The sequence below is a fragment of the Sinomonas sp. B1-1 genome, from assembly GCF_050474465.1.
GTDB classification, from domain to species: domain Bacteria; phylum Actinomycetota; class Actinomycetes; order Actinomycetales; family Micrococcaceae; genus Sinomonas; species Sinomonas flava.
In genome coordinates this window covers 56,417-284,185 of record NZ_JBCHVF010000003.1, presented here as the reverse complement: position 1 = coordinate 284,185, position 227,769 = coordinate 56,417, and the positions used below count along the sequence as shown (strand labels likewise).

Genomic DNA, 227,769 nt, shown 5'->3' with positions numbered 1-227,769 from the left:
CACCCAGCAGATCGGGCTCCCGCGCACGACGCCGCCGGGGCGCCTCCGCGGCCCTCGCCGCCCTCGCCGCCCTCGCGCTGAGCCTGAGCGCGTGCTCGCCGACCACGGTGGTTGAGCGCAGCGAAGCCGAGTCGACCACGGTGGTTGAGCGCAGCGAAGCGGAGTCGACCACGGCGGTTGAGCGGAGCGAAGCGGAGTCGACCACGGCGGTTGAGCGGAGCGAAGCGGAGTCGAAACCCCCCAACGCTGCCCCGTCTCCCTCTCCCAGCGACACCCCCACCTATCCGAGCCCGACGGCGGCAGCCGCCCCGGCGCCGTCGTCCGCCCCGACCGTATCCACTGACCCGGCGAACCCGCTCGTGGTCGTGAACAAGCGGCGCCCGCTGGCTCCGATCGACTTCGCGCCGCAGCTGGTCGCGCCCAACGTGGTCACGGCGTCGGGGCAGCAGGAGCTCCTGAACCCGGTGACGGCCCATGCCGCGGAGCAGATGTTCGCTGCCGCGACGGCGGATGGGGCGCCGATGACGCTGCTGAGCGGGTACCGCTCGTACGCGACGCAGGTGGCGACGTACAACGGGTGGGTCGCGCGGCAGGGGCAGGAGGCGGCCGACGTCGCCTCGGCCCGCCCTGGCTACTCGGAGCACCAGACAGGCTTCGCCTTCGACATCGGGGACCCCTCGGGGGCATGCTCCCTGCAGCCGTGCTTCAAGGACACGAAGGCCGCACTGTGGGTCGCAGCGCACGCGCACGAGTACGGGTTCATCGTGCGGTACCCGTGGTGGTACCACGAGACCACCGGCTACTACTACGAGCCGTGGCACCTGCGGTACATCGGCGTCGAGGCCGCCACGGACATGCACCGCCGCGGGGTCGCGACCCTCGAGGAGTACCTCGGGCTCCCGGCCGCCCCGGCCTACGGCGGTTGAGCGGAGCCCGGCGGTTGAGCGGAGCCCGGCGGTTGAGCGGAGCGAAGCGGAGTCGAAACCCCGGCGGCCGAGCGGACCCCGCTGGTTGAGCGGAGCGAAGCGGAGCCGAAACCCGGCGGCCGAGCGGACCCCGCTGGTTGAGCGGAGCGAAGCGGAGTCGAAACCCCGGCGGCCGAGCAGAGCCCGGTGGTTGAGCGGACCCCAAACCCGGTGGTTGAGCGGAGCGAAGCGGAGTCGAAACCCCGGCGGCCGGGCAGAGCCCGGTGGTTGAGCGGACCCCAAACCCGGTGGTTGAGCGGAGCGAAGCGGAGTCGAAACCCCGGCGGCCGGGCAGAGCCCGGCGGTTGAGCGGACCCCAAACCCGGTGGTGAAGCGGAGTCGAAACCCCGGCGGCCGGGCAGAGCCCGGCGGTTGAGCGCAGCGAAGCGGAGTCGAAACCCCGGCGGCCGAGGAACCCGCTCACTCCTTCATGTTCGACTTCAGGTCTGCATAGCGACCCTCAACGACGCATCTTCGCTTGGCGCGGCTCCAACCCTGGAGCTTCTTCTCGAGGTAGTAGGCCTCGGCGATGCTGTCCATCTGCATCGACCACGCGAGCTTCACCGGCCGGCGCCGTCGTGTGTACGCAGCACCCTCACCGGCGGCGTGCTGTGCGACCCGGCGTTCCAAGTCCGTCGTGCTGCCCACGTAGTAGCTGCCATCGGCGCACTCCAGAATGTAGGTGAAAGCCATGAAGCCAAAGCTAACCGGGGGCCTACCCGTCCGGAGGGTTATCCACAGGAGCTGGTGAAGGGGCTTCGACGCCGCTCAACCACCGTCCGCCAGGGGTTTCGACGCCACTCAACCACCGTCCGCCAGGGGTTTCGACGCCACTCAACCACCGTCCGCCAGGGGTTTCGACGCCACTCAACCACCGTCCCCCATGGGTTTCGACTCCGCTCAACCACCGTCCCCCATGGGTTTCGACTCCGCTCAACCACCGTCCGCCGCGGGTTTCGACTCCGCTGCGCTCCGCTCAACCACCGCACCCGCTCAACCACCGTCCGCCGCGGGTTTCGACTCCGCTGCGCTCCCCTCAACCACCGGGGGTCCAGCTTCCGCACAGGATCTACCTAGGCGGGTCGCATAGGGTACTCCCCATGTCCTCTGGCAGCAAGAAGCTTTTCGACACCACGACCGCCCTCGGCAGGGTCCTCGCGTTCTTCGCCGTGAGCGCGCTGTGCGGGGTGCTCGTGGCCGGGCTCATGTCCCCGGCCCTGGCGCTCACCGGCGGTGCCGCGACCGGTGCCACGGAGGCTCTGGCGGCGGCCCCGAGCGAGCTCACGAGCACCCCTCCGGGACAGGCGACCAAGGTCCTCGCGGCGGACGGCTCCGTGATCGCGAACCTCTTCACCGAGAACCGCACCGACGTCCCGCTCGAGAAGATGTCCCCGAACATCAAGAACGCCATCGTGGCGATCGAGGACTACAGGTTCTACGACCACGGCGGCGTGGACCCCATCGGGATCCTGCGGGCGCTCGCCACGGACCTGGCGGGCGGCCGCCAGGGCGCCTCGACCCTGACGCAGCAGTACGTGACCAACGTGCTCAACGAGCAGCTCGTGGCCCAGGGGCAGAGCGCGGACATCGTCCTCAACGGCCAGAAGGGCGTCAGCGACAAGCTGCGGGAGATGCAGCTCTCCATCGCGCTCGAGAAGAAGTTCTCCAAGGACCAGATCCTGCAGGGCTACCTCAACGTTGTCCCCTTCAACGGCAACGCCTATGGGGTCCAGGCCGCGAGCCAGTACTTCTTCTCCCTCGACGCCAAGGACCTCACCCTCCCGCAGGCCGCGCTCCTCGCCGGCCTAGTCAACGGGCCGGCCTACTACGACCCGTCGCAGCACCCCGACCGGGCCAAGGACCGGCGGGACCTCGTCCTCGACGCGATGCTCGCCCACGGCTACATCGACCAGCGCCAGCACGACGACGCCGTCGCCGCCCCCATCCAGCTCAAGCTGAACCCGCCGCGCCAGGGCTGCGCTTCTGCCGCACAGGCCCCGTACTTCTGCGACTACGTCCTCCACCAGATCCTCAACGACCCGGCGTACGGCGCGGACCCGACCGCCCGCCTGAACAAGGTCATGCTCGGCGGACTGACGATCAAGACCACCCTCGACCCGCGCCTGCAGGGCCCCGCCCAGAAGCAGGTCGACTCGACCACGGGGACCAACCCGGACAAGTGGGGCGCCTCGCTCGTCACGGTGCAGCCGGGCACGGGGAAGGTCGTCGCGATGGCCCAGAACAGCCGCATGGCCGAGGGCCAGGGCTCGGGCTTCGTCACGTCGTACAACTTCAACGTGGACTCCGCGGACGCCAACGGCAACGACCTCGGCGGCGCCGGCGGCTACCAGCCCGGGTCCACGATGAAGCCCGTGACGCTCGCCGCGTGGCTCATGGAGGGGAAGGGGACGGACCAGACCGTGGACGCCTCGCGGCGCCGGTACGGCTCGAACTTCCCGTGGAAGTCGACGTGCGGCCCGGTCCACGGCGTCTTCGACAGCACCGTGCCCGGCTCCACCGACCTTCAGAACGACGAGGACGGCTACTACCGCCCCATGACCGTGCGGCAGGGCATCTACAACTCGATCAACACGGCCACGTTCGCCTCCGCCGCGGGGCTGACCGACTTCTGCGACATCCAGCGCGCCGCCGACGCGCTCGGCATGCACCAGGGGGACGGCAGGGACCACAAGCTGGACCTCTCGACCCTCGGGAATCTGCTCGGCGGCGAGAACGTGGCGCCCATGACCATGGCCAACGCCTTCGCGACCTTCGCCGCCAACGGCACGTACTGCACCCCGATCGCCATCACCGAGGTGGACGACAACCAGGGCAAGCGGATCGGCGGCCAGTCCCAGCAGTGCACCCCGGGCGCGGTGAACCCCGACGTGGCCAAGGCCGCCACGAACGTGCTCCAGGACGTCCTCACCAAGGGCTCGGGCCTCCTGATCCCGCAGAAGCTCGGGGTTCCCGACGCCGCCAAGACGGGCACCAACAACGAGAACAGCCAGACGTGGGTGGTGGGCTACACGCAGGGGCTCGCGACGGCGTCGTTCTTCGGCGAGGCGCTCAACGGCCCCTCGGTCCGGATGGGCCGCGACATCACGGTCAACGGGAAGTTCTACCCCGTGGTCGACGGCGCGTACATCGCCGGGCCGCAGTGGGCCGGCTACATGCAGCAGGTGGCGAAGTACTACGACCACGGCAGCTTCGACGACCCGCCGCAGCGGCTCATCAGCGGCCGGGGCTGAGACCGGGCGGGCGGCGCGGGAAGGATTTAACCGCTCGTTCATTCTGGTCCGGCGGCGGCAGGTCTACTGTGGGCCCATGCTGAGTGGATTCAAAGAGTTCATCATGAAGGGCAACGTCCTCGACCTTGCCGTCGCCGTCGTCATGGGCGCCGCGTTCGGCGCCGTCGTGGACGCTCTGGTCAAGAACGTCCTCATGCCCGCCATCTCCGTTCTCGTCGGCCAACCCAACTTCGACAACTTCCTCGCGGTCGGGCCCATCAAGTTCGGCGTGCTCCTCACCGCGATCATCAACTTCCTCCTGATCGCCGCCGCGATCTACTTTGTCGTCATCGTCCCGATGAACCACATGATCGCGCGCCGCAACCGCAAGCTCGGCATCAAGGACGAGGAGGCCGGCGAGAAGGTCGACCCGCAGATCGCCCTCCTCACCGAGATCCGCGACTCGCTCAAGACCCGCCAGAACTAGCGCTGGCAGGCTGGATGCCGGCACCCGCGCCTCGGGTGCCGGCGTCCAGCGTGCCTTGAGGGTCCGTGTGTAGACTCGACCCCCATGATTGCGTCACTGACCGCCGGAGTAGCCCTTGCAGCCTCGGTCACGGGGGCGAGTCTCCCCTCCGCGGTCGCCGCGGACGGCCCCGCCTGCGGAACCAAAGTGCTGCCCGTGACCCTCTGCGCCGACCACGTCAGCCCCCTCATCTCGGCGTCACCGGCCCCCTCGCCGTCGCCCTCAAGCACGACGGCGACGTCCCCGGCCCCGCAGCCCACCTCGCCGTCCGCTCCCGCTCCCCAGCCTGCGCCCGCCGCACAGGCCCCGGCCGCGCCGGCCCCCAGCGCCGGCACGGCCTCCCCGGGCACAGCCTCCTCGGGCACAACCGCCGGCTCCCAGGGTCCTGTCGCCCAGTCTGTGCCCGCACAGGCGGCCGGCCCGCTCCCGGCGCCGGCCGGACAGGCCACGGACGGGACCGCTCTCCTGTTCCCCGCCTCGACGGACGCGGCGGCGATCGTCCTGCCCACGCCGTCGGCCTCGATGTCACCCGCGGGAGCCGCCTCCGGCGAGCCTGCGGATGCGTCCCGTACCGACGTCGCGGACGGCTCCGCCTCCGACGCCTCCTCGCCGTCGCACCTCATCAGCCCGACCCCGGTCCTCCTGGCTGTGGGCTTCCTCCTGACCTCGATCTCGGGCGTGGGCCTGTACCGCCGTCGTGCCAACGGCCCTCTCGCCCTCCGCGACAGCTAGGACGCGGCCCTCACCCGGAGAGCCCCGCCTCTGCGAGGCGTTCGGCCCCGTCGCGGAAGGCGCTGCGGAGGTCGCTCTCGCCGAGCCGGGACGCCGCCGAGGCGAAGACGATCGCCCCGACGATCCGCGCCTCCTGGATCCGCCACGGTTCCGGGAACGGCCCCTCGTCCGGCCGCGGTCCGGGCCACGGCCACGGCCAGCGGCGCGGCCACGGGGTGCCGCACCAGTCCTCGACGAGCTCGCCCACCCAGCCCGCCGGGTTCTCCCCACGCAGCTGCGCCTCGATGGCCAGGTGCACCACCCGGTTCGCCATGCTGACGGCCCCGACGGCGATGTCGTGCGGATCCTTCGGCGGCAACGGCTGCGGGTTGAGCGCCACCGACTCGACCCTGCGCCCGTTGACGGGGCCGTGCGGGATGATCGCATCCCAGATCTCGGGACGGAGCCGGCTGATCGCAGCCAGGAGCGGAAAGTGGGCCATGCTGTCCTCCCGGACGGAAGCAGAGTGCGAATCCCCAGCCGGAGCCCTAATCTCCTGCCGCAAGTATCCTCGCCACCCACCCGCCGCGTAATAGCGCACGACGCCGCGCCTCACCGAGTGTTGACCGGCTCGCCTCGGCGCGGCACTCTGGCGGCAGATCAACGTGCGGGGGATCTCCACGAGGAGGCGAACCATGGTTCCGTGGACGCGGATCACGCTCGGCGTCCTGACCGCCCTCGGCGGCGTCACCGCGCTGGCCGGCGGCGCGACGCTGGTGTGGGGGTCCCTGTCCGTGGGCACCGTCGAGTGGGCCACGCCGCCCGAGACGATGCTGGTGGGCAGCCCGTTCACCTCATACCTCATCCCCGGCCTGCTGCTCGCACTGGTGATCGGCGGCACACAGATCACCGCGGCGGCGATGCTGCTGCGGAGGGCGCGGGGCGCTGCCCTCGCGACGGCGGTGGCGGGCTACGGGCTGCTGATCTGGATCTTCGTGCAGATGATCGTCATCCCCTTCAGCCCGCTGCAGGCCATCTACTTCGCCTGGGGCGCCGCGGAGGTGGGGCTCCTCCTCGTGGCCCTCGGCCTGTTCCGGCGCCCCGCCGCAGACGCCGCGGAACGGTGGACCACGGCGCCCCGCTGACGGCACGCAATAGGCCCATTTGTGCGGTGACGCGTCCGACCGCCTCTGACCCGTCACCGCACAGACCGGACCCCTGCGCGCCGGAACCCTGACGCTCAACGACCCGCGGGTCTCAGGGCCTGTGAGCCTCACCGACCCCGCGCCCCGCGACTCGGCGCCCAGCCCTACACCGCGACGAGCTCGACGATCCCGTAGACGCCCGTGTCGCTGACCCGGCCCGGCTCGAAGCCCGCGGCCGCCCCCAGTGCCTGGTGCTCCGCGGCAGAGCGCTGGCGGCCCTCCGTCTGGGCGAGCATCATGAGGTCCGAGACCGAGACCGGGAACGCCGCGACATTCGGCTCCTGGAGCCACTCCAGCACGAGAACCCTCGCGCCCGGCACCGCGGCCGCGCGGAGGTTGCGGAGGATCTGCCGGCACTGGCCGTCGTCCCAGTCGTGCAGGACGTCCTTGAGGAGGTACAGGTCGGCCGGGGCTTCGAAGCCCTCGAACAGGTCCCCCTGGACGGCCCGCACCCGCTCCCCCACGCCCCGTGCGGCCAGGTAGTCCCGCGAGGCGGCGAGGGGCCCCGCCTGGTCGACCAGCACGCCGTCGAGCGTCGGACGCGCCCTGAGCACCTCGGCGAGCATCGAGCCGATGCCGCCGCCCACGTCGCACACCGTGCCGTGCTCAGGCCACGGGTAGGCCGCGACGATGAGCGGCGCCGCGAGGAGCGTGAGCTCGTGCATGGTGCGTGCGAAGCCCGCCTCCTCGTCGGGGTGCGCCGCCATGTGCTCCCAGAGGGTGGTCCCGGTGGCCTCGTTGAAGGCGGGCTTCCCGTCGGCCAGGGTCTCGGGGAGCCGGAGCCAGCCGGCGAGGACCGCGTCCGAGGTCACGTAGCGGATCCAGCCGGCCATGGAGTGTGGGCTGTCCTCGAGCAGGAGCCTTCCGGTGCGCGTGAGCGTGAAGCGGCCGCCGGCGTCGAGCGTCACGAGCCCGTAGACGGCGAGGCCGCGCAGGACGCGGTGGACGGTGTCGGCGTGCAGGTCCAGCTCCGCGGCGACCTGCTGCGCTGTCTTCCGCCCGGCGGCCAGCGGCTCGACGAGGCGGGTCTTCACGGCCGCGCGCATCAGCGCGACCGCCGCGACTCCCCCGCTGACCTCGAGGAACCGGGCCTGGGCGGGTTTCAGCGCGGCCGCGGCCCGTTCGAGGGCGGCGCTGAGCCGTTGGACGGCGCGGACGACAGGTGGCGGCGGCGGGCGCATGAGGCGAGCGTACCGTCCTGCTCAGGCTGGGGTTCCCGGACGGCGTGTCGGCGCATGACACGCCGCGCCAGCACCCGCGGAACGCCCCGAACTGAGCAGGAACGGACGGGCCCCCGGCGCGAGCGCGGACCTGCGAGGCCTCAGCCCTCAGTGCTCTCCACGCCGGGCATCGCCAGGAACTCGAGGACCTCGATGGTGCCGCCGGACTCGGTGTGCGGGTGGCCCTCGAGGAGGCCCTGGACTTCGCCGAGGGAGCCGCCCTGCATGATCGAGAAGCCGCCGATCGGGTCGCCGCCGCCCGGGCCCGCGACGCTCTGGACCGGCGAGCCCATGTCCACGAGGGCCGCGGCGGCCCGCTCGCCCCAAGCGTTCCACGCGTCCATGCGGGCAGCCGCCGCAGCAGAGTCCGTGTTGGCCATCTGCTCGCGGGCAGTGCGCGGCGAACGGTACAGGATCAGGAACTTGGCCACGGAGACTCCTCAGCTCAGCGGGACGGCCCGCATCAGGGCCAAGCTCATGGTCCAGCCGGGGAGCGGCCGCGGCAAGGGCCAGCGCCCTTACCCGCGGCGGGCGGCCTACGCCAGGGCGAGCTGGCTCTCGACCACTCCCGCGAGCCGCTCGGCGATGGCCTGGGCGGTTGCCTCGTCGGCGGCCTCGACCATGACGCGCACCACTGGCTCGGTGCCGGAGGGACGCAGCAGAACCCGCCCGGACTCCCCCAGCTCGGCCTCGGCGGCAGCGACAGCCGCCGCGACGCCGTCGTCCGCGCTGACCCTCGCCTTGTCCACGCCCTTCACATTGATGAGCACCTGCGGGTAGCGGGTCATGACGGCGGCGAGGTCCTTGAGCGGCCGGCCGGTGCGGGCCACCTGGGCGGCGAGCTGGAGGCCGGTGAGGACGCCATCGCCGGTGGTGGCGTAGTCGGAGAAGATGACGTGGCCGGACTGCTCGCCACCGAGCGAGTACCCGTGCGCGCGCATCTCCTCGAGGACGTAGCGGTCCCCGACGGCGGTCTCGCGGATGGCGACGCCGGCGTCGCGGAGGGCGATCTTCAGGCCGAGGTTGCTCATGACGGTCGCCACGAGGACGTTGTCGCGCAGCTTCCCGTCGTCCTTGAGGGCCAGGCCGAGGATGGCCATGATCTGGTCGCCGTCCACGACCGTGCCCTCGTGGTCGACGGCGAGGCAGCGGTCGGCGTCGCCGTCGTGCGCGATGCCGAGGTCGGCGCCGTGGGCGATGACGGCGGCCTGGAGCTGCTCGAGGTGGGTGGAGCCGACGCCGTCGTTGATGTTGAGCCCGTCCGGCTCCGCGCCGATGACGACGACGTTCGCGCCGGCGTCCTTGAAGACCTGCGGGGAGCAGCCGGACGCGGCGCCGTTCGCGCAGTCGAGGACCACGGTGAGGCCGTCGAGGCGGTGCGGGAGGGTGGTGAGGAGGTGGACGATGTAGCGGTCCTCGGCATCCGCGAAGCGCTGGATGCGGCCGACGCCGGCGCCGGTGGGACGGACGGGCTCCTCGGAGAGGAGGGCCTCGATCTGGTCCTCGGTCTCGTCGGGGAGCTTGTGGCCGCCGCGGGCGAAGAACTTGATGCCGTTGTCCGGGGCCGGGTTGTGGCTGGCGGAGATCATGACGCCGAAGTCCGCGCCGAGGTCCGCGACCAGGTAGGCGGCGGCGGGGGTGGGCAGCACGCCGGCGTTGAACACGTCCACGCCCGCGCTCGCGAGGCCCGCCTCGACGGCGGCGGAGATGAACTCGCCGGAGGCGCGGGGGTCGCGGGCGACGACGGCGCGCGGCCGGGCGCCGTCGGCCACCTGCCGGTGCCCGAGGACGACGGCGGCCGCCTGGGAGAGCTTGAGGGCGAGCTGGGCGTCGAGAAGGCCATTGGCCAGTCCCCGGACGCCGTCGGTACCGAAGAGCCTAGTCACAAGGGCCTAGTCTACGGCGGTTGAGCGAAGTCGAAACGCGCCCCGGCGATTGAGGCCGACGCCGAAGCCTCAGTCCCGCAGCACGGGGAACCTCGCCGCGTAGGTCTCGCCCTCCTCGAGGACCTCCGCGGCGGGCCCCACGATGAGCGGATCCGGGGCGTGGGCGACCTTGAGGTCCTTCTTGTCATAGGGCGTCACGTGGAGCACGTAGCGCATGGCCTCGAGGCGGGCTCGCTTCTTGTCGTTGCTCTTGATGACGGTCCACGGCGCGTCCCCGGTGTCCGTGTAGAAGAACATGGCCTCCTTCGCCTCGGTGTAGGCGTCCCACTTGTCGAGGCTGGCCATGTCTGTGGGCGAGAGCTTCCACTGCTTCACCGGGTCCGTCTCGCGGGAGGCGAAGCGGTTGAGCTGCTCCTCGCGGCCCACGGAGAACCACAGCTTGTGCAGCCGGATGCCCGAGTTCACGAGCATCCGCTCGAACTCGGGGGCCTCGCGCATGAACTCGTGGTACTCGCCCGGGCTGCAGTACCCCATCACGCGCTCGACGCCGGCACGGTTGTACCAGGAGCGGTCGAACATGACGATCTCCCCGCCGCTGGGCAGGTGGGCGACGTACCGCTGGAAGTACCACTGGGTGCGCTCTGCGTCGGTGGGCTTCTCGAGGGCCACGATCCGCGCGCCGCGGGGGTTGAGGTGCTCGTTGAACCGCTTGATCGCCCCGCCCTTGCCGGCCGCATCCCGGCCCTCGAAGAGGATCAGGACCTTCTGGCCCGACTCCTTGACCCAGAGCTGGAGCTTGAGGAGCTCGATCTGCAGGGCCCGCTTCTGCCGCTCGTAGGCGGGCCGGGAGAGCTTCTCGGTGTATGGGTAGCCGTGGCGCCACGCGTGCGGGTCGGCGCTGGGCGTGACCTTGTGGTCGACCTTGCCGATCTCGCGGAGCTCGTCCAGCTCTGCGGCGTAGTCCTCGGTGACGGAGAGGCGCGGATCCTCGGGGTTCGGTCCCATGGATGAAGGGTAACGCCGCGGGCGACGACGACGAACGCCCGGGTGCCGACTGGCACCCGGGCGTCCCCCAACTCTGTTGAGCTACTTGCCGGGAACGAGGCAGCCGCCGTTGGCGATGGTGCCGTCGATCGCGGTGATCTGGGCCTGGACGGAGGAGAGCTGCGTCTGGAGGCCAGCCACGGTGGCCTTCTGGGCAGCGATCGCATCCTTGTTCGTCTTCTTCTGCGCCTGGAGGTCCCGCAGCGTCCCCTGAGCGGTGCTGAGTTGCTGGTCAAGGGCCACGCCTTGCTGCTGCAGCGAAGCGAGCTGTGTCTCAGTGTCCGAGACCTGCTGCTTGAGGTCGTTCAGCTGCTTGAGGAGCGGCGCGACCTGATTCTGCAGATCAAGGACTTTCTGCTCGGCGACCTTGATCTGCGTGTTCAGGTCAGTGAGCTTCGCGACGAGCGTGTCACTGGCGGCGTTGAGCAGGACGAGCTCGCCCTGCTTCGTGTTCACAGCAGCATTCGCCTGATCGACAGCATCCTGAAGCGCCGGCAGCTGGTCCTGGAGGGACTTGAGCTCTGCCTGCTTGTCCCTCACGGCCTGCTGGGCCGCGGTCAGGGCGTCATTTGCCGCTGTGAGTGCGCTCTGGAGCTGGGTTAGCTTGTCCTGCTGCGCTGACACTTCCCTGACGGCCGCATCACGGTTCTCAGTCAAGCCCGGCAGTGCGTCCTCCAGATTCTTGACGACGGCCGCCTGCGCGTCCACGGCGGCCTGAGCAGTAGCCGCGGCATTCTGCAGGGTGCCAAGGTCAGACTGGAGGCCCTGAAGCTCCGCCTGCTTTGCCCCGACGGCGGTGTTGGCGGTGTCCACGGCGGACTGCAGCGCGGGCAGCTGGCCTTGGAGCGTGGTGAGTTCAGCCTGCTTGGTCGTCACAGCGTCGTTGGCGCTCGCGAGCGCTGCTTGGAGTGGCGCCGCCTGCTGCTGGAGCGCGCTGCTGTTCTGCTGTGCCGAGAGGAGCTGCGCGTTGAGCGAGTCGACGGTGGCCTGCAGTCTGGTCAAGTCGCCCTGGAGCGCCGCAATCTGCCCACTCGTCGTAGTGATGTTGCCGTTCACTGTGATCAGCTGCGTCTGATCGTTCTCGAGCCTAGCCTGCGCATCGCGCTTGGCCTTGGCATTCGAAGACGTGGGGTAGGAGTCAATGATGGCCTGCTGGGCGGCGATGTCGTTCTGCAGGCTCGTCTTCTGCTGCTGCAGGGACGCGAGGGTGTTCTGCGCCGACGTGAGTTCAGCCTGCTTCGCCGTCACCGCCTGCTGCGCGGCGGCGAGCTGGGACTGGAGGCTGGTGATCGACGCCTTGGCGTCGGCGATTGCCTTGGTGTTGGCGTCGACGGCGTCAGCGGCCTGCTTGGCCGTGGCCTGCAGCGAGGTCAGGTCGGTCTGGGCCTGGGCGATCTGAGCCTTCTTGGCTGCGAGGGCGCCGGCGGCCTGCTGTGCGGTCGCCTGCAGGCCCGCGAGGTCCGTCTGGGCCTGGGCGATCTGAGCCTTCTTGGCCTCGACGGCGGTCGCGGCATCGGTCGCCGTCTTCTGCTTTGCCGCGAGGTCTGCCTTGGCGTCGGCCACCGCCTTGATCTGAGCGTCAAGCGTGGACTGCGCGGTCGTAGCAACTCCCTGGAGCCGGGTCAGCTCGGCCGTCGCAGCGTCGACTACGCTCTGCGCGGTCTTCACATTGTCCGCCGCCGTCTGTTCGGCCGCTTGGAGGTTCGTCAGTTCGCCCGCAGCCGAGTTGATCTGGGCCTGCTTGGAGTCGAGGGCAGTTTGGGCATCACCAGCAGCCGTCTGCAGCGTGGCCAGTTCGGCATTGGCCGCGGCGATCTCCTGGTTCTTGGCGTCGAGTGCTGCCTGAGTGCTGGTGGCCTGGTTCTTGAGCTCGGCGCTGGCCGCCTGCGCTGCCGCGAGCTGGTCCTGGAGGGGCGAAAGCTGGGAGGCTAGGTCCGCCTGCTGAGCCTGAAGCGTTGCAAGGGTGGAAGTCGCAGTCTCGATTTGCTGCTGAGTAGCGGTCTGCTGCTGAGTCAGCGAATCGACCGTTGCCTGCGCTGTCGTGATCTGCTTCTCGAGCGCCGCAAGGTCGTCGTCAGCCTGCTTGATCGTTGCGTTGAGGCCAGCGATCTCCGTGTTGAGTGTGTCCGCCTCCTTCTGCAGATCCGCCCTCTTGGCCTGAAGCACTGCGATGGCGTCAGCGTTCCGCTTCGTCGCGGCCTTGAGCAGGTTCTCTTGGATCGCGCCCCGGTGCGCCAGCTGGTTGACCACACCGTTGCAGACGCCCTGCGTGCCCGCAGGCCCGTCGGCCTGCGCGGGCAGCCCGACGGTGAGCAGCGCTCCCGTGATGCCCGGGACCAGGACGGCGGCCGCGAGGGCCCGCCTGAGCCGGGTTGTGCGGGTAAGCAAGTAGTTCATGATTCCTCCGAGTGGGTGCGAAGGGACACCAACCGAGACCTGAGACGCCGAGGTGGCAATAGCAGAAGGTTGAGATCCCACGAGCCGGGGCTCGCGGTGGCGCCGAAGCGCGAATGCACGATGTGTCCCCTTCATCGTTGGCATTGCGCCCGACTCTGGACGCGTTTCAAACGCTATGCGCCTCCCGATAACCGCGCACCACTTGTTTTGCAAAGCGAGTACTCGAAAACATCTGTCATGAAAACGGCAGGGCCGCCAGCACTACTTATCCCCGGCAGGCGGTGATCCGGTAGAGCTTCGCGTCCCCTTGACGGTCGACCAGCTGCACTGCCTTCGACGTCTCCAGGTCCTCGATGCCGGGGAACTGGTGGACCTCGACTCTGTTCGGATCAATCCAGTGCGTGCCGAAATTGAGAACGTATCGAGTGTTGAGCCGGTCCAATGCAGCGCACACAGGGGCGCCTGGGGCTGCGTCGCGCAGCGACTCTGCGATGAGTACGTGATCGGGGTCAGATCCTCGATAGGCATGGGGAAACAGGACGAAACGATCTGCGAGGGCGTACGCCATCGAGCTTCCGTCCCAAGGGTTGTTTGCGATCGAGACCCCAGCAGGCACTTCGCTGCCGAGTCTGGAGAGTAGCTCGAACTCATCGGTTGACAGGATCGGCGCGTCCGGCCATAGCCCGAAAGAACGGACGCGATCTGGATCGTGCGGCCGCTGCCCCGGCCAGAAGAGCACGCTCACCGCGACCACGACCGCGAGGCCACCGGCGACGGCCACGGCAGGGCCACGTGAGGCTGCCTCACTCAGTGGATCGGCATTCGTACGGCGGAACCGCGCCATACAGCCGGCAGCCCAGTCGCCGAAGGCCGCAATGAAGATCACGGCGAACATCGGGAGCATGGCCCCAAGCCGTACGTTGTCGCCCCACCAAGCCCCGGTCGTGAACCCTCGAAACAGCTTGTTATCAGCCACTGCGCCCACCACGTAGAGGTAGAGCACGCCCACATAGCTCGCCAAGATCCAGCGGCCCCGGGACCTGGAGAGGGCCACCATCCCCGCGATAGAGCAGACCGTGAGGACCCACGGCTCGGGCCCATCCACTGGGGCCAGAGAGAGCGCGCCCCAGAGCGCGCCCCACAAGTCCGTGAAAGGACCCCAGCCAGTTCCCAAGGGTGATCGCGCGAACGTCCAGCCCAGAAAATAAAGCACCCCAAGAACGATGCAGGTGGCAGCCCAGCGGAAATACCAGATGAGCTCAGCCCGACGTCGTCGAAGGTTGATAAAGACCCGTGCCGCAACAATAAGGAGAAGCGGTGCCGCGAATGCGGCCACTGCAACGACTCCGGATGTCTGCGACATCGCCAAGCCGAGCACCACCAGGCCAAGCATTCCGAGCGCTGGGAGTCGACCGGGAAATCGACCACGAAGCCGGAAACCCAAGATGCTTCCGAGAAGCGCGAGCGTGACCGGCAGGACGGCGGTCGACATCGTGAAGGGAAAGAGGGCGCCAAAGTCACCCCACTCACCCTGCAGCCCCGTCCAAGGGAAGATGTACATCCCTGCAGAGGCCACGCCGGATGGGACGATGGCAGCGGCCCGACGTCCGACCATGGCCCTCGTCGCGGCCACGGCGGAGACCGGCCAGGCGACAGCGCATACCGCCGCATTCATTGCATTGCTGGCGAGGGGGATGCTTACACCGGTTGCGTTGACCACCAGAGCAGCGAAACCGTGCCATAGCGGCGGATACATATCGATCGCGTCACTGAGCTCCGCAGACGTGAAGTACCCGATTTCGTGGGTATCGAGGATCAGTCGCACGAGATTCGCATGGAAAGGGGCGTCAATGCCTTGGCTTATCGCATCCGGAGCGCCAACCACTTGGACGAAGCGAATAAGGCAGAGAACGACGCCAAGCCCCCCAGCGACAATGGTCGACCACTCGTTCCCGGCTCTTTCAGGCGGGCTAGGCGTACGCTTGTCCCGCCGTTGAACGATTCTCCGTACCCCCCAGACAGGTGCCAGAAGCAGGCCTAGCACTAGGAGGACGGTCGCGAGGTCCCAGGGGATCCGGACAAGCCAGAACAGGATCAGAATCGCGCCGACCACGCCAAGCGAAACCGCTGGGGCCAGCCCGATGGACCAGAGCCAAACGAGCCCCGCGGCGCGCAGCACCAAGGCTCCCGGTGCCACGATGAGCACCGCAGCGGCCAGATAGACGGGCGAGGCCACAATCCAATCCATACGATCCCCCCTGACTGTGGGGCACGAACAGTCCAAGGCAACGTACCCCACGGCACCACTACTTGGTTGCGCATCCGGGTACTCGTCTTTTGTCCGCGCTCTCGCGGAGGCCGCGCCACGCTCATAAGATCGAGCGCATGACGACGGCCAACGGGGGGCCGGCGATCGACATCGTCGTGCCGGTGTTCAATGAAGAAGACGCTCTCGCGAGCTCCATCACCACGTTGGTGGCCTATCTCGGCGAGGCACTGAGTGTGCCGTGGCTCGTCACGATAGCTGACAACGCGAGCACCGACCGAACGCAGGAAATCGGCGAGTCGCTTTCCGCCCAGCTCAGCGGCGTGAGATATCTCCGCCTTGAGACGAAGGGACGCGGTTACGCCCTTCGGCACGCGTGGCTCAACTCTGCGGCGAAGGTTGTGGCGTACTTGGACGTCGACCTCTCGACGGACCTCGCCGCCCTCCCGCCGCTCATCGCACCGCTCCTTTCGGGCCATTCGGATATCTCAATCGGAACTCGGCTGGGCCGATCGTCGCGGGTGGTACGGGGCCCGAAGCGCGAATTCATCTCCCGCGCGTACAACGCAATGCTTCGAGGTGCCCTCAGGGTGCGCTTCTCAGATGCCCAGTGCGGGTTCAAGGCCGTCCGGGCAGAGGTGGCGCGTGCTCTGCTCCCCCACGTCGAGGACAACGCATGGTTCTTCGACACCGAACTTCTCGTGTTGGCTGAACGGGCGGGCTTGCGCATCCACGAGATTCCGGTTGACTGGACTGACGACCCGACGAGCACGGTAGACATCGTTCAGACCGCCGTCGAGGACATGCGCGGCATCCTTCGCGTTGCCAGGTCGCTCGCGCTCGGACGCATTCCGCTTGCCGCGGTGTACGCCGAGTTGGGGCGCCGTCCGCTCCTGCCGGACCGCGCGCCGTCGTTCTTCGGACAGGTCCTGCGTTTCGGCACCGTGGGAGTGGCCTCGACGATCGCGTACGCGCTCCTCTATCTCATGCTGCAGCCGCTCTTCGGCCCACAACCGGCGAACTTCTCGTCACTGCTTATCACCGCTGTGCTCAACACCGCCGCAAACCGACGGTTCACCTTCGGCATCCAAGGGCCAGAGCATTACGGGAGGCAGCAATTCCAAGGGCTTATCGTGTTCGGCCTCGCCTGGACTCTGACCTCGTGCTCACTGCTCGTCCTCCATGGCCTCGCTGCTGAACCTGGGGCTACGGCAGAACTCGTGACCCTCACGATGGCGAACGTCGTCGCAACTGTGCTCCGCTTCGCCCTGCTGAAGGCGTGGGTCTTCCGGCAGCGCGCGACGTCGCGTAGTCGCGTCGTCGCTGAAATCGCGGCTCCTCGGGCTGCGGACGCTGCCTGATGGCGCTGACAGCCAAAGTGGCCCTCGAAGGGGTTGCCATCACGTCCGTGCGCAAGCGCGTGGAGGCCGGACTCCTTCTCACTGCCACCGCTCTGCTCTATCTCTGGAACCTAGGTGCCAACGGCTGGGCGAATCCCTATTACTCCGCCGCGGCCTTCGCTGGAGCAGACAATTTCACATCCTTCTTCTTCGGTTCCTCTGATCCTGGAAATGGGATCTCGGTCGACAAGCCGCCCCTGGCCGTGTGGGTCATGAGCCTGAGCGTCAAGCTGTTCGGCCTCAACCCGTGGAGCATCCAAGTGCCCCAAGCCCTCATGGGCGTGGCCACGGTCTGGCTGGTGTATCGGATGGCAGCCACAGTGTTGGGACACCGCTGGGGGCTCGTCGCCGGCGCCCTGATGGCTTTCATGCCGGTTTCGACAGCGGTTTTTCGCTACAACAATCCTGATGCCCTCCTCATGCTCCTCATGACGGGGGCAGCGGCCCTCACACTCGACGCCATACGACTGCGGCGCGTCTCGTTCCTGGCTCTGGCTGGACTGCTTCTCGGTGCCGGGTTCCTCACGAAGCAGCTCCAAGTCGCCTTCATCCTCCCTGCCTTGGTCGCAGCGGTGATCGTCGCAAGCGCATGGTCATGGAAGGCCAAGGCCGGGGGGATCCTCGGGGCGACGATGGCTGCGATCGTCACGGCGGGTAGCTGGCTGACCGCCGTCGCCCTGACACCGAGCGATGGCCGCCCGTTCATCGGCGGGACACGGAACAACAGCTTCCTCGAGCTCACGGTCGGCTACAACGGACTGGACCGGTTGACGGGTGTCGACGCCCAGCGGACGCAGATCGGAGAGCAGATCGGCGCCGAGGAGTTCCCACAGGCCGGACCTCTTCGCTACCTCTATCCGCAGCTTTCGGCCCAGGTCACGTGGCTTCTTCCCTTGGCATGTGCTGGACTCATCGTGGCAGTCATCGTGTGGCGACGCACCGAGAACCGGAACCGCCGCGCCTTCCTGCTTCTCCACGGTCTCTGGTTTGGAGTTGCAGCAGGAGTCGTCTCGATGATGTCAGGCATCGTCCATCCCTACTACACCCTTGCGGCGGTCCCAGCGGGCGCCTGCCTTGCGGCTTTCGGGCTGAAGACGCTCCTTGAACAGCGGGATAGGCGGAGCGCACGACTTCTGCTCGGACTGGCTTTGGCCCTTACTCTCCTCGTCAGCTATTCAAACGCGCTCCGCGGCGCCGATTCATTTCCTTGGCTTCCCACAGCCACGCTTGCCCTAGGAGCAGTGGCGACGACGTGGGCTGTCCTGCCTCCACGTGTGGACCTGAAGAGAAGTGGGCTGGCGCTCACCCTATGCCTAGTCCTCACGGGCCCAGGACTGTGGTCCCTCGCGACGGCCGCAGTGCCGCACGCCGGGGCCGGTCTGGCGGGCGGACCGCCAATCGACGGGTACCGAACCGACGATCCATCGGATCCCCTCATGCAAGGCAGGAACCGCCCTGATTTTGCCGCGACCATGTTCGGCAACGAGGTTGTGCCGCAGACGGTAGACATCCTGCGCCAAGCACCATTATCGATTCGATGGCCAGGCGCGGTGGTGGGTTCACAAAGCGCGGCCCGTTACGAGCTCGAGTCCCAGCGGGCGGTACTTGCAGTAGGCGGCTTCGACGGAACGGACCCATTCCCCACGCTTGACCAGTTCAAAGCGATGGTTGGACGGGGAGAGGTCGGCTCTCTCATCGTCGGCCAGCTGCCCCCAGCAACGTCGCTCGGGATTGGGGAGTCCGCCAAGATCTACCAGTGGGTCAAAGACAGCTTTCCGTGCCAGAAGATCGGCGGAGAGTGCGTCTACCGGCTCCAGCCCTGAGGGCAGCGAGGCCAACAGCAAACCAGACTCTGGTGCAGAGTCCCTCAGGTGCGGAAAGGCCCGCCCCGCGCATTGCGGGACGGGCCTTCCGAACGGTGGTTGAGCGAAGTCGAAACCCCGCCCAACCAGCCGAATCAGCGCTTCGAGTACTGCGGAGCGCGGCGGGCCTTCTTGAGACCGGCCTTCTTGCGCTCGACCACGCGCGCGTCGCGGGTCAGGAAGCCGGCCTTCTTCAGGGCCGGACGGTTGTTCTCGACGTCGATCTCGTTGAGAGCGCGCGAGACACCGAGGCGCACAGCGCCGGCCTGGCCCGAGGGGCCACCGCCGTGGATGCGGACGATCACGTCGTAGGCACCCTCGAGGTCGAGGAGCTTGAACGGGTCGTTCACCTCCTGCTGGTGCAGCTTGTTCGGGAAGTAGTTCTCGAGCGTGCGGCCGTTGATGGTCCACTGGCCGGAGCCGGGGACGACGCGGACGCGGGCCACGGCCTCCTTGCGGCGGCCGACAGCGGCACCGGAGACGGTGAGCGCCGGGCGCTCACGCTTCGGGGCCTCGGCGCCGGCGGGGGCACTCTCGGACGTGTAGCTGGTCAGGTTCTCCTCGGCCTCGGCCGGGGCAAGCTCTTCGTTCTGAGCCACAGTGTTCTCCTTGATGAATTCTTGACTAGTGGCCAGGACTACTGGGCGACCTGGGTGATCTCGAAGGTCTTGGGCTGCTGGGCAGCGTGCGGGTGGTTCGGGCCCGCGTAGACCTTGAGCTTGGACAGCTGCTGGGCGGCCAGCTTGTTGTGCGGGAGCATGCCCTTCACGGCCTTCTCCACGGCGCGGACCGGGTTCTTCTCAAGGAGCTCCGCGTAGGTGACGGAGGTCAGGCCGCCCGGGAAGCCCGAGTGGCGGTAGGCGCGCTTCTGCTGGAGCTTGGCGCCGGTGAGGGCGACCTTGTCAGCGTTGATGATGATGACGAAATCGCCCATGTCCATGTGGGACGCAAAGGTCGGCTTGTGCTTCCCGCGCAGCAGCGTTGCGGTCTGGCTGGCAAGACGACCCAGAACGACGTCGGTGGCGTCGATGACGTGCCACTGACGGTCGGCGTCGCCGGGCTTCGGAGTGTACGTACGCACAGTTGTTGCCTTCGTTTCTTGGTCTGGTGGGATGCCGGTGAGATACATCCCGTTCTTCGGTGCGCTACCGGACCAGAGGTGAGGGCTCCCAGACCAGTCATCCCGTGATACTCGAATGCGCCTCGGGAGCTGGCGTCCTGCAACTGGACACTCCCGCGGCGCGCACCATCGAGTCGAGACACGCACAACGACTATCAAGGATAGCCCGGCGCGGCGCGGCGGGTCAAAGCGGGCGCCGGCCAGACGCGGCGCCTCCCCGAGTCTCGCCTTGAGGTCGTGGGCCCGTCGAGCGCACCGTCCGGTCGTAACCCACGACGCCGCTCGGCTGGCTCACGGTCCCACCTCGCGTTCGGGCCGGCCCCCGAACCGAGTACTCGTTCGGCGAGGCAAGTAGTCGCGGGGGTTACCAAAACAAACAAAAACAAGTACCGGCCCAGTGTGGCCAGCATTCCCCCTGTACGTGAAGACTGACGGTGTAGATCTCGACGGCGCTTATGTGGGGGTCGTCGCTTTGGATCCGCATTCCGCACTTCAAAGTTAGGAAATGACATGGACAGGATCATGGTCTCCCTGCTGACCTTCTGGAACGACATTACCCGCACAGACAAGGAGAAGGGTGCAACCGCCGTCGAGTACGGCCTCCTCGTTGCTCTCATCGCCGCAGTCATCGTCATTGTTGTTGCCGCACTCGGCCAGCAGATCCTGGGCGCGTTCAACAAGATCGTCAACGCGCTCTAGTCATCGGTGGCGCCGATCGGTTCACGAGTGGCTTCACTTCGGCGAATCGATCGGCATTACCATTCCACATTGGGGGGCAGCATTCAGTCCCCATAAGTCAAGGGAGACTGCCATGGACAGATTCATGGTTTCGATTCTTGCATTTTGGAACAAAATTACTGGCAATGATGATGAGCGGGGCGCAACCGCGGTCGAGTACGGCCTCCTCGTTGCCCTGATCGCCGCAGTGATCGTCGTTGTTGTTGCCGCACTCGGCCAGCAGATCCTGGGCGCGTTCAACACGATCGTCAACGCACTCTGACCGGAGAAATGGTCGGGTTCGCAGCCGGGGCTGCGAACCCGACCACACCAGAAGCAATGCCAAGGGGGACCTGATGGGACGTCGCGAATCCAGAGCGAATTCAGTGGACAACGCGCAGGCCCCCCGCCCACGTCGCGGCAACGCCTCCGCCAGAATCCACATAGCAATCCTCGATGACGTGATGGCGGAAATGTAGTCATGCCCAATACCAATCGTCGCTCAAGGACCAGTCGTCAACGGGGAGCAGTGGCCGTCGAATTCGCGCTTATCGCCCCCCTGCTGTTCAGCCTCATCCTCGGGATCGTCGAATTCGGACGCATCTACAACGCGCAAGTGCTCGTCACGAATGCGGCGCGCGAGGCTGCACGCACGATGGCTGTCAAGAACAACTGGACTCTCGCGACGACAAATGGGAACGCCGTTGCCCCCGGCTACACCCTGACCTACTCCTCGACACCTAACCCGCCTGCCTGCGCCGCCGGCACTGAAATGCAGGTCAAGGCTTCCACCACTTTCACTACGATTTCGGGTTCCTGGTTCGGCCTCAGCGGGAACGTTACTGTCAGTGGAACGGGGGCTATGCAATGCGGTGGATAACCCGTCTGCGCCCCTCGCTAGCAGAACACGAACGCGGGGCCGCCGCAGTGACCGTGGCGCTTCTGATGGTCGTCCTGGTTGGTTTCGCCGCATTGGCGGTGGACGCCGGACGCCTCGTCTCGAGCAAGTCGCAGCTCCAGAACGGAGCAGACGCGTCTGCTCTGGCGATCGCACAGTACTGCTCCAAGAACGCCTGGCCCTGCACGCCGCCGCCGGCCTTGGCCCCGGGCCTCACCAAGGACAACTCCCTCGACCAGTCGGCGGTGGTCCAGAGCATCACGTATCCGACCAAGGGCCAAGTCTCCGTCACGACGTCAACACCCGCCGGCGGATTGAAGCTCGTACTGGCAGGTGCCATCGGCCAACCGTCGGCGCAGGTGACAGCCACGGCGACAGCAGCCTGGGGTCCTCCGGGAGGCGGGAAGAGCTTTCCGCTTGCTCTGTCGATGCAGTGCTGGGACCTGACGCCCACGACCACCGCCGGCACCATCAAGTCCTTCGCCTACAAGCCGGGCCAGACCTGCACCGGGCCTTCGGGAACCGCGGCCCCGGGCGGCTGGGGCTGGCTCTCCCCCGACGGCACTTCCTGCACGACGACGACTACTACTGGCGACGTCGTGATCGGCTACACCAATCCAGGTAACACCATGCCGAACTCGGGCCCGACCGGTGCCTGCACGGCCGTCCTGCAGAGCTGGGTGGATACGCTGACCGCCGGCCAGGAATTGGACGTCGTGCTCCCGGTCTTCAGCGCGACGTCGGGAACCGGCAGCAACGTGCAGTACACCATTGCGGGCTACGCCACCCTGAGGGTCTACGGATGGCAGCTCGACGGCGGTTCAGGGAAGTCTCCCGGTGCGTTCAGGAATACGGCCTCCGCCCTGACAGCCCAAGGATTGAGCGCATCGCTTGCCTGCAGCGGCGGCAACGACCGCTGCATCATCGGCCAGTTCATCCGGTACACCATCGCGGACCCGAATTTCAGTGGAGGCGGCGGCGCCGACCTCGGCTCCAACATCATCGCTCTCATCAATTAACACACGCCACCACCCCAAGAAAAGAGGAATCTCGTGAGGACCCGCCTACTGGGAGGCGTGGCCGCTCTGATTGTCGCAATCATCGGCACCGTTCTGCTCATCACCTATGTCAATGGCTCCGAACAACGAGCCTACGCCGGCACCGAGACGCAAAACGTCTACGTGGTGCAGAAGGGAATTGCAGCTGGCACTCCAGCTGCAAGTCTCGGCGACAGCGTCGTTGTGAAGCCCGTCCCCAAGAACGTGGTGCCGCAGGACGCGGTCACCGACCTCAAAGCACTCAAGGGCAAGGTTGCCTCAGTGGCCCTCGAATCAGGGGAGCAGCTCATCACCACTCGCTTCACTGATCCGAGCGCACTCGTCACCCCTGGCCGTGTCAACGTGCCGGACGGGATGCAGGAGGTGACCATCAAGCTCCCCATCGAGCGCGTTGCAGGAGGGGCGATCGCAGCTGGCGACACGGTGGGCATCGTGATCACGGTCGACCCGGGCCAGGGCAACAACGGCGGATCACAGACCCAGCTGGCCTTCCACAAGGTCCTCGTCACGGCGATCCAGTACTCCACGGGCGTCAACACCGCCGAGGGTGGACAGCCGTCGCAGGGAGCCGCGGCGAACGGCAACTCCAACAACTCGGCGGCCGGTTCAGGCGGATACCTCGTGACGCTCGCCCGGACTTCCGTCGATGTCGAGAAGATCGTCTTCGCCACGCTCAACGGACAGGTCTATCTGACCAAGGAGCCCGCCTCAGCTGCGGAGAACAGCTCGGGCACCGTCGACAGGACGAAGGTATTCCGATGAGCCGCTTCGCCCTGATCACTGCTGACGCCGACTTCGAGCACCGCGTGCGGCTCGCCTCGGCCAGCTTGCCGGGATCGCTGCAGTCCTTCCAGGCCAACTTTCTTCCGGCGAGCGTCGACGACGTCTTCGGCCAGCTGGTGGGCGAGCCGCTCGAGGTCCTCATTCTGGGTCCGGATCTGCGGGCCGACGATGTTCTCGGATTCGCAGCAGCTGTCGATACCCGGTACCCGCACCTGAGCATCGTCTACGCTGCTGAGCCGAGCCCGGACCTTGCTCTCAAGGCAATGCGCTCTGGCATACGCGACATCGTGATTCCAGCCGTTGACTCGGAGTCACTCCATGCGCATCTGGAGCAAGCGGCGGAGGCGGCTGCATCGCGGATGGCGTCTGCCCCCATGGATGTCGCTGACGAGGTCAGCCATCAGGGACGAGGACGGGTCATCGCCGTCATGTCCCCGAAGGGTGGGGTGGGCAAGACCACCATCGCGACGAATATCGCCGTCGGCCTCGGGAAGATTGCGCCGACCTCAGTGGTGATCGTCGATCTGGACCTCCAGTTCGGAGATGTGGCCTCGGGACTCATGCTGAGCCCGGAACGTACGGTGCTGGACGCCGCCAATGGCCCCATGGACTCTCTGTCGCTCAAGACCTATTTGACGGCGCATCCAGCAAACATCTACGCGCTGTGCGCACCGAAGAATCCGGCAGATGCCGACCGAATCAGCCCCGCTCAGGTGTCGGAGCTCGTCAAGCATCTGGCCGCAGACTTCCAATACGTCGTCATCGACACATCACCCGGTCTTGGGGAACATGTTCTTGCAACGCTCGACCAAGCCAGCGATGTCGTGTGGGCGTGCGGGATGGACATCCCGAGTGTCCGGGGACTCCGTTCGGGTCTCGAAATCCTGGCGGAGCTGAACATGCTTCCGGAACACAGACACGTCGTGGTGAACATGGCGGATCGCCGCTCAGGAATCAGCCTCCAGGATGTGGAAGCGACGCTAGGCGTACCGGTAGATGTCGTACTTCCACGGTCACGCGCACTCCCGCTTTCAACGAACCGCGGTGTTCCTGCGCTGCAGGATGGCCTGCGCGACCCCGCCGTCAAGGGCCTTCGAAAGCTCGTTGAACGGTTCCTGCCACAGTGGGACAAACGAGAACACAAGCAGATGCACCGTAGGACGGTGTTCCAGTGAGCCTCTCGGAACGTATGAACGCTGCACGGGGAATCGAGTCGACAGCCCTGCCGAACTCTGAAGACACGCCCGTCCACCGCAGCGTCTTCCCGTCTGGCCGTGCCGACGACAGCCCGACGACGGCGCTGGACGTCGGTCACGTGCCCGCGAACCTCAACGGCCGATTCCAGGCCAAGGCTGCTGCCGATGCCGAGGCCCGCCTTGCCGTGCATGATGCCGCGTCACAACGGGACGTGCGCGCCAGCGAAGCGCTCCGCGCGCTCAAGTCCAACGTGTCTGAGGCGCTGTTCTCAAGGGTCGGCAATCGCATCTCCGACTCGTCACTGAGTGAAGCCGACCTTCACGACTACGTGGAGGGCGAACTCCGCGGTGTGGTGGCTGAGCAGCACGTGCCACTGACATCAACAGAGCGCGCACGCCTGATTGACGAAGTCATGGACGATGTGCTCGGCCTCGGCCCGATCCAGCGGTACATCGACGACCCAAGTGTGACTGAGGTGATGGTCAACCGCGCCGACCAGGTCTATATCGAACGGCACGGGCGGCTGTTCCCGACCGAGACGACCTTCACGTCCGAGGAGCAGCTGCGTCGCGTGATCGAACGGATCGTCTCGCGCGTGGGACGCCGCATCGACGAGTCATCTCCACTCGTGGATGCCCGCCTGTCGGACGGATCCCGCGTGAACGCGATTATCCCGCCGCTCGCTGTGAACGGGGCGGCATTGACCATTCGAAAATTCTCAAGGGAAGCTCTGACGGTGAACCGGCTCATCGAGCTGGGCACCCTCACGACCGACATGTCTGAACTGCTCCACGCGTGCGTGGAGGCACGGCTGAATGTGATCATCTCCGGAGGCACTGGCACAGGCAAGACCACGCTGCTGAATGTCATGTCCTCCTTCATCCCGAGGAACGAACGGATCGTCACTATCGAGGACGCGGTGGAACTCCAGCTTCAGCAGGACCACGTGATCCGGCTTGAGAGCCGTCCTCCGAACATCGAGGGCACCGGAGCCATCACGATTCGGGATCTAGTGCGCAACTCTCTCCGTATGAGGCCCGATCGGATCGTCGTCGGGGAGGTCCGCGGCGGCGAGACCCTGGACATGCTCCAGGCGATGAACACCGGACACGACGGGTCCCTCTCGACTGTGCACGCCAACTCGCCCCGCGACGCCATCTCCCGTCTCGAGACGCTCGTCCTCATGGCCGGCATGGACCTGCCACTCCGTGCGATCCGGGAACAGGTGGCGTCTGCGGTGGACCTCATCGTCCATCTGACACGGCTCAGGGACGGCACCCGGCGCGTGACCCACGTGACCGAGATCCAAGGGATGGAGGGGGAGGTTGTCACGCTTCAGGACGCGTTTCTCTTCGACTACGGCGCCGGTGTGGACGCCAATGGACGGTTCCTAGGCCGGCCTGTGGCTACGGGCGTGCGGCCGCGCTTCGTCGAGCACTTCCGCGATCTCGGGATCAACATCAGCCCCGCCATCTTCGGCGCGCAGTTTGCAAGGAATTGATCCGATATGGACAGTCCCATCATCTTCGGGCTCGGACTCCTCGCGGTTTACGTAGGCCTCGGCATTCTGGTCGTCCGATGGATTCGTTCAGAGCGTGTAGTCGATGTCGGACGGCGAAGGCCCCAGGCTTCACAAGGAGATTCTGCCCTCACCAAGATCACCAACACCGCCGTCGGTGCGATCAACGCTCGGCTCAAGGGCCGCGAGCTGAAATACATCTCGGCAGACCGTCTGGAACAGGCTGGACTCCGCCTCAGCTCCGGTGACTTCCTCATCGTCACAGGTTCCGCCGCCGTCGTCGGCGGCGTGCTTGGGTTCCTGCTTGCTGGGCTGGGCTTGGCGATTCTGCTCGCGCTCCTGGGAGCAGCAGCACCACAGGTCTGGCTCAGTCTGAAGATCTCACGACGGCAGGGCGCCTTCGCTGAGCAACTGCCCGACACGCTTCAGACCATTGCGGGAAGTATCCGCGCCGGCCACAGCCTCCTTCGCGCACTCGACGGGGCAGCCGAGGACAGTGAAGCGCCTATGAATGAGGAGCTTCGACGCGTCATCAACGAGACGCGGATCGGACGAGACCTCATGGAGTCTCTTGAAGGGGTTGCAGCCCGCGTCAAGAGCGCAGACTTCCTGTGGACGGCACAGGCAATCGAGACCCAAAGGGAAGTTGGTGGCAATCTCGCGGAGGTGCTCGAGAACGTCGTGGAGACTATCCGCGAACGCGCGCAGCTCGCCCGTCAGGTGAGTTCGTTGGCGGCGGAGGGCAAGCTTTCGGCAATCATCCTGGTGGGGTTGCCCATCGCGTTCCTCCTCTTGCTCACGTTCATCAACCCGACCTATCAGCAAGTGTTCTTCACGACGGTCCCCGGCTGGCTCATGCTCGCCGCAGCCGCTGTGCTCCTGACCGTCGGTTCGCTGTGGCTGAGACAGCTCATCAAGCCGAAGTACTGAGGTGAATAGACATGGCACCCCTTGCCCTCGTGGCCATCGCCGCGATCGTGTTTCCCGCCGCATTCCTCACGTGGACAGTCGTCGCCACAGACAGGACCACCCGGAAGGCGGTTGAAGTCAATCTCGGTCTCATCAAGGCCGGTCCTCGCCATTCCACCTCGGCACTCTCCGATCAGTTAGGGGCACTGTCCCGACGGATCACCCCCAGGGGCTACACCGAATTTCTTGATCGGCAGCTGGCTGAGGCCGGCCGACCCCGGGAGTGGCCACTTGACCGCGTCATCGCAGTCAAGCCGCTTCTCGCACTCATCGCCTTCCTGCTCGGACTGTGGACCTTCCTCAGCAATCCGGCACCACTCATAGCGCTGTTTGGGATCGGCCTCACCGCCCTGAGCTACTTCCTGCCGGATCTTCTCCTGTACAACACGGGGATCAAACGGCGCGAAGCGATGCAGCGGGCTATGCCCAACATGCTTGACCAGATGCTGATTTCAGTCGAGGCCGGCATCGGCTTCGAGGGTGCGATGGCTCGCGCAGCGGAGAACAACACGGGTCCGCTGGCGGACGAGTTCGTGCGTACCCTCCAAGACCTGCAGATCGGACGGCCCCGCCGGGAGGCCTTCCAGGCTCTTGCGGAACGCGCCCCCTTCCCCGATTTGCGTAGCTTCATCCGCGCCGTCATCCAAGCCGATCAGTATGGGATCGCCATCGCCAACGTCCTACGCACGCAAGCCAAGGAAATGCGGACCAAGCGCAGACAGCGCGCAGAGGAACATGCCATGAAGATCCCGGTGAAGATCCTCTTCCCTCTGATGTTCACCATCCTGCCCGCGCTGTTCATCGTGGTGATGGGGCCGGCCTTCATGAACATCATCAAACTGTTCAGCACCTGACGTCTCACCGCCCCACAGACTGGAGCCTCCTCCCGGCACCCAGAACCGGGAGGGGGCTCCTACCACCTCGCGTCCCGCGCCGCCCCAGCAGACCCGAACCAGGAACCACCATGAACGGCAGATCTCCGACGGCCGCGTCCGCGCTCGACCCCACGCAATGGGCCTGGTACCGGGAATTCGGTGGCCTCCCCGCCGTGCCATTCAGCACTCGCCGCCGGAACCGACGAATCGCCCGCAAGGCGTGGTTCCGCGGTGGCGCGGTACTCGCGCTGGCGGGTGCCGCCGTCGTCGTTTCGGTCCTCCTGACGGTCCTCGGCATCATCGATCCACTTGTAGAGCTGGCTTTTGGCTGGCTTGTTCTCGCCGTCCTCCCCGCCTGCCTCGCGAGCTTGGGAGTAACGGCCGTCCGCGCGCGACGCCGGAACATGACGGCGGCTTCCCGATGCGCGCGTGCTGAGCGGATCCTGGGCGATGCGACGCCGGAGACGGCGGGTATGGCTCAGCTGCTGGAGTCGCTCCTGTCGATCCCGGGCACCGAGATCTTCCACTCGCTCCGCCTCAGCGGCGCCGCTCCCGCGAGCGCGGACCACGCCGTCGTGCGCGGGAACATCGTCTTCCTCCTCGAAGCGCAGCGTCGTCCGGGCCGGCCGAGCTCCCTGCACTCCGCGGCCGACGAATTCCACGCGCTCCTTGGCCCCGACATCGAAGTCATACCCCTAGTGCTCGTCCACCCCCAGAGCGCCGCGCCCTGCGCCGCGATCTCGGCCGACGGCGCGCACCTCGCCTCAGTCGGGCAGGCGCTGGAACGCATCGGGGACACCCTCGCGTACTCGTTCGGCGACTGGCGTTCCCGGCCCGAGGTGCGCGCGCTGCTCGTGTCGACGCTGGCCTAGCGTTTTGCACACCTGTTAGCCCTATGATGCGAGAGTGGACCCGCACATCTCTGGCCCCCGACGCCCCGCCACTGGCGCCACCAACGTGCGCGACCACATCATCAAGACCGCCTACGAGCTCTTCTCCCGCCAGGGCGTCCGAGGGGTCGGCGTAGACGACCTCATCGCCGCCTCGGGGGTCGCCATCTCGACCTTCTACCGGCACTTCCGCTCCAAGGACGACCTCGTCCTCGCCTACCTCCGGCACCGCTTCACCGAGCGCCAGGCGGCCATCAGCTCGGCCCTCAATCACCGCGACGACCTCGAGAACCTGGTGCTGACCGTCTTCGACGTGTTCGACGGATGGTTCCGACAGCGCTCCCCCGAGGTCGTCGGGCTGCTGCAGGTCCTCATCGAGATGGGCCCCGAGCATCCCCTCGGGCAGGCGAGCGCCGCCTACCTGTCGCAGACGAGGATGGGCCTTCAGGAAGCAGCGGCCGCCGCAGGGCTCCGCGACCCCGAAGGGTTCGCCTGGTCCTGCCACGCCATCATCCAGGGGTCGATCGTCGCAGACCGCGAAGGGGACCCGGATGCCGCCGAGCACGGGCGCCGACTCGCCGAGCTGCTGATGCGCCAGCACTGTGCCGCTGAACCAGATCCACAGGGGCAGGATCTGGCCTCCTGAGCCCTACACGGCTTCCGCGACACACTGCGAAGGGAGCCCTTCCGACCGGGCAAGGGATGTTACAAAGGACGCCATAACATATTCAGCTTCGTGTCATGTAGACAGAACGCTCGTTCTACCTCCATGCTTGACCTTGTGACACACCACATGGCGGCTGGGGCCGTGAAGGTGCCGACGATAGCTCGGGCATACTCCCATGAATTCATGGGAAGCGTGCCCGAGCGTCGGCCCGGCTCGTCCGGGCCGACTCCGGCGTCACACTGCTCCGCGATCGAACGGACTGGCGTCCAGGACCTCGTCCTCCGCCTCCCGTCGTCCGCGGCGTCCTCAGCGCGGCTTCCAGCACCACTCGCCGCCGTTCCCAGGCGTCCGATTGCCCCGGGCCCCACGGAGCGCAGCGAGCTGATGGACCAGCTGCGCATCCTCTGCGGATTGCAGCACTCCACCCCCTCGACCAGACAGGAAGGCAGCCATGGGTATCCGATTCGGCCAAAGGCTCTCAGCTGAACGGCGCCGGCTGGCCCTGAGCGTTGACCAGCTCAGCCGCGGCCTCTGCACCCCCAAGCAGCTTTCCCTGCTGGAGGCCGGGCAGCAGGAGCCCACCGACCGTCTCGTCCAGAGCCTCGCCGGCGAGTTGGCACCCGTCCAGCAGCTCCTGCCTTCGCTGCTTGCCGAGGCGGCCTGGGACGTCCGCGACTACGCCGACTGCGTCCTGTACGCCCAGTCCGCCGCCCGCCTCGCCCTTGACTCCGGCGACCAGCGGCTCTGGCTCGAGATGACCGTGCTCCAGTCCGAGTCCCTCGCAGCCGAGGGACGCTTCAGCGAGGCGAGGGACGTCCTGCAGCTCCTGGTCCTGGATTCGGACGCCGGCCGGGAAAGCGCCGCGGTCCAGATCCTCCTCGCCCAGGCGTTCAGGGCACTCGGCGAACTGACGACGGCGATCGAGCACGCCACCGAAGCCGTCACCGTCGCCTCGAACGCCTCCGCCGACGCGGCAGACCGCGCCAGGGCGCTGCGGGAACTGATCGCGGCCCTGACCGAGGCGGGACGGCTCGACGAGGCGCGAGCACGCTGCGCCGAGCTTGAGCCCCTCATCACCGAGCTGCCTCCCCAGGCCGCGGGCGAAGCGCACTGGAGCATCGGGAACACCGCATTCCTCACCGGCGACAACCAGCACGGGAGGAGCCGGCACCGCCAGGCCTCCGAGCTCCTGCTCCCGCTCGAGGACATGCTGCTCTGGGCGCAGTTCAACCTCGACGCCGCCTCCGCGCGTCTCTCCGCCGGGGTCGCCGACGCCGACACTCAGGGCATGATCGAGCATGCCGAGATCGCGCTCGCCATCGCGGGCGGCACCGACCGCGACCGCGCCCTGGCCGACCTGAACCGCGCCCACTGGCTCTACGTCGAGGGCAAGATCTACGACGCCGCCCTGAGGCTCGACCACGGACGCCGCCGCCGCGCAGACCTCGGACTGCGGGCCGCGGGGGACGCGTCGATGCTGCATGCGACCATCGCCCAGCGCCTCGACTCCCCCGGCGAGGCGCTGGAGCTGTACCGCGAGGCCCACACGAGCTTCGCCGCCGCAGGCGCCTGCGCCAAGGCACGGGACGCCCTCGCCGCGATCGTCCAGCTTGAGTCCCTGGCCGAAGTCGCGGAGGGCGCCGGACGCTAGGACCGGTGCCGCACCGGCAGCCGTTCCCACTGTCGGACCCCGGGGGCACAATGCGTCCATGCACAGCGCGACCATGCCGAGCCGCCGCGTTCCGCGGCCCGTCCCCTCCCCGGCCCCCTCGGGGAACATCACCCGCGCCCTGAAGGCGCGCCCGGTCTGGGTGGACGTGCCCACCGACGACGGCGGGGAAACGCGCACCGCGGGCTTCGCCCTCGCCTGGACCCGCGACGCCGTGGAGGTGCAGGTGCTCTGGCGGAAGGACTACTACGTCGCTGCCACGGAGTTCTGGGTCGGGGCCTCGAGGGTCCAGCGGCGCGTGATCGAGCCACAGTGGCTGGGCCGTCCGGTGGCCTGAGCGTTCCTCAGCGACCGGCCGGGACCGGCCCGAGTCCCTCGCGCGCCAGATCGTGGATCATCTGGTGGTAGCCCGACAGGGCCAGCGGGGGCATCTGGTGGAGGTCCTCGATGGTCGCATGCGGGCGGTCCACACGGACCAGGGAGAGGATTGCCAGGTCCTCCTGGTCGTCGTCCAAGGCCCGGTAGGGGCCGACAGGACGCTCGGCAACCAGAGCCCGCGCGTACCGGCCGAGGCGCTCAGCGCCCATCGGAGTGCCCGTCAGCGTCCAGACTCGCACTAGATCATCAACGCCCACCATTGCCCTGCCCCCATCCTTCTGCTGATCCAGTGGTCCCACTGTGACAGCCGGGAGGGTGCGCTGTGATGAGGACTTTGTACTCGAATCCGAAAGAATTCTCCCCGGCCACCACCTGTGGCCGGGGAGCCTGTACTCAGGAACCGTCCTGCGCCCGAACGCATCCGGACATCGCCGGGAGCGGCTATGAGGAGATCCTGTCGAGCAGCTTCGGCTGGGCCAGATCGGTCCGGATGACCTGCCGCAGGACGTCAGTACTCGTAGCGGTCCCCGTCCTCTTCCTCACCTCACGCCGGACGAGATCCAGCACCGGCTCCGAGAGGATGACCTCGAGCAGCAGCTCGGGAGCCGTGGCCGCGCTGTGCCGCCAGACCTCCTCGATCTGCCGGCGCTTGAGGGAATCGTGGTGCAGGTAGAACAGCCGGGAGGCCTTGCTCTCGTCCGGCTCGGGTCCGAGCAGGTCCACTTCGAAGACAAGATCCACCACGACGGGAAGCCCGCCGGTGAGGTGGTAGACCTGCCAGATCTGCCCGTTGGTCAGGACCATCCATTCGATGCCCTCGTTCACGGCGTACATCTGCACCTGCCGGAGGTGGCGCTCGTTGAGCTTCTGGCTGATGCGCTTGACCTCGATGAACGCCACGAGCTGCCGGTCGATGCGTACGCCGTAGTCCGCGAAGTCCTGGCGGACCATGTACTCCGTCGTCAGGTCGGCGTACTTGTCGTACCCCAAGCCTTCGCAGAGCAGGTCGGTGATCAGGAGGCGGGTGTCGCCTTCATTCGCGTCGCGCTCCAACAGCGCCCGCAGCGGCTCCGCGAACTTCCGTACCGCTGCGAGGGTCTGCTCGCGCGCCGCTTCCTCCCAGCGGGGCACCTTCAGGCGGGGCCTCGCAACGGGCGCCTTCCCGCCCGGTTCGCCTTCACCGGGCTCGGCTCCGTCCTCTCCGAGAATGGCGGCCGAGCCGATCGCTCCCTCGTCGGCCGACGGCTCCGGTTCGGGCAGCGCTCCCACGCCGTCTGCCGCATCCGGCGTCCCGGAGGGGGACGCTCCGGCAGGGACGGCCAGCTCGGGCGGGAGCTGCGAGTACGGGTCCACCACACCCATCGAGGCCTGCGTCATGATCCAACGGATTGTCTCTGCCCATGGCTGCACGGCAGCGTGCTGCGCCTCGGGCGCATCGAACGACCGTGTCACAGCCAGTACTTCCAGTACTTCGACGGCTGGCACCTCGTGCCCGGCCTGCGCGGCTGCCTCTGCCCATCGAACCAGCGCCGCGTACCGCGCTGAAGCCTTCGCCTCCATCGTTCCCCCCAATTCCAGAGGCTCTCTCGCCCCTTCCACCGACCATAGCGGAGGCCTCCGACATACAGGGAGGCGGTCAGCCCGCGATCTCGTCCCGCAGTGCCCGCGTCTGCTCGGCCCGGGCCGCCATCTCCTCGGCCGTCTCGGGGTACCCGACCTCCTCGAGCACAAGCGGGTGCGCCGGCGCGAGCCGCGTCTTCGCGTCCCGCACCCGCGCGAGCATCCGCTCGTGCAGCCACTCCGTCCGCTCGAGCCCTTCCCCTACCCGCAGCGCCGATCCGACGAGGGCCCTGACCATGTTGTGGCAGAAGGCGTCAGCGCGCACGTGGGCGAGCACCACGCCGTCGTGCGTCCGCTCGAAGGAGAACTCCTGCAGCTCTCGCACCGTCGTGGACCCCTCGCGCGGCTTGCAGAACGCGAGGAAGTCCTGCAGCCCCAGCAGCTGCGCCGCGGCCCCGTTCATGCGCCCCACGTCCAGCGGCACCCTGTGCCACAGCGTGATCCCGCGCAGCACCGGGTCCCAGTGCTCCGGCCGGTCCGCGATCCGGTACGAGTACCGCCTCCACAGCGCCGAGAACCGCGCGTCGAAGCCCGGCGGAGGCACGACGGCGGAGCGTACCTCGAGCGCGCCGGTCTCCTCCCCGAGCACCCGGCTCAGCGCCCCGCGGAGCCTGCGCACGAGGACATGACCCGGCGCGTCCGGCGACCTCCGCGCCAGTCCCTCCCACTCCCCGGGCGCGAGGTCCAGGTGCACCACCTGCCCCCGCGCGTGCACCCCCGCGTCGGTCCGGCCCGCCACGACGACCCGCACCGGCCGGCGCAGGATCAGGGCGAGCGCCTCCTCGAGCGCGCCCTGGGCCGTGAGGAGCCCGGGCTGCACGGCCCACCCGCTGAACGGCCCGCCGTCGTACGCGAGATCGAGGCGCACGCGGACGGCGTCGGGCTCAGGAATCATGCCCCCAAGTCTAAGGATTCCCGCAGGAACACCGCGCCGGAAGCGCAGGTTCCGCCCGCTTCCCAAGGGTTCCCCGAGCTTCACCCCAGATCAGCTGCCAGGGCCGTCCCGAGTCCGTAACTTCGATGGTGGAGCTGGTGATCGGAACCAGCCGACAACCACACCACACCCCCACAGGAGCACAGAATGCTTTCCATCATCGCCACCCTGCACACCGCTGGCCTCAAGCTCAAGGAGCGCGTCCTCTCGGGCGAGAAGGGTGCCACCGCTGTCGAGTACGGCATCATGGTCGCCCTCATCGCGGTCGTGATCATCGCCGCCGTCGCCACCCTCGGCGGCAGCCTCAACGACGCCTTCACCACCATCAACGGCAAGATGCCGGCGAAGCCCGCCGCCTGACCAACGGCGGAACCGTCCCGGGCCCGGGTCGCACACCGGCCCGGGACGGCGCATGTCTGGCCCACTGACCCCGAAAACAGCCGCCGGAAGGAGAGAGATGTCCAGCCAGGACCGCGAGCGCGGAGCCGCCGCCGTCGAGTTCGCGCTCGTGCTGCCGGTGCTCATCCTGCTCCTCCTCGGCATCGTCGACTACGGCCGGCTGTTCAACGCCCAGCAGACCCTCACCTACGCGGCCCGCTCCGGGGCCCGCGTCATGGTCCTGCAGAACAGCACCTCCGCGGCGATCACCGCGGCCCAGAACACGGCGTCGGACCTCGGCTCCATCCCGTCCTCGGCGTTCGCCGTCTCCCCCTCCACCTGCACCGCCGGCACCCAGGTGACCTTCACCGTGAACTACACCTTCACTGGCACCGGGTTCTTCGGCAGCTTCCCCCTCCAGGGCAAGGGGGTCATGCTGTGCGGCGGCTGACCCTTGCGCGCCCGCCCCGGACGCACGACGCCGCGGCGCACCGCGAGCGCGGGGCCGTCGCCGTCGTCACGGCGATCCTCATGGTCGTGCTGCTCGGCTTCGCGGCCCTCGCGGTGGACGGCGGCATGCTCTACGCCAAGCGCGGCGAGCTGCAGAACGGTGCGGACGCGGCCGCGATCGCCGTCGCGCAGAAGTGCGCGGCCTCGCTCACGGACCCGCTCTGCTCGAGCACGTCCTCGCTGGCGTCCTCCCTGGCGCAGTCGAATACGGCCCTCGGCCAGGGCGGCATCGCCTCGCTCACGGTCAACGGGACCGCGCGCACCGCGACCGCTACGACCCAGCCGCTCGAGCCCGGCTCCCAGCCGGGGTCGGTGGCGCTGTACTTCGCCCGGGTCCTGGGCATCAACAGCGCCGTCATCGGCGCGACCGCGCAGGCGGCGTGGGGCAGCCCCAGCACCGGCCTTGCCGCCTTCCCGCTGGCCTTCTCCGTGTGCCAGCTGCAAGGGAAGGCGATCGACGGCGGCCTGCAGCTCATCCAGTCCTTCGGGTCCGGCGTGAACCCCAGCTGCACCTACGGCACCCCCGGCCAGCCCGCCCAGACCGTCCCCGGAGGCTTCGGCTGGCTCCAGCAGAACCCGAACCAGTGCGGTGCCTCGATCAACGTCGCCGCCTCGATAGGCGGCAGCCAGCCCGGCGCCAGCGGGCCTGACTACTGCGACTCCCTCCTGAAGGGGTGGATCGCAGCCCTCCAGGCCGGCCAGCGCGTCGTCGTGCTCCTGCCCGTGTTCACCGCGGTCTCCGGAACCGGCAAGGGCGCGGTGTACACGCTCGCCGGATTCGCGGCCTTCAGCGTCAAGGGCTGGAACTTCGGCGGAAACGTGCCGAACTACTACAACAACACGGCCCCCGGCGGTGACGCCTCGCTCACGTGCAGCAACAACTGCAAGGGGATCATCGGCCGCTTCGTCACCTATGTCGCCCTCGACAACAAGTACGAGGTCGGCCCATCCACCACCTTCGGCGCCACCATCGTGCGCCTCAGCCAGTAGACCCGGGAGCCCCGCATGAAGTCACGACTCCTCGCCGGCGCCGCCGCGCTCGTCGCGGCCATCATCGGCGTCGTCCTCGTCATCTCCTACGCCAACGGCGCGGACAGCCGAGCCATGGCGGGCCTGCAGCCCACGCAGGTGCTCGTCGTCGCGAAGCCCGTCGCTCAGGGGACGTCCGTGGACAAGCTCGCCGCATCGCTCGAGCTGCGCACCCTCCCCGCGGATGCCGTCGCGCCCACCGCGCTGACCTCGCTCGAGGGCACCTCCGGCAAGGTCACGACGACGGAACTCGCCCCCGGCGAGCAGCTCCTCGCGGGCCGGCTCGCGAGCCCGGCGTCGCTCGTGCGGCCCGGCACGGTCCCGGTCCCCGCCGGATTCCAGGAGGTCTCCTTCCAGCTCGACCCGGCGCGCGCCGTCGGCGGCCACCTCCAGGCCGGGGACACGGTCGGGATGTTCCTCTCCTTCGACAAGGGCGCCGTCCCAGCCGGCCAAGGCCCCGAGTCGACCGACCTCACGCTGCACAAGGTCCTGCTCACCGCGGTCGACGGCGCGCAGTCCTCCGAGAGCTCGGACTCCGGCAAGGCTGCCACCGGCACGCTGACGCTGACCGTCGCGGTGACCGACGTCCAGGCCACGAAGATCGTCTTCGCCAACGAGTTCGGCAAGGTCTGGCTCAGCAAGGAGCCCAAGGGCGCCGCCGACTCCAACTCCGGCCCCGTCGACCGCGGAAAGGTCTACCAGTGAGCCTCTTCGTCCTCCTCTCCCCCGACACCGACTTCGCCCTGCGCATGGGCACGGCGGTGGAGGGCCACCTGCCGGGCAGCATCAGCACGTTCGCGACCGACGAGCTCCCGGGGCAGCCCGAGGACCTCTTCGCCGCGCTGGGAGGCTCCCTGCCCGACGTGGTGGTCCTCGGCCCGGGCGTCCCGCTCGAGGGCGCCCTGCGCTTCGCGACGGTCATGGACATCAGCTTCCCGAGCGTGACGATCCTCCTGGCCGCCGAGGCCGACGCCGAGCTCACCCTCCAGGCCATGCGGGCCGGCGTGCGCGATGTCGTCTCCCCCGGCATCGACCCCGAGCAGCTGCGCGTCGTGCTCCAGCGCGGCGCCCAGGCCTCCGAGAGCCGCGGACGCTCGACAGCCGCAGCGGAGCCGGCGAGCACCGCGCCACGCGGGCGCATCATCGGCGTCTTCTCGCCCAAGGGCGGCGTCGGCAAGACAACGCTCGCGACCAACATCGCCGTCGGGCTGGGCAAGAGCGCGCCGCTGCGGGTCGTCGTCGTCGACCTCGACCTGCAGTTCGGCGACGTCGCCTCGGGCCTGGACCTCGAGCCCGAGCACACCCTCACCGACGCCGTCACCCCGGCCGCGGCGCGGGACTCCCTCGTGCTCAAGGCGTTCCTGACCCTCCACGCCGGCGGCTTCTACGCCCTGTGCGCCCCGCGCACCCCCGCCGAGGCCGACTCGGTGACCCCCGAGCAGGTGGCCCACCTCATCGGCCAGCTCGCCGAGCAGTTCGACTACGTGGTCCTCGACACCGCCCCCGGCCTCGGCGAGTGCACGCTCGCCGGCCTCGAGGCCTGCACCGACGCCGTGTGGGTGACCGGCATGGACGTCCCTGGGGTGCGCGGCCTGCGCTCGAGCCTTGAGGTTCTGGCACACCTGGGCCTCATGCCCGAGTCGCGGCACCTCGTGCTCAACATGGCCGACCCGAACGTCGGGCTCTCCGTCAAGGACATCGAGGTGACCCTCGGCCTGCCCGTCGACGTGAGCGTGCCCCGCTCCCGCGCCGTCGCCTACTCGACGAACCGCGGGATCCCGGTCCTGCAGGCCCCGCGCCGTGGCGACAAGGCCACGGCCGCGCTCGGCCACGTGGTCGAGCGCCTCTCCCCCTCCGACAAGTCCCGCGCCGCTCGGCGCTCACACCGACGGGTTGTCCTCTCGTGAAGCTCTCCGAACGCCTTGCCTCCGCCGGCGCCCCCGGCACGGCCCGCCCGCGCGGCGGCGCGCCCGCAGGTGCCGTCGCCCCGGCGGCGGCGCCAGCGCCGGCGTCGTCCGTGGCCGTCCTCGAGCCGCCTGCCGCCCCCGCGCACGACGCCGCGATGCCGGCCGACGCTCTCGCCGGCATCAAGCAGCGCGCCGCGAGCGCCCTGTTCGAACGGATGGGGGCCCGGTTCTCCGACACGGGGGCGACCGAGAAGGAGCTCCGGGCCGCCGCCCGCGAGGAGCTCGTCCACGTCATCGACGAGGAGCACGTCCCGCTCAGCACGCCCGAGCGGGCCCGGCTCCTGCGCGACGTCGAGGACGACGTGCTCGGGTACGGCCCGCTCCAGCGCCTGCTCGACGACGACACCGTCACCGAGATCATGGTCAACCGCCACGACCAGATCTACATCGAGCAGAAGGGCCGCCTGACCCTCTCCTCCCTGCGGTTCTCCTCGGAGGCGCAGCTGCGGACCGTGATCGAGCGGATCGTCTCCCGCGTGGGCCGCCGCATCGACGAGTCCTCGCCCCTGGTCGACGCACGCCTCGAGGACGGCTCCCGCGTCAACGCCGTGATCCCGCCGCTCGCCGTCGGCGGCTCGTCTCTGACCATCCGCAAGTTCGGCAAGGTCCCGCTCACCGTCAAGGACCTCATCGGCTTCGGCACGTTCACCCCGGACATGGCCGAGCTCCTGCGCGCGTGCGTCGAGGCGAAGCTGAACATCATCGTCTCCGGCGGCACCGGCACCGGCAAGACGACCCTCCTGAACGTCCTCTCGTCCTTCATCCCCGCCGGGGACCGGATCGTCACGATCGAGGACGCCGTCGAGCTCCAGATCCAGCAGGACCATGTGGTGCGCCTCGAGAGCCGCCCGTCGAACACGGAGGGCAAGGGCGAGGTCACCATCCGCGACCTCGTGAAGAACTCCCTCCGCATGCGGCCCGACCGCATCGTGGTCGGCGAGGTCCGCGGTGGGGAGTCGCTCGACATGCTCCAGGCCATGAACACCGGCCATGACGGCTCCCTCTCGACCGTGCACTCGAACTCGCCGCGCGATGCGATCGCGCGTCTCGAGACGCTCGTGCTCATGGCCGGCATGGACCTGCCGCTGCGAGCCATCCGCGAGCAGATCGCCTCGGCCGTGGACCTCATCGTCCAGATCTCGCGCCTGCGGGACGGCTCCCGCCGCATCACGCACATCACCGAGGTGCAGGGCATGGAGGGCGACGTCGTGACGCTGCAGGACGCCTTCGTGTTCGACTTCGCCGCCGGCGTGGACGCCAACGGCAGGTTCCTCGGCAAGCCGATCCCGACCGGGGTCCGCCCCCGCTTCCTAGAGCGCTTCGAGGACCTCGGCATCCACGTCCGCCCGAGCGTCTTCGGCGGCATGCCGGTGGGGCAGGGGGCGTCATGGTGATGGCCGGCGCCGCCCTCGTGCTCGTGGCAGGGCTCGTCCTCGCGGTCCTCGCCGCACGTCCTGGCGAGGCGAGCCTTCCGCTCTCCCGCAGGCGCCCCGAGGCTGCCAAGACCTCCCTGCTCTCGCGCACCGCCACCGGGGCCACGGCCACGCTCCAGGGCTGGTTCAGCCGCAGCGGCGTCCGGCTGGTCTCCCCCGAGAAGCTCGAGCTTGCCGGGCTGCGGATCGGCCAGGCCGAGCTCGCCGTCGTCGTCGGTTCTGCCGCGCTCGCAGCCGTGGCCGTGGGCGCCGTCGTGGGCAGCCTACCCCTCGGGCTCCTGCTCGCGGTGATCGCACTCGCCGCGCCCCGCCTCCTCGTCAGCCAGCGCATCGCCACGCGGCGCAAGGCGTTCGGCAACCAGCTCGACTCCCTGATCGACCTGCTCTCGGGCAGCCTGCGCGCGGGCCACAGCATCCTGCGCGCGATCGACGCCGCAGCGGCGGAGAGCCCCGAGCCATCCGGGAACGAGATGCGCCGCGTGGTCCGCGACGCCTCCCTCGGCCGTGACCTCCTCGAGTGCCTCCAGGAGACCTCCGAGCGGATGGACAACGAGGACTTCGTATGGGTGGCCCAGGCGATCCAGATCAACCGGCAGGTCGGCGGGAACCTCGCGGAGGTGCTCGACCAGGTCAACGAGACCATCCGCGAGCGCGCCGAGATCAAGGGCCACGTCGCCGCCCTCGCGGCCGAGGGGAAGTTCTCCGCCTACATCCTCATGGCGCTGCCCGTGGGCATCATCGCCATGCTCATGGTCGTCAACCCCGCCTACATGGCTCCCCTGTTCACGACTCCGCTGGGCTGGGGCATGATCGCAGCGTCGGCCGTGCTCATGACCATCGGCGGCCTGTGGCTGCGCAAGCTCATCTCGATCCGGTTCTAGGACACTCCCATGATCATCGTGACCGCTGCCCTCCTCGTGGCAGTTCCCGCAGCCGCCGTCAGCTGGTGGGCGCTCTCGGCAGACCGGGGCGGCGCCCGCGCAGTGCGGGCGAACCTGACCCGCGGGATCGCCGCCTCCCCCGCGGGCCAGGCAGGTGCCGCGGGCAGCGCCCAGCTGCTCGAGGGGATCGCCCGCCTCCTCACGCCGGCCTCCTACATCCGCCGGCTCGACCGGATGCTGGCCCTCGCGGGCCGGCCCGCGTCCCTTCCGCTCGGCCGCGTGCTCGCGGCGAAGCCCGCACTCGCCCTTGCCGGCGCTGCCGCCGGCGGCCTCATGATGAGCGTCGGCCCCGCGCCGATCCTGCGCCTCCTCGCGCTCTTCCTCGTCGTGCTCGGCTACTTCGTCCCGGACCTCCTGCTCTACAGCCGCGGGACCGAGCGCCAGAAGGTCATCCAGCGCGAGCTGCCCAACATCATGGACCAGCTCCTCATCTCGGTCGAGGCGGGCCTCGGCTTCGAGGCCGCGCTCGCCCGGGCCGGCGGCACCGGCAAGGGGCCCGTGGCCGAGGAATTCGTGCGGACCCTGCAGGACATGCAGGTCGGCCGGAACCGTCGCGACGCATACCTGGGCCTGGCCGAGCGGACTACGGTGCCTGAGGTGCGCAGCTTCGTCCAGGCCGTCATCCAGGCCGACGAGTACGGCATCGCGATCGGACGCGTGCTGCGCGTCCAGGCCAAGTCGCTGCGGCTGCGGCGCCGTCAGCGTGCCGAGCAGCAGGCGATGAAGCTGCCCGTGAAGGTCCTCTTCCCCCTGCTGTTCTTCATCTTCCCGGTGCTGTTCATCGCCATTCTCGGGCCTGCCGTTATCAATACAATTGCCATATTCTCAAGGTAGGTCTCGGATGCACTTCAAGGAGTCACTCATGACCGCGTCCGAGGGCGACCATCAGCACCCCCCACCCGGCAGTCCGCTTCTGGATCCCCGGGTCCTCAGGGAGCTCGCCGAGGACGTGGGGGCGCCCGCCGCCGCGTCCTTCGCCCGGGAGTTCGCCGGGATGTGGCCCCGCCGCCGCACAGCCCTCGCCCGTGCCCTCGCCCACGACGACGCCGACGGGGCCATGGAGGCCGTCCTGAGCATGCGGGTCTCCTCCGCCATGGTGGGAGCCCGCCGACTCGAGGAGCTCGCTGCACAGCTCGAGACCAGCCTGCGCACCCGGGGGCTGGCCGGGGCTGCGCCCTTCGTGGACGACGTCGAGCACTGCGGCGAGCAGACAGCGCACGCGCTGTCGACGCAGAGCGACTCGGGCCACCTCCCCTGGTGACGCCTCACTTCGCGCTATGACGCCTCACTGCTGCTGGCGGGATCGCGCCAGGCGGTAGCCGACGCCGCGGACCGTCACCAGCCAGCGCGGAGCGCGCGGATCGTCGCGGAGCTTCCGCCGGAGATTTCCGATGTGGACCTCGACGGCGCGCTCGTCCGCCTCGCTGACGTAGGCATCCACCCTGAACCTGTCCCCGCGGGCGATCCGGACCAGGTCAGCGCGTGTCAGCACCCTGCCCCCGGCCTTGAGCAGCGCCCGCAGGAGCTCGAACTCGCTGCGCGTGAGGTCCAGGGGCTCCCCCTCGAGGGAGGCGGTGCGCGTGGTCGGATCAAGATCGAGCCCGTTGTGCGCCAGCAGCTGCGGCGGCCGGGTGGCCGCTTCGGGCGACGCCGGCGGGGCACTCCCGGCTGCCTGCGCGGCCGGCCGGGCAGCTGGCTGGGGGACGGCCGGCGTGGCGGTAGCGGCCGGTGGGGTGGCCGCGGCCGGAGCGGCGGGCTGGGTCGTCCGAGCTGGCTGACCCACGCGGGGCCGGCGCAGCATCGCGGCGAGCCTCGCGCGGAGCTCCCGCGGCCTGAAGGGCTTGGTCATGTAGTCGTCCGCGCCGGACTGGAGGGCCAGGAGCGTGTCCGTCTCCTCCGCGCGGGCGGTGAGCATGACGACGTAGGCGTCGGTCGTAGCCCGGATGCGCCGGAGCACCTCGAACCCGTCGATGTCGGGCAGGTTGACGTCGAGCGTCACGACCACTGGACCGCGGTCGCGGGCAAGCGCCGCCCCTTCGCGCCCCGACGAGGCGGCCACGACGTCGAACCCCGCCTGCGCGAGGATTTCCTGCAGCAGCTGCCGCACATCGTCGTCGTCCTCGACGACGAGGGCCGTCCCCAGTTCTTCCACGATGGCCCCTCTCGACATGCATTGACAATATGCCTATTTTTGTCTTTTGAGATGACTTATTCCATATTTCCCATGACGCAGTTCTCAAAACAGCGTGACAATCTGCGACAAGGGTAGGAGACGCCGTGACCGTCAGTGACCAGCTGCTGGTGCGGCGTGCCGTGCGCCTCCTGCAGGAGCTGGGCCCGCGTTCGCGGGTCGTGCTGTCCCAGCTGCCCCTGGTCCTCGCCCTCGCGGTGGTCTTCACGGCTGGGCCGGCCTCGTCCGAGATGCGCCTGCGGCCCGGCTTCCTCCTCGGGCTCCTCCTCCAGCTCGCCCTCGCCGTGCTGTGCTTCGCCGTGCCGTGGTGGCGCCTCGGGGAGAACGCGCCGCTGGCGATTCCCCTCGTGGACTTCGTCTCCCTCTGGTTCCTTCGCAATGGGGGCGGCGCAGAGGTCACCGGGCTCGGGTCCCTTGCGGCGTTCCCCGTCATCTGGATCGCCGCCTCGACGCTCGCGTCCGGCTGGGTCCTCGTCCTGTGCGCGGTCGGCCCGCTGGCCATCGTCCTGCCCACGCTCCTCAACGCACTCCCCTCCCCCTCGCCCAGCGAGTGGACGGTCTTCGCCTCCCTGCCCCTCATCATGCTCGCCACGGCCGTCGCGATCCGGATCGCCGGAGCGGGCCTGCGGGTGCAGGAGCGCCAGCTCAGGGCGGCGCAGGGGCACCTGCACCGGCTCCTCGAGCGGGCCGAGGAGTCCGAGCGGCTCCTGACCGGAATCCTCGACACGGCCGAGATCGGCATCGTCGCCGTCTCGCCCGACGGTGCCGCCGCCCGCTGCAACCGGCGCTTCCGGCAGATGCTCGACGACGCGGGCGTGCCCTCCGAGGGCGTGTCCGCATCGCTGGACCGGCTCCCGCTGCGTGAGCGCGACGGCCGCACTCCGGTTCCCCCGGACCGTCAGCCCATCGCGCGGGCTGCCGGCGGGGAGCACATCGACGGGGAGGTCATGTGGCTCGGGGCGGCGGGGAGCGCCCGCGCGCTCTCCGTCCGAGCGCGCCCCCTCGACGGCGACGGCGGCGGCGCCGTCCTCGCGTTCGGCGACGTGACGCAGCTGCTCGAGGACGTCGAGGCGAAGACCGATCTCGTGCGGACCGTCGCCCACGAGTTCCGGACCCCGCTGACGGCCGTGCTGGGGCACCTCGACCTCGCCCTCGAGGCGCCGGACCTTCCCGCTGGCCTCGGCCGTCGGATCGGCCTCGCCCAGGCGGGCGCCGAGCGGCTCGTGCGGATCGCCTCGGACCTGCTCACGTCCTCCGCCGAGCTCCTCCCCCTCGTGCCCTCCCGGGTCGACGTCGGCCAGGTGGTCATGGAGCGCGCCGAGTCGGCACTGCCGGCAGCCGCCAGGGCGCACATAGCGATCGACCTCGATGTCGACCAGCCCCTCCCCGCCCGCGCGGACCCCTTCCGGGTGGGCCAGGCCGTGGACAACCTGCTCTCCAACGCCATCAAGTACTCCCCCTCGGGCGGCACCGTCACGCTCAGCGCCCGCGCCGAGGACGGGTGGATCACCATCGGCGTTGTGGACACGGGCATGGGCATCCGCCCCGAGGACCGTCCGATGGTCTTCGAGCGCTTCTTCCGCAGCGACGACGCCCGCCGGGCCCACATCCCCGGCGTCGGGCTGGGCCTCGCGATCACCAAGACCATCGCCGAGCGCCACGGCGGGGAGCTCGCGTGCGTCAGCACCCCCGGAGCCGGAAGCACGTTCACGTTCAGGATCCCGGCCGCCGCGGGCTAACCCACGCGGCAGGACGACGGCCGGCGCCAGGCACCCGTGGCACGGCGAAGGCCCCCGATCCCTTGCGGGAACGGGGGCCTTCGCGTGACGAGGCGAGGCGCGCCCAAGGGGCGCGCTCAGCGCGCCTTACTTGGCGTCGTCGGCCTTCTTCTCCTCGGCGGGGGCCTCAGCGGCCTCAGCCTCGGGAGCCTCAGCGGCCTCGGCCTCAGCCGGGGTCTCCTCGGCCTGGGTCTCCTCGACGACCTCGGCTTCGGCCGGGGTCTCGGCCGGAGCCTCGGGCGCAGCCTTCGAGGTCGCCTTCTCGGCTTCCTTCACCACAGCCTGCTTCGCCGAGACCGGCTCGAGCACGAGCTCGATGACAGCCATGGGAGCGTTGTCGCCCTTGCGGTTGCCGATCTTGGTGATGCGGGTGTAGCCACCGTTGCGCTCCGCGAGCTGCGGGGCGATCTCGGTGAAGAGCTCGTGGATGATGCCCTTGTTGGTGTTCGTGCGGGCCGAGATGGCCGCCTGGACACGACGGCGCGAGGCGAGGTCGCCGCGCTTCGCGAACGTGATGAGGCGCTCGGCGACCGGGCGGAGGCGCTTGGCCTTCGTCACGGTCGTGGTGATCCGCTTGTGCTCGAAGAGCGCAGCGGCCATGTTGTTGAGCATGAGGCGCTCGTGCGCCGGGCCACCGCCCAGACGCGGACCCTTGGTGGGTGCAGGCATTGTTCTATCTCCTCGTGGGAACCGCTGCCGGCGCTAGCCGGCCGCAGGCAGGATGTTCTTAGAGCTCGTCGTCGCCGTACGGCGCCTCGTCCTCGTCGATCGCTGCAGCGCGAGCGGCGAGGTCGAACCCGGGAGGCGAGTCCTTGAGGGACAGGCCCAGCTCGAGGAGCTTGGCCTTGACCTCGTCGATGGACTTGGCGCCGAAGTTCCGGATGTCCATCAGGTCCGCCTCGGAGCGGGCCACGAGCTCACCCACGGTGTGGATGCCCTCGCGCTTGAGGCAGTTGTACGAGCGCACGGTCAGGTCCAGGTCCTCGATCGGCAGCGCCATGTCCGCGGCGAGAGCGGCGTCCGTCGGGGACGGGCCGATCTCGATGCCCTCGGCGGCGGTGTTCAGCTCGCGGGCGAGGCCGAACAGCTCCACCAGGGTGGTGCCGGCGGAGGCAACGGCGTCGCGCGGCTTGATGGCCGGCTTCGTCTCGACGTCGACAATGAGCTTGTCGAAGTCGGTGCGCTGCTCGACACGGGTCGCCTCGACGCGGAAGGTCACCTTCAGCACGGGCGAGTAGATCGAGTCGACCGGGATGCGGCCGATCTCCGCGTCCGCGGACTTGTTCTGCGCCGCGGACACGTACCCGCGGCCGCGCTCGATGGTCAGCTCGAGCTCGAACTTGCCCTTGGAGTTCAGGGTGGCGATGTGCAGATCCGGGTTGTGGATCTCCACGCCCGCCGGCGGAGCGATGTCCGCCGCCGTCACGACGCCCGGGCCCTGCTTGCGCAGGTAGGCGACGACAGGCTCGTCCTGGTCGGAGGAGATGGACAGGCTCTTGAGGTTCAGGATGATCTCGGTGACATCCTCCTTGACCCCCTGAACCGTGGTGAATTCGTGCAGCACGCCGTCAATCCGGATGCTGGTGACCGCCGCCCCCGGAATCGAGGACAGCAGGGTGCGGCGCAGCGAGTTGCCGAGGGTGTAGCCGAAGCCCGGCTCCAGCGGCTCGATGACGAAGCGGGAGCGGTTCTCGGATACTACTTCTTCAGACAGGGTGGGGCGCTGTGCAATGAGCACGTGGTTTTCCTTTCAGGAAGCATCCGCTATATGACGCAACACAGATGGATAAGGGTCTGAACTAAGTAATGAAGCCGGGCGTGCCCACGTGAGGCGAGTCGCCGCCGTCGTGCGTCCTTCCGACGCACGACGGCGACTGCTCGCCTCGGGCGGCCACGCCGGCCCCGGCAACCTTGTTAGACGCGGCGGCGCTTCGGCGGGCGGCAGCCGTTGTGGGCGGACGGGGTGACGTCCTGGATGGACCCGACCTCGAGGCCAGCGGCCTGCAGGGCGCGGATCGCGGTCTCGCGGCCGGAGCCCGGACCCTTCACGAACACGTCGACCTTGCGGAGGCCGTGCTCCTGGGCACGCTTCGCGGCGGACTCGGCGGCCTGCTGCGCGGCGTACGGGGTGGACTTGCGGGAGCCCTTGAAGCCGACCTCACCGGCGGAAGCCCACGAGATCACAGCGCCGGACGGGTCCGTGATGGACACGATGGTGTTGTTGAAGGTGCTCTTGATGTGCGCCTGACCGAGCGCGATGTTCTTCTTGTCCTTGCGGCGCGGCTTGCGGACCGACGTCGCACGAGTCTTTGGGGGCATGTGCTATCTCCTACCTAAGTCCTGGGTGACCTGGCCGCTATCAGCGGCCGGCCTTCTTCTTGCCGGCGACGGTGCGCTTCGGACCCTTGCGGGTACGAGCGTTGGTCTTGGTGCGCTGACCGCGGACCGGGAGGCCCCTGCGGTGGCGAAGACCCTCGTAGCTGCCGATCTCGACCTTGCGGCGGATGTCGGCGGCCACCTCGCGGCGGAGGTCACCCTCAACCTTGTAGTTGCCCTCGATGTAGTCGCGGAGCTGGACCAGCTCGGCGTCCGTCAGGTCCTTCACACGAACGTCGGCGCTGATGCCAGTGGCAGCGAGCGTCTCCTTCGCACGGGTGCGGCCCACGCCGTAGATGTAGGTAAGCGCGATTTCCAGCCGCTTTTCGCGGGGAATGTCAACGCCAGCGAGACGAGCCATAGTGGCGGTTCTCCTTGTGTATTCCGGAGGTGGTAGGCAGTACACCCGCTCTTGCTCTAGCGGCCCCAGCCTCCGGGCCGGGGGTTAGCTGTCCGGGCCCTGTATGTCGTCCCAGCGCAGCTTGTGCTGCCTTCTTCAGTTGTTGCGTGGGCGTCGCCCGGCCTGATCCTCGTTGCGGGGTCCCGTCCCGTTCGTTACGGGGTCCCGTCCCGGGGGAATCAGCCCTGGCGCTGCTTGTGGCGCGGGTTCTCGCAGATCACCATGACCCGGCCGTTACGGCGGATCACCTTGCACTTGTCGCAGATCTGCTTGACGCTCGGCTTGACCTTCATGGCGTTCCTTTGCGTGTTGATAGCAGGTGGTCAGCATGAACGCCCGGGTGCCCCCGGGCGCGCTGCTTACTTGTAGCGGTAGACGATCCGGCCGCGGGTCAGGTCGTACGGGCTGAGTTCCACCACCACGCGATCCTCAGGGAGGATGCGGATGTAGTGCTGGCGCATCTTCCCAGAGATATGAGCGAGTACGACGTGCTTGTTCGTCAGCTCAACGCGGAACATCGCGTTGGGCAGCGCTTCAGTCACGACGCCCTCGATCTCGATGACACCGTCCTTCTTGGCCATAGCCTCCGCTAACTGTCAGTGCCGCTGGGCGCGCTGGGCCCCCGGCGGACGTGTATGGTTGACGACTGGACCGGCCCCAGCCCTCAAAAGGGCATAGCTGGGCCGACAGCCAACACACAACTGTACGCCAGTGCTGGCCGGAAGTTAAATCCGCCCATGGTACACGGTGCGCTCGGCGGGCCAGCCGCCGCGGCCGCTGGGAGACTACTGTGTGCCTACGCGCGTCATACAGGGGGAACTCGATGGGCACTGGATCTCTGCCACCGAGGAACGTGGCCGTCTTCATCGATCTGGAGAACCTCTTCGGAGGGTACGCGAAGGACGTGGGGTCCGTGCCCCTCGCCGCCATCATGGAGCAGCTGACCGCGGTGATCAGCCCGCCGGGCGGCGTCTCACGCACGACGGCGGTACGCGCCTACGCGAATTGGGCCCAGCCCGCGATGCGCGCCTATGAGGACGACCTGCTCGCCCACGGCATCGAAGCCGTGCAGGTCTTCTCCTTCACGAAGAGCGTCAAGAACGCGGCCGACATCCAGATGTGCGTCGACGTCCTGGCCGAGGCGCAGGACAGGCCGTGGACCGGGACGTTCGTGATCGTGAGCGGCGACGGCGGATTCGTGCCGCTGGTCCGGCGGCTGCGGCAGCTCGACAAGCGGGTCGTCGTGGCCTCGACGAACCATGCTGCGGCCGGGACCGTGAACCACCTGCTGGCCTCCGCAGCGGACGAGTACCACGTCCTCGAGGTCGCGCCGCCGGCGTCCCCAACCCGCCCGGGCAAGCCGGGGGCACCGACCCTCGCCCAGTACCGGGACGAGATCAAGGCCGCTGTGAAGGCCAACCCGGGCATGCGCGTCGGGAAGGCCGTCAACGCCGGCCCCCTGGGTGTGCACCTGCGGCAGAAGTGGCCCGCAACGACTGTCAAGGACTTCGGGTCCGCGACCCTCGGCAACTTCGTGGAGCAGCACTGCGGGCTGACGGTCCATCGGCCTGCGCCAGCCAAGGCTCCCGAAGCCACCCCCGCAGCCGTGGCACCTCAGGCGCAACCACCGGTCGCTGAAGCACCCCAGTCGAAGGCGGCGGCGCCCGCGAAGGCGACCGCGCCGCCGTCGTCCGCCGAGCGCGCCGCATATCTCCGAGCCGTCCGCCGGCTGTTCCTCAACGGCCCGATGTCCGCCGCCGTGGATGCGGCGACGCGGATGTCCCTTGCCACCGCCGGCTCCCTCGTGCGCCAGCACGTCCCCGGCAAGACCTACAGCGACGCCGGGTACGGCACGTTCGGCGACATGCTGCGGGACGCGCTCGCGGGGACGTCGTACTCGCTCGGACGGGACGAGAAGCACGCGTACGTGGAGCGGTCCCCGAGCCTGCTCCAGACCTAGTAGGGGCGCCGGCTCCTCCGTAGTATGGGCCGGGCCACACCGGAGACGAAGCGGGGAATCATGGGATCGATCGAGTACGGGCTGGGCTTCACCCTCGACGCCATCGACGACGTCGAACTCAGGCAGGTGCAGGGTGCGGTCCTCGAACGCCTCCTGGACGGGAAGTCGATGTGGATCGCCGCCGGCCGGGAGGGCAAGGGCATGACCCTGTTCCTCAATCCCAGCTCGCAGCTCGTGTTCACGTACGGCTCGGCGCCGATCCCGGAGGTGGACCAGCGCCGGGTCGACGTCTACCGGGCCCTGATCCGAAAGTTCGGCGGGATCTTCATCAACCACGGTGTGGTGCCCGACGAAGACGCCATGGTGGACGCGATCGGTGAGGACTTGGGCTCCGGTGGCCGGGCGGGGGACGAGGGGCGCTAGCTCCAGCGACCGGGGCTGCCCAGGCCCCGCCTCATGCGGCGCGGGCGGTCGTCCCCAGCTTTCGGGCCGTTCCTCCCCAGCTTTCAGCAGCAACCCACAGGGGCACTGGGGCTGCCGTCCACTCTGAGCGACCCGGCCGTCAAGAACTGGGGAGGACGGTACGGGAATCGACGCCGCCAGACGGGGACGGCTGCTCACGTGGACGACCCGGATTACTCCTCCACAGGTGGCCACTTGAGGCTGACCGTCCACATCGTAGAAGCCGGAGCTTCAGTCCCAGGTCAGGGCTGGCCACGATGAGGCATGGCCGATGTGACCCAAGAGCTGAGCGCGAGGAACGGTGTTGCCCGGACGGGGGAGCTCATCGCGGCTGGCATCGGTCGGCGTCAGCTGCAGGCGGCCATCGCGAAGGGCACGGTCGAGCGGCCGGCGAGGGGCGTCGTCGTGCTTCCCGGAGCCGATCCGCTGCTCGTGCGATGCCTGACGACCAATTCGCTCCTGACCTGTGTCTCCGCAGCGGAGGGCCACGGCCTCTGGGTTCTGCAGAGGCCTGAGCGCGTGCATCTGCTCCGGACGGACGGGCGGCTCGTGTCGGAGCGGGCCGTGGTGCACCGGCAGTCCTGGGTCACCGGTGATCCTGGGAGCCGGTTCGCCTCCCTGGCCGACGTGGTGCTGCATGCGCTCTCCTGCCTGCCTGAACTCGAGGCGCTGGTCATCGCCGAGTCCGCTGTGCAGAAGGGGCTTTCGAAGGACTTCCTCCGGGCCCACCTCCCGGGACGTCGCAACGGGCGGGTCCGCGCCGTTCTGGATCTCATCGACACGGGAGCCGATTCCCTCGTTGAGACACTGGCCCGAACCCACCTGCGCAGAGCCGGGCTGCGGGTGCAGCCGCAGGTCTGGGTGAAGGGCGTGGGGTGGGTGGATCACCTCGTCGAGGAATGCGTGGCTGTCGAGACCGATGGGAAAGAGCATCAGAAGCCCGCCAGCCGGTACGAGGACTACGCGCGGGATGCCCGCGCCCAGGCTCTAGGTCTTCCCGTCGTGCGTTTCGGCTACGCCGATGTCGTCCACCGTCCGGGCGAGATGGTCGAGCGGGTGAAGGCTGTGGTGGCCGCTCGGCGTTCTCTGGGCGAGCCGCCGGCCCTCTGAGGCGGGCATTCCTCCCCACCTTCTGGGGCGCTCGTCCCCAGCTTCAGCTTCCGACCCGCGCGATCCGTGGGCTCGGAACCTGCCGAGCGCGCTGCTGGCCCCAAGAGCTGGGGAAATCAGTACGCCTCCCCCGGGTCGGGCCCCGCGTGCAGTGACCTCGGCACCACACCGGGTGACCTCGACGCCACACCGGGTGACCTCGGCACCACACGGGGTGACCTCGGCACCACACCGGGTGACCTCGGCACCACACGGGGTGACCTCGGCGGATCAGGGGGCCGGGTAGGGGGCCCAGCTGCCGAAGGGGGTCGTGACGGGGGTCGCCGCGAGGACGCCGTCGAGGATGGCGTCCCGGGTCGCCTCCGCCGCGGCGATCTGCACGGCCATCATGAGGGAGACCCGCGCCTGGTCGCTCGAGCGGTCGGCGGCGATCTCCCGCGTCGAGACGGCGAAGACGGTGTCCCCGTCGACGAGGGTGTGGCTCGGGTCGAGCGCGCGGGCAAGGCCGGCGTGTGAGGCCGTCGCGAGCCGCTGGCACTCCGCGGGCGTGAGCGCGGCGTTCGTCCCGACCACCACGAGTGTCGTGTTCAGTCCGCCTCCAGCGCCGCCCCCGCCGCCGGGCCCGCCCGGGCCACCCGGACGGACCTTGGCCGCCGCGACCGCCTCCTCGGCGACGGCCGTAGCCTGGGCGCCGGGGAACACGGGCAGGCCGGCGGCATTCACCACCGCGAGCGCCCCCACCACGATGCCCTCCGGCAGCGACACCTCGGGCATCCCGGGCGGCCCGGGCACGGGCCCGCCGGGCACACGCACCGAGGCCATGCCGACGCCTCCCTTGTACTGCATCCTGCCGAGCACCGCCCCGGTGCCGGCACCGACGCAGCCGCGGAGGCCGGCGTCGTCCGCGTCCGCGAGCCCGGCGGCGGCGGCCGCCGCAGCGAACCCCATCGCCGTGTCGGGGCGGGCGGAGAAGTCCCCGCCGCGCCCGAGGTCGAAGATGACGGCCCCCGGCACGATCGGGACCACCCCGCCCATCACCGGGTGCCCCTGCCCCTGCGACTCGAGCCACAGCTGGACGCCGGTCGCGGCGGCGAGCCCGTACGCGCTCCCGCCGCAGAGCGCGACGGCGTCGACGGTCTGGACGAGGGTCGAGGGGTCGAGCGCATCGGTCTCGGTGGTGCCGGGGCCGCCGCCCCGCACGTCCACCCCGCCCGCACTGCCGGGGGGAAGCACGACGGCGGTCACCCCCGTGAGCCATCCGTCGCCGACGCGCTGGGCATGGCCCACGCGGATGCCGGGTACATCGAGGAGGGAACCCATGGGGCCATTCAACGCCTCCCTTCCGACTCCGCTCAACAGCGCGCCGCCCCGGGCCGGGCCGGATGCGCGCAAACTCAGGGTGAACTCTTGGATACCTCCGGCGGAATTAACCCACGGAACCGGCCGCCGCGGTCAGTCCACCCATGCCGGGCGTGGTCCACTACTGGGCGGGGGGAATTCCGCACCAGCCCCGAGAACCATGAAGGAAAAGCTTGTCAACGACTCATTCCGGTCGCAGGATACGACAATGAGCGACCTCACCGCGGAGCGCCGCCGCAAGGGCGCAGCACCCACGTCGCCGCCGGCCAGACGCACCCGCTTCTCCGGACGCACCCGCCGCGACTTCTTCGTCTTCCTCGCGTTCGCGCTGCCGAATCTGGCCCTCATCGCCGTCTTCACCTACCGGCCCCTGTTCGCGAACCTCCAGTACTCGTTCCTCGACTGGACGCTCGGCTCGCCGAGGGCCCGGAACATCGGCTTCGACAACTACGCGACCTTCTTCGGCAGCGACGACGCCGCGCGAGTCCTCGGCACCACCGCTGTCTTCACGGTCCTGACCGTGGGGCTGTCGATGGTGCTGGGCCTCCTCGTTGCCCTCGCGCTCAACGCGAGGGTGCGCGGCACCACCTTCGCCCGCTCGGCCGTGTTCGCGCCCTACGTGCTCTCCGGCGTCGGCGTGGGCCTGGTCTGGATGTTCATCTTCGACCCGGGGTACGGCGCCCTCTCGTGGATCCTGCGCAGCTTCGGGGCGCGCAGTCCCGAGTGGTTCAACGACCCGCAGCTCGCGCTGACCATGGTGATCCTCGTCTACGTCTGGAAGAACCTGGGCTACTGCGCGGTGGTGTACCTCGCGGGGCTGCAGTCCCTTCCGAGCGACATCATGGAGGCCGCCGCGATCGACGGCGCCGGGTCCGCGCGCCGCTTCTGGAGCATCAGCCTCCCGCTGCTCTCCCCCACGACGTTCTTCCTGCTCATCACCACGATCCTGTCGAGCCTCCAGGCGTTCGACCTCATCCGGATCATGACCCCCCTCGGCACCGGGACGAGCACCCTCATCTACGAGGCCTACCTGCAGGCCTTCGGCTCGTACAACCGCGCGGGCTACTCGGCGGCCATCTCGGTGGTCCTCTTCGTGATCCTGCTCGTGGTCACGGTCGTGCAGCTCCGCTTCGTCGAGAGGAAGGTGCACTACGCATGACCGCCCCCGCACCCGCCCCCGTCGCCGAGCACGCCGGCGAGCCCCTGAGGGAACGGCCGTTCTCCAGGCAGAACCTCATCCGCACCATCGCGGGCGGCTACCTCCCGCTCATCATCGCAACCCTCATCGTGGCGCTGCCCCTGCTGTGGATGGTCCTGAGCTCGTTCAAGACGCCCGGTGAGATCGTCACGACCGAGCTGCAGGTCCTTCCCCAGTCCCTCAACCTCGACAACTACCGCGATGCGATGACCACCGTCCCGTTCGGGCGGTTCTTCCTGAACTCGGCCATCGTCACGGCCGCCGGGGCCACGATCAAGGTGACCCTGGCGATCATGACCGCCTACGCGCTCGTGTTCGTGCGCTTCCCGTTCAAGAACCTGATCTTCATCCTGATCCTCGTCGCGCTCATGGTGCCCCCGCAGGTCTCCATCCTGCCGAACTACATCCTCGTCGCAGGGATCGGCGGCAAGAACACCCTGTGGGGCATCATCCTCCCGGGCCTCGGCACCGCGTTCGGCACGTTCCTCCTGCGCCAGCACTTCATGACGCTGCCGGCCTCGATCCTCGAGGCCGCGGAGATCGACGGGGCCGGGCACTGGAAGCGGCTCTGGCAGATCGTGGTGCCCGTCTCGGTGCCGTCAATCGCCACCGTGGCGCTCGTGACGATCGTCTCCGAGTGGAACGACTACATCTGGCCGCTCATCATCACCGACCGCCCCGAGGTCATGACCCTGCCGGTCGGCCTGACCCTCCTGCAGAACTCCGAGAGCGGCGGCGGGGCGTGGGGCATGCTCATGGCCGGCGCGGTCCTCGTGATCATCCCCGTCCTCGTGGTCTTCGCGATGCTGCAGCGCTACATCGTGGCCGGACTCACCCAGGGCAGCGTCACCGGGTGACGCACGACGGCGGGCGCGCACCCGCCGTCGTCCGCCTCCTTCCCCACTCCAGCACCCACCCACGAAAGGCAGACCATGGCATTCCGACTCGATCGCCGTCACTTCCTCGCCCTCGCCGGCGCAGGGACCGGGGCCGCGGCCCTCGCCGCCTGCGGCGGCCCGGACACCTCCGGCGGATCGGCGTCCTCCGCCGCCGCGGACCTCGACTTCAAGGACGTCAAGCCCGCCGCCTCCATCGACTTCTGGACCAGCCACCCCGGCAAGTCGCAGGACGTCGAGAAGCAGCTCGTCGACAAGTTCCAGGCAGCGAACCCGACCATCAAGGTCAACCTCGTGACCGCGGGCGCGAACTACGAGGAGATCGCGCAGAAGTTCCAGACCGCGCAGGCCGCGAACTCGGGTCTGCCCGGCGTCGTCGTGCTCTCCGACGTGTGGTGGTTCCGCTACTACATCAACGGCAACATCATCCCGATGGACTCGCTCATCAAGCAGCTGAACTTCGACCTCGGCGACTACCGCGACTCCCTCGTGAAGGACTACCAGTACGCCAACAAGCAGTGGGCCATGCCGTACGGGCGCTCGACCCCGCTGTTCTACTACAACAAGGACCACTTCAAGGCCGCCGGGCTGCCGGACCGCGCCCCGAAGACCTGGTCCGAGTTCGCCGACTGGGCGCCGAAGCTCAAGGCCGCCTCGGGTGCGCAGTACGCCTACATGTACCCGGCGCTGGCCGGGTACGCGGGCTGGACGCTGCAGAACAACCTGTGGGGCTGGGGGTCCGGCTGGTCCAAGGACTGGGACATCACGTGCGACTCGGACGACGCCGTCGCCGCGATGCAGTGGGTCCAGGACTCGGTGTACAAGGACAAGTGGGCGGGCGTGTCCTCGAAGGAGTCCGCGGACGACTTCTCGGCCGGCATCACCTCGACCACGATCTCCTCCACGGGCTCCCTCGTGGGCATCCTCGCGAGCGCGAAGTTCAACGTGGGCGTGGGGTTCCTGCCGGGCGGCCCGAAGTCGGAGAAGCCCGTGTGCCCGACCGGCGGCGCCGGCCTCGGCATCCCCTCGGGCATCTCGAAGGAGCAGCAGCTCGCGGCGGCGATGTTCATCAAGTTCGTCGGAGAGCCGGAGAACACGGCGGCCTTCTCCGCCGCCACCGGCTACATGCCGAACCGCAAGTCCGCTGACATGACCCAGGTCCTCGCCAAGACGCCCCAGATCCAGACCGCGATCGACCAGCTCGCCGTCACCCGGGTCCAGGACAACGCCCGCGTGTTCCTCCCCGGCGCGGACCAGGAGATGGCCAAGTCCTTGGCCAAGATCGTCACCCAGCAGGGCGACGTGAAGTCCACGATGTCCGACCTGAAGAAGACCCTCCAGGGCATCTACGACAAGGACGTGAAGCCGAAGCTCAAGTAGCGTCACCGCGGCAACCCCGCACGACGGAGCCGCCCGCCTTCCACGGCTGGCGGCGCCGTCGCGCGTCGGCGGGCACCCCTACGGCTGCTCCGGGATCCAGAAGGGGGCCTGCGCGCCGTGCCCGGTGAGCTGGTCTCCCCGGGTCAGCTGGTCGCCGATGCGGGTCAGCGGGGCAAACGACGAGTCGTAGGGGACCGCGGGCGGGGTCGCCCCTCCCGCCGGCCCGGGGGCCAGGACTGCGAGGAGGAGGGCTGCCACGGCGGCCGCCATGGCGGTCGTCCTCGTGCGGGATGCGGGTGCTGCGATCATCGGACTCACCTTCCGTCAGCTGGTGGAGTGATGCTTCAACAGTCCTGCCGAGCGCGCTGGGCCACATCGGGAGCATCCCCTCAGATCCGCTCGCCGGACCCTCAGATCTGGCCCGCGCGGGCACGCCGGTGGCACGCTGGAGACGTGGCGGAACAGGGGCGCGGCGGCGGCCCCGGCGTGGTGGGGCGTGCGGAGGAACTGGCCGGGCTGGCCGGGATCATCGACACGGCGTGCGCGGGCCAGGCCGGCAGCGCCCTCATCCTCGGCGACCCCGGAGTGGGCAAGACCGCCCTCGTCGCGGCGGCGTGCGCTACGGCGTCTGCAGCCGCGGACGGGCGCCTGCACGTCCTCAAGGGGGCGGCGCTGCCCATGGGCTCCTCGGCGGTCCCGTACCTCGCCCTCCGCTCGGCGTTCCGGGCCGCGCCGGCCGACCGGGGGCCGGTTCCGCTCCTGCACCGGGCTTCCGGCGAGTCGCTTGCGAACATGCCGCTGCTCATCGACGAATGGCTCACCGCCCTCACTGAGGACGCCCCGGTTGTCCTCGCCGTCGACGACCTGCACTGGGCCGACCAGGGGACCCTGGATGTCCTGATGTACCTCATCGCCGGGCCCGCTGATCGCTGCCTGGCCGTCCTCGCGACCTCACGGCTGAGCGAGGCCCACTCCGCCTCACCGCTGCGGGAGTGGCTCGCGGACGTGCGACGGCTCCCCGGCGTCGAGGTCAGCACGCTCCAGCCGCTCGACCGCCCCGGCACGGAGGCCCTGCTCGGCCGTCTCCTCGGAGCGGCTCCGCGGCAGTCGCTGGTCACCGAGGTCTTCGCCCGCTCGGCCGGCAACCCGTACCTCACGTCCCTCCTGGCCCGCGGCCTGACCGCAGCCGACCGGCACCTCGGCTCCGGGCTCCCGGCCGACCTGGGGACAGCAGTGCTCAGGTCGTGGCACGGGCTCCCGGACCAGGCGCGGCTCCTGACCGCGATGCTCGCCGTCGGAGGCCGGGAGGTGGCCGTGCGGGACCTCCGCCGGGTCGCGGCAGACGAGGTGCCGCCCGATGCCGTCGTGCCCCTCCTGCGCGCGGCCGCCGCCGCGGGGATCCTCGACCTCTCCCCCGACGGGACCTACTGGTTCCACCACCCGCTCATCGCCGAGATGCTCGTGCAGACCCTCTCCGCCGACGAGCGGCAGCGCTGGCACGGCGTCTTCGCCGCGGTCTACGAGGAGCTTGCGGAGACGCACGACGACGGGCGGTCGCCGCTGCCGCTCATTGCACTCGCCGACCACCACCACCGCGCGGGGAACACGGAGGCCGCCTACCGGTGGGCGCTGCGGGCCGCCGGTTCCGGCGACGGCTCGATCACGCCGAGCGACACGCTGCGCTTGCTGCGGCGCGCCGTCGCCCTCCGAGAGCGGGTGCCGGACGCCGGTGAGACGCCCCGCGACCTGTGGGGGGCGGTCCGCTCGGCCGCCCGCGACGCGGGGGACTTCACCGCCGAGCTCGAGGCGGTCGACGCCCTGCTGGCTGCGCTCGACCCGCGGGCGGAGCCGCTCGCGGTCGCGGAGCTCATGATCCGCCGCATGCACCTGCGCTGGTCCACGGGGGAAGCCTTCTTCGAACCGGCCGTCGCGGCGCAGGCAGTCCGGCTCGCCGAGGCGGAACCGGGCAGCTGGCAGCATGCCTACGCGCTCGCGGAGCACGCGCATGCTCTCATGTGGAGGGACCGGAGGCAAGGCGGCGCCCTGGCTGAGCGCGCGCTGGCCATCGCCGTCCGCGCAGGGAATCCCCTCGCACTCACCTACGCGAGGGCTGCCTCCGCGATGGCCGCCCTGGCCGACGGGCGGAACCAGGAGGCCGTCGAGCTGACCGCGGAAGCGATCGCGGACGCCCTCAGCGCGCGGGACTTCTGGGCCGCCATCCACGCCGTCATGTGGCACGCGAACGCCCAGCTCCCGACCATGTTCCTCAGGGAGTACGCGGACATCATCGCCGAGGGCCGGCGGCGGCTGGAGGCCCATGGGTCCCCGCACGCCTACACGGCGAAGCTCGCTGCGATCGAGGCCGAGAGCTGGCTTGCCGTCGGCGAGTGGCGGCGGACCCTTGCGGCGCTCAGGAACACCCTCGGCGCGGACCCCGGGCCAATCGCCGACGTCTCGGCACGCCTCACCGCGGCCCGGCTCGCGGCCCTCCAGGGCCGGGACGACGACGCGCTCGCCCAGCTCGCACGGGCCGAGGAGCTCTCGGACAACGGGGAGGCGTACCTGAACCTGGACTTCGCCGCGATCCGGGCAGAGGTGTACGCCGCCTGCGGCCGGCCCGCGGAGTCGTTCTCGGCGGCCATGGCAGGAGCGACGCGGCCGGGGCCCCCGCCCACCATGTGCGAGTGGCTCGTGATGCAGGCAGCGCGGGCCCTCGCGGACCAGGCGCAGGACGCGAGGGACAGCGGCCGCCGCGCCGACAGCTTCGTGAGCGCCGCCGATGAACTCCAGAGGCGCTTCCCCCATGGGCTCCACGAAACGCACGGCGACCAGGAACTCTATCTGTCCGTCCTCACGGCGCTCCACAGCCTCTACCTCGCAGAGCTCGGCCGCGCCCGCGCAGAACGGGACAACGCCGCGGCGTGGGCTGCGGCCGCGGACGCGTGCGGAGAGGCGTCGCTGCGCTGGGAGGAGGCGTATGCCTGCCGCCGGGCGGCCGAGGCGTTCCTGCTCCACGGCCGCGCCTCCAGGGCACAGGGCAGCGCGTTCCTCCGCCGCGGCCTTGCCCTGGCTGCCGGGCTTCAGGCCCGGCCCGTCCTCGAGGCGCTCGACCAGCTCGCGTCCCAGGCGAGGATCCCCACCGGGCCGGTCGCCCAGACGCACGACGCCGGCCCTGCCCGCCTCCCCGGGCTCACGCCCCGCGAGGCGGCCATCCTCGACTACGTGGTAGCGGGCAGGACCTACGGCGAGATCGCACGGGAACTGGTGATCAGCGAGAAGACCGTCAGCTCCCACATTTCGAGCCTCCTGCGGAAGACCGGGGCCGCGAACCGCGTAGACCTCGCGCGGATCGCCGCGCGGGGGCGGCCGCCCCACGGCGGCTGAGCGCACGTGCACACCAACCATGGGTTTCGACTCCGCTCAACCAGCGGGGATGGGAACCGGGCTCAACCGGCGGGGATGGTAACAGGCGTGACCCCGAGCGGCTCGAGCTCGGAGGCCCCGCCGTCGGGCGCCGTGAGCACCCAGATGCCGCCCGCGTGCCGGGCGACCGAGTGCTCCCACTGGGAGGCATGCGAGCCGTCCGTGGTCACGACCGTCCACTCGTCGTCGAGCACCTTGGTGTCGATGGACCCGCGCACGAGCATCGGCTCGATCGCGAGGGCCATGCCCGGCTTGATCTTCGCCCCCCGGTGGCCGGTGCGGTAGTTCAGCACGTCCGGCGCCATGTGCATCTGGGAGCCGATCCCGTGGCCCACGTAGTCCTCGAGGATGCCCAGCGGGGCCCCCTCCTGTGCGGAGACGAAGTCGTCGATAGCGTCCCCGATGTCCCCCACGAAGGAGCCCTTCGCGAAGGCGGCGATCCCGTGCCACATGGCCTGGCGGGTCACCTCGGACAGCCGCACGTCCTCGGGGTCGCCGTCGCCGACGATCACCGTCCGCGCCGAGTCCGCGTTCCAGCCGCGGACCACGCAGCCGCCGTCGATCGAGATGATGTCGCCCTCGGCGAGCACGCGGCTGCCCGGGATGCCGTGCACGACCTCGTCGTTCACGGAGGCGCAGATGTGGCGCGGGTAGCCGTGGTAGCCGAGGAAGTTGTACTGGGCGCCCGCCTCGTCCACGACCGCGGCGAAGGCCGCGTCGAGGTCGTCGGTCGTGGCCCCGGGCACGGCGGCGGCCACGGCGGCGTCGAGGGCACGGCTCAGCAGCACCCCGGCCTGGGCCATGATGCGCAGCTGCCCGTTGTTCTTGTACTCGATCTTCCGCTGGCCGATCACAGCCGCTCCCTTCCTCCAGTGGGCCCGATGGCCCACGCTCCACAGGACGAGGCGCCGCCCGCGGGGAGTGACCCGCGGACGGCGCCTGTCGTCGTCGTGCGCGTCCCCCTAGGAGGCGGAGCGCACCGTCGTCTCGATCGCGGCAAGCACCCGGTCGGTGACCTCGTCGATGGCGCCGATGCCGTCGACGCGGGTCAGCGTGCCGCGCTCGTCGTACTTGGAGACCACGGCCTCCGTCTGCGTGTGGTACAGCTCGAGGCGGTGACGGATCACGTCCTCGGTGTCGTCGCTGCGCCCGGTCTCCTTGGCACGGTTCAGCAGGCGCGCGACGAGCTCCTCGTCGTCGGCGGTGAGCTGGAGGACCACGTCGAGGGACTGGCCCTTCTCCGCGAGGATCTCGTCCAGGTACTCAACCTGCGCGACGGTGCGCGGGTACCCGTCGAGGAGGAAGCCGTTCGCGGCGTCGTCCTGCGCGAGGCGGTCGCGCACCATGCTGTTCGTCACCGAGTCCGGGACGAAGTCGCCGGCATCCATGTACTTCTTCGCCTCGATGCCGAGGGGCGTCTGCTCCTTGACGTTGAAGCGGAAGATATCGCCCGTCGAGATGGCGACGATGCCGAGGCGGTCGGAGATCCGTTCCGCCTGGGTGCCCTTGCCGGAACCGGGCGGGCCAATGAGCAGCATTCTCGTCATCGCAGTAGTCCTTCGTAGTGTCGCTGTTGGAGCTGAGCATCGATCTGCTTGACGGTCTCGAGGCCCACGCCGACCATGATGAGGATCGACGTACCGCCGAACGGGAAGTTCTGGTTCGCGTTGACGAGCACGAGGGCGATCAGCGGGATCAGAGCCACGATGCCCAGGTACAGGGCGCCCGGCAGAGTGATGCGCGAAAGTACGTACTGCAGGTAGTCCGCAGTGGGCTTCCCGGCACGGATGCCGGGGATGAAGCCGCCGTACTTCTTCATGTTGTCGGAGACCTCTTCGGGGTTGAAGGTGATCGCGACGTAGAAGTATGTGAAGAAGAGGATCATCAGGAAGTAGATCGCCATGTACACCGGGTGGTCGCCGCGGGTCAGGTTGTTGTTGATCCACTCCACCCAGCCGGGGATCGGCGAGCCGTCGTGGGGCGTGTTGAACTGCGCCACGAGAGCGGGCAGGTACAGCATCGACGAGGCGAAGATGACCGGGATGACGCCCGCCATGTTGACCTTGATCGGGATGTACGTGCTCGTCCCGCCGACTGTCCGGCGGCCGATCATGCGCTTCGCGTACTGCACCGGCACGCGGCGCTGCGACTGCTCGACGAACACGACCAGCGTCATCGTGATGATGCCGATGACGATCACAAGGAAGAACGTGCCAGGGCCCTTCGAGGACCAGATCTGCCCGAGCGAGGTCGGGAAGGTCGCGGCGATCGAGGTGAAGATCAGCAGCGACATGCCGTTGCCGATCCCCTTCTCCGTCACAAGCTCGCCCAGCCACATGATCAGGCCCGTGCCGGCCGTGAGCGTGATGATCACGAGGATCGTCGTGATGATGCTCTGGTCCGGGATGATCTGCAGCTGGCAGTTCGGGAACAGCTGGCCCGAACGGACGAGCGAGACCAGCGTCGTCGCGTTCAGCAGGCCGAGGGCGATCGTGAGGTAGCGCGTGTACTGCGTGAGCTTCGTCTGCCCCGCCTGGCCCTCGTCGTACAGCTCCTGGAACCGCGGGATGACCACGCGCAGCAGCTGCACGATGATGCTCGCCGTGATGTACGGCATGATCCCGAGCGCGAAGATCGACACCTGCAGCAGCGCACCGCCGCTGAAGAGGTTCATCATCTGGTAGATGCCCTGCTGGTCGCCCGTCACCGACGGGGAGAGGCACTGTCGCACGTTCGCGTAGTTGACGCCCGGCGCGGGGATGAAGGCACCCAGGCGGAAGATCGTGATGATGCCCAGCGTGAACAGCAGCTTGCGCCGCAGGTCGGGCGTCCGGACAGCCCGGCCAATCGCAGAAAGCACGCTTCTCCTCCCCATCCGAGGAATGTAGGGTCATTGGCTCCAGGGCATGGATGGCGGCCCGGAGTCGAGGGTCCAGCTCACGAGTTTACCGTTACCGGACCGTCAGCAGTGAATCGGCGCCCGGGCGAGCGGCGAGCGGCACCTCCGGCGCGGCGAACGCGGAAGGCCCGCGGCGCCGTCGTGCGCCCCCTCCCGCGCTCGGGGCGCGCCCCAACGCGAAGGGCCCCCGCCGCCGTCGTGGGTAATCCACGACGGCGGCAGGGGCCCCTCGTCTCACAGCGTCGGCTGCGCTCCTGCGAAGGTCAGAGGACGTTCGCGGAGCCGCCGGCGGCGGCGATCTTCTCCGAGGCGGACGCGGAGAAGGCGTGCACGGTGACATCGACCTTGACGGTGATGTCGCCCGAGCCGAGCACCTTGACCGGCTCGTTCTTGCGAACGGCGCCCTTGGCCACGAGGTCCTCGACCGTCACGGTGCCACCCTCCGGGAACAGCTCGGAGAGCTTGTCCAGGTTCACGACCTGGAACTCGACCCGGAACGGGTTCTTGAAGCCGCGGAGCTTCGGCAGGCGCATGTGCAGCGGAAGCTGCCCGCCAGCGAAGCCAGCCTTGACCTGGTAGCGGGCCTTCGTGCCCTTGGTGCCACGGCCGGCGGTCTTGCCCTTGGAGCCCTCACCGCGACCCACACGGGTCTTCGCGGTCTTGGCGCCAGCGGCGGGACGCAGGTGGTGGACCTTCAGCGCAGAAGACTTCTCAGTCTCGTTCTCTGCCATTACTTCGCCTCCTCAACCTTCACGAGGTGCGGAACCGTGTTGACCATGCCCACCGTCACGGCGTCGGCCTTGCGGGTGACCGTGTGGCCGATCCGCTTGAGGCCGAGCGAACGAAGGGTGTCGCGCTGGTTCTGCTTGGCGCCGATGACGCCCTTAATCTGGGTGATCTCCAACGTGGCGTCGGAGGGAGCCAGGTTCTTCGCCATGACTCATGCACCTGCCTTCGAGTTCTGGAGGTTGCGCACCATGGCGGCCGGGGCGACCTCGTCCAGCGCGAGGCCACGGCGGGCAGCCACAGCCTGCGGCTCCTCAAGGCCCTTGAGCGCCTCGACCGTCGCGTGGACGATGTTGATGGCGTTCGAGGAACCCAGGGACTTGGACAGCACGTCGTGGATGCCGACGCACTCGAGGACGGCGCGGACCGGGCCACCGGCGATCACACCGGTACCCGGGGCGGCCGGGCGCAGCATGACGACGCCTGCGGCGGACTCGCCCTGCACACGGTGCGGGACCGTGGTGCCGATGCGGGGGACGCGGAAGAAGGACTTCTTGGCCTCCTCCACACCCTTGGCGATGGCCGCGGGGACCTCCTTGGCCTTGCCGTAGCCGACGCCGACCATGCCGTTGCCGTCACCCACCACCACGAGGGCGGTGAAGCTGAAGCGACGGCCGCCCTTGACGACCTTGGCGACGCGGTTGATGGTCACGACGCGCTCGATGAACTGGCTCTTCTCGGCGTCGCGGTTGTCGCGACCGCCACGGCCGCCGCGGTCACCGCGGCCCTGGCCGCGACCCTCGCCACGACGACCGCCGCGGCGCTCCTCGGTGGCGGGAGCGGTCCCAGCAGCCTCCGCTGAATTCTGCTCGGTCACGTTCACCTTCTCTGCATTCGCTGCGTTGTCTGCGGTCACAGTGCCAGCCCACCTTCACGTGCGCCGTCCGCGATCGCAGCCACGCGGCCGTGGTACTTGTTGCCACCGCGGTCGAACACGACGGCCTCGATGCCAGCAGCCTTCGCACGCTCGGCGACGAGCTCGCCCACGCGCTTGGCCTTGGCGGTCTTGTCGCCCTCGAAGGAACGGAGGTCGGCCTCGAGAGTGGAGGCGGAGACCAGCGTGATGCCCTTGCTGTCGTCGACCACCTGGACGAAGACGTGGCGCGAGGAGCGGTTCACGACGAGGCGGGGACGCTCGGCGGAGCCGACGATCTTCTTGCGGAGGCGGAAGTGGCGACGAGCCCGAGCCTGCTGCTTGGACTTGGCCACGCGCTTCTTGTTGATGCCCAGACCCATGGTTACTTACCAGCCTTTCCGACCTTGCGGCGGATAACCTCGCCGGCGTAGCGGATCCCCTTGCCCTTGTACGGGTCGGGCTTGCGCAGCTTGCGGATGTTGGCAGCGACCTCGCCGACCTGCTGCTTGTTGATGCCGGACACGGAGAGCTTGGTGGGGCCCTCGACCGTGAACGTGATGCCCTCGGGCGCGTTCACCGTGACCGGGTGCGAGTAGCCGAGCGCGAACTCGAGGTCCGAGCCCTTGGCCTGCACACGGTAACCGGTGCCGACGATCTCGAGCTTCTTCTCGTAGCCCTTGGTCACGCCCTCGATCATGTTGAAGATGAGCGTGCGGGTCAGGCCGTGGAGCGAGCGCGCGATGCGCTCGTCGTTCGGGCGGGTCACCGAGAGGGTCGAGTCGTCGAGGGAAACCTCGATCGGGCTGGCCACAGTGTGGGTCAGCTCGCCCTTGGAGCCCTTCACGGTCACCACGGAGCCGTCGATCTTGACCTCGACGCCGGCGGGGACGGTGATGGGGAGACGTCCAATGCGGGACATATCTTCTTCCTTCCTTCCCTTACCAGACGTACGCGAGGACTTCGCCGCCCACGCCCTTCTTGGCGGCCTGACGGTCAGTCAGGAGCCCAGAGGACGTGGACAGGATGGCGATGCCGAGGCCGCCCAGCACATGCGGGAGGTTCGTGGACTTCGCGTACACGCGGAGGCCCGGCTTGGAGATGCGGCGGACACCGGCGATCGAACGCTCGCGGTTGGGGCCGAACTTGAGGTCCAGGGTCAGCTTCTTGCCGACCTCGGCGTCCTCTTCCTTGTAGGCCGAGATGTAGCCCTCGGCCTTCAGGATCTCAGCAACCCGGACCTTGAGCTTCGACGACGGCATGGTCACCGAGTCGTGGTAGGCCGAGTTGGCGTTGCGCAGACGCGTCAGCATGTCTGCGACGGGATCAGTCATAGTCATTGTGGGCTCGTGCCCTTCCTCATGACGGTTTCCGCCCTGCCCGGGAGCCTGCGGCTCTCGCTGCGGTGCGGACCTTTCACGTAGTGATTCAGTCTTCGTTCTTGAACGGGAAGCCGAGGTGCTTCAGGAGCGCACGGCCCTCGTCGTCGGTCTTGGCGGTCGTGACGACCGTGATGTCCATGCCGCGGAGGCGGTCGATCTTGTCCTGATCGATCTCGTGGAACATCACCTGCTCGGTGAGGCCGAACGTGTAGTTGCCGTTGCCGTCGAACTGCTTGCCCGAGAGGCCGCGGAAGTCGCGGATACGGGGCAGGGCGAGGGACACGAGGCGGTCCACGAACTCCCACATGCGGTCGCCGCGGAGCGTCGCGAAGGCGCCGATGGGCATTCCCTCACGGAGCTTGAACTGGGCGATCGACTTGCGGGCCTTGACGACCTGCGGCTTCTGGCCCGTGATGAGAGTCAGGTCGCGCACAGCGCCCTCGATGAGCTTCGAGTCCTTGGCGGCGTCGCCGACGCCCATGTTCACGACAACCTTGACCAGGCGCGGGACCTGGTTCACGTTCTCGTAGTTGAACTCGTCCTGGAGGGCCTGCTTGATGCTCTCGGCGTACTTCGCCTTGAGGCGGGGCACGACCTTGACCGGAGTCTCGACAGTCTCAGTCATCAGATGTCCTTCCCGGTGGCCTTGGAGTAGCGGATGCGGACGGTCTTGGAGACGCCGTCCTTCTCCACGGTCTCGAGGCGGAAGCCGACGCGAGTGGGCTTCTTGGTCTCGGGGTCCACGAGGGCCACGTTAGAAACGTGGATCGGGGCCTCGACCTGCTCGATGCCGCCGGTCTTGGTGCCGCGCTGGGTCTGGCCTGCCTTGACGTGCTTGGTGACTCGGTTGATGCCCTCGACGAGAACTCGGTTCTCCTCGGGGAACACCTTCAGGACCTTGCCCTGCTTGCCCTTGTCACCGCCCTTGTCCTGCTTGGTGCCGGTGATGACCTGGACCAGGTCGCCCTTCTTGATCTTTGCGCCCATGAGTCAGAGCACCTCCGGAGCCAGCGAGACGATCTTCATGAACTTCTTGTCGCGCAGCTCGCGGCCGACCGGGCCGAAGATACGCGTGCCACGGGGGTCGCCGTCGTTCTTGAGGATGACTGCCGCGTTCTCGTCGAAGCGGATGTAGGAGCCGTCCGGACGACGGCGCTCCTTCTTGGTACGGACGACGACGGCCTTGACCACGTCGCCCTTCTTGACGTTGCCGCCAGGGATAGCGTCCTTGACGGTGGCGACGATCACGTCGCCGATGCCTGCGTAGCGGCGGCCGGATCCACCGAGAACGCGGATGGTAAGGATTTCCTTGGCACCCGTGTTGTCGGCGACCTTGAGCCGCGACTCCTGCTGAATCACTTCTACTCCTTACGTCTCGCCGGTTCTCGCACTGCGGTCCTGCTGCAGAGCGAGCCTTGCGGAACGGTTGATGGGGTGTCTCTCGACCCGCCTGGATGTCGCCAGAACGGGCCTGAATCGCCGTGCCACGCGCATGTGTCCCCTTCCTGCTGCGAGGAGCAGCGCCGGGGCGCTCCCCTTCGGCAGAAGGGCATTATGCGGTGGCACGATGGTTCACGAGGTTTGTCACGGCATGGCGAAGCCAGCCGTACAAGCTCAATATCGTACCACGCCGCCGCTGTCCACCCCGCATCCCCCCGGGGGCACCGACAGCGCGGCTGTCGCCGACAAGCGCGCTTCAGGCGCGCTTGTCCGCTAGAGCGGAACTGGCGGTAGGTCGAAGGCCGACCGCCACGAGCTTCGCCCGGAACTGCGCAGGACGTTCGAGGTCCAACCAGTCAAGCCGCAGCGTCGGATGGCCAAGCGCGAGAAGGCGGTTCTCCCTCCGCTTCTCCCTCCGGATGATCTCCCTCGGATCCTCACCGCGTGTCATCTCCTCACGGAAGTACTTGCCCCAACCATCGAACTCTCCCACGGGGTCCAACCGTTCGCGCGAATGCACGGCGCGTTCGGCCTCCGCTTGGCCCCAGTAGTAGTCGGTCCTGCCCACGAAGCCGAGAGCGTCATAATGCACCACCTGCAGCTCAGGCTCAGGGAATCCAAAGAGGTGCATGAGAGCGCGACCCACTGACTCCCCAGGAGACTCGGCTCCTTTCCTGGCAAGGCCGGCCACGAGCTCTGCCCTGAGCCGGTGAGACCGATGCGGCAGGTTGCTGATGGCCGCGACCATCTCGGATCGGTCAAGGAGTGGCACATCTGGCTGCCGCCGGAGGACGCCGTCGGCGACAGTGAGTGCGCGTGCGAACTTCCCGCCAGCGAGCACCTCCACCAGAGCCAGTGCGAGAGGGACCGTCTCGAACTCCCCGACGATCACAGGTTCGATGTCAGCGTGATGGTGACGACGGATCGGATGAGCGCCCAGCTTTCGCGCTCTCGCGGCCAAGGAACCGTCCCCTCTGACTTCGAACGTGCACGGCCTCGTGCCCAAGCGACTCGTAGTCGTCGTCGCGACTTCCACTGCCGACGGCGCCTTGACGGTCGGGATGCCGTGGAGGAACAGCGCCGTCTCGCCGCAGAATACAGTGCCGGGATTGGCTTGGGCATGCGCCGCAAGCACGAGCAGAAACCGGTCGCGAACCTCGAGGCTGACCCATAGGTCCGTCGGTACATAGAACCCCCGGCGCAGTCGGGAGATGGCACCGGAGACGAAGAGCCGACGAGGATCGGAAGCCCCACCCTGAAGCTCACGGCGCGAAGTGTCGATGAGGTGGCCAAGAGGGTCCATGACCCGAGTCTCGCGTCCATCGCCGTGGCCCCGGGGCGTGGTACGCCCTATGTGGACGACACTCCGCCCAAGAAGGTTGTGGAGGAGAAATGCCGATGCTGGCTGACAGTTCAGCAGTCGTCATCAAGCGCTCCACGGTGGCACTGCACGACGATAGACGCGCCCCGGCGGCGGCGACGCCCCCGCCCCCGCCGCACACCCGCCGTCGTGCGCTCCCGAGACGGCGGAAGGCCCGCCCCCACGAGGGGAACGGGCCTTCCGGCATGTCCGCGAGAAACGCGAGGAGGCTTACTTGGCCTTCTCGAGGATCTCGACGAGGCGCCACCGCTTGGTGGCGGACAGCGGGCGGGTCTCCGCGATGAGAACGAGGTCGCCGATGCCGGCGGTGTTGTTCTCGTCGTGGGCCTTGCGCTTCTCGGTGCGGCGGATGACCTTGCCGTACAGCGAGTGCTTCACGCGGTCCTCGACCTCGACGACGATCGTCTTGTCCATCTTGTCGGACACGACGTAGCCGCGGGCGGTCTTGCGGTAACCGCGCTGGCGCTCGGCGGCGGCGTTCTCCGTCACGGAGTTCTCCGTCACCTTGTTCTCCTGATCGCTCACTTGGCGTCCTCCTCGGCCTCAGCCTTGGCGGACTTCTTCTCGGCCTTCGCCGCCTTCTTCTCGTCCTTCGCGTCGACGACGGCGGGGGCCGCCTCGGCGCGGATGCCGAGCTCACGCTCACGCATGATCGTGTAGATGCGGGCGATGTCCTTCTTCACGGCGCGCAGGCGGCCGTGGTTCTCGAGCTGGCCGGTGGCCGACTGGAAGCGCAGGTTGAACAGCTCTTCCTTGGCCTTCTTGAGCTCCTCGAAGAGGCGCTCGTTGTCCAGCTGGTCGAGCTTCTCAGCCGTCAGATCCTTCGAACCGACTGCCATTCTCATTCACCACCTTCGCGGCGCACGATGCGCGCCTTCAACGGGAGCTTGTGGATGGCCAGGCGCAGGGCCTCGCGAGCCACCTCGTCAGACACACCGGAGAGCTCGAAGAGCACACGGCCGGGCTTGACGTTGGCGATCCACCACTCCGGAGAACCCTTACCGGAACCCATGCGGGTCTCGGCAGGCTTCTTGGTCAGCGGACGGTCCGGGTAGATGTTGATCCAGACCTTGCCGCCACGCTTGATGTGACGGGTCATGGCGATACGAGCGGACTCGATCTGACGGTTGGTCACGTAGGCAGGCGTGAGAGCCTGGATGCCGTACTCGCCAAACGAGACCTTCGTGCCGCCGGTAGCAGCGCCGGAACGACCCGGGTGGTGCTGCTTGCGGTGCTTCACACGACGCGGGATAAGCATTTAAGCCTCTCCTCCTTCTGCTGCCGGAGCAGCGGCCTCGGCGGCCGGAGCGGCGGTCTCGGCGGGAGCCGAGGACTGCTGCTGGCGGTCGCCAGACGGACGACGGCGGCGCTCGCCACCGGGGCGGCCCGGACGGTCGCCACGGTCGCCACGGGGACCGCGGGACGGAGCGGCGGCGGCCTGGGCAGCCAGCTCCTTCGAGGTCACATCGCCCTTGTAGATCCAGACCTTCACGCCGATGCGGCCGAAGGTGGTCTTGGCCTCGTAGAAGCCGTAGTCGATGTTCGCGCGCAGCGTGTGCAGCGGCACACGGCCTTCGCGGTAGAACTCCGAGCGCGACATCTCGGCGCCGCCGAGACGGCCGGAGCACGCGATGCGGATGCCCTTGGCGCCGGCGCGCTGCGCCGACTGCATGGCCTTCTTCATCGCGCGGCGGAACGCGACGCGGCTCGAGAGCTGCTCCGCGACGCCCTGGGCGACGAGCTGGGCCTCGACCTCGGGGTTCTTGACCTCGAGGATGTTCAGCTGGACCTGCTTGCCGGTGAGCTTCTCGAGCTCGCCGCGGATGCGGTCCGCCTCGGCGCCGCGGCGGCCGATCACGATGCCCGGACGGGCCGTGTGGATGTCCACGCGGACGCGGTCGCGGGTGCGCTCGATCTCGACCTTGGCGATGCCGGCGCGCTCCATGCCGTTGGTCATGAGCTGGCGGATCTTGACGTCCTCACGGACGAAGTCCTTGTAGCGCTGACCCGGCTTGTTGCTGTCGGCAAACCAGTGCGAGACGTGGTCGGTGGTGATGCCGAGTCGGAACCCGTGCGGGTTGACCTTCTGTCCCATTTACCGGGCCTCCTCGTTCTCGGGCGTCGCGACGACCACGGTGATGTGGCTGGTGCGCTTCTTGATGCGGTAGGCGCGGCCCTGGGCGCGCGGCTGGAACCGCTTCATGGTCGGACCCTCGTCGACGAACGCCTCAGAGATGTAGAGGTCGCTCTCGTCGAACGCGACACCGTCGCGGTCGGCGAGGACACGGGCGTTGGCCATCGCGGATGCGAGGACCTTGTACACCGGCTCCGAAGCCGCCTGCTGGGCGAACTTCAGGATCGCCAGAGCCTCATTCGCCTGCTTGCCACGAACAAGGTTGACGACGCGCCGGGCCTTCATCGGCGTTACGCGGATATGACGCGCAATTGCCTTGGCTTCCATTGCTTTCCTTCTCTTTCTCAGAGCTCAGCGCTGCTGCTGCCGTGAGGCAGGGGGTCAGCGGCGCTTGCCCTTCTTGTCGTCCTTCACGTGGCCGCGGAAAGTCCGCGTCGGGGCGAATTCGCCGAGCTTGTGCCCGACCATCGACTCGGTGACGAAGACCGGGATGTGCTTGCGCCCGTCGTGCACGGCGATCGTGTGCCCGAGCATGTCGGGGATGATCATCGAGCGGCGGGACCAGGTCTTGATGACGTTCTTGGTGCCCTTATCGTTTTCCCTGGCGACCTTCACAAAGAGGTGCTGGTCAACGAAAGGACCCTTCTTCAGGCTGCGTGGCATGTGTCCAGGCTCCTATCGCTTGTTCTTGCCAGTACGACGACGACGGACGATGAGCTTGTCGCTCGCCTTGTTCGGGCGGCGGGTGCGGCCCTCGGGCTTGCCGTTCGGGTTGACGGGGTGACGGCCACCGGAGGTCTTGCCCTCACCACCACCGTGCGGGTGGTCAACCGGGTTCATCGCGACACCACGGACGGTCGGGCGGACGCCCTTCCAGCGCATGCGGCCGGCCTTGCCCCAGTTGATGTTCGACTGCTCGGCGTTGCCGACCTCGCCGACGGTCGCGCGGCAGCGGACGTCGACGTTGCGGACCTCGCCCGACGGCAGGCGGAGCTGGGCGTACTTGCCCTCCTTCGCCACGAGCTGGATCGAGGCGCCGGCCGAGCGGGCCATCTTGGCGCCGCCGCCCGGGCGGAGCTCGACCGCGTGGATGACCGTACCGACCGGGATGTTGCGCAGCGGCAGGTTGTTGCCGGGCTTGATGTCGGCGTCCGGGCCGGACTCGACGATGTCGCCCTGGGAGAGCTTGTTCGGCGCGATGATGTAGCGCTTGGTGCCGTCCACGAAGTGCAGCAGCGCGATGCGCGCGGTGCGGTTCGGGTCGTACTCGATGTGCGCGACCTTGGCGTCGACGCCGTCCTTGTCGTGACGACGGAAGTCGATCAGACGGTACTGGCGCTTGTGCCCGCCACCCTTGTGGCGCGTGGTGATCTTGCCGGAGTTGTTGCGGCCGCCCTTCTTGGGGAGCGGACGAACCAGGGACTTCTCCGGCGTCGAGCGCGTGATTTCTGCGAAGTCGGCCACGCTCGAGCCGCGGCGGCCCGGGGTGGTCGGCTTGTAGTTACGGATTGCCATTTACCTGTTCCTCGTTAAAGTGGTCTCCGCTCAGGCGAGCGGACCGCCGAAGATATCGATCGTCGCGCCGTCCTTGAGGGACACGATGGCGCGCTTGGTGCTCTTGCGCTGGCCCCAGCCGAACTTGGTGCGCTTGCGCTTGCCAGCACGGTTGAGGGTGTTGATCGAGTCGACCTTGACCGAGAAGATCTTCTCGATCGCGAGCTTGATCTCGGTCTTGGATGAGCGCGGGTCCACCAGGAAGGTGTACTTGCCCTCGTCGATCAGGCCGTAGCTCTTCTCGGAGACGACCGGCGCGAGGATGACGTCGCGCGGGTCCTTGTAGGTGGCTGCGCTCACTTGGAGCCCTCCTCGTTCTGGGACTTCGATGCGACGAACGCGTCGAAAGCGGCCTTGGTGAAGACCACGTCGTCGGAGACGAGCACGTCGTACGTGTTGAGCTGGTCCGCGTACAGCGCGTGAACCTCGGTGAGGTTGCGCACCGAGAGGGCGCCGAGCTCGTCGTTGCGGTCGAGGACGACCAGCAGGTTCTTGCGCTCCGAGAGGGCGCGCAGGACGCCGAGGGCGGCCTTGGTGTTCGGCTTGTCACCGGAGACCAGGGACTCGACGACGTGGATCCGGCCGTTGCGGGCGCGGTCCGACAGGGCGCCACGGAGCGCGGCGGCCTTCATCTTCTTGGGGGTGCGCTGGCTGTAGTCGCGCGGCACGGGGCCGTGGACGACGCCGCCGCCGGTCATGTGCGGAGCGCGGACCGAACCCTGGCGGGCGCGGCCGGTGCCCTTCTGCTTGAACGGCTTGCGGCCGGCACCGGCCACCTCGCCGCGGTTCTTCACCTTGTGCGTGCCCTGGCGTGCAGCGGCCAGCTGGGCGACGACAACCTGGTGCAGCAGCGGGACGTTCGTCTGGACGTCGAAGATCTCGGCGGGGAGATCAACGTTGACAGTTGCGTTAGCCATGAGTTCAGGCTCCCTTCACGGCGGAGCGGACGAGGACGACCGAGCCGCGGGCACCGGGGAGGGCGCCCTTGATGAGGAGCAGCGAGTTCTCGGCATCCACGGCGTGGACGGTGAGGTTGAGCGTCGTGTGGCGCACGTGGCCCATGCGGCCGGCCATGCGGAGGCCCTTGAAGACGCGGCCCGGGGTGGCGCAGGCACCGATGGAACCGGGCTTGCGGTGGTTCTTGTGGGCACCGTGCGAGGCGCCCACGCCGGAGAAGCCGTGACGCTTCATGACACCGGCGAAGCCCTTGCCCTTGGTGGTGCCGACGATGTCGATCTTCTGGCCCGCCTCGAACTGCGCGACGGCGAGTTCCTGGCCGAGCTCGTAGGAGCCGGCGTCGGCGGTGCGGATCTCGACGAGGTGGCGGCGGGGGGTCACGCCGGCCTTCTCGAAGTGGCCGGTGAGCGGCTTGTTGACCTTGCGGGGGTCGATCTGGCCGTAGCCGATCTGGACGGCGGTGTAGCCGTCGGTCTCGGCGTTGCGCAGCTGGGTGACGACGTTGGAGTCGGCCTTAACGACAGTGACGGGGATGAGCTTGTTGTTCTCGTCCCAGACCTGGGTCATGCCGAGCTTCGTGCCCAGCAGGCCCTTCACAGTACGGGTTGCGGTCATAGTTCTCTCAGCACCTCCCTACTAGAGCTTGATTTCGATGTTGACGTCGGCCGGCAGGTCGAGACGCATGAGCGAGTCGACGGCCTTGGGCGTCGGGTCGATGATGTCGATCAGCCGCTTGTGCGTGCGCATCTCGAAGTGCTCGCGGCTGTCCTTGTACTTGTGCGGAGAACGGATGACGCAGTACACGTTCTTCTCCGTCGGGAGCGGGACGGGGCCCACCACCGTTGCGCCTGCGCGCGTGACCGTCTCAACGATCTTCCGAGCCGAAGTGTCGATGACCTCGTGGTCGTACGACTTCAGCCGGATGCGGATCTTCTGTCCCGCCATATCGCCTGACTCGCTTTCGTCTGTCTAGCACTGCACTTTTCTGTTGGCTGTGGCTGCCGAAGCATTCAAGGTCGAGACCACCACGGGCCGCACTGCCTGAATCCGGTCCCCCGGGTTCCTCAGACAGTCGACCTCTCCGACCCCCGCGGTCGGGCGTGTCGCACTGTGTGCGCACACGTACCCCTAGCCTCGTTCGCGAAGGTGGGTCATATTTGGGCCCCAGCCTGGCCCCCGCATCCGGCATTATCCGGATCGGGACACGAAGGAGCGCTTGAACAACTCATCTAGTCTGCCAGAGATCCGCCCAGCATGCCAATCGGCCGCGCGCGGCCTCTGTCCGGACGGGCCGCACGGGGCGGCCCGGGACCCGGAAACGCGATCTTGCTCTCACGGCACTCGCTGAGGATGATTGGTCCCATGCTCCCCGCGGACCAGTCGCCCACCCCGGAACGGGACCGCGACCCGACCGCGCCGGGGGCCTCCGCCGTCGAGGTCCTGGCCGCGAGGATCCCCGAGGACTTCACGCTCGGAGTGGCCACAGCCGCGTTCCAGATCGAGGGCGCCGTGGACGAGGACGGGCGCGGGCCCGCGGGCTGGGACGAGTTTACCGAACGCCCAGGGGCAATCTCGCACGGCGACGACGCCCGGCGCGCCTGCGACCACTACCACCGCGCCGGCGAGGACCTCGACCTCATCCGGGACCTGGGGGTGGACTCCTACCGCTTCTCCATCGCGTGGCCGCGCGTCCAGCCGGACGGCCGGGGCGCCTGGAACGAGAAGGGCTGGGCCTTCTACGACCGCCTGATCGACGCGATGCTCGCGCGCGGCATCTCCCCCATGGCCACCCTCTACCACTGGGACACCCCGCTCCCCCTCGAGCACGACGGCGGGTGGCTGAGCCGGGAGACCGCGCTGCGGTGCGGCGAGTTCGCGGCCGAAGCGGGGCGGCGCTTCGGCGACCGCGTCGACCGCTGGATCACCCTCAACGAGCCTGTCTCGGTGACGCTGAACGGCTACGCGGTGGGCATCCACGCCCCGGGCAAGCAGCTCCTCTTCGACTCGATGCCAGCCGTCCACCACCAGCTCCTCGCACACGGCCTGTCGGTGCAGGCGCTGCGCGCCTCGGGCGCCCAGGGCGCCATCGGCATCACGAACATGCATGCTCCCGTGCACCCTGCGGGCCGGAATCCCCTCGACTGGATCCACGCCCGCGTCGTCGACCTCATGGTCAACAGGCTCTACGCGGACCCCGTGCTGCTGGGCCGCTATCCCAAGCCGCCGCTCGTGGCGCGCAAGTTCTTCCACGCCCTCCGGGACCCCCGGCCCGAGGACCTGGCGACGATCCACCAGCCGCTCGACTTCTACGGCGTCAACTACTACTACCCGGCCCGCATCCGCTCGGGCCCGGGGCCGACCCCTGAGGGGGTCAAGCCCACGAAGGCGATGAAGAAGGTCCCGTTCCACCTCGCCGACTTCCCCGAGCACGCGAGCACCGGCTTCGGGTGGCCCATCTCCCCCAAGTACTGCGGCGTGGTGCTCGGAGAGCTCAAGCAGCGCTACGGGGACGCCCTGCCGCCCGTGTACATCACGGAGAGCGGCGCGAGCTTCCCCGAGCCGGCCCAGGCCGACGGCCTGCTGTACGACGACGAGCGGATCGACTACCTCGCCTCGCACTTGGGTGCCGCGCTCGACGCCGTGGCCCCCGGCGGTCCCGCCGACGGCGTAGACCTCAGGGGCTGGTACGTGTGGACGCTCATGGACAACTTCGAGTGGGCGGCCGGGTACAGCCAGCGGTTCGGCCTCGTGCACACCGACTTCGCCACGCTCGAGCGCACTCCCAAGGCCTCCTACTACTGGCTGCGGCGCCTGGCCCGGACCCGGACGGGCTCCCAGAGCGCCGCCTAGCCTCTCACTCCCCCGGGCGGGGAGCACGGGGCCTGCGGGCGAGCCACCAGATGGCCGCGCCGATGAGCGCGAGCCCCAGCACTCCCAGGAGCGCGTAGGCGTAGGAGCGCACGGCCCACAGGATGCAGGCCAGAACGCCGAGGGCGCCCCAGACCGCGAACGGCCGCTCGCCGAAGACCACGCCCAACCCCGTGAGCGCGGCGAACGCCACGAGCAGCCAGACCTGCTCCGCCGTGTCCCCGTACAGCGCGGTGCCGAGGCCCCAGAAGCTCAGCTGCGCCGCGGCAGCCCCGAGCCAGATCCGCGGTGCCATCGCCCGCGGCTCCTCGTCGCGCGACCGGGCGACATAGCGCAGGAGCGCCACACCCGCGGTGACGACGACGTACCACTGGCCGAGCCAGAAGGCGCGGGCGGCGCCACGGTCGACCAGCGCCTCCCTCCACTGTTCGAGCCAGACGGGGCTGTGCATGTCCGCGGAGAGGATCGCACGCTGCACCGCTGCCGTGGCGAGGACCGCGCCGAGCTCCACGGCGAGTCTGCGGTGCCCGGGTGCGAGCTCGGCCACAACCACCGCCACCAGGGCCGCAGCGAGGGCCGGGAGCACGATGCTGGCCGGCGCACTCCACGACGTCCCGCCCGCAACGCCGAGCGCTCCGACTGCTGCTGCCAGAATCGTCCAGCGGCGCAGCGGCTCGCCGAGGCGAGCGGACCGCGTCAGGCGGGCACCGGCGTCGCCCGCCCAGACACCGGCCCAACGGGCCGCGAGCCAGAGGCCGGCCGGCACCAGCGTCCCCACGAGCGCAACGAGCGGCTCATGCCAGGGCGCGGCGACGCCGTCGAACGCGCTGCGGGCGGTCCAACTGCCCGCCACGAGGGTCAGCAGGACACCGAGCGGGAAGCTGATGGCAGCCACGGCACGCACGCGCACCCAGACGTAGCTGACGGCCACGAGCACGGCCGCGCAGACGCCGTACGCGAGCCCGAGGAGCCAGTACTCGTGGAGCTCGGAACGCGGCACGTAGTCGCTCGCCACCGCGAGGGCCAGGACGGCGAACACGGCCGCGCCCGTCGTCCATGGCCGCGGCCAGCCCTCGGGCCCCGACTCGCCCCACCGGGCCATGCCGACGACATGGACCGCCGCGAGGGCAGATGCGATCAGGATGAGGCCCGCGGTGGTGACGAGCGGATCGGCGAGGGCCGTGCCCTCGGCGAAGGCCAGGAACGGGCTGGCCGCGACGAGCGCGAGCGCGGCCGCAACCACCCCTACCTGCGCTGCGCCACGGTGCGTGCGGGCCGTCGCCGCGGCGCTGAGCACCACCAGCAGCAGTTCGAGGAGCAGCACCCAGCGTCCGCCCTCGGGTTCACGCCAGTTCCCGGCCCCGTAGGCGAACGGCAGCGCCAGCTGCGCAGCGAGCCCCGACCAGTACGCCGCCCTCTGGAAGGGGAGGTCCGCGTGCCGCCCGAGCAGGGCCCGCAGCGCGTGCTGGGCCGTGAGCCCGAGTGCCAGGACGAGGTGCGTGATCGCGACCGAGGCGGCGGCGTCCCACGTGATCACGGCGGCGAGGACCAGCGGGAGCGCCCGCGCGGCGACGAGGTGCGCTCCCTTGAGGCGGAGGCCCGGGGCGAGCAGCACCATGAGGGCCGAGTAGACCGTGAACAGTCCGAGCAGGACTTCGATCAGCCGCAGGTCGCCGCGCGCGAGCAGCCAGGTCGCGACGAGGCCGACCGCCCCGAAGCCCGCCGCAGCCCTGCGGGCGTGCAGCATCAGACCGGCGGCCGCGGCGGCCACGCCGAGGGCGACGACGAACCCCGCCGTGAGCGGCGACGTCGCGCGACCGCCGGCGACGTCCGCCGCTCGGAGGACCACACCGGCGAAGAGGGCGACCGTCAGCGTGGTGGAGGAGTCCTGGAGGGCCCACTCGAACGATCCCCCGCGGGCGCGGCGCACGGCGTCGACCCCGAGCGGCACCGCCATCTGGAGCAGGGCCGCCGCGGCCACGATGTGCCACTCGGTCAGCGCCTCGCCGGCCACTGCCGGATGGACGCCGTCCGCGAGGAGGGCGTGGAAGGCCACCGTGACAGCGATGGTGCCGGCCGTCCGCGCGAGCCAGACGTACGGCCAGAGCCGGCCGGCGCGTGCCGTGCGCCAGGCGCAGGCCCCGAGCACGACGGCGAGCACCATGAGCACGACGGCGGCGCCCCACCACCGCTCCTGGACGAGGGCGGTCAGAGTGGTCGCCGTGAGCAGGAGCGGCGGTGCGAGTTCGCCGACGGTGATCGGTCCTGCCCAGACGGCCCGCCGGGCTGCGCCGGAGGGCGCGAGCACGAGCCCAGACGAGAGCCCCAGACCCGCTGCGCAGACCGCCGAGACCGCCAGCGAGTACCGCCAGCTCCCCGGGTCCCGCTCGGCGGCCGCGACGACCGCCAGTGCCGCGACCGCGACCACCCCGAGGACGGCGACGAGGCCTGGGCGCCAGCGGGCGGGCCGGTCGAGGAATCCGAGGATCGCGACGACGAGAAGCTCGGCCACGGCGGTCAGCACCACCGACAGCGCGACGGAGGCGACCCGGACCGCGGCGTCGCTCGCGGCGAGGGCAGCATCGACGAACGCCGCGACCGCGACGATCGAGACGAGCCCGGACGCCGTCAGGAAGTGCCCGCGCCTCCAGTAGCCCCCACGCCCGGCCGGACGGCCGGCGTCACGGACCACCGGGGCCGGCCAGGCCGCGCGGACCCCGAAGTACACGGCGTAGGCCGCGGCCGCGCCGGCGAACCACGTCTCCCCCACCTCGGACCCGATGATCCACACGCCGAGGAACGCGGCCACCGGCAGGAACTCGCTGCGCATCCCGTACCACGACGCGATCAGGACGGCCGTCGCGAGGACGCTTCCCACCTCGATCCGGCCGAGCGCCGCCGTTCCGGGCGCGGCTATCGCAGCCGGGACCGCCACGAGCATCACGAGGATCTGGAAGCCCGCCGCGACCGACTGCTCGGCCACGCCGAACCTGTGGACCCGGTCCGTGCCCTTGGCCGGCCCGAGCGCGGCGGCGAGCCGCCTGCCGAGCAGGCACACCGCCGCGGTCTCGGCGGCCAGCGCCATGATTCCTGCGGCAAGGGCTGCGTCAACGGCGCTCGGGTACCGCAGCACGCCCGTGTCGACGGCGTCGCCGACCGCTCCCACCGCCGCCACGAACCCCAGGGCCCGGGCGCCCCACCACGCCGCCCGACGCGTACGGACGCCGCCGGGCAGGAACGTCTCGACGCCGAGGTACACGGCCATGATCCCCACCAGCAGGGCGTACTGGCCCGGGGCCAGCCGCCCGGCGGACACGGTGGCTGCCACGAAGGTCGCCGGGACCACGAACGGATGGACGACGGCGATCGGCCGCAGCACGAGGGGCGGAACCCAGGCGGGGCGCGCCAGGGAGACGGCGCCGAAGAGCGCCGAGACCCCGAGGACGGCGCCGAGCGCCGACGCGAGCGGGCCGCCGAGGGCGGATGCTCCGGACCAGGCCCCGGAGATGAAGAAGGCCAGCGTGAGGAACACCAGGACGCGGCTCTCGATCCGCAGCGCGGCCAGGCCGTACGCCAGGATCCCGATGAGGCTCGTCACGGCCACGGTGGCCGCAGGGTCGTGAACCGCGAGGAGGTCGAAGGCCAGCCCCGTGACGGGCAGCAGCGCCAGGCCAGTGCCGGTGAGGGCAACGGCGGCGGGGCGGAGCCTCGCATAGCGGGCATGCACGACGAGGCCCGCGACGTAGAAGAGGGCCGTGATCACGGCGAGCCCGGTGAGCCTGGCGCCTTCGGACGTGGCGCTGTACAGGAACAGCGAGCCCGCGGCGACGATGAGGAGCGACGCCGCGTAGAGGGCGATGTTGGCGCTCTGGATCCCACGCCGCTCGCGGCGCCTCCGGTCTGCCTCGGCCTGGGCCGCCCGCTGCTCCGGGCTGGGCGGCACAGGGCCCTGCTGCGGTGAGCCCTGCGCCGGTGAGGCCAGAGTCTTGGGGGCCTGCACCGGCGGGGCGAGGACAGCCGCGGGATGGGGTGCGCGAGGTTCCCGCGGCCGGAGCGGCTCGTCGGCCGTGGCGGGGTGAGGACCTGCGGGCGCGGCCTGCCGGGCCGCGACGCCGTCCGACCACCCGGCCCGGTGCCCCTCGAGCCAGCCGGCGCGGTGGCCCTCGAGCCAGCCGGCACGGAAGCCCTCGTCATAGGCGTCGCGTGTCATCACGGCCCCTTCCAGTCAGCCCCCTGGTGCGGGTGGTCCTGACTGGATTCTAGGGAGGGCCCGGGCCTCCTCCGCAGAGGCTAAAGACACGGGAAGGACCCCGCCGCTGATGCAACGGGGTCCTTCTCGAATCAGGCCGTCAGGCCGTGCGGCCTTCGGACCAGCAGTACCTCTGAGGCGAGATGACTACTTGATGATCTTGGTGACGCGGCCCGAGCCAACGGTGCGGCCACCCTCGCGGATGGCGAAGCCGAGGCCCTCCTCCATGGCGATCGGCTGGATGAGCGCAACGGTCATCTCAGTGTTGTCGCCAGGCATGACCATCTCGGTGCCCTCGGGGAGGGTGATGACACCGGTGACGTCCGTGGTGCGGAAGTAGAACTGCGGACGGTAGTTCGAGTAGAACGGGTTGTGACGCCCACCCTCGTCCTTGGAGAGGATGTAGACGTTCGCCTCGAAGTCGGTGTGCGGGGTGATCGAACCCGGCTTGACGACAACCTGGCCACGCTCGACGTCCTCGCGCTTGATGCCGCGGAGCAGGAGGCCACAGTTCTCGCCGGCCCACGCCTCGTCGAGCTGCTTGTGGAACATCTCGATACCAGTGACCGTGGTCTTCTGGATCGGGCGGATGCCGACGATCTCGACCTCGGAGTTGAGGGCGAGGGTACCGCGCTCGGCGCGGCCCGTCACGACGGTGCCACGGCCGGTGATGGTGAAGACGTCCTCGATCGGCATGAGGAACGGCTTGTCGCGGTCACGGACCGGGTCCGGAACGTTCTCGTCGACGGCCTCCATGAGGTCCTCAACCGACTTGACCCACTTCGGGTCGCCCTCGAGAGCCTTGAGGCCCGAGACGCGGATGACCGGAGCGTTGTCGCCGTCGAAGCCCTGCGAGGAGAGGAGCTCGCGCACCTCCATCTCGACGAGGTCGAGGAGTTCCTCGTCCTCGACCATGTCAGCCTTGTTCAGCGCGACAAGGAGGTACGGAACGCCGACCTGGCGGGCGAGCAGGACGTGCTCGCGCGTCTGGGCCATCGGGCCATCGGTCGCGGCGACCACGAGGATCGCGCCGTCCATCTGAGCCGCGCCGGTGATCATGTTCTTGATGTAGTCGGCGTGACCCGGAGCATCGACGTGAGCGTAGTGGCGCTTCTCCGTCTGGTACTCGATGTGCGAGATGTTGATGGTGATGCCGCGCTGGCGCTCCTCCGGAGCCGAGTCGATCTGCGCGAAGTCGCGCTGCTCGTTCAGGTCCGGGTACTTGTCGGCAAGCACCTTCGAGATGGCGGCAGTCAGCGTCGTCTTACCGTGGTCAACGTGGCCGATGGTGCCGATGTTGACGTGCGGCTTGGTCCGCTCGAACTTTGCCTTCGCCACTTGTTCCTCCTAGAACTGATTCAGAAGACTTGCTTCCAGCCGCGTCTTTCGCAACTGAAACTCTCGCAAGTCTACTGTGGGCTGTGTTTCTTCGTGAAATCACGCGGAAGCAGGCCTTCCGCGCGGAGGGCGACCCGCCGCCGTCGTGCGTGCCGGTCCATGAGGACCGCACCCACGGCGGCAGGCGAGCCGCTGTCCAGAACTACTCGCCGCGCGACTTCTGGATGATCTCGTCGGCGACGGCCTTCGGGACCTCGGAGTAGCTGTCGAACTGCATGGAGTAGACAGCGCGGCCCTGGGTCTTCGAACGCAGATCGCCGATGTAGCCGAACATCTCGGAGAGCGGCACGAGGGCACGCACGACCTTGACGCCGACAGCGTCCTCCATGGCCTGGATCTGGCCACGGCGGGAGTTGAGGTCGCCGATCACGTCGCCCATGTACTCCTCCGGGGTGCGAACCTCGACGGCCATGAGCGGCTCGAGGAGCACAGGGTTGGCGCGGCGTGCGCCCTCCTTGAACACCTGCGAACCGGCGATCTTGAACGCCATCTCCGAGGAGTCGACGTCGTGGTAGGCGCCGTCGACGAGCGTCGCCTTGACGCCCACCATCGGGTAGCCCGCGAGGATGCCGAACTGCATGGCGTCCTGGATGCCGGCGTCCACGCTCGGGATGTACTCGCGCGGGACGCGGCCACCGGTGACGGCGTTCACGTACTCGTAGAACGTGCCCTCGGAGGTATCGAGCGGCTCGAAAGTGACCTGCACCTTCGCGAACTGGCCAGAACCGCCAGTCTGCTTCTTGTGCGTGTAGTCGACCTTCTCGACCTTCTTCTTGATCGTCTCGCGGTAGGCCACCTGCGGCTTGCCCACGTTGGCCTCGACCTTGAACTCGCGGCGCATGCGGTCCACGAGGATGTCGAGGTGGAGCTCGCCCATGCCGCCGATCTCGGTCTGGCCGGTCTCCTCGTTGAGGGAGACGGTGAACGTCGGGTCCTCAGCGGAGAGCTTCTGGATGGCGGTGGAGAGCTTCTCCTGGTCGCCCTTGGTCTTCGGCTCGATGGCGACGAAGATCACCGGCTCCGGGAAGGACATCGACTCGAGGACGATCGGGTTGTTGATGTCGCAGAGCGTGTCACCCGTGGTGGTGTCCTTGAGGCCGATCACCGCGTAGATGTGGCCCGCGTGGACCTCGTCGACCGGGTTCTCCTTGTTGGCGTGCATCTGGAAGAGCTTCCCGATGCGCTCCTTCTTGCCCTTCGTCGAGTTCAGGACCTGGATGCCCGAGGTCGCCTTGCCCGAGTAGACGCGGATGAAGTTGAGCTGGCCGAAGAACGGGTGCGCCGCGATCTTGAACGCGAGAGCCGAGAACGGCTCGTCCTCGCTCGGCTTGCGGGTGAGCTCGATCGACTCGTCCTTGGGGTCGTGGCCGATCATGGCCGGGACGTCCAGCGGGGACGGGAGGAAGTCGATGACCGCGTCGAGCATCGGCTGCACGCCGCGGTTCTTGAACGCGGAGCCACAGAAGACCGGGTAGATCTCCGAGTTGACCGTGAGCTTGCGGATACCCGCCTTGAGCTCGTCGATGGTCAGCTCTTCGCCCTCGAGGTACTTCTCCATGAGCTCCTCGGACGCCTCGGCGACGGCCTCGACGAGCTCGTGGCGGTACTGCTCGGCCTTCTCCTGGAGGTCAGCAGGGATCTCCTGCGTCTCGTAGGAGGCACCCATGGTCACGTCGCCCTTGGCGTCGCCAGGCCACACGAAGGCCTTCATGGTGAGCAGGTCGACGACGCCGACGAAGTCGCTCTCGGAGCCGATGGGCAGCTGCATGACGAGCGGCTTGGCGCCGAGGCGCTTCACGATGGTGTCGACCGTGAAGTAGAAGTCGGCGCCGAGCTTGTCCATCTTGTTGACGAAGCAGATGCGCGGGACGTTGTACTTGTCGGCCTGGCGCCACACCGTCTCGGACTGCGGCTCGACGCCTTCCTTGCCGTCGAAGACGGCGACGGCGCCGTCGAGCACGCGCAGGGAGCGCTCGACCTCGACCGTGAAGTCCACGTGGCCGGGGGTGTCGATGATGTTGATCTGGTTCTTGTTCCAGAAGCAGGTGACCGCGGCGGACGTGATGGTGATGCCGCGCTCCTTCTCCTGCTCCATCCAGTCGGTCGTCGAGGCGCCGTCGTGGGTCTCGCCGATCTTGTGGCTCACGCCCGTGTAGAAGAGGATGCGCTCGGTCGTGGTGGTCTTGCCGGCATCGATGTGCGCCATGATGCCGATATTGCGGACCTTGCTGAGGTCGGTAAGCACGTCGAGTGCCACGGTGTCTCCCTGTTTGTCCCTGATTGGCTGCACGTTCGCCGCCGGCTCACTGGGAGCCGGCGGCGAGCACTGGGTTTACCAGCGGTAGTGGGCGAAGGCCTTGTTCGACTCGGCCATCTTGTGAGTGTCCTCGCGGCGCTTCACCGCGGCACCGAGGCCGTTCGAAGCGTCGAGGATCTCGTTCTGGAGACGCTCGGTCATCGTCTTCTCGCGGCGGGCCTTGGAGTAGCCCACGAGCCAGCGGAGGGCAAGCGCCGTCGCGCGGCCCGGCTTGACCTCGACCGGAACCTGGTAGGTGGCGCCACCGACGCGGCGCGAGCGGACCTCGAGGGTCGGGCGGACGTTGTCCATGGCCTTCTTGAGCGCGGCGACGGGATCGGCGCCCGTCTTCTGGCGGGCACCCTCGAGGGCGCCGTAGACGATGCGCTCGGCCGTGGACTTCTTGCCGTCCACGAGGACCTTGTTGATGAGCTGCGTCACGAGCGGCGAACCGTAGACCGGGTCGACGACGAGAGGACGCTTGGGGGCAGGACCCTTGCGAGGCATTACTTCTTCTCCTTCTTGGCGCCGTAGCGGCTGCGGGCCTGCTGGCGGTTCTTGACACCCTGGGTGTCGAGGGCACCGCGGACGATCTTGTAGCGGACACCCGGAAGGTCCTTCACACGACCGCCACGGACGAGCACGATCGAGTGCTCCTGGAGGTTGTGGCCGACACCCGGGATGTAGGCCGTGACCTCGACGCCGCCGGTCAGGCGGACACGGGCGACCTTGCGGAGAGCAGAGTTCGGCTTCTTCGGGGTCGTCGTGTACACGCGGGTGCACACGCCGCGGCGCATCGGGTTGCCCTTGAGGGCAGGAGCCTTGGTCTTGGAGACCTTCGGCGTGCGGCCCTTGCGGACCAGCTGCTGAATAGTAGGCACTTTCGCTCCGTCTTCGTACTTGCGTACTTCGTTGAACTTCCGCCCACGCGATACCTGCAGTCGCAGGACCGGCGGACGCTGTCGGTTGCTTCGCACTCACTGCGGCAGCCGACCGTAGGCGTGCAAAAGTGTGGCATTCGTTGCGCACCAACCCCGCAACCCGGAAACAGGCCCCGTCGCTCTTCGGTTAACACCGGCTCTCGACGGCCTTCATCCACTGCCACACAGAAACAATCGAAGAAAGCCTATCACGGGCGGAGCCGAGGACGTTAAACGGCGGCCACGACGCCGCCGCCCGCCTCCGGCCGCCCGCCTCCCGCCGCCCGCCTCCCGCTTGCCCTCCCCGCCGCCGAAGTCACCCCCGGTGGGCGCGAAGTCACCCCCGGTGGGCGCGAAGTCACCCCCGGTGGGCGCGAAGTCACCCCCCGCGGAAAGCAGGAGGGGTGACCTCGGCGCCACACGGGGTGACCTCGGCGCCACACGGGGTGACCTCGGCGCCACACGGGGTGACCTCGGCGCCACACGGGGTGACCTCGGCGGAGGAGCTGGGACGGCAGCGGCCGGCACCCGCGGAGGGTACCGGCCGCCGTCGTGCGCTGGACGGGCGGCCTAGGGCCGCCCGTCCGGCAGGGGCTGGGAACTCAGCGGAAGTCTCCGCCGAGGTCGTAGTCGTCCAGCGGGATTGCGTGGAACTCCTGGACACCGTCGCCGTTCAGCGGGTCGTACGCGAAGTCGCTGAACGCGCTCGGACCGGTGAAGAGCGTCGCCTTGGCCTCCTCGGTCGGCTCGACATTGACCTCCGTGTAGCGCGGGAGGCCGGTGCCGGCCGGGATGAGCTTGCCGATGATGACGTTCTCCTTGAGGCCGAGCAGCGGGTCGCTCTTGCCCTCCATGGCGGCCTGCGTGAGCACACGCGTGGTCTCCTGGAACGACGCGGCGGACAGCCACGACTCGGTCGCGAGCGAGGCCTTCGTGATGCCCATGAGCTCGGGACGGCCGGAGGCCGGACGCTTGCCCTCGGACACGACGCGGCGGTTCTCGTCGCGGTAGCGACGGCCCTCCGCGAGCTCGCCCGGGAGCAGGTCCGTGTCGCCGGACTCGATGACCGTGACGCGCCGCAGCATCTGGCGGACGATGACCTCCACGTGCTTGTCGTGGATGCCGATGCCCTGGCTGCGGTACACGCCCTGGACCTCGTCGACGAGGAACTTCTGCGCCTCGCGCGGGCCCTGGATGCGCAGGACCTGCTTCGGGTCGACCGGCCCGTTGACGAGCTTCTGCCCGACCTCGACGCGGTCGCCGTCCTCGACCAGCAGGCGCGAGCGGCGGGAGACCGGGTAGGCGATCTCCTCGGTGCCGTCGTCCGGAGTGAGGACGAGACGCAGCTGCTTCTCGGTGTCCTCGATCGTGATGCGTCCGGCAGCCTCGGAGATCGGGGCCACACCCTTGGGGGTGCGGGCCTCGAAGAGCTCCTGGATACGGGGCAGACCCTGCGTGATGTCCTCGCCGCCCGACGCCGACACGGCGCCACCGGTGTGGAAGGTACGCATGGTCAGCTGCGTGCCGGGCTCACCGATCGACTGGGCGGCGATGATGCCGACCGCCTCGCCGATGTCCACGAGCTTGCCGGAGGCAAGCGAACGGCCGTAGCACTTAGCGCAGGTGCCGACGGCGGACTCGCAGGTGAGCACGGAACGCACCCGGATCGTGGTGATGCCAGCGTCCACGAGGCGGTTGATCAGCACGTCGCCGAGATCCGCACCGGCCTCCGCGAGGACGTTGCCCTCGGAGTCCGTGGCGTCGACGGCGAGCGTGCGCGTGTAGGCCGTGTTCTCGACGTTCTCGTCGCGGACGAGCTCGCCGTTGTGGTCCGGCACCGCGATCGTGACGTTCAGGCCGCGCTCGGTCCCGCAGTCCTCCTCGCGGACGATGACGTCCTGCGAGACGTCCACGAGACGACGGGTCAGGTAGCCCGAGTTGGCCGTACGGAGAGCCGTGTCGGCCAGACCCTTGCGGGCACCGTGCGTGGCGATGAAGTACTCGAGGACCGAGAGGCCCTCACGGTACGAGGACTTGATCGGGCGAGGGATGATCTCACCCTTCGGGTTCGCCACGAGGCCGCGGATACCGGCGATCTGACGGACCTGCATCCAGTTACCACGGGCACCCGAGGAGACCATGCGGTTGATGGTGTTCATCTTCGGCATGGAATCGCGCATGACGGAGGCGATCTCATTGGTGGCCTTGTCCCAGATCTCGATGAGCTCGGAGCGGCGCTCCTCGTCGTCGATGAGACCACGGTCGTACTGGCTCTGGATCTTCGCGGCGCGGTCCTCGTAGCCGGCCAGGATGGCCGGCTTGGCCTCCGGGACGGCGATGTCGGAGATCGCGACCGTGACGCCCGAACGCGTGGCCCAGTAGAAGCCGGCGTCCTTGAGGTTGTCCAGCGTCGCCGCCGTGACGACCTTCGGGTAGCGCTCCGCGAGGTCGTTGACGATCCGGGACAGCTGGCCCTTGTCGGCCACGGACTCGACCCACGGGTAGTCCGCGGGCAGCGTCTCGTTGAAGACCACCTGGCCGAGCGAGGTCTCGATGAGCGCGGGCTCGCCCGGCTCCCAGCCCTCGGGCGCAGGACGGTCCTTCGACGGCACGAAGCCCTCGAGGCGGATCTTCACCTGTGCGTTCAGGTGCAGCTCGCGCGCATCGTGCGCCATGATCGCCTCGGCCACAGAGGAGAACACGCGGCCCTCGCCGGCGGCACCCTCACGCTTGGTGGTGAGGTGGTACAGGCCGATGATCATGTCCTGCGACGGCAGGGTGACCGGGCGGCCGTCCGACGGCTTGAGGATGTTGTTCGAGGAGAGCATCAGGATGCGCGCCTCGGCCTGGGCCTCCGGGCTCAGGGGCAGGTGCACAGCCATCTGGTCGCCGTCGAAGTCCGCGTTGAACGCCGCGCAGACGAGCGGGTGCAGCTGGATGGCCTTGCCCTCCACGAGCTGCGGCTCGAAGGCCTGGATGCCGAGGCGGTGCAGGGTAGGTGCGCGGTTGAGCAGCACCGGGTGCTCGGTGATGATCTCCTCAAGCACGTCCCACACCTGCGGGCGGTAGCGCTCCACCATCCGCTTGGCGCTCTTGATGTTCTGCGCGTGGTTGAGGTCCACGAGCCGCTTCATGACGAACGGCTTGAACAGCTCGAGCGCCATCTGCTTCGGCAGGCCGCACTGGTGCAGCTTGAGCTGCGGGCCGACGACGATGACCGAACGGCCCGAGTAGTCGACGCGCTTGCCGAGCAGGTTCTGGCGGAACCGGCCCTGCTTGCCCTTGAGCATGTCCGAGAGCGACTTCAGCGGGCGGTTGCCCGGGCCCGTGACGGGGCGGCCGCGGCGGCCGTTGTCGAACAGCGAGTCCACAGCCTCCTGGAGCATGCGCTTCTCGTTGTTGACGATGATCTCCGGCGCGCCGAGGTCAAGCAGACGCTTGAGGCGGTTGTTGCGGTTGATCACGCGGCGGTACAGGTCGTTCAGGTCGGAGGTCGCGAAGCGGCCACCGTCCAGCTGGACCATCGGGCGCAGCTCCGGCGGGATGACCGGGACGGCGTCGAGGACCATGCCCTGCGGCTTGTTGTCCGTGGTGAGGAACGCGTTGACCACCTTGAGGCGCTTGAGCGCGCGGGTCTTGCGCTGGCCCTTGCCGTTCTGGATGATGTCGCGGAGCGTCTCCGCCTCGCCCTCCAGATCGAAGGTCTCGAGGCGCCTCTGGATCGCCTCTGCGCCCATGGAGCCCTCGAAGTACATGCCGTACTTGTCGCGGAGCTCGCGGTAGAGCGCCTCGTCGCCCTCGAGGTCGGCGACCTTGAGGTTCTTGAAGCGGTCCCAGACGGCCTCCATGCGCTCGATGTCGGCATCCGCGCGCTTGCGGATGGTCGCCATCGTCTTGTCGGCGAGGTCGCGGGCCTTCTTCTTGTCCGCGGCCTTCGCGCCCTCGCCCTCGAGCCGGGCAAGCTCCTCCTCGAGGTCACGGGCGACGGCGGCGATGTCGGAGTCGCGGGTGTCCACGAGGCGCTTGCGCTCGAGGTCGTGCTCGGCCTGGAGGTTGGGCAGCTGCTCGTGGCGGCGCTCCTCGTCGACCTTGGTGATCATATAGGCCGCGAAGTAGATGACCTTCTCGAGGTCCTTCGGAGCCAGGTCGAGGAGGTAGCCCAGGCGCGACGGGACGCCCTTGAAGTACCAGATGTGCGTCACGGGCGCGGCGAGCTCGATGTGGCCCATGCGCTCGCGGCGGACCTTGGCACGGGTCACCTCGACGCCGCAGCGCTCGCAGATGATGCCCTTGAAGCGCACGCGCTTGTACTTGCCGCAGTAGCACTCCCAGTCACGGGACGGGCCGAAGATCTTCTCGCAGAAGAGGCCGTCCTTCTCGGGCTTGAGCGTGCGGTAGTTGATGGTTTCCGGCTTCTTGACCTCGCCGTGCGACCAGTTGCGGATGTCTTCCGCGGTCGCGAGGCCGATCTGCATGAGGCCGAAGGAGGATTCGCTGGACAATGTGGTCCCTTATCTCTCGTGTCTCTAAGTCGTTCGTCTGCCGGTGCGGAAGGGGGTCAGACCTCTTCGACGGAGCTGGGCTCGTCGCGGGAGAGGTCGATGCCGAGCTCTTCCGCGGCAGTGAAGACTGCATCGTCCGCGTCGCGCATCTCGATCGTCTGGCCGTCGGCGGAGAGGACCTCCACGTTCAGGCACAGCGACTGCATTTCCTTGATGAGGACCTTGAAGGACTCGGGCACGCCCGGCTCGGGGATGTTCTCGCCCTTGACGATCGCCTCGTAGACCTTCACGCGGCCGTGGATGTCGTCCGACTTGATCGTCAGGAGCTCCTGGAGGGTGTACGCGGCACCGTAGGCCTCGAGGGCCCACACCTCCATCTCACCGAAGCGCTGGCCGCCGAACTGCGCCTTACCACCGAGCGGCTGCTGGGTGATCATCGAGTACGGGCCAGTGGAGCGGGCGTGGATCTTGTCGTCCACGAGGTGGTGGAGCTTCAGGATGTACATGTAGCCCACGGAGATCGGGTCCGGGAACGGCTCGCCGGAGCGGCCGTCGAACAGCTGGGCCTTGCCCGAGGAGTCGATGAGCCGGTCGCCGTCGCGCGTGACGTTCGTCGAGTCGAGCAGACCGGAGATCTCCTCCTCGCGGGCGCCGTCGAACACCGGCGTGGCGAGGGTCTGGTTGGGACCGACCTCGCGCGGCATGTTCGGCAGGTTCTTCATCCACTCCGGATCGCCCTCGACCTTCCAGCCGGTCTTGGCGATCCAGCCGAGGTGGAGCTCGAGGACCTGGCCGACGTTCATTCGGCCGGGGACACCGAGCGGGTTGAGGACGACGTCGACCGGGGTCCCGTCGGGCAGGAACGGCATGTCCTCCACCGGCAGGATCTTGGAGATGACGCCCTTGTTGCCGTGGCGGCCGGCGAGCTTGTCGCCGTCGGTGATCTTGCGCTTGGCGGCAACATAGACGCGCACGAGCTGGTTGACGCCCGGGGGCAGCTCGTCGTCGTTGTCGCGGTCGAACACGCGCACGCCGATGACCGTGCCGGACTCGCCGTGGGGAACCTTGAGGGACGTGTCGCGGACCTCGCGGGACTTCTCGCCGAAGATCGCGCGCAGGAGGCGCTCCTCCGGGGTCAGCTCGGTCTCGCCCTTCGGGGTGACCTTGCCGACGAGGATGTCGCCCGCCTCGACCTCGGCACCGATATGGATGATGCCGCGCTCGTCGAGCTGGGAGAGCACCTCCTCCGAGACGTTCGGGATGTCACGGGTGATCTCCTCGGCGCCCAGCTTCGTGTCGCGGGCGTCGATCTCGTGCTCCTCGATGTGGATCGAGGACAGGACGTCCTCGGCCACGAGGCGCTGGGAGAGGATGATCGCGTCCTCGAAGTTGTGGCCCTCCCACGACATGAACGCCACGAGGAGGTTCTTGCCGAGCGCGAGCTCGCCCTGGTCCGTCGCCGGGCCGTCGGCGATGATGCCGCCGACCTCGAGGCGGTCGCCCTCGTTCACGAGCACGCGGTGGTTGTAGCAGTTGCCCTGGTTCGAGCGGGCGAACTTGCCGATCCGGTAGTTCGTCTCGGTGCCGTCGTCGTTGAGCACGACGACGAGGTCCGCCGAGACCTCGGTGACGACGCCCGCCTTCTTGGCCACCACGACGTCGCCCGCGTCCACGGCGGCCGAGCGCTCCATGCCGGTGCCGACGACCGGCGCCTCGGAGCGGACGAGCGGCACGGCCTGGCGCTGCATGTTCGCGCCCATGAGGGCTCGGTTGGCGTCGTCGTGCTCGAGGAACGGGATGAGGGCGGTCGCGACCGACACCATCTGGCGCGGGGAGACGTCCATGTACTCGACCTCGTCGGCCGGGACGAGCGTGGGCTCGCCGCCGCCGCCGCGCTGGCGGACGAGGACCATCTCCTCAGCGAAGGAGCCGTCCTCGTTCAGCGGCGAGTTCGCCTGGGCGATCTGGACCTCGGCCTCGTCGTCCGCGGTGAGGTAGTCGACCTGGTCGGACACGACGCCGTTGGACACCTTGCGGTACGGCGTCTCGATGAAGCCGAACGGGTTGATGCGGCCGTAGGAGGCGAGCGAGCCGATGAGGCCGATGTTCGGGCCTTCAGGGGTCTCGATCGGGCACATGCGGCCGTAGTGCGATGGGTGGACGTCACGGACCTCCATGCCCGCGCGGTCGCGGGACAGGCCGCCGGGGCCGAGCGCGGAGAGGCGGCGCTTGTGCGTCAGGCCCGAGAGCGGATTGTTCTGGTCCATGAACTGCGACAGCTGGGAGGTTCCGAAGAACTCCTTGATCGCGGCCACGACGGGACGGATGTTGATGAGGGTCTGCGGCGTGATCGCCTCGACGTCCTGCGTCGTCATGCGCTCGCGCACCACGCGCTCCATGCGGGACAGGCCCGTGCGGACCTGGTTCTCGATGAGCTCGCCGACGGCGCGGATGCGGCGGTTGCCGAAGTGGTCGATGTCGTCGACCTCGACGCGGACGTCGATCTCCTCGCCGTCGCGCGTGCCCTTGATCGACTTCTCGCCGGCGTGGAGCGCGACGAGGAACTTGATCATGGCGACGATGTCCTCGATGTGGAGGATGGACGCCGTCGGGTCCGAGAGCGGGCGGTCGATGCCCAGTTTGCGGTTGATCTTGTAGCGGCCGACCTTGGCGAGGTCGTAGCGCTTGACGTTGAAGTAGAGGTTGTCCAGGAGGGACTGGGCGGCCTCGACCGTGGGCGGCTCGCCCGGACGGAGCTTGCGGTAGATGTCGAGGAGCGCGTCCTCGCGGGTCTCCGTGGTGTCCTTCTCGAGCGTGGCGCGCATCGAGTCGTACTCGCCGAACTCCTCGAGGATCTGGCCCTCGGTCCAGCCGAGCGCCTTGAGGAGCACGGTGACGGACTGCTTGCGCTTGCGGTCGAGGCGGACGCCGACCTGGTCGCGCTTGTCGATCTCGAGCTCGAACCATGCACCGCGCGACGGGATGATCTTCGCGGTGTAGATGTCCTTGTCGCTCGTCTTGTCCGCGGTGCGCTCGAAGTAGGCGCCCGGCGAGCGGACCAGCTGGGAGACGACGACGCGCTCGGTGCCGTTGACGACGAACGTGCCCTTGTCCGTCATGAGCGGGAAGTCGCCCATGAACACGGTCTGCTGCTTGATCTCGCCCGTGTTGTTGTTCATGAACTCGGCCTTGACGTACAGCGGGGCCGAGTAGGTGGCGTCGCGGTCCTTGCACTCCGCCATCGTGTACTTCGGGTCGGCGAACTCCGGATCCGAGAAGCTCAGGGACATGGTTCCCTGGAAGTCCTCGATCGGGGAGATCTCCTCGAAGATGTCCGCGAGGCCGGACGTCGTCGCGACGCTGTCATCGCCCTCGGCCTGCGCCTTCGCGACGCGGGCCTGCCAGCGCTCGTTGCCGACGAGCCAGTCGAAGCTCTCGGTCTGGAGGGCCAGCAGATTCGGAACATCCAACGGTTCGTGAATCTTCGCGAAAGAGAGCCGGCGGTTTGCACCGTCGGTGGTAGCGGTTTGGGTTTCAGAGGTGCTCGAGGCGACCAAGAGGGATCCTTCCACAGACCTTCAGGATTGTCCGCACCCTCCCCAGACGAGGCATGACCCACCCAACCTGTTCAGTTGAACGTGATGCCGTCCCGAGAGCCCACCGCTATATGAAGGCAACGGTTTAAAGGGAGAACGCAAAGAATCACCATACCGCAGAAAGGCACACGTGTCTAGCGCACGCAGCGGCCAAGGTCAAGTGCACCGTTCGGTGCCCGCCGGCCGCGCGGTTCGCTCCGTCGCACGCAGACCACTGTACACCCGCAGCTGCGCGAGTTTCAGGCTGTCCTGGCTGTGCGGTGGCGGCTCCCCCGGCTGTAGCCTTTCTCACAGAGAGCAAAGGAGAGAACCATGAGCGAAGGCACCAACGACGTTGTCATCCTGTCGGCCGTCCGCACGCCCCAGGGTCGCCTCAACGGGCAGCTCGTCTCGTTCACCGCGGTCGACCTCGGCACCCATGCCATCCACGCCGCGGTCGAGGCCAGCGGGGTCGGGGCCTCGGCGGTCGACGCCGTCATCATGGGCCAGGTCCTCCAGGCGGGGGCCGGCCAGAATCCGGCCCGGCAGAGCGCCATTGGAGCCGGGATCGGCTGGAACGTCCCCTGCGTCACGATCAACAAGGTCTGCCTCTCCGGCCTCACCGCGGTGATCGACGCCGCCCGGATGATCCGCGCCGGGGACGCGACCGTCGTCGTCGCCGGCGGCCAGGAGTCGATGTCCCGCGCCCCGCATCTGCTGCCCGGCTCGCGCCAGGGCTGGACGTACGGGACGGTCGCGGCACTCGACGTCGCCGCGCACGACGGCCTCACCGACGCCTTCGACGGCGAGTCCATGGGGCTCTCCACCGAGACCCGGAACCTGACGCTGGGGATCGACCGGAAGTCCCAGGACGAGGTCGCCGCGGCGTCCCATGTCCGCGCCGCGATCGCCCAGAAGGAGGGGGTCTTCGAGAAGGAGATCGCTCCCATCGAGGTCAAGCAGCGCAGGGGCGATCCCATCGTGATCGCCGAGGACGAGGGCGTGCGGCCCAACACATCCCTCGAGACCCTCGCGCCGCTGCGCCCCGCCTTCGCGACCGACGGCACCATCACGGCAGGCAACTCCTCGCCGCTCTCCGACGGCGCCGCGGCCCTCGTGCTGACGAGCCGCGCGTACGCCGAGGAGCACGGGCTCGAGTGGCTCGCCGTCGTGGGCAGGCCGGGGCAGGTGGCCGGACCGGACAACTCGCTGCACTCCCAGCCTTCGCACGCGATCCAGAACGCGCTCTCCCGTGCGGGCTGGACGACCGCGGACCTGGACTTCATCGAGATCAACGAGGCCTTTGGGTCGGTCGCAGTGCAGTCGCTCAAGGATCTGGACTACCCGCTCGAGAAGTGCAACCTCCACGGCGGGGCGATCGCCCTCGGCCACCCGATCGGCGCCTCCGGAGCGCGCCTTGCCGGGCACGCCGCGCACGAGCTCGCCCGCCGCGGCTCGGGCCGCGCCGCCGTGTCGCTGTGCGGCGGCGGAGGGCAGGGCGAAGCGCTCCTGCTCTACCGGGACTGAGCGGCGGCGGTGACGCACGACGGCGCCGCTCCCCCGGGCGCGGACGGCCACGCCCGCTTCCTGGCGGCAGCGCGGCAGCACGGGCTCGACGTGGAGGTGGCCGACCGCGGCCGCGCCCGCAGCCTCGAGGAGGCCGCGGCGAATCTGGGGATCTCGCCGCGGGAGGTCGTGAAGTCCCTCGTGGTGAAGCGGCCGGACGGGACGTTCCTGTTCGCCCTCATCCCGGGCGACCGGCAGATTTCCTGGCCCAAGCTGCGCGCGCTCCTGGGGGTGAACCGGCTCTCGATGCCCCCGGCCGACGTCGCGCTCGAGGCCACGGGGTACGAGCGCGGGACGATCACTCCCCTGGGGTCCACCACAGCCTGGCCGGTCGTCGCCGACGCGGCAATCAGCGGCAGGGTCTCGATGGGCGCGGGGGCGCACGGGCGCAGCGCGTTCGTGGATGCCGACCAGCTCGTGCGCGCCTTGGATGCGACGGTCGCGGACATCAGCGACCCCCTCTGACGCAACGGGGTGACCTCGCGCGCAGACGGGGTGACCTCGGCCCCACACGGGGTGACCTCGCGCCCACACGGGGTGACCTCGGCCCCACACGGGGTGACCTCGGCGGGGGCTGGGACGCGGAAGGGCCCCGCCGCCGACCGGAGTCGGATGCGGGGCCCTGGCGCAGGAAGCGCGGAGCTTACTTGAGGGTGACCGTGGCGCCGGCGGCCTCGAGGACCTCCTTGGCCTTGTCGGCAGCTTCCTTGGTCGCACCCTCGAGGACGGCCTTGGGGGCGCTGTCCACGAGGTCCTTGGCCTCCTTGAGGCCGAGCGACGTGAGGGAGCGGACCTCCTTGATGACCGCGATCTTCTTGTCGCCAGCGGTCTCGAGGATGACGTCGAAAGCGGTCTTCTCTTCCTCGGCAGCAGCCTCGGCACCGCCCGCGGGGCCGGCGACGGCGACCGCAGCAGCGGTGACCTCGAAGACCTCCTCGAACTTCTTCACGAACTCGGAGAGCTCGATGATGGTGAGCTCCTTGAAGGCCTCGATCAGCTCGTCCTGGGTGAGCTTCGCCATGGTTGGCGTCCTTTCGCTAGGTGGCGCCCGCCGTCAGGCGGCGCGCCGGAGTTTGGGGTGGGGGAAGAGGCTCAGGCCTCTTCGGCGGCCGCCTCGGGGGCCTCGGCCGGAGCCGCAGCCTCGTCGGAAGCCTCAGCAGCGGGAGCCTCGGCGGCAGCCGGAGCGCCACCCTCCTCCTCGAGCTTGAGACGCAGGGCGTCGATGATGCGTGCAGCCGCGGCCATGGGCGCCTTGAGGACGCCGGCAACCTTGGCGAGCTGCAGCTCGCGGGACTCCAGCGCCGCAAGAGCGGCAACCTCGCCGGCGTCGAGGGCCTTGCCCTCGAAGAAGCCCGTCTTGATGATGAGCTGCTTGTTGTCCTTAGCGAAGTCGGTCAGGCTCTTGGCGGCCGCAACGGCGTCACCCTTGATGAACGCGATCGCGGTCGGACCGGCAAGCTGGCCGTCGAATGCCTCGACGCCAGCCTCCTTCGCGGCGATGGCGGTCAGGGAGTTCTTGACGACCGAGAACTTGTTCTCAGTGCCGAGCGAACGACGCAGCTGCTTGAGCTGGGCGACGGTGAGCCCGCGGTATTCGGTCAGGACCGCAGCGTTCGACTCCTGGAAATCCTTGGTGATCTCCTCGACAGCTGCCACCTTGGTAGGCGTTGCCATAACCCTCCTTCCGGGGAATTGACGCCGGAGGGGGCGGTCCGCAACATGGAAAACGCCCCGCGCAGATGCACAGGGCGTTGGAGTCTCGGCCGGGGCCGGGAGCGTCTCGCTCGGTTCACCTGCGCTGGCCGCCCCTGTCGGGGACCTTCGATGGGTGCCGTGCCCCGCCTTTCGGCACACGACAGCCAACGACCGGCGGTCTTTGGTCCTTCCACTGTACTGGACGCCGCCCAGCGCTCCAAATCAGCGCAGCAGGGCCCGCAGCGCCTGGATCGTGTCGGCATCGTCTGGCCGCTTGTCGTCCCGGTAGCGCTTGACCCGCGCGAAGCGGAGCGCGATCCCTCCCGGGTAGCGGGGCGAGCGCTGCACGCCGTCGATGGCGATCTCGACCACGGTAATGGGCTTGAGGTAGACCGTGTGCGCGTCGCGGCTGGCCTCGAGCGTGGGGAAGTGCTCGGTCTGCCAGCGCAGGAGGTCGTCGGTGAGGCCCTTGAACGTCTTCCCGACCATCACGAATCCGCCCGGTTCGCCGAACTCCCCCGCCGGGTCGTACGCGCCGAGGTGGAGGTTGGAGAGCCAGCCGCGCCGGCGGCCGCTGCCCCATTCGGCGGCGAGGACGACGAGGTCATAGGTGTGGACCGGCTTGACCTTGATCCAGCTCGAGCCGCGGCGCCCGGCAGCGTACGGCGAGCCGATCGCCTTGACCACGACGCCCTCGTGGCCCTCCTCGAGCGCCTCACGGGAAATCCGCTCCGCAGCCTCGGGATCGTCGGTCACCTCGCCGGGAATGACGTGGTCCGGCGCGAGCCTCGCGAGCTCGGCCCGGCGCACGGCGAGCGGCTCGTCGAGGAGGTCCCTCCCGTCCACGTGGAGCACGTCGAAGAACCAGGGCCGCAGCACGGTTTCGCGCGCCTGCTCCGCGCCGAATCGGGACATGGTCTCCTGGAACGGCCGCGGCGCCCCGCCCTCGTCGAGGGTGAGCGTCTCGCCGTCGAGGATGACGTCACGCACAGGCATGGCCTGCACCACCGCGACCACCTCCGGCACGCGCTGCGTGACGTCCGCCAGACTGCGGGTGAAGACCCGCACGTCGTCGCCGGCGCGGTGGACCTGGATCCGGGCGCCGTCGAGCTTGAACTCCACCGACGCCTCCCCTGTCGAGGCAAGCGCCTCCGCGGGGGTCTTCGCCGAGGCGGCGAGCATCGGCAGGACCGGGCGTCCGACGACGAGCCCGACACCCGACAGGTCCTCCTCGGTCCCAGTGAGGGCGATCCGCGCGGTCTCGCCGAGGTCGCCCGAGAGCATCGCTGCCCGCCGCACGAGCGCGTTGGGCCGGCCGCCTGCCGCTGCGACCGCATCGGCGAGCACGCCCTCGAGGGCTCCCGTGCGCATCTCCCCCAGCAGGACCCCGATGGCGAACCGCTGCTCGCGCCCTGTGGCCCGGCGCAGGAAGCCGCCCAGGAGATCGGTCCGCGCCGCCGCGGCCCCTGCCCCTGACGTGCTGGCCAGCCGGTCGAGCAGCTCGTCGAAGTCGCGGACCGTGAGCGACGGCGCCTCGGCGGCTGGGGTGGCGTCCCGCACCTGCGCGAGCCCCCTCCAGCCGACTCCCACCCGACCCTGGCGCGGCTTCGCGACGAGCATCCCGACGGCGGTGGCCACCTCCGCCGGCGACTCGTCGGCGACCCGGCGCAGCAGCTGAGCGAGCGACTCGACCTTGGCCAGCCGCGACCGGGTGGCCGTGACCGCCTCCGCGGTGGCGACGAGCTCGTCGAGCAGCATGGGGCCAAGTCTCGCACCCGGGGCGCCTCTGGCGGTACAGGGCTCGCGCGGGGGCTGTGGCGCGCACGACGCCGGGTGGGCGGCACGCGCGGGCTGGCCGCCCGCCGTCGTGCGCGGGTGGCGGCTGGGTCAGGCCCGCGCCCCGGCCGGCGAGGCCGAGGCCTGCCTGCGGGCCATGAGGAGCGTCAGGACGAGGGCGACGATCGCGGTCCCGGCCAGGAGCAGGAGCCCGATCGCGTACGAGCGCTCCGCGGCGTTGTAGGTGGCGCCCATGATCAGCGGCGGGAAGTAGCCGCCCAGGCCGCCCGCCGCGCTCACGACGCCCGTCACGGCGCCGACCATCCCCGCCGGCGAGCGCCGGCCGACCCACGCGAACACGCCTCCGGTGCCCAGTCCGAGGGCTGCGGCCATCGCGAGGAAGGTCGCGCCCGTCGCGACCTCGCCGGAGGGCTGCAGGTTCACGATGAACGCGAGCACGGCGACCCCGGCCAGGGCGACGGCCACGACCGGCTTGGGACCGATCCGGTCCGCGATGATCCCGCCGATGGGCCGCGCGACGACAGCGGCGAGGGCGAAGCCCGCGGTGCGAGTGCCGGCGTCGGTGAGGTTGAAGTCGTAGATGTCGCGCAGGTACGTGGGCAGGTAGGTGCTGAAGGAGACGAATCCGCCGAACACGACCGCGTAGAGGAAGCACAGCTGCCACGTCACGGGCAGCTTCGCGGCCCGGACGAGCTTGCCGAACGTCCCCGCGCCGGCGGGCCTCCACGTCGGCGACTCGCGCATCGCGAAGTGCACCACCAGGCCCGTCACGACGAGCAGCACCGCGATCGCGATGTGCGTGGGCCAGTACCCGATCCAGCCCACGAGGCGCGGGGTGAGGAACGCGGAGAGGGCCGTGCCGCCCATGCCCATGCCGAAGATGCCGGTGGCGAAGCCCTGCCGGGAGGCGGGGTACCAGGCCGCCGAGAACGGGATGCCGGCGGTGAAGACCGTGCCGCCCACCCCGAGGAAGAACCCGAACAGCAGCATGAGGGCGAACGACTTCAGGCTCCCCGCGAGCGCCACGAGCACGACGACGGGGGCGGTGGCAAACAGGATCCAGGTCAGCAGGCGACGGCCGCCGAACCGGTCCGTGAGGACGCCGACGGCGATGCGGCCGAGCGATCCGACGAGGACCGGCATCGCGACGAGGAGGCCGGTCTGGGCTGCGTTGAGGCCCATGTCCTTCGCGTAGAACGTTCCGAGGGGGGCGATCACGGTCCACCCCCAGAACCCGACGACCGAGGCGAGGGTCGCGAGGGTCAGGTTGCGGGGCGCGCCGGGTCTCGCGGCGTCCGGGTCGGTCTGGCCGGTGCGGGCGGGCTCAGGTGCGGTGCTCACAGTCGTTGTCCCCTCTCAGCGGGCGCGGTCACGGTCCCGGGCGCCGGTCCGCTCCCAGCCGCGCTGGGGCGCGCGGCTCCCGGGCGCGGGCCCGACGTCGCGCGAGCGGTACACGATGTACGGGCGGAACAGGTAGTGGAACGGCGCGGTGAAGGCGTGGACGAGGCGAGTAAAGGGCCACATCGCGAAGAGGACCATGCCCACGACCGTGTGCCACTTGAACTCGAACGGCGCGGCGGCCATGGCGGCGACGTCCGGCTGGAAGACGAACAGCGACCGGAACCAGGGGCTCACGGTCTCGCGGTAGTCGTAGGCGTGGGGGTTCGGGGACACGGTGCTCACGAGGGTGGTCCAGACCCCGAGCGCGATCGCGCCCACGAGGAAGATGTACATCGCCTTGTCGTTCTTGGTGGTGGCCATGAACACCGGGCCGGTGCGGCGGCGCCGGTACACGAGCAGCACGATGCCCAGCAGCGTGCACACGCCGGCGATGAGCCCCACCGACAGGGCCAGGAAGTGGTACAGCTCCTGCGTCACCCCGAGCGCCTCGGTCCACGCCTTGGGGATGACGAGCCCCACGAAATGGCCCGCGATGACGAAGACCAGCCCGAAGTGGAACAGGGGCGAGGCGATGCGCAGGAGCCGGGACTCGTACAGCTGCGAGGACCGGGTGGTCCAGCCGAACTGGTCGTAGCGGTAGCGCCAGATGCTCCCGGCGATGAGGAGCACCACCATGAGGTAGGGGGCCACGCCCCACAGCAGGACGTCCATCAGAGGGTTCCTTCCTGGGCCATGGGGAGCAGCCGGGGGTCGTACGGGTCGAGCCCGACCGCCTCGCGCGGGGGCCCCGCGAGCGCCATGGCCTCGGCCCGGCTCGTGGGGGACGCCCCGGGAAGGGACCGGCACACGGCCTCGAGCACGGACGCGTACGGGGAGCCGGCGTCGGCGAGGGCCATCCTCAGGAGCTCGAGGCTCGCGCGGTACTCCGCCAGGAGCGCCCGGCCGGAGCGGTAGTCCGCGCGGGCCGTGAACTCGAGGACGAGGGGCAGGTAGTCCGGCAGCTCGCCGTCGAGGTCCACGAGCCAGCCGGAGTCGCGGTAGCGCCGCTTGAACGTGCCGAGGACCTCTCCCCTGCGCCTCGTGTCGCCGTCGGTCCAGTAGGAGAGGTAGAGGGCGTGCTTGCGGGACATGTCGAACGTCTCGACGTAGCAGCGGCGGGCGGCCTCGGCGTCGTCGTCCGCGATCCGGGCCGCGGCCGACTCGAGGAGCCGCGGCAGCGGGCCGCGCTGCTCGGCGAGGGCGGCGAGCACGAGCCCGAGGCCGTCGCGCCAGCGCTCGTCGGGGTACTCGAGGAGGCGCGCCGCGGCGGCGTAGAGGACCGCATGCTCGTGGCCTCTCATGACCCCGGTTCCTTCTCAGCGGAGGCCCCGTTCCCCTCCGGGAAGAGGCCCTCGGGCACACCCCGGCCGTCCCAGTTGAGGAGGTTCACGCGGCCGCGCAGCGACCCGGGCTGGGACTCCCCCTCGGTGGTCTGGCGGTCCTTGAGCGCGTGGAACGTCTCGACGGCGACGGGCACCGGCCGCCCGCTCGCCTCGCCGAACGCGTCCGAGGGATACATCCCCGGGCCCTCGTCGAAGTCGAGGGAGCAGCCGAGCTCCTCGAGGTTGTGCGCCTCCTCGACGTGGGCCTTGGGGATCACGTACCGCTCGCTGTACTTGGCGATCGCCATGAGGCGGTACATCTCCTGGACGTCCGCGCCCTCCATGCCGACGCTCGCCGCGATCGACTCGTCCGCGCCCGTGCCGAGGGAGATCCCCCGCATGTAGGCGCGCATCGCCGCGAGCCGGCGGAGCACGCGGTCGACGACGGCCGTGTCGCCCGCCGTGAACAGCTCGGCGAGGTACTCGCGCGGGATGCGCAGGGCCTCGATGGCGCCGAACAGGGTCCCGGCGTCCTCGGCGTCGTGACCCTGGTCGGACAGGAGGTCGATGACGGGCGAGAGCGGCGGCACGTACCAGACCATCGGCATCGTGCGGTACTCGGGATGCAGCGGGAGGGCCACCTCGTAGACCTTCGCGAGCCTGTAGACCGGCGAGCGCCGGGCCGCGTCGAGCCAGTCCTCCGGGATGCCGTCCCGCCGCGCGGCGGCGATGACCTCGGGGTCGTCGGGGTCCAGCATGAGGTCGAGCTGCGCGCGGTAGAGGTCCTTCTCGTCGGGGACGGAGGCGGCGGCGGTGACGGCGTCGGCGTCGTACAGGAAGATGCCCAGGTACCGCAGCCGGCCCACGCACGTCTCCGAGCACACGGTGGGCAGCCCGATCTCCACCCGCGGGTAGCAGAACGTGCACTTCTCGGCCTTGCCGCTCTTGTGGTTGAAGTAGATCTTCTTGTACGGACAGCCCGTGATGCACTGGCGCCAGCCGCGGCAGCGGTCCTGGTCCACGAGGACGATCCCGTCCTCGCTGCGCTTGTAGATCGCGCCCGAGGGGCACGAGGCCATGCACGAGGGGTTGAGGCAGTGCTCGCAGATCCGCGGCAGGTAGAACATGAACGTCTTCTCGAACTCGAAGCGGATCTTCTCCTCCGCCTCGGCCCGCTGCTCCTGCGCCCTCTCCTGCTGGGCCCTCTCCTGCTGGCGCAGCTTCGCCACGATCGGGTCCTGCAGCCCATGGTCAGCCGACCCGCCCAGGTTGTCGTCCCAGTTGGCGCTCCACGTGACCTTCATGTCCTCGCCCGTAATGAGGGACTTGGGCCGGGCGACGGGGAAGTCGTCGCCGAGCGGCGCCTCGACGAGGTTCCGGTAGTCGTAGGTCCACGGCTCGTAGTAGTCCTTGAGCTCGGGCTGGACCGGGCTCGCGAAGATGCCGAGGAGCTTCTTGACACGTCCCCCGCCCTTGAGCCGCAGCCGGCCCCGCTTGTTCAGCTCCCAGCCGCCCCGCCAGCGCTCCTGGTCCTCGTACTGGCGCGGGTAGCCCTGGCCGGGGCGCGTCTCGACGTTGTTGAACCAGACGTACTCGACCCCGGCGCGGTTGGTCCACGCCTGCTTGCAGGTGACCGAGCACGTGTGGCACCCGATGCACTTGTCCAGGTTCATCACCATGCCCACCTGGGCCATGACCCTCATCAGTACTGCACCTCCTGCGAACGTCTGCGGATCGTCGCGACCATGTCGCGCTGGTTCCCGGTGGGGCCCAGGTAGTTGAAGGCATACGCGAGCTGCGCGTACCCGCCGATGAGGTGCGTCGGCTTGACCAGGAGCCGGGTCGCCGAGTTGTGGATGCCGCCGCGCCGGCCGGTCGCCTCGGACTTCGGCACGTCGATCGTGCGCTCCTGCGCGTGGTGGACGTACACGACGCCGGCAGGCATGCGGTGGCTCACGATGGCCCGCCCCACGAACACGCCGTTGGCGTTCACGCACTCGATCCAGTCGTTGTCCTTCACGCCGATCGCCTCCGCGTCCTCGCGGCTCATCCAGCACGTGGGGCCGCCGCGGGAGAGCGAGAGCATGAACAGGTTGTCCTGGTACTCGGAGTGGATGGACCACTTGTTGTGGGGCGTGAGGTACCGGACGGTGATCTCGAGGCCGTCGCCGCCGAGCCTGGGCTCGCCGAACAGCCGGTTCATGTCCAGCGGCGGCCGGTACAGCGGCAGGGCCTCCCCAAGGTCCCGCATCCAGTCGTGGTCCAGGAAGAAGTGCATGCGCCCCGTGAGCGTGTGCCACGGCTTGAGCCGCTCGACGTTGATGGTGAACGGCGCGTACCGCCGGCCGCCGGTCTCCGAGCCCGACCATTCCGGCGAGGTGATGACGGGGACGGGCGCGACCTGCGTATCGGCGAACCGGATGGTCTTCTCCTCGGACCCTTCGGCGAGGTCGGCGAGCCGCCGGCCGGTGCGCACCTCGAGGTCCTTGAAGCCCTGCACCGCCAGCTCGCCGTTCGTGGTCCCGGAGAACGCGAGGATGGCCTCGGCGAGCTTCGCGTCCGTGTCGATCGCCGGCAGGCCCGCGGCCGGCCCGTGGGACATCACCCCGTTGCTGCCGGCCAGCCGGTCGAGGGTGTGCCCGAGCCGGTAGGTGACGTTCTTGACCGTGAAGCCCTTCTCGCGCGCCAGCGGCCCGACGGCGGCGAGCTTGTCCGCGATCGCCGTGTAGTCGCGCTCGACGACGGCGAAGACCGGCATCGTCTGCCCCGGCACGGCGGGGACGTCGCCGTCGCGCCAGTCGCGCACGACGCCGCCGGGCTGGGCCAGCTGCCCCGGCGTGTCATGCTGCAGGGGCACCGAGACGAGGTCCCGCCGGACCCCGAGGTGCTTGCGGGCCAGCCTCGAGAACTCGCGGGCCAGCCCGTGGAACATCTCGAAGTCGCTCCGCGCCTCCCACGGGGGATCGATCGCGGGGGTGAACGCGTGGACGTACGGGTGCATGTCGGTCGAGGAGAGGTCGTACTTCTCGTACCAGGTCGCGGCGGGGAACACGATGTCGGAGAGCAGGGTCGTGCTCGTCATGCGGAAGTCCGCGGACATGAGCAGGTCGAGCTTGCCCTCGGGCGTCTCCTCGTGCCACGCGACGTCGCGGGGCCGCGGCATCCCCGGTTCCGCCGCGGTCCCCAGGACGTTGTTGTGGGTGCCCAGGAGGTTCTTGAGGAAGTACTCGTTGCCCTTCGCGGAGGAGCCCATCAGGTTGGAGCGCCACAGGACCAGGGTCCGGGGCCAGTTCTGCTCGGCGTCGACGTCGTCGATCGCGGGCTTCAGCGCGCCTTGCTCGAGCTGTGCCGCCACGTACTCGGCCTCGCTGGCAGCGGCACCCGACGCGACGGCGTCGTGCGCCTCATCCGCGACGGCGAGCGGGCTGCGGTCGAACTGCGGGTAGAACGGCATCCATCCGAGCCGTGCCGACTGCGCGATCGCGTCCGCGGTGTGCATGCCGTCGAGGTGGCCCTCGGCCAGCGGGGAGGCGAGCGAGGCCGCGGAGTACCCGTCGTTGCGCCACTGTCCGGTGTGCATGTACCAGTACGAGGTCCCGGTCATGGTGCGCGGCGGCCGGCTCCAGTCGAGGGCGTTCGCGAGCGAGACCCACCCGGTGATGGGGCGGGTCTTCTCCTGGCCCACGTAGTGCGCCCAGCCGCCGCCGTTGCGGCCCATCGAGCCAGTGAGGAGCAGGAGGGCGAGGATCGAGCGGTAGGTCGCGTCGCCGTGGAACCACTGGCAGATGCCCGCGCCCATGATGACCATGGAGCGCCCCTGGGACTCCTCGGCGTTGCGGGCGAACTCCCGCGCGATCCGGATGCACTGGGACGCCGGGACTGAGGTGATGGCCTCCTGCCAGGCGGGGGTGTAGGGGCTGGACGCGTCGTCGTACCCCGCGGGCCACTCCCCCGGCAGGCCCGGTCGGGCCACGCCGTACTGGGCCATCATCAGGTCGAACACGGTGGTCACGGTGCGTCCCCCCAGCTCGCGCACCGGGACCCCGCGTGTCAGTACCGACCCCGACCCGTCCGGGGCCTCGAAGCAGGGCAGGAGGACCTCGGCTGTGCCGCCCTCGGGATCGCCGTGCAGGCTCAGGCGCGGCACCACGTCGCCGAGGTCGAGGTTCCACTTGCCCTCGCCGGAGTCGCTGTAGCGGAAGCCGATCGACCCGTTGGGCACCACGGGCTGGCCGGTCCCGTCGTCGAGGAGCACGGTCTTCCACTTCGCGTCCTCGGTGCCGTCGTGGCCCTGGTCCTGGCCGTCGGGGAGGTCCGCGGCGGTGAGGAACTTTCCCGGCACCAGCCCCGCGCCGTCGGGCCCCGGCGCGAGCGTGATGAGGAAGGGGAGGTCGGTGTACTTGCGGGCGTAGTCGGTGAAGAAGCCGACCTGCCGGTCCCGGAAGAACTCGGTGAGCAGCACGTGGCCCATGGCCATGGCCAGGGCCGCATCGGTGCCCGCCTGCGCGGGCATCCACTCGTCGGCGAACTTCGTGTTGTCCGCGTAGTCCGGGCTCACCACGACCACCTTCGTGCCGCGGTAGCGCACCTCCGCCATCCAGTGCGCGTCGGGGGTCCGCGTCACGGGGACGTTCGAGCCCCACATGACCAGGTAGGTGGAGTCCCACCAGTCGCCGGACTCGGGGACGTCCGTCTGGTCCCCGAACACCTGTGGACTGGCCACGGGGAGGTCCGCGTACCAGTCGTAGAAGCTCGTCATGACGCCGCCGATGAGCTGGACGAAGCGTGTCCCGACGCAGTGGCTCACCATCGACATCGCGGGGATGGGCGAGAACCCCGCGCACCGGTCCGGGCCGTAGGTGCGGATGGTGTGGACGTGCGCGGCCGCCGCCATCTCGGTGGCCTCGTTCCAGCTGGCGCGCACGAGGCCACCCTTGCCGCGGGCCTGGTGGTAGCGGCGCCGCCGCTCCGGGTCCGACACCACGTCGGCCCAGGCCTCGACCGGGTCCCCGAGGCGCTGCTTCGCCTCCCGGTACATCTCCAGCAGCACGCCGCGCACATACGGGTAGCGCACGCGCGTGGGCGAATAGGTGTACCAGGAGAAGGCCGCGCCGCGGGGGCAGCCCCGGGGCTCGTACTCGGGCCGGTCCGGGCCCACCGAGGGATAGTCGGTCTGCTGCGACTCCCACGTGATGATGCCGTCCTTGACGTACACCTTCCACGAGCACGAGCCCGTGCAGTTCACGCCATGGGTCGAGCGGACCACTTTGTCGTGGCTCCACCGGTCCCGGTAGAACACGTCCCCTGCGCGCCCGCCCTCGCGGAACACGGCGCGCCCATCATCGGTCTCGTCCCAGCGGGTGAAGAAGCGACCCATCGCGAGCATCGCGTCGGATGCGCTTCCGTCCAGCCCGGGGCGGATTGGTCCGGCAGCCATGGCCACACTCTAGGAAGCGGTCCAGACCGGCGTGAAGGACCAAGGCCCCTAGCGAAGGAAAATCTGCGCTAATCGAATGCCGGATTTGGATCGCTCACGCGACTGTCCTCGACAGCGGCCGCGACATTCCTTGTAAAGAGCACGAGCCATGAGAGAATGACGCCCGCCACGACGAGCTCCATGGCCGTCATGTTGTAGTAGGCGAGGGGCCACCAGATGAGCACCGAGAGCACTGCCGCGCCGAGCATCACGTACCCGGCCGCGTAGAACGTGCGGCCCAGCCCCGGCAGCCACGCGGGCGCGCGCAGCACGAGGAACGTGTAGACGGCCGTCATCGCCGTCGCAAGCGCGTTGTGGAGCGGCATGAAGACGTCCACCGGAATCAGTCCGGCACCGGCGAGGAGGACCCCCAGGAGCACGAGGCTGGCAAGGAGCGGGCGCTCGCGTGTGGTGCCCAGAGGCGAGCGGGTCCGGCGCCTGTAGAGGTCCAGCGACCTCAGGTCGCGGGTCATGTACTCGGCCAGGAGCGTGATGACGGCGCCCGCCGTGACGAGCGTGGCATTGAAGGTGAGCGAGACCCCGTAGTCGGCGGCCCCGAGCACGCTGAAGTTCACCTCCCACCAGTCGGTGCGGTTGGTGGTGACCATCGAGGTCAGCACGCCCGCCGCCAGGAAGGTCGCGAGGAGGTTGGACAGGGCGTAGCTGTCCATCCGGGAGCCGGACTGGTGCGACGAGTATCCGGCGAGACCGCCTGCCACCGCCGTGAGGAGCGAGGCGGCGAAGGCGTCCAGCGTCAGGCCGGTGAACGCGCGCTGGAAGATCTGGAAGCTCGCCCACGTGACCATGAACGCGATCGCTGCGTGCGCGAAGGACAGCGCCACCAGCCCGAGGAGCCGGCGCCAGAGCGGCCGTTCCGCGAGCCAGCGGCGCTCCGGGTCGGCGTAGGAGCGCCGGTAGGCCACTGTGAAGGACAGCAGCGCCGCGGCCCCGGCCACGATCGCCGCGACGTCGCCCACCCCGTTGTCTCCCGAGAGCGCCGGCCTGCGCTCGGCGAAGGCGGCGAGCGCCACCGCCACACCCACGACGGCGGCCGCCCCCGCAGCGAAGAGCGCGTGGGCTTCCGCCGTGGTCGCCGGGCCCACTACGCGGCGCGGCAGGTCGGCGCTGCGGCGCGGCGCGTCGGCGCTGCGGCGCGGCAGGTCGGCGCTGCGGCGGCCGGCCTCGGCGTCCCGGCTCATGGAAGCCTCTTCATGGGCGCCAGTCTAGTGGCGCGCGGCATGCTTCCCCCGGGAACGCGAGAGCCCCCTCCCGGCTCCGGGAGGGGGCTCTCACTGTCGAGGCCGTGGGCGGATCAGCCCTCGAGGATCACCTTGGTCGCGTTCGGGTCGACCGGGACACCCGGGCCGAATGTCGTGGCGACGGTGGCCTTCTGGATGTAGCGGCCCTTCGACGCGGACGGCTTGAGGCGGAGGATCTCCTCAAGGGCGGCCGCGTAGTTCTCGGCCAGCTGGCGGGCGTCGAACGAGCTCTTGCCGATGATGAAGTGCAGGTTCGAGTGCTTGTCGACGCGGAAGTCGATCTTGCCGCCCTTGATGTCCGTCACGGCCTTCGCGACGTCCGGGGTCACCGTGCCGGTCTTCGGGTTCGGCATGAGGTTGCGGGGGCCGAGGATCTTGCCGAGGCGGCCGACCTTGCCCATGAGCTCCGGGGTGGCCACGGCGGCGTCGAAGTCCGTCCAGCCGCCCTGGATGCGCTCGATGAGGTCGTCCGAGCCGACGATGTCGGCGCCGGCAGCCTCAGCCGCCGCGGCCTTGTCACCGGTCGCGAACACGACGACGCGGGCGGTCTTGCCGGTGCCGTGCGGGAGGTTGACCGTGCCGCGGACCATCTGGTCCGCCTTGCGGGGGTCGACGCCGAGGCGGAATGCGACCTCAACGGTGGCGTCCGCCTTCGAGGAGCTGATCTCCTTGGCGAGGGCGACGCCCTCGGCCGGGCTGTACAGCTTGCCGGCCTCAATCTTGGCGGCTGCTGCCTCGTATGCCTTGCTGCGCTTTGCCATGCTGCTCTTGATCTCCTTGTGCAGGTGTGGTCGTTGTGGGCCGCGCTAGGCCCTGCCACGGACTTCTCAGGTGGGGCAATCGCCCCGGTGGTTGAGCGGAGCCGAAACCCCGGTCAGGAGGGACTAGCCCTCGACGGTGATGCCCATCGAGCGGGCCGTGCCCGCGATGATCTTCTTCGCGGCCTCGACGTCGTTCGCGTTGAGGTCCTCGAGCTTGGTCTTGGCGATCTCCTCGACCTGCGCGTCGGTGAGCTTGGCGACCTTGACCGTGTGCGGCGTGGCCGAGCCCTTGCCGACGCCCGCAGCCTTCTTGATCAGCTCAGCGGCCGGCGGGGTCTTGGTGATGAACGTGAACGAGCGGTCCTCGTAGACCGTGATCTCGACCGGGATGACGTTGCCACGCTGGGATTCCGTCGCGGCGTTGTACGCCTTGCAGAACTCCATGATGTTGACACCGTGCTGGCCAAGCGCGGGACCGATCGGCGGGGCCGGGTTGGCGGCGCCTGCCTGGATCTGCAGCTTGATGAGGCCGGTGACCTTCTTCTTGGGAGCCAATGTAGGGTCCTTCTCTTCTTCTGGTTCCCGGTGCAGCAGGAGCGCCGCACCGGTCGTGACTGCCATGGCCAGGCAGTCCGCCGCCCCAGTGCCGGAAAGGCGTCCGGCCCCGGAGCGAAATCTTCAGTTGTCCTGCCCCGCGCTGGGCTGTGCGGGCAGGGGCCTAGATCTTGGAGACCTGGTTGAACGCGAGGGTGACCGGAGTCTCGCGCTCGAAGATCGAGACGAGCACCACGAGGGTCTGCGACTCGGGCTTGATCTCCGAGATCGTCGCGGGGAGGGTCTCGAAGGGGCCTTCCTTGACGATGACGGACTCGCCGACCTCGAAGTCGACCGCGACCGGCGCGGAGGGAACCCGCTGGCCGGCCTTGCCCGCTGCCTTCGCCTCGGCAGCCTGCTCCTGCTCGAACACGGGCGCGAGCATCGAGAAGACCTCGTCGAGCGTGAGCGGGACCGGGTTGTGGGCGTTGCCCACGAAGCCGGTGACACCCGGGGTGTGGCGCACAGCGCCCCACGAGGCGTCGGTGAGGTCCATGCGCACGAGCACGTAGCCCGGGATGCGCACGCGGTTGACCACCTTGCGCTGCGCGTTCTTGATCTCGACGACTTCCTCCATCGGGACCTGGATCTCGAAGATGTAGTCTTCCATGTCCAGCGTCTGGATGCGGGTCTCGAGGTTGGCCTTCACGCGGTTCTCGTAGCCTGCGTACGAGTGGATGACGTACCAGTCGCCCGGCTGGCGGCGCAGCTTGGCGCGGAACTCCTCGGCAGCCTTGGCAGCGGCCTCAGCGGGGTCGACCGGCACTTCCGGCTCGGCGGCCTCTCCGGCCTCGGCTTTGTCAGCCTCCACCTCATCGGACTCGGCTTCGTCGGTGCCCTCGGTGGCGAGCTCGTCCTCGGTCTCGATGTGGACGCCCGGCGCGCCGAACGCCTCGGTGGCGACAGCCTCGTCGTCGTCCGTCTCGGCCTCAGCCGAAGCCTCATCGTCCGTCTCGGCCTCAGCCGAGGCCTCCTCCTCAAAGGTGGCCTCGTCCTCGGGGGCGGCAGGGGCAGCCGCGGAGTCGGAGGCATCGGAGAAGGCCGGCTCGAAGGCCGTCTCCTCGTGCTCGGTTCCGCGATCCTCGAGCTCGTGCTCAGACACTTAGTCTCCTGCTTTCCTCATCTGCGACTTAAATGCGTCATCCGCACACCCCGGTCCGGGGTGCCGGATCTCGTTCCAGCACCCGGGCCACGGTCTGCGGACCCGGCCTACCTGTCAGTGGGCGACGTCCCGTCGAAGACCCAGCCGACGCCGATCCCGAAGAGGAAGTCCAGGACGGAGACGACGACCATCATGACGACGACGAACCCCAGCACCATCAGGGTGTAGTTGAGCAGCTCCTGGCGCGTCGGCGTGACGACCTTGCGGAGTTCGCCGATGACCTGCCGGAGGAAGAGGGCAATGCGGCCGAAGAAGCCGAGCTTCCTGGCCTGCTTGGGGCGGCCCGCCGAGCTGCTCGCAGCTGTTTCGGTCACCGATTCCTCGCTTACTCCCTTATCGCCCGCAGGACATCCCCGCCGGATCCGTTCTGTGGGTGCTGGAAAAGCCCGGACCAGCCGGGCTATTCCTTGCGCAGGGTAGACAGGACTCGAACCTGCAACCTGCGGTTTTGGAGACCGCTGCGCTACCAATTGCGCCACTACCCTATGGCGGCTCACCGCCTCGACGGCCGAATCACCGTGGACCACCATACCAAGCTTCCGGGCTCGGACGCGCATCGGTCCGCGGAAGGCAGGTGGCCCTAGGAGTTCCAGCGCCGAGGATCAAGTCTACGCACATTCCGGGCCGGCGTCGAACTCGCCCCGCCGCGCGGGCGGCGCGAGAGGCCCGTACCGCCTAGAGTAGAGGGCGACCCCGCCACCGCTCACGAAGGATGCCCTCATGACCTCCGCCCGCATCTCCCAGCGCATCGGATCCATCGCCGAATCCGCCACCCTTGCTGTGGACGCGAAGGCGAAGGCCCTCAAGGCGGCCGGGCGTCCGGTGATCGGCTTCGGCGCGGGCGAGCCGGACTTCCCGACCCCCCAGTACATCGTCGATGCTGCGATCGAGGCGGCGCGCCAGCCCAAATACCACCGCTACTCCCCCGCCGCAGGCCTTCCCGAGCTCCGCGAGGCGATCGCCGCGAAGACCCTCCGCGACTCCGGGTACGAGGCCGCCGCGAGCCAGGTCCTCGTGACCAACGGGGGCAAGCAGGCCGTGTACAACACGTTCGCCACGCTCCTCGACCCGGGCGACGAGGTCCTCCTCCCCACCCCGTACTGGACCACGTACCCGGAGGCCATCCGCCTCGCCGGCGGCGTCCCCGTGGAGGTCTTCGCGGGCCCCGAGCAGGGCTACCTCGTCACGGTGGACCAGCTCGAGGCCGCGCTGACCGAGCGCACCAAGATCCTCCTCTTCGTCTCGCCCTCGAACCCGACCGGAGCCGTGTACTCCCCGGAGCAGGTCGCGGAGATCGGACGGTGGGCTGCCTCGAAGGGCCTCTGGGTCGTCACGGACGAGATCTACGAGCACCTCACGTACGACGGCGTCCCGTTCACCTCGATCGCGACCGCCGCGCCCGAGCTGGGCGACAAGGTCGTGATCCTCAACGGCGTCGCCAAGACGTACGCGATGACCGGCTGGCGGGTGGGCTGGATGGTCGGCCCCGCCGACGTCATCAAGGCCGCCACGAACCTGCAGTCCCACGCGACGAGCAACGTCGCGAACGTCTCGCAGATGGCCGCCCTCGCCGCGGTGTCCGGACCGCTGGACGCGGTCCGGGAGATGAAGGCGGCCTTCGACCGCCGCCGCCAGACCATGGTGAAGATGCTCTCGGAGATCGACGGCGTCAACTGCCCGACGCCGAAGGGCGCCTTCTACGTCTACCCGGACGTCCGCGGCCTCCTGGGCAAGGAGATCGCCGGGGTCCGCCCCGCCACCTCGGCCGAGCTCGCGGCGCTCATCCTCGACAAGGTCGAGGTGGCGATCGTCCCCGGCGAGGCCTTCGGCCCGAGCGGCTTCGTCCGCCTCTCGTACGCGCTCGGCGACGCCGACCTCGCCGAGGGCGTGGGCCGGATCCAGGAGCTCCTCGGCACCGCCAAGTAGCCTGCGGCCGGGCGGCACGCCCCACCCAAGCCGCCGAAGTCACCCCCTGTGGGCCCGAGGTCACCGCGTGTAGGCCCGAGGTCACCGCGTGGCGGCCCTCCGAGCGGGAGAAGAACCTCAGTCCGCACCAGAAGTGCCCGTGTCATCCACAAGTGGCGGTTTCCGCAACTTGTGGATGGCACGGGCACTCTTCGTCCAAGCCGGCCTCCTCCGCGCTGTTCCGGGCGCACGACGGCGAGTGGTCGCCTGACGTGAGTTCGGCGCCCAGGCCGCGACGCGACGTCGTGCGTCCCGTGAAGGTGACCTCGCGCCCACACGGGGTGACCTCGGCGGCACACGGGGCGACCTCGCGCCCACACGGGGTGACCTCGGCGGCACACGGGGCGACCTCGCGCCCACACGGGGTGACCTCGGCGGCACACGGGGTGACCTCGGCGGCACACGGGGTGACCTCGGCGGGAGGGGGGTGAGGTCACCAGATCCGGCGGTCGGCGGCCCAGCGCGAGAGCTCGTGGCGGTTGGCCAGCTGGAGCTTGCGCAGCACGGCGGAGACGTGCGTCTCGACCGTCTTGACCGAGATGAAGAGCTCCTTGGCGGTCTCCTTGTAGGAGTACCCCCGAGCGATGAGCCGCATGACGTCGAGTTCTCGGGCCGAGAGCTTCCCCAGGTCGTCGTCCGCGACGGCGGACGTGCCGAAGGCGTCGAGGACGAAGCCCGCGAGCCGCGGCGAGAACACGGCGTCGCCGCCTGCCACCCGCAGCACCGCGGCCGTGATCTCCGGCCCCGACGCCGTCTTCGTCACGTAGCCGCGGGCGCCCGCGCGGATGACGGCCACGACGTCCTCCGCGGCGTCGGAAACGCTCAGGGCCAGGAAGCGGACCTCGCCGAGGAGCGGCGCGCAGCGGGTGAGGACCTCGCGCCCTCCCCCGCCGAGCCCGCCCGGCAGGTGGACGTCGAGGAGGACCACCCGCGGTCTCAGCCGCTCGATCGCCTCGACGGCCTGCTCCACCGTCCCCGCTTCGCCGACCACCTCGACCGCGTCTCCGAGGTCCGCCTTGAGGCCGGACCGGAAGATCGTGTGGTCGTCCACGATCACCACGCTCACCGGCAAGGGTCCGGCTCCTCCCACGGCGTTCTCGCTCATGTCTCCTCCGTTCCTGGCAGCCGCAGCCGCACCTCGGTGCCGCCGGGGCCGCTCGCGATCGTCGCCTCGCCGCCGTGGCGGCGCATCCGGCCGATGATGGACTCGCGGACGCCGAGCCGGTCGGCCGGCACCGCCTCCAGCTCGAAGCCGGGGCCCCGGTCCCTCACGAACACCTCCACCGCGCCCCCGCGGGACTCGGCATACACGGACACCGGACCGCCGCCGCCGTGCCGCGACGCGTTCAGCATCGCCTCGCGGGCGGCCTGCAGGAGCGCGTCATAGGCGCCGTTGCCCTGCTCGCCGGACCCCGCGGCGTCGGGCGCCACGCCCACCACGACGACGTCGATCGGCGCGCCCACCGCCGTCTCGACCTCGGCGGCGAGCGCCGTGAGGCGGTCCTCGAACGACCCGCCCGACGTCCGGGCGTCCCGGTACAGCCATTCGCGCAGCTCGCGCTCCTGGGCGCGGGCGAGCCGCACGACGTCGGCCTCGCTCCCCGCGCGCCGCTGGATGAGGGCGAGGGTCTGCAGGACGGAGTCGTGCAGGTGGGCGGCGATCTCGGCGCGCTCCTCCTCGCGCACGCGGGCGGCGCGCTCGGCACCGTACTCCCGCCAGAACTTGAGCCCCCACGGGAGCAGGACGAGCGCCACGCCCGCGATCACCGCGAACGACGCGACGAGCGCCGTCCCGATGACGCTCCACTGGCCCCCGGAGACGGCCAGCACCACGCCCGCGACGACCAGGGCCAGCCCGGCGCCGAGCCGCAGCCAGCCCGTCCAGCGCTCGGCCCCCGCGCCGCGCACGAGGCTCTGCCGGCGCGACTCGTCGAGCTGCATCCACGCGAGCGCCACGCCGCCGAGGATGGCCGCGATCGGGACCACCGTGTCGACCGGGACGTCCACTCCGAATACCTGGCCGCCCAGCACGAGGGCCCCGATCACGAGCACCACCCCGAGCAGGATCTCCCGCGTGTAGCGGGGCAGCTGGCGGGGGCGCGCGGGCCCGGGCTCCGGCGGAGGGGCGGCCGCCACCGCCGGTGCGATGGGCGACGCCGGTCGGCGGGCGGCGCGACGGGCGGCCTCCGCCGCCGTGGGAACCATGATCCACAGCCACGCGTACAGGACGATCCCGGCTCCGCCGAGGAAGGCCGCCGCCACCATGCCCCAGCGGACCAGGTCCACGCGCAGGCCCAGATGGCGCGCGAGGCCGGAGCATACGCCTGCCACCACGCGGTCCTCGCCCCTGACCAGGGCTGGGCGGACGGGCACGGTGCTCATGCATTCATCCAAGCACGCTGGGGCCTCCTCAGGGACGCTCCGAGCCGCTTCCCCGGGTCCGCTCAGGGTCCGCTCAGGGAAGGCCCCCATGGGAGGGCGGCGCACCGAGCGGAAGGATTGAGGCATGAGCACCGAATCCCAGTCCCCCCATCCTGATCCGGACCCCGCCCCGGGCCCCCAGACAGCTGGCCCGCAGCCCGACCCCCAGCCCGGCGCCTACCCGCCGCCCGCGGGCCGCCCCTCCCAGCCACCCCGCCAAGGCGACGTCTTCGGCTGGGTGCGCGGGCTCGGCGTCGTGCGCGGCTCCGACCGCTGGGTGGGCGGCGTCGCGAGTGGCCTCGCCCACCGCTGGGGCGTCGACCCGATCCTCATCCGCGGCCTGTTCATCGTCGCCGCGATCTTCCTCGGCATCGGGGTCCTCGCCTACGGCCTCCTGTGGCTGTTCCTGCCCGAGCCCGACGGGCGCATCCACGTCCAGGAAGCGGGACGCGGCCACTGGACCAGCGGCATGACCGGCGGCCTGATCGTCACGATCCTCGGCCTCGGCGGCGCCAGGGCCGGGTTCTGGTTCGGCGAGCGCGGGTTCGGCGGCGCCTTCTGGGGGCTGTTCTGGCTCGCTGTCGTGGCATTCGCGGTCTACAGCATCGTGCGCGGAAGCCGACGCCGGCATGCTGTCCCCGGGGCCGTGCCGCCCGGCGGTGTCCCGGGAAGCACCCCCGCCCCCGCCGCGCACTATGCCGGGGCCCCGCTGCCCGAGCCGGGCGACGCCTACTACGCCAAGGCGACCAGCGCGCCGTCGTACGCGGGCCCCTACGCGCCGCCGGCAGGAAGCCAGCCCGCAGGGGCCTGGGCGCCGGTCCCCACACCCTCGCCGCTGCCCCCGCGACCGCGCAGGCGCGGCCCGGGAGCCGGGTTCGCCACCGTGGTCGTCGGGATCGCCGCGCTCGCGGCCGGCACCCTCCTCGCGCTGACCCTCGCCGGTGCCGTGAGCGTCTCGGGGGGCGCCATGTGGGCCACCGCCGCAGTGGTGATCGGCGCAGGCATCCTGGTGGCCGGGCTCCGCGGGCATACCGCCGGCATCCTGTCGCTCTTCGCGGTGATCGCCCTCGTCTCCGCCGCCCTGTCGCTCGGGATCGAGAGGGCCCTGCACGCGGACGGATTCCCCTGGCGCTCGGACGGCCCGACCCGGGTCGCCTACACGCCGTCGACCGTCACCGAGGCCGAACACGGCTACCAGGTCACCGCGGCGCAGGGCCGCATCGACCTCAGCGCACTCGACGACGCCGGCCCCCTCGCCTCGGACAGGACCGTCCCGATCGACGTGAGCCTCAGCGACCTCACCATCGAGATCCCCAAGGACGTCCCGGTCACCGTCCGCGCCGACACGACCCTGAGCAGCGTCGAGTTGGGCAGCAGGAGCATCGCGGGGCTGCGGCAGTCGGGCTCGGAGAGCTACAACGCCGACCGCCCGGGCGGGACGCTCGTCCTGGCCCTCGACACCAACCTCAGCGACGTCAAGATCACCAAGGAGAACTGACATGAGCACCGACTACGGCCCGAGCGGCGCGTCCGCCGGCGTGCAGACCGGCCCCGCGGAGAAGCAGGGGCCCGCCGTGGGAACCATCGTATGGGGGGCAGTCGTGATAGCAGTGGGAGCGCTCATGCTGGCCAACCGGCTGGGATGGCTGACCGTCGACCCGGGCTTCGCGGCCGCAGGGGTGCTCCTCCTGGCTGGGCTGGGGCTCGTCATCGGCGGGCTGCTCGCCTCACGCAGGAGGCAGGGTACGGCGGACGACGCCGGCACCTCCCCCGCGGGCGAGCATCCTTCCGAGGGTGGTCCCCACGGCGCCAGCCCGTACGCGACCGAGTGAGAGACCAGGAGGAACCATGGACAAATTCTTTGCCGCCATCCGCTCGAGCGGCCTGAAGCGCGGACCACGACGGATGCTGGGAGGGGTGCTCGGAGGCCTCGCGGCCAGGGCCAACGTGGACGTCGCGTTCGTCCGGATCGGCTTCCTGCTCCTGTGCCTCCTCCCAGGGCCTGCCTTCCTCGCCTACCTCGTGGCGTGGATCCTGATCCCCGGCCAGGACGACCGCATCATCCTGGAGGACTTCCTGAACAACAGGAGCATCGGGAAGGGCGGATCCTCGGGGCCCGGCGTCGGGACAGGCCCGACGGCATGAGCTGAACCGACGCTGCGCCTGATGGCGGCTGAAAGCCCGGCCCTGGAGGCCCGGCCCCTCGTGAGGGGCCGGGCCTCTGCCGTTGGCCACAGGCAGAGGCCCAAGGCCTCTAGAGGGGTGCGTGGGCCGGCCGGACACTGGAATCAGCGGCCCAGCCCGCCGTGTCGTGTCTGGAAGGACCGAGTCATGAGCAGCCACCAGGCCCAAGGAGCCCCAGGGGCCCCCATCCAGCCCTCCGGCCACGCCGGCACGGATTTCTTCACCTGGGTCCGCACGCTCGGCGTCTCGCGCGGCACCGACCGCTGGGCGGGAGGCGTCGCGAGCGGGCTCGCCCATCGATGGGGCGTGGACCCGATCCTCGTGCGGGGCCTCTTCGTCGTCGCGTCGATCCTCCTCGGAGCCGGGCTCCTCGTCTACGGGGTCCTCTGGCTCCTGCTTCCCGAGCCCGACGGCCGCATCCACCTCCAGCAGGCCATCCACGGCCACTGGACGGGGGGCATGACGGGCGCCCTCGTGGCCTCAGTCCTCGGCCTGGGCGGAACACGGACCGGCCTGGCCTACGAGGCCGGCAGTGGCGGCCCCGTCTGGGGCGCCGTGTGGGGCGTCTTCTGGCTGGCCGTCGCCGTGCTGATCGTGACCAGCATCGCGCGCTCTGCCCGCTCGCGGCGGCCGGGCAGCGTGCCGCCCGACACCACCGTGGCGCCCGACACCACCGTGCCGCCGGACGCCGCCGTGCCGCCCGACGATGTGCCGCCGCCGCTCTATGCCTCGACCGTTCCCTACGGCCCGGCGTACGGAACGGCGCCAGCACCGTCCGGGCACGCGCCCGGCGCCCCGGCCCCGACCGTGGTGCGCCCCTCCCGGCCCGGGCCCGGCGGACCGTACGCGACCGTCGTCGTCGGGCTTGCGGTCATCGTCGCGGCGGTGCTGCTCGCCTTCCAGCTCGCGGGGAACCCACTCGTCGACCCGGCCTCAGGCGCCATCTGGGCCGTCGCGGCCGCGGTGGTGGGCCTCGGCATCATCGTCGCCGGGCTGCGTGGGCGCTCGAGCGGCATCCTCTCCTTCTTCGCCGTCGTAGCCCTGGCGGGAGCCGCGATCACGCAGCCCGCCTACCAGCTGAGCCAGACACCCGGGGTGGTGGACCTGTCGCCCAGCACAGTGGCGCAGGCGACCGCCGGCTACTCGCTCACGGGCGCCTCGGGGCAGCTCGACCTGCGGGCCTTGGACACCGCAGGCCCCCTCGCCTCCGATGCAGCGGTTCCGGTGGACGCGACGATGAGCAGCCTCAAGATCACGGTCCCCAAGGATGTTCCCGTGCGGGTGGAGGCAGATTCCGTCCTGAGCACCGTGAACTTCGGGTCCAAGTCCCTCTCGGGCATCACGGCCAAGGACTCCGAGACGTACAACGCCGACCGGGCCGGCTCCGCCCTCGTCGTGCGCGTGCACGCGACCATGAGCAGCATCGAGATCCGACAGGAGCGGTGAGATGAGCACGCAGCCCAGCACCGAGCGTGAGTACCGGCAGGGACCGAGCCTGGGGACGGTCATCTGGGGCGCCGTCGTCGTCTCCCTTGCGGCGCTGATCGTGGCGGGACGCCTCGGATGGTTCGCCGTCGACCCAGGGATGGTCGCCGTCGTCCTGCTCCTTGTCGGGGGTCTGGGGCTTGTGGTGGGCGGCGTGGTGGCGGCCGCCCGAGGCCGCCGCGGGCCGGCCGGCGCCGGAACACCGGAGGAACGCGCGGAACCGTGACACCCGGCCTCGGCTGTGGTGTGCATCACGAAGAGGCCGCCGATACAATCGCCGTGGGCTCAACGGGGCGCCTCGAGCAAGCACGGCGGCCCCCGCATCTGCGGGGCTGGCCGTACCCACCACGGAAAGGCCCTGCATGAAGATCGGCATCCTCACCTCTGGCGGCGACTGCCCCGGCCTCAACGCAGTCATCCGCGGAGCGGTGCTCAAGGGCATCGCCGTCCACGGGCAGGAGTTCGTGGGGTACCGCGACGGGTGGCGCGGCGTCGTCGAGGGCGACATCGTCGACCTCCCCCGCACGAGCGTCCGCGGCATCGCCAAGCAGGGCGGGACGATCCTGGGCACCTCCCGCACCAACCCGTTCGAGAACGGCGGCGGCCCCGAGGTGATCAAGGGCCACATGGACCGGCTCGGCATCGATGCCATGATCGCGATCGGCGGCGAGGGCACGCTCGCCGCGGCGAAGAGGCTCACCGACGCCGGGCTGAAGATCGTAGGCGTCCCCAAGACCGTGGACAACGACCTCGACGCCACCGACTACACCTTCGGCTTCGACACCGCCGTGGAGATCGCGACCGAGGCGATCGACCGGCTCCGCACGACCGGTGAGTCCCACCACCGCTGCATGATCGCCGAGGTCATGGGCCGCCACGTCGGCTGGATCGCCCTGCACGCCGGCATGGCCTCCGGCGCCCACGCGATCCTCATCCCCGAGCAGCGGGTCACCATGGACCAGGTCGCGACTTGGGTGCGTCTGGCCCACGAACGCGGACGCGCTCCGCTGGTCGTCGTCGCCGAGGGTTTTGTCCTCGAGGGCATGAGCGCCCCGCACTCCGAGCGCGGCCTGGACACCTTCGGCCGGCCCCGCCTCGGCGGCATCGCCGAGCAGCTGGCCCCCGAGATCGAGTCCCGCACCGGCATCGAGACCCGCGCGACGATCCTCGGGCACATCCAGCGCGGCGGCGTCCCCACCGCGTTCGACCGCGTCCTGGCCACCCGGCTCGGCATGGCCGCGATCGACTCCGTGGTCGAGGGCCGCTGGGGGACCATGGTCTCCCTCGACGGCACCGACATCGTCCACGTCGGCTTCGACGCCGCCCTCGGCCGCCTCAAGACCGTCCCCCAGCACCGCTACGACGAGGCAGCCGTCCTCTTCGGCTGAGACGTGGGCACCGCAGGGACATTCCACCAGGGGAGCCGCGACATCGTGCGGCTCGTCTGGGCGCGCCGGCTGGGTCTGGCGGACCTGGCCTTCGCGGACGACGGCGCGCGGCTGCTCGGGTGCCGCGACGACGCCGAGGAGCTGGTCGCCGTCGTGCTCTTCGGGCAGCTGGCCATCGCCGGGCCGACGGAGCTCGTGGAGGCGGCCGCCGACTACGCGCCCGAAGACCTCGTGTCCGGCAGCGCGCTCCTGAGGCTCGCCGGGCACGGGGCCCACGGGCTGCGTACCGCCGTCCTGGGCTTCGCGGACGACCTCCCGCTCGAGCAGCCCGACGTCGAGCCGGAGGTCTCCCGGGGGGCGCCCGAGGCGATCGAGCTGGAGATGCGGTGCCCACCCGACGACGTGAGCTCCGCGGGCCTCACCCGGCGGGAGCATCGTTTCACGCTGATGCTCCCCGATGGCCCGGCGGCCTGCGCCGCGTACGGCGAGGAAGGTGGGCTCCTGGCCGACCTGTCCGTGCTCGTGGCCCCGGCTTACCGTAGGCGCGGGCTCGGACGGCTCGTCGCCTCGATCGCGGCGCACGAGGCCCTCGCCGACGGCCTCGTGGTCCAGGTGGCGGTGCCGTCGCACACGACGGCGGCGCTGCGCCTCGTCGATTCGCTCGGCATCGCCCCTGCGGGCCAGCTGGCCTCCGTCCGGCTCGGACCCCGCACCCCCTGACCCGCCGAGGTCACCCCCACTGGCGCCGAGATCACCCCCACTGACGCCGAGATCACCCCCACTGCCGCCGAGATCACCCCTCGTGGAGTGACCTCGAGCGCAGAAGGGATGACCTCGGCGCCACATCCGGTGACCTCGGGCGCACACGAGGTGACCTCGGGCGCAGAAAGGGTGACCTCGGGCGCAGACGGGGTGACCTCGGGCGCACACGGGGTGACCTCGGCGTCGCGGCGTCAGCGGGGGGCGGGCTGCTTCGGCGCCGGAGCCGGCTTCGGCGCCGCGGGCACCTTGACGAAGAAGAACGCGACGGCGAACCCGACGAGCACCACCGCCGCCGGGAGGAGCACCGACTGGCCCATCGCCGCCGAGAACGGTGCATGCAGCATGGGCGGCAGCGCCGCCCCGGCGAAGTCGCCGGCCGCGCCGGACTGGCCGCCGCCGGGCATCTCGGCCGCGAGGCGCGCCTGGATGAGGGCAGCGATCGCCGCGGACCCGAGGACCGCCCCGATCTGGCGGGTCGTGTTGTAGATCCCGGAGCCCGCGCCGGCCAGCTGCGGCGGGAGGCTGCGCGTGGCGAGGGTCGCGAGCGGTCCCCACAACCCCGCGTTCGCGAGACCGACAACCGCGCTCGGGATGAGCAGCGCCCAGATCGGCATGTCCGGGGTCAGGAGGACGGCGTAGAGCACGAGTCCGAACGCGAAGAGCAGCATCCCGCCGATGTTCATGACCTTCGCGTACCCGCGGTCCACGAGCTTGCCACCGACGGGCGCCAGCGCCCCGGACAGGACCGCCAGCGGAATCATCATGAGCGCCGACTGGGTCGGCGTCATGCCGCGCACCAGCTGGTAGTAGAAGATCGTCGGCAGCCCGAACGACGTCACGGCGAACCCCACCGTGGTGATGCCGACGTTCGCGAGGGTGAAGTTGCGGTCCCTGAACAGGCCGAGCGGCACGAGGGGCTCCGCCCGGTTGCGCCACTGCCACACGACGAAGAGCGCCATGACCACCACCCCGGCGATGATCAGCTCCCAGACCGTGAGCGGCCCGGAGATCGTTCCCCACGCGTAGGTCTGGCCCTCCTGGATGCCGAACACGAGCAGGAACATGCCGACGCCGCTCAGCACGACGCCGAGCCAGTCGAAGCGGTGCGCGTGGGTCGCCAGGCGCGGGACGAGCCGTGCCGCGAGGAGGAAGCCGACGACGCCGACCGGGACGTTGATGAAGAAGACCCACTCCCAGCCGGCCCCGTCCACGAGGACGCCGCCCAGGATCGGGCCGACAAGCATCGCAACGCCCGCCGTCGAGCCCCAGATCGCCATCGCGGAGCCTCGGCGCTCCGGCGGGAAGATGCGCGTGATGACGGCCATGGTCTGGGGGGTCATGAGCGAGGCGCCGAGCCCCTGCACCACGCGCGCAGCGATGAGCGACCCCACGCTTCCCGAGAGGCCGCACCACAGCGAGGCGAGGGTGAAGACCACGAGCCCGCCGAGGTACATGTTCTTGGGGCCGAAGCGGTCACCGAGGCGGCCGGTGATGAGCAGCGGCACGGCGTACGCGAGCAGGTAGGCGCTCGTGACCCAGATGACCGCATTGATGTCGGCCCCGAGCGCCCGCATGATCGCGGGGTTCGCCACCGACACGATGGTCGTGTCGATGAGGATCATGAAGAACCCGATGACGAGGGACCAGAGGGCGGCCCACGGCCGTTCGACGTTTTCCACCGGACAAGGGTCTCACTTCTTCAGGACAGTGTCTGTCCTGAAGAGTTCGCCCGTGGCGAGAACCACAGCTACCACGTGTTGTTGTTGGTCCTCGCGCGCCCGCCCTTGCCGTCGTCGACCACTGCCCAGCCGTTGGACCAGGGGTTGATCGAGTCCTTGCCCAGGAAGCAGTACTGGTTGTTGCGGAAGTAGCCGTTGCCGTCCGTGGTGTCCCAATACTCGGCGAAGACGTGCGGGTTGGGCGCGGAGTCGATGTAGCACTGGACGTGCACCCTCGTGTTGGGGTGGAAGTTCCGGCCCGTGACGTCGAAGTACCAGCACGCGTTGGACGTGCACTGAGGGTCGTTGGCGCGTGGGCCCTGGGCCAGCGTCGCCGAGGGCGACGCCGTGCGGGCCGAGTCCGACTTCGTGGAGCAGTTCGTGGGCTCCCCCTGCACACAGGCCTTGACCGTGATCGAGTGCGCCTCGTCGGGCCCGTTGCCCACCGTCGCGGCGCCGTCGTTGGCGACCTGGCCGCCGTCGATCGTCACCGTGACGTTCGTGGGCCGGCCGTTGTCGTAGCCGCCGGTGTTCCACGTCATGTTGACCCGGATTCCGTTCTGGGCGGCGCTGGCAACCGGCGTCTGGGGCCGGCCGTAGGGGTTGGCGGCGTCGCTGTTGCCGTTCGGGCCCGGACCCGCCGAGTTCACGGCGCGCACCATGAACGAGTAGTTCGTCCCGTTGGCCAGGCCCCCGACCACCCGGCTCGCGGCCAGGTTCTGCCAGCCGCCGCCGTTGACGGCGTACTGGTAGCCGGAGATCGCGTCGCCGTTGTCGGCGGGCGCGGTGAAGGCGAGCTTCACCTGGTGCCCGTCGCCGGTGGTGTCGTACGGCGTCGCCGACAGGGTGGTCACGGCGCCGGGGCGGCCGTAGGGCGTCACCGCGTTGCTCCGGGCCCCCTCCGGCGAGGACCCCACCTTGTTCGAGGACACGACGGAGAACGTGTAGCTGGACGAGTTGTCGAGGCCGGTGACCTGCAGGGACGTCTGCGCAGTCTGCGCCGTCGTCTTCTCGAGCGCCCCGTTCCGGTAGACCTTCACGGCATAGCCGGTGACCGGCTCGCCGTTGCTCTTGAGCGGCTCCGAGGCCCAGGTGACGTCGACGGCGCCGCCGTTGACGGCCGACGTCATGCGGGCCGCCTGGGGTGCCGCGGGCGCCAGCGGTGGCCCGGCCGGCTTGGCGGCGGCCGAGAGCGCGGACCAGTCCGACGGGTCCTTCGCGCCGTTCTTCGCCTGGATCCGTGCCCGGTACTCGACGCCGTTGGTCAGGCCGTCCCACGTGAGCTGGGTGACCGGGCCGACGGTCTTCCGCTGGAGGCCCTGCGACGAGGACAGCTCGATGGTGTAGCTCTGGATCGGGGTGCCCTCGTTCGCCGGGGCGGTCCAGGCCATCGAGATCGTCTTGTCGCCGCGCGTCAGCACGGGCGCCGCGGGGGCCGCGGGCTTGGCGTCCGGAGTCACGGGGGCGGAGGCAGGGCCGGGCGCGGACGGCCCGACAGCGTTGACCGCGATGACCGTGAAAGTGTACTGGGTCCCGTTCGCCAGCCCGCCGATGGTGCACGTGTTGGTCGGGCAGTCCTGGCTCCCGCCGGCGAAGCCGACCTTGTAGCCGGTGATCTCGGCGCCGTTGTTCGCCGGCGGAGCCCAGTGGAGGACCACCTGACGGCTCGACATGCTGTCGACGACGGGCGCGCTCGGCGCGTCGGGCCTGTCGCGGACGGTGACCGTGAACTGCCCCTCCACCTCGCGGTCGCCGTCCCCGGTGGCGTCCTGGATGCGGTAGGAGCCGGTGAGCTGGCCGTGGAAGCCCGCGGCGGGGGTCACGACGACGCGGTCGCCGTCCACCCGCGCGCTCCCCCCACCGGAGCCGACGGTGGCGTTCAGGAGCTTCAGCGGCTTGTCCGGGAACGGGTTGGCGTCGTTGGCGAGGACGGGGATCTCGACCGGCTTGCCGGCCTGCGCTTCAGGCACCGCGTCGGGATTGGCGACGGCGAGCGGCCGGGTCGAGCCGACGACGCGCACCTCGACCGCCCCGGAGACCTTGCCGCCGCGGCCGTCGTCGACCTCGATGCCGACCTGCCCCGCGGCGCCCCGCTGGGCGCTGCCGGCCTTGGCGACGAGGACCGAGCCGTCGAGGCTGACGTCCACCCCTTCGGGCGCGCCGCCCGTGAGGCGGAAGGACATGCGGTCGATGTCGCCCGGGTCGGGGTCCGTCGTGGCAGCGCGGAGGTCCAGCCGCGCCCCGTCCTCGCCCTGCGCCGTCTCGAGCGCGCTCGTGGCGAACGTGGGCGGGGTGTTGGGCTTGTCGGCGGTCGGCTCGACATCGAGCGGGATCGTCAGGACGCTCTTGAGGCCCTCGGGGTCGTCGGGGCCGGAGCCGTCTGTGACCTCGAAGGTGATCGAGGCCCGGCCGCCGTAGTCCTTGCGCGCCGCGTACCGGAGGGTGCCGGCGTCCTTCACGAGCGGCTGCCCGTCGGAGGCGATGGCGGTGACCCCAGCCTCGGTCGTGATCCGCGGCGCACGGCCGGGACGCACCGTGACGTAGTCGCCGAGCTTCAGCTCGAGCGGCTCGCCGGCCTTGGCGTGGACGGGGTTCAGGGTCTTCAGGACCGGCCGCTGGTCGCGCAGCCCGGGGACCCAGATGATGGCGGTCGAGGAGAGCCCGTCCACGTCCGTGACGGTGTACGGGATGGCCTGCGGCTGCTGGGCCAGCGCGACGTTCACGGTCCGCCCGTTCACGGTGGTCCCGGCCGCGGCCGCGCTGGCCGGGACCTCGACCCTGAGGTCGCCTGCCACGCCGTCGGGGTCCTCGTCGTTCTTCAGGACGTCCACGGCGAACGTCGTCCTGCCCGCGACGTCCATGGCGTTGACCCGGTCGTCCCGGGCGATCGGCGCCTTGAGCTCCGCCTCGGGGCTGACCTCGACGATGATGCTGCCGATCGCGCGGCCGCCGCGCCCGTCGTCGACCGTGTAGCGGACCGTCGCCGTGCCGGGCACGGCCGGGGCGGTGACGACGACGCGGCCCTGGTCGGCCCGCGCGGCCGCCCCGTCCGGGACCTCGAAGCCGTCGGAGACGAGGCGGACCGTGTCGCCGTCGGGATCGGTGTCGTTGGCCAGGGCGTCGACGGACACCGGCCGGCCGGGACGGACCGACACCTTGTCGTCCCCCGGGATCGGAGCCTGGTTCCTGTTCGGGGTGGCGGCGACGCCGACGAGCACCGTCGCGACGCCGCGGCCGCCGTAGCGGTCCTCCACGACGTACGTGAAGGTGTCCTTGCCGTAGGCGTTGTTCGCCGCGCTGTACTCGATGTACCCGTCCTTGACGATCGCGGTGCCGAGGGCCGGCGGCTTCTCGATGCCGGTGATTGTGACGGAGTCGCCGTCGGGGTCCACGCCGTCCAGCGGCACGGCGACCTTCGCGGTGTGGCCGGCGAGGACGCGGGCGGTGAGGTTCTTCGGCACGGGCATGGCGTTCTGGGCGGGGTCGTCCGCACGGATGGTGATGGTGACCTTCGCGGAGTCCTTCTGGCCCGCGGGGTCGACGACCTCGTAGATGCCGTACACGGTCCCGGGGTTCGGCCCGGCGGAGAAGCGCAGGGTGTCCTGGTCCACGAAGAGGTGCCCCGCGGCCGCGTCCGGGACCTCGACGAGCTTCGGGCTGAGTGTGATGGGGGCGCCGTTGGGGTGGGAGTCGTTGGCGAGGACGGGGATCGTCACGGTGTCTCCCGCACGGACCACCACCTCGTCGCCCTTCGCCACGGGCGGCTCAAGCTTGGCCGGCTGCGGCACGGGCGTCACGGTCACGGTCGAGCTCGCCGTCTTGTCCCCGTTGGACACGACGTAGCCGATCGAGAGGGGCTCCTTGAGGCCGCGGGTGTCCGTGATCTTCAGGATCGCGTGGTTGATGACGGAGACCGTGATGGGCGCGTCGGAGGGCAGCGAGATCGACTGAACGACGAGGACGCCTCCCGCGGGGTCGGTGTCGTTCGCGAGCGGGTCGACGAGGACGCTCCCGCCCGTGGGCAGGAGCCCGACGTCGCGCACCGCCACGGGCGCGCCGCCGTCGGTCTTCGCCGCCTCGACGTCGATGCGCACGAGGCCCTGCGCCGTCGCGGAGCCGTTCGAGGCGAGGTAGACGGCGTAGTACACCTTGGGCTCGGCCGCCTGGGCCGAGAAGGTGCCGTCCTCGGAGTTCATGACGATGTCGAGCCCGGCGACGGGCTCCACGCGCAGGAGCCGCAGGCCCTTGCCGGAGGGGTCTATGTCGTTCGCGAGCGGGGAGACCACGATGGGCTCGCCGACTCCGGTGCGGACGTGGTCCGGCGTGGTCTGCGGGGGCAGGCTCCCGACGGCGCGCACGTCCGCGGAGATCGTGGCCTCGGTGACGTCGCGGCCGTCGGAGACGCGCATGCGGATCTCCTTCTTGCCCAGGCCCAGGCCGCCGTCCGTGAAGACGACCGTTCCGTCGGCCTGGAAGCGGACCGAGTCCCCGGGGGCAGGGGTGCTCGCGCCGGCGAGGAAGAGCTCGTCGCCATCGGGGTCGACGAAGTCCCCGAGGATGTTCTGCGAGACCGTGCTGCCCTGTTCGACGGCGATCGTGTTCGCGCGCAGCTGGCGCGGCGCGGCATTCGACGACCCGTCCCGCACCGTGAGGTTGACCCGCGCGGAGGCCGTGCCCCCGCGACCGTCGGAGACCTCGTACTCGAACGCGTCGCTGCCCGTGGCGCCGGCGTTGACCACGATCTGCAGGGCGGCCCCGTTGAAGATCGGCTGCACCTGGCCGATCCGCGCCGCCGTGCCGGTGGGCCGCACGGTGAGGACGTCTCCGTCGGGGTCCGTGTCGTTCAGCAGGATGGGGAGGATCACGGTCCGGCCCGGGCGCACGCCGAAGTCATCCGGCATGGCGGTGGGGGGCCTGTTCTCCTCGGTCCGGTCCGGCAGCTCCTTCTGGAGCATGATCTCGGCGGAGTCCTCCTTGTCCCCGTCCTTGGTCTGCTTCTGGGGGACGATCTCCTGCCAGTTGTTCACGAGCTGCATCTGCTCGGTCACGAGCCACACGTTGCCCCCGCGGACGTCGTTGAGCACCACGATGTCGCGGTTGACCCGGAAGACGAGCTCGGAGTCCGGCTTGGCGGAGGGGATGTCCTTGGTCTCGGTCTGGCCGCCGCAGTCGCGCACGTACATGCCCGTCCCGGACCACGCGGCGTGGACGCAGCCGCCCTGCTGGACCGGGCGTGCGGGCAGGCCGGGGCGGCCCTGCGCGGCGTCGAGCTGCCGGCCGGCACCCCCGCCGAGCGGCATGAGCACCAGTGCCTTCGCCGTCGCGAGGGCGACGTTTCCGGCCGCGGGCCCGGACTGCTGCAGCTGCGCGTTGCGGAAGTCGTCGCGCTGGACCTTCTGCCCGCCGGGGAGCAGGAGGGTCCCGCTGCCGGGATCGAGCACGACGGCGTCGCTCCCCACAGTGGCGATCTGCACCTTCGCGTTCGGGGCCAGGCCGTCGACCGTGGTGAACGTGGCCTCGCGGCCCTCGGGGATGCGCACGATCTCGCTGCGGGCCGGTGAGACCGCGACGACCTCGTTCTCGGACGAGACGGTGGCGACGGCGCCGGGGACGTCCTGCGCGCTGGGTTCCGTCGACTCGGGGTTGAACCCCGAGAGCCGTTCGAGCGGCAGGGCCCACACACGGCCCGTGCCCGGGTCGGCGAGCGCCGCCGTCGTGCTCCCGAACGCCGCGGTCCCGGTGCCGCTGAACGGGAGGTCGCCGCTGAGGCGCACCTCGGCCGAGTCGACGGGGCTCAGGGTGGCGACGCCCTTGTCCTGGACGGCCACGGAGCGTGACTGCTGGACGACGTCGAAGGTCTTGGAGCGCGCCGCCACGCCGCCGTCGAGGACCTTGGAGGAGAAGTTGAGGTGGCCTGCCATGTTCATGGAGCCGTTGGTGACCCAGACGCCGCCGTCGTTGAGGTCCGCGGAGACGGACCTGAAGCCCGGGTACAGGATCGCGGCGGTGACGAGGACCGCCCCCACGCAGGCCATCGCGATGGCAGTCACAATGCGCGGCGCGTGCTGGCGCAGCCCCCCGGCTCGTCGCAAAGCGGTCCCCCCGTCAGTCGCGCCGGCCAGCGCACGGCGCACTGGTCCCGGTTCCGCGAGATGTCAGCCGCCGGGCCTCCCCGAGAGGCGCAGCGGCACCCCCCGAGGGTAGCGCACGTGTCCGGCGCCTCCCCAGCCGGCGGGGAGAACTCCCCATGCCCCCGGGTCCGAGGGGAAGGCCGAGGGAGGAGGGGAAAGCGGTCAGCCGGCCGTCCCGAACCGGTCGAGGAGGTCGGACCGGCCGAACATGTGGGCCGCCTGGCGCGCGGAGGGAGTGCCCGCATCCGGGCTCGCGCCGAGGGCCAGCAGGGCGTCCACGACGTCCCCGTAGTCCTTGAACACCGCACCCGCGAGCGGGGTCTGGCCGCGGTCGTTCGCGGCCTCGACGTCGGCGCCGCGCTCCCCCAGCAGCCGGACCGCGCCCGCGTGGCCGTGGTAGGCGGCCAGCATCACGAGCGTGTCGCCGGACTGGTTGGCGAGCGACGCCGGCGCCCCGGCGTCGAGGTACGCGCGCAGCGTGGTCTCGTCCCCGGCCCGTGCGGCATCGAAGAGCCTGCCGGCGAGGGCGATGACGTCGTCGTCGGGCGCGGGGGCGTGGTTGTTCTCGCTCATGCGTTCCTCCTGAGGAGTCCTGTGGGCCGGCCGACGACCTGGCCGGCGTCCGGGGCGACGATGAGTTCCTGGGCTGCCGCGTAGTCCTCGCCCTCCGCTTCGCCGCGCACCACGAGGGCCGCTGCCGGGTCCACGGACCTCTTGAGCACGGCGAGGGCGATCGGCCCCATCTCGTAGTGCAGCGCAGCCGAGGTGACCTGCCCGACCTGGCGTGCGCCGGCGTCGTGCGCCGACCCGCCTGCCGAGGCGAACACGGGGCTGCCGACGGCCGGGAGCGTGTGCCCGGAGCCGTCGAGCTGGAGCATCGTGAGCCGCCGCGGCGGGTGGCCCAGGTTGTGCACGCGCGCGACCGTCTCCTGGCCCTTGTAGCAGCCCTTCGCCAGGTGCACGGCGGTGCGGAGCAGGTCGAGCTCGTGGGGGATGGTGCGCTCGTCGGTCTCGAGGCCCCAGCGCGGCCTCCATGCGGCGATGCGCAGCGCCTCCGACGCCATGGCACCGGCCAGCCCGACGCCGTCGGCCTCCAGCGCGGCGACCGCGTCCTGGAGCCGCGCACGCTCGACGACGTGCTCGAACCACGGGCGGTCGAGGCCGGGATGGCGGTCCTCGCCGACCACGGCGTAGGAGTAGCCGCCGGGGGCCACGTGCGGCCAGGGGTCTGCCCAGGTCAGCGGCGCGCCGCCGGGACCGAAGGGGTCGAGCGCGGCGAAGCGGCGCGTGCCGGCCAGCACGGCCCACGCGTCGGTCGCGTCCTTGACCTCGACGCGGAGCATGAACTTCATCGAGGTCAGCCACGCCGCCAGGCCGGGGGCCTCGGCGCCCTCGACGAGGAGCCACGCCCGCTCGCCGTCGTCGACGATCCGCGCGTCGTACTCGATGCGTCCCTGGACGCTCAGGAGGAGCAGCTCACTGGACTCACCCGGGGCCAGTGACGCGACCTGCTGGGAGGAGAGCGTCGTCAGCCACGAGAGGCGGTCCGGGCCGGAGACGGTGACGATGCCGCGGTGGGAGAGGTCGACGGCGGCGCGGCCGGCGGCGAGCTCCCGCTGCTCCCGCAGGGGGTCGCCGTAGTGCGCCGCGACGCCGGCATCGGCCCCGCCGGCCTCGACGGCACCGGGACGGGCGAGCAGAGGAGATGAAGAAGTCATGTACGTTCCAACGCCTCGGGGGCCGATTTCACTCCACACCCTCGGCAGGTCACTCGGTGGGCGGCTGCGCGGCGGACGGCGAGGAGGTCCGGTGCAGGATCGCCGACGCGTGCGGGGCCAGCGGCGACTCGCCCGCGGCGACGTCCCAGCGCCAGAAGAGGTCGCCATTGACGAGGCCGAAGATCCGGGTCGCGGCCTTGTAGTCGCGGGCGTGCGCGCCCCGCAGGACGGCGTCGGTGCTGAGCTGGATCTGGGGGCCCTTGATCTGGCCGTAGTAGAGCTCGGCGATGCTGCCCGGATGCAGGATCGTGACGGTGATGTCGAACCCGTCCTGGCTGTTCCGGAGGGTCTCGACCTCGTCGGCGGACTTGTAGGCCGGGACGATGTCGGCGGGGGTGAGGCCCGGGCCGCCGTCGGCGTCCTGCAGGGGCCTGTCGAGCTGCCAGAAGCCCGTCTCGGTGGACAGGGGCCGCAGCCGGTTCCCGTTCTCGTCTGAGAGCCAGCTGTCAGCGGTGTACTGGAGGTAGGGGAAGCCGTTGTGGGCGAACACGACACGCTGGACGAAGTGCTCATCCCCGGCCTCCCCGGCACCGAGCCGACCCCGCCCTTCCCACTCCCCGATGAGCCACGACAGCGGGACAAGCTCGGGGGTCAGGCCGGACGGGATCTCGATGGGCACTGGGCTCCTTCTTCGGTGCTACGGTGCGGTCTTCCTTCGGCAGCGCGGCCGACGGGTCAGCGCTGGCCCTTGAACAGCTTCCACACGACGAGCCCGGCGAACCAGGCCATGGAGATACCCGCGACGGCGAGGAGGACAAGGAAGAAGATCTCGAAGGCAACAACGCTCATACGGCCCATCGTAGCGCCTCGGGCGGGGCCCACTGCCCGTGAGGCTGGCCACACCGCCGGCCGCCCGGATCATGCGCCGGCCGCGGAAGGATGGTGTGCTAGACGACGAGCATCCGGTCGAGGAAGTACGCGATCGACCCGACGGCAAACGCCGGCGCGAGCCCGAGCGCGACCACGCCGAACGGTGCCAGCCGGATGCTGCGCGTGCTGTTGAGCCTGCGGAACGCGGCGAGCACCGCACCGATCACGACCCCGGCGATCGTCGCCGGGAGCACCGAGATCCCCGTCAGCACCAGGCCCGCGAGCGGCGCAGCGAGGCCCGCGAACACAATGGCGAGCGGAGCGACGATCGTGTCCGGCCACCGGATCATCCCGATGAGGAGTGCCACGACCGTGCTGATCCCGGCAACGAGGAGCATGGAGCCCGCGCCGGTGAGCCGGGCCGTGCCGATCCACCCGGCACCGAGGCAGCACAGCAGGACGCCCGCGCTCGCGCCGAACGCGGACTCGAGCCGGTGGCTCTGGCCCGTGCCGCGGAGCAGCTGGACGACCACGACAGCCATCACGCCGACCGCGATCGCGAGAGGCGTCCACGAGAGGAGCTCGGGTCCCGGGGTGAACGTGACCGCCGCCGCCGACGCCACGCCGGCCAGCGCGATGACGGCACCGTTGGTCTTGCGGGCCGGAATCCCCAGGAAGTGGGGCCAGCCGAACCCGACGGCCACGGCCACGGCCGCAACCCCGGCGAGCTGCACGACGGGGCCGCCCAGGCTCGACCCGACCGCGAGCGCCGTGCCGGCGATCGCGATCGCGCCGCCCGCGACGGACCTCACCCAGGACTTCACCGCCCCGCCCCCGCCTGCGCCTCCCGGCCGGTCGCGGCCGCGGGCCGCGCTGTTCCCGTCTGTGCGCTCATCACCCTGCCATCCTGCCTCACCGGGGCGCCGGTCTGTGACTTGCGTTCGGCGGGTCTGGGCCGGGCCGCGCCTATAATCGGCGTCAAAGGTACCCCTGCCCGACGCCGTGCAGCCAGATCCTCGGGAGGAACCATGTCGCACATCCTGCTTCTGACGAACGCCAACGGCTCGTCAGTGGACATCCTCCCGGCCCTCGAGCTGCTGAACCATCGGGTCCACATCCTCCCGGCCGAACCGACCGCGCTGCTCGACGCCGATCCCGCCGACGTCATCTTCCTCGACGCGCGCAAGGACCTGGTCGGCTCGCGCTCGCTCACCCAGCTCCTGCGTGCGACCGGGCTCGGCGCGCCGCTCATCCTCATCCTGACCGAGGGCGGGATGGCAGCGGTGTCCTCCGCCTGGACCGTGGACGACATCATCCTGGACTCCGCCGGGCCGGCCGAGGTCGAGGCCCGCGTCCGGCTCGCCATCTCGAAGACGTCAGCCGCCGAGGAGCCGGAGACCGAGATCCGCGCAGCCGGCGTCGTGATCGACGAGGCGAGCTACACGGCGAAGGTCAACGGGGAGGCCCTGAACCTGACGTTCAAGGAATTCGAGCTCCTGAAGTACCTCGCCCAGCACCCCGGCCGGGTGTTCACCCGCCAGCAGCTGCTCACCGAGGTGTGGGGCTACGACTACTACGGCGGCACCCGCACCGTCGACGTGCACGTGCGGCGGCTCCGGGCGAAGCTGGGGCCCGACCACGAGGGGCTCATCGGCACTGTCCGCAACGTCGGCTATCGGCTCACGCTCACCCGCCTCAACGAGGACGAGCTGAGCGAGGCCTGACCCCCGCCCCCGCAGCGTTTCGGGTACACCAAATCACGCCCCTGAGCGTCTCAGGTACACCAAATCCCTCCCCTGAGCGTCTCAGGTACACCAAATCCCGCCCCTGAGCGTCTCAGGTACGCGCCAGCTCGCGGCGAGGGTCGGCTGGCGTACGACGGCGGCCAGCCAGCTCGCGCTCGGTGCGCACCCGGCGTCGTGCGCGCCGTACCCGAGATCCAGCCAGGCCGCATTTCGCGTACCCGAAACGTCCTGGGGAGCCCATTTCGCGTACCTGAAAGATGGAGGGGCCGCATTTCGCGTACCCGAAACGTCCTGGGGAGCCCATTTCGCGTACCCGAGACGAAGGTGGGGGCCGCGTGGACGCGCCGAGGGCCCCGCACGGTGGATGCGGGGCCCTCGGGAAGGGTGGAGGACATACGGGTCGAACGTATCAAAGCCACCCCACTGGTGGATCCCCCTCGGCCGCCGGTGCACCCGGCGACAGGACATTGACAGTACCCGAGGCGGCCTGCCGCGTCAAAACACACGCCGGCCGGGCGCCGTCGTGCGAAACACCCCAATCCGCGGCCTTTTCGCTAGCCTTGCCTACATGACCAGCGCATACCCGCAGGATTGGCCCGTCACCGTTGTCGAAGGCCGCGTCCCGCAGGCTCTCTGGGCCGAGATCCAGGCCCTGCTGGAGGCCGCCGAGGAGTCCGACGGCAACCCCTCCCTCTCCGAGCAGACCACCGTGCTGATGAAGTCGCCGGACACCCGGTCCGAGGAGATCGTGACGGTCGCCGTCCACGCCCTCGACGACACGTCGGGCTCTTCGGCACCCGAGGACCTCGCGGGCCTCGCCGCGATCGCATTCGGCGAGGACGGCGCGGGCGTCGCGGAGCTGGCCGTGCACCCGAACTACCGCAACCAGGGCGTGGGCATGAGGCTCGTGGAGGCCATCAAGGAGCTCCGCGGCGCCACGGGCCTGAAGGGGCTCAAGGCCTGGTCCCACGGCAACCACGAGGCCGCGGCGGAGCTCGCCACGCACTACGGGTTCGTGCCCGAGCGCCAGCTGTGGAAGATGGTCCTCGTCCGCCACCCCCACGAGACCGCCGAGCCACTCCCCGAGGGCGTGCACATCCGCACGTTCGAGCCCGGCCGCGACGAGGACGCCTGGCTGGCCGCGAACCGGGCCGCGTTCTCCCACCATCCGGAGCAGGGCTCCCTCCGCCGCAGCGACCTCGAGGCGCGCATGGCGGAGGACTGGTTCGATCCGCGCGGCTTCTTCCTCGCAGTCGACGACGACGGCCGCATCCTCGGGTTCCACTGGACCAAGGTGCACCCGGCGCACGGCGAGCACCGCGCCCTCGGCGAGGTGTACGTCGTCGGCGTCGTGCCCGAGGCGCAGGGGCGCGGGCTGGGGCGGGCGCTGACCCTGCACGGGATCGACTACCTCCACTCGCTCGGGCTGGCGACGATCATGCTGTACACCGATGCGGACAATCTGCCGGCGGTCGCCATGTACCGGCGCCTCGGGTTCACGCTCTGGGACCGGGACGTCCTCTACTCCCTCGCCTAGCCCGCGCCCCTGCGGCGGCGCCCTAGTAGTGTTGACCCGACACACCGAGCTCCTGCGGAGGAACCATGACTGAAGCCGCCCAGAACCAGAGCAGTGCAGCAACGGAGCCGCAGACTGACCCCACCCCCTCGACGCTGTCCGCGCACGACGGCGCCGCCGCGCCCACCGCGGCCGTCGCGCCCCGCGCTGTGCCCGTGTTCGGGTCGTCGGAGGTGCCCGCGGCGCGGGCGACTCAGGACCGCATCGACATCCCCGAGTTCGCCCCCCAACAGGTCCCCGAGGGCGATGTGGGCCCGGACCGCTTCCTGGACCGGGAGCTCAGCTGGCTCGCGTTCAACGCCCGCGTCCTCGAGCTTGCCGAGGACCCCGACCTCTACCTCCTCGAGCGCGTCACCTTCCTCTCGATCTTCGCCTCCAACCTCGACGAGTTCTTCATGGTCCGCGTCGCAGGGCTCAAGCGGCGGATCGCGACCGGGATCGCCGTGCCCTCGGCGGCCGGGCTGAGCCCCATCGAGGTCCTCGAGCAGATCTCCGAGGAGGCGCACCGCCTCCAGGAGCGGCACGCACACGTCTTCGCGGACCAGATCCGGCCCGCCCTCGCCAAGGAGAACATCCACATCGTCCACTGGGACGACCTCACCCACGAGGAGCATGCACGGCTGCGGGGCATGTTCTCCGAGCAGGTCTTCCCCATCCTGACCCCGCTCGCCGTCGATCCCGCCCACCCCTTCCCGTACATCTCCGGCCTCTCGCTCAACCTCGCCGTCGTCGTGCGGAACCCGGTCAGCGAGAAGGAGCTCTTCGCCCGCCTGAAGGTCCCGGACCAGCTCCCCCGCCTGATCTCGATCGACGGACCCCGCGCGGGCGCCGTCGCGGGCCGGACGGCCCGCTTCATCGCCCTCGAGGAACTCATCTCGGTGCACCTCGACCAGCTCTTCCCGGGCATGGAGGTCCTCGAGCACCACACGTTCCGCGTCACCCGCAACGAGGACCTCGAGGTCGAGGAGGACGACGCCGAGAACCTCCTGCAGGCCCTCGAGAAGGAGCTCCTGCGCCGGCGCTTCGGGCCGCCGGTGCGCCTCGAGGTGACTGACGACATCAACCCGAACATCCTGGCCCTGCTGGTCCGGGAGCTCGGCGTCGAGGAGAGCGAGGTGTACCAGCTGCCCACCCCGCTGGACCTCCGCGGCCTCAGCGTCATCGCGGGCATCGACCGCACCGACCTGCACTACCCGAAGCAGCTCGCCCACACGTCGCGCTTCCTCAACGAGTCAGAGACGGCCAAGGCCGCGAACGTCTTCGCCGCGATGCGCCGCCGCGACATCCTTCTGCACCACCCGTACGACTCGTTCTCCACCTCGGTCCAGGCCTTCCTCGAGCAGGCGGCCGCGGACCCCAAGGTCCAGGCGATCAAGCAGACCCTGTACCGGACCTCGGGCGACTCGCCGATCGTGGACGCGCTCATCGACGCGGCCGAGGCCGGCAAGCAGGTCCTCGCGCTCGTCGAGATCAAGGCCCGCTTCGACGAGCAGGCCAACATCTCGTGGGCGCGCAAGCTCGAGCAGGCCGGCGTGCACGTGGTCTACGGGATCGTGGGCCTCAAGACGCACTGCAAGCTCTCCCTCGTGGTCCGCCAGGAGAACGACGGCCTGCGCCGGTACTGCCACATCGGCACGGGCAACTACCATCCGCGCACGGCCAGGTACTACGAGGACCTCGGCCTGCTCACGTGCGACGAGCAGGTCGGCGAGGACCTCTCCAAGCTGTTCAACCAGCTCTCGGGCTACGCGCCGAAGTCCACTTTCAAGCGGCTCCTCGTGGCCCCCCGCTCGGTCCGGTCCGGCCTCATCGACCGCATCGAGACGGAGATCCGGAACGCGCGCGCCGGGCTGCGCTCCCGGGTGGTCATCAAGGTCAACTCGATGGTCGACGAGGCCATCGTCGATGCCCTCTACCGGGCCTCGCAGGCGGGCGTGCAGGTGGACGTCATCGTCCGCGGCATCTGCTCCCTGCGGCCCGGGGTCCCGGGCCTGAGCGAGAACATCACGGTCCGCTCGATCCTGGGCCGGTTCCTCGAGCACTCGCGGGTCTTCGCGTTCGCGAACGGCGGCAACCCGGTCGTCTACATCGGCTCCGCGGACATGATGCACCGCAACCTCGACCGCCGCGTCGAGGCGCTCGTCCAGCTGCGGAACCGCGACGACATCGCGGAGCTCATCGCGCTCCTCGACCGCTACCTCGACGACCGGACGTCCTCGTGGCATCTGGACCGCGAGGGGCACTGGACCCGCCACCACCTCGACGCCGAAGGTCGCCCGCTCGAGGACGTGCAGTCGTGGCTCCTGGCCTCGCGGGCCCGGCAGCGAGCCACGAGCCTGCGGTGATGACTGACACCCCCGTCGACGACCAGACCGCGCATCCGGGCGAGGACGTCGCCGTCAGGGCCGCCGGGGCCATCCCCTGGCGGAGGGCGGGCGACCGCCTCGAGGTGCTGCTCATCCACCGTCCCCGCTACGACGACTGGTCCTGGCCCAAGGGCAAGCTCGACCCGGGTGAGACGCTCCACGAGTGCGCCTCCCGGGAGATCCGGGAGGAGATCGGGCTCGACGCTCCGCTGGGGGTGCCCCTCGGCGTCACCCACTACCGCGTGGCGGCCGGCCTCAAGTCGGTGCACTACTGGGCCATGCACGTCGACGCCTCCCAGCGCGTCGTGCCGGACGGCGACGAGGTCGACCAGGTCCACTGGTGCACCCCGGACGAGGCCGAGGTGCTCCTGTCGAACCGCACCGACGTCGCCCCGCTCGAGGCCCTCGTCGCCGCGGAGCGGGACAGCGCGCTCGCCACGCGCCCCCTGATCCTCCTGCGCCATGCCAAGGCCAAGCCGCGCAGTTCGTGGACGAAGGCCGAGGGCGACCGCACCCTGGCCGCGACGGGGGTCCGCCAGGCCCAGGCGGTCGCGAGGCTCCTGCAGGTGTGGAAGCCGACCCGTGTGGTCACGAGCCCCTGGCGCCGCTGCGTGGACACGGTCCTCCCGTACGTCCGCTCCTCGGGCGTCAAGGTCAAGGTCCGCCTCGTCGACCACCTCACGGAGCACCGCCACTCGCGCAAGCCGCACAAGGCGGCCGACGTCGTGGGCCGGCTCTTCGACAAGCGCAGGCCCGCGGTGCTGTGCTCGCATCGGCCGGTGCTTCCGACCCTGCTCGGCGAGTTCAGGAAGTACCTCGAGCCGGGCCTCGACGACATGCTCCCCGCGTCGGATCCGTACCTCGCCCCCGGGGAGGTCATCGTGTTCCACGTGCCGCTCGAGGGGCGGCCGCGGGTCGTGGCGCTCGAGCAGGTCAAGCCGTTCGAGGACTGACGCCGGCTGGTCGAAGCTAGACTAGTCGGATTCCGACTAGTCTAGGGACATGCCCACCCCCACTCGTGTCACGACCCCCTACGAGGACCTCCTGCGGGACGTGCTCGAGCATGGCGCGCACAAGGGCGACCGCACCGGCACGGGCACCCGTAGTGTGTTCGGCCGCCAGATCCGGTTCGACCTGTCCGAGGGCTTCCCCCTCGTGACCACCAAGCGCGTGCACTTCAAGTCCGTGGCCCTCGAGCTGCTCTGGTTCCTGCGCGGCGACTCGAACGTGCGCTGGCTCCAGGAGCAGGGGGTCACCATCTGGGACGAGTGGGCGGACGACGCCGGCGAGCTGGGCCCCGTCTACGGCGTCCAGTGGCGCTCGTGGCCCACACCGGACGGGGGCCACATCGACCAGATCGCCGCCGTCATGGACTCGCTCCGGACCGCTCCCGACTCGCGCCGCCACATCGTCTCCGCATGGAACGTGGCCGAGATCTCCACGATGGCGCTGCCGCCCTGCCATGCGCTGTTCCAGTTCTACGTCGAGCCGCAGGAGGACGGCCCGGGGAAGCTCTCGTGCCAGCTGTACCAGCGCAGCGCGGACATGTTCCTGGGCGTCCCGTTCAACATCGCCTCCTACGCGCTCCTGACCCACATGGTCGCCCAGCAGCTCGGGATGGGCGTGGGTGAGTTCGTCTGGACCGGCGGCGACTGCCACATCTACGACAACCACGTCGAGCAGGTGCGCGAGCAGCTCTCCCGGGAGCCGTACCCCGCTCCGCAGCTGTCCATCGGACGCGTGCCCGAGAGCCTCTTCGACTACCGCTACGAGGACTTCGAGGTGCTCGGCTACCAGCACCATCCCACGATCAAGGCCCCCATCGCCGTATGAGCACTGATTCGAGCGAGATCGGCCTGATCTGGGCGCAGACGCAGGAGGGCGGCGTCATCGGCCGGGACGGCACCATGCCGTGGCACGTGCCCGAGGACATGAAGCACTTCGCCTCGACCACCACGGGCCACCCGGTGGTCATGGGTCGGCGCACGTGGGACTCGATCCCGGGGCGCTTCCGGCCGTTCACCGGCCGGACGAACATCGTCGTCACCCGCCAGCCGGGCTGGGAGGCGGAGGGCGCCGTCGTCGTGCATTCCCTCGACGAGGCACTCGAGACGGCGCGCCGCAGCGAGGGCGGCGAGCGGGTGTGGGTGATCGGCGGCGGGGAGATCTTCGCCGAGGCGATGCCGCAGGCCGACGTGGCCGTGGTGACCATCCTCGACCTCGACGTGGACGGCGACACCTTCGCGCCCCAGCTGGGAAGCGAGTGGCGGCTCGCGTCGGTCCAGCCGGACGACGGCGGCTGGCTCACCTCCCGGACCGAGGTCCCCTACCGCATCGTGGAGTTCCGCCGAGGCTAGGGCCGCCCGCGGCGGCGACCGCGCGCCGTCGTGCGTCGGCGCTGCCGGGTGAGGGAGCCCACAGGCGCCGGCCGCTGGGCCCCCGTAGAATGGAAGGCATGACTTCTTCGGTAGGCTTCGTCGGCTGGCGCGGCATGGTCGGCTCCGTCCTCATGGAGCGCATGCAGGATGAGGGCGATTTCGCCTCGATCGACCCGGTGTTCTTCTCGACCTCCAACGCGGGCGGCGCTGCCCCGTCCTTCGCCGGTTCTGCCGGGGGCGATGCCGGTGCCCTGCAGGACGCGTTCGACATCGAGGCGCTGAAGAAGCTCCCCATCATCGTGACCGCCCAGGGCGGCGACTACACGAAGCAGGTCCACCCGCAGCTGCGGGCCGCGGGCTGGGACGGCCTGTGGATCGATGCGGCGTCCACGCTGCGCATGAACGAGGACTCGATCATCGTGCTCGACCCGGTCAACCGGAAGGTGATCGACGAGGGACTGGCCTCCGGGGTCAAGGACTTCGTCGGCGGCAACTGCACTGTCTCGTGCATGCTCATGGGGCTCGGCGGCCTGTTCCGCAACAACCTCGTCGAGTGGGGCACGTCCATGACGTACCAGGCGGCCTCCGGCGGCGGCGCCCGGCACATGCGCGAGCTGCTCACGCAGTTCGGCACCCTCCACGGCGAGGTCGCCGCAGAGCTGTCGGACCCGGCGTCGGCCATCCTCGAAATCGACCGCAAGGTCCTGGCGGCCCAGCGCGGCGGCGTCGACGCGACGCAGTTCGGCGTGCCGCTGGCCGGGTCCCTCATCCCGTGGATCGACGCCGACCTCGGCAACGGCCAGTCCAAGGAGGAGTGGAAGGCCGGGGTCGAGACGAACAAGATCCTGGGCACCGCGGCGGGCTCCGAGATCGAGCCGGTCATCATGGACGGGCTGTGCGTGCGGATCGGCGCCATGCGCTCGCACTCGCAGGCGCTGACGCTCAAGCTCCGCGAGGACCTCTCCGTGGCCGAGATCGAGAAGCTCCTCGACGCCGACAACGAGTGGGCCCGCGTGGTGCCCAACGAGAAGCAGGCCTCGATGGACCAGCTGACGCCCGTCGCGGCGTCCGGCACGCTCGAGATCCCCGTGGGCCGCATCCGCAAGCTCGAGATGGGGCCGGAGTACATCTCCGCCTTCACCGTCGGTGACCAGCTCCTCTGGGGCGCCGCCGAGCCGCTGCGCCGCATGCTCAAGATCGCCACCGGCACGCTCTGAGGCCGGGCAGCCGCGCCGCGCAGGCCGGTTTCAGAGGGGCCGGCCCGGATGAACCCGCCAAGCGGCACGATCGGCCCTCGGCCGCATGAACGGTGCTGGCCAGCACCGATCGTGCGGCCGTGGGCCGATCGTGCATGCCGCAGCACCTCAGCCGGCAAGCTTTGCAGCCCGACTGAAGGCGGCGCGGACCTTGGCCGCGATCACGTCCGGGGTTACAAGATCGGCCCAGCGGATACGGATGATCACCCAGCCGGCCGCTGTGAGCGCATTCTCTCGCCTCCGTTCGGCCAAGAGCACCTCGGCCGTGGGGCGGTAGGCGAAGTACTTGCTCTCGCCGTCGAACTCGAGGATGACTCTGAGCTCCGGCCACGCGAAATCAGCTCGGTAGAGGCCCTCCTCCGTCATCACCTCGAACTGCAGTTCGGGTGCAGGCAGGCCCGCCGCGGCCAGGGCCAGTCGCGTACGCGTCTCCCCCGGCGATTCCGCACGCACGTCGAGCGCCGCGAGCAGTCGCTCCACCCTTCGCGATCCCCTCACAACCTCGGACCTGTCGGCGGCGGCCGCGATTCCCTCGACTGAAGCACCCAGCCGCAGTGCGTGGTCCCCTACGATCGTCGCGCGCTCGAAGTCGAGGATGCGTGCGCAGTCGGCCACCGTCCGGTCGATTGACGTCAGCCGGATCAGCCGTCCCCCGCGCAGCAGTTCCACAAGATCCCGCTCGCCGACCGGCTGTCGGTGGGCCGCGACGTCGGGGCTATGGCTGCGGGCTGATGAGGCGTAGGGCACGGTGAGGTGGATCCGCGTGCCCGCGTCCCACACCGAGCATCCCAGAAGACGAGCAGCTGTCGTGTGACTGTAGGTGGCGGGTGTGGCCCGTGCAGCGGCGTGGGCGTCGATCCGGTACAGGTCCTTCTCCCACGGCTTGGCCCCGTTCCATACAGCGGCCAGCACGTACGCGCCCCGACGGATGCGAAGCACGCGACGGGCGCGCACAGCCTCCGTCAGAGCGCGGTCCGTGATCCCCGCAGCCGCCAGGACATCTGTCGTCGCCACAACGGAGGACGGCCATCTGGCTTCGATCAGGGCGCGTCGTGCTTCTGGCTGCATACCTGCAGTCTTCCGGAGCCCGTAGTGGCGGGGCGACCGCAGGGATCACCTGTGGAAAACCCTGTCGGTCCCCTGCACGGGATTTTCGGCCACCGTCCCTGCGATCGGCCCTCGGCCGCATGATCGGCGCCGGGCAGCACCGATCATGCGGCCGAGCACCGATCATGCGGCCGAGCACCGATCATGCGGCGCCAGAGAAGCGGGTCACGGCAGCACCTGACGACCGGCTGCGGCTCTGGGCCCACTCACGGCCGGGCGGGCCCGCGCCCTAGCCCGCCCAGAAGGCCTCGATGCGCGCCACGGCCCTGGCCGCGCCCGCTGACGCCGCAGGCCCGAGGGGCTCGAAGATCTCGAGCTCGACCCGGGGCGCCGACACGCGGCCGCCCTTGGTCCATGTCCCGACCGCCCGCCCTCCGACCGCGACCATCGCCTTGAAGACGCCGTTGGTGCCGGGGATGATCCGCTGCAGGTAGTCGTCGGGTATGGCCACGGACCGGTCCGGGTATCCGATCGCGAGCTCGTCGAAGGCCGGCAGCGCGACCACGGCGCGCGACCCAGCCCGCGAGTCCGCGAGCGCCGCCACCTCCGGCGCGCACCAGAGCGTCCGCCCATCCAGGGCCACGGTCTCGAACCTCGCGGCGGCCGCGGCGAAGGGGCCGCGCACGGCCCCGAGCGGCTGGCCGAGCCACCACGCGAAGTCCCGCTCGTCGACCGGCCCGTGGGAGGCGATGTACCGCGCTGCGAGGTGCTCGAGGGCGTCGTCCCCGGCGAGGCCGGGCCCCGGCGGCAGCCACTCGTCGGCGAGGCGGAACTCCTGCTGCCTCCCGCGCAGGGGGCCCTGCACGAGGACGAGGCGATGGCTGAGGATCGAGACGAGGTGGATGCCGCGCTGGGACGCGGTGGGCTGCCCCGCGGCCTCGAAGACGTCGAACAGCTCGGCACGGGTCATGCCCCGGCCCGGGAGCCGCTCCTCGGCAGCCTTGCGGACCACTGCGACGTCCTCCTCGCTGATCCCGAGCTCGCGGTGGCGGGCCGAGGCGAGCCGCATGACCCTCTCGGCGGCGAGGGCCAGGAAGGTCCGGACGTCCTCTGCCGCCACGGTGAACAGGGTGCCGCACATGGTCCACGTGCGCACGACAGCACCGCTCGCCAGAGCGCCGGCCACCCCGGACGCCGTGCCCGCCCTCGTGCGGAGCCCGACGGCGAGGAGTCCGGACTGGAGGTCCTGGCTCTGCAGGGCGGCCATCCGGCGCACGGCCGCGGCCGGGTCGGCGGCCAGTCCCAGCCGCTCCCCCACCGAGGCGACCGGGAGCAGGCCCTGCGCCGCGAGCCTGAGGCGCGCGAGCGTCGTCGTGCGTATCCTCCGCGGAGCACTTGAAGAGCCCATGGACCCATGATCCCCCGGGATGGGGACAGCCCGCGTCCTCACCCCGGTCTGGGGGTCACGTTCTGGGGGTCACGTGAGGTGACCTCCAGAACGTGACCTCCAGAACGTGACCCCCAGGAGGTGACCCCCAGAGGGAAGGCGGGGTCAGCGCTCCAGGAGGAGGGCGTCGCCCTGCCCGCCGCCCCCGCACAGGGCGACGGCGGCCCGGCCGGACCCGCGGCGCAGCAGTTCGTGCACGGCCGTCACGACGACGCGCGCGCCGGAGGCCCCGATCGGGTGGCCGATCGCGATCGCCCCGCCGTGGACGTTCACGCGGTCCATCGGCACGCCGAGCAGGGCCGCGGAATGCGCGGCGACGGAGGCGAACGCCTCGTTCACCTCCACGAGGTCCAGATCGTCCGCCGACCAGCCCTCGCGTGCGAGCGCCGCGGAGATGGCCTTCGCCGGCTTGTCCGGGAGCGTGGTGTCCGGCCCTGCGATCTGCCCGTGAGCGCGCACGACGGCGAGCACCTCCAGCCCGCGCCGCTCGGCCTCGGCGCGGGTCGTCAGCACGACGGCCGAGGCGCCGTCGGAGATGGGCGAGGCGTTGCCCGCGGTCACGGTCCCGTCCGCCGAGAACGCGGGCCGGAGCCGGGCGAGGGTATCGGGGGTGGAATCGGGGCGGATGCCCTCGTCCTGGGCCACCTCGACCACGGCTCCCCGGCGCTGCGGGACCTTGACCCGCACGATCTCCTCGGCCCACACCCCGGCGGCCTCCGCGGCGCCCGCGCGCACGTGCGAGGCCGCCGCGACGGCGTCGGCCTCCTCCCGCGTGAGCCCGAGCGCCGCGTTGGCCCGGTCGGTCGCCAGCCCCATCGCCTCGTGGTCGAAGGCGTCGGTGAGTCCGTCGTGGGCGGTGGCGTCGATGAGCTCCATGGATCCGTACGCGGAGCCGGAACGGGTCCCGGTCACGAGGCGCGGGGCCTGGCTCATGGACTCCTGCCCGCCGGCCACCACCACGGACGCCTCGCCGAGTCGCAGCATGCGCGCCGCCTCGATCACGGCGGAGAGCCCGGAGAGGCAGACCTTGTTCACGGTGGCCGCGGGCGTCGTCAGCGGGATCCCGGCGGCGACGGCGGACTGCCGGGCGGGGTTCTGGCCCGCCCCGCCCTGCAGCACCTGGCCCATCACGACGGCGTCGACGTCCTCGGGCGCAACCTTCGCCCGCCCGAGCGCCCCCGCGATCGCGGCGCCGCCGAGCTCGACGGCGCTCAGCGCGGCGAGCTGGCCGAGCAGCTTGCCCTGCGGGGTGCGGGCGGCGCCGACGATGACGACATCCTGAGAGGACGTGCTCGGGCGCGCGGTCTGGGTCTCGGTCATCGTGCTCCTTCCACTGCGGCGAGGGCGCGCAGCTCGTGCTTGAGGGTCTTGCCCGTGGAGGTCTTGGGCAGCTGGTCGGTGAAATGGATCTCGCGCGGCACCTTGAATCCCGCGAGGAGCCCGCGCACGTGGCCGGAGAGGACCTCGGCCGTGAGCTCCGAGCCCCTGCCGCGCACCACGAACGCGACGGGCCGCTCGCCCCACCGCTCGTCCGGCACGCCGATCACGGCGACGGCGAGCACGTCGGGGTGGGAGACGATGGCCTGCTCGACCTCGATGGTGGAGATGTTCTCGCCGCCGGAGATGACGATGTCCTTCGCCCGGTCCTTGAGCTGGATGTACCCGTCGGGATGCATGACGCCGAGGTCGCCGGTGTGGAACCAGCCGCCTTCGAAGGCGCGCTCGGTGGCCTCGGGATCCCTGTAGTAGCCGAGCATGACGTTGTTGCCGCGCAGCACGATCTCGCCGAGCGTCTCGCCGTCAGCGGGCACGTCCCGCAGCTCGGGGCCGGTGCCGACCTCCACGACACGCGCCGTCTCGGCCTGGACCATGCCGACGCCCTGGCGGGACAGCTTCGCGGCACGCTCGTCGGCCGGCAGCGCGTCCCACGCGGACTGGTACTCGCACACGGTGTACGGCCCGTAGACCTCGGTGAGCCCGTACACGTGCACCACGGTCACGCCGAGGTCGCCGAGACGGCGGATGATGGTCGGCGACGGCGGCGCTCCCGCCGTGGTGATCCTGAGCGGCCGCTCGAGCCCGTGCGCCTGCTCCGCGTCCGCGATGATCGAGCACACGGTGGGCGCCCCGCACAGGTGGGTCACGCCGTCGTCGAGCGCGTCCCACACCGCCTCGGCGCGCACGGCGCGGAGGCACACGTGCGTGCCCGCCGCCGCGGTGACCGCCCAGGGCGTGCACCAGCCGTTGCAGTGGAACATCGGCAGGGTCCAGAGGTAGCGGGTGGCCCCGTCGAAGCCCTGGTGGTGGGCCTCGCCGAGGGCGTTGAGGTACGCGCCGCGGTGGGAGTAGAGCACGCCCTTGGGCTTGCCCGTGGTCCCGGAGGTGTAGTTGAGCGTGATGGGGGCCTGCTCGCCGTCGACTCCCCACGGCAAGTCCGGCCCGTCGGGCGCGGCGGCGAGCAGGTCCGCGTACAGCTCGCCCACGACGGCGTCCGCGGCCTCGGGCGCGACCCTCGCCAGTGCTCCGGCCTCGCTGTCGGGCACGACGACGACCGGCACCTCCGCCGCCGGCCCGCCCAGCTGGGCGACGCCGTCGACCGTGGCCAGCAGCTCCGTGTCGGCGAACAGCAGCGCGGCCTCGGAGTGCTCGAGGATGTACTTCACCTCGTGGGCGGCCAGGCGGGTGTTGAGGGCCACGAGCACCCCGCCGGCCAGCGGCACGGCGAAATGGGCGATGAGCAGCTCGGGGACGTTGGGGGCAAGGAACGCGACCCGGTCGCCGGGCTGGATCCGGGCGGCGAGGGCCTTCGCCAGGCGCTGGGCCTCGGCGCCGAACTCCGCGTAGGTGTGGCGGCGGGAGCCGTGCTCGATCGCGATCCTGTCGGGGAAGACCGCGGCGGAGCGCTCGAGGAAGCGCAGCGGGCTGAGCGCTGAGAAGTTGGCCTGCATTGCTGTTCCTCCCGGCCTCAGGCGAACGCGCCCACGCCGGTGACGTCGCGGCCGATCAGGAGGGCCTGGACGCTCTCGGTGCCCTCGTACGTGTGGATCGACTCGATGTCCATCATGTGGCGCACCACATGGTTCTCGAGGAGGATGCCGTTGCCGCCCAGGAGGTCGCGGGCCGTCGAGGCGATCGCACGGGCCTTGCGGGTGTTGTGGTACTTGGCCATGGACGCCTGGGTGGGCCGGAGCTCCCCGGCGGCGTCGAGGCGCGCGAGGTGGACGCAGTGCAGCTGCATGCTCGTGAGCTCGGCGAGCATCTGGGACAGCCTGTCCTGGACGAGCTGGAACTTCGCGAGCGGCTTGCCGAACTGGACGCGCTGGCCGGCGTAGTTCACCGCGGCCTCGTAGGCGGCGGTCGCGTGGCCGAGCGCGGACCAGGCCACGCCGAGACGGGTCGCAACGAGCACCTTGGAGGTGTCCTTGAACGTCCTCGCACCGGGCAGGACGCTGTCCTTCGGGATGCGGACGCCCTCGAGGCGGATGCGCGCCTGGTGGATCGCGCGGAGCGAGCCCTTGCCCTCGATCACCTCGGCCTCGTAGCCGGGGGTGTCCTGCTCGACGAGGAAGCCGCGGACGTCGCCCTCCTCGTCGCGGGCCCACACGACGGTCACGCCGCCGGAGGCGCCGTTGCCGATCCACTTCTTCTCCCCGTCGAGGACCCAGTGGTCGGCGTCGAGGCGCGCGGTGGTCTCGAGGGAGACCGAGTCCGAGCCGTGGTCCGGCTCCGTGAGCGCGAAGGAGCCGAGCTCCTCGCCGCGCGCGAGCGGGCCGAGCCAGCGCTCCCTCTGCTCCTCCGAGCCGTGGAACGCGATCGAGCGGAGGGCCAGGCCGCCCTGGACGGCGACGACCGTGCCGAGCGAGCCGTCGCCGCGGGAGATCTCCATGTTCACCAGGCCCGCCGCGAGGGGGCTCATGGGCTCCAGGCCGGGGACCTCGATGCCGTCGGCGAGCAGGTTGAGCTCGCCCATGCGCTTGACCAGGTGGAGGGGGTACTCGGCGCGGTCCCAGTACTCGTTCATCTGCGGCAGGGCCTCGTCGATGAAGGCGCGGGCACGCTCCCAGTGGGCGCGGTCCTCGGCGCTGACCGTGCCGAAGGCGGAGAACACGGAGTAGTAGTCGGTGTCGAGGGCTGCGGAGACGTCGTAGTCGGGCATGGCCTTCTCTTTCAGACGGTGGGTGGGGGGATCAGCGGGCCGGGAGCGGGACGAGGAGGCGGCTCAGCCCGCCGGCGGGGTAGTTGGCTCCGAGGACCATGCACCGGTCGATGTCCTCGGCAGACGCGACGACGCCCTCGGCGAGCATGATGCGGACCTCCTCGGCCATGGCCGCGCGGACGCGCTCGAGGACCCGGGCCTGGTCGACGGCAGCGGCGCCGGGCGCGGTCCCGACCGGCCGCGGCAGGAGGGCGGCCGCCTCAGGCGAGAGCGCGCCGTCGTCCGTGAGGAGCCGTCGCACGCCGGAGCCGGCAGCGGCGGCGAGCCACGGCGAGAGCGGGAACCGCTCGGGGTAGGCGGCGTGCATGGTGGCACAGATGTGCTGCTGGACGGCCGTGCCGATGTAGTCGATGAGCGTGAGCGGGGTCATCGGCAGGTTCCACGGGGCCAGTGCGCGGTCGACGGCGAGCGGGTCGCCGCCCGCTCCGGCCGCCGCCTCGAGCTCGGCCAGGGTCTCGGAGAAGAGCCGTGTGAGGAGGCGGTTGACGACGAAGCCTGGCGCGTCCGCCACCGGGACAGCGGTCTTGCCGAGCGCGGCGGCGAGGCCGGCGGCGGCCGACATCGAGTCCTCGGACGCGAACGGGGTGCGGACGAGCTCGAGCAGCGGCAGGACCGCGACGGGGTTGAAGAAGTGGAAGCCGACCACACGCTCGGGGTGGGCGAGCCCCTCGGCCATGGCTGCGACGGAGAGGGAAGAGGTGTTGGTCAGCAGGAGGGCGTGCGAGGCGACCGCGGCCTCCGCGGCGGCGAAGACGCTGCGCTTGACCGACAGCTCCTCGAAGACGGCCTCGATGACCGCGTCGCACCCGGCGAAGTCGGCCGGGTCCGTGGTGCCGGTGATCAGGGATGCGACCTCGGCGGCCTCTCCGGGCGCCAGGCGGCCCTTGGCCTCGGCGCGCTCGAGCCGGGCCCGGATGGCGCCCAGCGCGGCGTCGACGCGCTCGGCGGAGAGGTCGCTCATGGTCACCGGGACGCGGAGCTGCTGCGCGAAGAGCGTGGCGAGCTGGGCGGCCATCAGGCCAGCGCCGACGACGCCGACGGCGCGGAGCGGGCGCGGGCTGGGGGCGGATGCGCGGGGCGCGGGCGAGGGATCGACGACGGTGTGGGGCACGCCACCATGTAATCGTGAAACTGAGTGTCAGGTCAAGTGGAACGCAGTGTCAGGAGCGTCGCCGGAGCGTGTCCTCGATGGTCCGGGCAACGTCGGCCGGAGCGGCAGAGCGGGGGAACACGGCGACGACGATGTCGTCGCCAGGGCCGGCAGTTCCGCCGGCGGCACGCGTCCCGCCGGAGGCGACCGCGCCGGCGTCGCCCGCCGCCGCCCCGGCCGGTACGACCCCGAAGAGCCGGCGCACGGCGTCGAGCTCGGTGCGCAGCCGCGCCGCGCTGAAGCCGTCCTCACCGCGCATGAGCCCGCGCAGGCAGTAGTTCTGGGTCGCGATCACCGTCGCGGCGAAGCGCACCGCGTCCAAGGGGTCGACGCCGGGCACGGCGCGGCGGAGGTAGCGCTGGAAGAGCCGCTCGTACCGGAAGGTCGTGACGAGCTCCTTGTCGCGCAGGCCGGGCTCCCGGGTCACCACCTGGTAGCGCAGCTGCGCTAGGTCCCCGAGCGAGGCGAAGTGCGCGAACACGAGCTCGGCGGCGCGGCAGACCGCGTCCCACGGGTCGTCATGGGGTTCAGCGAGGAAGTCCTCGGCCTGGCCCAGGAGCGTGTCGTGGTCGGCGAAGACCACGTCCTCCTTGGAGCGGAACTGCCGGAAGAACGTGCTGCGCGAGAGGCCGGCGGCCGCAGCGATCTGGTCCGCGCTCGTCGTCTCATAGCCCTGCTCGGCGTACAGCCGGACGGCGGCGGCCGCGACGTCGAGGCGGTGGCGCGCCTGGCCCGCCACCGCGTCCGTCCCGCCGATCACCGCCGGGTCCCGCGGCTCACAGCTCCATCCCGATGAGCAGCGGCTCGTTGTGCAGCTCGATCCCGAAACGGGCCTTGACGCCGTCCCGCACTTCGCGGGCGAGCGCGAGGAGGTCCTTCGCCGTCGCGTCGCCGCGGTTGGTCAGCGCAAGGGTGTGCTTGGTGGACAGCGACGCGCGGCCGCCCGTGACGCTGTCCGGCTCGAGGCCGTAGCCCTTGGGGAAGCCGGCGCGCTCGATGAGCCATGCCGCCGACGTCTTCACCAGGCCCTCGCCCGCCGGGTAGCGTGGCGCACCCTCGGGCAGGGAGGCGGCGTCGGCCTCGGCCAGGATGGGGTTCGTGAAGAACGAGCCGGTCGAGTACGTGTCCCGGTCGGCGGGGTCCAGGACCATGCCCTTGGAGGCGCGCAGCCGAAGGACCTCGCGGCGCACATCGAGGGCGTGGGCGCGCTCGCCCTGCTCGACCCCGAGGCCGCGGGCGAGCTCTGCGTAGCGGATGGGGGCGCTCATGCGCCCGAGCGGGAGCTGGAAGTCGACACGGAGCACCACGTACCGGGGGGACCCGTTGACGGTCGTCTGCTTGAGGACCGAGTCGCGGTAGCCGAACCGCAGCTCCGAGGGGACGAACGTCTTCACGGCGCCGGCCCCCCGGTCCCAGGTCCGCACCTGCCAGATGGTCTGCGAGACATCCGCACCGTAGGCGCCGACGTTCTGCACGGGCGTCGCACCGGTCGAGCCCGGGATCCCCGAGAGCGCCTCGAGGCCGCTGAACGCGTGGTGGACGGCGTAGTCCACGACCTCGTCCCACGGGTGCCCGGCCTGCACGGAGAGCGAGGCTCCGCCGCACGCGTCCGCGGTGTCCACGGTGATGCCCTCGGAGGCGATCCTGAGCACGGTGCCGGGGTAGCCGTCGTCCGAGATGACGAGGTTGGATCCGCCCGCGATGATCAGGAGCGGCTCTCCGGCGGCATCTGCCTCGCGCACGGCTTCGATGATCTCGGCCTCGGAGCGCGCCTCCTCGAAGCGGGCGGCCGGGCCGCCCACGGCGGACGTTGTCAGGGAGGACAGCAGGGTCTGGCTCACCCGTCCAGCTTAGCCGCGCGCCTGTTGCGGGGTCCCTGCCACCTTGTTGCGGGGTCTCTGGCGCGCGCCAGGGACCCCGCAATGCGCCGCCAGGGACCCGGCAAGGGGGAGGAGTCAGGGCCGGATGCGCGCCACCGTGCGCTGGGCTGCCTGGCCGGCCAGGACGAGGCTGAGGACGACGAACAGCAGCACGGTCAGGAGCGAGTACCGCACGCCCGTGAACTCGGCCACGAAGCCCAGCAAGGGCGGCCCGCACAGGAACGCGCCGTAGCCGATGGTGGAGACGACCGAGACGCGGGCCGCGGCGTGGACGGGGTCGTCCGCGGCGGCGGACATGCCCACGGGGAAGCCGAGGGACGCTCCGAGGCCCCAGACCACGAGGCCCACGAACGCGAGCCACAGGGCCGGGGCGAGCACGAACAGCGCGAGGCCGAGGACGGCCAGCACCGCGCACGCGCGCAGCGACACGACGCGGCCGTGCCGGTTGAGCACGGGTGTGCCGAGGAAGCGGCCGGCGGCCATCGCCGCCACGAAGAACGAGTAGCCGGCGGCTCCGACAGCGTGCGAGACTCCGTAGCCGTCCGCGAGCGCGAGGGCGACCCAGTCCCCCGCCGCCCCCTCGGCCAGGGCCAGACCGAGCACCATGACGCCGAGCAGCACGGTGCGGCGGTCCTTCCAGGCCGCGGCGACCTGCGCGCGGCCCCCGGGTGGTGGCGCGGAGGCCGCGGCTTCAGCGGGGGCCCCGTCCGGCGAGCCGTCTGCGGCAGGCGAGGAAGCGGCGTCGTGCGCAGCGGAGGGCCGGGGCGCGGCATCGGCGCGGAGGAAGAACCCCGCTGTGACCACGGTGGCCGCGACCACCACGCCGGCGGTGCCGAGGTGCCATACGAGGGGCACGGCGGCGGCCGCCGCCCACGCGCCCACGACCGCGCCGGCGACCGTGCCGAGGCTGAAGGACCCGTGCAGCCGGGGCATGATGAACCGTTTCAGGGCCCGCTCGACGGCGGCGCCCTCGACGTTCGAGGCCGTGTTCCAGCTCGCGGTCCCGAGGCCGATCACGGCGAAGCCGATCGCGGCCGCCACCGGCGAGCGCAGCACGCTCGCCCCGAGGCCGAGCAGCGTCAGCCCCGCTCCGACGAGGGCGGCCCCGGCCTGGATGGTGCGCGCCGAGCCGAGGCGGATCACGATGAGGCCCGACGCCGAGACCGAGGCGAACGAGGCCAGCGTCATGCACAGCAGGAGCAGCCCGACGCCGCCGGGAGTGAGGACGAGGTCCTGGGCGAGCGCGGGGACCCGCGACACCCAGCTCGAGAACGCGATGCCGCTCGCCGCGTAGGCGGCCACGACGGCGAGGTGCCAGTGTCGGACCTCGGTGGGCACTGCCCGGACGGCGGGTGGCCGGAGCACGTGGGGCTGCTCAGGCGAGCCGGACGACGGCCTGGGCCTTGGTCAGGACCCGCTGCCCTCCCGCGGTGACGGTGAGGTCGATGCGGGCGGTGCGGGCCTCGGCGTCGAGCGCGCCGACGGTCCCGACGACCTCGAGGACGGCGCCGGGCTCGTCGGTGCCGGTGGTGTCCGCCACGGGGACCGGCTTGGTGAAGCGGGTCTGGTAGTCCACGACGCCGCCCGGATCCCCGGCCCAGTCGGTCACGAGCTGCACGGCGGCGCCCATGGTGAACATGCCGTGCGCGATCACGCCCGGGAGCTCGACCGAGGTGGCGAAGTCGTTGTTCCAGTGGATCGGGTTGAAGTCTCCCGACGCGCCCGCGTACTTCACGAGGTCGGCGCGGGTCACGGCGATCTCGCGGCGGCCGATCTCCATGCCCTTCTCGAGCTGGTCGAAGACGGGCATGACGGCGGCGGTCCCGGCGGCAGCGTTCTCGGCGCTCACTGGCCTTCTCCCCTCACGAGAATGGACGACACGGTGGTGGCCACCTTCTCCGCGGCACCCGCGGCGCCGTCGGCGGTGATCTCGGCGCGCGTCGTGATCATCGCGCCGCCGCCCATCGCGCGGACCTGGTCGACGTGGAGCTCCGCGGTGAGCCGGTCCCCCGCGACGATGGGCCGGTGGTGGGTGAAGCGCTGCTCGGCGTGGACCACCCGCGAGAAGTCGATCCCGGACTCCGGGTCGGCGATGAGCTGGGCGTCGGCCCGCTGCGCGACGATGATCGCGAAGGTCGGAGGCGCGACGAGGTCGGCGTGGCCGAGGGCGCGCGCGGCGTCGACCTCGTAGTGGGCGGGGTGCTCTGCCTTGACGGCGCGGGCGAACTCGCGGATCTTCTCGCGCGCGACGTCGTACGCCTCCGCGGGCGGGTAGACGCGACCGGCGAGGTCGGGGTTGATGGCCATGGGGAAAGCCTATCGGGTGGCCAGAAGTGCGGGCTGACGATATGATGGATTCATCAATCCGTCATCTGGAGGGTCCATGCTCACTGCCCGCGAGACGCCGCTGTACGAGATCAAGGCAAACCTGTTCAAGGGCCTCGCGCACCCGGCACGCATCCGCATCCTCGAGATCCTCGCGGACTCGCCCGGCCAGTCCTGCCCGGTCAGCGAACTCCTCGAGGGCACCGGGCTCGAAGCCTCCCACCTGTCCCAGCACCTCGCGACCCTCCGGCGGCACCGTGTCGTCACGAGCGTCCGCACGGCCAACACGGTGACCTACTCCCTCGCCCACCCCACGATCGCCGAGCTCCTCGCGATCGCCCGCACCTTCCTCCTCGACACCCTCGCCGACACGCGCGCCCAGCTCGAGGCCGCCTCCGCCCTGCCGGCGCTCGGCGCCGCCGCGTCCAGCACCGCGCACGACGGCGGTGCCCGGTGAGCGCCGTCGTCCCGCCGCCCGCACGGACCGGCGCCGTGGCCCGGGCCGCCGCAGGCGCCGCCGCCCTCCTCCCCCGCCGATCGGACTACGCGCAGCTGGGGCGGTCGTGGCGGCAGGACCTCGTCGCGGGCGTGACCGTGGGCATCGTCGCTCTGCCGCTCGCGCTGGCCTTCGGGGTGAGCTCGGGGGTCGGCGCCGAGGCGGGGATCGTGACCGCCATCGTCGCGGGGTTCGTCGCCGCCGTGTTCGGCGGGTCGCACGTGCAGGTCTCGGGCCCGACCGGGGCGATGGTCGTGGTCCTCGCCCCCATCGTGGCGACCCACGGCGTCGGGGCGGTCGCACTCCTGAGCCTCGCGGCCGGCGTCGTGCTCGTGGCGCTCGGCGCCTCGCGGCTCGGGCGGGCGGTCGCGTACATCCCCTGGCCGGTCGTGGAGGGGTTCACGCTCGGCATCGGCGTGATCATCTTCCTCCAGCAGGTCCCGCTCGCCGTGTCCTCGCACGTCGCGCCGGGTCAGAACACCGCCGTCGCCGCCGCAGAGGCGATCACGACGGCGCCGTGGCCCCGCGCGTGGGCGAGCGTCGGCGTCGTCGTGCTCGTCGCGGCGGTCATGCTCCTCGTGCCGCGCCTCCACCGGGCGCTCCCGGCGAGCCTCATCGCGATCCTGGTCGCCGCGGTCGCCGTCGCGCTGCTGGGCCTGGACGTCGAGCGCATCGGCGAGCTGCCGACGTCGCTCCCCGCCCCGTCGCTGCCCGGGCTCGGCCTCGGGGACCTGCCCGGGCTGGCGGGCCCGACCCTCGCCATCGCGGCGCTCGCGGCCATCGAGTCGCTGCTGTCGGCGCGCGTCGCCTCCGGGCTCGCGGGCCCCGACGGGCGCACGACCGGGACCTACAACCCGGACCGGGAGCTCGTGGGCCAGGGGCTCGCATCGATCGCCGCAGGGCTCTTCGGCGGCATGCCCGCCACCGGGGCGATCGCCCGCACCGCCGTCAACGTCCGCTCGGGCGCCCGGACCCGGCTTGCCGCCGTCGTGCACGCGTTCGTGCTGCTCGGGGTCGTGTACCTCGCGGCGCAGCTCGTGGGGCAGATCCCGCTCGCGGCGCTCGCGGGCGTGCTCATGGTCACGGCGGCGCGCATGGTCTCGGTGCGGACGGCCAGGAGCATCCTGGGATCGACCCGCCACGACGCGATCGCGTTCGTGCTGACGGCCGTCATCACCGTCTCGTTCGACCTCATTGTGGCCATCCAGATCGGCCTCGTCGCTGCCGCCCTGCTGACGCTGCGGCAGTTCGCGAAGCTCGGCACCGTGAGGCGCGAGCCCATCGCGGGGCCGGCGCACGACGGCGACGAGCACATCGCCGTCTTCCGTCTGGACGGCCTGATGTTCTTCGGCGCAGCCGACCGGATCCTGGAGGACGTCACGGGCCTGGCCGCGGCGCAGGGCGTCGAGGTGGTGGTGCTGAGGCTGTCCCAGCTGCGCTATCTGGACGCGACGGGGGCGCAGGCGCTCGTCGAAGTGATCCGCACGCTCGAGGCGCGCGGGATCACCGTCCTGCTCAAGGGGGTGCAGGAGCAGCACCTCGAGCTGGTCCGCAAGGTGGGGGTCATCGCGGAGCTGCGGCACCACCGGCACCTCTTCGACACGCTCGAGGACGCGGTCGAGCATGCCAGGAGCCACGTCCGCCGGGCTCGCACACCCCAGAGCCGTCTGGGGGTCACCTCCTGAGGGTCACGTGACGCGCCCACCCGCAGGAGGTGACCCTCAGGAGGTGACCCCCGGGAGGTGACCCCCAGAGGGCGGGTCAGCGCTGCATCCGGCGGCGGGCGTCACGGGCGCGGATCCCGAGCCCCACGAGGTGCGTGACGAGTCCGACGCCGATGATCGCCATCGAGGCGTAGAGGAGCCACATGATGTGGCCGAGGTTCGCGATGATGCTCAGGACGATGCCCACGCCGAGGAAGGCCATGCCCGAGAGCACGACCTTCCGGTACAGCGGGGACGCGGTCTCCCAGAAGCTGTTGAGCACGGTCTCTGCCGGCCCCGCTAGAGCGCCGGCCGGACGCCGAAGGCGGTGGCGAGCTTCATGATCTTCTCGGCGCGGCCGAGTCGCGGCAGGTCGGAGCCGTCGCGGATCACGCGGCCGTTGGCCTCGAAGTCGTGCATGAAGTCCGTGGCCCAGGCGACATCGCTCGGGGTCGGCGAGATGACCTCGTTGATGATCGTCGTCTGGTCGACGGCGAGGCAGAGCTTGCCGGTCATGCCCATCATGACGGTGATGGCGCTCTGCTCGCGCAGGATCGGGTGGTTGGTCCCGACGGTGGGACCGTCGATCGGGCCGGGCAGGTTGCCCACGCGGGAGGCGACCACGAGCTTGGCGCGCGGGTAGGCCATGGCCTCCTGGGTGGCGGCCATGCCGGTGTCGCGGCGGAAGTCGCCCGAGCCGAAGGCCAGGCGGAACGCGCCCTGAGCCTTCGCGATGTGGTTGGCCTCCTCGATGCCCACGGCGGACTCGACGAGCGGGATGACGGGGGTCTTGCCGTCCATCCGGTGGAAGCTCTCGGTCACCTGGTCCGCGGACTCGGTCTTGGCGAGCATGACGCCGAGCAGGCCCGGGTTCCCGCGGAGCCCTGCGAGGTCGTCGGCCCAGAAGGGGCTCGTCGCATCGTTGACGCGCACCCAGGCGCGGCCGCCGCCCGCAAGCCACTGCGAGACGTTCTCGCGCGCGGCGTCCTTCTGCGATGGGTCCACGGCATCCTCGATGTCCAGGATGATCGCGTCAGCGCGCGAGGCCGCGGATTCGTCGAAGAGCTCCGTCTTCATCGCGTTCACGAGAAGCCACGAGCGGGCGATCTCGGGGCTGATGATCCGACCCTCGCGGGCCTGGCGGGTCTGATCGGCGGCAGTGGTTGACGTCATGGATCAACGGTATCCCGCCGGGGCCCCGCTGGGCACATCGGTCCACCCTCGCCGGCCGCTCGGGCGGCCTCAGAAGGTGCCTAGCGCGTAGCGCGATGACCACCCTCCGCAGGTCTCCCACCACCGGATCCCGGCGGGCAGGCCCACCGCGGCCCGCCGGCCCTCGGGAAGCTTCCGCTCGTCGCCGGTCGTGGCCTCGGCAGGACGTGCCGCTCCAGAGGACTCCTCATCAGCCATCGTGACTCTCCTGACGTGCGTTCAGTCGAAGAATCGGGCTCCCCAGCCGGGCTCGACAGGTCCAGTCCACGCCGTCGGCGCTAGTTTGTCAAGCGAATTTACTAACTACTCACGAGTCGGGAACGGCTATTTCGCCAGGTACACCTGGCGGCCTGAGACCTGCTGCGGGACGAGCCGCACGAACAGGTCCCGGATCCCTCCCGCCCACGGCTCGTTCTCCATGTGGCCGTGGAGCCGCGTGAGCTCCTCGCTGTCCTCGACAACCTCCGCCTCACCGCTGATCAGGACGGACCACCCCGCCTGGACCGAGGGCTGGGTGGAGTCGGTCTGGATCGACACGCCGGCCTGGGGGAGGCTCTTCGCGATCGACCCCTCGCGGCTGGTCCGGAAGAAGATCGACCCGTGCAGGACGATGTAGCCGACCGGATAGACGGCCACGCGCCCTTCGTGCACGAAGCCGAAGCGGCCCACGCCGGAGGCGCCCAGGAGAGCCCAGCAGCGTTCCTCGGCGAGCTCGTGGTCCTCGTGGCGGGCACCGAGCCCGTAGCTCACGTTCAGATCAGACATGGCTCCTCCATTCCCCGCGCGGGCATTGCTGCCTTCAGACTTTCACGCGCCGCGCGGGGACGGAAGGGCAGCAGCGCCTATGACGTCACGCGGATCCAGACGGTGGTGTCGCCTGGGAGCTTGCCGCCGTCGAGCTCGGCGCTCGCAAGGAGCACCTCGCCCTCGGGCAGTGCGATCGGGGCCGGCCCGAAGTTGGTGATCACGCGCCAGCCGCCGGGACGCTCGAAGGCGAGCACGTCGTCGTCCTCCGTCTGGGCCCAGACGAGGCGCTCCTCGCCCTGGAGCTCGCGGCGCAGGCCCAGCGCCTTGCGGTAGAAGGCGAGGGTGGAGCCCGGGTCCGCCTCCTGGAGGCTCACGGCGTAGTCCTCGAACCACGCGGGCTGCGGCAGGTGCGCGCCGTCGCCGCCGAAGCCGTAGGAGGACCCCTCAGCGGGAGCAGCCTCCCAGGGCAGCGGCACGCGGCAGCCGTCGCGCCCCACCTCCACCCCGCGGTTGCGGAAGTACGTGGGGTCCTGCCGGTCCTTCTCGGGGATCCGCCCGACCTCCTGGAGGCCCAGCTCCTCGCCCTGGTACAGGTAGGCGGAGCCGGGCAGGGCGAGCATGAGCGCCGTGGCCGCCTTCGCCCGGCGGAGACCGAGCTGCGCGTCCACCTCGGCCGGGTCGCCGCCGTCGAGCAGCCAGTCCTTGCCGTCGGCGCCGTGGCCGGCGCGGCCGCTGCCCTTCGGCAGCCCGTAGCGGGTGGCGTGCCGCACCACGTCGTGGTTCGAGAAGACCCACGTCGAGGACGTTCCGGTGGCCGCGGCCTCGGCGAGGTTCTTGGCGATGATGGCCCGGTACTGCTCGGCATCGAAGTCGGCCTGGAGAAGGTCGAAGTTGAACGCCTGGCCGAGGCCCTCGGGGGACGCGTACCGGGCGCGCCGGTCGGCGTGCACCCATGCCTCGGCGACGGCGGTGCGCGGCGGGGTGTACTCGTTGAACACCTTGCGCCACTCGGCGTAGACCGAATGCACCTCGTCGCGGTCCCAGAGCGGGTGCTCGCCCAAGGAGAAGAGGTCCGCGCGGTGGATGGTCTCGAGGTCGTCATGGACCGCGTCCATGTCCTTCTTGAGGCCGTGGGCCACGTCCACGCGGAAGCCGTCGACGCCGCGGTCCGACCAGAAGCGCAGGGTCGTCAGGAAGTCCTCGTGGACCTCGGGGTTGTCCCAGTTGAGGTCCGGCTGCTCCTTGGCGAAGAGGTGGAAGTACCACTGGCCCGGCGTCCCGTCCGGCTCGGTCACGCGCTCCCACGCGGGGCCGCCGAAGATCGAGGTCCAGCCGTTCGGGGGAAGCTCGCCGTTCTCGCCGAGCCCGTCGCGGAAGATGTAGCGTTCGCGCGCTGCGGAGCCGCGGGGGGAGGCGAGGGCTTCCGCGAACCACTCGTGGCGGTCTGAGGTGTGGTTGGGGACGATGTCTGCAATGACCTTGATGCCGACGCCGTGGAGCGCGGCGACCATGGCGTCGAAGTCCTCGAGGGTGCCGAGGCGGGGGTCGACGTTGCGGTAGTCGTCCACGTCGTAGCCGCCGTCGGCGAGGGCCGAGGGGTAGAAGGGGCTCAGCCACACGGCGTCGACGCCCAAGCGGGCGAGGTAGTCCACGCGGGAGGTGATGCCGGCGATGTCGCCGATCCCGTCCGCGTTCGAGTCGGCGAAGCTGCGGGGGTACACCTGGTAGACGACGGCCTGGCGCCACCAGTCGGCGGCGGGGTTCGTGCGGTCGTGGTCGTGGGCGGTGGCGGGCACCGTGCCTCCTGTTCACAGGGGGTTGTTCCATGCGGGGGATTTATATTTAGACTCTAAATCAAAGCCGCAGTCCATTATTCGCGCGGCTGGGAAGGAGGTCAAGGCATGCGGACCGGCCCCGCCGCTGGACCCCATATCGTGCGCCTCGCGAACGCCGACGCCGTCCTGCGCCGCCTCCGCGGTGCCGGCGCGTCCGCGCTGACCGCGACCGAGCTCGTCGCCGCAACGGGTCTCACCAGGGCCACCGTGATCGCGGTCTGCGAGGATCTGGTCCAGCGCGGCTGGGCCACCGAGCTCGAGCCCGAGCGCTCGGGCCCCGCCCGCGGCCGGCCGCCGCGCACCTTCGCCTTCCGGTCCGACGCCGGGGTCGTGATCGGCCTCGACATGGGAGCCCACAAGGCCACCGCCCTCGTCGCCGACCTTCACGGCACGGCCCTCGGCTCGGCGACCGGGGCATTCCCCGACGGCGCTCGCGGCGAGGCGAGGATCGACGTCGTGAGCACCACGGCGGCGGCCGCGCTCGCGGCGGCGGGCACCGGCCCCGAGCGGGTCCTGGCCGTCGGCGCGGGCCTGCCCGCCCCCGTGGACCGCGAGGGGCGGATCGCCACCCCGCGTGGATTCTGGGAGCAGTTCGACGTGGGGCTGGCGGCGCGCCTGCGCGAGCGCCACGGCTGGGACGTCCTGCTCGAGAACGATGCGAACCTCGCCGCCCTCGCCGAGCACTGGAGGGGCGCGGCCCGCGGTGTCGACGACGCCGCCGTCCTGCTTGCCGGCGAGCGCCTCGGCGCGGGGCTGATCGAGTCGGGCAGGCTCCTGCGCGGCCGCAGCGGCGGCGCCGGCGAGCTCGCGTTCCTGAGCCTCGTCGACGGTGTCGCGGGGCCCCACGGCATCGCCCAGCTCGCACGCGAGTGGGGCGCGGAGGAGGCGGCGGTGAGCGGAGGGCTCGGCGGGCTCCCGGCGTCGGACGTCACGGCGGAGGCGGTCTTCGCAGCCGCGCACGACGGCGACCCGGCGGCCGTGCGCGTGCTGGCCCGCCTCGCGGAGCGCATGGCGCGCGTGGTCGCCGTGCTCTCGACGCTGCTCAACCCGGAGCTGGTGGTCCTCGGCGGCGCCGTCGCAGGGGCCTCGGCGGCCCTGCTGCCCGGCATCCGGGCCGAGCTGCCGTCCCTGACCGACACGCCCGCCCAAGTCGAGGTCTCCGAGCTCGGCGGAGACGCCGTGGCGCTCGGCGCGGTGCGGCGGGCCTTGGACCACGTCAACGAGCACGCCCTCGAGCTGGCGCTGCCCGGGCGTCCGTAGACCTGCGTCGCGGCAGGGTCGGCCCGGGTCGGGTCAGGGGACGCGCCGGCCCCGGGCTGCGCTGAAGAGGGCGTACCACTCGGGACGGCTCATCGACTGCGCGACGTCCTCCGCGCCTGCGCACGCGCGGATGCGCTCCGGCGTGGCCGAGCCGATGACGGGCGCGATCCGGGCGGGGTGGCGCATGAGCCAGCCCAGCACCACCGCCTCCGGCGTAGTGTCCCGCTCCTCGGCCATCCTCCGCACGAGGTCGGCGGTGGCGAGGTCCGCCCGGGCGCGGTCGTCGGCGGAGCCGCTGGGCGGCGTCGTGCGCCCGGTGAAGCGGCCGCCCGCGAGAGGCGACCACGCCTGCACCTCGGCGCCGGTCCGGGCGCAGTGCTCGAGCGTCCCGTGCGGGAAGCTGACGGCGGCTCCCTCGGGATGGTTGACGAGGATGCCGCTCTCGACGAAGTCCGGCCGGCCGAGGCTCAGCTCGAGCTGGTTGGCCGCGAGCGGCGCGGGCAGGTGGTCGGCGAGGGCCTGCATCTGGGCGGCGGAGAAGTTGGACACGCCGATCGCGCGGATCGTTCCCTCCTCGAGCAGGCGCACGACGGCGGCGCCCACCTCGGCGGGGTCGAGCAGCGGGTCGGGGCGGTGGAGGAGCAGCAGGTCGAGGTAGTCCGTCCTCAGGCGCGCGAGGATGCCCTCGACGCGGGAACGGATCGCGGCGGCGCTCAGGTCGTAGTAGGCGTCGAGGCCGTCCTCGCCGAGGCGGATTCCGACCTTGCTCTGGATCCACAGCTGCCCGCGGAGGCCGGCGCTGCGCGCGATGACCTCGCCGAAGACCGATTCCGAGGTGCCGCCCCGGTAGATGTCGGCGTGGTCGAAGCGGTCGATCCCGATGCTGCGGGCCGCTTCGATCGCGGCGGCCGCGTGGTCCACCTCGGACGGGCCGTAGTGCGACGAACCCCACGGGCCGCCCAGGCCCATGCAGCCGTAGACGAGGCGTGAGCGGGAGGCGGGTTCTCGCGCGGACATGGCGGCTCCTGGCTGGCTGCGTGATGGACCCGGGGTACGAGTAAGGGGCCCGTCTTCCGACGGACCCCTTGACGTAGCGGTGCCGGGACTCGATCCCGGGACCTCACGATTATGAGTCGTGCGCTCTAACCAGCTGAGCTACACCGCCACAGAGCCCCCCACGGGAATCGATCCCGTGACCTCCATCTTACCAAGATGGCGCTCTACCACTGAGCTAGGGGGGCAACAGACAGATACTTTACCGGAAGGGTGGCCGCGCGAACAAATCGGACCGGACCGCTGTCCGCGCCGCCCCTCCCCCGCCGTCAGGGCAGCCGGAGAACCTGCCCGGGGTGGATCAGGTCCGGGTCCGGCACGGTGTCCGCGTTGGCCGCGATGAGGGCTCCGAGGTCCACGCCGAACTGCTCCGCGATGCCCGAGAGCGTGTCCCCGGGCTCGACCACGACCTCGCGCGTGCCGGTCGGGACGGAGTCGGTCGGAACCGAGCCGGAAGGGGCAGCAGCAGGCTCGGGGGTAGCGGGCTCGGCGGCGGCGGTCTCGGGTACAACGGGCTCTGGGGCCTGGACCGGAGCCTCGGAGACACTCGGGTCCGCGGGGGATCCGGTGGTCGGGTCGGCCGGCGCCCCGACCGACTCCGGGGATTCGGTGTCGTTGCGATCGGTGTCGTTGCGATCGGTGTCGTTGCGATCCGTGTCGTTCCGGTCGGCGTCGTTCCGGTCGCGGTGAAGGGCGTCGTCGAGGTGGCCCTTGACGTCCTCGGCCGCGTTCTCGATGTTCTTGCGCACATCATCCAGGAAGCCCATGGGGAACCTTTCGTGTTGGGCCGGCCGGGAGCCGGCGTCGAAATGTCCCTGCCCCCTATCCGCAGCCGGAGGATTGAAACGCATCCCGTGGGGTTCCCCGGGAACCACGGAGCCCGCCCCCGGGAAATCCGGGGGCGGGCTCGCCAGTCACGCGTCTCTCAGGACAGCCTGGGCGTCACCACTTGCGGCCGTGGGCGCCGTCCTTCGCCTGGCGGGGCTTCCGCTCGCCGAAGCTGCGGCCGCCGAAGCCGCCACGGTCGCCACGGTCGGAGCGCCCGCCGAAGCCGCGGTCGTCGCGGCCGAACCCGCGCCCGCCACGGTCACCGCGGTCAGAACGGCCGGCGAAGCCGCCACGGTCGCCACGGTCGGAGCGCCCGCCGAAGCCGCGGTCGGACCGCTCGCCGTCGCGCTCGCGGTTGGGGCGGCGGCCGCTGTCCAGCTCGAGCTTGATGAGCTCCCCGCCGATCCGGGTCTTGGACAGCGCCCTCCACTGCTCGGAGCTGAGCTCGGCCGGCAGCTCGACCAGCGAGTGGTCGGCGCGGATGTCGATCCCGCCGATCTGGCTCGAGTGGAATCCGCCCTCATTCGCGAGGGCCCCGACGATCGAGCCGGGCATCACGCGCTGGCGGCGGCCGACGGCGATCCGGTAGGTCGCGTTCCCCTCGGTCACGCCGCGGGACGGGCCACGGGAGCCGAAGCCGTCCTTGTTCCGGTCGCGCTTCTGGAACTCGGGCGTCGCGGGCAGCTCCTTGACGAAGAACGGCTGGTCACCCTGGACCATCACGGCGAGCGCCGCGGCGATCTCCGCTGCCGGGACCTTGTGCTCCTCTTCGTAGGAGGCGATGAGGTCGCGGAACATGGCGACGTCCTCGGACTCGAGGGTCTCCGTGATCTGGTCCGCGAACTTGCTCATGCGCAGCGAGTTGACCGTCTCCGCGGTGGGCAGGTGCATCTGCTCGACAGCCTGGCGGGTGGCCTTCTCGATGGCGCGCAGGAGGTACTTCTCCCGCGGCGTCATGAACAGGATGGCGTCGCCCTTGCGGCCGGCGCGGCCCGTGCGGCCGATCCGGTGCACGTAGCTCTCGGTGTCGTGCGGGATGTCGTAGTTGACGACGTGGCTGATGCGCTCGACGTCCAGGCCGCGCGCGGCGACGTCGGTGGCGACCAGGATGTCGATCTTGCCCTCGCGCAGCGCCTCGACGGTGCGCTCGCGCTGGGCCTGGGCGATGTCGCCGTTGATGGCGGCGGCCTGGAAGCCGCGGGCCTTGAGCTTCTCGGCGAGGTCCTCGGTGGCCATCTTGGTGCGCACGAACGCGATGACCCCGTCGAAGTCCTCGACCTCGAGGATGCGGGTCAGGGCGTCGAGCTTGTGCGGGCCCATGACCTGGACGTAGCGCTGGCGGATGTTCTGCGCGGTCGCCGTCTTGGCCTTGACCGTGACCTCTTCCGGCTGGTTGAGGTACTGCTTGGACATCCGGCGGATCTGCGAGGGCATCGTGGCGGAGAACAGGGCGACCTGACGGCCGTCCGGGGTCTCCTGGAAGATCCGCTCGACGTCGTCGGCGAAGCCCATGCGGAGCATCTCGTCGGCCTCGTCGAGGACGAGGTACTGGAGCTGGGAGAGGTCCAGGGAGCCCTTCTCGATGTGGTCGATCACGCGGCCGGGGGTGCCGACGACGACCTGTGCCCCGCGGCGCAGGCCCGCGAGCTGGGGGCCGTAGGCGGAGCCGCCGTAGACGGGAAGGACCGTGAAGTCGTCGAGGTGCTTCGCGTAGGACGTGAACGCCTCCGCGACCTGGAGCGCGAGCTCGCGGGTCGGGGCGAGGACAAGCGCCTGCGTCTGGCGGGACGGGCCGTTGAGGTCGTGCAGCTCGGCAAGGCGCGAGAGGGCAGGGACCGCGAACGCGGCCGTCTTGCCGGTACCCGTCTGGGCGAGGCCGACGACATCGCGGCCCTCGAGCAGGAGCGGGATGGTGGCGGCCTGGATGGGCGAGGGCTTCTCGTAGCCGACCTCTGCGAGCGCCGCGAGCACGCGGCCGTCGATGCCGAGATCGGCGAAGCGGACAGTCTTCTCGTCGTCCTGCGCGGGCTTCTCAGCGGGCTGCTGCGTCTCGGCAGCCGGCTCGGTCTCGGCGGGCTGCTGCTGCTCGAGGGCCTCAGCGGCCTGGGGCGCCTCAACGGCCTCGGAGACCTCGGGGGCCTCGGAGACCTCGGGGGCCTGGGTTTCGTTGGTGGTATCGGGGGCGATGGCGGTTTCAGACATGCGTGTGTCCTCCGGGTCTGGCGAGCCGTGCCGGCTCTGCGGTCAGGGACGAAGCCCAGCACTGTCTCAATCCCGTGGCATGGCTTCTCGCTGCGTTCGGCGCCACATGCACCCGTACAGCGTTTCCTTCAGCCGGAGTGTCCCCTATGCGATTGCCCGCTCGGCGGGCCCCAACACGCGTACTGTCCTGCCTCAAGAATTGGGCAGGAAAAGGGAGTTCCGGAAAGTGGGGGATACATCCATCATACGGCACGCACGACGCCGCGCGGTCACCGCCGTCGTCCGGGCGGCGGTGAGGTTGCGCACAGGGGTCGGGCACGGGCGCCGTCGACCGCTCCCAGCCTCCCTCGCCGCGCCCCGTCTGGGGGTCAGATTCCGGGGGTCACTTGAGGTGACCCCCAGAACGTGGCCCCCAGAAGGTGACCCCCAGGAGGTGACCCTCAGACGGCGGGGCGGGAGATGGCGCTGTCGACGTAGCGACGGAGCGCCGCCGCGAGGCGGATCTGCCCGTCGGCCTCGGCGTCGAGAAGCGCCTCGGCACGCTCGCGGGTCGGCTCGGCCAGCCATTGGCCGACCCGCACCCCGTGGTCGGGGACATGCTCGACGGTGAACTGCGCGCCCGCCTCGACGTCGCCGGGAGTCACCACGCGCAGGTAGGCGCCCGAAAGCCCGGCCCGAGTGAACCAGGCCACCCAGCCGTCCTGGCCCATACGCCGGGCGAAGGTCGCGCACGGGATGCGCGGCATCGTCACCTCCAGCACCGTCCCGGAGGCGAACCGCCAGCGCTCGCCGATGACGGCATTGCTCGCGGTGATGCCCTCGACGCGCAGGTTCTCGCCGAAGAGGCCCGGCGGGATGTCGCGGCCGAGCTCGCGGGACCAGAGCGCGGCGTCGTCCTCGGAGTACGCATAGACGGCTTTGTCCTCGCCGCCGTGGTTGGCGCGGTCGGCCTGCACGTCCCCGTGGAGGCCCAGCCGGTGCACGCGCACGGGTCCCTCGACGGGCCGCTTGTCGATCGCGGTGACCCCCACCGCACCCGGGTCGGAGAGCAGCTGGTGGACACGGCACACGGCGGTGACACGCGCGGTCTTCATGCCTTCAGGGTAGCCGAGCGGCCCGCGCCGGATCCGGCTGCGCGGACCATCTGCCGGGGCGGACCCGTCTGCCTATACTGGCCGCACGCTGGGGGGCGGACCACCAAGACGTGGAGTAGTCATGATCGTGGACCCGTTGTACAGGCCGGCCCGCGCTGCCGGACGCATCTCGGGGCTGGCGCGGGCCGTCACGCTGGCTCGGGCCGTCACGCTGGTCCTGGCCACGGGCCTGTCCCTCACGGCCTGCACCCCCTCCCAGCCGCAGCCCAGCAGCAGCTCAGCCGGACCGTCGGCATCGCCGTCGGCCTCAGCGGACGCCGCCTCGCCCGGCAGCACCGGCACGGCCTCCGCAGGGGCCCCGGGCTCCGGGGCCGGACCAGCATCCGAGGGGACGGGCTCCCCCGGGCCGTCGGGGCCCGACGCGGTGTCCTCGGGCGACCAGAGCACCTTCGTCGCGGAGACCCCGGCCCGTGCCAGCGGATCGGCCCCGGATGCCGGTGCGTGCGTGAACCTCAAGGAGGAGTCGGTGCGGGCTGCCCTCGGATCCGCCGCCCCGGCCTCGCTCACGCCGTTCGCGAGCGAGGATGCGGTGGTGGAGGGCTACCCGGGCGCCGTGAGGCGGGAGTGCACCATGAAGCTCGGGCCTGAGCCGGGCCACACGGTGTCGGTGTCCGCGATCTCCTTCCCCGACGCTGCCGCGGCGCGCTCCTACGGCGTCGCCCCGAAGGGGTTCACGGCTGACCCGGTCTCGGGGGTGGGAGATTCGGCGGCCTTCGTCGCGCAGAAGACCGCGGTCGAGGTCGGGTACTACCTCTTCGTCGGCCGCGGTGCCGACGTCTTCCGCTTCCGCATCGGCCAGCCCGCGCGCGGCTCGGGCACGCCCGCCATGGATGCCGCCGCGGGCCGGGACGCCCTCGTGAAGCTCGCCAAGGCCGCCGGGCTCTGAGGACCCGTCGGGAGGCGGCCGGCCCTCACGGGTCGAAGCGGTAGCCCATCCCGGCCTCGGTGTGCAGGTGGCGCGGGCGCGCGGGATCGTCCTCGAGCTTGCGCCGCAGCTGGGCCAGGTACACGCGGAGGTACTGGGTTTCCTTCGCATAGGCCGGCCCCCACACCTGGGTGAGGATCTCGCGCTGCGTCACGAGCGCTCCGGCCCGGCGCACCAGGAGCGCGAGGATGCTCCACTCCGTAGGCGTCAGGCGCACCTCCTCGCCCCGGCGGACCACGCGGCGGGCGGCGAGGTCCACGCTCAGCTCCCCCGTCTGCACCCGCGGATTCTCCTCGGCACGCGGTCCCCGCCGGGCCGCTGCCCTCAGCCTCGCGAGCAGCTCTTCGAGGCCGAAGGGCTTGGTCACGTAGTCGTCCGCGCCGGCATCGAGGGCCTCGACCTTGTCCTCCGAGCCGTGCCTGGCCGAGAGGACGATGATCGGCACCTCCGTCCACGCCCGCAGCCGCCGGATGACCTCGACGCCGTCCATTCCGGGCAGCCCGAGGTCGAGCACCACGATGTCCATGCGCCGGTTGGCGGCGAGCTCGAGCGCGTCCTCGCCGCTTCCTGCGGTGACGGCGTCGTAGCCGTGGACGCGCAGGTTGATCTGCAGGGCCCGGGCTATCTGGGCCTCGTCCTCGACGACCAGCACGGTGGTCTGCTCGGTCATGCCCGTCCCCCTTCCCACAGCGGGAGGGAGACGACCATGGTGAGGCCGCCGCCCGTGGTTGCCTCCGCCTCGATGCGCCCGCCCATCGCCTCGGTGAAGCCCTTCGCGACCGCGAGCCCGAGGCCGACCCCACCGCGCGCCGACGCGTCGCCGGAGCGCTGGAAGGGCCGGAAGATCGCGAGCAGGTCCTCGGGCGGGACCCCGCCGCCGTGATCGATGACGCGCATCTCCCCGCAGGGGCGGCCGTCCGGACCCGGCACTCCGCTGCGCGCCCTGACCTCGACCGCGGCGCCCGGCGCGTAGCGGAGGGCGTTCTCGACGAGGTTGGCCACCACGCGCTCGAGGAGCACGGGGTCCGCGGCCACCATGGGCTCGTTGGCCGGGATGAGGTCGACGGCGTCTCCCGCGGCGAGCGCGGCTGCGGGCAGGACGTCGCGCCACGCGACGGGGCGCAGGAGCGGCCGGACGGTGTCCGCGGTGATCCGCGACATGTCCAGGAGGTTGCTCACGAGTCCCGTGAGCCGGTCCGTGTAGTCCTCGATGGTGCCGAGCAGCTCAGCCTCCTCCTCGCGGGTGAACTCGACGGTGGGCTGGCGCAGGCTGCTCACGCTCAGCTTGATCCCGGCCAGCGGCGTGCGCAGGTCGTGGGAGACGGCCTGGAGGATCGCGGTGCGGATCGAGTTGCCCTCCTCGAGCCGGCGGTTGTCCGCGCGGCTCCTGGCGAGCTGCTCCCGTTGGCGCATCGCCACGAGGTACGCGCCGAACGCCTGGAGCATGCGCCGCTCCCCCGCGTCGAGCGCGTGGCCGCCGACCAGGAGCGTGTAGTAGCCGTCCGGCGCGACGGAGTCGTCGGCGGCGCCATGCGAGACGGGCGGGGCCTCCCCCGCGCTCGCGAGCACGTCCCAGCCCGAGGCGACCCGGCCGGCGTCGTCCGTCCTCCTCGCCACGAGCGTCACGGCGCGCAGCCCGAGCGTGGCGCGCACCCGCTCGAGGAACTCGCCCGTGTCCCCCGCCGAGCCGAGGATCCCGACGGCCAGCTCGCTCATCGCGTCCGCCTCCGCCGCGGCCTGCCTCGCCTGCTCGTACCGCCGCGCGGAGGCTCCCACCGCGAGCGCGACCGAGCAGGCGACGGCGAGGAACACCACGAGCTCGACGACGGACTCGCCCCGCGCGACCACGAAGCTGCCCACAGGGTCGGTCGAGAACCAGTTCAGGGCCAGCATCCCGAGGACCGCGGCGAGGATCGCCGGCCACAGACCGCCCACGAGGGCCACGACGACCGCGGCCGCGAGCGCCAGCAGCATGGCCAGGGACAGGTCCCGGGACCCGGCCGTCGCGGCCACGGACTCGACGGCGGCCGGCAGCACGACGGCGAGGGCGAACCCGGCCCACAGGCGGCGGCGGTCCAGGATGCCCAGCTCGGCCAGGCGCAGCCGGTGCTCCCGGGCCGGGAAGAAGGGCGTGCGCTGGCTCATGCGGCCATTGTGGCAGGCCCGTCGGCGGTGGCGGGGCGGCCCGCGCCTAGTTCCGGGTGACCTGCCCCATGGTCGAGGCGACCGGCCGCAGGAACAGGGGCCGGGCGAGGAACCAGAGCCCCACGATGACGAGCACCGCGACGGCGAAGAGGATGAACCCGAGCCAGTCGCCGCCGTCGTGCGCGGCGAACATGTGGTTGAGGTTCTGCAGCGCCCCCGTGGTGAGCACGAGCGTCACGTGCACGATCACGAACACGACGAAGAATGCCATGGTCGGGAAGTGCAGGGCCCGCGCCCACTCCATGGGGTAGGCCTTGTTGAGCCGGGGCGCCTTGGCGTTGGTGGGCCACGCGCCGGACATCCGCAGGCCGGTGACGATCGCCAGCGGAGCGGCCACGAACACCACGAGGAAGTACGTCAGCTGCTGGAGCGCGTTGTAGTTGACCCAGCCGTTCTCGAGGGGCCAGTCCAGGGAGGCGTACTGGATCGCCGTCGAGAGGGCGTGCGGGAAGACGTCCCACGAGGTCGGGACGAGCCGGACCCAGTGGCCGGTGGCGAACATCAGGACGAAGAACACCAGCCCGTTGAGCACCCACAGCGCGTCGAGGGTGAGATGGAACCAGAGGTCCAGGCTGATCTTCTTGGGCTGGCCCTTGGTCTTGATGAGGCCCTTGTTGTTCCGCTTCCAGTAGCCCTGCGGCCTCGTCACGAACCGCACCTGCAGGCCCGTGCGCACGATCAGCACGATGAACATCATGTTCAGGAAGTGCTGCACGTTGAGCCAGGCCGGCAGCCCCTCGGGCGCCCACGAGGGCAGCGGCGCGTGGCCGGGGTACGTCGCGATGAACTGCGAGACGGCCTCGGTGCTGCGCAGCCACTTCGCGAGCAGGACGACGACGGCGAGCAGCACCACAGCGCCGACTCCCACCGCCGTGGGGCGGAACCAGGGCGCCTGGGTCAGGGCAGGCTTCGCAGGTGAGGTCTGCGGCATGGAAAGCGGTCCTCCGGAAGGGTCAGGGCTGGAGCTGTGCGATGGCCGCGTCGAGGTCCGCGATGAGGTCCTCGGCGTCCTCGATGCCCACGGACAGGCGCACGAGGTTCTCGGGGACGGCCAGCTCGGTGCCCTTGACGGACGCGTGCGTCATCTCCGAGGGGTAGTTCATGAGCGACTCGATGCCGCCGAGGCTCTCGGCGAGCGTGAACAGCCGGGTGGACTCCGCGACCTTGCGCGCCGCGGCCTCCCCGCCCGTGAACTGGACCGAGATCATGCCGCCGAAGCGGCGCATCTGCTTCGCCGCGAGCTCGTGGCCGGGGTGGTCCGGCAGGCCCGGGTAGAGCACCTTCTCGACGCCGGGGCGGCCCACGAGCCACTCGGCGATCCTCTGGGCGTTCTCCGAGTGCCGCTCCATGCGCACGCCGAGGGTCTTGAGGCCGCGCGTGGTCAGGAACGCGTCCATGGGGCCGGAGACGGCGCCCACGGCGAACTGGATGAAGCCGACCTTCTCGGCCAGCTCGTCGTCACCCGCCCGGTCCCCGATAATGACGGCGCCGCCCACCACGTCGGAATGGCCGCCGATGTACTTGGTCGTCGAGTGCACGACGACGTCCGCGCCCAGGGCGAGCGGGTTCTGCAGGTACGGCGAGGCGAAGGTGTTGTCGACGACGAGGAGGGCTCCGGCGTCGTGGGCGATGTCCGCGAGGGCCGTGATATCGGTGATCTTCATCATCGGGTTCGACGGGGTCTCGACCCACACGAGCCGGGCGCCCTGCTCGACGACGGTGCGGACCCGGTCGAGCTGGGACATGTCGATGGGCCTGTTCTCGATCCCCCAGGGCTTCAGGACCCGCGAGATCAGGCGGTAGGTGCCGCCGTAGGCATCGTTGCCGAGGACGATCCGGTCCCCAGGGGAGCAGAGGGCGCGGATGAGCGCGTCCTCGGCCGCGAGGCCGGACCCGAACGAGTAGGCGTGCCGGCCGCCCTCGAGCGCGGCGAGCTGCTCCTGGAGGGCGTCGCGGGTCGGGTTGCCGCCGCGGCCGTACTCGTAGCCGGCGCGGAGGCCGCCGATCCCCTCCTGCGCATAGGTCGAGGAGAAGTGCAGCGGGGGCACGACCGCGCCCGTGCGCGGCTCGAACTCCTGGCCGGCGTGGACCGCGCGCGTGTTGAAGCCGGCGGCCTGCCCGGTCTGTCCGTTGGAGCTGTGTGGCATGGTGGTCGTCCCCTTACTTGTTGAGGTTGGCCAGGAGGTCGTGACGGGTCAGGATGCCGATCGGAGCGCCCACGAAGGTGACCATGACGGCGTCCTCCTCGCTGAGGGCCTTGCGCAGCTCTGCCTGGCCCTCGAGGGACCCGATGACCGGCAGGCGCTCGCCCATGTGCTCGGAGATCTTGTCCGTGAGCTTGGCCTCGCCCCGGAAGAGCTTGGCGGACAGCGAGCGCTCGTCGACGGCGCCGAGGACCTCGCCCATGACCACGGGCGGCTCGGCGGAGAGCACCGGGAGGTGGCTGATGCCGTACTCGTTCATGATGTCGATGACGTCGCGGACCGTCTCGTTGGGGTGCGTGTGGACGAGGTCCGGGAGGCGGCCGTCCTTGCTCTGGAGCAGCTCCCCGACGGTCTTCTCCTCCGCGCCCGGAAGGAAGCCGTAGGAGCGCATCCAGTCGTCGTTGAAGATCTTGGCGAGGTAGCCACGGCCGGAATCCGGCAGGATCACGACGACGACGGCGTCCTCGGGCAGGTCCTGCGCCACGCGCAGCGCGGCCACGACGGCCATGCCGGACGAGCCGCCGACGAGGAGGCCCTCCTCGCGGGCGAGGCGGCGCGTCATCGCGAACGACTCCGCGTCGGTCACGGCGAGCACCTCGTCCGGGACCGACTTGTCGTAGTTGGCCGGCCACATGTCCTCGCCCACGCCCTCGACGAAGTAGGGCCGCCCCGAGCCGCCGGAGTAGACGGAGCCCTCGGGGTCGGCGCCGATGACCTTGACCTGGCCGCCCTCGGACTCCGGGCGGTCCGCGCTGGCCTCCTTGAGGAAGCGGCCCGTGCCGGTGATGGTCCCGCCGGTCCCGGCGCCGATGACCACGTGGGTGACCTTGCCGTCGGTGTCGGCCCAGATCTCGGGGCCGGTGGTCTCGTAGTGGCTCCTGGGGGCGCCGGGGTTGGAGAACTGGTCCGGCTTGAAGGCCCCGGGGATCTCGGTCACGAGGCGGTCCGAGACGCCGTAGTAGGACTGCGGGGAGTCGGGTGCCACCGCGGTGGGGGTGACCACGACCTCGGCGCCGTAGGCCTCGAGGACGGCGCGCTTCTCCTCGCCCACCTTGTCCGGGACGACGAAGATGCAGCGGTACCCCTTCTGCTGGCCCACCAGGGCGAGCCCGACGCCGGTGTTGCCGCTCGTGGGCTCGACGATCGTCCCGCCGGGGGCGAGCTTGCCGTCCGCCTCGGCCTGCTCGATCATCTTCAGCGCGATGCGGTCCTTGATGGACCCGCCGGGGTTGAGGTACTCGAGTTTGACCAGGACCGTCGCCTTGATGCCCTCAGTGACCTTCTGGAGCTTGACGAGGGGCGTGTGCCCGATGAGTTCGACGACGGAGTTGGCATACTTCACGACCCCAACTGTAGCCGCTGGCCCGGATTGACTTCTTCGAACACATTTTCGAAAATGGTTCTATGTCCCTCGCACTCAGCTCCGATCAGGCCGTCTCCGCGGCCGGGCAGCTGCGCGAGCTCCAGGAACGCATCAACACCCTCCAGGGGCGCCGGAACCATCAGGGCTCCCACCCAGTGCTCCCCTGCTTCTCGTCCCTCTTCCCCGCAGGGCTCAGGGGCGGAACAGCCTACTCCCTCGACACCCCGCTCTCCGTCGCGATGGCCCTCCTCGCGGGCCCCTCGGCCGAGGGCCACTGGTGCGGCGCCGTGGGCTTCCCGGAGTTCGGGGCCGAGGCGGCGGCCAGCTTCGGCGTCGACCTCGACCGGCTCGTGCTCGTTCCCGACCCGGGGACCGAGTGGCTCACGGCGGTGGGCGCCCTCGTGGACGTCCTGCCGGTGGTCCTGGCCCGGCCCGCGGGTCCCGTCCGCCCGGCCGAGGCGTCACGCCTGGGGTCGCGGCTGCGCGAACGGGCCGGTGTCCTGCTCGTCATGGGCCCCTGGCCGCAGAGCGAGGGCGCCCTCGAGGCGAGGGGCTCGAGCTGGGAGGGCCTCGGGCAGGGGCACGGGCATCTCCGGCGCCACCGGGTCGAGCTCGCCCTGAGCCAGCGGGGCAGGACCCGCACGGCCGCCGTCGACCTCGCCTCCCCGCAGGCGGGGGCCCTCCCCCGGCTGTCCGGGGTGCAGGGCCGGAGCGGGGCACCCCGATGAGCGGGCGCGCCCCGTCCGGGGTCCCGAGGGCCCTGGTCCTGTGGTTCCCCGACTGGCCGCTCATCGCCGCCCAGCTGGCCGGCGAGGTCCCCGACCGCGTGGCGGCGGCCGTCATCGACAAGGGGCTGGTCGCCGTGTGCTCCGCCGAGGCGCGGGCCGCCGGCGTCGCGCGGGGGCTGCGGATCAGGGAGGCGCAGGTCAGATGCCCCGAGCTCGCCACGGTTCCCGTCGACCCGGAACGCTCCGCCCGCGAATTCGAGCCCGTCGTGCGGGCCCTCGAGACCGCCGTCCCCGGAGTGCAGGTCCTGCGGCCGGGGCTGTGCGCGGTGAAGGCCCGCGGTGCCGCCCGCTACTACGGGAGCGAGGAGGCCGCCGGGGGTGCGGCGCTCGACTCGGCGGCCAGCCTCGGGCTCGAGGCACGGGCCGGGATCGCGGACTCAGTCTTCGCCGCCGAGCAGGCGGCCCGGGACGCCGTCGAGCTGCATCCCCTCCGGATCATCGGCCCCGGCGGATCCGCCCGGTTCCTCGCCCCCCTGCCCGTCACCGCCCTGGGCGACGCCCGGCTCGCCTCGCTCCTGAAGCGGCTGGGCCTGGGCACGCTCGGGGACTTCGCCGCCCTTCCGGCCGCGGACGTCCGCTCCCGGTTCGGCGACGACGGGCTCGCCGCGCACGCCCGCGCGAGCGGCCGCGACCCACGCGCCGTCGTGCCCCGCGTTCCCCCGTCGCCCCTGGACCGGACGGCCGAGTTCGAGCCCGGACTCGACCGGGTGGACCAGATCGCGTTCGCCCTGCGCCCGGTGGCCGAGGACTTCATCGGCGGACTGATGCGCGCCGGCCTCGCCTGCACCCAGCTGAGGGTGGTGATCACCGACGACGCGGGGGCCCGTTCCGAGCGGTCCTGGGGGCACCCCAACCAGTTCAGCCCGGCCGACGCCCTGGACCGGGTCCGCTGGCAGCTGCAGTCCTCGGGGCAGGAAGGGCATCCGCGCCGCCACGGCGGTGCCGCCTGGCGCTCGTCGGGCGAGTCGATGGCCGCTCCTGTGGTCCAGGTCCGGCTGCTCCCCGAACGCGTGGACCTCCTCGGACGCCGGGCACAGGCCCTCTTCGGGGGCGTGGACGAGCGGCTGGACCACGGCCTGCACCGTCTTCAGACCATGCTCGGCCACGGGTCAGTGCTCCATGCGGCCTCGGGCGGCGGGCGCCTCCTGGCGGAACGGTGCCTCCTCGTGCCCTGGGGCGAGGACGCGCCGCCGGGCACGGCGGACCGCGCGGGGCGCCCGTGGCCCGGGTCGGTCCCTCCTCCCCTGCCCGCCGTCGTCTTCCCCGAGCCCGTTCCCGTGGTGCTCCTGGGCGATGACTCGGCGCCCCTGGACGTGGACGACCGCGGACACCTCAGGGCCGCGCCTGCCTGGTTCACCCCCGCGCCGGGCTCCGCCCGTCGGCCTGTCCGCAGCTGGGCAGGCCCGTGGCCCCTGCGGGAGAGGTGGTGGGACACCGCCGAGAGCCGCAGGGCCGAGCGGTTCCAGATCCTCGACGGCGACGGCGAGGCCTGGCTCCTGCTCAGGGAAGGCGGCCGCTGGTGGGCGGAGGCCCGCTATGACTGACGACGGCTGGAAGGAGGCCCCGTGGGCTGGAACAATCCGCCGATCCCGTGGAAGCACCTCCACGACATCCTCGAGGGCAAGGAGGTCTCCGCGGACGACCTCCGCGGCCGCCCCAGCCGGACCGATGCCGGGCGCGCGCCCATCGAGCATGACGGCGGGGACAGCCCCGCCTGGTCGCGCAAGCGCGGCCCCTACATCCCGCTCCCCGCGCTCGGGGAGGCTGCGCTCGGGGAGGGCGCGCACGACGGCGGGCCCGCGCCGTCGTCCGCCGGCGCGGCGGGGCAGGCGGTCCCCTACGCGGAACTGCACGTCCATTCGCACTACAGCTTCCTCGACGGGGCGTCCTCCCCCGAAGCGCTCGTCGAGGAGGCCGTGCGCCTGGGGCTGCATGCCCTGGCGATCACCGACCACGACGGCTTCTACGGCGTCGTGAGGCTCGCCGAGGCCGCCGAGGCCTACGGGCTCCCGACGGTATTCGGCGCGGAGCTCTCCCTCGGGCTGGGCGGACCGCAGAACGGCGAGCCGGACCCCGAGGGAGAGCACCTGCTCGTCCTGGCCCGCGGCGAGGAGGGCTACCACAGGCTCGCCGCGGCCATCACGGCCGCCCAGCTCGCCGAGGGCGCCGAGAAGGGCCGGCCCGTGTACGCGCTGGAGGACCTCGCGGAGCGGCTGAGGGGGCACTGCCTCGTGCTGACCGGCTGCCGGAAGGGAGCGGTGCGCCGGGCCCTCGCCGGCCACGGGGAGGCCGCCGCCGAGCGCGCGGTCGAGGACCTCGTCGCCCTGTTCGGCGCGGACGGTGTGGCCGTCGAGCTCTACGACCACGGGAACCCGCTCGACAGCGCGCACAACGACGCCCTCGCCGCCGTCGCCGGCCGCCTCGGGCTGCCCTGCGTGGCCACGAACGCGGTGCACTATGCCAGCCCGTCCGGGCATCCGCTCGCGACGGCCCTCGCCGCGGTGCGGGCGCGGCGCAGCCTCGACGAGCTCGACGGCTGGCTGCCGGCGAGCGACGGCGCTCACCTGCGCAGCGGGGAGGAGATGGCCAGGCTCTTCGCCCGCTACCCGGGGGCCGTGGAGAACACCGTGCGGCTCGCGGACAGCCTCGCCTTCCCGCTGCGCTCCGCACGCCCCAGGCTGCCGAAGCAGGAGGTGCCCGAGGGGCATACGCCCATGTCGCACCTGCGCGGGCTCGTGGACCGCGGCATCGTGGACCGCTACGGCACCCCGGGCCCGGGATGGCGGGGGCCGGTCCCCCCGGAGGAGGTCCGCGAGCGCGTCGAGAAGGAGCTCGCGGTCATCGAGAAGAAGGACTTCCCGGGCTACTTCCTCATCGTCCACGAGATCGTGCAGTTCGCCCGCAGCCGCGGCATCCTGTGCCAGGGGCGCGGGTCGGCGGCCAACTCCGCCGTGTGCTACCTGCTCGGGATCACCGCGGTGGACAGCATCGCCTACCGCCTGCCGTTCGAGCGCTTCCTGTCGAGCCTGCGGGAGGAGGAGCCGGACATCGACGTCGACTTCGACTCGGACCGCCGCGAGGAGGTCATCCAGCACGTCTACGCGAAGTACGGCAGGGCGAACGCGGCCCAGGTGGCCAACGTGGTGAGCTACCGTCCCAAGAACGCCGTGCGGGACGTCGCGAAGGCCTTCGGCTACAGCCAGGGCCAGCAGGACGCCTGGTCCAAGCGCCTCGAGCGCTGGGACGCGCTCTCCGCCGCGAAGAGCCAGTCCGGCCCGGGAGCCGGGGGGCCGTCCGAGGCCGACGGCATCCCGCCGCGGGTCCTCGCGCTCGCCGAGCAGTTCCTCGGCTACCCGCGCCACCTCGGCATCCATTCGGGGGGGATGGTGCTCACCGAGCGGCCCGTGGGCGAGGTGGTGCCGATCGAGCATGCCCGCATGGAGGACCGCACCGTCCTGCAGTGGGACAAGGACGACTGCGAGTGGATGGGGCTGGTCAAGTTCGACCTGCTCGGGCTGGGCATGCTCGCCGCCCTCCAGTACTGCTTCGACATGGTCGAGGAGCACTTCGGCGTGCGGTGGCGGATCGAGGACATCCCCAAGGAGGAGCCGGCCGTCTACGACATGCTGTGCCGCGCCGATTCCGTCGGGGTGTTCCAGGTGGAGTCGAGGGCCCAGATGAGCACACTGCCGAGGCTGCGTCCGCGGGAGTTCTACGACCTCGTCGTCGAGATCGCGCTCATCCGGCCGGGGCCCATCCAGGGCGGGGCGGTCCATCCGTACATCCGGCGGCGGGCGGGCGAGGAGGACATCACCTACCCCCACCCGCTCCTGAAGCCGGTGCTCGAGCGCACGCTCGGCGTCCCGCTGTTCCAGGAGCAGCTCATGCAGATGGCCATGGCGATCGGGGGCTGCACCGCAGAGGACGCGGACCTCCTGCGCCGGGCCATGGGGTCCAAGCGGGGCGTGGAGAAGATCGGCACCCTCCGCGAGAAGCTCTTCGCCGGCATGGCCGCGAACGGGCTGACGCCCGAGGAGTCCAAGGCGATCTACACGCAGATCGCGGCGTTCGCGGACTTCGGCTTCGCGGAGTCCCACTCGATCAGCTTCGCCGTCCTCGTCTACGCGAGCTCGTGGCTCAAGCTGCACTACCCCGGGGCGTTCCTCGCGGCGCTGCTGCGGGCCCAGCCCATGGGGTTCTACTCCCCGCAGACGCTCGTCGCGGACGCAAGGCGGCACGGCGTCGTCGTGCTCCGTCCCGACATCCTCCGCTCCCGCGCGGACGCGTGCCTCGAGGCGCACGACGCCGAGGGGCCGCCGGCGGCACCCGCGCCGCCGGCGGTGTGGGCCGGGGAGGAGCCCGCCGGCCTCGACGCGTGCCTCGACAGGTTCCAGCCGCCGATCGGCCCGTTCGACCCGGAGGCCCCCGACGAGTCCGCCGCGCATCGGCGCGACGGCAGCCGTGCCGTGAGGCTGGGGCTCTCGAGCGTCAAGGGGATCGGCAAGGACCTCGCCGAGCGGATCGTCGCCGAGCGGGAGGCCGGCGGGGCGTACCGGGGCATCGCGGAGCTGTCGCGCCGCACGGGCCTCACGGCGGAGCAGCTCGAGTCGCTCGCGTCGGCAGGAGCACTGGACTCCCTCGGGCTCACGCGGCGCGAGGCGCTGTGGCAGTCGGGGGCCGCAGCACTCGAGCGGCCGGGCCAGCTCCCGGGCTCCCAGCCGTACGTCCAGCCGCCCCTCCTGCCGGAGCTGAGCGAGGAGGAGGTGGTGGCCTACGACCTCTGGGCCACGGGGGTCGCCACGGACGGCCATCCCCTCCGGCACGCCAGGGACGTGCTCGACGCCCGGGGCGTGCTCCGCATCGACCAGCTGCGCACCGCGGAACCGGGCAGCCGCATCGAGGCCGCCGGTGTCGTGACCCACCGGCAGCGGCCCGGGACGGCCCAGGGCATCACGTTCCTCAATCTGGAGGACGAGACGGGCATCCTCAATGTGGTCTGCAGCGTCGGGGTCTGGACCCGGTACCGGCGGGTGGCGCAGCAGGCGCCGGCCATGGTGATCCGGGGCATGCTCGAACGGTCCAAGGAGGGCGTCACGAACCTGGTCGCGGACCGGCTCGAGGCCCTGCCCCTGCGGGCGAAGACGTCGAGCCGGGACTTCCGCTGAGCCGCCTCGCGGCCGCTACCCCTGCTGCGGCGCGTTCTGCCACAGTCCGAGGATGTTGCCCTCCGTGTCCTTGAAGTACGCGGCGAATCCCATCTCCCCCACGGGCAGCTTCGGGGACACGGTCGATCCGCCCAGCTTCCCGATCGTGGCGAGGGCGGCGTCGATGTCCTCGACGTCCACGGTGATGATGGGGGTCTTGGGCGGGAACTCCTCGCTGCGCACGAACATGCCGCCGTTGATGCTGCCCGATTCGGTCGGCGTGCCGTTCTCGTCGCTGGGCGTGGTGCCGACCATCGTGTAGTCCATCCCGGGAACGGGCGTGAGGCTCCACCCGAAGGCCTCGGAATAGAACTTCTCCGCGCGCCCCGAATCGTCCGCGGGAATCTCGAAGTGAACGACTTTCCCTGACATGGCATCGCCTTCCTCGTCAGCGCCATGACGCCGCTTCCAGCGCCACCACCAGCATGGTTTTGGACCGCGTGGCGCACGTCAAGGGTTCGCGCGGCCACGGCCGCACGTTTGTCGTCGCCGCGTGGCAGGATGATGCGGTGACGCTCGCCGACCCCCTCCCCTGGGCTGCCGTTCCCGCCGCGGGAACGGCGGATGCCGACGGCTCGTGGCCTGCGCCCGACCACTACTCCCTCCCCGCCACGTGCTTCCCCCTCCAGCGGGGCGACGGGGACCCCTGCTTCGCGCCCCACCCCGCCGGCCTCTGGGCGGCCTTCCGGACCCCCGACGGGCCCGCCTCGCTCCTGCTGACCCACGCCGCCGGGACGCTGAGGGCCCGCGCCTGGGGCGACGGCGCGGCGTCGGCCGTTGCGTCAGCGCCCGCGCTGCTCGGCCTCACCGACGACTGGTCCGCGTTCGACGACGAGGCGTACCTCGCGCGCCTGCCCCGCCTGGTCCGCGAGGCACGACGCCGCAACCCGGCGCTGCGCCTGCCCTCGACCGGGCGGGTGGTGGACGCGCTCGTGCCCACGATCCTCGAGCAGAAGGTCACCACCCTCGAGGCCCGGCGCGGCTACCGGTACCTCGTGCGCCGCCACGGCTCCCAGGCGCCCGGTGCGGGAACCGTCGCGCCGGCGGGGCTCATGGTCGCCCCGAGCGCGGAGGGCTGGCTGCGGATCCCTTCGTGGGAGTGGCACCGCGCTGGGGTGGGCCCCCAGCGCTCGGACACGGTGATGCGCGCGCTGCGGTCGGCGGCGGGGCTCGAGCGGCTCGCGTCCCGGACGGCGCCGGAGGCCGCGGCCGCGCTGCAGTCAATCCCCGGCATCGGCATCTGGACGGCCGCCGAGGTCACGCAGCGCACGCACGCGGACCCAGACTCGATCTCGGTCGGGGACTACCACCTCGCCCATTTCGTCGGCTATGCGCTCACCGGCGAGCGCACCGACGACGCGGGGATGCTGCGCCTCCTTGAGCCGTGGCGTGGGCACCGGCAGCGGATCGTGCGCATGCTGTACCTCTCGGGCGTCCGGGCGCCGCGGTACGGGGCGCGGATGACGGTCCAGGACCACCGCTTCCACTGACTCCCGCCGAGATCACCCCCACTGACGCCGAAGTCACCCCCACTGAAGCCGAGATCACCCCCTGCGGCGGGCCGGACCCGCGCTGCGTGACCCCTAGACTTGACGCCATGCCTCTGGCCGCTGTGGGCGCCGTCCTCCTTGTCCTCGGCGGCGCGGCCGTCGCCGCCGGCGTTCTGGCGTGGGAGGACGTCGGCGCCCTCGCCGATCGGGTCGTTCCGATCCTCGCCTTCGTCGCGGCCATCACGGTCGTCACCGAGCTGTTCAACGCGGCGGGCCTCTTCGAGTGGATCGCTGCACGCTTCCGCCGCTGGGGAGGCGGCCGTGCCTGGCTGCTGTGGGCCCTCGTGACGGTCCTCTCCCTGGCGGCCACGGTCTTCCTCTCGCTGGACACGACAGCGGTGCTGCTGACCCCGATCGTCGTGGTACTCGCCCGGAGCTGCGGGCTCCCGCCGCTCCCGTTCGCGCTCACGGCGGTGTGGCTCGCCAACACCGGGTCGCTGTTGCTCCCGGTCTCCAACCTGACCAACCTCCTGGCCCTGCACTCCCTGGGCAAGGTGTCGCCGGCGGAATTCGCCGCCCGGATGGCGCTGCCCGCCCTGTGGTGCGCGCTCGTGCCGGTGCTCGCCGTCGCCGTGCTGTTCAGGAAGGACCTGCGCGCCCGCTACGACCCGCTCCGCACGTCCCGAACGCCGGCGGAGAGGGACGGCGTTCGAGCCGATCGGGTCCTGCTGGGAACCAGCGCCGTGGTCCTCGCGTTCCTGCTGCCGGGCCTCGTCTCAGGCGTGGCCCCCTGGATCCCCTCGGTGGCCGCGGCTGCGGTGCTCGTCCTCGCCTTCGCGGCACGGCGGCCGCGGGCCCTGCGCTGGGCGCTCGTGCCGTGGCAGCTGGTCGTGTTCGCGGCGGGCCTGTTCCTGCTCATGGAGGCGCTCCAGCACCTGGGCGGCGGAGACCTCGCGGCGTCGCTGCTCGGCTCGGGGAGCGGGCCGCTGGACCTCGTCCGGGTCGCAGCCGTCGGCGCGGCCGGGTCCAACCTCGTCAACAACCTCCCCGCGTACCTCGCCTTCGAGCAGGCCGCGGGGGGTCCGGCGCGCCTGGCCGCCCTGCTCGTGGGTGTCAACGCCGGGCCACTCGTCACGCCCTGGGCCTCGCTCGCCACGCTGATCTGGCACGAGCAGCTGCGGCGGCTCGGCGTCTCGATCTCGTGGTGGGGGTACGCGGCGGCGGGGGCCGTGCTCGTCCCGCTCATGGTCGTTCCGGCCGCGCTCCTCGCCGCCGTCCCGTGAGCAGGGAGCGCGGCCCGCGAGCCAACCCCTGAACACCCCAGTGGGACCCTGCATGTCCGGGCGAACCGCGCAGGTTCAGCCGAGCCCGAGCCGGGCGATGGCCTCCTCGCGCATCTCGACCTTGCGGATCTTCCCCGACACGGTCATGGGGAACGACTCGCGGATGTCCACGTACCGCGGGACCTTGTAGTGGGCGAGCTGGCCGCGGCAGAACTCGGCGACGTCCTCGGCGGTCAGCGGCTCCGCGCCGGGCTTGAGGATGATGCAGGCCATGAGCTCCTCGCCGTACTTCGCGTCCGGGACGCCGATGACCTGGACGTCCTGGACGGAGGGGTGCTGGTAGAGGAACTCCTCGATCTCGCGCGGGTAGACGTTCTCGCCGCCGCGGATCACCATGTCCTTGATCCGGCCCTCGATCACCAGGTACCCGTCCCGGTCCATGCGGGCGAGGTCGCCGGTGTGCATCCACCCGTCGGGATCGATGGCCTGGGCGGTCTTGTCGGGCTGGTCCCAGTACCCGGCCATGACGGCGTAGCCGCGCGTGCAGAGCTCGCCGATCTGGCCACGGTCCACCGTCTCCCCCGCGGGGTCCACGACCTTCGACTCGAGGTGCGGCATGGTCCGTCCGACGGTCTCGGTGCGCTGGGCGAGCGTGTCGCCGTCGCGCGTCATCGTGGAGACCGGCGAGGTCTCCGTCATGCCGTAGCAGATCGCCACGTCCGTCATGTGCATGTCGGCGATGACGCGCTTCATGACCTCGATCGGGCACAGCGAGCCCGCCATGACCCCTGTCCGCAGCGTGCCGAGCCGGTACGAGGGGAAGTCGGGCAGCGCGAGTTCGGCAATGAACATCGTGGGCACCCCGTAGAGGGACGTGCCCTCGAAGTCCTGCACGGCGCCTAGCGTCGCGGCGGGGTTGAAGCCGCGCGCGGGGAGGATCGCGGCGCACCCGTGCGAGTAGGCGGCCAGGTTGCCGATGACCATCCCGAAGCAGTGGTAGAAGGGCACCGGGATCACCACGCGGTCCTCCTCCGTGTACCGCAGGAGCTCCCCGATCGAGAACCCGTTGTTGAGGATGTTCCGGTGCGTGAGCGTCGCGCCCTTGGGGAACCCGGTGGTGCCGGAGGTGTACTGGATGTTGATGGGGTCCTCGGGCGCCAGGGTCGCCGCGCGCTCGGCGACGGCCGACGCCGGCACCTCCCCCGCCCGCCCGACGAGCGCCTCCCACGTGGTCTCCTCGCGCGACGCCGGCGCGCCCGCCTCGTACACCGCCCCGCCCGGGGCGTGGGGCGCCGGCAGGAACACGAGTTCGCGCAGGTCCGGGCACTCCGCGAGGGCGTCGCGGGCCATCGCGACATACTCGCTCGTGCGGTCGCTCGGGGCGACGACCAGCATGCGCATGCCGTTCTGCTTCACCACGAACTGCAGCTCGTGGCTGCGGTAGGCGGGGTTCACGTTGACGAGGATCGCGCCGATCGCCGCGGTGGCGTACTGGAGGATGGTCCATTCGGCGCAGTTCGGGCTCCAGATGCCCACCCGCTCGCCCTTGACCACCCCGGCGGCGAGCAGGCCGCGGGCGGCGGCATCGACGTCGTGCGCGAGCTCGGCGTAGGTCCAGCGTCGGGCGGCGTCAGCGCCGGCGTCGGGCGCGGCTTCCACGAGGGCCTCGCGGTCCGCGAAACGCTCCGCGATGCGGGCGAAGTTGGCGCCGATGGTCTCCTCGAGCAGGGGCGTCGTCGTCTCGCCTGCCGTGTAGGACGTCTGCATGATGGAAAGCTACCAACTCGGTAGGCTGGCCACCATGACTGATCCCGTGCGCCTGAAGGCGACCTTCATCCCGAACGAGGGCGAGTTCTTCCGCGTGAAGCTGGCCCTGGACATCGCGATCGAGGAGGTCCAGCGCGAGCCGGGCTGCCTCCAGTACGAGATCACGGAGGAGTCCGAGGACCGGATCATCCTGTCCGAGCTGTGGGCCTCCGAGGGGGAGCTGGACGCGCACTCGAAGGGCGCCGCTGTCCAGGACCTCAACGAGTCCCTCAGCGCTCTCCTGGCGGAGCCCGTCAAGGTCGAGCGCGTCTGACCGCTGCACGCGCGCTGACCCCGGCGTAACGACGACGGCGCCGCTCCCCCTCCAGCGGGGAGCGGCGCCGTCGCGCTGTGGTCAGCGCTGCAGGCTCAGTTGTCCGAGCCCTTGGACTGCGCCTCGGCGACCTTCTTGTGGACGTCCTCCATGTCGAGGCCCTTGACCGCCTCGATGACCTGCTCGAGGGCGGCCGGCGGGAGGGCGCCGGGCTGGGAGAAGACGAGGACCTTCTCGCGGAATGCCATCAGGGTCGGGATGGAGGTGATGTTGGCCTGCGCCGCCAGCATCTGCTCGGCCTCGGTGTCCACCTTCGCGAAGACCACGTCGGAGTGCTTCTCCGAAGCAGCCTCGTAGGTCGGCGCGAACTGGCGGCAGGGGCCGCACCAGGACGCCCACCAGTCGACCAGGACGATGTCGTTGTTCTCGATGACGTCGGCGAACTGCTCGCCGGTGATGTTCTTGGTTGCCATTCCCGCGCTCCTCACGTGTTTCTGCGGTCTTGGAAGTCTCAACGATACCCGTGGGGGTTTCATTCCCACGCGGCCCACCCGGTCGCGGACGCACCGCACCGTCGTGGTTACCTTCCCCCGCAGCCGCCGCTCAAACGGCGGAGGGCTCGTGGGCGGTGACGTAGCGCCGGCCCGCCAGCGCGATCGCGATCGACACCACGAGCGCGGCCGCCGAGGCGTAGAACGGGACGGGGGCGCCGAAGGTCTCCCCGAGCCACGTGGCGATGAAGGGCGCAAGCGCCCCGCCCATCCAGCGCACGAAGTTGTAGCCCGCACTGGCCACCGGGCGCGGCGCGTCGGAGATGCCCATCGCGAGCTCGGTGTAGACCGTGTTGTTCACGCCCAGCAGCGCGCCGGCCACGATGGTCAGCACGACGACAGCCGGGACCGCGTGGACCGCGGCCGCGACGGCGAGGCCCACGAGGACGAGCGCGAGGCCTGACAGGGTTCCGGCGAGGACGGTGATGTCGCCGAACCGGGCCTGGAGCGGCGGGGCGAGGAACACCGAGCAGACCGCGAGCGCGACGCCCCAGCCGAAGAACACGGCGCCGATCCCGTACGCATCCATGCCGAGGATGAACGGGACGAAGGCGAGGACCGTGTAGAAGCCGAAGTTGTAGAAGAACGCGCTGCCCGCCACCGAGCGCAGTCCGGCGTGGCCGAGGGCCTTGAGCGGGTCGCGGAACCTGGTCTTCCGGGCAGCCGCCGGGGTCTTGGGGAGCGTGGCCAGGATGGCGATGAACGCCACGGCCATGAGGGTGGCGGTGCCGAAGAACGGCATGCGCCACTGCCATCCGCCGAGGAGGGCTCCCGCGAGCGGGCCGAGGGAGAGCCCGAGTCCCAGCGCGGCCTCGTAGAGGATGATCGCGGTCGCCGTCCCGCCCGAGGCCACGCCCACGATCACGGCCAGCGCCGTGGCCACGAAGAGCGAGTTGCCCAGGCCCCAGCCGGCACGCCACCCGATGAGCTCGGCCACGCTCTGGCTCGTGCCGGCCAGGCTCGAGAAGACGACGATGAGGGCGAGGCCGATGAGCAGGGTCTTCTTCCCGCCGATCCGCGAGGAGACCCACCCGGTCACGAGCATCATGACGGCCGTGACGAGGAAGTAGCTCGTGAACAGGAGGGAGACCTGGCTCGGAGTCGCATCCAGGTTGGCGGCGATGGCCGGGAGGATCGGGTCCACGAGGCCGATCCCCATGAAGGCGAACACCGAGGCCGCGGCAGTGGCCCAGACCGCCTTGGGCTGGCGGAAGAACGAGGCCTTCTCCGCAGCGAGGACCTCGTGGCCGGCCGGGTGGCCCGCCTGGGGTGACGCCGGGGCGCTGGTCTGGTGGGAGCGGACGCCGGGTTCGGCGGTCATGCGGGCTTCTCCGTCTCTGTGAAGTACTGGTTGATCTTGTCCATGACCGGCAGCGCGGCGGCGAGGGCTGCGCGCTCCGCCTCGGTCAGGGTGGCGATGGCTGCTGCCATGAGCTCATTGCGCCCGCCGTTGGCCTCGGCTGCGGCACGGTCACCGGCCGGGGTGCGGCGCACGACGACGGCGCGCGCGTCGAGCGGGTCGGCGCGCCTTTCGAGGAGCCCGGCCCGTTCCAGCCGGGCCACCTGCTCTGTCGCGGAAGGCACCTTCACGCCGAGGTTCTTGGCGATGACGCCCATGCGGAGCCCCTCGCCCTCGGCCATGTTCAGCACGCTCAGCTGGGCGGCGGGGAGGGTCGAGACCTCATCGAGCCTCCGCGCGACCCATACGCCGTGCCGGAGGGCTTCGCGGAAGCCGCCTGCAAGGGCGGTCACGTCGTCACTGGAACTCATATTTAGGTAGCCTAAATGTTAGGATGCCTAAAATCAAGCCCCGGCTCGCCGCCCCGTACACTCGGTGCACCGGCAGGAGGGGGTTCCGTGAGCAGTTTCCTGTTCGTCACGTGGGAGGGCGGCGGCAACGCGGTGCCCTTCCTCGCCCTCGGGCAGGAGCTTGTGGCCCGCGGGCACGCGGTCACCGTGATGGGGCATGCCTCCCAGTCCGGAGCCTTCGCTGCCGCGGGGGTCCCGTTCCGCGGGTCGCCCGGCGCCGCGGCGCTGACCGGCACGTCGCCGCTCGCGCTCCTGAAGGTCATCACGAGCCCGGGCATGCAGCAGGACGTCCTCGCCGAGGTCGCCGCGCGGCGGGCGGACGTCGTCGTCGTCGACGTGGTCCTGTTCGGGGTCATGGACGCCCTGCGCCGCGTCGGCCGCGAGTACGTCGTCCTCGAGCACACCCTGGACGGCATGCTCCGCAGGATGCTCCCCGTTGCGCAGGCCGCCCTGCTCCCCGTGGGGCTGTGCCCGATGGACCTGCTCGACGCCGGCCGGCCGGTCGTGACGGCGTCGATCCCGGAGTTCGACCGCGGCCACGGCAACGTGGTCCACGTCGGGCCGATGGTGCGCGGCGTCCCCGCGCGCCCCGAGACGCCCACGGTGCTGGTCAGCCTCAGCACGGCCGGCTTCCCGGGGCTGGCCGCGACGTTCCAGCGCGTCCTCGACGCGGTCGACGGCGTTGCGGCGCGGCTGATCGCGACGACCGGGCCCTCGCTCGACCCGGCGGCGCTCCGGATCCCCGACGGGGTCGAGGTGCACCGGTGGCTGCCCCACGAGGAGGTCCTGCCGCACGTGTCGCTCGTGGTCTCACACGGCGGGCACGGGACCGCCATGGCGGCACTCTCCCACAGCGTCCCTCTCCTGATCCTCCCCCTCAGCCCGACGACCGATCAGCCGTGGGTGGGGCGCGCCGTCGAACGCGCCGGGGTCGGCAGGAGGCTTCGCCGCACCTCGGCACCGCGGAGGATCCGCGCGGCCGTCGAACAGCTCCTCGGCGACGGCCCGCACCGCGCCGCGGCAGCACGCATGGGCGAGCGCGCCAGGGCCCTGGACGGGCGGACGCGCGGCGCGGACCTCCTCGAGTCGGTGGCGGCACGAAGCCCGTGAGAGGGCGCTGCCAGCGATCCCGCCCCTAGACGAGGGGACTAAAATGTACTGATGGGTACAGATGAACTCCTGGCGCTGATCCAGGAACACCACGCCGACGGTCTGGCCCACCTGCGAGCCCGCCTATGGTCCCCCTCCGGACGCGACGGCCCGGACCGGGGGCCGGAATGGCGGCGACCCTCCATGGGGCCCGTCAGTTCCGTGGAGGACCGGTCCCTGAGCGTCACGCTCGACGCCCGGGTAAGCGCCTACTCGTGGTTCGCCTCCGATCCGTCGCTGACCGGGGACCTCTACACCGTGTCGATGAGGACCGATCACAGACTGCTGGGCCAGCGGACGGCGCTGGGCCACAGCGAGGCCGACGCCTGGGCGCTGGCGGTCCTCGGCATGCAGAACGCCCGGATGATCTACTGGTCCGTGGCCGTGGTGGGCCTGGTCACGACCCTCTGCCACCACCTGTACGTGGATCCCGCGGGTCAGACGGCGCGGCTTCCCCGGGGAAGCTCTCTGGCGGAGCGGTCGGCGCGCATCTCGGATTCGCTGGACTGAGCGGCCAGCCCGCGTGGCAGCAAAGCAGAACACCCCCGGTCCGAAGACCGAGGGTGTTCTCTCACAACGTGGCAGATGAGGGATTCGAACCCCCGTAGGCAATGCCAGCTGATTTACAGTCAGCCCCCTTTGGCCGCTCGGGTAATCTGCCAAGATCAACACGCAGTTCACCGGTCATCCGGTGTCCTGCGGTGCGAGCAAGACAACCTTACAGAACATTCGGCCACGCGTCGAATCGGGGCTCGGGCAGGGGCTGCGGCCCAGTTTTCAGGCAGTCCCGCCGCCGCTGGCGGCCGCATCCGAGAGGATCTGCTGCCTCAGCTGGGCCTCGAGGAACGCCGCCTGCTCTCCGGTGATCTGGCGGAGCGCCACAGCGCGCTGGAGGTCCGCATGGACGCCGTCGAGTCGGGCAGTGGGGGCCGGGGCCGGGGACATCACGACGCCGGCGGCGAGCGTCGCCGCCGCCACGACGCCGCCCGCGGCGGCTGCGGCCCTCCCCGCAAAGGTGCGCTTCGCCATCGTCGGTCCCTCAGCGCCTCCGGGGCGCGCGTCTGTCGAAGACACGAATTCCTCCCTTGCCAGCCTTCTCGATGGATCCAACGATTCCAGCGGAGATTGCGATCCCACTGGGCTTCGGCTGAGAGTGAACTGTGCGCCGCAACCCACGCTCACAGGGTCGCCGGAAGGGCGCAGGAGGCTAGTCTGGTGGCCAGCATCTGACCACGAACAGTTCCGGAGGCAGCCATGGCAGATTCGACATTCGACGTTGTGAGCAAGGTCGACAAGCAGGAGGTCGCCAACGCCCTCAACCAGGCGCAGAAGGAGATCGCCCAGCGCTACGACTTCAAGGGCGTCGGGGCGGAGATCGACTTCTCGGGCGAGAAGATCCTCATGAAGGCCAACGCCGAGGAGCGCGTCAAGGCCGTTCTGGACGTGTTCGAGTCGAAGCTCATCAAGCGCGGCATCTCGCTGAAGTCCCTCGACGCCGGCGAGCCCTTCGCCTCCGGCAAGGAGTACCGCATCGAAGCCTCCATCAAGGAGGGCATCTCCCAGGAGCACGCGAAGAAGATCTCCAAGCTCATCCGCGACGAGGCACCCAAGAGCGTCAAGGCGCAGATCCAGGGCGACGAGCTCCGTGTCTCCTCGAAGTCCCGCGACGACCTGCAGTCCACGATCGCCCTGCTCAAGGGCTACGAGGACGTGGACCTCCAGTTCGTCAACTTCCGCTGACCGCTCCCCCGCGTCAGGCCCCGGCTCCGCGAGCCGGGGCCTGACGCATTCCAGGCGCTCTTGCACGTGGCGCCCTGCCGCCGGACTGTCAGCCGAGCATGGCGGTGAGGGCGTTGATGAGGGTGGATTCGACGCCGTTGGTGCCGGCGCGGAAGTGGGCGATGTGGCCGTAGACGGTCATGGAGCCGCCGGCGATGCCGGGGGCGTCGGTGTCCCAGCCGCCTTCGTAGCTGCCGGCGGTCATGTACGGGGAGAAGTACTCGTTGGTCGGGATGTAGCAGCAGGACTCGTTGGCGTAGCCGCCGATCCAGATCCCGGCCGATCCGCCGTATCTGGAGCGGAAGTAGGCCGCGTAGCCGCTGACCATCTCCCCGCCGACGAAGGCCATGCGCAGCGGGGTGCTCCCGCCGATGGTCCAGACCTGGAAGGGGGAGGGGACGCTGGTGGCCACGTTGCCGGAGTCGATCCTGGCCATCATCACCGCAGCGTGGCGCACGTAGTACGCCGGGAAGCCGCCGAGGTTGGGGAGCCTGGCCGCATATGCCGCGCGGACGGCGGCGAGGTTCCCGGCCGAGGTGTCGATCTCGAGGGGCAGGCCGACTTCCTGGTACTTGGTGGTGATCGGGCCGGTGAGGGCGCGGCCGGCGCTCTGGGCGGCGTTGAGGACGGCGGAGCCCAGCGAGTCGCCCCATTGGTCGCGCAGGGTCCAGCTCGGGGATCCTGAGGGGTTCTGGTCGCCGGCGGGGCCGAGGAGGAAGAGCGCGAAGGCGTCGGAGCGGTTCTCGATGTAGTTGCAGGCCCCGGCGGGGTAGTCGCCGTCGAAGAGGGAGCGGTCGCCCGCGGCGACGGGGTGCGAGCCGTAGCCGAAGATGATCGCCTCGGGTGTGCCGTTCGACCGCCGGCAGACGAGCACGGGCACGTCGGTCTCGACATAGCGCAGGCCAGCCCTATTCACCGACCAGGTCTGCTGGATGACCTGGTAGTCCAGGGTCACGTTGGTCTGCCCCGCGTTGAGCGCGCTCTGCGCGGCCTCGACGATCCGGTCCTCGAGCCAGGACGAGTAGGCCCGGATCTGGTCGAGCTGGACCATCCCATACGTCGTGAACGGGTGCAGCGCGTCGACGAGTGTGGGCCCGTTGTGCGTGTGGGTGGCCTGCAGCAGGATGTCCGCGGTTGCCCAGTTGGCGAGCGCGAGGAGCCGCGGGCGGATGCGCTGGTGCATCGCCCGCGGGATCGCCAGGACGTCGACGCTCAGGATCAGGCGCGGAGCGCCATTCTCCCGAACCACGACCGCGCGGGCCCACAGCGGCTGGTACGGGGTGCTGCTCGTCGCGAGTCGTCCGCCGTCCGGCGTGCCGTAGCCGGCCATATAGGGGTTGGAACTCAGGGTCGGCGTGATGTTGACCTTCGCCGTCGCCACAGTGAACGCCATGCGCGCTCCCCTCGGGTCTCTGCTTCGGGAGCGCGGCCACTCTCAGGCGCCCATCGGCATCTCGATGTCTGAAATCGCTCCATTAGACCACGCGGACCGGCAGCTCCCCTGCAGCCGGGGTGCGCCACGTGGCCGCGCCCTCACTCAATAGCGTACGAAACAGTTGCGTAATCGAGCCATGCGCCACTACTGTCCGAGTTAGGCAAGCCTCACCAAAGAAACGCATCCCCCCGACTGAAGGACAGCCATGCCCTCGACCGCCCAGCCGGCCGCACGCCGTCGTACGCGCCTCACCGCCCTCCGCTCCGCAGCCCTCGCCGCCATCGTCGCGGCGCCACTGACCCTCGCCGCCTGCGGCGGAGGCACGGCGACGCAGCCGGCGGCCTCGCCGCAGGCCACCACGTCCGCCGATGCCGAGACCGCCGCGCTGCTCGAGAAGGGCGAGGGGACCTTCACGACGTTCATCAAGGCCGAATCGGACAGGCTCCTTGAAGGAACCAAGGCCTTCGCCGCCGAGTTCGAGGAGGGCGACGTCGACAAGGCCCGCGCCCTCTACGCGAGCACCCGCATGCACTGGGAGCGGATCGAGCCTGCTGCCGAGAAGTTCAAGGAGTTCGACGCGAAGCTTGACACCCGCGAGGCGGACCTCGAGCCGGGCGAGGAATGGACCGGCTGGCACCGCGCCGAGAAGGACCTCTTCCCGCCGGCCGGCTACACGGCCATGACCAAGGCCGAGCGCGAGAAGATCGCCGACACGCTCGTCGCGGACACCGAGGGCCTTCACAGGAACATCGAGACGGTGACGTTCGAGTCCGCTGAGCTCGGCGCCGGCGCGAAGGAGCTCCTCGACGAGGTGGCCCGCGGCAAGGTCACCGGCGAGGAGGAGGCCTTCTCGCACACGGACCTGTGGGACTTCAGGGCCAACGTGGACGGCGCGAAGGCCGCCTACGAGGCCCTCAAGCCGGCCCTCGTCCGCAGCGACCCCGCCCTCGCCGCGGACCTCGACGCGAAGTTCGCCGCGGTCGATTCGGGGCTCGCGAAGCATGCCGCGGGCGATGGCTTCGTGGCCTACACCGAGCTCACGCCCGCGCAGGTCCACGAGCTGGCCGGCCTCGTCGACGCGCTCGGCGAGCCGCTCTCGAAGCTCACCGCGGCCGTCGCGGCGTGACGGGGGCCTCGGCATGACGCAGGGACGCACGACGCCGCCGCTCTCCCGCCGCGGCCTGCTCACCGCGGCGGGGGCGACCGGGGCGGGGGCAGCGGGCCTCGCGCTCGGCTGGGCGGGGCACGGCGCTGCCCTCGCGACGCCCGCGAGCGTGGTCGAGGACGTCATCCCCTTCCACGGGGAGCACCAGGCCGGCATCGTCACCCCCGCCCAGGACCGGCTGCACTTCGCGGCCTTCGACGTCGTCACCGACGAGCGCGCCGCGCTCGTGAAGCTGCTCGGGGACTGGACCGCTGCGGCGGAGGCCCTGACGGCCGGGCGCGAGACGGGCACCACGGGCGCGGCCGGGGGGCACCCGGCGGCCCCGCCCGAGGACACGGGCGAGGCCCTCGGCCTGTCCGCGTCCCGGCTGACCCTCACGTTCGGCTTCGGTCCGAGCCTCTTCGTCAAGGACGGCGCGCCGCGCTTCGGGCTCGAGGGCCGCCGGCCCGCGGCCCTGGCCGACCTGCCGCACTTCCCCGGCGACGCCCTCGAGCCCACCCGTACCGGCGGGGACCTCATGGTGCAGGCCTGCGCGGACGACCCGCAGGTGGCCGTGCATGCCGTCCGCAACCTCGCACGGATCGGCTTCGGCACGGTCCGCGTGCGCTGGTCCCAGCTCGGCTTCGGCCGCACCTCTTCGACGACCCGCTCGCAGGAGACCCCGCGCAACCTCTTCGGGTTCAAGGACGGAACCGCGAGCCTGCGCGCCGAGGACTCCGACCTGCTGCGCGACCATGTCTGGGCCGGCCCAGGGGAGAGGCCGGGCGAGGCGTGGATGGAGGGCGGCTCCTACCTGGTCGCGCGGCGGATCCGGATGCACATCGAGATCTGGGACCGCACGAGCCTGGGCGAGCAGGAGGCCCTCATCGGCCGGACAAAGGCCGCCGGCGGTCCGCTCTCGGGCGGCGGGGAATTCGAGGCACCCGATTTCGCCGCGATGGGAGCCAACGGGCGCCCGGCCATCGCAAAGGACGCCCACGCCCGCCTCGCGCACCCCGAGCAGAACAGGGGCGTGCGCATGCTCCGCCGCGGCTACAACTACACGGACGGCAGCGACGGCCTGGGGCACCTCGACGCCGGGCTGTTCTTCCTCGCGTACGTCACGGACCCGCGCACCCACTACGTGCCGATGCAGATGGCCATGGCGAAGTCCGACCGCCTCGCGCTCGAGTACCTCAAGCACACCGGCTCGGGCCTCTTCGCGGTGCCGCCGGGCGTGCGGCCGGGGGGCTTCATCGGGGAGGGGCTCTTCGCCTGACCCCCGGACAGCGGGGGCGGCAGCGGGGGCGCGGCTCAGCCGAGGCGCGCCGCGACCTCCGCGGGCGTGAAGAAGCGGCGGGTCCGCTCGACCCCGTGGACGAGCTCGGTGAGCGCGGCGTTGGCCGGCGCCTCCACGCCGACCGCGCGCGCCCGCTCCACCACGGCGCCGCTGAGGTAGTCGATCTCGGTCGGCATCCCGCGCTGGACGCTCTGCAGGGTCGAGCCGAGGACGGGCTCCGTGCCGAGCCGCCGCGCCATGATGCGGAGCAGGGCGCGTCCGACGGCGCGTGGCGCGGATCCGAGCACGGCAAGCGTGAGCGGGGTCATCCCCTCGAGCGAGCCGAATGCGATGCCCTGCCTGCGGCCCACGCGGATGGCTTCCCGGATGCTCTCCAGGACGATCGCCCGCAGCGTCCGGTCCCCGAGGGTGGCCTGCACGCTCATCCCGGTCACGGCGGGCATGGCGTTGATCTGGTTGACCACGAGCTTGGTCCACTGGCAGCCGAGGAAGTTCCGCACGGCCCGGGCCGGGATCCCCTCACCCAGCGCGCGGGCCGCGGCGACGGCGTCGGGGCTGGGCCCGCCGTCGCCGGCGCCGAGGTACAGCGGCCCGGGGACCAGGACACGCACGTCGCCGGGCGCCGGACAGTCCGCGCTGAAGAAGGCGATGGCCCCGACGGTGGGCGCGCCGGGCGTCCCCGCGCCGTGCCGGGCGGACTCCGCGCGCACCACGCCGTCGAGCCCGTTCTGCACGACGACGAGCGGGACGCCGTCGAGGAGCGCGGCATTCGCACGGATCGCCTCCTCCTCGTCCTGGGCCTTGACGCACAGCAGGGCGAGGTCGGGCCGCGTCGCGAGCCGTTCCGCGACCGCGACGCGGGCGACATGCTCGCCCCACGCCCCCGCCAGCCGGATCCCGCTGGCCCGGATCGCGGCGAGCCGCTCGCCGCGGGCCGTGGCCTCCACGGTGTGCCCGGCCCTGTCCAGCAGGGCCGCAAGGGTCGCACCGATCGCCCCGGCTCCGATGACAGCGATCCGCATCGTCAGCGTCCCAGCGTCCGGCCGGCCATCCCCTCGAGCCGGGCGATGCGCTCGGCCATGGGCGGATGCGTCGCGAAGAGCTTGGCCATCCCGGCGCCCCGGAACGGGTTCGCGATCATGAGGTGGGAGGTGTTGACGAGCTTCTGGTCCTGCGGGAGCGGCGCCATCCGCACGCCGCCCTCGATCTTGCGCAGCGCAGAGGCCAGCGCGAGCGGGTCGCCGGTGAGCTGGGAGCCGTCCTCGTCGGCGTCGTACTCCCGCGTGCGGGAGATCGCGAGCTGGATGAGCGAGGCCGCGAACGGCGCGAGGAGGCTCAGGGCCAGCAGGGCGATCGGGTTGACGTTCCGGTCCCGGTCGCTGCCGCCGCCGAAGAACATGGCGAACTGGGCGACGGAGGTGATGACGCCGGCCACCGCCGCAGCGATCGACGATGTGAGGATGTCGCGGTTGTACACGTGCATGAGCTCGTGGCCCAGGACCCCGCGCAGCTCGCGGGCGTCGAGCAGCTGCAGGATGCCCTCGGTGCAGCACACGGCAGCGTTCTGCGGGTTGCGGCCGGTCGCGAAGGCGTTCGGCGACTGCGTGGGCGAGACATAGATGCGGGGCATGGGCTGGTTGGCGCGCTGCGAGAGCTCCCGCACGATCTGGTAGAGCCCGGGCGCCTCCGCCTCGGTCACCGGGTAGGCCTGCATCGAGCGGAGCGCGATCTTGTCGCTGTTCCAGTAGCTGTAGAACGTCATCGCGAGGCCGATCGCCGCGAAGATCCAGATCGGGGCGGCGCTGCGCGTCCCGACTCCCACGAGCGCCCCGATGCCGAGAAGGACCGCCCAGAGCACGCCGAAGAGCGCCGCGGTCTTGAGTCCGTTGTTGTGGTTGTGCACCCTGACCTCCTGCTGTCTCAACGATCCGGCACGGGCCAGCAGTTCCATTCCCCGAGCACACCGTCCAGGAGCTCCAGGAAGGCGGGGTGGCCGAGGATGCGGAAGTGCCCCACGACCGGCAGGCGCACGTTCCTGGCACCCTCGAGTTCGGTGCCGCCCGAGACGATCGGGTCCACCGCGCCCGCCACGGAGACGATCCTGCTGTTGACCGACTGCTCCCTGGCGAGGGCCGCGAGCGCCGGCAGCGCCGGGTTGAAGGCCCGCAGCGAGGGGGTGGGCGCGAAGCGCGAGTACGGGTGGCCCGCGAACGGGGTGGAGGCCGCCACCATCCCGGCGGCGAGGCCGGGGTGCGACACCATCAGCTCCTTTCCGATGAGGCCGCCCTTCGAGTGCGCGACCACGAGCGCGTCCGCGATCCCGAGCTCCTCGAGGCGGTTCGCGACGAGGCCGGCCGATTCCTTCAGCGGGCGCAGGTTCCAGCCCAGCTCCTCGACGATGGCCACCTCGTGGCCGCGCCGCTCGAGCCACAGTCGCAGGGGGTCCATGAACGCGGCCGGCTCGTAGATCCCCGGGATGAGCACGACGGCGGGTGGGCGGCGCGCGCTCGGAGGCGCCGGCGTCGTGCGCACCACGCGCGTGCCGTCGGGTCCGACCGCAGCCGCCCCGCGGCGTCGTGTGCCGAGCGCACCCAACTGGCGGACGGTCACGTAGGCCGCGTCGCGGGCCAGTCCCTCGGCGAGCCATGCGGCCCGGCCGAGCCGCTGCCGCGGCTTCAGGTTCGACCGTCTCACGCCTTCTCCTCGGCGCGGTCCGCCTCCTGCACGATGCTGCGGGCGACTTCCGGGGCGCCGCGGAACATCAGGACATGGGCCTCCCGGTCCAGGACCGCGGTCCGCGCCGACCGGGCGAGGCTGGCGAGGGTGCGGAGCCAGGAGGGCGGGCTGATGGGATCGCGCCGACCGGACATGAGCAGGATGGGTGCCTCGACGAGCGGGATCCGCTGCTCGATCCGGTGCCGCATCATCTCGCGCAGGGTCCGCACGTACCAGGGGACGCCGCAGCGGATGTAGTCGCCGAGGACGATCGGCGTCACGCCGAAGGGCTCGATGATGCTGTCCCACGTCAGCCGGAGGGCCTGGCGCGGGACCGTGCGCTCGCGGACGTTGACGGTGGGCCCCAGCAGCACGATCGGGCGGGGGCTGGGCCGGTCGATGGCCATCTCGACGACCACTTGGGCCCCCATCGAGTGGCCGATGAGGACGGGGTCGCGGATACCGAGCGTGTCCAGGGCCTCCCAGGCCGTCTCTGCGAAGTCCTCGATGGAGAGGGGCCTGCGGGGCGTGAGCGACTTGCCGAAACCGGGGAGCTCGACCACGTGGACCCGGCCGTGCGCCGCGAGCACCTCGGCGAGCGGACGGTAGTAGAGCGACGAGACCCCGATGCCGTGCACGAGGACGTAGTCGCGGCTGCCCGCTCCGCCTGAGTAGACCCAGAGCTCGCGGCCGCCCTCGACCACCTGCCGTTCGCCGAACCGGCGCATGTGCCTCCCTCTCTCTGGCCGTCTCCCAAGACTAGCCACCGCCGACGGCCCGGGCTCCCAGCCACCCCACAGGATCGGTAAGGCCCGCCTTATTGTGAACTTGTCAAAATAAGTGCTTGAATGGAGCCATGCATCCGAGCTCAGAGCACACCGAATGGGCTTCGGCCCTGCGCGCTCACGGCCGACGCGTCACCAAGCAGCGTCTCGCCGTGCTCGACGCCGTCGAGGCCCACCCGCACTCGCCGGCCGACGCCATCCTCGCCGCCGCACGCGACGAGCTTCCGGACATCACCCCGCAGTCCGTGTACGTGGTGCTCGGCGACCTCACCGACCTCGGCATGCTGCGCCGCTTCGAGCCCCCGCACTCCCCCGCGCTGTACGAGACGCGCGTCGGGGACAACCACCACCACGCGATCTGCTCGGTCTGCGGCCGGGTCGAGGACGTGGACTGCGCCGTGGGCCATGCCCCCTGCCTCACCCCGAGCGACACGCACGGGATGACGATCATGATCGCCGACGTCACGTACGTGGGCATCTGCGCGGACTGCGCCGCGAAAGGGGCTCCCGCCCCCACGGCCTGAGCCGCCACGAGCTTTCCAGCCACACGACAACCAGTACAGGCGCGCAGCGCCTCGAGAAGGAGAGACATGACGCTCAACTACTCCACCACCCAGTCCGGGGCGCCGGTCGTCTCGGACGCCCACGCGCAGTCCGTCGGCGCCGACGGTGCGATCATCCTCACCGACCACTACCTGGTCGAGAAGCTCGCGCAGTTCAACCGCGAGCGCGTCCCGGAGCGCGTCGTCCACGCCAAGGGCGGCGGGGCGTTCGGCGTCTTCAAGACCACTGAGGACGTCTCGGCGTACACGAAGGCGGCGTTCCTGCAGCCCGGCGAAGAGACCGAGATGCTCATCCGCTTCTCCTCGGTGGCCGGAGAGAACGGCTCCCCCGACACCTGGCGCGACCCGCGCGGCTTCGCGGTGAAGTTCTACACGAGCGAGGGCAACTACGACCTCGTCGGCAACAACACCCCGGTGTTCTTCATCCGCGATGGCATCAAGTTCCCCGACTTCATCCACTCCCAGAAGCGCCTCCCGGGCAGTCACCTGCGCGACGCCGACATGCAGTGGGACTTCTGGACCCTCTCCCCTGAGTCCGCGCACCAGGTCACCTGGCTCATGGGCGACCGCGGCCTCCCGAAGACCTGGCGGCACATGCAGGGCTACGGCTCGCACACCTACCAGTGGATCAACGCCGCGGGCGAGCGCTTCTGGGTGAAGTACCACTTCCACACGAACCAGGGCGTCGAGAACCTCACCGGCGAGGAGGCCGAGCGCCTGGCCGGCGAGAACGCCGACTACTACATCCAGGACCTCTACGAGAACATCGCCGAGGGCAACTTCCCCAGCTGGGACCTCTTCGTCCAGGTCATGCCGTACGAGGACGCCAAGACGTACCGCTACAACCCATTCGACCTGACCAAGGTGTGGTCCAAGAAGGACTACCCGCTCATCAAGGTCGGCACGATGGAGCTCAACCGGAACCCGGAGAACTACTTCGCGCAGATCGAGCAGGCTGCCTTCGCGCCGTCGAACTTCGTCCCGGGCATCGCCGCCTCGCCGGACAAGATGCTCCAGGCGCGCATCTTCTCCTACGCGGACGCGCACCGCTACCGCGTGGGCACGAACCACGCGCAGCTGCCGGTCAATGCCCCGAAGAACGAGGTCCGCAACTACAGCCAGGACGGCGCGGGGCGCATCACCTTCAACTCCCCGAGCACCCCGGTGTACGCGCCGAACTCCGTGGGCGGCCCCGCCGCGATCGAGCCCGCTGCCGGCACCGTGGGCGGCGGCTGGGAGAACGACGGCGCGCTGACCCTCGCCGCGCACTCGCTCCACGCCGAGGACGGCGACTTCGTCCAGCCGGGCATCCTCTACCGCGAGGTGTTCGACGACGGCGAGCGCGCCCGCTTCCTCTCCACCATCGCCGGGGCGGTCGGGGGCGTGAAGAGCCCGGAGATCAAGGAGCGCGCGATCCAGTACTGGACGAACGTCGACTCCGAGCTGGGCGCCAAGCTCCGGGTGGAGCTCGGCCGCCAGGACGTCTCCCAGGCAGAGGCGGCCAACAAGATCGGCTGACGCCTCAGCCGCTGAAGGGGCCCCGTTCACAGTGAACGGGGCCCCTTTCGCGTCCGCGGCAGGCCGGCGGACGCGGCGCTCAGGAGGCGGCGCTCAGGACGCCGCGCTGCGGGCCGGCGCCGAGAGCTGCTGAACGAACGCCTCGGCGATGAGGTCGAAGGACTCCAGAACGGCCCGGCGCTCCCCGGTGATGACGAAGTCGTACAGGAGCCCCATGATCGCGCCGACGTAGGTGCGCGCAACCGACGCAGCCTGCGCCGCGGGCACTCCCTGCGACACGAGCCAGCCCGCCAGGAAGGCCCGCCAGTGCTCGTAGGCGTCCACGCCTGCCCTGCGCGGGTTCTCGGCCACGACGTCCTGCACCGACGCCTCGAACTCGAGGCGCTGGAGGTGCCGCCCGCGGTGGTCGAGCGAGAGCTCGAACGCGCGGCGCGCCCACGCGACGAGGTCCGCCCGGCCCGTCCGGGGGATGCCGTCGGCCTCGATGCTCTGGAAGCGCTGGGTGATCCCGCGGATGATCTCACCCACGAGCTGGTCGCGGTTGCCGAAGTGGTAGACGAGGACGTAGCTGCTGATGCCGAGTCCCTCGGCGAGTCGACGGAACGTCAAGTCAGCGAGCGTCGAATCCAGCAGATAGTCAAGGATCTGCTCGAGGAGCTCCTGCTTGCGTTCCGGCCGTGGAGGTCGTGCCATGCCTCTATCCTAGACAGGAACGCTCACCTTTGTGACAGATCCTGCAAAACGAGTCATCGTTCAGTTCATACCCAGGGCCGCACCCGAGGGCTAGCCCCGGGCCTCGGGCTGGGCAACGGCGTCCCTCTCACGCGCGAAGCGCTCGTTCAGCCGCGAGTGCCGCTGCCCGTAGAGGAAGTAGATCGCAAGGCCCACGACAAGCCAGACGGCGAAGTAGATCCAGGTCTCCACCGCGAGGTTGGTCATGAGGTAGAGGCACAGGATCGCCGAGACCACCGGCACGACCTTGCCGAACGGCACCCGGAAGGCGGGCTTGAGGTCGGGGCGCTTCCGGCGCAGCACGAGGATGCCCAGGCTGACGACGACGAACGCCGAGAGCGTCCCAATGTTGATCATCTCCTCGAGCACGTCCACGTTCGTCAGGCCGGCGACCAGGGCGACCGCCGCACCGCAGATGACCTGCAGGCGGGCCGGCGTCGCGCGCTTCTCGCTCGTCACCGACAGGGCACGGGGAAGCAGCCCGTCGCGGCTCATCGCCAGGATCACCCGGGCCAGGCCCATGAGGAGGACCATGATGACGGTCGTGAGGCCCACGAGCGAGCCGAAGGCGATGACCTTGGCAGCGTCCGTGTTGCCGACAGCCTCGAAGGCCGTGGTCAGAGTCGGCGCCTTCGCCTCGGCGAGCGTGGTGTACGGCACCATGCCGGTGAGCGCGAGCGAGACGAGGATGTACAGGAGCGTCACGAGCGCGAGGCCGCCGAAGATGCCGCGCGGCAGCGTCTTCTGGGGGTTCTTGACCTCTTCGGCGCTCGTGGCCACGACGTCGAAGCCGATGAACGCGAAGAAGACGAGCGCGGCGCCGCCGAACACACCGAAGAGCCCGTACTGGGCAGGCGCGGAGCCGGTGAGGAAGGAGAAGAGCGACTGCTGGAGGACCTCGGTCCCGCCAGTGCCCTTCGTGGCGACGGCGTCGGGGATGAACGGGGCGTAGTTCTCGGCCTTGACGTAGAAGAAGCCGACCACGATCACGAACAGCACGACGGCGACCTTGATCACCGTGAACACGTTGCCGACGCGGGCCGAGAGCTTGGTGCCGAGCACGAGGAGGACCGTGAAGATCGCGACGATGAGGAAGGGGCCCCACACGAGCTCGACCGGCCCGAGCTGGATGCTCGGGGGGACGTCGAGTCCGGCGAGCGAGAACACCTTGCTGAGGTAGATGCCCCAGTACTTGGCGATCACCGCGGCGGCCGTGAAGAGCTCGAGGATGAGGTTCCACCCGATGATCCAGGCGAGGAGCTCGCCCATCGTGGCGTAGGTGAAGACGTACGCCGATCCCGCAACGGGGATCGCGGTGGCGAACTCGGCGTAGCACATGATGGCCAGGGCGCACGTGACGGCAGCGATGGCGAAGGACAGCGTCACCGCGGGACCGGCGAAGTTCGCGGCGGCCTTGGCGCCCACGGAGAAGATCCCGGCGCCGACGGCGACGGCGACGCCCAGGATCATGAGGTCCCACGTGCTCAGGGACCGCTTGAGTCTGCGGCCGGGCTCGTGCGAATCGGCGATCGTGGTCTCGATCGGCTTCGTTCGGAGGATCTGCATACCAGACTCCTGGTGTTCAGGGGGATGACACAAACCCGTCAACTGTACGCGTCCAGCACGCGAGACCTTCAGAACGTCTCAGCATGCGAGATATAGGGGGCGTGGTCAGCCCCCGGCGTGCGGTGTCCCGAAGGTCACGGAGGCGGCGGCGCCGGCCATGGCAGCCGTCGCGGTGATGCCGTCCTGCGACTGCCCCGGAGCGCTCCAGACGACCCTGACCGGCGGCAGCGCGCCGCCGTTCAGCACGCCGGCGTGCCTGCACTCGAGATCCCCTGGCCTCTCGGCCTGGCAGGTCCAGCCCTCGGCGCTCACCGCCATGGACCCGGTCGCTGCCGCAGGGTACACGATGGAGAGCGTCACCGTGGCTGGCGGCCGCTGGTCCCCGGCCGGATCGGCGGAGACGCTGAAGGTGTCGGTCCGCATCCCGGTGGCGGCGTCCCAGGCCTGCACGAGGGTGCCGGAGAGGACGTAGGAGGGGCTGGGCGTCGGGGTCGGTGGCTGCGCCGTGCTCGGCGGGGACGCACCCGGCTCGGTGGTCGTCGGGGTCGGCGCGGCAGAGGCAGGTGGGAGTTCGGGCGTCCTTCCGGCCGACGGCGGTCCGGCGGGCTCAGCGGGCGACGACGGCGCGCCGGTCTGCGTCGGCGTGGGAGATGGTGATGCAGTGGCCGGCGCCGTCGGGGATGCCGAGGGCGTGGCAGCCACGGCGGGCGGCGCGGTGGGCAGCACGGGGGCAGGCGACGCCGCCTTGGCCGGCAGTTCCGGCAGGGAGATGCCCGGGAGCGCATCAGGCGTCATCGTGCTGGAGGGATCGGGGACGATCGTCGGTGCCACGGCGGGCACGGGGGCTCCCACGATGGTCGGCGCGTCGACCGCAGGGATGGCCTGCGGCGTCGGGCTCCCCTGACGCGGCCCGGTGGCCAGGGCGACGGCGACCACGGCTGCCCCTACCGCGCCGGCGAGGACGGCGTTGCCGACCCCGGCCCTCCAGCGGACGCGGCGCAACCGCGCGCGGGCGCCCGAGGCGCGTGCCGCGGGGGACGCCGCCGCTGCGCCGCTTCCGTGCCGGGCGGTCACTGCCATCGGCGCGTCCTTCCCCCGGTCCCTTCCGCGGACTGCGGCAGAGGCTAGAGCCGATTCTAAGCCCGGCCGGCGCGGGCGTTACCTCCCGGTGCAGGACCGATCGGAGGGCGGGTCAGCCGACGTTCTTGCGCGAGATGCGCACCATGTCCTCGCGCGGCACGACCTTGACCCGCTCCCGGGTGACCCGCTCGCCCTCGGCCCCGGCCTGGCCGTCGGCCGCCTGTCCGGCCCACGCCTGGCCGAGGGCCCGCTCATGGGCGTCGAGCTCGTTCCAGCCGGCCCATGTGGTGTACTCGACGCCCCGTTCCTCGAGCAGCGCGATGATCGCATGCTCGTCGGGGTTCTCGGCCGGCGGCAGGGAGTCCCGGTCCTCGAGGAGGCAGCCGATGGTCTCGAGCGCGTCGCCCTTGGTGTGGCCGATGAGGCCCACGGGGCCGCGCTTGATCCACCCGGTCGTGTAGATGCCCACCAGGGGGTTGCCGTCCTCGTCGAGGACACGCCCGCCCTCGTTGGGGATCACGCCGCGGCGCTCGTCGAAATGGATCTCGGCGAGCTCGGACCCGCGGTACCCGATGGCCCGGTACACCGCCTGCACCGGGTAGTCCTCGAACGTTCCGGTCCCGCGGACGTTGCCGGTGCCGTCGAGCTCCATACGCTCGAAGCGGATCCCTGCGACCTTCCCCGGCGTCTCGGGCGAGTCGTAGATCTCCACCGGGCTCTGCAGGAAGTGAAGGTGCAGGCGGCGGGACGCCCCCGTGTCCTGGTCCTCCGCGATCCAGTTGGCGAGCGTGTTGACCATGGTCTTGACCTGGTTGTTCGTCTTGATCGCCTCGTCGGAGGCGTCGTCGAACTCGAAGTCCTCGGGGTAGAGGACGATGTCCACGTCGCGCGAGTGCGAGAGCTCGCGCAGCTCGAGGGGGGTGAACTTCACCTGGGCCGGACCGCGGCGGCCGAACACGTGCACGTCGGTGACCGGGCTGGCCTTGAGGGCGCGGTAGACGTTGTCCGGGATCTCGGTCACGAGCAGGTCGTCGGCGTGCTTCGAGAGCATCCGGGCGACGTCGAGCGCCACGTTGCCGTTGCCGATGACCGCGACCTCCTTCGCCGTCAGCGGCCAGTCGCGGGGGACATCCGGGTGGCCGTCGTACCACGAGACGAAGTCCGCGCCGCCGAAGGAACCCTCGAGCTCGACGCCCGGAATCTCGAGCGGTGCGTCCTTGAGCGCGCCGGTCGCGAAGATCACGGCATCGTAGAAGCCGCGGAAGTCCTTCAGCGTGAGGTCCCGCCCGTAGGTGACGTTGCCGATGAAGCGGATGTCGCCCCGGTCCAGGACCTTGTGCAGCGCGTTCACGATGCCCTTGATGCGGGGATGGTCCGGCGCCACGCCGTAGCGGATCAGCCCGTACGGCGCCGGGTACTGGTCGAACAGGTCGATGCTGACCTCGACGTCGCCGTCCTTGACCTCGTTCGACTTGGTCAGGATGTCCGCCGCGTACACCCCGGCTGGGCCGGCACCGATGATGGCGACGCGCAGCGGGCGGGAAGCGGGAGCCTCAGGCACTTCAGTTCCTTCCGGACGGGATGCAGGCGGCGGCGGACCGCGCACAACGCCCCAGTCTAGTTCCCAGCGTTCACCGGCGCTTCACACGTCGCAGGGAATAGGCGAGGGACCCTAGAGGTTGTCGCGCGAGTGACCGAAAAGCAGATCGCCGACTCCCCCGCGCCCACCAGGCCCTCTGACGCCGCAGTGGGGTCCCGCCCAGCGAAGTCAGCCGGCCTGCTCTTCGGCATCGGAGCCTACGGCCTCTGGGGCCTGCTCCCCCTCTACTTCATCACCCTCGCACCCGCCGGGCCGGTGGAGATCGTCGCTGACCGGGTGCTCTTCTCCCTCGTGGTCTGCTTCGCGCTCATCGCGGTCATGCGCTCGTGGCGCGCGCTCGGGGCTGCATTCGGCAACGGCCGCGTGTTCGGCCCTCTGGCGCTCGCGGCGGCGCTCATCGCCGTGAACTGGCTCACCTACACGTTCGGGGTGCTCAACGGCCAGGCGATCGAAGCGGCCCTCGGGTACTTCATCAATCCGCTCGTCTCCGTGCTGCTCGGCGTGCTCATCCTCAAGGAGCGGCTGCGGCCGCTCCAGTGGGCGGCCGTCGGAATCGGCACGCTCGCCGTCGTCGTGCTCACCGTCGCCTACGGGCAGGTGCCCTGGATCGCACTGATCCTCGCCTTCAGCTTCGGCTTCTACGGGCTCGTGAAGAACCGCGTCGGCTCGAAGGTCGACGCCGTCACGAGCCTCACGGTCGAGACGGTCGTGCTCGCGCCCCTCGCGGCAGGCGTCGTCGTGTGGCTCGCGGCCGCCGGGACGCTGACGCTCACGGGGAACGGGGCCGGACACTTCTGGCTGCTCGCGGCAAGCGGCATCATCACCGCGACCCCGCTCCTCTTCTTCGGCGCCGCGGCCCGCCGGCTGCCGATGACCACGGTCGGCCTCCTGCAGTACATCGCGCCCCTGACCCAGTTCGTCCTCGCGGTGACCGTCCTCGGCGAGCACATGCCCGCGGAGCGGTGGGTCGGCTTCGGGATCGTGTGGCTCGCCCTTGCGGCCCTCACCGCGGACATGCTCCTCGTGTCCCGTCGCCGCCGCGCGGCGCTGCGCTCCCGCGCGGCCTGAGCCGGCGCAGGACGGACCCTCGGCGGCCGGCCCCGAGCATCAGCCCGGCGTGTGCCGCCTGCGCATCGGACCGAGGTCCCGGTGATCCGCGCTCAGCTCCCGGAACAGCAGCATCGAGATGACCGTGTGCGCTGCGAGGTACACGGCCGCTGCCGCCGCGCCGACGAGTGCCACCGCGAGCGTGGCTCCGCCGGCGACGAAGGTGATGAGCGCAGCGAGGACGGCGGTGACCATGGTGTTGAAGCACAGCAGGAAGAACGCGGTGCTGGACACGGCGTGCAGCACCACCGGTCGCCGCGCGCCGAGCGTGTAGGTCGCGATCACGCCCTGGTGGTCGTCTGAGGCGGACGTCACGAACGCCTCCTCGATGCCGGGAGCCAGGTCCCGGTACGCGGCGCGCAGGCGGTTCATCCCCGCGATCAGCAGATGGTCCTCCTGGCTGCCGATGGTGACCCGGAGCAGGGTCAGCGTGCCGAGGACCAGGATCACCGAGGCGAGCCCGATCGCCATGACCCAGAAGCCTCCGCCGAAGCCCGTCCCCTGCGCGACGAGCGCGAGCACCACGAGGGCCGCCGAGGAGACCGTGAGGTGGATGCTGATGCGACTCATGAGCTCGCTCCAGAGCATGCTCCGCGTGCCGAGCAGGCTCCAGTGCTCCGTGGCGAGGATCTGGGCAACCACCGCCGGCGGGGCTTGGACGGCGCTCGGGGTCTGGGCTGCGTCCGCGATGTGCGCGGCGGGCTGCTCGGACCGGACAGCGGGAAGGGGACCCGGAGGAGGGGCGACGGCGCGGGGTTCAGCGCTCATGCTCCATGGTCGTCCCGTGACCCGGACCCCGTAAAGCCCGGGCCGCGCGCGCTCCCCCGGGCGCACGACGGCGGCGGCGAGCCGAGGGCGTCAGGCTGCGGGCGGCGTCGTGCGCACCACCACGGAGGCGAGCCGAACATCTGCCGAGGCGCGGACGATCCGGACGATGACGGCGGCGTCGACGACCTCGCGGACCAGGCGGTCGAGGTCCCCTGCGGCGGCTCCCTCCGCTTCCGCCTCGACGTCCAGGACGATGCCGGTGGAGCGCGCCAGCGCATCGTCGAAGGATCCGTCCGCCCGCACCTCGACCCGCCCGAGCCGCGTCCCGCGGGCGGCCGCAGCCCCGTGGAGGTCATTGAAGACGCAGGTCGCGAGGGCGAGGTGTAAAAGGTGGCCCCCGGACGGCACAGCGAAGGCCACCTCGGCAGCGCCGGTCCGGTGGTGCCGGATGAGCAGGGGATCGGTGGGGGCGGCTTCGCCGGCGGTGCCGGGCGCCGCCGTCGTGATCCGCGCCGCGAAGTCCATCGCGCCCGCCCTAGCCGAGCGGGTGGGACTCGACACGCTCGTAGTCGCGGGGCACCACGACCATCGGGACAGGCAGCGAGCGGAGGACCTTGTTCGCGGTGGAGCCGAGGAACAGCTGGTTCTTCTGCGCGAGCCGGCTCGAGCCGACGATGACGATCTCGCCGTCGAGCCAGTCGATGCTGTCCACGGCGTCCTCGAAGGTGCGCCCGTGCGCCACCTCCACGGTGGCCTCGTGGCCTTCGGGGAGCCGGTGGGCGGCCTCGGTGAGCACGGTGTTGGCGTGACGGTGGGCGGCGTTGATGTTCTCCCCGAAGTCGTCCGCCCGCGCGTCCAGCTCGACGAGGGAGACGAAGCGCAGGGGGACGTTGCGGCGTCCGGCGGCGATGAGGGCGACCTCGACCGCGGCCTCCGCGCCTTCACGGCGCCCGATGAACGCGGTGATCCGATCGAGGGGGTCGGTGTGGTGGAACCCGCGGGGTGCCAGCGCGACCGGGACGGGGGAGGCGTGGAGGAGCGCGTTCGCGACCGAGCCCACGGTGTAGCGCTTGAAGAGGCCGTTGCTCGCGGCGCCGATGACGATGAGCGCGGCCTCGAACTCTACCGCGGCCTCGATCAGGGTCGCGGCGAAGGAGTGGCCCTGCCGGATGTGGAAACGGGCCTCGACGTCGGCCGGCACGAGCGCGAGCCCCTCGCTCTGGGCCTGGAGCGCCTGCTGCTGCTGGGCGCTGAGCTTCTTGCCGTCCTCGTTCACCTCGGCGAACGGCACGTCCTCGCCGAGCACGAGCATGAGGTCCAGCGAGGCGCCCTGCGCGCGGGCGACCGCGACGCCCAGGGCCACCGCGTCTGCGCCGCGATGGTCCGGCTGGTATCCGACAACGTAACGCATGGGCCACCCTCCGTGGTCGAGTCACGGCAGACGGCGGGGGCGCCCGGATGCCCGGGCGCCCTCGTCCGGCCTGCGGCTGATACCGCAGACTCTACCGGTGATCGCGGCTCAGGCGACGGAGCGGATCGCTGCCTCGAGCACGTCGAGCCCGTCGTTGAGCAGCTCGTCGTTGATGACGAGCGGCGGCAGGAGGCGGATCACGTTGCCGTAGGTGCCGCAGGTGAGGATGATGACACCCTCCTTGAGGCAGTACTCTGCGATCTTCTTGGTCGTCTCGGCGTCCGGCTGCTTGTCGCCGGAGGCGCTGCCGGCCTTCACGAACTCGAGGGCGAGCATGGCGCCGCGGCCGCGCAGCTCGCCGATGATGTTCTTCTCGCCGAGCTCGGCCTGGAGCCTGCCGAAGCGCTCCTTGACGATGGCCTCGATCTCGCGGGCGCGGCCGCGCAGGTCCTGCGAGTCCATCGTCTCGATGGCCGCTAGCGCGGCGGCGCAGGCGACCGGGTTGCCGCCGTAGGTGCCGCCCAGGCCGCCGCCGTGCACGGCGTCGAGCAGCTCCGCGCGGCCCGTGACGGCCGAGAGCGGCATGCCGCCCGCGATCCCCTTGGCGGTGGTGATGAGGTCAGGGACCACGCCCTCGTGCTGCACCGCGAACCACTCGCCGGTGCGGGCGAAGCCCGACTGGACCTCGTCCGCGATGAAAACGATGCCGTTCTCCTTCGCGAACTCGGCGAGGCGCGGCAGGAAGCCGTCCGCCGGGACGATGAAGCCGCCCTCGCCCTGGATGGGCTCGATGATGATCGCAGCGACCTGGTCCGCGCCGATCTGCTTGCTGATCATGAGGATGGCGCGCTCAGCGGCCTCCTTGCCCGTGATCTGGGCGTTCTCCTCGCGGAACGGGTAGCTCATCGGGGCGCGGTAGACCTCGGGCGCAAACGGGCCGAAGCCGTGCTTGTAGGGCATGGCCTTGGCCGTCAGGCCCATCGTGAGGTTGGTGCGGCCGTGGTAGGCGTGGTCGAACGCGACGACCGCGTTGCGGCCCGTGGCGACACGCGCGATCTTGATCGCGTTCTCGACGGCCTCGGCGCCGGAGTTGAACAGGACCGTGCGCTTGGCGTGGTCGCCCGGGGTGAGCTCGTTGAGCTTCTCGGCCACCGCGACGTAGCCTTCGTACGGGGAGACCATGAAGCAGGTGTGCGTGAAGTGCTCGACCTGCTCCTTCACCGCACCCACGACGGCGGCGTCGGACGCGCCCACCGTGGTCACCGCGATGCCCGAGCCGAGGTCGATGAAGGAGTTGCCGTCGACGTCGTGGATGATGCCGCCGTCGGCATCGGCGACGTAGACCGGGACGGACGAGGCGACCCCGGCGGCGACAGCGTTGGCGCGGCGGGCCGCGAGCTCGAGCGACTTCGGGCCGGGGAAGTCGGCAAGGACCTTGCGCTTCTGCTCGAGGCGGTACTGGATATCCATGGGTGCAGTTCCTTTCGTCCGTTCAAAAGTATGCGAGCGGCGCCACAGAGTGAATGGCCGATCGCACCAGTTGATCGGAGAGCTGTAGTGCGATCGGCCAGCACGAAACCCTATAGTTGTGAGCATGGCCCTGACCCTCGCCGCCCTCCTCGCACGCCCCAGCCTGGGGCTCCGCCTCGCCGGCTCCGCGACCGCGACGCTCGAGCAGGAGATCCAGTGGGTCGCCGTCACCGAGCTCGAGAATCCGGCGCCGTTCCTGACCGGCGGCGAGCTGGTCCTCACCACCGGCGTCAGGCAGCGCACGGCGGTCGACCAGCGGAGGTTCGTGCGCGTCCTGCAGCGGGCGGGGGCGCTCGGCATCGGCTTCGGCGTGCGCCTCGGGCACGACGAGATCCCCCCGGCGCTCATCGCGGAAGCCAACCGGTGGGGCCTGCCCGTGATCGAGGTGCCCTACCAGACCCCGTTCATGGCGATCGGCAAGCTCGTCGCGGACTCCCACTCGGCGGACCACTACGCGAGCCTCGAGCGGCTCATCGCCGGCCACCAGGTCCTGGCCCGCTCGCTCCTGACCGGCGGCGGCCTCGAGGACCTGCTCAAGCGGCTCGGGTCGATGCTCGGCACGGACCTCGTGCTCACCCAGTTCACGGCCCAGCTGTACTCCTCGAGCCCGGACGCCGGCGTGCCCTCGATGGACCGCTGGGTCGCCTACCCGATCCCGACCGGTCGCCGCGACGCGTGCACGCTGTGGGCCAAGAAGCCATTCGAGGACACCGGGATCGTCTCCTACGCCCAGAACCTGATCAGCCTCGAGCTGAACAACCTCACGAAGCAGCGCGAGGCCCAGCGGGCCCTCGCCGGGCAGGTGATGAACGACGTCGTGCGCGGGACCCTCGAGCCGGACGAGGCCTCGCGGCGCCTCGCCGGCGTGGGCGTGAACTCGACCAAGCGGAACGTGGTCCTGCTCGCCGAGTCCGCAGCGCACCACAGGAACCTGCGCGGGACCACGCTCCCGGCCGCCCTCGACGGCGCCGTGAGCGCGATGGTGGACCGGGACCTCGTGGTCATCGTGGAGGACGACGGCGCGCGCGCACCGAAGCTCGCCCGCCTCCTCGCCGACCACCTCACCGAGGCCGGGATCCACGCCACGACCGGGATCGGCGGGGCGTACACCAAGCCCAACGGGCTGCGCTGGAGCTACTTCGAGGCGAAGGAGGCCGCCGGGCGCGGGCTCGACGTCAACGAGCCGGAGCGGCTCAGCCTGACCTCGCTGCTGCTCGCGAGCGAGGACGTACCGCTCGCCGACATGGCCGGGGAGGCGATCGGGCCGCTCGTGCGCTTCGACACGCAGCATGGGGCGGAGCTCGTGCACACGCTCGAGACGTACCTGGCGCACAACGGGTCCGTGGCGCAGGTGGCGGAGGAGCTCAACCTGCACCGGAACACCGTGCGCTACCGGCTCGGGCAGATCGCCGAGCTCACCGGGTACGACCCCGCCGTCACCGCCGACCGCGTGCAGCTGTACCTGGCCCTCGCCGTGCGGAAGATCGCCAAGGCCTGACCCCCTGACGCCGAAGTCACCCCCTCTGCCGCCGAGATCACCCCCTGTGCCGCCGAGATCACCCCCTGTGCCGCCGAGATCACCCCCTGTGCCGCCGAAGTCGCCCCTTGTGGCACCGAAGTCGCCCCTTGTCGAGCGCCCAGAACTGGCGCCGAGGTGACCTCGCGCCCACACGCGGTGACCTCGCGCCCACACGCGGTTACCTCGCGCCCACACGCGGTTACCTCGCGCCCACACGCGGTGACCTCGCGCCCACACGGGGTGACCTCGGCGGACGTGGTGGGGTCAGCCGGGGATGGAGGCCCCGTTGGAGATCTGCACCATCTCCTCGCGGGAGACGACCTTGACGCGCTCGCGCGCCACCTCGCCCTTGTGCGTCACAGCCGGGGCAGCGGCGGCGCCGAGCGCCTGCTCGTGGGCGTCGAGGGCGATCCAGCCCTCCCATGTCGTGAACTCGACGCCGCGCGACGCGAGCAGCTCGGTCACCGAGTCCTCGGCGGGCTCGTCCGCGACGGGAAGGTCCTCGCGAGCCTCGAGCAGGTGCCCGATGGTCTCGAGGGCATCGCCCTTGGTGTGACCGATGAGGCCCACCGGCCCGCGCTTGATCCAGCCGGTCGCGTAGACGCCCGGCACGAACGCGCCGTCGGCACCCAGGACGCGGCCGCCGTCGTTCGGGACGACGCCGCGGCGGTGGTCGAACTCGAGGTCCGGCACGGACGAGCCGAAGTAGCCGATCGCGCGGTAGACAGCCTGGACGGGATAGTCGGTGAACTCACCGGTGCCGCGGACGTTCCCGGTGCCGTCGAGCTCCTGGCGCTCGAAGCGGATCCCGGCAACCTTCCCCGGGGCCTCGGGCGAGTCGACGATCTCGACCGGGCTCTGCAGGAAGTGCAGGTGCAGGCGGCGGGACGCGGTCAGCTCGGAGAGGTCCTCGGGCTGCTCCGCGATCCAGTTGGTGAGGGTGCCGACCATGGTCTTGACCTGGTTGTTGCTCTGGATCTCGCGGTCCGAGGCCTCGTCGAACTCGAAGTCCTCCGGGTACAGCACGATGTCCACGTCGTGCGAGTGGGACAGCTCGCGCAGCTCGAGCGGGGTGAACTTGACCTGCGCGGGGCCGCGGCGGCCGAACACGTGCACGTCCGTGACCGGGGACTCCGCCAGGATCCGGTAGACGTTGTCCGGGATCTCGGTCACGAGCAGCTCATCGGCGTGCTTCGAGAGCACGCGCGCGACGTCGAGAGCCACGTTGCCGTTGCCGATGACGGCGATCTCCTTCGCGTCGAGCGGCCATTCGCGCGGAACGTCGGGGTGCCCGTCGTACCACGAGACGAAGTCGGCCGCGCCGAAGGAGCCCTCGAGCTCGACGCCGGGGATGTTCAGGTCCGCGTCCTTGATGGCGCCGGTCGCGAAGATCACGGCGTCGTAGTGGCGCTGGAGGTCCGCCAGCGAGAGGTCCGTGCCGTAGTCGACGTTGCCGAAGAAGCGGATGTCGCCCCTGTCGAGCACCTTGTGCAGGGCGTTGACGATCCCCTTGATCCGCGGGTGGTCCGGCGCCACGCCGTAGCGGATGAGCCCGTACGGCGCCGGGTAGCGGTCGAACAGGTCGATGCTCAGCGTGAGCTCCCCGGACGAGACGGGCGCGCTCTTGGTCAGGAGGTCCGCCGCGTATACGCCGGCGGGGCCGGACCCGATGACGGCGATGCGGAGCGGGCGGGCGGCGGTGCCGCGGGGGTCAGGTGCGGTGTTCGACACTAGGTGGTTCCTTCGGTGTGGTGATCCATTGCTGAGCAGATGTCGTTATGGGTGCTCAGAACGACATCTACGGAGCAGTCGATGACAGGTGGGGGGCGCGGCGAAGGTCCGAGGGCGCGTACGGGCTCACGCGCACGACGTCGCCGATGACGATCACGGCCGGGTTCGCGACTCCGACGGCGCGGGCCCGATCTACGATCGTACCCAGTGTCGCGATGGTGACGCGCTGCTCAGGCGTCCAGCCGCGCTCGACGATCGCGACCGGCGTCGCGCCCTCCAGGCCGCGGGAGCGCAGGACGGCGACGGAGTCGGCCAGCCGGCGCACGCCCATGAGCAGGACGATCGTGTGGTCGGGCCGGGCAGGCAGCTCGGCGAGCTCGTCGTGGCCGGTCGCGACCGAGAAGCCGGTGGCGAGGCCGCGGTGCGTGACCGGGATCCCGGCGGCGGCGGGGACGGAGACTGCGCTCGTGACGCCGGGGACCACCTCGACGTCGACGCCGTGGCGCCGGCAGTACTCGGCCTCCTCGCCCCCGCGGCCCAGGACGTACGGGTCGCCGCCCTTGAGCCGCACGACGACGTTCCCCGCCGTCGCCTCGCGCACGAGGATCTCGTTGATCTCGTGCTGGGTGGCCTGGTGCGCGCCGGGGGCCTTGCCGACCTCGATGACCCGCACGGAGTCGGAGAGTTCGGCCAGGAGGCCGCGCGGGCCGAGCCTGTCGGCCACGACGACGTCGGCCTCCGCCAGGAGCTGGCGGCCGCGGACGGTGATGAGCCCGGTGTCGCCGGGACCCCCGCCCACGAGGGACACGCGCCCCGCAGGGGAGGGCGCGCGGTGGCGCCGCAGCGGCAGCTTGCCCTCGCGGAGCGCGGAAACGATCGCGTCCTTGAGCGCCTTGGCCCGCCGCGGGTCTCCCCCGGCGTTCACGGCGACGGTGACGTCGTCGACCCGGGCGGTCGCCGGGGTCCACGCGGCCGAGGCCTCGTGGTCAGAGGCGTTGACGCACCAGATGCGCCGCTCCTCCGCCTCGGCGGCCACGCGGGTGTCCACGCCGGGCACCCCGGTCGCGGTCTGGACGAACCACACGCCGTCCAGGTCGCCGGTCTCGTACCCGCGGCGCTCCCACGCGACGAGTCCCGCCTCGGCCAGGCGCACGACGTCGTGCCCCGCCTCGGGCGCCACGACGGTCACCTTCGCGCCGGCGTCGAGCAGGCCCTGCGCACGCCGCGCGGCGACCTTGCCGCCGCCGACGACGAGCACTTCCCGCCCGAGGAGGCGCAGCGAGGTGGGGTACAGGTCGATGCCGCTCATCGCGTGCCTCCTGCCAGGAGTCCGCGGCGCGTCAGCAGGCGCCGCTCGACGGGTCCGAACACGGCGAGCTCGATGAGTACACCGACGCCGAGGATGATGAGGATGGCGCTCATGACCACGCCCATGTCGCTCAGGGTCCGGCCCTGGTCGAGGAGGGAGCCGAGCCCGAAGCCCATCGTGCCGCCCACGGCGATGATCTCCGCCGCCATGAGGGAGCGCCACGAGAAGGCCCAGCCCTGCTTGAGCCCCGCGACGTAGCCGGGGAGGGCCGCGGGGAGGATGACCTGGAGCGCGAGCTCGGTGCGCGAGGCGCCAAGGACCGTCGCGACCCGGCGGTACTGCGGCGGGACTTGGTCGATTCCGGAGACGAGCCCGTTGACGATCGAGGGGATCGCGCCCATGAGCACCACGAAGTACACGGTGGCGTCGGTGAGGCCGAACCAGATGATCGCCGCCGGGACCCATGCGACCGACGGGAGCACCTGAAGGCCCGAGATGAGTGGCCCGAAAGCGCGGCGCAGGGTCTTGACCTGGCCGAGGAGCAGTCCGAGCGGGGTGGCGACGACGACGCTCACCGCGAAGCCGAGAAGGCCGCGCTGCAGCGACGTCCAGACCGCCTCCTGCACCGTGCCCTCGCCCCAGAGCTGGGCGAGGGAGCCGAGGACGTCGAGCGGGCCGGGGACGAGGTCGCGGCGCTTGAGGCCGAGGCTGACGTACAGCTGCCACGCGAGCAGCAGCACGACGACGGCCGCGAGGGGCAGGAGCGCCCGGCTCCAGTCGCGGCGCCGCCTGACCGTGTCGGACTGGAGCTCGTCGAGGCCGGCTTCGAGGGCACGGAGCTCGGCCGCATCGACGGAGCCGACGGCGCCGACGGAAATGCCCGTGGGCTCCTTCTCGAGGGTTGAGTTACTTGCCATGGCGTGCGATCTCCTCGCGCAGTCGTGAGGTGAGCTGCCCGGTGAGGGCGGCGGCAGCGGCGGCGTCGTGCTTGGTCGCGTCGGGGACCGCCCACTCGGCGACGACGCGGCCGGGCCGCGACGAGAGGAGCAGCACCCGCTGGCCGAGGCGGACGGCCTCGCGGACGTTGTGGGTGACGAAGATGATGGTCCGGCCGGTCTCGCGCCAGATCCGGGTGAGCTCCTCGTGGAGGAGGTCGCGGGTGATGGCGTCGAGGGCCGCGAACGGCTCGTCCATGAGGAGGACCTGCCGGTCCTGCGAGAGCGCGCGGGCGAGCGCCACGCGCTGGCGCATGCCGCCAGAGAGCTCGTGCGGCCGCTTGTCGCCCGCCTCCCCGAGGTGGACCAGGTCGAGGAGCTCGACGGCGCGCGCCCGCCGCTCGGCCTTTGGGACGCCGCGGAGCCTGAGCGCGAGCTCGATGTTCCCGCGCGCGGTGAGCCACGGGTAGAGGGCGGCGTCCTGGAACATGAACGCGGCGCCGTCGGCCGGCACCTCGAGCGCGCCCGCGGTGGGCCGCTCGAGGCCGGCGATGATGTTCAGCAGCGTGGACTTGCCGCAGCCGGAGGCGCCCAGCAGCGCGACGAACTCGCCTTGGGCGATGCTCGCGTTCACGCCGTCGAGGACGGGCGCGCCGTCGCCGAAGCGCTTGCCGAGGTTTTCGAGAAGTACGGTCATCGGGTGGCCTCCTCGAGCCAGTGCAGGTCGAACAGGCCGGTGAGGTCGGCCTCCTTCGTGACGCCGGCGGTGACGCCGTCGTGGAGGAGCTTCGGGTACGCGCCGGCGAGCGGATCGGTCGTGAAGGTGATGTTGGCCAGGGCCCGCTCGATCACGTCGGCGGGGAGCTCGGCGCCGGAGGCTGACTTGAGGCCGGCGTTGACCGTGCTTGCCTTCTCCGCGGCGCTGGCCCTGCTGAGCCAGTCGACGGCGGCGACGTGCCCCTTCAGGAGCGCCTCGACGGTCTGGGGGTGCTCGGCGGCGAACGTCCTGTTGACGATGAGGACGGTGGTCGGGAACAGCCCCGGCTTGCCGGTGCCCGTCCCGTCCCAGAGGTCCTTCTCGTCGACCAGGACCTTGGCCCCGGCCTGCAGCACGAGGCGGGACGCCCACGGCTCGGGCAGCCACGCGCCGTCGAGCTTCCCGTCCTGGAAGAGCTTGAGCGTCTGGGCGTTCTCGGTGGGATTGACCGTGACGTCTCCGCCGCCGTTCGGGGTCGTGGCCAGGCCCTTCGAGGCGAGGTAGGCACGCAGGGCCACGTCCTGCGTCCCGCCGAGCTGCGGCGTGGCCAGGACCTTGCCCCTGAGCTGGTCGGGGGACGTGATCTCCGGCCTCACCACCAGCTGTGCGCCCCCGGCGGCAGCCCCGGCGATGACGGCGATGGACTGGCCGTTGCTCTTGACGAAGGAGTTGATGGCCGGGTTCGGACCGACGTAGGCGGCGTCGATCGCCCCGGCGTTGAGGGCCTCGATCGCCGCGGGGCCGGCATTGAAGACCTGAGTGGCCAGGGTGTCGGTCCCGGCGGCCTTGAGCGCGTCGGCGACGAGCCCGTTCTGGACGCCCACGAGTGCCGGCGCGTGCGTGACGTTGCCGAAGTAGCCCAGCCGCAGCTGCGGCGCGGGCGTCCCGGCTGCGGCCGCGGACGCCGTCGGCTTCTCGCCGGGATTCACGGCGGTCGCGATCGCGGCGGCCGCGCCGAGCAGGAGCACGACCGCGGCGGCGAGCCCGAGCTTGAACCCTCGCCCGCGCGTCGCCTCCCTCTCGGCGGAGTCGGCGGTGATGCGGATGGTGCCCGGGCGGCTGGCGGGCGTCTCGGTGCTCTGGGTCATGAGGTGGTCCTCGGTCTCTCGCAGGGTCGGCAGGTCTCGGGTGGGGCCTATCGACGAGCCCGACATCGGGGCGTGCCGGCCACCATGCGGGTGCGGTCCTGCGGGATCATGCGTTCAAGCATGGACGCGGCGGGTTCCGCCGGCCAAGGGTCCGGTCACGGGCGTTCACGCTGCGTCACGCGGCGTCACAGACCGCCGCGCGGCGTCCCCGCCGGTGCCGCGGGAACGCGAAAGGCGCGGCCCCCGAAGGGACCGCGCCTCTCGCAGGCTGCGGGGATCAGCGCAGGTCGAAGCGGTCCGCTTCCATGACCTTGGTCCACGCCGCCACGAAGTCGTTCACGAACTTCTCCTTGGCGTCCTCGCTCGCGTAGACCTCGGAGAGGGCGCGGAGCTGCGAGTTCGAGCCGAAGATCAGGTCGACCGCGGTGGCCGTCCACTTCAGCTCGCCCGTGGAGACGTCGCGGATCTCGTAGACGTTCTCCTCGCTCTCCGAGGCCTTCCACTGAGTGCCCGGCGAGAGGAGGTTGACGAAGAAGTCGTTCGTCAGGACCCCGGGCCGGTCGGTGAGGACGCCGTGCGCGGAGCCGCCGATGTTGCCGCCGAGCGCGCGCATGCCGCCCACGAGGGCCGTCATCTCCGGGGCGGACAGGCCCAGCATGTAGGCCTTGTCCACCAGCAGGGTCTCCGCCGGCACCTTCTCGCCAGCGCGGAGGTAGTTGCGGAACCCGTCGGCGCGCGGCTCGAGGTACGCCACCGACTGGACGTCGGTCTGCTCCTGGGTCGCGTCCGTGCGGCCCGGCCGGAAGGGAACCGTCACGTCGAAGCCGGCGTCACGGGCCCCCTTCTCGACCGCGGCACAGCCGCCGAGGACGATCAGGTCCGCGAGGGAGATCTTCTTCCCGCCCGTCTGCTCGTCGTTGAACTGCCGCTGCACGCCCTCGAGGGTCTGCAGCGCGGCGGCGAGCTGCTCCGGCTCGTTGACCTCCCAGCCGCGCTGCGGCGCGAGGCGGATGCGGGCGCCGTTGGCCCCGCCGCGACGGTCCGTCTTGCGGTAGGTCGACGCCGAGGACCAGGCCGTCGCGATGAGCTGCGCGGGCGTGAGGCCGGAGTCGAGGAGCCGGGACTTGAGGGCGGCGACGTCGGCCTCGTCCACGAGCTCGTGGTCGACGGCCGGGACCGGGTCCTGCCAGAGCTGCGGCTCCGGGACCCACGGCCCGAGCATGTGCGGGCCCACGGGACCCATGTCGCGGTGGAGGAGCTTGTACCAGGCCTTGCCGAACGCGAGCGCGAACTCGTCCGGGTTCTCCAGGAAGCGGCGCCCGATCTTCTCGTACGTGGGGTCGACACGCAGCGAGAGGTCGGTCGTGAGCATCGTGGGCCGGTGCTTCTTCTCGGGGTCGAACGGGTCCGGGATGATCTCCGGCGCGTCCTTGGCGACCCACTGGTGGGCGCCGGCAGGGCTCTTGGTGAGCTCCCACTCGTAGCCGAAGAGGATCTCGAGGAAGCGGTTGCTCCACTGGGTCGGGCGGTCAGTCCAGGTGACCTCGAGGCCCGAGGTGATCGTATCCCCGCCCTTGCCCGTGCCGTAGTTGCTGAGCCAGCCCAGCCCCTGGTTCTCGAGGTTCGCGCCCTCCGGCTCGGGGCCGACATGGGCGTCTGCCGGAGCCGCGCCGTGGGTCTTGCCGAACGTGTGGCCGCCGGCGATGAGCGCGAAGGTCTCCTCGTCGTTCATCGCCATGCGCCCGAACGTCTCGCGGATGAACACCGCGGCCGCCGCAGGGTCCGGGTTGCCCTGGGGGCCCTCCGGGTTGACGTAGATAAGGCCCATCTCGGTGGCGCCGACCACCGGGACCATCTCCTTCTCGCCGACATAGCGGTCCGGGCTCAGCCACGTGTCCTCGGTGCCCCAGAAGATCTCCTCGGGCTCCCACACGTCCTCGCGGCCGAAGGCGAACCCGAAGGTCTCGAAGCCCATCGACTCGAGCGCGACGTTGCCGGCGAGGACGATGAGGTCGGCCCAGGAGATCTTCTGGCCGTACTTCTGCTTCACGGGCCACAGGAGGCGCCGGGCCTTGTCCAGGTTGGCGTTGTCCGGCCAGCTGTTCAGCGGCGCGAACCGCTGGGAGCCGTCGCCGGCGCCGCCACGGCCGTCGAAGACGCGGTAGGTGCCCGCGGCGTGCCAGCTCAGGCGGATCATGAGCCCGCCGTAGTGGCCAAAGTCGGCGGGCCACCAGTCCTGGGACGTGGTGAGCGCCGTCGCGATGTCCTGCTTGAGCGCCTCGACGTCCAGCTTGGCGAACTCGTCGCGGTAGCTGAAGTCCTCGCCGAGCGGGTTGCCGGCGGGGCTGTGCGCGTGGAGCACCGTCAGGTCGAGCTGGTTGGGCCACCAGTCCGAGTTCTTGCGCGGGCGGTGCGCCTTGGGCTTCGGCGAGTCGATCGCCGGGTTCTCACTCTCGCTGCCGTGCGAGGTCACGCTGTCATGCGCGACAGGGCATCCGCCCTGCTGGCTCTCAGTCATTGCTTCCTTCCCTCCCCCGGGCCCGCCTCGGGACTCGGGCAACCGTCACGAATTCTGGCCCCTTGGAGCACGTCTGGTACGAGCACGGCGGCCGGAGGACGCTCTCGGAGAAGGTGCGGCCGCGGCGCCGTACTGTGCACCTCCGACGCTAGCAGTGAGGGGCGCAGGTCGTCTTGTTAGGTGTCCATTCATTGGACGGCCCGGGCGAGCGCGGCGATGTCCGCCGGCGTCGTGCGGCAGCACCCTCCCACGAGACGCGCACCGAGGCCGAGCCACTCCCCTGCGCGCGAGGCGAGCACGCCGGCGTCGTGCTCCGCGCCGTCGTGCGCCGTGTGATGCGGGGCGCCCCATGCCTTGGTGTCGGGATCGTAGGGCTCCCCGGCGTTCGGGTACACCGCCAGGGGGACGTTCGTGGACCGGGCCAGCTGCGCGAGCCCGCGGCTCGCCAGGGCGGGCGGGACGCAGTTGATGCCGACGGCGGCCAGCCCGGGTCGGCCGGTCAGCTCGCCGGCGATCCTGTGCAGCGGGCTGCCGTCGCTGAGGTGCTCGGCGTCGCGGAGGGTCACGCTGAGCCACGCCGTGGCGCCGAGGTGCTCGACGAGGTCCGCGAGCGCGAGGGCCTCGTCCCCCGAAGGGATGGTCTCGCACGCGAGGACATCCGCGCCGGCCTCGAGCAGCGCCTCCGCCCGCGGCCGGTGGAAGGCCAGGAACTGCCCGCGGGTGAGCCTGTAGTCTCCGCGGTACTCGGAGCCGTCGGCGAGGTACGCGCCGTAGGGGCCCACGGACCCGGCGATGAAGAGCTCCGGCGACCCGGGCTGCTCGGCGAGGCGCCGCCGTCGTGCGCTGTCGGCGAGGCGGACGCTCAGGCGGACGACGTCGAGCGCCTCCTGGCCGCTGAGCCCTCGCCTCGCGAGGCCGGCCGGCGACGCCTGGTAGCTCGCGGTGGTCGCGACGCGGGCACCGGCGCGGAAGTAGTCGAGGTGGACGGCCTCGATGGCATCGGGCGCCTCGAGGAGGACCTTCGCGGACCACAGCGGGTCGGCGAGGTCGAAGCCGCGGGTCTCGAGCTCGGTCGCGAGCCCGCCGTCGAGCACGAGGGTCTCGCCCGCGGCGAGCGCGGCGGCGACTGGGTTCGGCGAGGCCTCCATGGATCGAGGCTAGTGCCCGGTCAGCGGTAGTGGACGCTGACGCTGCCCGAGCCGGTCCTGGCCTGGATGCGGTTGGGCGCCTTCGGGTCGGATGCCACGTCGATCTGGCGGCTGCCCGAGCCGGTGTCCACGTCCACGGCGTAGGAGCCCTGCGGGACGCGGAGCGTGATGCTGCCGGACCCCGTCTCGGCGGCGAGGGAGCTCGCGGCACGGGCGAGGTCGAGGGTGATGCTGCCGCTTCCGGTGTGCGTGGTGACCTGGGAAGACTGGAGGTCAGAGGCGGTGATGCTCCCGGACCCCGTCTCGAGGCGCAGGGAGTCCGCGATCCCGCGAGCCGTGACGGTCCCGGAGCCGGTCTTGGCGTCCGTGCTCCCGAGCCGTCCGGTGAGCGTGACCGAGCCCGAGCCCTGGTCGATCGAGACCGCGGTCCCGTCTGGGACGGAGAGGATGTAGTCGATCGAGCACCAGGACAGGAAGCCGGAGCAGCCCGCGGCGAGCCGCAGTGTCTGTGCGTCGACCGATTCCTCGGGCGCGGGCTGGGCGTTGAAGGGGCCCCAGTGGGCCTCGCGGGTCACCTCGATCCGGCCGGGCGTGCCGCCTGCGCGGATGTCGATGGTCCCGGAGCCGCCGCGGACCTCGACCTTGGAGATGTGCTCGGTGAAGGTCCGGTTCGTCGTGGCCGACTGCCCGAAGACGCCGCCGCCGGAGCTCAGGGCGAGGAAGCCCGCGGCGCCGGCGAGGATCAGGGTCGCACCGAGGCCGAGGGCGAGCCACGGCCACCACGGCCGGGACCGCGGGGGCGCGGGCTGAGGCGCTGTGCTCATGCTCCGACGGTAGGCGCTGCCGGCGTCGCGGCACCACGGCCGCAAGTCCCGTCTCGCCCATGCAGACGGCGCCCGCCACCTGCGAAGGTGAGCGGGCGCCGTCGTGGTGTGGTTTCGACTCCGCTTCGCTCCGCTCAACCAGCGGCGGTTGAGTCGTGGTGTGGTTTCGACTCCGCTTCGCTCCGCTCAACCAGCGGCGGTTGAGTCGTGGTGTGGTTTCGACTCCGCTTCGCTCCGCTCAACCAGCGTGAGGCCCTAGATCCAGTACCGTTCGTCCTCGGTGTCGCCCGGGTGCTGGCGGACCATCCCGGCCGCGAGGGTGTTGCCGTCCTGCGGGTCGATCACGAGGAACGCCCCGGTGCGGCGGTGGGTCGCGTACGGCTCGAGCGGCAGCGGGGCGGCCAGGCGGATCTGGACCTCGCCGATGTCGTTGAGCGCGAGCTCGGACGCCGGCGCGACCGCGAACGTGTCGAGGTCCAGCTTGCCCGTGACGGCCCGCACGAGCCCGCGGACGGTCGAGGTCCCGTGCTTCACGAGCACCTTCGCGCCCTCGCGCAGCGGCTTCGAGGACAACCACGCGAGCGACCCGTACAGGTCCGGGGTGCTCTCGGGGAGCGTCCCGGCGGCGGCGATCGTGTCGCCGCGGGAGACGTCGAACTCGTCTGCGAGGCGCAGCGCGATGGACTGGGGCGCGGCGGCCTCGCTCAGCGTCTGACCGGCGACGTCGATCCCCACCACCGTGGTCTCGCGGGCGGCCTGGCCCGGGGTCACCACGGCGACGCGGTCGCCCACGCGCACGACGCCCTCGGTCACCTGGCCTGCGTACGCGCGGTAGTCGCGGAACGCCTCCTCGTCCAGGCCCGGCGCGAGCGCGCCCTGCGGCCGGATCACCGTCTGGACGGGGAAGCGGAACGCCTCATGCTCGTCGTCGAGTTCGTCCGTGCTCGGCAGCGCCTCCAGCAGCTCGATGAGCGTCGGCCCGGCGTACCACGGGGTGCGGTCGGAGCGGTCGACGACGTTGTCGCCGTCGAGCGCGGACACCGGCACGGCCACGGCCTCCCGGAGGCCGAGCTCGGAAGCCAGCCGCGCGACGTCGGCCGCGATCTCGGTGTACACGGACTCGGAGAAGTCGACGAGGTCGATCTTGTTCACCGCGACGACGACGTGCGGCACCCGGAGCAGGGCGGCGACGGAGAGGTGCCGGCGGGTCTGCTCGAGCACGCCCTTGCGCGCGTCGATGAGCAGCACGACGGCGTCCGCGGTGGACGCGCCGGTCACCGTGTTCTTCGTGTACTGCACGTGGCCGGGGCAGTCCGCGAGGATGAACGTGCGGCGGTCGGTCGCGAAGTAGCGGTACGCGACGTCGATCGTGATGCCCTGCTCGCGCTCGGCGCGCAGGCCGTCGGTCAGCAGCGCCAGGTCCAGGCCGCCCTTCTCTCCGCCGAAGCCGCGCGCCTCGGAGGTCCGCGCGACGGCGTCGAGCTGGTCGGCGAGGATCGCCTTGGAGTCGTGCAGGAGCCTTCCGACCAGAGTGGACTTGCCGTCGTCGACGCTCCCGGCGGTCGCGAATCGGAAGAGGGTGCCCTCGGTCAGGGTGGTCTCGGCAGTCTTGGTTTCGGCGAGCTCAGCCGGCGGAATCGGCGTGTTCATCAGAAGTACCCGTCCTTCTTGCGGTCTTCCATCGCCGCCTCGGAGATGCGGTCGTCCGCGCGGGTGGCCCCGCGCTCGGTGAGCGTCGACGCGGCGACCTCGCGCACGACGTCGGCCACGGTGTAGGCGTCCGAGAGCACGGCGCCGGTGCAGGACATGTCCCCCACCGTGCGGTAGCGCACGGTGCGCACGACGACGTCCTCACCCTCGCGCGGCTGGCTCACCTCGCCCACGGCGCGCCACATCCCGTCCCGGACAAAGACGTCCCGGTCGTGGGCGTAGTAGATCGAGGGCAGCTCAATGTTCTCGCGCTCGATGTAGCGCCAGATGTCCAGCTCGGTCCAGTTGGAGATGGGGAACGCGCGCACATGCTGGCCCACGGTGTGGCGGCCGTTGTACAGGTTCCACAGCTCGGGGCGCTGGTTGCGCGGGTCCCACTGGCCGAACTCGTCGCGCAGGGACAGGATGCGCTCCTTGGCGCGGGCCTTGTCCTCGTCGCGGCGGCCGCCCCCGAACACGGCGTCGAACCGGTTGCGCTCAATGGCGTCCAGGAGCGGGACGGTCTGGAGCGGGTTGCGGGTGCCGTCGGCGCGCTCGGCGAGCTCGCCGCGGTCGATGAACTCCTGCACGGAGCCGACCACGAGCTTGAGCCCGAGCCGGGCCACGGTGCGGTCGCGGAAGTCGAGGACCTCGGGGAAGTTGTGGCCCGTGTCGACATGCAGGACGGGGAACGGGATCTTCCCGGGCCAGAACGCCTTCGCCGCGAGGTGCAGCATCACGACGGAGTCCTTGCCGCCGGAGAACAGCATCGCGGGGCGCTCGAACTCGGCGACGACCTCGCGGATGATGTGGATCGACTCGGCCTCGAGGGCGTCGAGGAGGGGCAGCGCCCGGGGGTTGAGCGGAGCCGAAACCCCATTCTGGTTTCGGGCCGGCTCGACCAGCGTGTCGGTGGGAGTGCTCATACGTGGAGTCCGCATTCTGTCTTGTCGGAGCCGGACCAGCGGCCGGCTCGGGGGTCTTCTCCGGGGGCGACGGCGCGGGTACAGGGTGCGCAGCCGATGGAGGGGTAGCCCTGGGCAAGGAGGGGATTGACGGGCAGGAGGTTGTCCTCGGAGTACTGCACGAGCGCTTCGAAGGACCAGGGGGCGACGGGGTTGACCTTGACGAGGCCGTTCTTCTCGTCCCACGTCACGAGCGGCGTGTTCGTGCGCGTGGGCGCCTCGTCGCGGCGCACGCCCGTGAACCAGAGCTCGTAGCCTGCGAGCGCGCGGTGCAGCGGCTCGACCTTGCGCAGGGCGCAGCAGCGGCCGGGGTCGCGGGCGAAGAGGTCCTTGCCCTCGGCGGTGTCCTGCTCGGCGACGGTCTGCTTCGGCGTCACGTCGACGATGGTGACCCGCAGGTTCTCGGCCACCTCGTTGCGGGTCTGGTACGTCTCCGGGAAGTGGTAGCCCGTGTCGAGGAAGAGGACGTCGACGCCGGGGAGCTGGTCCGCGACCAAGGCCGGCAGCACGGCGTCGGCCATCGAACAGGCGACGGCGGTCGCCTCCACCGCGAAGTTCCTCGCCACCCAGCCGATCACCTCCTCGGCGGACGCGTCCCAGCCGAGCTCGGCGGCGCCGGCCTCGGCCAGGGCCTTGAGCTCCTCGACCGAGCGGCGGTTGAGCGCAGCGGAAGCCTGGGGTTTCGACTCCGCTGCGCTCCGCTCAACCACCGTCGGCTCCGCTGCTGCGTCTCGACTTCGCTTCGCTTCGCTCGACGAACGCCGCTCAACCACCGGAGTCGGAACCTGCTCGGTGCTCACTGGAGTGCCTCTTCCTCGGCCGCGAGGGCCCACTCGGCGAACGTCTGGTTCTCGTCGGCGCGGTCCGCAATGAACCGGCGGGTGACGCGCTCGACGTAGTCCGGCAGGTCCTCGGCCGTGACCTTGAGGCCCCGCACGGTGCGGCCGGTTCCGGCCTCCTCACGGGTGTCGGAGGCAAGGCCGCCGCCGAGGTGGACCTGGAAGCCCGGGGTCTGCCCGCCGTTGCCGTCGGGGAGGAGCTGGCCCTTGAGGCCGATGTCCGCCGTCTGGATGCGCGCGCAGGAGTTCGGGCAGCCGTTGACGTGGAGCGTCAGGGGCCGGAGGAGCTGATTGGCCGGGATGCGCTTCTCGAGCTCGGCGATCGCATCGGTCGCAGTGTCCTTCGTGTCCACGATCGCGAGCTTGCAGAACTCGATGCCGGTGCAGGCGATGGTCGAGCGGCGCCACGGGCTCGGGTTCGCGTACAGCCCGAGCTCCTCGAGGCCGGCGACGAGCGAGTCGACGCGGTCCTGCTCGAGGTCGAGCACCACGATCTTCTGGTGGGGTGTGGTGCGCAGGCGGGCGGAGCCGTGGGCCTCGATGAGGTCGGCGAGCTTCACGAGGACCTCGCCGGAGACGCGGCCCACGGTCGGGGTCGCGCCGATGTAGAAGCGCCCATCCTTCTGGCGGTGCACGCCCACGTGGTCGCCCGGCGTCGTGGGCGTCTCGGCGGCGGGGCCGTCGGGAAGCGGCGAGGAGAGGTACTCGGTCTCGAGGACTTCGCGGAACTTCTCGGCGCCCCAGTCCGCCACGAGGTACTTCAGGCGGGCGCGGTTGCGCAGGCGCCGGTAGCCGTAGTCGCGGAAGATGCTCGTCACGCCGACCCACACCTCGGCGGCACGGGCAGGCTCGACGAACGCGCCGAGGCGGACGGCGAGGTGCGCCGACGTCGAGAGCCCGCCGCCGACCCACAGGTCGTAGCCGGGGCCGAGCTCCGGGTGCACGACGCCGATCAGGGCGAAGTCGTTGATCTCGTGGACCACGTCCTGGGACGGGTGGCCGGTGATGGCGGTCTTGTACTTGCGCGGGAGGTTCGCGAAGGAGTCGTCGCCGATGTACCGGTCCGCGATCTCGCGGATCTGCGGGGTCGGGTCGAGGAGCTCGTCGGCGGCGATCCCCGCGACCGGGGAGCCCAAGATGACGCGCGGGACGTCGCCGCACGCCTCGGTGGTGCGCAGGCCCACCGACTCGAGTCGGCGCCAGATCTCCGGGACGTTCTCAATCTCGACCCAGTGCAGCTGGATGTTCTGCCGGTCGGTGATGCCCGCGGTACCGCGGGCGAAGTCGCGGGAGATCTCGCCGATGACGCGCAGCTGCTCGGTGGTGAGCGCGCCGCCGTCGATCCGGACGCGCATCATGAAGTAGCGGTCCTCGAGCTCGTGCGGCTCGAGCGTGGCGGTCTTGCCGCCGTCGATCCCGGGCTTGCGCTGGGTGTAGAGGCCCCACCAGCGGAAGCGGCCGTGGAGGTCGGTCGGGTCGATCGAGTCGAACCCGCCCGCGGCGTAGACCGACTCGATCCGCTCGCGGACGCTGAGGCCGCCGTCCTCCTGCTTCCACGCCTCGTTGGAGTTCAGCGGAGCGGTGCCGTCCACCTTCCACTGCCCATTCGGCTTGGCGGCCCGGGGGCGCGCAGGCCGTGCCGTCTCGGGCCGAGCGGGGCGCTCGGTTCCGGCGGTGCGCTCGGGTGCAGCAGTCTCAGTCATGCCTTCGAGGGTACGGAGCCTCCTCGTCGCGTCCCTAGGCCCCTGCAACGCACGGTCACGAGAGGACACATTTCGTCGCACTCGCGCGCAACATCGCGGGAAAGGCTTGACTCACTTGCCGCTGAACGAGGTCCACGGGTGGGTCGCACCGTAGCGCATGAGCCACACGGCCAGCCCCGCGCACACCGCGTACCCAGCGCCCACGGCGAGCCACCCGGCGTCGAACGTTCCCGTAGCGTCGGCGAGCACGCCCATCATGAGCGGGCCGAGCGCGAAGCCCGTGTACATCCCCGCCGCGAGGACGCCCGACGCCGCTCCGATGCGCTCGCGGGGCACGACGACGAGCACCGCCGCGTTCATGATGACGTTCGCCCCCAGCACGGTCGCCCCGTGCAGGGCCACACCGACCCACAGGAGCGCCGGCACGTCCCACGCACCGGCCGCGAGCAGGCAGAGCACACCCACGATGGCCCCTGCCGCGAGCGTGAGGAGCAGCACCGACGGCCGTGCGCCGAGGGCCATCCGCCGCCCCCAGACGATGCGGGAGGAGACGCCCACGATCCCGGAGACGCCGGCCGCCGCGCCCGCGAGGACGAGGGGGAAGTCCAGCTCGCGCACGGCGAAGAGCGGCAGGTAGACGTTGGTGGCCTGCATCCCCATGCCCGCGAAGAAGGCGAACCCGGCGAAGAGCCACACGGGGAACGGGAGTCGGCCGCCGTGGGTGCGCGCCGCCGGAGTGCGCGCTGCGGCGGAGTCCCCTGGCACTTTGGCGAGCCCGTACGCGAGGAGGGCCGCCGCGATCACCGCGGTGAGGCCGAACGACCACTGCCAGCCCAGCCACAGGGCGACCGCCGGGAAGAACAGGCCGGCGAACAGCTGGCTCGCCTGCACCCCGGACTGCTTGATGCCGATCCAGCCGGGCCGCTTCGCCTGCGGGACCGAGGCGACGATGACCCGATTCGTGGTCGGGTTGGAGATCGCCTGCGACGGGCCGGCGAGGATGACCGCGGCGAGCAGCACCCAGAAGCTGTGGGCGAGCGCGGCGATCACGAGCGCGAGCACGGTGCCGCCGAAGATCAGGACCAGCTGGGTCCGGGTGGTCGCGCGGTCGCTGAGCCGGCCGAGGGAGAAGCTGCTCACGGCCGCCGACGCGAAGACGGCCCCCGCCAGGAGGCCGAACTGCGACTGGGTGATGCCGAGGTCGGCGATGATGAGCGGGCTGAGCGCGCTCATGCCGTAGTTGAGCAGCGGGCCGACGCCCATGGCGCAGACGAGGACGAACAGGAGGGCCGCGGACGGGCCCTTGGTCTGCTGCGTCACCTCGCCTCCGCGACGGCCGCGTCGTAGCGGTCGAGGGCGATCTGCGCGATGGCCTCCGAGGGCAGCAGCGGCGCCGTGACGGCGTCCGCCCCGGCCTTGGCGAGCTGGTCGTGGAAGTAGCCCGGCGCGAGGAGGTAGGACGCGATGACGACGCGCACGCCGTCGGCCGCCGAGCCGTCTGCCCGGGTGGTGGCCTCCTCTGCGCGCAGCTCGGCGACAGCCTCGGGGACGGTCGGCGAGGCGCTGGCCCCGTAGCCCGGCAGGATGCGGTTCCGGATGCGGTGGCGGAGCATGTCCGCGAGGCGCTCGACGTCCGCCGCCGCCTCGGGGTTGCTCGAGCCGGCGGCGGCGAGCACGACGGCGTCGTCCGCTCCCAGCCCGGCCTCGCCGAGGCGCTGGACGAGCAGGCCGGCGAGCCGCTCGTCGGGGCCGAGCGGGCCCGCGCTCAGGGTGCCCGGCCGGGAGGCGACGGCCTTCGCGATGTCCACGCGCACGTGGTACCCGACGCTGAGCAGGAGGGGCACGACGACGGCGCGCGCCCTCTCGGGCAGGCCTGCCACGACCTCGGGAAGCTCGGGGCCGTGCACATCCACGTACGCGTCGAGCACAGACAGCTCCGGGCGTGCCGCGCGGATCTGGTCGACGGCCGCGAGGATGGCGGCCCGCCCCTCCGCACTGCTGGTGCCGTGGGCACACGCCACGAGGATGTCTTGGGTCATGAGGGGAGCCTACTCCCGGGGCTGTTTACGCCGCCGAAACGTGCGCCGTGGGCGCGACTAGGATGAGCAGCATGAACGAGATGTTCCTGGAGAAGTTCCGCGCGCTTGTCCCCAAGTACCTCGAGGATCCCTGGCAGCCGGCAGACGGCCTCTCGGAGGACGAGCTCGACGCGGCGCTCGAAGAGCATGCGTTCACCATCCCGCTGGTCCTGCGCGAGTTCTACCTCGCGCTCGGCGGGTCCGAGCTCATGGAGGCGTACCACTACTTCTGGGACCCCGAGGAGCTCGAGATCGACGAGGAGGGGTTCCTCATGTTCCTCGAGGACGAGGAGGAGCAGTTCACCTGGGGCTTCCGCGCCGGGGACCTGCGCGTCCCGGACCCGATCGTCTACCGCAAGAACAACGCGCGCGGCGAGTGGGTCTCGGAGGACGGCACCTTCTCTGAGTTCACCTTCGACATGTTCGAGTGGGTCTTCAGCGAGGACGACGAGCAGGCCGACTGACCGGGCGGCTACCGTCCAGTAACCGTTCTGAAAACTGATTTACGTCTATCACTGGACTTTTTACAGATCTGTCATATGCTTGTTCATGGGTTCACTACTAGCCTCCAGTGAATCCGGGTGCGAACGGAAAACGGCCCCGGGAATCGGCAGAAGCCGAGTCCCGGGGCCACCCGTTTAAGGGGTCGAAGGCTGTCATACGGGTCGCAGGCTGTCACACGGGTCGCAGCCTGTCACAGGGCTCCAAGGTCGTCACGCCCGTCACGCCCGTCACGCCCGTCACGCCCGTCACGCCGAGATCACCCCTACTGACGCCCAGGTCACCCCCTCTGACGGCGAGGTCACCCTCTAGGAAGGCCCCGGAGATCACAGGACGTGACCTCGGCGTCAGTAGAGGTGACCCCAGTAGAGGTGACCCCGGCTCCACACGGGGTGACCTCAGCGTCAGTAGAGGTGACCCCGGCTCTACACGGGGTGACCTCAGCGTCAGTAGAGGTGACCTCGGCACCACACCGGGTGACCTCGGCACCACACCGGGTGACCTCGGCGCCACACCGGGTGACCTCGGCACCACACCGGGTGACCTCGAGGAGTCAGGCCTGGCGGTCCACCACCGCGTCGGCGAAGGCCGCCAGCGAGTCCTTCACGACGCCTTCCGGCAGCGGCTCCAGGGCGGCCTTCGCGGCGTCGGCCCAGTCCCGCGCCACGGCCCACGCCTGGTCGGTCGCGGGATGCGCGGCCAGCGCCTCGACGGCCTCGGCCAGGGCATCGTCGTCCGTGAGGTCACCGTCGACGAGGGCGACGACGCGCGCGGCGGAGGCATCGCCGTCGGCCGCGGCCTGGCGCAGCAGCAGCACGGGCAGCGTGGGCACCCCTTCGCGGAGGTCGGTCCCGGCGATCTTGCCCGAGGAGGCGCGCCCGCCGGTGACGTCGATGACGTCGTCGGCGAGCTGGAACGCGACGCCGACCTTCTCGCCGTACTCCACCAGCACGGACTCGAACTCTGCCGGCGCACCCGAGAAGATCACGCCGAACTGCCCCGAGGCGGCAATGAGCGAACCGGTCTTGTCGGCCAGGACGGAGATGTAGTGCGCCACGGGGTCCTCGCCCTCGCGGGGCCCGACCGTCTCGTGGAGCTGTCCGAGGCACAGCCGCTCGAACGTGCGCGCCTGGATGGCGAGCGCCCGGCCGCCGAGGTCGGAGACCAGGATCGAGGCGCGCGCGAAGATGAGGTCGCCGGCGAGGATCGCGACGGTGTTGCCCCAGACCTCGTGCGCGGTGGGCGCCCCGCGGCGGTACGGCGCGGAGTCCATGACGTCGTCGTGGTAGAGGGTCGCGAGGTGCGTGAGCTCGACGACGGCCGCAGCCTGCAGCACCTCCGCACGCTCGGGGTCGCCGAGGTGGGAGGCGAGGATCGTCAGCAGCGGGCGGATGCGCTTGCCCCCGGCCTCCATGAGGTGCCGGCTGGTCGCGTCGGCCAGCGGGTCGGAGTTGGAGATGGCCTCGCGGAGGACCTTTTCGACGCGCGCCATGCTCGTGGTGATCGCAGGCCCCAGGACATCGTCCTCGGCAATCGCGGCAAAGCCGGCAGGCAGCTGCATGCCGACGGCGATCGCCGTGGTGGTGGGGGGCGGCTCGGCGGACTCGGGGCGGCCGTGCCCCGCGTGCGTCCAGCGGCTGTCTGCAGATTCAGTCACGGTCTCAAGCCTAGCTTTCGTGGCGCCGCACGGACGCATCGCGGGGAGGGACGGTGTTGGACGTGGCGGGGACGAGCGATTCGAGGACCCGGATCGCGGCGTCGGGCAGGGTCCCGCCGGGACGGTCCGTGAGGTTGGCCAGCAGGCGAACCACGAACCGCATGAGCGGCGGTACCGGCATCCCGGTCGCGAGGGCTGCGCGCATCACGGCGGGGTGCCCGATCAGCGCGGCGAACATGCGGCCGAGCGTGAAGTGGCTGCCCCACTCGCGGCGCACCCGGTCTGCGTAGGCGGCGAGGCGACGGTCGACGTCGGCCGCGTCCGCCCGCGCCCGGCCCGCCGCGCGCTGGGCTGCTGCCGCGTCAACGAGGTACTGCGCCGCGAAGCGCCCCGACTCCATCGCGTAGGAGATGCCCTCGCCGTTGAACGGGCTCACCATCCCGCCGGCGTCGCCCAGGAGCGCCATGCCGGGGACCACATGGGGGGTGCGGTTGAAGCCCATCGGCAGCGCGGCGCCGCGGATCGGACCCACCTGATTCGCCTCGTCGAAGCCCCACTCCCCCGGCATCCCGGCGGTCCACTCGCGCAGCACCTGCCGGTAGTCGAGCTTGCCGAACTCCTTGGAGGAGTTCAGGATCCCGAGGCCCACGTTGCAGGTCCCGTCGCCTACCCCGAACACCCACCCGTACCCGGGGAGCGGCTTGCCGTCGGCGCCCGGGAGCTCGAGCCAGCCCTCCATCCAGTCGTCCTCGTGGCGCGGGCTCGTGAAGTACGTGCGGTAGGCGACACCGAGGGGCCGGTCGTCGCGCTTCGCCAGGCCGCGGGACACGGCGGCGCGGGTCG

At 70.6% G+C, this 227,769-nt stretch carries 209 protein-coding genes, 4 tRNA genes and 1 pseudogene (2 of these 214 only partly in view); 76 read left to right on the top strand and 138 right to left on the bottom strand.

The genetic code is table 11. The annotated features are described in order from the left end of the window. Positions 1-926, top strand: the 3' portion of a protein-coding gene (locus tag ACQ5BE_RS08320; RefSeq protein ID WP_430296561.1) for a M15 family metallopeptidase. Its footprint begins 7 nt before the window's first position; 926 of the gene's 933 nt are visible here — the last part of the coding sequence; its start codon lies off the left edge, out of view; its stop codon occupies positions 924-926. A gap of 459 nt (positions 927-1,385) precedes the next feature. Here ACQ5BE_RS08320 and ACQ5BE_RS08315 read toward each other — a convergent pair whose 3' ends face one another. After that, positions 1,386-1,658 (bottom strand): GIY-YIG nuclease family protein, encoded by a 273-nt coding sequence (locus ACQ5BE_RS08315; RefSeq protein WP_208709815.1) that lies wholly within the window; start codon positions 1,656-1,658, stop codon positions 1,386-1,388. Positions 1,659-1,723: 65 nt separating this feature from the next. On the opposite strand from ACQ5BE_RS08315, the pseudogene ACQ5BE_RS08310 reads away from it, so the two are divergent. The 4 genes and pseudogenes from ACQ5BE_RS08310 to ACQ5BE_RS08295 form a co-directional block, all read left to right on the top strand. Continuing rightward, a pseudogene (locus ACQ5BE_RS08310) lies at positions 1,724-1,840 on the top strand (hypothetical protein); the annotation flags it as partial. Positions 1,841-2,065: 225 nt separating this feature from the next. Beyond that, the gene (locus ACQ5BE_RS08305) at positions 2,066-4,216 is read left to right on the top strand and encodes a transglycosylase domain-containing protein (RefSeq protein WP_430296560.1); all 2,151 of its coding nucleotides are present in this window, start codon (positions 2,066-2,068) and stop codon (positions 4,214-4,216) included. A gap of 76 nt (positions 4,217-4,292) precedes the next feature. Further along, entirely contained in the window at positions 4,293-4,682 is a 390-nt protein-coding gene (mscL, locus tag ACQ5BE_RS08300) for a large conductance mechanosensitive channel protein MscL (RefSeq protein WP_344298789.1), read from the top strand. 84 nt (positions 4,683-4,766) lie between these two features. Then, positions 4,767-5,453 (top strand): hypothetical protein, encoded by a 687-nt coding sequence (locus ACQ5BE_RS08295; RefSeq protein WP_430296558.1) that lies wholly within the window; start codon positions 4,767-4,769, stop codon positions 5,451-5,453. A gap of 10 nt (positions 5,454-5,463) precedes the next feature. Here ACQ5BE_RS08295 and ACQ5BE_RS08290 read toward each other — a convergent pair whose 3' ends face one another. Further along, entirely contained in the window at positions 5,464-5,934 is a 471-nt protein-coding gene (locus ACQ5BE_RS08290) for a hypothetical protein (protein ID WP_430296557.1), read from the bottom strand. Positions 5,935-6,127: 193 nt separating this feature from the next. On the opposite strand from ACQ5BE_RS08290, the gene ACQ5BE_RS08285 reads away from it, so the two are divergent. Continuing rightward, positions 6,128-6,577, top strand: a complete 450-nt coding sequence (locus ACQ5BE_RS08285) for a hypothetical protein (RefSeq protein WP_430296555.1) — start codon at positions 6,128-6,130, stop codon at positions 6,575-6,577. Between the two features lie 164 nt (positions 6,578-6,741). Here ACQ5BE_RS08285 and ACQ5BE_RS08280 read toward each other — a convergent pair whose 3' ends face one another. The 6 genes from ACQ5BE_RS08280 to ACQ5BE_RS08255 form a co-directional block, all read right to left on the bottom strand. Continuing rightward, complete coding sequence (locus ACQ5BE_RS08280; RefSeq protein WP_430296553.1) at positions 6,742-7,818, bottom strand: methyltransferase; 1,077 nt, start codon at positions 7,816-7,818, stop codon at positions 6,742-6,744. A gap of 140 nt (positions 7,819-7,958) precedes the next feature. Continuing rightward, complete coding sequence (locus tag ACQ5BE_RS08275; protein WP_430296552.1) at positions 7,959-8,288, bottom strand: hypothetical protein; 330 nt, start codon at positions 8,286-8,288, stop codon at positions 7,959-7,961. A 105-nt stretch (positions 8,289-8,393) separates the two neighbouring features. After that, a complete protein-coding gene (glmM, locus tag ACQ5BE_RS08270; protein ID WP_430296551.1) occupies positions 8,394-9,743 on the bottom strand; it encodes a phosphoglucosamine mutase in 1,350 nt (449 codons plus the stop codon). 69 nt (positions 9,744-9,812) lie between these two features. Further along, positions 9,813-10,748, bottom strand: a complete 936-nt coding sequence (ppk2, locus tag ACQ5BE_RS08265; protein WP_430296548.1) for a polyphosphate kinase 2 — start codon at positions 10,746-10,748, stop codon at positions 9,813-9,815. 81 nt (positions 10,749-10,829) lie between these two features. Next, positions 10,830-13,037: a chromosome segregation ATPase gene (locus tag ACQ5BE_RS08260; RefSeq protein WP_430296546.1), complete on the bottom strand. Its 2,208-nt coding sequence runs from the start codon at positions 13,035-13,037 to the stop codon at positions 10,830-10,832. A 412-nt stretch (positions 13,038-13,449) separates the two neighbouring features. Continuing rightward, positions 13,450-15,420 (bottom strand): DUF6541 family protein, encoded by a 1,971-nt coding sequence (locus tag ACQ5BE_RS08255; protein WP_430296544.1) that lies wholly within the window; start codon positions 15,418-15,420, stop codon positions 13,450-13,452. 149 nt (positions 15,421-15,569) lie between these two features. Between ACQ5BE_RS08255 and ACQ5BE_RS08250 the strand changes: the two genes are divergently transcribed. Both ACQ5BE_RS08250 and ACQ5BE_RS08245 read left to right on the top strand, forming a co-directional pair. Then, positions 15,570-16,811 carry a glycosyltransferase gene (locus tag ACQ5BE_RS08250; protein WP_430296542.1) on the top strand — a complete coding sequence of 414 codons (1,242 nt, stop codon included), beginning with the start codon at positions 15,570-15,572 and terminating at the stop codon, positions 16,809-16,811. Next, positions 16,811-18,673: an ArnT family glycosyltransferase gene (locus ACQ5BE_RS08245; RefSeq protein WP_430296540.1), complete on the top strand. Its 1,863-nt coding sequence runs from the start codon at positions 16,811-16,813 to the stop codon at positions 18,671-18,673. Before ACQ5BE_RS08250 ends, ACQ5BE_RS08245 begins: the two co-directional genes overlap by 1 nt. A gap of 134 nt (positions 18,674-18,807) precedes the next feature. On the opposite strand, the gene rpsI is transcribed toward ACQ5BE_RS08245, so the two are convergent. Next, positions 18,808-19,311 (bottom strand): 30S ribosomal protein S9, encoded by a 504-nt coding sequence (rpsI, locus tag ACQ5BE_RS08240; RefSeq protein WP_208709852.1) that lies wholly within the window; start codon positions 19,309-19,311, stop codon positions 18,808-18,810. Between the two features lie 38 nt (positions 19,312-19,349). Next, positions 19,350-19,793: a 50S ribosomal protein L13 gene (gene rplM / locus ACQ5BE_RS08235; RefSeq protein ID WP_235779120.1), complete on the bottom strand. Its 444-nt coding sequence runs from the start codon at positions 19,791-19,793 to the stop codon at positions 19,350-19,352. 549 nt (positions 19,794-20,342) lie between these two features. On the opposite strand from rplM, the gene ACQ5BE_RS08230 reads away from it, so the two are divergent. The 13 genes from ACQ5BE_RS08230 (at position 20,343) to ACQ5BE_RS08170 (ending at position 31,411) form a co-directional block, all read left to right on the top strand. Then, a complete protein-coding gene (locus ACQ5BE_RS08230; RefSeq protein ID WP_430296537.1) occupies positions 20,343-20,531 on the top strand; it encodes a Flp family type IVb pilin in 189 nt (62 codons plus the stop codon). 112 nt (positions 20,532-20,643) lie between these two features. Further along, a complete protein-coding gene (locus ACQ5BE_RS08225) occupies positions 20,644-20,832 on the top strand; it encodes a Flp family type IVb pilin (protein WP_430296535.1) in 189 nt (62 codons plus the stop codon). 246 nt (positions 20,833-21,078) lie between these two features. Beyond that, the gene (locus ACQ5BE_RS08220) at positions 21,079-21,429 is read left to right on the top strand and encodes a TadE family protein (RefSeq protein ID WP_430296534.1); all 351 of its coding nucleotides are present in this window, start codon (positions 21,079-21,081) and stop codon (positions 21,427-21,429) included. Continuing rightward, on the top strand, positions 21,417-22,466 hold the full coding sequence (locus ACQ5BE_RS08215; RefSeq protein ID WP_430296533.1) for a TadE/TadG family type IV pilus assembly protein: 1,050 nt from the start codon (positions 21,417-21,419) through the stop codon (positions 22,464-22,466). The genes ACQ5BE_RS08220 and ACQ5BE_RS08215 overlap by 13 nt, the downstream gene beginning before the upstream one ends. A gap of 57 nt (positions 22,467-22,523) precedes the next feature. Then, positions 22,524-23,267 carry a Flp pilus assembly protein CpaB gene (cpaB, locus tag ACQ5BE_RS08210; protein WP_430296532.1) on the top strand — a complete coding sequence of 248 codons (744 nt, stop codon included), beginning with the start codon at positions 22,524-22,526 and terminating at the stop codon, positions 23,265-23,267. Next, on the top strand, positions 23,264-24,463 hold the full coding sequence (locus ACQ5BE_RS08205) for an AAA family ATPase (protein ID WP_430296530.1): 1,200 nt from the start codon (positions 23,264-23,266) through the stop codon (positions 24,461-24,463). Before cpaB (ACQ5BE_RS08210) ends, ACQ5BE_RS08205 begins: the two co-directional genes overlap by 4 nt. Continuing rightward, positions 24,460-25,986 (top strand): CpaF family protein, encoded by a 1,527-nt coding sequence (locus tag ACQ5BE_RS08200; RefSeq protein WP_430296528.1) that lies wholly within the window; start codon positions 24,460-24,462, stop codon positions 25,984-25,986. The genes ACQ5BE_RS08205 and ACQ5BE_RS08200 overlap by 4 nt, the downstream gene beginning before the upstream one ends. A gap of 6 nt (positions 25,987-25,992) precedes the next feature. Further along, positions 25,993-26,934 carry a type II secretion system F family protein gene (locus ACQ5BE_RS08195; protein WP_430296527.1) on the top strand — a complete coding sequence of 314 codons (942 nt, stop codon included), beginning with the start codon at positions 25,993-25,995 and terminating at the stop codon, positions 26,932-26,934. An 11-nt stretch (positions 26,935-26,945) separates the two neighbouring features. Next, positions 26,946-27,827 (top strand): type II secretion system F family protein, encoded by an 882-nt coding sequence (locus tag ACQ5BE_RS08190; protein WP_430296526.1) that lies wholly within the window; start codon positions 26,946-26,948, stop codon positions 27,825-27,827. 494 nt (positions 27,828-28,321) lie between these two features. Further along, positions 28,322-28,720 (top strand): hypothetical protein, encoded by a 399-nt coding sequence (locus ACQ5BE_RS08185; protein WP_430296525.1) that lies wholly within the window; start codon positions 28,322-28,324, stop codon positions 28,718-28,720. Positions 28,721-28,754: 34 nt separating this feature from the next. Beyond that, a complete protein-coding gene (locus ACQ5BE_RS08180) occupies positions 28,755-29,384 on the top strand; it encodes a TetR/AcrR family transcriptional regulator (protein ID WP_430296524.1) in 630 nt (209 codons plus the stop codon). Between the two features lie 472 nt (positions 29,385-29,856). After that, entirely contained in the window at positions 29,857-31,056 is a 1,200-nt protein-coding gene (locus ACQ5BE_RS08175) for a hypothetical protein (protein ID WP_430296522.1), read from the top strand. Between the two features lie 58 nt (positions 31,057-31,114). Further along, on the top strand, positions 31,115-31,411 hold the full coding sequence (locus tag ACQ5BE_RS08170) for a hypothetical protein (protein WP_430296521.1): 297 nt from the start codon (positions 31,115-31,117) through the stop codon (positions 31,409-31,411). 7 nt (positions 31,412-31,418) lie between these two features. Here ACQ5BE_RS08170 and ACQ5BE_RS08165 read toward each other — a convergent pair whose 3' ends face one another. From ACQ5BE_RS08165 to ACQ5BE_RS08155, 3 genes are all read right to left on the bottom strand, one after another. Next, positions 31,419-31,661, bottom strand: a complete 243-nt coding sequence (locus tag ACQ5BE_RS08165) for a hypothetical protein (protein WP_430296519.1) — start codon at positions 31,659-31,661, stop codon at positions 31,419-31,421. 232 nt (positions 31,662-31,893) lie between these two features. After that, positions 31,894-32,829 carry a hypothetical protein gene (locus tag ACQ5BE_RS08160; RefSeq protein WP_430296518.1) on the bottom strand — a complete coding sequence of 312 codons (936 nt, stop codon included), beginning with the start codon at positions 32,827-32,829 and terminating at the stop codon, positions 31,894-31,896. Positions 32,830-33,088: 259 nt separating this feature from the next. Further along, entirely contained in the window at positions 33,089-33,967 is an 879-nt protein-coding gene (locus ACQ5BE_RS08155; protein ID WP_430296516.1) for a tRNA pseudouridine synthase A, read from the bottom strand. 186 nt (positions 33,968-34,153) lie between these two features. On the opposite strand from ACQ5BE_RS08155, the gene ACQ5BE_RS08150 reads away from it, so the two are divergent. The 9 genes from ACQ5BE_RS08150 (at position 34,154) to ACQ5BE_RS08110 (ending at position 41,525) form a co-directional block, all read left to right on the top strand. Continuing rightward, positions 34,154-34,366 (top strand): Flp family type IVb pilin, encoded by a 213-nt coding sequence (locus tag ACQ5BE_RS08150; RefSeq protein ID WP_430296515.1) that lies wholly within the window; start codon positions 34,154-34,156, stop codon positions 34,364-34,366. 97 nt (positions 34,367-34,463) lie between these two features. Further along, positions 34,464-34,835, top strand: coding sequence for a TadE/TadG family type IV pilus assembly protein (locus tag ACQ5BE_RS08145; protein WP_430296513.1), 372 nt, complete (start codon positions 34,464-34,466; stop codon positions 34,833-34,835). Next, positions 34,823-35,884, top strand: coding sequence for a pilus assembly protein TadG-related protein (locus ACQ5BE_RS08140; RefSeq protein ID WP_430296512.1), 1,062 nt, complete (start codon positions 34,823-34,825; stop codon positions 35,882-35,884). The genes ACQ5BE_RS08145 and ACQ5BE_RS08140 overlap by 13 nt, the downstream gene beginning before the upstream one ends. Positions 35,885-35,899: 15 nt before the next feature. Next, entirely contained in the window at positions 35,900-36,628 is a 729-nt protein-coding gene (gene cpaB / locus ACQ5BE_RS08135) for a Flp pilus assembly protein CpaB (protein ID WP_430296510.1), read from the top strand. Continuing rightward, positions 36,625-37,830 carry an AAA family ATPase gene (locus tag ACQ5BE_RS08130; protein ID WP_430296509.1) on the top strand — a complete coding sequence of 402 codons (1,206 nt, stop codon included), beginning with the start codon at positions 36,625-36,627 and terminating at the stop codon, positions 37,828-37,830. The genes cpaB (ACQ5BE_RS08135) and ACQ5BE_RS08130 overlap by 4 nt, the downstream gene beginning before the upstream one ends. Continuing rightward, positions 37,827-39,284: a CpaF family protein gene (locus tag ACQ5BE_RS08125; RefSeq protein WP_430296508.1), complete on the top strand. Its 1,458-nt coding sequence runs from the start codon at positions 37,827-37,829 to the stop codon at positions 39,282-39,284. The genes ACQ5BE_RS08130 and ACQ5BE_RS08125 overlap by 4 nt, the downstream gene beginning before the upstream one ends. Beyond that, entirely contained in the window at positions 39,278-40,204 is a 927-nt protein-coding gene (locus tag ACQ5BE_RS08120) for a type II secretion system F family protein (protein ID WP_430296506.1), read from the top strand. Before ACQ5BE_RS08125 ends, ACQ5BE_RS08120 begins: the two co-directional genes overlap by 7 nt. A gap of 9 nt (positions 40,205-40,213) precedes the next feature. Further along, the gene (locus ACQ5BE_RS08115; protein ID WP_430296505.1) at positions 40,214-41,098 is read left to right on the top strand and encodes a type II secretion system F family protein; all 885 of its coding nucleotides are present in this window, start codon (positions 40,214-40,216) and stop codon (positions 41,096-41,098) included. A gap of 28 nt (positions 41,099-41,126) precedes the next feature. Next, positions 41,127-41,525, top strand: a complete 399-nt coding sequence (locus tag ACQ5BE_RS08110) for an Hpt domain-containing protein (RefSeq protein WP_430296503.1) — start codon at positions 41,127-41,129, stop codon at positions 41,523-41,525. A gap of 24 nt (positions 41,526-41,549) precedes the next feature. Here the strand turns inward: ACQ5BE_RS08110 and ACQ5BE_RS08105 are convergent, their stop codons facing one another. Further along, a complete protein-coding gene (locus tag ACQ5BE_RS08105; protein ID WP_430296502.1) occupies positions 41,550-42,434 on the bottom strand; it encodes a response regulator transcription factor in 885 nt (294 codons plus the stop codon). A gap of 107 nt (positions 42,435-42,541) precedes the next feature. On the opposite strand from ACQ5BE_RS08105, the gene ACQ5BE_RS08100 reads away from it, so the two are divergent. Further along, positions 42,542-44,194, top strand: coding sequence for a sensor histidine kinase (locus ACQ5BE_RS08100; protein WP_430296500.1), 1,653 nt, complete (start codon positions 42,542-42,544; stop codon positions 44,192-44,194). Between the two features lie 126 nt (positions 44,195-44,320). Here the strand turns inward: ACQ5BE_RS08100 and rplQ are convergent, their stop codons facing one another. The 6 genes from rplQ to infA all read right to left on the bottom strand — a co-directional run bounded on the left by rplQ (position 44,321) and on the right by infA (position 47,590). Further along, positions 44,321-44,902: a 50S ribosomal protein L17 gene (gene rplQ / locus ACQ5BE_RS08095; protein WP_344298828.1), complete on the bottom strand. Its 582-nt coding sequence runs from the start codon at positions 44,900-44,902 to the stop codon at positions 44,321-44,323. Between the two features lie 58 nt (positions 44,903-44,960). Further along, positions 44,961-45,971, bottom strand: a complete 1,011-nt coding sequence (locus tag ACQ5BE_RS08090) for a DNA-directed RNA polymerase subunit alpha (RefSeq protein WP_208709899.1) — start codon at positions 45,969-45,971, stop codon at positions 44,961-44,963. A 176-nt stretch (positions 45,972-46,147) separates the two neighbouring features. Then, the gene (gene rpsK / locus ACQ5BE_RS08085) at positions 46,148-46,552 is read right to left on the bottom strand and encodes a 30S ribosomal protein S11 (RefSeq protein WP_043120112.1); all 405 of its coding nucleotides are present in this window, start codon (positions 46,550-46,552) and stop codon (positions 46,148-46,150) included. Positions 46,553-46,592: 40 nt separating this feature from the next. After that, positions 46,593-46,970 (bottom strand): 30S ribosomal protein S13, encoded by a 378-nt coding sequence (gene rpsM / locus ACQ5BE_RS08080; RefSeq protein WP_066499470.1) that lies wholly within the window; start codon positions 46,968-46,970, stop codon positions 46,593-46,595. Between the two features lie 218 nt (positions 46,971-47,188). After that, positions 47,189-47,302, bottom strand: coding sequence for a 50S ribosomal protein L36 (rpmJ, locus tag ACQ5BE_RS08075; RefSeq protein WP_011775570.1), 114 nt, complete (start codon positions 47,300-47,302; stop codon positions 47,189-47,191). Positions 47,303-47,368: 66 nt separating this feature from the next. Continuing rightward, a complete protein-coding gene (gene infA, locus ACQ5BE_RS08070) occupies positions 47,369-47,590 on the bottom strand; it encodes a translation initiation factor IF-1 (RefSeq protein ID WP_011775571.1) in 222 nt (73 codons plus the stop codon). A 272-nt stretch (positions 47,591-47,862) separates the two neighbouring features. On the opposite strand from infA, the gene ACQ5BE_RS08065 reads away from it, so the two are divergent. The 3 genes from ACQ5BE_RS08065 (at position 47,863) to ACQ5BE_RS08055 (ending at position 50,541) form a co-directional block, all read left to right on the top strand. Then, positions 47,863-48,969, top strand: a complete 1,107-nt coding sequence (locus ACQ5BE_RS08065; protein ID WP_430296497.1) for an NYN domain-containing protein — start codon at positions 47,863-47,865, stop codon at positions 48,967-48,969. Positions 48,970-49,029: 60 nt separating this feature from the next. Next, positions 49,030-49,392 carry a hypothetical protein gene (locus ACQ5BE_RS08060; protein ID WP_430296496.1) on the top strand — a complete coding sequence of 121 codons (363 nt, stop codon included), beginning with the start codon at positions 49,030-49,032 and terminating at the stop codon, positions 49,390-49,392. Positions 49,393-49,695: 303 nt separating this feature from the next. Beyond that, a complete protein-coding gene (locus ACQ5BE_RS08055; protein WP_430296494.1) occupies positions 49,696-50,541 on the top strand; it encodes a type IV toxin-antitoxin system AbiEi family antitoxin domain-containing protein in 846 nt (281 codons plus the stop codon). 270 nt (positions 50,542-50,811) lie between these two features. On the opposite strand, the gene ACQ5BE_RS08050 is transcribed toward ACQ5BE_RS08055, so the two are convergent. Further along, entirely contained in the window at positions 50,812-51,861 is a 1,050-nt protein-coding gene (locus ACQ5BE_RS08050) for a P1 family peptidase (protein WP_430296492.1), read from the bottom strand. 247 nt (positions 51,862-52,108) lie between these two features. Between ACQ5BE_RS08050 and ACQ5BE_RS08045 the strand changes: the two genes are divergently transcribed. From ACQ5BE_RS08045 to ACQ5BE_RS08035, 3 genes are all read left to right on the top strand, one after another. Continuing rightward, complete coding sequence (locus tag ACQ5BE_RS08045) at positions 52,109-53,059, top strand: carbohydrate ABC transporter permease (protein ID WP_430296490.1); 951 nt, start codon at positions 52,109-52,111, stop codon at positions 53,057-53,059. Continuing rightward, positions 53,056-53,955: a carbohydrate ABC transporter permease gene (locus tag ACQ5BE_RS08040; RefSeq protein WP_430296488.1), complete on the top strand. Its 900-nt coding sequence runs from the start codon at positions 53,056-53,058 to the stop codon at positions 53,953-53,955. The genes ACQ5BE_RS08045 and ACQ5BE_RS08040 overlap by 4 nt, the downstream gene beginning before the upstream one ends. Before the next feature lie 75 nt (positions 53,956-54,030). Further along, the gene (locus ACQ5BE_RS08035) at positions 54,031-55,374 is read left to right on the top strand and encodes an ABC transporter substrate-binding protein (protein ID WP_430296486.1); all 1,344 of its coding nucleotides are present in this window, start codon (positions 54,031-54,033) and stop codon (positions 55,372-55,374) included. Between the two features lie 78 nt (positions 55,375-55,452). Here ACQ5BE_RS08035 and ACQ5BE_RS08030 read toward each other — a convergent pair whose 3' ends face one another. Beyond that, complete coding sequence (locus tag ACQ5BE_RS08030; protein ID WP_430296484.1) at positions 55,453-55,683, bottom strand: hypothetical protein; 231 nt, start codon at positions 55,681-55,683, stop codon at positions 55,453-55,455. Positions 55,684-55,827: 144 nt separating this feature from the next. Here ACQ5BE_RS08030 and ACQ5BE_RS08025 point away from each other — a divergent pair, with 144 nt between their 5' ends. Continuing rightward, positions 55,828-58,758, top strand: a complete 2,931-nt coding sequence (locus tag ACQ5BE_RS08025; RefSeq protein ID WP_430296482.1) for a helix-turn-helix transcriptional regulator — start codon at positions 55,828-55,830, stop codon at positions 58,756-58,758. 62 nt (positions 58,759-58,820) lie between these two features. Here ACQ5BE_RS08025 and map read toward each other — a convergent pair whose 3' ends face one another. The 24 genes from map to rpsJ form a co-directional block, all read right to left on the bottom strand. Beyond that, a complete protein-coding gene (gene map / locus ACQ5BE_RS08020; protein ID WP_430296480.1) occupies positions 58,821-59,651 on the bottom strand; it encodes a type I methionyl aminopeptidase in 831 nt (276 codons plus the stop codon). A 108-nt stretch (positions 59,652-59,759) separates the two neighbouring features. Then, positions 59,760-60,335, bottom strand: coding sequence for an adenylate kinase (locus tag ACQ5BE_RS08015; protein ID WP_208713057.1), 576 nt, complete (start codon positions 60,333-60,335; stop codon positions 59,760-59,762). Positions 60,336-60,340: 5 nt separating this feature from the next. After that, on the bottom strand, positions 60,341-61,657 hold the full coding sequence (gene secY, locus ACQ5BE_RS08010) for a preprotein translocase subunit SecY (RefSeq protein ID WP_208709922.1): 1,317 nt from the start codon (positions 61,655-61,657) through the stop codon (positions 60,341-60,343). A 302-nt stretch (positions 61,658-61,959) separates the two neighbouring features. After that, positions 61,960-62,427, bottom strand: a complete 468-nt coding sequence (gene rplO / locus ACQ5BE_RS08005; protein ID WP_208709923.1) for a 50S ribosomal protein L15 — start codon at positions 62,425-62,427, stop codon at positions 61,960-61,962. Continuing rightward, positions 62,427-62,633 carry a 50S ribosomal protein L30 gene (gene rpmD, locus ACQ5BE_RS08000; protein ID WP_208709925.1) on the bottom strand — a complete coding sequence of 69 codons (207 nt, stop codon included), beginning with the start codon at positions 62,631-62,633 and terminating at the stop codon, positions 62,427-62,429. The genes rplO and rpmD overlap by 1 nt, the downstream gene beginning before the upstream one ends. A gap of 3 nt (positions 62,634-62,636) precedes the next feature. Further along, positions 62,637-63,299: a 30S ribosomal protein S5 gene (rpsE, locus tag ACQ5BE_RS07995; protein ID WP_430296478.1), complete on the bottom strand. Its 663-nt coding sequence runs from the start codon at positions 63,297-63,299 to the stop codon at positions 62,637-62,639. Positions 63,300-63,334: 35 nt separating this feature from the next. After that, complete coding sequence (gene rplR / locus ACQ5BE_RS07990; protein ID WP_430296476.1) at positions 63,335-63,718, bottom strand: 50S ribosomal protein L18; 384 nt, start codon at positions 63,716-63,718, stop codon at positions 63,335-63,337. A 2-nt stretch (positions 63,719-63,720) separates the two neighbouring features. Further along, positions 63,721-64,257, bottom strand: coding sequence for a 50S ribosomal protein L6 (rplF, locus tag ACQ5BE_RS07985; protein WP_208709931.1), 537 nt, complete (start codon positions 64,255-64,257; stop codon positions 63,721-63,723). Positions 64,258-64,276: 19 nt separating this feature from the next. Beyond that, the gene (gene rpsH, locus ACQ5BE_RS07980; protein WP_208709933.1) at positions 64,277-64,675 is read right to left on the bottom strand and encodes a 30S ribosomal protein S8; all 399 of its coding nucleotides are present in this window, start codon (positions 64,673-64,675) and stop codon (positions 64,277-64,279) included. A gap of 88 nt (positions 64,676-64,763) precedes the next feature. Then, complete coding sequence (rplE, locus tag ACQ5BE_RS07975; protein WP_208709935.1) at positions 64,764-65,342, bottom strand: 50S ribosomal protein L5; 579 nt, start codon at positions 65,340-65,342, stop codon at positions 64,764-64,766. Next, positions 65,342-65,704 carry a 50S ribosomal protein L24 gene (gene rplX, locus ACQ5BE_RS07970; RefSeq protein WP_430296474.1) on the bottom strand — a complete coding sequence of 121 codons (363 nt, stop codon included), beginning with the start codon at positions 65,702-65,704 and terminating at the stop codon, positions 65,342-65,344. The genes rplE and rplX overlap by 1 nt, the downstream gene beginning before the upstream one ends. Positions 65,705-65,707: 3 nt before the next feature. Beyond that, positions 65,708-66,076, bottom strand: a complete 369-nt coding sequence (gene rplN / locus ACQ5BE_RS07965; protein ID WP_208709939.1) for a 50S ribosomal protein L14 — start codon at positions 66,074-66,076, stop codon at positions 65,708-65,710. Positions 66,077-66,413: 337 nt separating this feature from the next. After that, positions 66,414-67,460: a hypothetical protein gene (locus ACQ5BE_RS07960; RefSeq protein ID WP_430296473.1), complete on the bottom strand. Its 1,047-nt coding sequence runs from the start codon at positions 67,458-67,460 to the stop codon at positions 66,414-66,416. Positions 67,461-67,748: 288 nt separating this feature from the next. After that, positions 67,749-68,042, bottom strand: coding sequence for a 30S ribosomal protein S17 (gene rpsQ, locus ACQ5BE_RS07955; protein ID WP_344299065.1), 294 nt, complete (start codon positions 68,040-68,042; stop codon positions 67,749-67,751). A 17-nt stretch (positions 68,043-68,059) separates the two neighbouring features. Further along, a complete protein-coding gene (rpmC, locus tag ACQ5BE_RS07950) occupies positions 68,060-68,377 on the bottom strand; it encodes a 50S ribosomal protein L29 (RefSeq protein ID WP_208713058.1) in 318 nt (105 codons plus the stop codon). Between the two features lie 2 nt (positions 68,378-68,379). Next, positions 68,380-68,796, bottom strand: a complete 417-nt coding sequence (gene rplP / locus ACQ5BE_RS07945) for a 50S ribosomal protein L16 (RefSeq protein ID WP_208709945.1) — start codon at positions 68,794-68,796, stop codon at positions 68,380-68,382. Beyond that, positions 68,797-69,633 (bottom strand): 30S ribosomal protein S3, encoded by an 837-nt coding sequence (gene rpsC / locus ACQ5BE_RS07940; protein ID WP_430296471.1) that lies wholly within the window; start codon positions 69,631-69,633, stop codon positions 68,797-68,799. Then, on the bottom strand, positions 69,634-69,999 hold the full coding sequence (gene rplV, locus ACQ5BE_RS07935) for a 50S ribosomal protein L22 (RefSeq protein ID WP_208709949.1): 366 nt from the start codon (positions 69,997-69,999) through the stop codon (positions 69,634-69,636). It lies immediately after the preceding gene. A gap of 54 nt (positions 70,000-70,053) precedes the next feature. Continuing rightward, the gene (gene rpsS / locus ACQ5BE_RS07930; protein WP_208709951.1) at positions 70,054-70,335 is read right to left on the bottom strand and encodes a 30S ribosomal protein S19; all 282 of its coding nucleotides are present in this window, start codon (positions 70,333-70,335) and stop codon (positions 70,054-70,056) included. A gap of 12 nt (positions 70,336-70,347) precedes the next feature. Further along, the gene (gene rplB / locus ACQ5BE_RS07925) at positions 70,348-71,187 is read right to left on the bottom strand and encodes a 50S ribosomal protein L2 (RefSeq protein ID WP_208709953.1); all 840 of its coding nucleotides are present in this window, start codon (positions 71,185-71,187) and stop codon (positions 70,348-70,350) included. A 30-nt stretch (positions 71,188-71,217) separates the two neighbouring features. Next, positions 71,218-71,526 (bottom strand): 50S ribosomal protein L23, encoded by a 309-nt coding sequence (gene rplW / locus ACQ5BE_RS07920; protein ID WP_208709955.1) that lies wholly within the window; start codon positions 71,524-71,526, stop codon positions 71,218-71,220. After that, entirely contained in the window at positions 71,523-72,143 is a 621-nt protein-coding gene (gene rplD / locus ACQ5BE_RS07915) for a 50S ribosomal protein L4 (RefSeq protein WP_430296469.1), read from the bottom strand. The genes rplW and rplD overlap by 4 nt, the downstream gene beginning before the upstream one ends. A gap of 4 nt (positions 72,144-72,147) precedes the next feature. After that, positions 72,148-72,798, bottom strand: coding sequence for a 50S ribosomal protein L3 (rplC, locus tag ACQ5BE_RS07910; RefSeq protein ID WP_413248389.1), 651 nt, complete (start codon positions 72,796-72,798; stop codon positions 72,148-72,150). A gap of 21 nt (positions 72,799-72,819) precedes the next feature. Further along, positions 72,820-73,128, bottom strand: a complete 309-nt coding sequence (gene rpsJ, locus ACQ5BE_RS07905; protein ID WP_043119398.1) for a 30S ribosomal protein S10 — start codon at positions 73,126-73,128, stop codon at positions 72,820-72,822. Between the two features lie 417 nt (positions 73,129-73,545). Here rpsJ and ACQ5BE_RS07900 point away from each other — a divergent pair, with 417 nt between their 5' ends. Continuing rightward, the gene (locus tag ACQ5BE_RS07900) at positions 73,546-75,033 is read left to right on the top strand and encodes a GH1 family beta-glucosidase (protein WP_430296467.1); all 1,488 of its coding nucleotides are present in this window, start codon (positions 73,546-73,548) and stop codon (positions 75,031-75,033) included. Positions 75,034-75,037: 4 nt separating this feature from the next. On the opposite strand, the gene ACQ5BE_RS07895 is transcribed toward ACQ5BE_RS07900, so the two are convergent. The 7 genes from ACQ5BE_RS07895 to rpoB all read right to left on the bottom strand — a co-directional run bounded on the left by ACQ5BE_RS07895 (position 75,038) and on the right by rpoB (position 91,973). After that, positions 75,038-79,261 (bottom strand): hypothetical protein, encoded by a 4,224-nt coding sequence (locus ACQ5BE_RS07895; RefSeq protein ID WP_430296465.1) that lies wholly within the window; start codon positions 79,259-79,261, stop codon positions 75,038-75,040. Between the two features lie 186 nt (positions 79,262-79,447). Beyond that, positions 79,448-80,638 carry an elongation factor Tu gene (gene tuf / locus ACQ5BE_RS07890; RefSeq protein WP_208709963.1) on the bottom strand — a complete coding sequence of 397 codons (1,191 nt, stop codon included), beginning with the start codon at positions 80,636-80,638 and terminating at the stop codon, positions 79,448-79,450. Positions 80,639-80,840: 202 nt separating this feature from the next. Further along, entirely contained in the window at positions 80,841-82,955 is a 2,115-nt protein-coding gene (gene fusA / locus ACQ5BE_RS07885) for an elongation factor G (RefSeq protein ID WP_208709965.1), read from the bottom strand. 75 nt (positions 82,956-83,030) lie between these two features. Further along, a complete protein-coding gene (gene rpsG, locus ACQ5BE_RS07880) occupies positions 83,031-83,501 on the bottom strand; it encodes a 30S ribosomal protein S7 (RefSeq protein WP_430296464.1) in 471 nt (156 codons plus the stop codon). Further along, positions 83,501-83,875 (bottom strand): 30S ribosomal protein S12, encoded by a 375-nt coding sequence (rpsL, locus tag ACQ5BE_RS07875; protein ID WP_077490633.1) that lies wholly within the window; start codon positions 83,873-83,875, stop codon positions 83,501-83,503. Before rpsL ends, rpsG begins: the two co-directional genes overlap by 1 nt. Positions 83,876-84,516: 641 nt before the next feature. Beyond that, positions 84,517-88,416, bottom strand: coding sequence for a DNA-directed RNA polymerase subunit beta' (locus tag ACQ5BE_RS07870; protein WP_430296463.1), 3,900 nt, complete (start codon positions 88,414-88,416; stop codon positions 84,517-84,519). 56 nt (positions 88,417-88,472) lie between these two features. Beyond that, positions 88,473-91,973 carry a DNA-directed RNA polymerase subunit beta gene (gene rpoB, locus ACQ5BE_RS07865; RefSeq protein ID WP_344298852.1) on the bottom strand — a complete coding sequence of 1,167 codons (3,501 nt, stop codon included), beginning with the start codon at positions 91,971-91,973 and terminating at the stop codon, positions 88,473-88,475. Between the two features lie 351 nt (positions 91,974-92,324). Here rpoB and ACQ5BE_RS07860 point away from each other — a divergent pair, with 351 nt between their 5' ends. Together ACQ5BE_RS07860 and ACQ5BE_RS07855 are read left to right on the top strand one after the other, a co-directional pair. Continuing rightward, on the top strand, positions 92,325-93,518 hold the full coding sequence (locus ACQ5BE_RS07860) for an acetyl-CoA C-acetyltransferase (RefSeq protein ID WP_430296462.1): 1,194 nt from the start codon (positions 92,325-92,327) through the stop codon (positions 93,516-93,518). A gap of 9 nt (positions 93,519-93,527) precedes the next feature. Then, positions 93,528-94,022 (top strand): aminoacyl-tRNA deacylase, encoded by a 495-nt coding sequence (locus tag ACQ5BE_RS07855; RefSeq protein WP_430296460.1) that lies wholly within the window; start codon positions 93,528-93,530, stop codon positions 94,020-94,022. A gap of 178 nt (positions 94,023-94,200) precedes the next feature. On the opposite strand, the gene rplL is transcribed toward ACQ5BE_RS07855, so the two are convergent. The 14 genes from rplL to ACQ5BE_RS07785 form a co-directional block, all read right to left on the bottom strand. Continuing rightward, on the bottom strand, positions 94,201-94,578 hold the full coding sequence (rplL, locus tag ACQ5BE_RS07850) for a 50S ribosomal protein L7/L12 (RefSeq protein WP_430296458.1): 378 nt from the start codon (positions 94,576-94,578) through the stop codon (positions 94,201-94,203). A 71-nt stretch (positions 94,579-94,649) separates the two neighbouring features. Next, positions 94,650-95,231, bottom strand: a complete 582-nt coding sequence (gene rplJ / locus ACQ5BE_RS07845; protein ID WP_208709972.1) for a 50S ribosomal protein L10 — start codon at positions 95,229-95,231, stop codon at positions 94,650-94,652. Between the two features lie 243 nt (positions 95,232-95,474). Then, positions 95,475-97,010 carry an ATP-dependent DNA ligase gene (locus tag ACQ5BE_RS07840; protein ID WP_430296457.1) on the bottom strand — a complete coding sequence of 512 codons (1,536 nt, stop codon included), beginning with the start codon at positions 97,008-97,010 and terminating at the stop codon, positions 95,475-95,477. Positions 97,011-97,139: 129 nt separating this feature from the next. After that, positions 97,140-98,390, bottom strand: a complete 1,251-nt coding sequence (locus ACQ5BE_RS07835) for an MFS transporter (RefSeq protein ID WP_430296456.1) — start codon at positions 98,388-98,390, stop codon at positions 97,140-97,142. A 15-nt stretch (positions 98,391-98,405) separates the two neighbouring features. Then, positions 98,406-99,161, bottom strand: coding sequence for a respiratory nitrate reductase subunit gamma (gene narI / locus ACQ5BE_RS07830; protein WP_208709975.1), 756 nt, complete (start codon positions 99,159-99,161; stop codon positions 98,406-98,408). After that, complete coding sequence (gene narJ / locus ACQ5BE_RS07825) at positions 99,161-99,790, bottom strand: nitrate reductase molybdenum cofactor assembly chaperone (protein ID WP_430296455.1); 630 nt, start codon at positions 99,788-99,790, stop codon at positions 99,161-99,163. Before narJ ends, narI begins: the two co-directional genes overlap by 1 nt. Beyond that, the gene (narH, locus tag ACQ5BE_RS07820; RefSeq protein ID WP_430296453.1) at positions 99,787-101,514 is read right to left on the bottom strand and encodes a nitrate reductase subunit beta; all 1,728 of its coding nucleotides are present in this window, start codon (positions 101,512-101,514) and stop codon (positions 99,787-99,789) included. The genes narJ and narH overlap by 4 nt, the downstream gene beginning before the upstream one ends. Beyond that, entirely contained in the window at positions 101,514-105,248 is a 3,735-nt protein-coding gene (locus ACQ5BE_RS07815; protein ID WP_430296452.1) for a nitrate reductase subunit alpha, read from the bottom strand. The genes narH and ACQ5BE_RS07815 overlap by 1 nt, the downstream gene beginning before the upstream one ends. 68 nt (positions 105,249-105,316) lie before the next feature. Next, a complete protein-coding gene (locus ACQ5BE_RS07810) occupies positions 105,317-106,486 on the bottom strand; it encodes a hypothetical protein (RefSeq protein ID WP_430296451.1) in 1,170 nt (389 codons plus the stop codon). A gap of 113 nt (positions 106,487-106,599) precedes the next feature. After that, a complete protein-coding gene (rplA, locus tag ACQ5BE_RS07805) occupies positions 106,600-107,307 on the bottom strand; it encodes a 50S ribosomal protein L1 (protein ID WP_208709984.1) in 708 nt (235 codons plus the stop codon). Positions 107,308-107,430: 123 nt separating this feature from the next. Beyond that, complete coding sequence (gene rplK, locus ACQ5BE_RS07800) at positions 107,431-107,862, bottom strand: 50S ribosomal protein L11 (protein WP_208713059.1); 432 nt, start codon at positions 107,860-107,862, stop codon at positions 107,431-107,433. 163 nt (positions 107,863-108,025) lie between these two features. Continuing rightward, a complete protein-coding gene (gene nusG, locus ACQ5BE_RS07795) occupies positions 108,026-109,003 on the bottom strand; it encodes a transcription termination/antitermination protein NusG (RefSeq protein ID WP_430296450.1) in 978 nt (325 codons plus the stop codon). A 107-nt stretch (positions 109,004-109,110) separates the two neighbouring features. Next, positions 109,111-109,377, bottom strand: coding sequence for a preprotein translocase subunit SecE (gene secE, locus ACQ5BE_RS07790; RefSeq protein ID WP_208709988.1), 267 nt, complete (start codon positions 109,375-109,377; stop codon positions 109,111-109,113). 98 nt (positions 109,378-109,475) lie between these two features. After that, positions 109,476-109,548: transfer RNA gene (locus ACQ5BE_RS07785), tRNA-Trp, on the bottom strand. A gap of 235 nt (positions 109,549-109,783) precedes the next feature. On the opposite strand from ACQ5BE_RS07785, the gene ACQ5BE_RS07780 reads away from it, so the two are divergent. After that, on the top strand, positions 109,784-110,989 hold the full coding sequence (locus tag ACQ5BE_RS07780; RefSeq protein WP_430296449.1) for a pyridoxal phosphate-dependent aminotransferase: 1,206 nt from the start codon (positions 109,784-109,786) through the stop codon (positions 110,987-110,989). A gap of 472 nt (positions 110,990-111,461) precedes the next feature. Here ACQ5BE_RS07780 and ACQ5BE_RS07775 read toward each other — a convergent pair whose 3' ends face one another. Both ACQ5BE_RS07775 and ACQ5BE_RS07770 read right to left on the bottom strand, forming a co-directional pair. Continuing rightward, a complete protein-coding gene (locus ACQ5BE_RS07775; RefSeq protein ID WP_430296447.1) occupies positions 111,462-112,133 on the bottom strand; it encodes a LuxR C-terminal-related transcriptional regulator in 672 nt (223 codons plus the stop codon). Next, positions 112,130-113,410 (bottom strand): ATP-binding protein, encoded by a 1,281-nt coding sequence (locus ACQ5BE_RS07770; RefSeq protein ID WP_430296446.1) that lies wholly within the window; start codon positions 113,408-113,410, stop codon positions 112,130-112,132. The genes ACQ5BE_RS07775 and ACQ5BE_RS07770 overlap by 4 nt, the downstream gene beginning before the upstream one ends. A gap of 124 nt (positions 113,411-113,534) precedes the next feature. Here ACQ5BE_RS07770 and ACQ5BE_RS07765 point away from each other — a divergent pair, with 124 nt between their 5' ends. The 7 genes from ACQ5BE_RS07765 (at position 113,535) to ACQ5BE_RS07735 (ending at position 119,226) form a co-directional block, all read left to right on the top strand. Continuing rightward, a complete protein-coding gene (locus tag ACQ5BE_RS07765; protein ID WP_430296445.1) occupies positions 113,535-114,947 on the top strand; it encodes a PspC domain-containing protein in 1,413 nt (470 codons plus the stop codon). Between the two features lies 1 nt (position 114,948). Continuing rightward, a complete protein-coding gene (locus tag ACQ5BE_RS07760) occupies positions 114,949-115,281 on the top strand; it encodes a hypothetical protein (protein ID WP_430296444.1) in 333 nt (110 codons plus the stop codon). A 16-nt stretch (positions 115,282-115,297) separates the two neighbouring features. Then, positions 115,298-115,594, top strand: a complete 297-nt coding sequence (locus tag ACQ5BE_RS07755; protein ID WP_208710000.1) for a PspC domain-containing protein — start codon at positions 115,298-115,300, stop codon at positions 115,592-115,594. A 186-nt stretch (positions 115,595-115,780) separates the two neighbouring features. Next, positions 115,781-117,079: a PspC domain-containing protein gene (locus ACQ5BE_RS07750; RefSeq protein WP_430296442.1), complete on the top strand. Its 1,299-nt coding sequence runs from the start codon at positions 115,781-115,783 to the stop codon at positions 117,077-117,079. A 1-nt stretch (position 117,080) separates the two neighbouring features. Then, the gene (locus ACQ5BE_RS07745; RefSeq protein WP_430296441.1) at positions 117,081-117,344 is read left to right on the top strand and encodes a hypothetical protein; all 264 of its coding nucleotides are present in this window, start codon (positions 117,081-117,083) and stop codon (positions 117,342-117,344) included. A 136-nt stretch (positions 117,345-117,480) separates the two neighbouring features. Beyond that, a complete protein-coding gene (locus tag ACQ5BE_RS07740) occupies positions 117,481-118,506 on the top strand; it encodes a 6-phosphofructokinase (protein ID WP_208710006.1) in 1,026 nt (341 codons plus the stop codon). A gap of 3 nt (positions 118,507-118,509) precedes the next feature. Further along, positions 118,510-119,226 (top strand): GNAT family N-acetyltransferase, encoded by a 717-nt coding sequence (locus tag ACQ5BE_RS07735; protein WP_430296440.1) that lies wholly within the window; start codon positions 118,510-118,512, stop codon positions 119,224-119,226. Positions 119,227-119,459: 233 nt separating this feature from the next. On the opposite strand, the gene ACQ5BE_RS07730 is transcribed toward ACQ5BE_RS07735, so the two are convergent. The 6 genes from ACQ5BE_RS07730 to ACQ5BE_RS07705 form a co-directional block, all read right to left on the bottom strand. Beyond that, positions 119,460-120,947 (bottom strand): DHA2 family efflux MFS transporter permease subunit, encoded by a 1,488-nt coding sequence (locus tag ACQ5BE_RS07730; protein ID WP_430296439.1) that lies wholly within the window; start codon positions 120,945-120,947, stop codon positions 119,460-119,462. Between the two features lie 68 nt (positions 120,948-121,015). Further along, positions 121,016-127,036 carry an Ig-like domain-containing protein gene (locus ACQ5BE_RS07725; protein WP_430296438.1) on the bottom strand — a complete coding sequence of 2,007 codons (6,021 nt, stop codon included), beginning with the start codon at positions 127,034-127,036 and terminating at the stop codon, positions 121,016-121,018. 243 nt (positions 127,037-127,279) lie between these two features. Next, the gene (locus ACQ5BE_RS07720) at positions 127,280-127,690 is read right to left on the bottom strand and encodes an ankyrin repeat domain-containing protein (protein ID WP_430296437.1); all 411 of its coding nucleotides are present in this window, start codon (positions 127,688-127,690) and stop codon (positions 127,280-127,282) included. Further along, positions 127,687-128,835: a YgfZ/GcvT domain-containing protein gene (locus ACQ5BE_RS07715; RefSeq protein WP_430296435.1), complete on the bottom strand. Its 1,149-nt coding sequence runs from the start codon at positions 128,833-128,835 to the stop codon at positions 127,687-127,689. The genes ACQ5BE_RS07720 and ACQ5BE_RS07715 overlap by 4 nt, the downstream gene beginning before the upstream one ends. A gap of 49 nt (positions 128,836-128,884) precedes the next feature. Beyond that, positions 128,885-129,514, bottom strand: coding sequence for an FABP family protein (locus ACQ5BE_RS07710; protein ID WP_430296434.1), 630 nt, complete (start codon positions 129,512-129,514; stop codon positions 128,885-128,887). Between the two features lie 268 nt (positions 129,515-129,782). After that, the gene (locus ACQ5BE_RS07705) at positions 129,783-130,517 is read right to left on the bottom strand and encodes a permease (protein ID WP_430296433.1); all 735 of its coding nucleotides are present in this window, start codon (positions 130,515-130,517) and stop codon (positions 129,783-129,785) included. Positions 130,518-130,733: 216 nt separating this feature from the next. On the opposite strand from ACQ5BE_RS07705, the gene ACQ5BE_RS07700 reads away from it, so the two are divergent. From ACQ5BE_RS07700 to asd, 7 genes are all read left to right on the top strand, one after another. Beyond that, positions 130,734-131,429, top strand: a complete 696-nt coding sequence (locus ACQ5BE_RS07700) for a winged helix-turn-helix transcriptional regulator (protein WP_208710020.1) — start codon at positions 130,734-130,736, stop codon at positions 131,427-131,429. A 589-nt stretch (positions 131,430-132,018) separates the two neighbouring features. Then, positions 132,019-132,987 (top strand): mycothiol synthase, encoded by a 969-nt coding sequence (mshD, locus tag ACQ5BE_RS07695; RefSeq protein ID WP_430296431.1) that lies wholly within the window; start codon positions 132,019-132,021, stop codon positions 132,985-132,987. 65 nt (positions 132,988-133,052) lie between these two features. Further along, positions 133,053-135,371, top strand: coding sequence for an RNA degradosome polyphosphate kinase (locus ACQ5BE_RS07690; RefSeq protein ID WP_430296430.1), 2,319 nt, complete (start codon positions 133,053-133,055; stop codon positions 135,369-135,371). Continuing rightward, positions 135,368-136,345, top strand: a complete 978-nt coding sequence (locus tag ACQ5BE_RS07685; RefSeq protein WP_430296428.1) for an NUDIX hydrolase — start codon at positions 135,368-135,370, stop codon at positions 136,343-136,345. Before ACQ5BE_RS07690 ends, ACQ5BE_RS07685 begins: the two co-directional genes overlap by 4 nt. Before the next feature lie 49 nt (positions 136,346-136,394). After that, complete coding sequence (locus tag ACQ5BE_RS07680) at positions 136,395-137,225, top strand: thymidylate synthase (protein WP_430296427.1); 831 nt, start codon at positions 136,395-136,397, stop codon at positions 137,223-137,225. Next, positions 137,222-137,749, top strand: coding sequence for a dihydrofolate reductase (locus ACQ5BE_RS07675; RefSeq protein WP_344298889.1), 528 nt, complete (start codon positions 137,222-137,224; stop codon positions 137,747-137,749). Before ACQ5BE_RS07680 ends, ACQ5BE_RS07675 begins: the two co-directional genes overlap by 4 nt. A gap of 98 nt (positions 137,750-137,847) precedes the next feature. After that, entirely contained in the window at positions 137,848-138,987 is a 1,140-nt protein-coding gene (gene asd, locus ACQ5BE_RS07670; RefSeq protein ID WP_430296425.1) for an aspartate-semialdehyde dehydrogenase, read from the top strand. A 147-nt stretch (positions 138,988-139,134) separates the two neighbouring features. On the opposite strand, the gene ACQ5BE_RS07665 is transcribed toward asd, so the two are convergent. From ACQ5BE_RS07665 to ACQ5BE_RS07615, 11 genes are all read right to left on the bottom strand, one after another. Beyond that, positions 139,135-139,938 carry a hypothetical protein gene (locus ACQ5BE_RS07665; RefSeq protein ID WP_430296424.1) on the bottom strand — a complete coding sequence of 268 codons (804 nt, stop codon included), beginning with the start codon at positions 139,936-139,938 and terminating at the stop codon, positions 139,135-139,137. Between the two features lie 424 nt (positions 139,939-140,362). Continuing rightward, positions 140,363-141,481, bottom strand: coding sequence for a winged helix DNA-binding domain-containing protein (locus tag ACQ5BE_RS07660; RefSeq protein ID WP_430296423.1), 1,119 nt, complete (start codon positions 141,479-141,481; stop codon positions 140,363-140,365). A gap of 144 nt (positions 141,482-141,625) precedes the next feature. Next, positions 141,626-142,840 carry an acetyl-CoA C-acetyltransferase gene (locus ACQ5BE_RS07655; protein WP_430296422.1) on the bottom strand — a complete coding sequence of 405 codons (1,215 nt, stop codon included), beginning with the start codon at positions 142,838-142,840 and terminating at the stop codon, positions 141,626-141,628. Next, positions 142,837-144,468 (bottom strand): AMP-binding protein, encoded by a 1,632-nt coding sequence (locus ACQ5BE_RS07650; RefSeq protein WP_430296421.1) that lies wholly within the window; start codon positions 144,466-144,468, stop codon positions 142,837-142,839. The genes ACQ5BE_RS07655 and ACQ5BE_RS07650 overlap by 4 nt, the downstream gene beginning before the upstream one ends. A gap of 17 nt (positions 144,469-144,485) precedes the next feature. Beyond that, positions 144,486-145,676 carry an acyl-CoA dehydrogenase family protein gene (locus ACQ5BE_RS07645; protein WP_430296419.1) on the bottom strand — a complete coding sequence of 397 codons (1,191 nt, stop codon included), beginning with the start codon at positions 145,674-145,676 and terminating at the stop codon, positions 144,486-144,488. Positions 145,677-145,707: 31 nt separating this feature from the next. Then, complete coding sequence (locus ACQ5BE_RS07640) at positions 145,708-146,847, bottom strand: 3-hydroxyacyl-CoA dehydrogenase NAD-binding domain-containing protein (RefSeq protein WP_430296417.1); 1,140 nt, start codon at positions 146,845-146,847, stop codon at positions 145,708-145,710. Between the two features lie 49 nt (positions 146,848-146,896). Further along, positions 146,897-147,646, bottom strand: coding sequence for a TetR/AcrR family transcriptional regulator (locus ACQ5BE_RS07635; protein ID WP_430296415.1), 750 nt, complete (start codon positions 147,644-147,646; stop codon positions 146,897-146,899). Between the two features lie 16 nt (positions 147,647-147,662). Then, the gene (locus tag ACQ5BE_RS07630; RefSeq protein ID WP_430296413.1) at positions 147,663-148,727 is read right to left on the bottom strand and encodes a UDP-N-acetylmuramate dehydrogenase; all 1,065 of its coding nucleotides are present in this window, start codon (positions 148,725-148,727) and stop codon (positions 147,663-147,665) included. 114 nt (positions 148,728-148,841) lie between these two features. After that, complete coding sequence (locus ACQ5BE_RS07625; RefSeq protein WP_430296411.1) at positions 148,842-150,131, bottom strand: MFS transporter; 1,290 nt, start codon at positions 150,129-150,131, stop codon at positions 148,842-148,844. Positions 150,132-150,141: 10 nt separating this feature from the next. Continuing rightward, positions 150,142-150,576: a MaoC family dehydratase gene (locus tag ACQ5BE_RS07620; RefSeq protein WP_208713063.1), complete on the bottom strand. Its 435-nt coding sequence runs from the start codon at positions 150,574-150,576 to the stop codon at positions 150,142-150,144. 35 nt (positions 150,577-150,611) lie between these two features. Then, positions 150,612-151,073 (bottom strand): FAS1-like dehydratase domain-containing protein, encoded by a 462-nt coding sequence (locus tag ACQ5BE_RS07615; RefSeq protein WP_413248433.1) that lies wholly within the window; start codon positions 151,071-151,073, stop codon positions 150,612-150,614. A gap of 76 nt (positions 151,074-151,149) precedes the next feature. Between ACQ5BE_RS07615 and ACQ5BE_RS07610 the strand changes: the two genes are divergently transcribed. Both ACQ5BE_RS07610 and ACQ5BE_RS07605 read left to right on the top strand, forming a co-directional pair. Beyond that, a complete protein-coding gene (locus tag ACQ5BE_RS07610) occupies positions 151,150-151,548 on the top strand; it encodes an ArsR/SmtB family transcription factor (protein WP_430296409.1) in 399 nt (132 codons plus the stop codon). Between the two features lie 35 nt (positions 151,549-151,583). Then, on the top strand, positions 151,584-153,272 hold the full coding sequence (locus ACQ5BE_RS07605) for a SulP family inorganic anion transporter (RefSeq protein ID WP_430296617.1): 1,689 nt from the start codon (positions 151,584-151,586) through the stop codon (positions 153,270-153,272). A gap of 76 nt (positions 153,273-153,348) precedes the next feature. Here ACQ5BE_RS07605 and ACQ5BE_RS07600 read toward each other — a convergent pair whose 3' ends face one another. The 5 genes from ACQ5BE_RS07600 to ACQ5BE_RS07580 form a co-directional block, all read right to left on the bottom strand. Then, positions 153,349-153,573: a DUF4337 domain-containing protein gene (locus ACQ5BE_RS07600; RefSeq protein WP_255405293.1), complete on the bottom strand. Its 225-nt coding sequence runs from the start codon at positions 153,571-153,573 to the stop codon at positions 153,349-153,351. Between the two features lie 17 nt (positions 153,574-153,590). Further along, the gene (locus ACQ5BE_RS07595; RefSeq protein ID WP_208710051.1) at positions 153,591-154,463 is read right to left on the bottom strand and encodes an HpcH/HpaI aldolase/citrate lyase family protein; all 873 of its coding nucleotides are present in this window, start codon (positions 154,461-154,463) and stop codon (positions 153,591-153,593) included. A gap of 69 nt (positions 154,464-154,532) precedes the next feature. Then, entirely contained in the window at positions 154,533-154,700 is a 168-nt protein-coding gene (locus tag ACQ5BE_RS07590; protein ID WP_413248436.1) for a hypothetical protein, read from the bottom strand. A 126-nt stretch (positions 154,701-154,826) separates the two neighbouring features. After that, entirely contained in the window at positions 154,827-155,267 is a 441-nt protein-coding gene (locus tag ACQ5BE_RS07585) for a pyridoxamine 5'-phosphate oxidase family protein (RefSeq protein WP_413248437.1), read from the bottom strand. A gap of 77 nt (positions 155,268-155,344) precedes the next feature. Further along, the gene (locus ACQ5BE_RS07580) at positions 155,345-157,045 is read right to left on the bottom strand and encodes a glycoside hydrolase family 13 protein (protein ID WP_430296407.1); all 1,701 of its coding nucleotides are present in this window, start codon (positions 157,043-157,045) and stop codon (positions 155,345-155,347) included. Positions 157,046-157,150: 105 nt separating this feature from the next. On the opposite strand from ACQ5BE_RS07580, the gene ACQ5BE_RS07575 reads away from it, so the two are divergent. After that, positions 157,151-158,344, top strand: coding sequence for an ROK family protein (locus tag ACQ5BE_RS07575; protein ID WP_430296406.1), 1,194 nt, complete (start codon positions 157,151-157,153; stop codon positions 158,342-158,344). Positions 158,345-158,377: 33 nt separating this feature from the next. Here the strand turns inward: ACQ5BE_RS07575 and ACQ5BE_RS07570 are convergent, their stop codons facing one another. From ACQ5BE_RS07570 to ACQ5BE_RS07545, 6 genes are all read right to left on the bottom strand, one after another. After that, entirely contained in the window at positions 158,378-159,361 is a 984-nt protein-coding gene (locus tag ACQ5BE_RS07570; RefSeq protein ID WP_430296404.1) for an aldo/keto reductase, read from the bottom strand. Positions 159,362-159,435: 74 nt separating this feature from the next. Further along, positions 159,436-159,509, bottom strand: a tRNA-Met gene (locus tag ACQ5BE_RS07565). Between the two features lie 4 nt (positions 159,510-159,513). Further along, a tRNA-Thr gene (locus tag ACQ5BE_RS07560) sits at positions 159,514-159,585 on the bottom strand. Positions 159,586-159,666: 81 nt separating this feature from the next. Beyond that, complete coding sequence (locus tag ACQ5BE_RS07555; protein WP_430296403.1) at positions 159,667-160,164, bottom strand: LysM peptidoglycan-binding domain-containing protein; 498 nt, start codon at positions 160,162-160,164, stop codon at positions 159,667-159,669. Between the two features lie 175 nt (positions 160,165-160,339). Further along, positions 160,340-162,427, bottom strand: coding sequence for a DEAD/DEAH box helicase (locus ACQ5BE_RS07550; protein WP_430296402.1), 2,088 nt, complete (start codon positions 162,425-162,427; stop codon positions 160,340-160,342). Positions 162,428-162,867: 440 nt separating this feature from the next. Beyond that, entirely contained in the window at positions 162,868-163,521 is a 654-nt protein-coding gene (locus ACQ5BE_RS07545) for an MOSC domain-containing protein (RefSeq protein WP_430296401.1), read from the bottom strand. Positions 163,522-163,648: 127 nt separating this feature from the next. Between ACQ5BE_RS07545 and ACQ5BE_RS07540 the strand changes: the two genes are divergently transcribed. After that, complete coding sequence (locus ACQ5BE_RS07540; protein WP_430296400.1) at positions 163,649-164,467, top strand: hypothetical protein; 819 nt, start codon at positions 163,649-163,651, stop codon at positions 164,465-164,467. A gap of 25 nt (positions 164,468-164,492) precedes the next feature. Here ACQ5BE_RS07540 and ACQ5BE_RS07535 read toward each other — a convergent pair whose 3' ends face one another. The 5 genes from ACQ5BE_RS07535 to ACQ5BE_RS07515 are packed head-to-tail and all read right to left on the bottom strand — an operon-like array spanning position 164,493 to position 170,257. Then, positions 164,493-165,176 (bottom strand): response regulator, encoded by a 684-nt coding sequence (locus tag ACQ5BE_RS07535; RefSeq protein ID WP_430296398.1) that lies wholly within the window; start codon positions 165,174-165,176, stop codon positions 164,493-164,495. Next, complete coding sequence (locus ACQ5BE_RS07530; protein WP_430296397.1) at positions 165,173-166,651, bottom strand: sensor histidine kinase; 1,479 nt, start codon at positions 166,649-166,651, stop codon at positions 165,173-165,175. The genes ACQ5BE_RS07535 and ACQ5BE_RS07530 overlap by 4 nt, the downstream gene beginning before the upstream one ends. Before the next feature lie 46 nt (positions 166,652-166,697). Further along, positions 166,698-167,642, bottom strand: coding sequence for a cytochrome b/b6 domain-containing protein (locus ACQ5BE_RS07525; protein WP_413248447.1), 945 nt, complete (start codon positions 167,640-167,642; stop codon positions 166,698-166,700). Positions 167,643-167,664: 22 nt separating this feature from the next. Further along, on the bottom strand, positions 167,665-168,858 hold the full coding sequence (locus ACQ5BE_RS07520) for a cystathionine gamma-synthase (protein ID WP_430296396.1): 1,194 nt from the start codon (positions 168,856-168,858) through the stop codon (positions 167,665-167,667). Positions 168,859-168,871: 13 nt separating this feature from the next. After that, positions 168,872-170,257, bottom strand: coding sequence for a cystathionine beta-synthase (locus ACQ5BE_RS07515; protein ID WP_430296395.1), 1,386 nt, complete (start codon positions 170,255-170,257; stop codon positions 168,872-168,874). Positions 170,258-170,319: 62 nt separating this feature from the next. Between ACQ5BE_RS07515 and ACQ5BE_RS07510 the strand changes: the two genes are divergently transcribed. The 3 genes from ACQ5BE_RS07510 to ACQ5BE_RS07500 are packed head-to-tail and all read left to right on the top strand — an operon-like array spanning position 170,320 to position 176,231. Beyond that, positions 170,320-171,006 (top strand): hypothetical protein, encoded by a 687-nt coding sequence (locus tag ACQ5BE_RS07510; RefSeq protein WP_430296394.1) that lies wholly within the window; start codon positions 170,320-170,322, stop codon positions 171,004-171,006. Beyond that, complete coding sequence (locus ACQ5BE_RS07505) at positions 171,003-172,610, top strand: DNA polymerase Y family protein (protein WP_430296393.1); 1,608 nt, start codon at positions 171,003-171,005, stop codon at positions 172,608-172,610. Before ACQ5BE_RS07510 ends, ACQ5BE_RS07505 begins: the two co-directional genes overlap by 4 nt. 21 nt (positions 172,611-172,631) lie before the next feature. Next, positions 172,632-176,231 carry an error-prone DNA polymerase gene (locus tag ACQ5BE_RS07500; RefSeq protein ID WP_430296392.1) on the top strand — a complete coding sequence of 1,200 codons (3,600 nt, stop codon included), beginning with the start codon at positions 172,632-172,634 and terminating at the stop codon, positions 176,229-176,231. 15 nt (positions 176,232-176,246) lie between these two features. Here the strand turns inward: ACQ5BE_RS07500 and ACQ5BE_RS07495 are convergent, their stop codons facing one another. Next, positions 176,247-176,642, bottom strand: a complete 396-nt coding sequence (locus ACQ5BE_RS07495; RefSeq protein ID WP_413248453.1) for a VOC family protein — start codon at positions 176,640-176,642, stop codon at positions 176,247-176,249. Between the two features lie 137 nt (positions 176,643-176,779). On the opposite strand from ACQ5BE_RS07495, the gene ACQ5BE_RS07490 reads away from it, so the two are divergent. Continuing rightward, positions 176,780-177,760: a DNA-3-methyladenine glycosylase family protein gene (locus ACQ5BE_RS07490; protein WP_430296616.1), complete on the top strand. Its 981-nt coding sequence runs from the start codon at positions 176,780-176,782 to the stop codon at positions 177,758-177,760. A 107-nt stretch (positions 177,761-177,867) separates the two neighbouring features. Then, positions 177,868-179,043, top strand: coding sequence for an SLC13 family permease (locus tag ACQ5BE_RS07485; RefSeq protein WP_430296391.1), 1,176 nt, complete (start codon positions 177,868-177,870; stop codon positions 179,041-179,043). Between the two features lie 75 nt (positions 179,044-179,118). On the opposite strand, the gene ACQ5BE_RS07480 is transcribed toward ACQ5BE_RS07485, so the two are convergent. After that, positions 179,119-180,810: an AMP-binding protein gene (locus tag ACQ5BE_RS07480; protein WP_430296390.1), complete on the bottom strand. Its 1,692-nt coding sequence runs from the start codon at positions 180,808-180,810 to the stop codon at positions 179,119-179,121. A 34-nt stretch (positions 180,811-180,844) separates the two neighbouring features. On the opposite strand from ACQ5BE_RS07480, the gene ACQ5BE_RS07475 reads away from it, so the two are divergent. Next, entirely contained in the window at positions 180,845-181,123 is a 279-nt protein-coding gene (locus tag ACQ5BE_RS07475) for a putative quinol monooxygenase (RefSeq protein ID WP_430296389.1), read from the top strand. A gap of 95 nt (positions 181,124-181,218) precedes the next feature. Here the strand turns inward: ACQ5BE_RS07475 and trxA are convergent, their stop codons facing one another. From trxA to ACQ5BE_RS07460, 3 genes are all read right to left on the bottom strand, one after another. Further along, positions 181,219-181,596, bottom strand: a complete 378-nt coding sequence (gene trxA, locus ACQ5BE_RS07470; protein WP_430296387.1) for a thioredoxin — start codon at positions 181,594-181,596, stop codon at positions 181,219-181,221. Between the two features lie 130 nt (positions 181,597-181,726). Continuing rightward, positions 181,727-182,995, bottom strand: a complete 1,269-nt coding sequence (locus ACQ5BE_RS07465; protein ID WP_430296386.1) for an MFS transporter — start codon at positions 182,993-182,995, stop codon at positions 181,727-181,729. Beyond that, positions 182,992-183,444, bottom strand: a complete 453-nt coding sequence (locus ACQ5BE_RS07460; RefSeq protein ID WP_344298931.1) for a MarR family winged helix-turn-helix transcriptional regulator — start codon at positions 183,442-183,444, stop codon at positions 182,992-182,994. The genes ACQ5BE_RS07465 and ACQ5BE_RS07460 overlap by 4 nt, the downstream gene beginning before the upstream one ends. Positions 183,445-183,531: 87 nt before the next feature. Between ACQ5BE_RS07460 and ACQ5BE_RS07455 the strand changes: the two genes are divergently transcribed. Then, positions 183,532-184,593 (top strand): glycosyltransferase, encoded by a 1,062-nt coding sequence (locus ACQ5BE_RS07455; RefSeq protein ID WP_430296385.1) that lies wholly within the window; start codon positions 183,532-183,534, stop codon positions 184,591-184,593. 51 nt (positions 184,594-184,644) lie between these two features. Further along, the gene (locus tag ACQ5BE_RS07450) at positions 184,645-185,142 is read left to right on the top strand and encodes a hypothetical protein (protein WP_430296384.1); all 498 of its coding nucleotides are present in this window, start codon (positions 184,645-184,647) and stop codon (positions 185,140-185,142) included. A 69-nt stretch (positions 185,143-185,211) separates the two neighbouring features. Here the strand turns inward: ACQ5BE_RS07450 and ACQ5BE_RS07445 are convergent. Further along, positions 185,212-185,293, bottom strand: a tRNA-Tyr gene (locus ACQ5BE_RS07445). 116 nt (positions 185,294-185,409) lie between these two features. Further along, on the bottom strand, positions 185,410-185,661 hold the full coding sequence (locus tag ACQ5BE_RS07440; RefSeq protein WP_430296383.1) for a hypothetical protein: 252 nt from the start codon (positions 185,659-185,661) through the stop codon (positions 185,410-185,412). Positions 185,662-185,886: 225 nt separating this feature from the next. Here ACQ5BE_RS07440 and ACQ5BE_RS07435 point away from each other — a divergent pair, with 225 nt between their 5' ends. Further along, on the top strand, positions 185,887-186,372 hold the full coding sequence (locus tag ACQ5BE_RS07435) for a YajQ family cyclic di-GMP-binding protein (RefSeq protein ID WP_208710121.1): 486 nt from the start codon (positions 185,887-185,889) through the stop codon (positions 186,370-186,372). An 88-nt stretch (positions 186,373-186,460) separates the two neighbouring features. Here the strand turns inward: ACQ5BE_RS07435 and ACQ5BE_RS07430 are convergent, their stop codons facing one another. Then, positions 186,461-187,804, bottom strand: coding sequence for a hypothetical protein (locus ACQ5BE_RS07430; protein ID WP_430296381.1), 1,344 nt, complete (start codon positions 187,802-187,804; stop codon positions 186,461-186,463). A 247-nt stretch (positions 187,805-188,051) separates the two neighbouring features. Here ACQ5BE_RS07430 and efeO point away from each other — a divergent pair, with 247 nt between their 5' ends. Both efeO and efeB read left to right on the top strand, forming a co-directional pair. Beyond that, a complete protein-coding gene (efeO, locus tag ACQ5BE_RS07425; RefSeq protein ID WP_430296379.1) occupies positions 188,052-188,972 on the top strand; it encodes an iron uptake system protein EfeO in 921 nt (306 codons plus the stop codon). A gap of 13 nt (positions 188,973-188,985) precedes the next feature. Further along, positions 188,986-190,269, top strand: a complete 1,284-nt coding sequence (gene efeB, locus ACQ5BE_RS07420; RefSeq protein ID WP_430296377.1) for an iron uptake transporter deferrochelatase/peroxidase subunit — start codon at positions 188,986-188,988, stop codon at positions 190,267-190,269. A 35-nt stretch (positions 190,270-190,304) separates the two neighbouring features. Here the strand turns inward: efeB and ACQ5BE_RS07415 are convergent, their stop codons facing one another. From ACQ5BE_RS07415 to ACQ5BE_RS07400, 4 genes are read right to left on the bottom strand one after another with little or no spacing between them, the layout of a single operon-like run. After that, entirely contained in the window at positions 190,305-191,312 is a 1,008-nt protein-coding gene (locus ACQ5BE_RS07415; RefSeq protein ID WP_430296376.1) for a ketopantoate reductase family protein, read from the bottom strand. A gap of 2 nt (positions 191,313-191,314) precedes the next feature. Then, a complete protein-coding gene (htpX, locus tag ACQ5BE_RS07410; protein WP_430296375.1) occupies positions 191,315-192,193 on the bottom strand; it encodes a zinc metalloprotease HtpX in 879 nt (292 codons plus the stop codon). A gap of 17 nt (positions 192,194-192,210) precedes the next feature. After that, complete coding sequence (locus tag ACQ5BE_RS07405; protein ID WP_430296374.1) at positions 192,211-192,984, bottom strand: alpha/beta hydrolase; 774 nt, start codon at positions 192,982-192,984, stop codon at positions 192,211-192,213. After that, positions 192,981-193,733 carry an alpha/beta fold hydrolase gene (locus tag ACQ5BE_RS07400; RefSeq protein ID WP_430296373.1) on the bottom strand — a complete coding sequence of 251 codons (753 nt, stop codon included), beginning with the start codon at positions 193,731-193,733 and terminating at the stop codon, positions 192,981-192,983. Before ACQ5BE_RS07400 ends, ACQ5BE_RS07405 begins: the two co-directional genes overlap by 4 nt. 128 nt (positions 193,734-193,861) lie before the next feature. Here ACQ5BE_RS07400 and ACQ5BE_RS07395 point away from each other — a divergent pair, with 128 nt between their 5' ends. Further along, positions 193,862-194,314 (top strand): Fur family transcriptional regulator, encoded by a 453-nt coding sequence (locus ACQ5BE_RS07395; protein ID WP_413248470.1) that lies wholly within the window; start codon positions 193,862-193,864, stop codon positions 194,312-194,314. Positions 194,315-194,380: 66 nt separating this feature from the next. Then, a complete protein-coding gene (locus ACQ5BE_RS07390) occupies positions 194,381-195,871 on the top strand; it encodes a catalase (RefSeq protein WP_430296371.1) in 1,491 nt (496 codons plus the stop codon). A 93-nt stretch (positions 195,872-195,964) separates the two neighbouring features. Here ACQ5BE_RS07390 and ACQ5BE_RS07385 read toward each other — a convergent pair whose 3' ends face one another. The 4 genes from ACQ5BE_RS07385 to ACQ5BE_RS07370 form a co-directional block, all read right to left on the bottom strand. After that, entirely contained in the window at positions 195,965-196,564 is a 600-nt protein-coding gene (locus tag ACQ5BE_RS07385) for a TetR/AcrR family transcriptional regulator (protein WP_413248472.1), read from the bottom strand. Positions 196,565-196,654: 90 nt separating this feature from the next. Continuing rightward, positions 196,655-198,169: an APC family permease gene (locus tag ACQ5BE_RS07380; RefSeq protein WP_430296370.1), complete on the bottom strand. Its 1,515-nt coding sequence runs from the start codon at positions 198,167-198,169 to the stop codon at positions 196,655-196,657. Between the two features lie 105 nt (positions 198,170-198,274). Further along, positions 198,275-199,249 (bottom strand): hypothetical protein, encoded by a 975-nt coding sequence (locus ACQ5BE_RS07375; RefSeq protein WP_430296369.1) that lies wholly within the window; start codon positions 199,247-199,249, stop codon positions 198,275-198,277. Positions 199,250-199,361: 112 nt separating this feature from the next. Continuing rightward, the gene (locus tag ACQ5BE_RS07370; protein WP_430296368.1) at positions 199,362-200,810 is read right to left on the bottom strand and encodes an FAD-dependent oxidoreductase; all 1,449 of its coding nucleotides are present in this window, start codon (positions 200,808-200,810) and stop codon (positions 199,362-199,364) included. Positions 200,811-200,939: 129 nt separating this feature from the next. Between ACQ5BE_RS07370 and rarD the strand changes: the two genes are divergently transcribed. Next, on the top strand, positions 200,940-201,917 hold the full coding sequence (gene rarD / locus ACQ5BE_RS07365; protein WP_430296366.1) for an EamA family transporter RarD: 978 nt from the start codon (positions 200,940-200,942) through the stop codon (positions 201,915-201,917). 39 nt (positions 201,918-201,956) lie between these two features. On the opposite strand, the gene ACQ5BE_RS07360 is transcribed toward rarD, so the two are convergent. The 4 genes from ACQ5BE_RS07360 to gabT all read right to left on the bottom strand — a co-directional run bounded on the left by ACQ5BE_RS07360 (position 201,957) and on the right by gabT (position 205,605). Next, the gene (locus ACQ5BE_RS07360) at positions 201,957-202,724 is read right to left on the bottom strand and encodes a hypothetical protein (RefSeq protein WP_430296365.1); all 768 of its coding nucleotides are present in this window, start codon (positions 202,722-202,724) and stop codon (positions 201,957-201,959) included. A gap of 90 nt (positions 202,725-202,814) precedes the next feature. Continuing rightward, on the bottom strand, positions 202,815-203,285 hold the full coding sequence (locus ACQ5BE_RS07355; RefSeq protein WP_430296363.1) for an OsmC family protein: 471 nt from the start codon (positions 203,283-203,285) through the stop codon (positions 202,815-202,817). Then, positions 203,260-204,135 (bottom strand): universal stress protein, encoded by an 876-nt coding sequence (locus ACQ5BE_RS07350; RefSeq protein WP_430296362.1) that lies wholly within the window; start codon positions 204,133-204,135, stop codon positions 203,260-203,262. Before ACQ5BE_RS07350 ends, ACQ5BE_RS07355 begins: the two co-directional genes overlap by 26 nt. A gap of 108 nt (positions 204,136-204,243) precedes the next feature. Continuing rightward, positions 204,244-205,605, bottom strand: a complete 1,362-nt coding sequence (gene gabT, locus ACQ5BE_RS07345; protein WP_430296361.1) for a 4-aminobutyrate--2-oxoglutarate transaminase — start codon at positions 205,603-205,605, stop codon at positions 204,244-204,246. A gap of 124 nt (positions 205,606-205,729) precedes the next feature. Between gabT and ACQ5BE_RS07340 the strand changes: the two genes are divergently transcribed. Continuing rightward, the gene (locus tag ACQ5BE_RS07340; RefSeq protein WP_344298959.1) at positions 205,730-207,163 is read left to right on the top strand and encodes a PucR family transcriptional regulator; all 1,434 of its coding nucleotides are present in this window, start codon (positions 205,730-205,732) and stop codon (positions 207,161-207,163) included. 285 nt (positions 207,164-207,448) lie between these two features. Here the strand turns inward: ACQ5BE_RS07340 and ACQ5BE_RS07335 are convergent, their stop codons facing one another. From ACQ5BE_RS07335 to ACQ5BE_RS07270, 14 genes are all read right to left on the bottom strand, one after another. After that, a complete protein-coding gene (locus tag ACQ5BE_RS07335) occupies positions 207,449-208,915 on the bottom strand; it encodes an FAD-dependent oxidoreductase (RefSeq protein ID WP_430296360.1) in 1,467 nt (488 codons plus the stop codon). 67 nt (positions 208,916-208,982) lie between these two features. Beyond that, positions 208,983-210,224, bottom strand: coding sequence for a uroporphyrinogen-III C-methyltransferase (gene cobA, locus ACQ5BE_RS07330; RefSeq protein WP_430296358.1), 1,242 nt, complete (start codon positions 210,222-210,224; stop codon positions 208,983-208,985). Then, positions 210,221-211,141, bottom strand: a complete 921-nt coding sequence (locus tag ACQ5BE_RS07325; protein ID WP_430296357.1) for an ABC transporter permease — start codon at positions 211,139-211,141, stop codon at positions 210,221-210,223. Before ACQ5BE_RS07325 ends, cobA begins: the two co-directional genes overlap by 4 nt. After that, positions 211,131-211,856, bottom strand: coding sequence for an ABC transporter ATP-binding protein (locus tag ACQ5BE_RS07320; RefSeq protein WP_430296356.1), 726 nt, complete (start codon positions 211,854-211,856; stop codon positions 211,131-211,133). Before ACQ5BE_RS07320 ends, ACQ5BE_RS07325 begins: the two co-directional genes overlap by 11 nt. Continuing rightward, positions 211,853-213,004, bottom strand: a complete 1,152-nt coding sequence (locus ACQ5BE_RS07315) for an ABC transporter substrate-binding protein (RefSeq protein WP_430296354.1) — start codon at positions 213,002-213,004, stop codon at positions 211,853-211,855. Before ACQ5BE_RS07315 ends, ACQ5BE_RS07320 begins: the two co-directional genes overlap by 4 nt. 277 nt (positions 213,005-213,281) lie before the next feature. Then, a complete protein-coding gene (gene katG, locus ACQ5BE_RS07310) occupies positions 213,282-215,522 on the bottom strand; it encodes a catalase/peroxidase HPI (RefSeq protein ID WP_430296353.1) in 2,241 nt (746 codons plus the stop codon). Positions 215,523-215,710: 188 nt separating this feature from the next. Beyond that, entirely contained in the window at positions 215,711-216,670 is a 960-nt protein-coding gene (gene mmuM / locus ACQ5BE_RS07305) for a homocysteine S-methyltransferase (RefSeq protein ID WP_430296352.1), read from the bottom strand. Positions 216,671-216,690: 20 nt separating this feature from the next. Next, the gene (locus ACQ5BE_RS07300; protein ID WP_430296351.1) at positions 216,691-217,494 is read right to left on the bottom strand and encodes a DUF4097 family beta strand repeat-containing protein; all 804 of its coding nucleotides are present in this window, start codon (positions 217,492-217,494) and stop codon (positions 216,691-216,693) included. A gap of 255 nt (positions 217,495-217,749) precedes the next feature. After that, complete coding sequence (locus ACQ5BE_RS07295; RefSeq protein ID WP_430296350.1) at positions 217,750-219,144, bottom strand: sulfate adenylyltransferase subunit 1; 1,395 nt, start codon at positions 219,142-219,144, stop codon at positions 217,750-217,752. Then, a complete protein-coding gene (gene cysD, locus ACQ5BE_RS07290; RefSeq protein WP_430296349.1) occupies positions 219,144-220,109 on the bottom strand; it encodes a sulfate adenylyltransferase subunit CysD in 966 nt (321 codons plus the stop codon). Before cysD ends, ACQ5BE_RS07295 begins: the two co-directional genes overlap by 1 nt. Next, positions 220,106-220,858: a phosphoadenylyl-sulfate reductase gene (locus ACQ5BE_RS07285; RefSeq protein ID WP_430296347.1), complete on the bottom strand. Its 753-nt coding sequence runs from the start codon at positions 220,856-220,858 to the stop codon at positions 220,106-220,108. Before ACQ5BE_RS07285 ends, cysD begins: the two co-directional genes overlap by 4 nt. Before the next feature lie 86 nt (positions 220,859-220,944). Beyond that, positions 220,945-222,690 (bottom strand): nitrite/sulfite reductase, encoded by a 1,746-nt coding sequence (locus ACQ5BE_RS07280; protein ID WP_430296346.1) that lies wholly within the window; start codon positions 222,688-222,690, stop codon positions 220,945-220,947. A gap of 111 nt (positions 222,691-222,801) precedes the next feature. Then, positions 222,802-224,010, bottom strand: coding sequence for an MFS transporter (locus ACQ5BE_RS07275; protein WP_430296345.1), 1,209 nt, complete (start codon positions 224,008-224,010; stop codon positions 222,802-222,804). Next, positions 224,007-224,729: a sirohydrochlorin chelatase gene (locus ACQ5BE_RS07270; RefSeq protein ID WP_430296344.1), complete on the bottom strand. Its 723-nt coding sequence runs from the start codon at positions 224,727-224,729 to the stop codon at positions 224,007-224,009. The genes ACQ5BE_RS07275 and ACQ5BE_RS07270 overlap by 4 nt, the downstream gene beginning before the upstream one ends. 71 nt (positions 224,730-224,800) lie before the next feature. Between ACQ5BE_RS07270 and ACQ5BE_RS07265 the strand changes: the two genes are divergently transcribed. Beyond that, positions 224,801-225,232: an SMI1/KNR4 family protein gene (locus ACQ5BE_RS07265; protein ID WP_208710184.1), complete on the top strand. Its 432-nt coding sequence runs from the start codon at positions 224,801-224,803 to the stop codon at positions 225,230-225,232. A 590-nt stretch (positions 225,233-225,822) separates the two neighbouring features. On the opposite strand, the gene ACQ5BE_RS07260 is transcribed toward ACQ5BE_RS07265, so the two are convergent. Then, positions 225,823-226,926 (bottom strand): polyprenyl synthetase family protein, encoded by a 1,104-nt coding sequence (locus ACQ5BE_RS07260; RefSeq protein WP_413248498.1) that lies wholly within the window; start codon positions 226,924-226,926, stop codon positions 225,823-225,825. A gap of 10 nt (positions 226,927-226,936) precedes the next feature. After that, a protein-coding gene (locus tag ACQ5BE_RS07255; protein WP_430296343.1) for a geranylgeranyl reductase family protein crosses the window boundary here: on the bottom strand, positions 226,937-227,769 show its 3' portion. Its footprint extends 499 nt past the window's final position; 833 of the gene's 1,332 nt are visible here — the last part of the coding sequence; the start codon falls outside the window, past its right edge; its stop codon occupies positions 226,937-226,939.

Coding starts and splice junctions, on each gene's coding strand:
- ACQ5BE_RS08315 (WP_208709815.1), bottom strand. CDS start 1,658: ATGGCTTTCACCTACATTCTGGAGTGCGCCGATGGCAGCTACTACGTG.
- ACQ5BE_RS08305 (WP_430296560.1), top strand. CDS start 2,066: ATGTCCTCTGGCAGCAAGAAGCTTTTCGACACCACGACCGCCCTCGGC.
- mscL (WP_344298789.1), top strand. CDS start 4,293: ATGCTGAGTGGATTCAAAGAGTTCATCATGAAGGGCAACGTCCTCGAC.
- ACQ5BE_RS08295 (WP_430296558.1), top strand. CDS start 4,767: ATGATTGCGTCACTGACCGCCGGAGTAGCCCTTGCAGCCTCGGTCACG.
- ACQ5BE_RS08290 (WP_430296557.1), bottom strand. CDS start 5,934: ATGGCCCACTTTCCGCTCCTGGCTGCGATCAGCCGGCTCCGTCCCGAG.
- ACQ5BE_RS08285 (WP_430296555.1), top strand. CDS start 6,128: ATGGTTCCGTGGACGCGGATCACGCTCGGCGTCCTGACCGCCCTCGGC.
- ACQ5BE_RS08280 (WP_430296553.1), bottom strand. CDS start 7,818: ATGCGCCCGCCGCCGCCACCTGTCGTCCGCGCCGTCCAACGGCTCAGC.
- ppk2 (WP_430296548.1), bottom strand. CDS start 10,748: ATGGGACCGAACCCCGAGGATCCGCGCCTCTCCGTCACCGAGGACTAC.
- ACQ5BE_RS08250 (WP_430296542.1), top strand. CDS start 15,570: ATGACGACGGCCAACGGGGGGCCGGCGATCGACATCGTCGTGCCGGTG.
- ACQ5BE_RS08245 (WP_430296540.1), top strand. CDS start 16,811: ATGGCGCTGACAGCCAAAGTGGCCCTCGAAGGGGTTGCCATCACGTCC.
- ACQ5BE_RS08230 (WP_430296537.1), top strand. CDS start 20,343: ATGGACAGGATCATGGTCTCCCTGCTGACCTTCTGGAACGACATTACC.
- ACQ5BE_RS08225 (WP_430296535.1), top strand. CDS start 20,644: ATGGACAGATTCATGGTTTCGATTCTTGCATTTTGGAACAAAATTACT.
- ACQ5BE_RS08215 (WP_430296533.1), top strand. CDS start 21,417: ATGCGGTGGATAACCCGTCTGCGCCCCTCGCTAGCAGAACACGAACGC.
- ACQ5BE_RS08205 (WP_430296530.1), top strand. CDS start 23,264: ATGAGCCGCTTCGCCCTGATCACTGCTGACGCCGACTTCGAGCACCGC.
- ACQ5BE_RS08195 (WP_430296527.1), top strand. CDS start 25,993: ATGGACAGTCCCATCATCTTCGGGCTCGGACTCCTCGCGGTTTACGTA.
- ACQ5BE_RS08190 (WP_430296526.1), top strand. CDS start 26,946: ATGGCACCCCTTGCCCTCGTGGCCATCGCCGCGATCGTGTTTCCCGCC.
- ACQ5BE_RS08185 (WP_430296525.1), top strand. CDS start 28,322: ATGGCTCAGCTGCTGGAGTCGCTCCTGTCGATCCCGGGCACCGAGATC.
- ACQ5BE_RS08175 (WP_430296522.1), top strand. CDS start 29,857: ATGGGTATCCGATTCGGCCAAAGGCTCTCAGCTGAACGGCGCCGGCTG.
- ACQ5BE_RS08170 (WP_430296521.1), top strand. CDS start 31,115: ATGCACAGCGCGACCATGCCGAGCCGCCGCGTTCCGCGGCCCGTCCCC.
- ACQ5BE_RS08165 (WP_430296519.1), bottom strand. CDS start 31,661: ATGGGCGCTGAGCGCCTCGGCCGGTACGCGCGGGCTCTGGTTGCCGAG.
- ACQ5BE_RS08160 (WP_430296518.1), bottom strand. CDS start 32,829: ATGACGCAGGCCTCGATGGGTGTGGTGGACCCGTACTCGCAGCTCCCG.
- ACQ5BE_RS08155 (WP_430296516.1), bottom strand. CDS start 33,967: ATGATTCCTGAGCCCGACGCCGTCCGCGTGCGCCTCGATCTCGCGTAC.
- ACQ5BE_RS08150 (WP_430296515.1), top strand. CDS start 34,154: ATGCTTTCCATCATCGCCACCCTGCACACCGCTGGCCTCAAGCTCAAG.
- ACQ5BE_RS08145 (WP_430296513.1), top strand. CDS start 34,464: ATGTCCAGCCAGGACCGCGAGCGCGGAGCCGCCGCCGTCGAGTTCGCG.
- cpaB (WP_430296510.1), top strand. CDS start 35,900: ATGAAGTCACGACTCCTCGCCGGCGCCGCCGCGCTCGTCGCGGCCATC.
- ACQ5BE_RS08120 (WP_430296506.1), top strand. CDS start 39,278: ATGGTGATGGCCGGCGCCGCCCTCGTGCTCGTGGCAGGGCTCGTCCTC.
- ACQ5BE_RS08115 (WP_430296505.1), top strand. CDS start 40,214: ATGATCATCGTGACCGCTGCCCTCCTCGTGGCAGTTCCCGCAGCCGCC.
- ACQ5BE_RS08110 (WP_430296503.1), top strand. CDS start 41,127: ATGACCGCGTCCGAGGGCGACCATCAGCACCCCCCACCCGGCAGTCCG.
- ACQ5BE_RS08105 (WP_430296502.1), bottom strand. CDS start 42,434: ATGTCGAGAGGGGCCATCGTGGAAGAACTGGGGACGGCCCTCGTCGTC.
- rplQ (WP_344298828.1), bottom strand. CDS start 44,902: ATGCCTGCACCCACCAAGGGTCCGCGTCTGGGCGGTGGCCCGGCGCAC.
- rpsK (WP_043120112.1), bottom strand. CDS start 46,552: ATGCCCCCAAAGACTCGTGCGACGTCGGTCCGCAAGCCGCGCCGCAAG.
- rpsM (WP_066499470.1), bottom strand. CDS start 46,970: ATGGCTCGTCTCGCTGGCGTTGACATTCCCCGCGAAAAGCGGCTGGAA.
- rpmJ (WP_011775570.1), bottom strand. CDS start 47,302: ATGAAGGTCAAGCCGAGCGTCAAGCAGATCTGCGACAAGTGCAAGGTG.
- infA (WP_011775571.1), bottom strand. CDS start 47,590: ATGGCCAAGAAGGACGGTGTCATCGAGATCGAGGGCGTCGTGACTGAA.
- ACQ5BE_RS08060 (WP_430296496.1), top strand. CDS start 49,030: ATGGGATCGATCGAGTACGGGCTGGGCTTCACCCTCGACGCCATCGAC.
- ACQ5BE_RS08055 (WP_430296494.1), top strand. CDS start 49,696: ATGGCCGATGTGACCCAAGAGCTGAGCGCGAGGAACGGTGTTGCCCGG.
- ACQ5BE_RS08050 (WP_430296492.1), bottom strand. CDS start 51,861: ATGGGTTCCCTCCTCGATGTACCCGGCATCCGCGTGGGCCATGCCCAG.
- ACQ5BE_RS08045 (WP_430296490.1), top strand. CDS start 52,109: ATGAGCGACCTCACCGCGGAGCGCCGCCGCAAGGGCGCAGCACCCACG.
- ACQ5BE_RS08040 (WP_430296488.1), top strand. CDS start 53,056: ATGACCGCCCCCGCACCCGCCCCCGTCGCCGAGCACGCCGGCGAGCCC.
- ACQ5BE_RS08035 (WP_430296486.1), top strand. CDS start 54,031: ATGGCATTCCGACTCGATCGCCGTCACTTCCTCGCCCTCGCCGGCGCA.
- ACQ5BE_RS08030 (WP_430296484.1), bottom strand. CDS start 55,683: ATGATCGCAGCACCCGCATCCCGCACGAGGACGACCGCCATGGCGGCC.
- ACQ5BE_RS08015 (WP_208713057.1), bottom strand. CDS start 60,335: ATGCTGCTCATTGGCCCGCCCGGTTCCGGCAAGGGCACCCAGGCGGAA.
- rplO (WP_208709923.1), bottom strand. CDS start 62,427: ATGGCAGAGAACGAGACTGAGAAGTCTTCTGCGCTGAAGGTCCACCAC.
- rpmD (WP_208709925.1), bottom strand. CDS start 62,633: ATGGCGAAGAACCTGGCTCCCTCCGACGCCACGTTGGAGATCACCCAG.
- rplR (WP_430296476.1), bottom strand. CDS start 63,718: ATGGGTCTGGGCATCAACAAGAAGCGCGTGGCCAAGTCCAAGCAGCAG.
- rplF (WP_208709931.1), bottom strand. CDS start 64,257: ATGTCCCGCATTGGACGTCTCCCCATCACCGTCCCCGCCGGCGTCGAG.
- rpsH (WP_208709933.1), bottom strand. CDS start 64,675: ATGACTATGACTGATCCCGTCGCAGACATGCTGACGCGTCTGCGCAAC.
- rplE (WP_208709935.1), bottom strand. CDS start 65,342: ATGACTGAGACTGTCGAGACTCCGGTCAAGGTCGTGCCCCGCCTCAAG.
- rplX (WP_430296474.1), bottom strand. CDS start 65,704: ATGGGCGCAAAGATCAAGAAGGGCGACCTGGTCCAGGTCATCACCGGC.
- ACQ5BE_RS07960 (WP_430296473.1), bottom strand. CDS start 67,460: ATGGACCCTCTTGGCCACCTCATCGACACTTCGCGCCGTGAGCTTCAG.
- rpmC (WP_208713058.1), bottom strand. CDS start 68,377: ATGGCAGTCGGTTCGAAGGATCTGACGGCTGAGAAGCTCGACCAGCTG.
- rplP (WP_208709945.1), bottom strand. CDS start 68,796: ATGCTTATCCCGCGTCGTGTGAAGCACCGCAAGCAGCACCACCCGGGT.
- rpsC (WP_430296471.1), bottom strand. CDS start 69,633: ATGGGACAGAAGGTCAACCCGCACGGGTTCCGACTCGGCATCACCACC.
- rplV (WP_208709949.1), bottom strand. CDS start 69,999: ATGGAAGCCAAGGCAATTGCGCGTCATATCCGCGTAACGCCGATGAAG.
- rpsS (WP_208709951.1), bottom strand. CDS start 70,335: ATGCCACGCAGCCTGAAGAAGGGTCCTTTCGTTGACCAGCACCTCTTT.
- rplB (WP_208709953.1), bottom strand. CDS start 71,187: ATGGCAATCCGTAACTACAAGCCGACCACCCCGGGCCGCCGCGGCTCG.
- rplD (WP_430296469.1), bottom strand. CDS start 72,143: ATGGCTAACGCAACTGTCAACGTTGATCTCCCCGCCGAGATCTTCGAC.
- rplC (WP_413248389.1), bottom strand. CDS start 72,798: ATGACCGCAACCCGTACTGTGAAGGGCCTGCTGGGCACGAAGCTCGGC.
- rpsJ (WP_043119398.1), bottom strand. CDS start 73,128: ATGGCGGGACAGAAGATCCGCATCCGGCTGAAGTCGTACGACCACGAG.
- ACQ5BE_RS07900 (WP_430296467.1), top strand. CDS start 73,546: ATGCTCCCCGCGGACCAGTCGCCCACCCCGGAACGGGACCGCGACCCG.
- ACQ5BE_RS07895 (WP_430296465.1), bottom strand. CDS start 79,261: ATGACACGCGACGCCTATGACGAGGGCTTCCGTGCCGGCTGGCTCGAG.
- rpsG (WP_430296464.1), bottom strand. CDS start 83,501: ATGCCTCGCAAGGGTCCTGCCCCCAAGCGTCCTCTCGTCGTCGACCCG.
- ACQ5BE_RS07860 (WP_430296462.1), top strand. CDS start 92,325: ATGAGCGAAGGCACCAACGACGTTGTCATCCTGTCGGCCGTCCGCACG.
- rplL (WP_430296458.1), bottom strand. CDS start 94,578: ATGGCGAAGCTCACCCAGGACGAGCTGATCGAGGCCTTCAAGGAGCTC.
- rplJ (WP_208709972.1), bottom strand. CDS start 95,231: ATGGCAACGCCTACCAAGGTGGCAGCTGTCGAGGAGATCACCAAGGAT.
- ACQ5BE_RS07840 (WP_430296457.1), bottom strand. CDS start 97,010: ATGCTGCTCGACGAGCTCGTCGCCACCGCGGAGGCGGTCACGGCCACC.
- narI (WP_208709975.1), bottom strand. CDS start 99,161: ATGGACGTCCTGCTGTGGGGCGTGGCCCCCTACCTCATGGTGGTGCTC.
- narJ (WP_430296455.1), bottom strand. CDS start 99,790: ATGAGAGGCCACGAGCATGCGGTCCTCTACGCCGCCGCGGCGCGCCTC.
- narH (WP_430296453.1), bottom strand. CDS start 101,514: ATGAGGGTCATGGCCCAGGTGGGCATGGTGATGAACCTGGACAAGTGC.
- ACQ5BE_RS07815 (WP_430296452.1), bottom strand. CDS start 105,248: ATGGCTGCCGGACCAATCCGCCCCGGGCTGGACGGAAGCGCATCCGAC.
- ACQ5BE_RS07810 (WP_430296451.1), bottom strand. CDS start 106,486: ATGAGCCGGGACGCCGAGGCCGGCCGCCGCAGCGCCGACCTGCCGCGC.
- rplA (WP_208709984.1), bottom strand. CDS start 107,307: ATGGCAAAGCGCAGCAAGGCATACGAGGCAGCAGCCGCCAAGATTGAG.
- ACQ5BE_RS07780 (WP_430296449.1), top strand. CDS start 109,784: ATGACCTCCGCCCGCATCTCCCAGCGCATCGGATCCATCGCCGAATCC.
- ACQ5BE_RS07775 (WP_430296447.1), bottom strand. CDS start 112,133: ATGAGCGAGAACGCCGTGGGAGGAGCCGGACCCTTGCCGGTGAGCGTG.
- ACQ5BE_RS07770 (WP_430296446.1), bottom strand. CDS start 113,410: ATGAGCACCGTGCCCGTCCGCCCAGCCCTGGTCAGGGGCGAGGACCGC.
- ACQ5BE_RS07765 (WP_430296445.1), top strand. CDS start 113,535: ATGAGCACCGAATCCCAGTCCCCCCATCCTGATCCGGACCCCGCCCCG.
- ACQ5BE_RS07760 (WP_430296444.1), top strand. CDS start 114,949: ATGAGCACCGACTACGGCCCGAGCGGCGCGTCCGCCGGCGTGCAGACC.
- ACQ5BE_RS07755 (WP_208710000.1), top strand. CDS start 115,298: ATGGACAAATTCTTTGCCGCCATCCGCTCGAGCGGCCTGAAGCGCGGA.
- ACQ5BE_RS07750 (WP_430296442.1), top strand. CDS start 115,781: ATGAGCAGCCACCAGGCCCAAGGAGCCCCAGGGGCCCCCATCCAGCCC.
- ACQ5BE_RS07745 (WP_430296441.1), top strand. CDS start 117,081: ATGAGCACGCAGCCCAGCACCGAGCGTGAGTACCGGCAGGGACCGAGC.
- ACQ5BE_RS07740 (WP_208710006.1), top strand. CDS start 117,481: ATGAAGATCGGCATCCTCACCTCTGGCGGCGACTGCCCCGGCCTCAAC.
- ACQ5BE_RS07720 (WP_430296437.1), bottom strand. CDS start 127,690: ATGAGCGAGAACAACCACGCCCCCGCGCCCGACGACGACGTCATCGCC.
- ACQ5BE_RS07715 (WP_430296435.1), bottom strand. CDS start 128,835: ATGACTTCTTCATCTCCTCTGCTCGCCCGTCCCGGTGCCGTCGAGGCC.
- ACQ5BE_RS07700 (WP_208710020.1), top strand. CDS start 130,734: ATGTCGCACATCCTGCTTCTGACGAACGCCAACGGCTCGTCAGTGGAC.
- mshD (WP_430296431.1), top strand. CDS start 132,019: ATGACCAGCGCATACCCGCAGGATTGGCCCGTCACCGTTGTCGAAGGC.
- ACQ5BE_RS07690 (WP_430296430.1), top strand. CDS start 133,053: ATGACTGAAGCCGCCCAGAACCAGAGCAGTGCAGCAACGGAGCCGCAG.
- ACQ5BE_RS07680 (WP_430296427.1), top strand. CDS start 136,395: ATGCCCACCCCCACTCGTGTCACGACCCCCTACGAGGACCTCCTGCGG.
- ACQ5BE_RS07675 (WP_344298889.1), top strand. CDS start 137,222: ATGAGCACTGATTCGAGCGAGATCGGCCTGATCTGGGCGCAGACGCAG.
- asd (WP_430296425.1), top strand. CDS start 137,848: ATGACTTCTTCGGTAGGCTTCGTCGGCTGGCGCGGCATGGTCGGCTCC.
- ACQ5BE_RS07660 (WP_430296423.1), bottom strand. CDS start 141,481: ATGGGCTCTTCAAGTGCTCCGCGGAGGATACGCACGACGACGCTCGCG.
- ACQ5BE_RS07655 (WP_430296422.1), bottom strand. CDS start 142,840: ATGACCGAGACCCAGACCGCGCGCCCGAGCACGTCCTCTCAGGATGTC.
- ACQ5BE_RS07650 (WP_430296421.1), bottom strand. CDS start 144,468: ATGCAGGCCAACTTCTCAGCGCTCAGCCCGCTGCGCTTCCTCGAGCGC.
- ACQ5BE_RS07645 (WP_430296419.1), bottom strand. CDS start 145,676: ATGCCCGACTACGACGTCTCCGCAGCCCTCGACACCGACTACTACTCC.
- ACQ5BE_RS07620 (WP_208713063.1), bottom strand. CDS start 150,576: ATGCCCGTCTTCGACCAGCTCGAGAAGGGCATGGAGATCGGCCGCCGC.
- ACQ5BE_RS07615 (WP_413248433.1), bottom strand. CDS start 151,073: ATGGCCATCAACCCCGACCTCGCCGGTCGCGTCTACCCGCCCGCGGAG.
- ACQ5BE_RS07610 (WP_430296409.1), top strand. CDS start 151,150: ATGCTCACTGCCCGCGAGACGCCGCTGTACGAGATCAAGGCAAACCTG.
- ACQ5BE_RS07595 (WP_208710051.1), bottom strand. CDS start 154,463: ATGACGTCAACCACTGCCGCCGATCAGACCCGCCAGGCCCGCGAGGGT.
- ACQ5BE_RS07590 (WP_413248436.1), bottom strand. CDS start 154,700: ATGGCTGATGAGGAGTCCTCTGGAGCGGCACGTCCTGCCGAGGCCACG.
- ACQ5BE_RS07585 (WP_413248437.1), bottom strand. CDS start 155,267: ATGTCTGATCTGAACGTGAGCTACGGGCTCGGTGCCCGCCACGAGGAC.
- ACQ5BE_RS07575 (WP_430296406.1), top strand. CDS start 157,151: ATGCGGACCGGCCCCGCCGCTGGACCCCATATCGTGCGCCTCGCGAAC.
- ACQ5BE_RS07570 (WP_430296404.1), bottom strand. CDS start 159,361: ATGTCCGCGCGAGAACCCGCCTCCCGCTCACGCCTCGTCTACGGCTGC.
- ACQ5BE_RS07555 (WP_430296403.1), bottom strand. CDS start 160,164: ATGGGCTTCCTGGATGATGTGCGCAAGAACATCGAGAACGCGGCCGAG.
- ACQ5BE_RS07550 (WP_430296402.1), bottom strand. CDS start 162,427: ATGTCTGAAACCGCCATCGCCCCCGATACCACCAACGAAACCCAGGCC.
- ACQ5BE_RS07545 (WP_430296401.1), bottom strand. CDS start 163,521: ATGAAGACCGCGCGTGTCACCGCCGTGTGCCGTGTCCACCAGCTGCTC.
- ACQ5BE_RS07535 (WP_430296398.1), bottom strand. CDS start 165,176: ATGACCGAGCAGACCACCGTGCTGGTCGTCGAGGACGAGGCCCAGATA.
- ACQ5BE_RS07530 (WP_430296397.1), bottom strand. CDS start 166,651: ATGAGCCAGCGCACGCCCTTCTTCCCGGCCCGGGAGCACCGGCTGCGC.
- ACQ5BE_RS07525 (WP_413248447.1), bottom strand. CDS start 167,642: ATGCCGCAGACCTCACCTGCGAAGCCTGCCCTGACCCAGGCGCCCTGG.
- ACQ5BE_RS07520 (WP_430296396.1), bottom strand. CDS start 168,858: ATGCCACACAGCTCCAACGGACAGACCGGGCAGGCCGCCGGCTTCAAC.
- ACQ5BE_RS07510 (WP_430296394.1), top strand. CDS start 170,320: ATGTCCCTCGCACTCAGCTCCGATCAGGCCGTCTCCGCGGCCGGGCAG.
- ACQ5BE_RS07505 (WP_430296393.1), top strand. CDS start 171,003: ATGAGCGGGCGCGCCCCGTCCGGGGTCCCGAGGGCCCTGGTCCTGTGG.
- ACQ5BE_RS07495 (WP_413248453.1), bottom strand. CDS start 176,642: ATGTCAGGGAAAGTCGTTCACTTCGAGATTCCCGCGGACGATTCGGGG.
- ACQ5BE_RS07485 (WP_430296391.1), top strand. CDS start 177,868: ATGCCTCTGGCCGCTGTGGGCGCCGTCCTCCTTGTCCTCGGCGGCGCG.
- ACQ5BE_RS07480 (WP_430296390.1), bottom strand. CDS start 180,810: ATGCAGACGTCCTACACGGCAGGCGAGACGACGACGCCCCTGCTCGAG.
- ACQ5BE_RS07475 (WP_430296389.1), top strand. CDS start 180,845: ATGACTGATCCCGTGCGCCTGAAGGCGACCTTCATCCCGAACGAGGGC.
- trxA (WP_430296387.1), bottom strand. CDS start 181,596: ATGGCAACCAAGAACATCACCGGCGAGCAGTTCGCCGACGTCATCGAG.
- ACQ5BE_RS07465 (WP_430296386.1), bottom strand. CDS start 182,995: ATGACCGCCGAACCCGGCGTCCGCTCCCACCAGACCAGCGCCCCGGCG.
- ACQ5BE_RS07460 (WP_344298931.1), bottom strand. CDS start 183,444: ATGAGTTCCAGTGACGACGTGACCGCCCTTGCAGGCGGCTTCCGCGAA.
- ACQ5BE_RS07450 (WP_430296384.1), top strand. CDS start 184,645: ATGGGTACAGATGAACTCCTGGCGCTGATCCAGGAACACCACGCCGAC.
- ACQ5BE_RS07440 (WP_430296383.1), bottom strand. CDS start 185,661: ATGGCGAAGCGCACCTTTGCGGGGAGGGCCGCAGCCGCCGCGGGCGGC.
- ACQ5BE_RS07435 (WP_208710121.1), top strand. CDS start 185,887: ATGGCAGATTCGACATTCGACGTTGTGAGCAAGGTCGACAAGCAGGAG.
- ACQ5BE_RS07430 (WP_430296381.1), bottom strand. CDS start 187,804: ATGGCGTTCACTGTGGCGACGGCGAAGGTCAACATCACGCCGACCCTG.
- efeO (WP_430296379.1), top strand. CDS start 188,052: ATGCCCTCGACCGCCCAGCCGGCCGCACGCCGTCGTACGCGCCTCACC.
- efeB (WP_430296377.1), top strand. CDS start 188,986: ATGACGCAGGGACGCACGACGCCGCCGCTCTCCCGCCGCGGCCTGCTC.
- ACQ5BE_RS07415 (WP_430296376.1), bottom strand. CDS start 191,312: ATGCGGATCGCTGTCATCGGAGCCGGGGCGATCGGTGCGACCCTTGCG.
- ACQ5BE_RS07400 (WP_430296373.1), bottom strand. CDS start 193,733: ATGCGCCGGTTCGGCGAACGGCAGGTGGTCGAGGGCGGCCGCGAGCTC.
- ACQ5BE_RS07395 (WP_413248470.1), top strand. CDS start 193,862: ATGCATCCGAGCTCAGAGCACACCGAATGGGCTTCGGCCCTGCGCGCT.
- ACQ5BE_RS07390 (WP_430296371.1), top strand. CDS start 194,381: ATGACGCTCAACTACTCCACCACCCAGTCCGGGGCGCCGGTCGTCTCG.
- ACQ5BE_RS07385 (WP_413248472.1), bottom strand. CDS start 196,564: ATGGCACGACCTCCACGGCCGGAACGCAAGCAGGAGCTCCTCGAGCAG.
- ACQ5BE_RS07380 (WP_430296370.1), bottom strand. CDS start 198,169: ATGCAGATCCTCCGAACGAAGCCGATCGAGACCACGATCGCCGATTCG.
- ACQ5BE_RS07375 (WP_430296369.1), bottom strand. CDS start 199,249: ATGGCAGTGACCGCCCGGCACGGAAGCGGCGCAGCGGCGGCGTCCCCC.
- ACQ5BE_RS07360 (WP_430296365.1), bottom strand. CDS start 202,724: ATGAGCGCTGAACCCCGCGCCGTCGCCCCTCCTCCGGGTCCCCTTCCC.
- ACQ5BE_RS07350 (WP_430296362.1), bottom strand. CDS start 204,135: ATGCGTTACGTTGTCGGATACCAGCCGGACCATCGCGGCGCAGACGCG.
- gabT (WP_430296361.1), bottom strand. CDS start 205,605: ATGGATATCCAGTACCGCCTCGAGCAGAAGCGCAAGGTCCTTGCCGAC.
- ACQ5BE_RS07340 (WP_344298959.1), top strand. CDS start 205,730: ATGGCCCTGACCCTCGCCGCCCTCCTCGCACGCCCCAGCCTGGGGCTC.
- cobA (WP_430296358.1), bottom strand. CDS start 210,224: ATGAGCGGCATCGACCTGTACCCCACCTCGCTGCGCCTCCTCGGGCGG.
- ACQ5BE_RS07325 (WP_430296357.1), bottom strand. CDS start 211,141: ATGGCAAGTAACTCAACCCTCGAGAAGGAGCCCACGGGCATTTCCGTC.
- ACQ5BE_RS07320 (WP_430296356.1), bottom strand. CDS start 211,856: ATGACCGTACTTCTCGAAAACCTCGGCAAGCGCTTCGGCGACGGCGCG.
- ACQ5BE_RS07315 (WP_430296354.1), bottom strand. CDS start 213,004: ATGACCCAGAGCACCGAGACGCCCGCCAGCCGCCCGGGCACCATCCGC.
- katG (WP_430296353.1), bottom strand. CDS start 215,522: ATGACTGAGAGCCAGCAGGGCGGATGCCCTGTCGCGCATGACAGCGTG.
- mmuM (WP_430296352.1), bottom strand. CDS start 216,670: ATGGAGGCCTCGCCGAACCCAGTCGCCGCCGCGCTCGCCGCGGGCGAG.
- ACQ5BE_RS07300 (WP_430296351.1), bottom strand. CDS start 217,494: ATGAGCACAGCGCCTCAGCCCGCGCCCCCGCGGTCCCGGCCGTGGTGG.
- ACQ5BE_RS07295 (WP_430296350.1), bottom strand. CDS start 219,144: ATGAACACGCCGATTCCGCCGGCTGAGCTCGCCGAAACCAAGACTGCC.
- cysD (WP_430296349.1), bottom strand. CDS start 220,109: ATGAGCACTCCCACCGACACGCTGGTCGAGCCGGCCCGAAACCAGAAT.
- ACQ5BE_RS07280 (WP_430296346.1), bottom strand. CDS start 222,690: ATGACTGAGACTGCTGCACCCGAGCGCACCGCCGGAACCGAGCGCCCC.
- ACQ5BE_RS07270 (WP_430296344.1), bottom strand. CDS start 224,729: ATGACCCAAGACATCCTCGTGGCGTGTGCCCACGGCACCAGCAGTGCG.
- ACQ5BE_RS07265 (WP_208710184.1), top strand. CDS start 224,801: ATGAACGAGATGTTCCTGGAGAAGTTCCGCGCGCTTGTCCCCAAGTAC.